This is a genomic window from Sphingopyxis sp. GW821-FHT12F08, assembly GCF_058806755.1.
In genome coordinates this window covers 776,040-998,932 of sequence record NZ_JBXAQA010000001.1, presented here as the reverse complement: position 1 = coordinate 998,932, position 222,893 = coordinate 776,040, and the positions used below count along the sequence as shown (strand labels likewise).

The 222,893-nt window shown below is 67.4% G+C and carries 211 protein-coding genes, 1 tRNA gene and 1 pseudogene (2 of these 213 cut by a window edge); 99 read left to right on the top strand and 114 right to left on the bottom strand.

Features of this window, described 5'->3' with window-relative positions:
• Together AC1RNQ_RS04890 and mutS are read right to left on the bottom strand one after the other, a co-directional pair.
• Positions 1-1,851: the 5' portion of a [protein-PII] uridylyltransferase gene (locus tag AC1RNQ_RS04890; RefSeq protein WP_493169352.1), read on the bottom strand. Its footprint begins 909 nt before the window's first position; only the first 1,851 of its 2,760 coding nucleotides appear in the window; the start codon lies at positions 1,849-1,851; its stop codon lies beyond the left edge, outside the window.
• A complete protein-coding gene (gene mutS, locus AC1RNQ_RS04885; protein ID WP_493169351.1) occupies positions 1,848-4,505 on the bottom strand; it encodes a DNA mismatch repair protein MutS in 2,658 nt (885 codons plus the stop codon). Before mutS ends, AC1RNQ_RS04890 begins: the two co-directional genes overlap by 4 nt.
• A gap of 327 nt (positions 4,506-4,832) precedes the next feature.
• Here mutS and AC1RNQ_RS04880 point away from each other — a divergent pair, with 327 nt between their 5' ends.
• Positions 4,833-7,097: an NADP-dependent malic enzyme gene (locus AC1RNQ_RS04880; protein WP_493169350.1), complete on the top strand. Its 2,265-nt coding sequence runs from the start codon at positions 4,833-4,835 to the stop codon at positions 7,095-7,097.
• A 165-nt stretch (positions 7,098-7,262) separates the two neighbouring features.
• On the opposite strand, the gene AC1RNQ_RS04875 is transcribed toward AC1RNQ_RS04880, so the two are convergent.
• Positions 7,263-7,760, bottom strand: coding sequence for an outer membrane protein assembly factor BamE (locus tag AC1RNQ_RS04875; RefSeq protein ID WP_493169349.1), 498 nt, complete (start codon positions 7,758-7,760; stop codon positions 7,263-7,265).
• Between the two features lie 184 nt (positions 7,761-7,944).
• Here AC1RNQ_RS04875 and AC1RNQ_RS04870 point away from each other — a divergent pair, with 184 nt between their 5' ends.
• Positions 7,945-8,472 (top strand): ubiquinol-cytochrome C chaperone family protein, encoded by a 528-nt coding sequence (locus AC1RNQ_RS04870; RefSeq protein ID WP_493169347.1) that lies wholly within the window; start codon positions 7,945-7,947, stop codon positions 8,470-8,472.
• On the top strand, positions 8,469-8,990 hold the full coding sequence (locus AC1RNQ_RS04865; protein ID WP_493169345.1) for a YceD family protein: 522 nt from the start codon (positions 8,469-8,471) through the stop codon (positions 8,988-8,990). Before AC1RNQ_RS04870 ends, AC1RNQ_RS04865 begins: the two co-directional genes overlap by 4 nt.
• Before the next feature lie 220 nt (positions 8,991-9,210).
• Here the strand turns inward: AC1RNQ_RS04865 and AC1RNQ_RS04860 are convergent, their stop codons facing one another.
• The 29 genes from AC1RNQ_RS04860 to rpsL form a co-directional block, all read right to left on the bottom strand.
• The gene (locus tag AC1RNQ_RS04860) at positions 9,211-9,933 is read right to left on the bottom strand and encodes an SRPBCC family protein (RefSeq protein WP_493169344.1); all 723 of its coding nucleotides are present in this window, start codon (positions 9,931-9,933) and stop codon (positions 9,211-9,213) included.
• 47 nt (positions 9,934-9,980) lie between these two features.
• Positions 9,981-10,643, bottom strand: coding sequence for an adenylate kinase (locus AC1RNQ_RS04855; protein WP_493169343.1), 663 nt, complete (start codon positions 10,641-10,643; stop codon positions 9,981-9,983).
• Between the two features lie 48 nt (positions 10,644-10,691).
• The gene (gene secY, locus AC1RNQ_RS04850) at positions 10,692-12,065 is read right to left on the bottom strand and encodes a preprotein translocase subunit SecY (protein ID WP_493169341.1); all 1,374 of its coding nucleotides are present in this window, start codon (positions 12,063-12,065) and stop codon (positions 10,692-10,694) included.
• 145 nt (positions 12,066-12,210) lie between these two features.
• Entirely contained in the window at positions 12,211-12,738 is a 528-nt protein-coding gene (gene rplO, locus AC1RNQ_RS04845) for a 50S ribosomal protein L15 (RefSeq protein WP_493169339.1), read from the bottom strand.
• A gap of 60 nt (positions 12,739-12,798) precedes the next feature.
• Positions 12,799-13,005, bottom strand: coding sequence for a DUF1737 domain-containing protein (locus tag AC1RNQ_RS04840; RefSeq protein WP_493169338.1), 207 nt, complete (start codon positions 13,003-13,005; stop codon positions 12,799-12,801).
• A gap of 6 nt (positions 13,006-13,011) precedes the next feature.
• Positions 13,012-13,197, bottom strand: a complete 186-nt coding sequence (rpmD, locus tag AC1RNQ_RS04835) for a 50S ribosomal protein L30 (RefSeq protein ID WP_237835816.1) — start codon at positions 13,195-13,197, stop codon at positions 13,012-13,014.
• Between the two features lie 4 nt (positions 13,198-13,201).
• Positions 13,202-13,903, bottom strand: coding sequence for a 30S ribosomal protein S5 (gene rpsE / locus AC1RNQ_RS04830; protein ID WP_493169336.1), 702 nt, complete (start codon positions 13,901-13,903; stop codon positions 13,202-13,204).
• A gap of 2 nt (positions 13,904-13,905) precedes the next feature.
• Entirely contained in the window at positions 13,906-14,259 is a 354-nt protein-coding gene (gene rplR / locus AC1RNQ_RS04825) for a 50S ribosomal protein L18 (RefSeq protein ID WP_493169334.1), read from the bottom strand.
• Positions 14,260-14,262: 3 nt separating this feature from the next.
• The gene (rplF, locus tag AC1RNQ_RS04820; protein ID WP_493169333.1) at positions 14,263-14,796 is read right to left on the bottom strand and encodes a 50S ribosomal protein L6; all 534 of its coding nucleotides are present in this window, start codon (positions 14,794-14,796) and stop codon (positions 14,263-14,265) included.
• Positions 14,796-15,200 carry a 30S ribosomal protein S8 gene (rpsH, locus tag AC1RNQ_RS04815; RefSeq protein WP_058454357.1) on the bottom strand — a complete coding sequence of 135 codons (405 nt, stop codon included), beginning with the start codon at positions 15,198-15,200 and terminating at the stop codon, positions 14,796-14,798. The genes rplF and rpsH overlap by 1 nt, the downstream gene beginning before the upstream one ends.
• A 12-nt stretch (positions 15,201-15,212) precedes the next feature.
• Positions 15,213-15,518: a 30S ribosomal protein S14 gene (gene rpsN / locus AC1RNQ_RS04810; protein ID WP_058806659.1), complete on the bottom strand. Its 306-nt coding sequence runs from the start codon at positions 15,516-15,518 to the stop codon at positions 15,213-15,215.
• Between the two features lie 49 nt (positions 15,519-15,567).
• Positions 15,568-16,146: a 50S ribosomal protein L5 gene (gene rplE / locus AC1RNQ_RS04805; protein WP_447765630.1), complete on the bottom strand. Its 579-nt coding sequence runs from the start codon at positions 16,144-16,146 to the stop codon at positions 15,568-15,570.
• Positions 16,139-16,456 carry a 50S ribosomal protein L24 gene (gene rplX / locus AC1RNQ_RS04800; protein WP_493169330.1) on the bottom strand — a complete coding sequence of 106 codons (318 nt, stop codon included), beginning with the start codon at positions 16,454-16,456 and terminating at the stop codon, positions 16,139-16,141. The genes rplE and rplX overlap by 8 nt, the downstream gene beginning before the upstream one ends.
• A 2-nt stretch (positions 16,457-16,458) precedes the next feature.
• A complete protein-coding gene (gene rplN / locus AC1RNQ_RS04795) occupies positions 16,459-16,827 on the bottom strand; it encodes a 50S ribosomal protein L14 (RefSeq protein WP_011543078.1) in 369 nt (122 codons plus the stop codon).
• A 59-nt stretch (positions 16,828-16,886) separates the two neighbouring features.
• Positions 16,887-17,180, bottom strand: coding sequence for a 30S ribosomal protein S17 (gene rpsQ, locus AC1RNQ_RS04790; protein WP_493169328.1), 294 nt, complete (start codon positions 17,178-17,180; stop codon positions 16,887-16,889).
• Positions 17,181-17,191: 11 nt separating this feature from the next.
• Positions 17,192-17,395, bottom strand: a complete 204-nt coding sequence (gene rpmC, locus AC1RNQ_RS04785) for a 50S ribosomal protein L29 (RefSeq protein WP_077031396.1) — start codon at positions 17,393-17,395, stop codon at positions 17,192-17,194.
• Between the two features lie 4 nt (positions 17,396-17,399).
• Positions 17,400-17,831, bottom strand: a complete 432-nt coding sequence (rplP, locus tag AC1RNQ_RS04780; protein WP_493169327.1) for a 50S ribosomal protein L16 — start codon at positions 17,829-17,831, stop codon at positions 17,400-17,402.
• 11 nt (positions 17,832-17,842) lie between these two features.
• Positions 17,843-18,550: a 30S ribosomal protein S3 gene (gene rpsC, locus AC1RNQ_RS04775; RefSeq protein ID WP_077031395.1), complete on the bottom strand. Its 708-nt coding sequence runs from the start codon at positions 18,548-18,550 to the stop codon at positions 17,843-17,845.
• Position 18,551: 1 nt separating this feature from the next.
• A complete protein-coding gene (gene rplV, locus AC1RNQ_RS04770) occupies positions 18,552-18,932 on the bottom strand; it encodes a 50S ribosomal protein L22 (protein WP_056341841.1) in 381 nt (126 codons plus the stop codon).
• Positions 18,932-19,207, bottom strand: a complete 276-nt coding sequence (rpsS, locus tag AC1RNQ_RS04765) for a 30S ribosomal protein S19 (protein WP_037556370.1) — start codon at positions 19,205-19,207, stop codon at positions 18,932-18,934. The genes rplV and rpsS overlap by 1 nt, the downstream gene beginning before the upstream one ends.
• Before the next feature lie 3 nt (positions 19,208-19,210).
• Positions 19,211-20,047 carry a 50S ribosomal protein L2 gene (rplB, locus tag AC1RNQ_RS04760; RefSeq protein WP_058806666.1) on the bottom strand — a complete coding sequence of 279 codons (837 nt, stop codon included), beginning with the start codon at positions 20,045-20,047 and terminating at the stop codon, positions 19,211-19,213.
• Positions 20,048-20,068: 21 nt separating this feature from the next.
• Positions 20,069-20,377 (bottom strand): 50S ribosomal protein L23, encoded by a 309-nt coding sequence (locus tag AC1RNQ_RS04755; RefSeq protein WP_058806667.1) that lies wholly within the window; start codon positions 20,375-20,377, stop codon positions 20,069-20,071.
• Positions 20,370-20,996, bottom strand: coding sequence for a 50S ribosomal protein L4 (gene rplD, locus AC1RNQ_RS04750; protein ID WP_493169326.1), 627 nt, complete (start codon positions 20,994-20,996; stop codon positions 20,370-20,372). The genes AC1RNQ_RS04755 and rplD overlap by 8 nt, the downstream gene beginning before the upstream one ends.
• A 2-nt stretch (positions 20,997-20,998) precedes the next feature.
• Positions 20,999-21,778: a 50S ribosomal protein L3 gene (rplC, locus tag AC1RNQ_RS04745; protein ID WP_493169325.1), complete on the bottom strand. Its 780-nt coding sequence runs from the start codon at positions 21,776-21,778 to the stop codon at positions 20,999-21,001.
• 300 nt (positions 21,779-22,078) lie between these two features.
• The gene (gene rpsJ / locus AC1RNQ_RS04740) at positions 22,079-22,390 is read right to left on the bottom strand and encodes a 30S ribosomal protein S10 (RefSeq protein WP_003042199.1); all 312 of its coding nucleotides are present in this window, start codon (positions 22,388-22,390) and stop codon (positions 22,079-22,081) included.
• A 147-nt stretch (positions 22,391-22,537) separates the two neighbouring features.
• Positions 22,538-23,731, bottom strand: coding sequence for an elongation factor Tu (gene tuf, locus AC1RNQ_RS04735; protein WP_493169324.1), 1,194 nt, complete (start codon positions 23,729-23,731; stop codon positions 22,538-22,540).
• A gap of 117 nt (positions 23,732-23,848) precedes the next feature.
• Complete coding sequence (gene fusA, locus AC1RNQ_RS04730; RefSeq protein ID WP_493169323.1) at positions 23,849-25,942, bottom strand: elongation factor G; 2,094 nt, start codon at positions 25,940-25,942, stop codon at positions 23,849-23,851.
• A 110-nt stretch (positions 25,943-26,052) separates the two neighbouring features.
• Positions 26,053-26,523, bottom strand: a complete 471-nt coding sequence (gene rpsG / locus AC1RNQ_RS04725) for a 30S ribosomal protein S7 (RefSeq protein WP_037556359.1) — start codon at positions 26,521-26,523, stop codon at positions 26,053-26,055.
• 73 nt (positions 26,524-26,596) lie between these two features.
• The gene (rpsL, locus tag AC1RNQ_RS04720) at positions 26,597-26,968 is read right to left on the bottom strand and encodes a 30S ribosomal protein S12 (RefSeq protein WP_053555852.1); all 372 of its coding nucleotides are present in this window, start codon (positions 26,966-26,968) and stop codon (positions 26,597-26,599) included.
• Between the two features lie 307 nt (positions 26,969-27,275).
• Here rpsL and AC1RNQ_RS04715 point away from each other — a divergent pair, with 307 nt between their 5' ends.
• Entirely contained in the window at positions 27,276-27,773 is a 498-nt protein-coding gene (locus tag AC1RNQ_RS04715) for a DNA-deoxyinosine glycosylase (RefSeq protein ID WP_493169322.1), read from the top strand.
• Between the two features lies 1 nt (position 27,774).
• Here the strand turns inward: AC1RNQ_RS04715 and AC1RNQ_RS04710 are convergent, their stop codons facing one another.
• Complete coding sequence (locus AC1RNQ_RS04710) at positions 27,775-28,752, bottom strand: hypothetical protein (RefSeq protein ID WP_493169321.1); 978 nt, start codon at positions 28,750-28,752, stop codon at positions 27,775-27,777.
• Complete coding sequence (locus AC1RNQ_RS04705) at positions 28,749-30,047, bottom strand: metal-dependent hydrolase family protein (protein WP_493169320.1); 1,299 nt, start codon at positions 30,045-30,047, stop codon at positions 28,749-28,751. The genes AC1RNQ_RS04710 and AC1RNQ_RS04705 overlap by 4 nt, the downstream gene beginning before the upstream one ends.
• 149 nt (positions 30,048-30,196) lie before the next feature.
• Here AC1RNQ_RS04705 and AC1RNQ_RS04700 point away from each other — a divergent pair, with 149 nt between their 5' ends.
• The 3 genes from AC1RNQ_RS04700 (at position 30,197) to AC1RNQ_RS04690 (ending at position 33,939) form a co-directional block, all read left to right on the top strand.
• Complete coding sequence (locus AC1RNQ_RS04700; protein WP_493169319.1) at positions 30,197-30,874, top strand: pyrimidine 5'-nucleotidase; 678 nt, start codon at positions 30,197-30,199, stop codon at positions 30,872-30,874.
• On the top strand, positions 30,871-31,713 hold the full coding sequence (gene dapD, locus AC1RNQ_RS04695; RefSeq protein WP_493169318.1) for a 2,3,4,5-tetrahydropyridine-2,6-dicarboxylate N-succinyltransferase: 843 nt from the start codon (positions 30,871-30,873) through the stop codon (positions 31,711-31,713). The genes AC1RNQ_RS04700 and dapD overlap by 4 nt, the downstream gene beginning before the upstream one ends.
• Before the next feature lie 132 nt (positions 31,714-31,845).
• Positions 31,846-33,939, top strand: coding sequence for a TonB-dependent receptor (locus AC1RNQ_RS04690; RefSeq protein ID WP_493169317.1), 2,094 nt, complete (start codon positions 31,846-31,848; stop codon positions 33,937-33,939).
• 142 nt (positions 33,940-34,081) lie between these two features.
• On the opposite strand, the gene gpmA is transcribed toward AC1RNQ_RS04690, so the two are convergent.
• On the bottom strand, positions 34,082-34,768 hold the full coding sequence (gpmA, locus tag AC1RNQ_RS04685) for a 2,3-diphosphoglycerate-dependent phosphoglycerate mutase (protein ID WP_493169316.1): 687 nt from the start codon (positions 34,766-34,768) through the stop codon (positions 34,082-34,084).
• A gap of 188 nt (positions 34,769-34,956) precedes the next feature.
• On the opposite strand from gpmA, the gene AC1RNQ_RS04680 reads away from it, so the two are divergent.
• The gene (locus AC1RNQ_RS04680; RefSeq protein ID WP_493169315.1) at positions 34,957-35,412 is read left to right on the top strand and encodes an Hsp20 family protein; all 456 of its coding nucleotides are present in this window, start codon (positions 34,957-34,959) and stop codon (positions 35,410-35,412) included.
• A gap of 271 nt (positions 35,413-35,683) precedes the next feature.
• On the opposite strand, the gene AC1RNQ_RS04675 is transcribed toward AC1RNQ_RS04680, so the two are convergent.
• The 12 genes from AC1RNQ_RS04675 to AC1RNQ_RS04620 form a co-directional block, all read right to left on the bottom strand.
• Positions 35,684-36,160 (bottom strand): GNAT family N-acetyltransferase, encoded by a 477-nt coding sequence (locus AC1RNQ_RS04675; RefSeq protein WP_493169314.1) that lies wholly within the window; start codon positions 36,158-36,160, stop codon positions 35,684-35,686.
• Complete coding sequence (locus AC1RNQ_RS04670) at positions 36,157-37,278, bottom strand: M14 family metallopeptidase (protein ID WP_493169313.1); 1,122 nt, start codon at positions 37,276-37,278, stop codon at positions 36,157-36,159. Before AC1RNQ_RS04670 ends, AC1RNQ_RS04675 begins: the two co-directional genes overlap by 4 nt.
• On the bottom strand, positions 37,275-37,901 hold the full coding sequence (locus tag AC1RNQ_RS04665) for a DUF4136 domain-containing protein (protein ID WP_493169312.1): 627 nt from the start codon (positions 37,899-37,901) through the stop codon (positions 37,275-37,277). Before AC1RNQ_RS04665 ends, AC1RNQ_RS04670 begins: the two co-directional genes overlap by 4 nt.
• A 197-nt stretch (positions 37,902-38,098) precedes the next feature.
• A complete protein-coding gene (locus tag AC1RNQ_RS04660) occupies positions 38,099-38,761 on the bottom strand; it encodes a cell wall hydrolase (protein ID WP_493169311.1) in 663 nt (220 codons plus the stop codon).
• Between the two features lie 191 nt (positions 38,762-38,952).
• A complete protein-coding gene (locus tag AC1RNQ_RS04655) occupies positions 38,953-39,291 on the bottom strand; it encodes a DUF1491 family protein (RefSeq protein WP_493169310.1) in 339 nt (112 codons plus the stop codon).
• A gap of 69 nt (positions 39,292-39,360) precedes the next feature.
• Positions 39,361-39,825, bottom strand: a complete 465-nt coding sequence (locus AC1RNQ_RS04650) for a PTS sugar transporter subunit IIA (RefSeq protein ID WP_493169309.1) — start codon at positions 39,823-39,825, stop codon at positions 39,361-39,363.
• A gap of 159 nt (positions 39,826-39,984) precedes the next feature.
• Positions 39,985-40,557, bottom strand: coding sequence for a ribosome hibernation-promoting factor, HPF/YfiA family (gene hpf, locus AC1RNQ_RS04645; protein ID WP_493169308.1), 573 nt, complete (start codon positions 40,555-40,557; stop codon positions 39,985-39,987).
• A gap of 46 nt (positions 40,558-40,603) precedes the next feature.
• The gene (gene dnaQ / locus AC1RNQ_RS04640) at positions 40,604-41,302 is read right to left on the bottom strand and encodes a DNA polymerase III subunit epsilon (protein WP_493169306.1); all 699 of its coding nucleotides are present in this window, start codon (positions 41,300-41,302) and stop codon (positions 40,604-40,606) included.
• A 19-nt stretch (positions 41,303-41,321) separates the two neighbouring features.
• On the bottom strand, positions 41,322-41,945 hold the full coding sequence (gene coaE, locus AC1RNQ_RS04635; RefSeq protein WP_493169305.1) for a dephospho-CoA kinase: 624 nt from the start codon (positions 41,943-41,945) through the stop codon (positions 41,322-41,324).
• 7 nt (positions 41,946-41,952) lie between these two features.
• On the bottom strand, positions 41,953-42,768 hold the full coding sequence (gene aroE / locus AC1RNQ_RS04630; RefSeq protein ID WP_493169304.1) for a shikimate dehydrogenase: 816 nt from the start codon (positions 42,766-42,768) through the stop codon (positions 41,953-41,955).
• A complete protein-coding gene (locus tag AC1RNQ_RS04625) occupies positions 42,765-43,361 on the bottom strand; it encodes a Maf family protein (protein ID WP_493169302.1) in 597 nt (198 codons plus the stop codon). The genes aroE and AC1RNQ_RS04625 overlap by 4 nt, the downstream gene beginning before the upstream one ends.
• Positions 43,358-44,170 (bottom strand): pyruvate, water dikinase regulatory protein, encoded by an 813-nt coding sequence (locus tag AC1RNQ_RS04620; protein ID WP_493169300.1) that lies wholly within the window; start codon positions 44,168-44,170, stop codon positions 43,358-43,360. The genes AC1RNQ_RS04625 and AC1RNQ_RS04620 overlap by 4 nt, the downstream gene beginning before the upstream one ends.
• A 337-nt stretch (positions 44,171-44,507) precedes the next feature.
• On the opposite strand from AC1RNQ_RS04620, the gene hemE reads away from it, so the two are divergent.
• The 5 genes from hemE to AC1RNQ_RS04595 all read left to right on the top strand — a co-directional run bounded on the left by hemE (position 44,508) and on the right by AC1RNQ_RS04595 (position 48,337).
• Positions 44,508-45,530 (top strand): uroporphyrinogen decarboxylase, encoded by a 1,023-nt coding sequence (hemE, locus tag AC1RNQ_RS04615; protein ID WP_493169298.1) that lies wholly within the window; start codon positions 44,508-44,510, stop codon positions 45,528-45,530.
• A 2-nt stretch (positions 45,531-45,532) separates the two neighbouring features.
• Positions 45,533-45,982 (top strand): CopD family protein, encoded by a 450-nt coding sequence (locus AC1RNQ_RS04610; RefSeq protein WP_493169297.1) that lies wholly within the window; start codon positions 45,533-45,535, stop codon positions 45,980-45,982.
• Positions 45,983-46,175: 193 nt separating this feature from the next.
• Positions 46,176-47,432 carry a transcription termination factor Rho gene (gene rho / locus AC1RNQ_RS04605; protein WP_493169296.1) on the top strand — a complete coding sequence of 419 codons (1,257 nt, stop codon included), beginning with the start codon at positions 46,176-46,178 and terminating at the stop codon, positions 47,430-47,432.
• Positions 47,433-47,473: 41 nt separating this feature from the next.
• Positions 47,474-47,905, top strand: coding sequence for a hypothetical protein (locus tag AC1RNQ_RS04600; protein WP_493169295.1), 432 nt, complete (start codon positions 47,474-47,476; stop codon positions 47,903-47,905).
• Between the two features lie 30 nt (positions 47,906-47,935).
• Positions 47,936-48,337: a DUF1489 family protein gene (locus tag AC1RNQ_RS04595; protein ID WP_493169293.1), complete on the top strand. Its 402-nt coding sequence runs from the start codon at positions 47,936-47,938 to the stop codon at positions 48,335-48,337.
• Here AC1RNQ_RS04595 and AC1RNQ_RS04590 read toward each other — a convergent pair.
• Both AC1RNQ_RS04590 and AC1RNQ_RS04585 read right to left on the bottom strand, forming a co-directional pair.
• Entirely contained in the window at positions 48,334-48,732 is a 399-nt protein-coding gene (locus AC1RNQ_RS04590) for a nuclear transport factor 2 family protein (RefSeq protein WP_493169291.1), read from the bottom strand. The genes AC1RNQ_RS04595 and AC1RNQ_RS04590 overlap by 4 nt on opposite strands.
• The gene (locus AC1RNQ_RS04585) at positions 48,729-49,427 is read right to left on the bottom strand and encodes a dienelactone hydrolase family protein (protein ID WP_493169290.1); all 699 of its coding nucleotides are present in this window, start codon (positions 49,425-49,427) and stop codon (positions 48,729-48,731) included. The genes AC1RNQ_RS04590 and AC1RNQ_RS04585 overlap by 4 nt, the downstream gene beginning before the upstream one ends.
• Before the next feature lie 109 nt (positions 49,428-49,536).
• Here AC1RNQ_RS04585 and AC1RNQ_RS04580 point away from each other — a divergent pair, with 109 nt between their 5' ends.
• The 10 genes from AC1RNQ_RS04580 (at position 49,537) to AC1RNQ_RS04535 (ending at position 61,310) form a co-directional block, all read left to right on the top strand.
• Complete coding sequence (locus AC1RNQ_RS04580; protein WP_493169288.1) at positions 49,537-49,827, top strand: DUF6489 family protein; 291 nt, start codon at positions 49,537-49,539, stop codon at positions 49,825-49,827.
• A 23-nt stretch (positions 49,828-49,850) separates the two neighbouring features.
• Positions 49,851-51,155 (top strand): tRNA uridine-5-carboxymethylaminomethyl(34) synthesis GTPase MnmE, encoded by a 1,305-nt coding sequence (mnmE, locus tag AC1RNQ_RS04575; protein ID WP_493169401.1) that lies wholly within the window; start codon positions 49,851-49,853, stop codon positions 51,153-51,155.
• A 185-nt stretch (positions 51,156-51,340) separates the two neighbouring features.
• On the top strand, positions 51,341-53,212 hold the full coding sequence (gene mnmG, locus AC1RNQ_RS04570) for a tRNA uridine-5-carboxymethylaminomethyl(34) synthesis enzyme MnmG (RefSeq protein ID WP_493169286.1): 1,872 nt from the start codon (positions 51,341-51,343) through the stop codon (positions 53,210-53,212).
• A 14-nt stretch (positions 53,213-53,226) separates the two neighbouring features.
• Complete coding sequence (locus tag AC1RNQ_RS04565) at positions 53,227-53,544, top strand: 1-deoxy-D-xylulose-5-phosphate synthase (RefSeq protein ID WP_493169284.1); 318 nt, start codon at positions 53,227-53,229, stop codon at positions 53,542-53,544.
• Between the two features lie 393 nt (positions 53,545-53,937).
• Positions 53,938-54,597, top strand: a complete 660-nt coding sequence (gene rsmG / locus AC1RNQ_RS04560) for a 16S rRNA (guanine(527)-N(7))-methyltransferase RsmG (RefSeq protein ID WP_493169282.1) — start codon at positions 53,938-53,940, stop codon at positions 54,595-54,597.
• Positions 54,594-55,376 carry a ParA family protein gene (locus tag AC1RNQ_RS04555; protein WP_493169280.1) on the top strand — a complete coding sequence of 261 codons (783 nt, stop codon included), beginning with the start codon at positions 54,594-54,596 and terminating at the stop codon, positions 55,374-55,376. Before rsmG ends, AC1RNQ_RS04555 begins: the two co-directional genes overlap by 4 nt.
• Complete coding sequence (locus tag AC1RNQ_RS04550; protein ID WP_493169278.1) at positions 55,377-56,333, top strand: ParB/RepB/Spo0J family partition protein; 957 nt, start codon at positions 55,377-55,379, stop codon at positions 56,331-56,333.
• 374 nt (positions 56,334-56,707) lie between these two features.
• A complete protein-coding gene (locus AC1RNQ_RS04545; RefSeq protein WP_493169277.1) occupies positions 56,708-57,217 on the top strand; it encodes a DUF4402 domain-containing protein in 510 nt (169 codons plus the stop codon).
• Between the two features lie 449 nt (positions 57,218-57,666).
• Positions 57,667-58,491 carry a fimbrial biogenesis chaperone gene (locus AC1RNQ_RS04540; RefSeq protein WP_493169275.1) on the top strand — a complete coding sequence of 275 codons (825 nt, stop codon included), beginning with the start codon at positions 57,667-57,669 and terminating at the stop codon, positions 58,489-58,491.
• Positions 58,492-58,523: 32 nt separating this feature from the next.
• Positions 58,524-61,310, top strand: a complete 2,787-nt coding sequence (locus AC1RNQ_RS04535) for an MSCRAMM family protein (protein ID WP_493169273.1) — start codon at positions 58,524-58,526, stop codon at positions 61,308-61,310.
• On the opposite strand, the gene AC1RNQ_RS04530 is transcribed toward AC1RNQ_RS04535, so the two are convergent.
• Positions 61,305-63,074 carry a hypothetical protein gene (locus AC1RNQ_RS04530; protein ID WP_493169271.1) on the bottom strand — a complete coding sequence of 590 codons (1,770 nt, stop codon included), beginning with the start codon at positions 63,072-63,074 and terminating at the stop codon, positions 61,305-61,307. The two genes, AC1RNQ_RS04535 and AC1RNQ_RS04530, sit on opposite strands and share 6 nt — an antisense overlap.
• A gap of 163 nt (positions 63,075-63,237) precedes the next feature.
• On the opposite strand from AC1RNQ_RS04530, the gene AC1RNQ_RS04525 reads away from it, so the two are divergent.
• Genes AC1RNQ_RS04525 through AC1RNQ_RS04515 form a run of 3 tightly spaced genes read left to right on the top strand, consistent with a single transcriptional unit; the run spans position 63,238 to position 66,997 of the window.
• The gene (locus tag AC1RNQ_RS04525; protein WP_493169270.1) at positions 63,238-64,773 is read left to right on the top strand and encodes an NAD(P)/FAD-dependent oxidoreductase; all 1,536 of its coding nucleotides are present in this window, start codon (positions 63,238-63,240) and stop codon (positions 64,771-64,773) included.
• Positions 64,774-64,780: 7 nt separating this feature from the next.
• Positions 64,781-65,200 carry a GtrA family protein gene (locus AC1RNQ_RS04520; protein WP_493169268.1) on the top strand — a complete coding sequence of 140 codons (420 nt, stop codon included), beginning with the start codon at positions 64,781-64,783 and terminating at the stop codon, positions 65,198-65,200.
• 12 nt (positions 65,201-65,212) lie between these two features.
• The gene (locus tag AC1RNQ_RS04515) at positions 65,213-66,997 is read left to right on the top strand and encodes a hypothetical protein (RefSeq protein WP_493169266.1); all 1,785 of its coding nucleotides are present in this window, start codon (positions 65,213-65,215) and stop codon (positions 66,995-66,997) included.
• Between the two features lie 6 nt (positions 66,998-67,003).
• Here the strand turns inward: AC1RNQ_RS04515 and msrB are convergent, their stop codons facing one another.
• The 4 genes from msrB to AC1RNQ_RS04495 all read right to left on the bottom strand — a co-directional run bounded on the left by msrB (position 67,004) and on the right by AC1RNQ_RS04495 (position 71,221).
• Positions 67,004-67,492, bottom strand: coding sequence for a peptide-methionine (R)-S-oxide reductase MsrB (msrB, locus tag AC1RNQ_RS04510; protein WP_493169264.1), 489 nt, complete (start codon positions 67,490-67,492; stop codon positions 67,004-67,006).
• Between the two features lie 54 nt (positions 67,493-67,546).
• Positions 67,547-68,803, bottom strand: a complete 1,257-nt coding sequence (locus AC1RNQ_RS04505; protein WP_493169262.1) for a cytochrome P450 — start codon at positions 68,801-68,803, stop codon at positions 67,547-67,549.
• Between the two features lie 223 nt (positions 68,804-69,026).
• Positions 69,027-70,271: an ABC transporter permease gene (locus AC1RNQ_RS04500; RefSeq protein WP_493169260.1), complete on the bottom strand. Its 1,245-nt coding sequence runs from the start codon at positions 70,269-70,271 to the stop codon at positions 69,027-69,029.
• Positions 70,268-71,221, bottom strand: coding sequence for an ABC transporter ATP-binding protein (locus tag AC1RNQ_RS04495; RefSeq protein ID WP_493169259.1), 954 nt, complete (start codon positions 71,219-71,221; stop codon positions 70,268-70,270). The genes AC1RNQ_RS04500 and AC1RNQ_RS04495 overlap by 4 nt, the downstream gene beginning before the upstream one ends.
• Positions 71,222-71,289: 68 nt before the next feature.
• On the opposite strand from AC1RNQ_RS04495, the gene queG reads away from it, so the two are divergent.
• Complete coding sequence (queG, locus tag AC1RNQ_RS04490) at positions 71,290-72,354, top strand: tRNA epoxyqueuosine(34) reductase QueG (RefSeq protein WP_493169258.1); 1,065 nt, start codon at positions 71,290-71,292, stop codon at positions 72,352-72,354.
• A 152-nt stretch (positions 72,355-72,506) separates the two neighbouring features.
• Here the strand turns inward: queG and AC1RNQ_RS04485 are convergent, their stop codons facing one another.
• From AC1RNQ_RS04485 to AC1RNQ_RS04475, 3 genes are all read right to left on the bottom strand, one after another.
• Positions 72,507-72,875: a hypothetical protein gene (locus AC1RNQ_RS04485; RefSeq protein ID WP_493169256.1), complete on the bottom strand. Its 369-nt coding sequence runs from the start codon at positions 72,873-72,875 to the stop codon at positions 72,507-72,509.
• The gene (locus AC1RNQ_RS04480; RefSeq protein WP_493169254.1) at positions 72,872-73,552 is read right to left on the bottom strand and encodes an EI24 domain-containing protein; all 681 of its coding nucleotides are present in this window, start codon (positions 73,550-73,552) and stop codon (positions 72,872-72,874) included. Before AC1RNQ_RS04480 ends, AC1RNQ_RS04485 begins: the two co-directional genes overlap by 4 nt.
• Positions 73,553-73,722: 170 nt before the next feature.
• On the bottom strand, positions 73,723-73,974 hold the full coding sequence (locus tag AC1RNQ_RS04475; RefSeq protein ID WP_493169252.1) for a hypothetical protein: 252 nt from the start codon (positions 73,972-73,974) through the stop codon (positions 73,723-73,725).
• On the opposite strand from AC1RNQ_RS04475, the gene AC1RNQ_RS04470 reads away from it, so the two are divergent.
• A complete protein-coding gene (locus tag AC1RNQ_RS04470) occupies positions 73,973-74,971 on the top strand; it encodes an adenosine kinase (protein ID WP_493169251.1) in 999 nt (332 codons plus the stop codon). The genes AC1RNQ_RS04475 and AC1RNQ_RS04470 overlap by 2 nt on opposite strands.
• A 55-nt stretch (positions 74,972-75,026) precedes the next feature.
• Positions 75,027-75,284 (top strand): hypothetical protein, encoded by a 258-nt coding sequence (locus AC1RNQ_RS04465; protein WP_493169249.1) that lies wholly within the window; start codon positions 75,027-75,029, stop codon positions 75,282-75,284.
• Positions 75,285-75,394: 110 nt separating this feature from the next.
• On the opposite strand, the gene AC1RNQ_RS04460 is transcribed toward AC1RNQ_RS04465, so the two are convergent.
• The 3 genes from AC1RNQ_RS04460 to tsaD all read right to left on the bottom strand — a co-directional run bounded on the left by AC1RNQ_RS04460 (position 75,395) and on the right by tsaD (position 79,048).
• Positions 75,395-76,933 (bottom strand): lipopolysaccharide biosynthesis protein, encoded by a 1,539-nt coding sequence (locus tag AC1RNQ_RS04460; RefSeq protein WP_493169248.1) that lies wholly within the window; start codon positions 76,931-76,933, stop codon positions 75,395-75,397.
• A 76-nt stretch (positions 76,934-77,009) separates the two neighbouring features.
• Complete coding sequence (locus AC1RNQ_RS04455; RefSeq protein ID WP_493169246.1) at positions 77,010-78,017, bottom strand: NAD(P)H-dependent glycerol-3-phosphate dehydrogenase; 1,008 nt, start codon at positions 78,015-78,017, stop codon at positions 77,010-77,012.
• Entirely contained in the window at positions 78,014-79,048 is a 1,035-nt protein-coding gene (tsaD, locus tag AC1RNQ_RS04450; protein ID WP_493169244.1) for a tRNA (adenosine(37)-N6)-threonylcarbamoyltransferase complex transferase subunit TsaD, read from the bottom strand. Before tsaD ends, AC1RNQ_RS04455 begins: the two co-directional genes overlap by 4 nt.
• Positions 79,049-79,323: 275 nt before the next feature.
• On the opposite strand from tsaD, the gene hemC reads away from it, so the two are divergent.
• The 5 genes from hemC to AC1RNQ_RS04425 all read left to right on the top strand — a co-directional run bounded on the left by hemC (position 79,324) and on the right by AC1RNQ_RS04425 (position 84,264).
• Positions 79,324-80,277, top strand: a complete 954-nt coding sequence (gene hemC / locus AC1RNQ_RS04445; RefSeq protein WP_493169243.1) for a hydroxymethylbilane synthase — start codon at positions 79,324-79,326, stop codon at positions 80,275-80,277.
• A complete protein-coding gene (locus AC1RNQ_RS04440; RefSeq protein WP_493169242.1) occupies positions 80,274-80,966 on the top strand; it encodes a uroporphyrinogen-III synthase in 693 nt (230 codons plus the stop codon). The genes hemC and AC1RNQ_RS04440 overlap by 4 nt, the downstream gene beginning before the upstream one ends.
• Positions 80,967-81,060: 94 nt before the next feature.
• Entirely contained in the window at positions 81,061-81,900 is an 840-nt protein-coding gene (locus tag AC1RNQ_RS04435) for a mitofilin family membrane protein (protein WP_493169241.1), read from the top strand.
• A gap of 47 nt (positions 81,901-81,947) precedes the next feature.
• On the top strand, positions 81,948-83,150 hold the full coding sequence (locus tag AC1RNQ_RS04430; RefSeq protein ID WP_493169239.1) for an acyl-CoA dehydrogenase: 1,203 nt from the start codon (positions 81,948-81,950) through the stop codon (positions 83,148-83,150).
• Positions 83,143-84,264: a CaiB/BaiF CoA transferase family protein gene (locus tag AC1RNQ_RS04425; protein WP_493169238.1), complete on the top strand. Its 1,122-nt coding sequence runs from the start codon at positions 83,143-83,145 to the stop codon at positions 84,262-84,264. Before AC1RNQ_RS04430 ends, AC1RNQ_RS04425 begins: the two co-directional genes overlap by 8 nt.
• A 146-nt stretch (positions 84,265-84,410) precedes the next feature.
• Here AC1RNQ_RS04425 and AC1RNQ_RS04420 read toward each other — a convergent pair whose 3' ends face one another.
• A complete protein-coding gene (locus AC1RNQ_RS04420) occupies positions 84,411-86,756 on the bottom strand; it encodes a TonB-dependent receptor (protein ID WP_493169236.1) in 2,346 nt (781 codons plus the stop codon).
• Between the two features lie 217 nt (positions 86,757-86,973).
• Here AC1RNQ_RS04420 and AC1RNQ_RS04415 point away from each other — a divergent pair, with 217 nt between their 5' ends.
• Positions 86,974-87,615 carry a TetR/AcrR family transcriptional regulator gene (locus tag AC1RNQ_RS04415; protein WP_493169400.1) on the top strand — a complete coding sequence of 214 codons (642 nt, stop codon included), beginning with the start codon at positions 86,974-86,976 and terminating at the stop codon, positions 87,613-87,615.
• A 27-nt stretch (positions 87,616-87,642) separates the two neighbouring features.
• On the opposite strand, the gene metW is transcribed toward AC1RNQ_RS04415, so the two are convergent.
• Positions 87,643-88,227, bottom strand: a complete 585-nt coding sequence (gene metW, locus AC1RNQ_RS04410; protein WP_493169235.1) for a methionine biosynthesis protein MetW — start codon at positions 88,225-88,227, stop codon at positions 87,643-87,645.
• Positions 88,227-89,348, bottom strand: coding sequence for a homoserine O-acetyltransferase MetX (gene metX / locus AC1RNQ_RS04405; RefSeq protein ID WP_493169234.1), 1,122 nt, complete (start codon positions 89,346-89,348; stop codon positions 88,227-88,229). The genes metW and metX overlap by 1 nt, the downstream gene beginning before the upstream one ends.
• A gap of 291 nt (positions 89,349-89,639) precedes the next feature.
• Here metX and hisC point away from each other — a divergent pair, with 291 nt between their 5' ends.
• Both hisC and AC1RNQ_RS04395 read left to right on the top strand, forming a co-directional pair.
• Positions 89,640-90,755 carry a histidinol-phosphate transaminase gene (gene hisC / locus AC1RNQ_RS04400; protein ID WP_493169232.1) on the top strand — a complete coding sequence of 372 codons (1,116 nt, stop codon included), beginning with the start codon at positions 89,640-89,642 and terminating at the stop codon, positions 90,753-90,755.
• On the top strand, positions 90,755-91,669 hold the full coding sequence (locus tag AC1RNQ_RS04395) for a prephenate/arogenate dehydrogenase family protein (protein ID WP_493169230.1): 915 nt from the start codon (positions 90,755-90,757) through the stop codon (positions 91,667-91,669). Before hisC ends, AC1RNQ_RS04395 begins: the two co-directional genes overlap by 1 nt.
• Positions 91,670-91,694: 25 nt before the next feature.
• Here the strand turns inward: AC1RNQ_RS04395 and AC1RNQ_RS04390 are convergent, their stop codons facing one another.
• The 4 genes from AC1RNQ_RS04390 to ftsE are packed head-to-tail and all read right to left on the bottom strand — an operon-like array spanning position 91,695 to position 94,605.
• Complete coding sequence (locus AC1RNQ_RS04390) at positions 91,695-92,426, bottom strand: lysophospholipid acyltransferase family protein (protein WP_493169229.1); 732 nt, start codon at positions 92,424-92,426, stop codon at positions 91,695-91,697.
• Complete coding sequence (locus AC1RNQ_RS04385; protein ID WP_493169227.1) at positions 92,426-92,956, bottom strand: YdcF family protein; 531 nt, start codon at positions 92,954-92,956, stop codon at positions 92,426-92,428. Before AC1RNQ_RS04385 ends, AC1RNQ_RS04390 begins: the two co-directional genes overlap by 1 nt.
• Positions 92,953-93,858 carry a cell division protein FtsX gene (locus AC1RNQ_RS04380; RefSeq protein ID WP_493169225.1) on the bottom strand — a complete coding sequence of 302 codons (906 nt, stop codon included), beginning with the start codon at positions 93,856-93,858 and terminating at the stop codon, positions 92,953-92,955. The genes AC1RNQ_RS04385 and AC1RNQ_RS04380 overlap by 4 nt, the downstream gene beginning before the upstream one ends.
• 15 nt (positions 93,859-93,873) lie before the next feature.
• Complete coding sequence (ftsE, locus tag AC1RNQ_RS04375; RefSeq protein WP_493169223.1) at positions 93,874-94,605, bottom strand: cell division ATP-binding protein FtsE; 732 nt, start codon at positions 94,603-94,605, stop codon at positions 93,874-93,876.
• Between the two features lie 165 nt (positions 94,606-94,770).
• Between ftsE and AC1RNQ_RS04370 the strand changes: the two genes are divergently transcribed.
• Positions 94,771-95,544, top strand: a complete 774-nt coding sequence (locus tag AC1RNQ_RS04370) for a zinc-ribbon domain-containing protein (RefSeq protein WP_493169222.1) — start codon at positions 94,771-94,773, stop codon at positions 95,542-95,544.
• Positions 95,545-95,596: 52 nt separating this feature from the next.
• Here AC1RNQ_RS04370 and AC1RNQ_RS04365 read toward each other — a convergent pair whose 3' ends face one another.
• Positions 95,597-96,643 carry a YeiH family protein gene (locus AC1RNQ_RS04365; RefSeq protein ID WP_493169399.1) on the bottom strand — a complete coding sequence of 349 codons (1,047 nt, stop codon included), beginning with the start codon at positions 96,641-96,643 and terminating at the stop codon, positions 95,597-95,599.
• A gap of 124 nt (positions 96,644-96,767) precedes the next feature.
• On the opposite strand from AC1RNQ_RS04365, the gene AC1RNQ_RS04360 reads away from it, so the two are divergent.
• From AC1RNQ_RS04360 to AC1RNQ_RS04350, 3 genes are all read left to right on the top strand, one after another.
• Positions 96,768-96,844 (top strand) — tRNA-Arg (locus AC1RNQ_RS04360).
• A gap of 238 nt (positions 96,845-97,082) precedes the next feature.
• A complete protein-coding gene (locus AC1RNQ_RS04355) occupies positions 97,083-97,484 on the top strand; it encodes an NERD domain-containing protein (protein WP_493169398.1) in 402 nt (133 codons plus the stop codon).
• 47 nt (positions 97,485-97,531) lie between these two features.
• Positions 97,532-98,449, top strand: a complete 918-nt coding sequence (locus tag AC1RNQ_RS04350; RefSeq protein ID WP_493169220.1) for an MBL fold metallo-hydrolase — start codon at positions 97,532-97,534, stop codon at positions 98,447-98,449.
• A 66-nt stretch (positions 98,450-98,515) separates the two neighbouring features.
• Here the strand turns inward: AC1RNQ_RS04350 and AC1RNQ_RS04345 are convergent, their stop codons facing one another.
• The 4 genes from AC1RNQ_RS04345 to AC1RNQ_RS04330 form a co-directional block, all read right to left on the bottom strand.
• On the bottom strand, positions 98,516-101,581 hold the full coding sequence (locus tag AC1RNQ_RS04345) for a sensor histidine kinase (protein WP_493169218.1): 3,066 nt from the start codon (positions 101,579-101,581) through the stop codon (positions 98,516-98,518).
• An 88-nt stretch (positions 101,582-101,669) separates the two neighbouring features.
• A complete protein-coding gene (locus tag AC1RNQ_RS04340; RefSeq protein ID WP_493169217.1) occupies positions 101,670-103,304 on the bottom strand; it encodes a PAS domain-containing sensor histidine kinase in 1,635 nt (544 codons plus the stop codon).
• Between the two features lie 116 nt (positions 103,305-103,420).
• The gene (locus AC1RNQ_RS04335) at positions 103,421-104,143 is read right to left on the bottom strand and encodes a response regulator transcription factor (protein ID WP_493169216.1); all 723 of its coding nucleotides are present in this window, start codon (positions 104,141-104,143) and stop codon (positions 103,421-103,423) included.
• A 116-nt stretch (positions 104,144-104,259) separates the two neighbouring features.
• Positions 104,260-104,892, bottom strand: a complete 633-nt coding sequence (locus AC1RNQ_RS04330) for a response regulator transcription factor (RefSeq protein ID WP_493169215.1) — start codon at positions 104,890-104,892, stop codon at positions 104,260-104,262.
• 144 nt (positions 104,893-105,036) lie between these two features.
• Between AC1RNQ_RS04330 and AC1RNQ_RS04325 the strand changes: the two genes are divergently transcribed.
• The 9 genes from AC1RNQ_RS04325 to AC1RNQ_RS04285 all read left to right on the top strand — a co-directional run bounded on the left by AC1RNQ_RS04325 (position 105,037) and on the right by AC1RNQ_RS04285 (position 114,471).
• A complete protein-coding gene (locus AC1RNQ_RS04325; protein ID WP_493169214.1) occupies positions 105,037-106,071 on the top strand; it encodes an HlyD family secretion protein in 1,035 nt (344 codons plus the stop codon).
• Positions 106,068-107,666, top strand: coding sequence for an MFS transporter (locus AC1RNQ_RS04320; RefSeq protein WP_493169212.1), 1,599 nt, complete (start codon positions 106,068-106,070; stop codon positions 107,664-107,666). The genes AC1RNQ_RS04325 and AC1RNQ_RS04320 overlap by 4 nt, the downstream gene beginning before the upstream one ends.
• A complete protein-coding gene (locus AC1RNQ_RS04315) occupies positions 107,663-109,096 on the top strand; it encodes an efflux transporter outer membrane subunit (protein WP_493169211.1) in 1,434 nt (477 codons plus the stop codon). Before AC1RNQ_RS04320 ends, AC1RNQ_RS04315 begins: the two co-directional genes overlap by 4 nt.
• Before the next feature lie 585 nt (positions 109,097-109,681).
• Positions 109,682-110,443 carry an SDR family oxidoreductase gene (locus tag AC1RNQ_RS04310; RefSeq protein ID WP_493169209.1) on the top strand — a complete coding sequence of 254 codons (762 nt, stop codon included), beginning with the start codon at positions 109,682-109,684 and terminating at the stop codon, positions 110,441-110,443.
• A 34-nt stretch (positions 110,444-110,477) separates the two neighbouring features.
• Positions 110,478-110,885 (top strand): hypothetical protein, encoded by a 408-nt coding sequence (locus AC1RNQ_RS04305; RefSeq protein ID WP_493169207.1) that lies wholly within the window; start codon positions 110,478-110,480, stop codon positions 110,883-110,885.
• A 130-nt stretch (positions 110,886-111,015) separates the two neighbouring features.
• Positions 111,016-111,600: a glutathione binding-like protein gene (locus tag AC1RNQ_RS04300; protein WP_493169205.1), complete on the top strand. Its 585-nt coding sequence runs from the start codon at positions 111,016-111,018 to the stop codon at positions 111,598-111,600.
• A 26-nt stretch (positions 111,601-111,626) separates the two neighbouring features.
• Positions 111,627-112,910 (top strand): cytochrome b, encoded by a 1,284-nt coding sequence (locus AC1RNQ_RS04295; protein WP_493169204.1) that lies wholly within the window; start codon positions 111,627-111,629, stop codon positions 112,908-112,910.
• 15 nt (positions 112,911-112,925) lie between these two features.
• Complete coding sequence (locus tag AC1RNQ_RS04290; protein WP_493169203.1) at positions 112,926-114,131, top strand: bifunctional alpha/beta hydrolase/OsmC family protein; 1,206 nt, start codon at positions 112,926-112,928, stop codon at positions 114,129-114,131.
• An 85-nt stretch (positions 114,132-114,216) separates the two neighbouring features.
• Complete coding sequence (locus AC1RNQ_RS04285; RefSeq protein ID WP_493169201.1) at positions 114,217-114,471, top strand: NAD-dependent epimerase/dehydratase family protein; 255 nt, start codon at positions 114,217-114,219, stop codon at positions 114,469-114,471.
• Positions 114,472-114,531: 60 nt separating this feature from the next.
• Here the strand turns inward: AC1RNQ_RS04285 and AC1RNQ_RS04280 are convergent, their stop codons facing one another.
• From AC1RNQ_RS04280 to pdxR, 3 genes are all read right to left on the bottom strand, one after another.
• A complete protein-coding gene (locus AC1RNQ_RS04280) occupies positions 114,532-114,816 on the bottom strand; it encodes a GNAT family N-acetyltransferase (RefSeq protein ID WP_493169199.1) in 285 nt (94 codons plus the stop codon).
• Between the two features lie 108 nt (positions 114,817-114,924).
• Positions 114,925-115,578 (bottom strand): FMN-dependent NADH-azoreductase, encoded by a 654-nt coding sequence (locus tag AC1RNQ_RS04275; protein WP_493169198.1) that lies wholly within the window; start codon positions 115,576-115,578, stop codon positions 114,925-114,927.
• A 14-nt stretch (positions 115,579-115,592) separates the two neighbouring features.
• On the bottom strand, positions 115,593-117,044 hold the full coding sequence (gene pdxR / locus AC1RNQ_RS04270; RefSeq protein ID WP_493169196.1) for a MocR-like pyridoxine biosynthesis transcription factor PdxR: 1,452 nt from the start codon (positions 117,042-117,044) through the stop codon (positions 115,593-115,595).
• A 273-nt stretch (positions 117,045-117,317) separates the two neighbouring features.
• Here pdxR and AC1RNQ_RS04265 point away from each other — a divergent pair, with 273 nt between their 5' ends.
• The 4 genes from AC1RNQ_RS04265 (at position 117,318) to AC1RNQ_RS04250 (ending at position 122,562) form a co-directional block, all read left to right on the top strand.
• A complete protein-coding gene (locus tag AC1RNQ_RS04265; protein WP_493169194.1) occupies positions 117,318-119,261 on the top strand; it encodes a ferritin-like domain-containing protein in 1,944 nt (647 codons plus the stop codon).
• 130 nt (positions 119,262-119,391) lie between these two features.
• Positions 119,392-120,036, top strand: a complete 645-nt coding sequence (locus AC1RNQ_RS04260) for a response regulator transcription factor (protein ID WP_493169192.1) — start codon at positions 119,392-119,394, stop codon at positions 120,034-120,036.
• A 91-nt stretch (positions 120,037-120,127) separates the two neighbouring features.
• Positions 120,128-120,526, top strand: a complete 399-nt coding sequence (locus tag AC1RNQ_RS04255) for a response regulator (RefSeq protein WP_493169190.1) — start codon at positions 120,128-120,130, stop codon at positions 120,524-120,526.
• Positions 120,523-122,562, top strand: coding sequence for a PAS domain-containing sensor histidine kinase (locus tag AC1RNQ_RS04250; RefSeq protein ID WP_493169189.1), 2,040 nt, complete (start codon positions 120,523-120,525; stop codon positions 122,560-122,562). Before AC1RNQ_RS04255 ends, AC1RNQ_RS04250 begins: the two co-directional genes overlap by 4 nt.
• Before the next feature lie 33 nt (positions 122,563-122,595).
• Here the strand turns inward: AC1RNQ_RS04250 and AC1RNQ_RS04245 are convergent, their stop codons facing one another.
• Entirely contained in the window at positions 122,596-122,856 is a 261-nt protein-coding gene (locus tag AC1RNQ_RS04245) for an alpha/beta hydrolase (RefSeq protein ID WP_493169187.1), read from the bottom strand.
• Positions 122,857-123,084: 228 nt separating this feature from the next.
• Between AC1RNQ_RS04245 and AC1RNQ_RS04240 the strand changes: the two genes are divergently transcribed.
• The 3 genes from AC1RNQ_RS04240 to AC1RNQ_RS04230 are packed head-to-tail and all read left to right on the top strand — an operon-like array spanning position 123,085 to position 127,570.
• Positions 123,085-125,181 (top strand): glycoside hydrolase family 5 protein, encoded by a 2,097-nt coding sequence (locus tag AC1RNQ_RS04240; RefSeq protein ID WP_493169185.1) that lies wholly within the window; start codon positions 123,085-123,087, stop codon positions 125,179-125,181.
• The gene (locus tag AC1RNQ_RS04235; protein WP_493169184.1) at positions 125,178-126,065 is read left to right on the top strand and encodes an aldose 1-epimerase; all 888 of its coding nucleotides are present in this window, start codon (positions 125,178-125,180) and stop codon (positions 126,063-126,065) included. The genes AC1RNQ_RS04240 and AC1RNQ_RS04235 overlap by 4 nt, the downstream gene beginning before the upstream one ends.
• Positions 126,062-127,570, top strand: coding sequence for a tryptophan halogenase family protein (locus AC1RNQ_RS04230; RefSeq protein ID WP_493169182.1), 1,509 nt, complete (start codon positions 126,062-126,064; stop codon positions 127,568-127,570). Before AC1RNQ_RS04235 ends, AC1RNQ_RS04230 begins: the two co-directional genes overlap by 4 nt.
• Here the strand turns inward: AC1RNQ_RS04230 and AC1RNQ_RS04225 are convergent.
• The 5 genes from AC1RNQ_RS04225 to AC1RNQ_RS04205 are packed head-to-tail and all read right to left on the bottom strand — an operon-like array spanning position 127,567 to position 135,583.
• The gene (locus tag AC1RNQ_RS04225) at positions 127,567-128,595 is read right to left on the bottom strand and encodes a cupin-like domain-containing protein (RefSeq protein ID WP_493169181.1); all 1,029 of its coding nucleotides are present in this window, start codon (positions 128,593-128,595) and stop codon (positions 127,567-127,569) included. The two genes, AC1RNQ_RS04230 and AC1RNQ_RS04225, sit on opposite strands and share 4 nt — an antisense overlap.
• Entirely contained in the window at positions 128,592-131,090 is a 2,499-nt protein-coding gene (locus tag AC1RNQ_RS04220; RefSeq protein ID WP_493169180.1) for a glycoside hydrolase family 3 protein, read from the bottom strand. The genes AC1RNQ_RS04225 and AC1RNQ_RS04220 overlap by 4 nt, the downstream gene beginning before the upstream one ends.
• 7 nt (positions 131,091-131,097) lie before the next feature.
• Positions 131,098-132,384, bottom strand: coding sequence for a tryptophan 7-halogenase (locus tag AC1RNQ_RS04215; RefSeq protein ID WP_493169178.1), 1,287 nt, complete (start codon positions 132,382-132,384; stop codon positions 131,098-131,100).
• On the bottom strand, positions 132,381-133,892 hold the full coding sequence (locus AC1RNQ_RS04210; RefSeq protein WP_493169177.1) for a tryptophan halogenase family protein: 1,512 nt from the start codon (positions 133,890-133,892) through the stop codon (positions 132,381-132,383). Before AC1RNQ_RS04210 ends, AC1RNQ_RS04215 begins: the two co-directional genes overlap by 4 nt.
• Entirely contained in the window at positions 133,889-135,583 is a 1,695-nt protein-coding gene (locus AC1RNQ_RS04205) for a glycoside hydrolase family 43 protein (protein WP_493169176.1), read from the bottom strand. Before AC1RNQ_RS04205 ends, AC1RNQ_RS04210 begins: the two co-directional genes overlap by 4 nt.
• 139 nt (positions 135,584-135,722) lie before the next feature.
• On the opposite strand from AC1RNQ_RS04205, the gene AC1RNQ_RS04200 reads away from it, so the two are divergent.
• Genes AC1RNQ_RS04200 through AC1RNQ_RS04180 form a run of 5 tightly spaced genes read left to right on the top strand, consistent with a single transcriptional unit; the run spans position 135,723 to position 141,897 of the window.
• The gene (locus AC1RNQ_RS04200; RefSeq protein WP_493169174.1) at positions 135,723-136,862 is read left to right on the top strand and encodes a fumarylacetoacetate hydrolase family protein; all 1,140 of its coding nucleotides are present in this window, start codon (positions 135,723-135,725) and stop codon (positions 136,860-136,862) included.
• A gap of 16 nt (positions 136,863-136,878) precedes the next feature.
• A complete protein-coding gene (locus tag AC1RNQ_RS04195; protein ID WP_493169173.1) occupies positions 136,879-138,318 on the top strand; it encodes an aldehyde dehydrogenase family protein in 1,440 nt (479 codons plus the stop codon).
• A gap of 2 nt (positions 138,319-138,320) precedes the next feature.
• Positions 138,321-139,109 carry a D-xylose 1-dehydrogenase gene (gene xylB / locus AC1RNQ_RS04190; protein ID WP_493169172.1) on the top strand — a complete coding sequence of 263 codons (789 nt, stop codon included), beginning with the start codon at positions 138,321-138,323 and terminating at the stop codon, positions 139,107-139,109.
• Positions 139,109-139,984, top strand: a complete 876-nt coding sequence (locus tag AC1RNQ_RS04185; RefSeq protein ID WP_493169170.1) for an SMP-30/gluconolactonase/LRE family protein — start codon at positions 139,109-139,111, stop codon at positions 139,982-139,984. The genes xylB and AC1RNQ_RS04185 overlap by 1 nt, the downstream gene beginning before the upstream one ends.
• Entirely contained in the window at positions 139,981-141,897 is a 1,917-nt protein-coding gene (locus AC1RNQ_RS04180; protein WP_493169168.1) for a sialate O-acetylesterase, read from the top strand. The genes AC1RNQ_RS04185 and AC1RNQ_RS04180 overlap by 4 nt, the downstream gene beginning before the upstream one ends.
• Before the next feature lie 9 nt (positions 141,898-141,906).
• On the opposite strand, the gene AC1RNQ_RS04175 is transcribed toward AC1RNQ_RS04180, so the two are convergent.
• From AC1RNQ_RS04175 to AC1RNQ_RS04165, 3 genes are all read right to left on the bottom strand, one after another.
• Positions 141,907-143,688, bottom strand: coding sequence for an IlvD/Edd family dehydratase (locus AC1RNQ_RS04175; protein ID WP_493169166.1), 1,782 nt, complete (start codon positions 143,686-143,688; stop codon positions 141,907-141,909).
• Positions 143,685-144,764, bottom strand: a complete 1,080-nt coding sequence (locus AC1RNQ_RS04170) for a LacI family DNA-binding transcriptional regulator (protein ID WP_493169165.1) — start codon at positions 144,762-144,764, stop codon at positions 143,685-143,687. The genes AC1RNQ_RS04175 and AC1RNQ_RS04170 overlap by 4 nt, the downstream gene beginning before the upstream one ends.
• An 82-nt stretch (positions 144,765-144,846) precedes the next feature.
• The gene (locus AC1RNQ_RS04165; protein ID WP_493169163.1) at positions 144,847-146,961 is read right to left on the bottom strand and encodes an alpha-glucuronidase family glycosyl hydrolase; all 2,115 of its coding nucleotides are present in this window, start codon (positions 146,959-146,961) and stop codon (positions 144,847-144,849) included.
• Between the two features lie 146 nt (positions 146,962-147,107).
• Between AC1RNQ_RS04165 and AC1RNQ_RS04160 the strand changes: the two genes are divergently transcribed.
• The 3 genes from AC1RNQ_RS04160 to AC1RNQ_RS04150 are packed head-to-tail and all read left to right on the top strand — an operon-like array spanning position 147,108 to position 151,444.
• Positions 147,108-149,516, top strand: coding sequence for a glycoside hydrolase family 3 N-terminal domain-containing protein (locus AC1RNQ_RS04160; RefSeq protein WP_493169162.1), 2,409 nt, complete (start codon positions 147,108-147,110; stop codon positions 149,514-149,516).
• The gene (locus AC1RNQ_RS04155) at positions 149,513-150,685 is read left to right on the top strand and encodes an endo-1,4-beta-xylanase (protein WP_493169160.1); all 1,173 of its coding nucleotides are present in this window, start codon (positions 149,513-149,515) and stop codon (positions 150,683-150,685) included. Before AC1RNQ_RS04160 ends, AC1RNQ_RS04155 begins: the two co-directional genes overlap by 4 nt.
• A 30-nt stretch (positions 150,686-150,715) precedes the next feature.
• Positions 150,716-151,444, top strand: coding sequence for a DUF6445 family protein (locus tag AC1RNQ_RS04150; RefSeq protein WP_493169159.1), 729 nt, complete (start codon positions 150,716-150,718; stop codon positions 151,442-151,444).
• A gap of 63 nt (positions 151,445-151,507) precedes the next feature.
• On the opposite strand, the gene AC1RNQ_RS04145 is transcribed toward AC1RNQ_RS04150, so the two are convergent.
• Positions 151,508-154,822 (bottom strand): TonB-dependent receptor, encoded by a 3,315-nt coding sequence (locus AC1RNQ_RS04145; protein WP_493169158.1) that lies wholly within the window; start codon positions 154,820-154,822, stop codon positions 151,508-151,510.
• Between the two features lie 179 nt (positions 154,823-155,001).
• Between AC1RNQ_RS04145 and AC1RNQ_RS04140 the strand changes: the two genes are divergently transcribed.
• Entirely contained in the window at positions 155,002-156,504 is a 1,503-nt protein-coding gene (locus tag AC1RNQ_RS04140; protein ID WP_493169156.1) for a tryptophan halogenase family protein, read from the top strand.
• A gap of 51 nt (positions 156,505-156,555) precedes the next feature.
• Here the strand turns inward: AC1RNQ_RS04140 and AC1RNQ_RS04135 are convergent, their stop codons facing one another.
• The 3 genes from AC1RNQ_RS04135 to AC1RNQ_RS04125 form a co-directional block, all read right to left on the bottom strand.
• A complete protein-coding gene (locus AC1RNQ_RS04135) occupies positions 156,556-157,965 on the bottom strand; it encodes a sugar porter family MFS transporter (protein ID WP_493169155.1) in 1,410 nt (469 codons plus the stop codon).
• 101 nt (positions 157,966-158,066) lie between these two features.
• A complete protein-coding gene (locus tag AC1RNQ_RS04130; protein ID WP_493169154.1) occupies positions 158,067-158,297 on the bottom strand; it encodes a hypothetical protein in 231 nt (76 codons plus the stop codon).
• Positions 158,298-158,349: 52 nt separating this feature from the next.
• Positions 158,350-160,047 (bottom strand): N-acyl-D-amino-acid deacylase family protein, encoded by a 1,698-nt coding sequence (locus AC1RNQ_RS04125; protein WP_493169152.1) that lies wholly within the window; start codon positions 160,045-160,047, stop codon positions 158,350-158,352.
• A 143-nt stretch (positions 160,048-160,190) separates the two neighbouring features.
• Between AC1RNQ_RS04125 and AC1RNQ_RS04120 the strand changes: the two genes are divergently transcribed.
• On the top strand, positions 160,191-161,159 hold the full coding sequence (locus tag AC1RNQ_RS04120) for an NAD(P)H-dependent flavin oxidoreductase (RefSeq protein WP_493169151.1): 969 nt from the start codon (positions 160,191-160,193) through the stop codon (positions 161,157-161,159).
• Positions 161,160-161,266: 107 nt separating this feature from the next.
• Here the strand turns inward: AC1RNQ_RS04120 and AC1RNQ_RS04115 are convergent, their stop codons facing one another.
• Genes AC1RNQ_RS04115 through AC1RNQ_RS04105 form a run of 3 tightly spaced genes read right to left on the bottom strand, consistent with a single transcriptional unit; the run spans position 161,267 to position 167,042 of the window.
• A complete protein-coding gene (locus AC1RNQ_RS04115) occupies positions 161,267-162,676 on the bottom strand; it encodes an efflux transporter outer membrane subunit (RefSeq protein ID WP_493169149.1) in 1,410 nt (469 codons plus the stop codon).
• Positions 162,676-165,870 carry an efflux RND transporter permease subunit gene (locus tag AC1RNQ_RS04110; protein ID WP_493169148.1) on the bottom strand — a complete coding sequence of 1,065 codons (3,195 nt, stop codon included), beginning with the start codon at positions 165,868-165,870 and terminating at the stop codon, positions 162,676-162,678. Before AC1RNQ_RS04110 ends, AC1RNQ_RS04115 begins: the two co-directional genes overlap by 1 nt.
• On the bottom strand, positions 165,867-167,042 hold the full coding sequence (locus AC1RNQ_RS04105) for an efflux RND transporter periplasmic adaptor subunit (RefSeq protein WP_493169147.1): 1,176 nt from the start codon (positions 167,040-167,042) through the stop codon (positions 165,867-165,869). Before AC1RNQ_RS04105 ends, AC1RNQ_RS04110 begins: the two co-directional genes overlap by 4 nt.
• Before the next feature lie 151 nt (positions 167,043-167,193).
• Between AC1RNQ_RS04105 and AC1RNQ_RS04100 the strand changes: the two genes are divergently transcribed.
• A complete protein-coding gene (locus AC1RNQ_RS04100) occupies positions 167,194-167,778 on the top strand; it encodes a TetR/AcrR family transcriptional regulator (RefSeq protein ID WP_493169145.1) in 585 nt (194 codons plus the stop codon).
• A gap of 23 nt (positions 167,779-167,801) precedes the next feature.
• Here AC1RNQ_RS04100 and AC1RNQ_RS04095 read toward each other — a convergent pair whose 3' ends face one another.
• The 4 genes from AC1RNQ_RS04095 to AC1RNQ_RS04080 form a co-directional block, all read right to left on the bottom strand.
• On the bottom strand, positions 167,802-171,071 hold the full coding sequence (locus tag AC1RNQ_RS04095) for an error-prone DNA polymerase (protein ID WP_493169144.1): 3,270 nt from the start codon (positions 171,069-171,071) through the stop codon (positions 167,802-167,804).
• On the bottom strand, positions 171,068-172,618 hold the full coding sequence (locus AC1RNQ_RS04090; RefSeq protein WP_493169143.1) for a Y-family DNA polymerase: 1,551 nt from the start codon (positions 172,616-172,618) through the stop codon (positions 171,068-171,070). Before AC1RNQ_RS04090 ends, AC1RNQ_RS04095 begins: the two co-directional genes overlap by 4 nt.
• A complete protein-coding gene (locus tag AC1RNQ_RS04085) occupies positions 172,509-173,309 on the bottom strand; it encodes an ImuA family protein (protein WP_493169141.1) in 801 nt (266 codons plus the stop codon). The genes AC1RNQ_RS04090 and AC1RNQ_RS04085 overlap by 110 nt, the downstream gene beginning before the upstream one ends.
• Positions 173,310-173,564: 255 nt before the next feature.
• Positions 173,565-174,452: a LysR family transcriptional regulator gene (locus tag AC1RNQ_RS04080; RefSeq protein ID WP_493169139.1), complete on the bottom strand. Its 888-nt coding sequence runs from the start codon at positions 174,450-174,452 to the stop codon at positions 173,565-173,567.
• Positions 174,453-174,547: 95 nt separating this feature from the next.
• On the opposite strand from AC1RNQ_RS04080, the gene AC1RNQ_RS04075 reads away from it, so the two are divergent.
• From AC1RNQ_RS04075 to mmsB, 9 genes and pseudogenes are all read left to right on the top strand, one after another.
• Positions 174,548-176,053, top strand: coding sequence for a CoA-acylating methylmalonate-semialdehyde dehydrogenase (locus tag AC1RNQ_RS04075; RefSeq protein WP_493169396.1), 1,506 nt, complete (start codon positions 174,548-174,550; stop codon positions 176,051-176,053).
• Positions 176,054-176,060: 7 nt separating this feature from the next.
• The gene (locus tag AC1RNQ_RS04070) at positions 176,061-176,999 is read left to right on the top strand and encodes a polysaccharide deacetylase family protein (protein WP_493169138.1); all 939 of its coding nucleotides are present in this window, start codon (positions 176,061-176,063) and stop codon (positions 176,997-176,999) included.
• A gap of 46 nt (positions 177,000-177,045) precedes the next feature.
• Positions 177,046-177,603: a hypothetical protein gene (locus AC1RNQ_RS04065; RefSeq protein ID WP_493169136.1), complete on the top strand. Its 558-nt coding sequence runs from the start codon at positions 177,046-177,048 to the stop codon at positions 177,601-177,603.
• 22 nt (positions 177,604-177,625) lie between these two features.
• Positions 177,626-177,934, top strand: a complete 309-nt coding sequence (locus AC1RNQ_RS04060; RefSeq protein ID WP_493169134.1) for an I78 family peptidase inhibitor — start codon at positions 177,626-177,628, stop codon at positions 177,932-177,934.
• Positions 177,927-178,340, top strand: a complete 414-nt coding sequence (locus tag AC1RNQ_RS04055) for a RidA family protein (protein ID WP_493169132.1) — start codon at positions 177,927-177,929, stop codon at positions 178,338-178,340. Before AC1RNQ_RS04060 ends, AC1RNQ_RS04055 begins: the two co-directional genes overlap by 8 nt.
• Before the next feature lie 2 nt (positions 178,341-178,342).
• Positions 178,343-179,503, top strand: a complete 1,161-nt coding sequence (locus AC1RNQ_RS04050; protein ID WP_493169395.1) for an acyl-CoA dehydrogenase family protein — start codon at positions 178,343-178,345, stop codon at positions 179,501-179,503.
• A gap of 148 nt (positions 179,504-179,651) precedes the next feature.
• Positions 179,652-180,701 carry an enoyl-CoA hydratase/isomerase family protein gene (locus AC1RNQ_RS04045; protein WP_493169130.1) on the top strand — a complete coding sequence of 350 codons (1,050 nt, stop codon included), beginning with the start codon at positions 179,652-179,654 and terminating at the stop codon, positions 180,699-180,701.
• Between the two features lie 99 nt (positions 180,702-180,800).
• The gene (locus AC1RNQ_RS04040; protein WP_493169128.1) at positions 180,801-181,583 is read left to right on the top strand and encodes an enoyl-CoA hydratase-related protein; all 783 of its coding nucleotides are present in this window, start codon (positions 180,801-180,803) and stop codon (positions 181,581-181,583) included.
• A gap of 152 nt (positions 181,584-181,735) precedes the next feature.
• Positions 181,736-182,614: pseudogene (mmsB, locus tag AC1RNQ_RS04035) on the top strand (3-hydroxyisobutyrate dehydrogenase); the annotation flags it as partial.
• Between the two features lie 96 nt (positions 182,615-182,710).
• On the opposite strand, the gene AC1RNQ_RS04030 reads toward mmsB, so the two are convergent.
• The 11 genes from AC1RNQ_RS04030 to AC1RNQ_RS03980 form a co-directional block, all read right to left on the bottom strand.
• Positions 182,711-182,935, bottom strand: a complete 225-nt coding sequence (locus tag AC1RNQ_RS04030) for a hypothetical protein (protein WP_493169126.1) — start codon at positions 182,933-182,935, stop codon at positions 182,711-182,713.
• 152 nt (positions 182,936-183,087) lie between these two features.
• Complete coding sequence (locus AC1RNQ_RS04025; RefSeq protein ID WP_493169125.1) at positions 183,088-185,121, bottom strand: 3-hydroxyacyl-CoA dehydrogenase NAD-binding domain-containing protein; 2,034 nt, start codon at positions 185,119-185,121, stop codon at positions 183,088-183,090.
• A 20-nt stretch (positions 185,122-185,141) separates the two neighbouring features.
• The gene (locus tag AC1RNQ_RS04020; protein WP_493169124.1) at positions 185,142-186,356 is read right to left on the bottom strand and encodes a serine hydrolase domain-containing protein; all 1,215 of its coding nucleotides are present in this window, start codon (positions 186,354-186,356) and stop codon (positions 185,142-185,144) included.
• Positions 186,353-187,300 carry an aldo/keto reductase family protein gene (locus tag AC1RNQ_RS04015; protein ID WP_493169122.1) on the bottom strand — a complete coding sequence of 316 codons (948 nt, stop codon included), beginning with the start codon at positions 187,298-187,300 and terminating at the stop codon, positions 186,353-186,355. Before AC1RNQ_RS04015 ends, AC1RNQ_RS04020 begins: the two co-directional genes overlap by 4 nt.
• A 16-nt stretch (positions 187,301-187,316) precedes the next feature.
• Positions 187,317-188,123, bottom strand: a complete 807-nt coding sequence (locus tag AC1RNQ_RS04010; protein ID WP_493169120.1) for an SDR family NAD(P)-dependent oxidoreductase — start codon at positions 188,121-188,123, stop codon at positions 187,317-187,319.
• Positions 188,120-188,881, bottom strand: a complete 762-nt coding sequence (locus tag AC1RNQ_RS04005; protein WP_493169119.1) for an SDR family oxidoreductase — start codon at positions 188,879-188,881, stop codon at positions 188,120-188,122. Before AC1RNQ_RS04005 ends, AC1RNQ_RS04010 begins: the two co-directional genes overlap by 4 nt.
• The gene (locus AC1RNQ_RS04000) at positions 188,878-189,945 is read right to left on the bottom strand and encodes a phosphotransferase family protein (RefSeq protein WP_493169117.1); all 1,068 of its coding nucleotides are present in this window, start codon (positions 189,943-189,945) and stop codon (positions 188,878-188,880) included. The genes AC1RNQ_RS04005 and AC1RNQ_RS04000 overlap by 4 nt, the downstream gene beginning before the upstream one ends.
• The gene (locus AC1RNQ_RS03995) at positions 189,942-191,033 is read right to left on the bottom strand and encodes a Zn-dependent alcohol dehydrogenase (protein ID WP_493169116.1); all 1,092 of its coding nucleotides are present in this window, start codon (positions 191,031-191,033) and stop codon (positions 189,942-189,944) included. The genes AC1RNQ_RS04000 and AC1RNQ_RS03995 overlap by 4 nt, the downstream gene beginning before the upstream one ends.
• Positions 191,034-191,152: 119 nt before the next feature.
• Positions 191,153-192,442, bottom strand: coding sequence for an acyl-CoA dehydrogenase family protein (locus AC1RNQ_RS03990; RefSeq protein WP_493169114.1), 1,290 nt, complete (start codon positions 192,440-192,442; stop codon positions 191,153-191,155).
• A 111-nt stretch (positions 192,443-192,553) separates the two neighbouring features.
• Positions 192,554-194,014 carry an MFS transporter gene (locus AC1RNQ_RS03985; protein ID WP_493169113.1) on the bottom strand — a complete coding sequence of 487 codons (1,461 nt, stop codon included), beginning with the start codon at positions 194,012-194,014 and terminating at the stop codon, positions 192,554-192,556.
• Positions 194,011-194,868, bottom strand: coding sequence for an SDR family NAD(P)-dependent oxidoreductase (locus AC1RNQ_RS03980; protein ID WP_493169111.1), 858 nt, complete (start codon positions 194,866-194,868; stop codon positions 194,011-194,013). Before AC1RNQ_RS03980 ends, AC1RNQ_RS03985 begins: the two co-directional genes overlap by 4 nt.
• Positions 194,869-195,040: 172 nt before the next feature.
• Between AC1RNQ_RS03980 and AC1RNQ_RS03975 the strand changes: the two genes are divergently transcribed.
• The 4 genes from AC1RNQ_RS03975 (at position 195,041) to AC1RNQ_RS03960 (ending at position 199,156) form a co-directional block, all read left to right on the top strand.
• On the top strand, positions 195,041-196,237 hold the full coding sequence (locus AC1RNQ_RS03975) for an acyl-CoA dehydrogenase family protein (protein WP_493169110.1): 1,197 nt from the start codon (positions 195,041-195,043) through the stop codon (positions 196,235-196,237).
• A gap of 139 nt (positions 196,238-196,376) precedes the next feature.
• Entirely contained in the window at positions 196,377-197,495 is a 1,119-nt protein-coding gene (locus tag AC1RNQ_RS03970; RefSeq protein ID WP_493169108.1) for an acyl-CoA dehydrogenase family protein, read from the top strand.
• A 145-nt stretch (positions 197,496-197,640) separates the two neighbouring features.
• Complete coding sequence (locus AC1RNQ_RS03965; RefSeq protein WP_493169106.1) at positions 197,641-198,444, top strand: SDR family oxidoreductase; 804 nt, start codon at positions 197,641-197,643, stop codon at positions 198,442-198,444.
• Between the two features lie 193 nt (positions 198,445-198,637).
• A complete protein-coding gene (locus AC1RNQ_RS03960; RefSeq protein ID WP_493169105.1) occupies positions 198,638-199,156 on the top strand; it encodes a hypothetical protein in 519 nt (172 codons plus the stop codon).
• A gap of 135 nt (positions 199,157-199,291) precedes the next feature.
• On the opposite strand, the gene ppc is transcribed toward AC1RNQ_RS03960, so the two are convergent.
• From ppc to AC1RNQ_RS03945, 3 genes are all read right to left on the bottom strand, one after another.
• Complete coding sequence (gene ppc, locus AC1RNQ_RS03955) at positions 199,292-201,970, bottom strand: phosphoenolpyruvate carboxylase (protein WP_493169104.1); 2,679 nt, start codon at positions 201,968-201,970, stop codon at positions 199,292-199,294.
• A gap of 67 nt (positions 201,971-202,037) precedes the next feature.
• The gene (locus AC1RNQ_RS03950) at positions 202,038-202,460 is read right to left on the bottom strand and encodes a YbaY family lipoprotein (RefSeq protein ID WP_493169103.1); all 423 of its coding nucleotides are present in this window, start codon (positions 202,458-202,460) and stop codon (positions 202,038-202,040) included.
• Positions 202,461-202,540: 80 nt separating this feature from the next.
• Positions 202,541-203,107 (bottom strand): HNH endonuclease, encoded by a 567-nt coding sequence (locus AC1RNQ_RS03945; RefSeq protein ID WP_493169102.1) that lies wholly within the window; start codon positions 203,105-203,107, stop codon positions 202,541-202,543.
• Between the two features lie 170 nt (positions 203,108-203,277).
• Between AC1RNQ_RS03945 and gluQRS the strand changes: the two genes are divergently transcribed.
• From gluQRS to AC1RNQ_RS03895, 10 genes are all read left to right on the top strand, one after another.
• Positions 203,278-204,141 carry a tRNA glutamyl-Q(34) synthetase GluQRS gene (gene gluQRS, locus AC1RNQ_RS03940; protein WP_493169101.1) on the top strand — a complete coding sequence of 288 codons (864 nt, stop codon included), beginning with the start codon at positions 203,278-203,280 and terminating at the stop codon, positions 204,139-204,141.
• A 9-nt stretch (positions 204,142-204,150) separates the two neighbouring features.
• A complete protein-coding gene (locus AC1RNQ_RS03935; protein ID WP_493169099.1) occupies positions 204,151-204,375 on the top strand; it encodes an HIG1 domain-containing protein in 225 nt (74 codons plus the stop codon).
• A gap of 16 nt (positions 204,376-204,391) precedes the next feature.
• Positions 204,392-204,973: a cob(I)yrinic acid a,c-diamide adenosyltransferase gene (locus AC1RNQ_RS03930; protein WP_493169096.1), complete on the top strand. Its 582-nt coding sequence runs from the start codon at positions 204,392-204,394 to the stop codon at positions 204,971-204,973.
• 495 nt (positions 204,974-205,468) lie between these two features.
• Positions 205,469-206,767 carry an ergothioneine biosynthesis protein EgtB gene (gene egtB / locus AC1RNQ_RS03925; protein WP_493169095.1) on the top strand — a complete coding sequence of 433 codons (1,299 nt, stop codon included), beginning with the start codon at positions 205,469-205,471 and terminating at the stop codon, positions 206,765-206,767.
• Position 206,768: 1 nt separating this feature from the next.
• Positions 206,769-207,755, top strand: coding sequence for an L-histidine N(alpha)-methyltransferase (egtD, locus tag AC1RNQ_RS03920; RefSeq protein ID WP_493169093.1), 987 nt, complete (start codon positions 206,769-206,771; stop codon positions 207,753-207,755).
• A gap of 55 nt (positions 207,756-207,810) precedes the next feature.
• Positions 207,811-208,677: a 3-hydroxyacyl-CoA dehydrogenase NAD-binding domain-containing protein gene (locus tag AC1RNQ_RS03915; RefSeq protein WP_493169393.1), complete on the top strand. Its 867-nt coding sequence runs from the start codon at positions 207,811-207,813 to the stop codon at positions 208,675-208,677.
• Entirely contained in the window at positions 208,674-209,216 is a 543-nt protein-coding gene (locus AC1RNQ_RS03910; RefSeq protein WP_493169091.1) for an MAPEG family protein, read from the top strand. Before AC1RNQ_RS03915 ends, AC1RNQ_RS03910 begins: the two co-directional genes overlap by 4 nt.
• Before the next feature lie 69 nt (positions 209,217-209,285).
• Positions 209,286-209,774, top strand: coding sequence for a hypothetical protein (locus AC1RNQ_RS03905; protein WP_493169090.1), 489 nt, complete (start codon positions 209,286-209,288; stop codon positions 209,772-209,774).
• Between the two features lie 37 nt (positions 209,775-209,811).
• Entirely contained in the window at positions 209,812-210,426 is a 615-nt protein-coding gene (locus AC1RNQ_RS03900) for a class I SAM-dependent methyltransferase (protein WP_493169088.1), read from the top strand.
• Positions 210,427-210,454: 28 nt separating this feature from the next.
• On the top strand, positions 210,455-211,603 hold the full coding sequence (locus AC1RNQ_RS03895) for an epoxide hydrolase family protein (protein ID WP_493169087.1): 1,149 nt from the start codon (positions 210,455-210,457) through the stop codon (positions 211,601-211,603).
• Here the strand turns inward: AC1RNQ_RS03895 and AC1RNQ_RS03890 are convergent.
• The 3 genes from AC1RNQ_RS03890 to AC1RNQ_RS03880 form a co-directional block, all read right to left on the bottom strand.
• A complete protein-coding gene (locus tag AC1RNQ_RS03890) occupies positions 211,598-211,912 on the bottom strand; it encodes an MliC family protein (protein WP_493169085.1) in 315 nt (104 codons plus the stop codon). The two genes, AC1RNQ_RS03895 and AC1RNQ_RS03890, sit on opposite strands and share 6 nt — an antisense overlap.
• A gap of 10 nt (positions 211,913-211,922) precedes the next feature.
• Entirely contained in the window at positions 211,923-212,543 is a 621-nt protein-coding gene (locus AC1RNQ_RS03885) for a beta/gamma crystallin-related protein (protein ID WP_493169084.1), read from the bottom strand.
• 117 nt (positions 212,544-212,660) lie between these two features.
• The gene (locus tag AC1RNQ_RS03880; RefSeq protein WP_493169082.1) at positions 212,661-214,058 is read right to left on the bottom strand and encodes a NupC/NupG family nucleoside CNT transporter; all 1,398 of its coding nucleotides are present in this window, start codon (positions 214,056-214,058) and stop codon (positions 212,661-212,663) included.
• Between the two features lie 151 nt (positions 214,059-214,209).
• Here AC1RNQ_RS03880 and AC1RNQ_RS03875 point away from each other — a divergent pair, with 151 nt between their 5' ends.
• From AC1RNQ_RS03875 to AC1RNQ_RS03845, 7 genes are read left to right on the top strand one after another with little or no spacing between them, the layout of a single operon-like run.
• Positions 214,210-216,165: an alpha/beta hydrolase family protein gene (locus AC1RNQ_RS03875; protein WP_493169081.1), complete on the top strand. Its 1,956-nt coding sequence runs from the start codon at positions 214,210-214,212 to the stop codon at positions 216,163-216,165.
• A 43-nt stretch (positions 216,166-216,208) separates the two neighbouring features.
• Entirely contained in the window at positions 216,209-216,868 is a 660-nt protein-coding gene (locus AC1RNQ_RS03870; RefSeq protein WP_493169079.1) for a queuosine precursor transporter, read from the top strand.
• Positions 216,865-217,761 carry an acetylglutamate kinase gene (argB, locus tag AC1RNQ_RS03865; RefSeq protein ID WP_493169078.1) on the top strand — a complete coding sequence of 299 codons (897 nt, stop codon included), beginning with the start codon at positions 216,865-216,867 and terminating at the stop codon, positions 217,759-217,761. The genes AC1RNQ_RS03870 and argB overlap by 4 nt, the downstream gene beginning before the upstream one ends.
• Before the next feature lie 31 nt (positions 217,762-217,792).
• Positions 217,793-218,101 carry a YggT family protein gene (locus AC1RNQ_RS03860; protein ID WP_493169076.1) on the top strand — a complete coding sequence of 103 codons (309 nt, stop codon included), beginning with the start codon at positions 217,793-217,795 and terminating at the stop codon, positions 218,099-218,101.
• 4 nt (positions 218,102-218,105) lie between these two features.
• Positions 218,106-219,002 (top strand): bifunctional methylenetetrahydrofolate dehydrogenase/methenyltetrahydrofolate cyclohydrolase FolD, encoded by an 897-nt coding sequence (folD, locus tag AC1RNQ_RS03855; RefSeq protein WP_493169074.1) that lies wholly within the window; start codon positions 218,106-218,108, stop codon positions 219,000-219,002.
• On the top strand, positions 219,002-219,673 hold the full coding sequence (locus tag AC1RNQ_RS03850) for a hypothetical protein (RefSeq protein ID WP_493169072.1): 672 nt from the start codon (positions 219,002-219,004) through the stop codon (positions 219,671-219,673). Before folD ends, AC1RNQ_RS03850 begins: the two co-directional genes overlap by 1 nt.
• Positions 219,670-220,299 carry a MarC family protein gene (locus AC1RNQ_RS03845; RefSeq protein WP_493169070.1) on the top strand — a complete coding sequence of 210 codons (630 nt, stop codon included), beginning with the start codon at positions 219,670-219,672 and terminating at the stop codon, positions 220,297-220,299. The genes AC1RNQ_RS03850 and AC1RNQ_RS03845 overlap by 4 nt, the downstream gene beginning before the upstream one ends.
• Positions 220,300-220,302: 3 nt before the next feature.
• Here the strand turns inward: AC1RNQ_RS03845 and AC1RNQ_RS03840 are convergent, their stop codons facing one another.
• On the bottom strand, positions 220,303-220,686 hold the full coding sequence (locus tag AC1RNQ_RS03840; protein ID WP_493169068.1) for a VOC family protein: 384 nt from the start codon (positions 220,684-220,686) through the stop codon (positions 220,303-220,305).
• Between the two features lie 126 nt (positions 220,687-220,812).
• Entirely contained in the window at positions 220,813-221,502 is a 690-nt protein-coding gene (locus tag AC1RNQ_RS03835; RefSeq protein ID WP_493169066.1) for a YiaD family glycine zipper/OmpA-like lipoprotein, read from the bottom strand.
• Positions 221,503-221,715: 213 nt separating this feature from the next.
• Here AC1RNQ_RS03835 and AC1RNQ_RS03830 point away from each other — a divergent pair, with 213 nt between their 5' ends.
• Positions 221,716-222,893, top strand: partial view of a hemolysin family protein gene (locus tag AC1RNQ_RS03830; RefSeq protein WP_493169064.1) — the 5' portion only. Its footprint extends 148 nt past the window's final position; only the first 1,178 of its 1,326 coding nucleotides appear in the window; it begins with the start codon at positions 221,716-221,718; its stop codon lies off the right edge, out of view.

The following is a 222,893-nucleotide window of genomic DNA, read 5'->3' as shown; positions in this document are numbered from 1 at the left end:
GAGCACGAGGAGCAGGCGGAGGCGCTCGGGCGACTGCACGACCTGCGCGAAGTCGAGGATCGTCTTGAAATCGGCAAGGTCGCGCTTGAAGGCGGTCGCCGACATCAGGAGGTGGTGGCGCACGAGCCACGAGACGGTCTCGGTCTCGGCCTCGCTCAGCCCGAGACGCGGGCAAACGCGGAGCGCGAGTTCGGCGCCGAGCACGCTATGGTCGCCGCCGCGGCCCTTGGCGATGTCGTGGAGCAGCACCGCGACATAGACGGTGCGGCGCGAATGGATCTGCCCCATGATCGCGGTCGAGAGCGGATGGTCGTCCTTGAGCCGGTCCTGCTCGATGTCCGAGAGGAGGCCGATCGCGCGGATCGTATGCTCGTCGACGGTGTAATGATGATACATGTCGAACTGCATCTGCGCGACGACGCGGCCGAAATCGGGCACGAAGCGGCCGAACACCCCCGCCTCGTTCATCCAGCGCAGCACCGTTTCGGGATCGCGGGGCGAGGTCAGCACGTCGAGGAAGAGTTCGTTCGCGCGGGGCACGCGGCGGATGCCCTGCGTCTCGATCAGCTTCGCATCGTGGCGCGCTTGGCGCATCGCGAGCGGGTGGATTTCGAGGCCGTGCTTGTCGGCGAGCGCGAAGATTTCGATCAGGCGCACCGGATCAGCCGAGAAAAAATCGTCCGAGGGCAGCGCGAGGCGGCCGCGGTCGAGGACGAAGCCGTGGAGCTTGCCCGGGCGCCGCCGGATCGTCGGCAGGAAGCGCCGCCCGCGCGCCGCCATCTGATCGTCGAGATGCGCGAGGAAGGTGCCGGTGACGTCGCCGACGCTCTTCGCATGGAGAAAATAGAGCTGCATGAAGCGCTCGACCGAGCTTTTGCCTGGACGGTCGGCGAAATGCATGCGCGCCGCGATCTCGCGCTGGAAGTCGAAGGTCAGCCGGTCCTCGGCGCGCCCGGCGAGCGTGTGGAGGTGGCAGCGCACCGCGAGCAGGAAATTTTCAGCCCGCGCGAACTGGCGCAGTTCGCGCGGGCTGAGCAGCCCGGCGTCGACGAGTTCGGGCACGGTGCGCACGCGGTGGATGAACTTGCCGATCCAGAAGAGCGTGTGGAGGTCGCGCAAACCGCCCTTCCCTTCCTTCACATTGGGTTCGACGACATAGCGCGAATCGCCCATGCGCTTGTGCCGCTCGTCGCGCTCGGCGAGCTTTTCGGCGACGAAGGCGCGCGCGGTTCCCGCGACGACCTCGGCATCGAAGCGCGCCGAGGCCTGGTCGTAAAGCGCGCGGTCGCCCCAGATGAAGCGGCCTTCGAGCAAGGCGGTGCGGATGGTGAGATCGTCCTTCGCGGCGCGGATCATCTCGTCGAGCGAGCGCGACGAATGGCCGACCTTCAGCCCGAGGTCCCACATGGTGTAGAGCTGCGCCTCGATCACCTGCTCGGTCCAGCTCGTCTGCTTGAACGGGGTCAAAAAGCCGATGTCGATGTCGCTGAACGGCGCCATTTCGGCGCGGCCGTAGCCGCCAACCGCGATGATCGTGATCCGCTCGCCCGCCGAACGGTTGCCCGCGGGATAGAGGTGGCCGGTGGTGAAATCGTAGGAGAGGCGGACGATCTGGTCGATCAGGAAGGCGGTCGCCTGCGCCGCGACGAGGCCCGCCGAGGGGTGGATCAGCAGGCGGCGCGCGATCTCGGCGCGGCCCTCGTCGAGCGCGGCCTTGAGCAACTCGACCATCGCGCGGCGGCGCCGGCCATTGTCGTTCGTTTCGGCGGCGATCGCGTCGAGCCGTTCGGCGAGCGCGCGGCGGTCGATGATCGCGCGGCGGTCGTCGACGTTGGCGAAAAGATCGCTCATCCCTCGCCCTCGGCCGCTTTCAGGCGGTAGAGCGCGTCGAGCGCCTCGCGCGGGGTGAGCGCGTCGGGGTCGATGGCGGCGAGCGCTTCGCGGAGCGCGTCCTTCACCGGCGCGGGTTCGGCGGCGAGCGTCGCGGCGAAGAGCGGCAGGTCGTCGAGCCCCGCGGCGAGGCCGCCGGTCTTCTCGCGTCCCGCCTCGAGCTTCGCGAGCACCGCCTCGGCGCGTTTCACCACCTTGGGCGACACGCCCGCGAGGCGCGCGACCGCGAGGCCGTAGCTGCGGTCGGCGGGACCGTCGGCGAGTTCGTGGAGGAGGACGAGGTCGCCCTGCCATTCGCGCGCGCGGACATGGTGGAGCGAGAGCGCGTCGAGGCTTTCGGCCAGCCGCGTGAGTTCGTGATAGTGCGTCGCGAAGAGGCAGCGGCACTTGTTGACCTCGTGCACCGCCTCGACCACCGCCCAGGCGAGCGCGAGCCCGTCGTAGGTCGAGGTGCCCCGCCCGACCTCGTCCAATATGACGAAGCTCTGCGGGGTCGCCTGCGCGAGGATCGCGGCGGTTTCGACCATTTCGACCATGAAGGTCGAGCGCCCGCGCGCGAGATTGTCGCTGGCGCCGACGCGGCTGAACAGCCGGTCGACGAGGCCGAGCTTCGCCGCCGAGGCGGGAACGAAGCCGCCGGCCTGTGCGAGCACGACGATCAGCGCATTCTGGCGCAGGAAGGTCGATTTACCGCCCATGTTCGGGCCGGTGACGAGCCAGAGCCGGTCGGTTTCGGCAAGCGAGACATCGTTGGGGACGAAGCGCTCGCCCGATTTCGCCAGCGCGGCCTCGACCACAGGGTGGCGGCCGCCGGTCACGTCGAGACACGGTTCGTCGGCCAGATCGGGGCGGCACCAATTGTGGCTCATCGCATGGTCGGCGAGCGCGGCCGCGACGTCGAGCCGCGCGAGCACGTCGCAGCTGGCGGCGATCGCCTCGCGGCGCGCGGTCGCGGCATCGGTGAGCGATTCGAGATGCGCGGCCTCGGCGGCGACGGCGTGGACTCCCGCCTGCGTGACGCGGCTCGCGGCCTCGTGGAGGTCGGACGAGTTGAAGCGCACCACGCCCGCCAGCGTCTGGCGATGGGTGAAGCCCGAATCGGGCGCCATCAGCGCGTCGGCGTGCTTTGCGGGGACCTCGACATGATAGCCGAGCACGCCATTGTGGCGGATCTTGAGCGACGCGATGCCGGTGCGGTCGCGGTAGCCCGCTTCGAGCGCGGCGATCGCCTTGCGTCCGTCGCGCGCGGTTTCGCGCAACGCGTCGAGCGCATGGTCATAGCCCTCGGCGACATAACCGCCCTGCGCGGCGTCGACCGGCGGGGTTTCGATCAGCGCGCGCGACAGTTCGTCGACGAGCGCGCCATGGCCGTCGAGCCCGGGGAGCAGGCGCGCCAACAAAGGCGGCAGGTCGGGGCGCCGCCCGAGCCGTTCGCGCAGGTTCCGCGCGCCGCCGAGCGCGTCGCGAAGCTGCGCGAGGTCGCGCGGGCCGCCGCGCCCGGCGACGAGGCGCCCCAAGGCACGCCCGGCGTCGGGGAGGGCGCGGAGAGCGCTGCGCAGGTCGCCACGCCACAGCGCGTCGCGCGCGAGCGCATCGACAAGATCGAGCCGGTCGAGGATCGCCTCGCGGTCGGTGAGCGGGCTCGCGAGATCGTCGGCGAGCAGGCGCGCGCCCGCGGCGGTGACCGTGCGGTCGATGGTGCCGAGCAGGCTGCCGTCGCGCGCGCCGGCCATGGTGCGCACGAGTTCAAGGCTTTCGCGCGTCGCGGCGTCGATCGCCATGCGGCCCGAGGCGAGATGGCGCACGGGCGGCTGGAGAAAGACGCTCGTGCCGGTGCCGACATGGTCGAGATAGGCGGCGATCGCACCCATCGCCGCGATCTCGCCGCGGCTGAACTGGCCGAAACCGTCGAGCGTCTGGACGCCGAACATCATTATGAGACGCTTTTCCGCTGCATTGCTCGAAAAATCGGACGGCGGTCGGCGCACGACCTGGCGCACGCTCCACGCGGGAAGTTCGCCGACGCTTTCACTGACCAGCAGCTCGGAGGGTGCGAGGCGCGCGAGTTCGGCATCGACCGCGGCGCGCGGCACCGCGACGACTTCGAAGCGCCCGGTCGAGATGTCGGCGGCGGCGATCGCCACCTCGCCCTCGCTGCCGACCTCGGCGAGCGCGGCGAGGCGGTTGGCGCTGCGCCCTTCGAGCAGGCTTTCCTCGGTCAATGTCCCCGCGGTGACGAAACGGACGATGGCGCGCGCGACCAGCGCCTTCGACCCGCCGCGCGCCTTCGCCTCGGCGGGGCTTTCGACCTGTTCGGCGATCGCGACGCGGTGCCCCGCCTTGATCAGCCGCGCGAGATAGGATTCGGCGGCATGGACGGGCACGCCGCACATCGGCACCGGCTCGCCGCCATGCTCGCCACGCGCGGTGAGCGCGATGTCGAGCGTCGCGGCCGCAGCCTTGGCGTCGTCGAAGAAGAGTTCGAAGAAGTCGCCCATGCGATAGAAGAGCAGGCAATCGCCCGCTTTCTCCTTGAGCGACCAATATTGCGCCATCATCGGCGTGGCGGCGGGAAACGCCGAAGCGGCGGCAGGCTGAGCAGCGGTGGCGGACATCGCGTCCTGCTTAGTGATTGGGGACGGCATGGCAAGGTGGAGCGGGGGAAATTGCGGCTTTTGAAGTCGAAAGCCGCTCTCCAATTCTCGTCATGCTGAACTTGGTTCAGCATCCATGGCCCAAGCTCGAATTTGACGCGGTGTTGAAGACAACGGCTGGCCATGGACCCTGAAACAAGTTCAGGGTGGCGATACCATAGAGGCCCGTTCGGCCCGCCGCCGCCCCTTCACGACGCGGCAATATTGGCGGTTACAATCGCGACGAGTGCCGCTAGGGAATGGGCACTGGGCGCGCGTGTCTGAGAATCAAAATTAGGGGAAAATGCGATGGACAGCGGCAGCAAGGTGCAATTTTCGGATCGCGAAGCCCTGCTCTACCACGAATATGGTCGCCCGGGAAAAATCGAGATCGTCGCGTCGAAACCGATGGCGACGCAGCGCGATTTGAGCCTCGCCTATTCGCCCGGCGTCGCAGTGCCGGTGAAGGCGATCGCCGAGAACCCGGCGACCGCCTATGACTATACGATCAAGGGCAATCTGGTCGCGGTGATCTCGAACGGCACCGCGATCCTCGGCCTCGGCAACCTCGGCGCGCTGGCATCGAAACCGGTGATGGAGGGCAAGGCCGTGCTGTTCAAGCGCTTCGCCGACGTCGATTCGATCGATCTCGAGGTCGCGACCGAGGATCCGCAGCGCTTCATCGAGGCGGTCGAGCTGCTCGAGCCGACCTTCGGCGGGATCAACCTCGAGGATATCGCGGCGCCCAACTGCTTCATCATCGAGGCGGCGCTGAAAGAGAAGATGAACATCCCCGTGTTCCATGACGACCAGCATGGCACCGCGATCATCACCGCCGCAGGGCTGATCAACGCCTGCCACCTGACCGGGCGCGACCTGTCGACGGTCAAGGTCGTCGTCAACGGCGCGGGCGCGGCGGCGATTGCTTGTACGGCGCTGATCAAGTCGATGGGTGTGCGGCACGAGAATGTCATCATGTGCGACCGCAAGGGCACGATCTACCAGGGCCGCACCGAGGGCATGGACCAGTGGAAGTCGGCGCATGCAGTGCCGACCGAGGCGCGCGACCTGACCGAGGCGCTGATCGGCGCCGACGTGTTCCTGGGCCTGTCGGCGGCGGGCGCGCTGAAGCCCGAGATGGTCAAGGACATGGCGCCGGCGCCGATCATCTTTGCGATGGCGAACCCCGATCCCGAAATCTCGCCCCCCGACGCGCGCGCGGCGCGGCCCGACGCGATCATCGCGACGGGGCGTTCGGATTTCCCGAACCAGGTCAACAATGTGCTGTGCTTCCCCTTCATCTTCCGCGGCGCGCTCGACGTGCGCGCGACCGCGATCAACGAGGAGATGAAGATCGCCGCGGCTTACGCGATCGCCGACCTCGCGCGCCAGCAGGTGCCCGAAGAAGTGGCGGCGGCCTATGGCGGGCGGGCGTCGAGCTTCGGCCCCGAATATATCATTCCCTCGCCCTTCGACCCGCGGCTGATGGAGATCGTCCCCGCGGCGGTGGCGAAGGCCGCGATGGACACCGGCGTCGCCGGGCAGCCGATCGCCGACATGGCCGCCTATCGCAACACGCTGAAGGCGCGGCTCAACCCGACGACCTCGGTGCTGACCCTCGCCTATGAGGCCGCGCGCGCCAATCCGAAGCGCGTCGTCTTTGCCGAGGGCGAGGAGGAGGTGGTGCTGCGCGCGGCGATCCAGTTCCGCGACGGCGGCTATGGCATTCCGGTGCTCGTCGGGCGCGAGGGGCTGCACGACAAGCTCAAGGAGATGGGCGTCGCCGACCCCGAGAATTTCGAGGTCCACAACAGCGTCAATTCGCCGCACGTGCCCGAGATGGTCGACATGCTCTACGAACGGCTGCAGCGGCGCGGATATCTGCGCCGCGACGTCGAGCGGATGGTCAACCGGGACCGCAACATCTTCGGCTCGCTGCTGCTGAAGCTGGGCCTCGCCGACGCGATGATCACCGGCACGACGCGCACCTATTCGCAGACGATGCGCGAGGTGCGGCGCGTGATCGACCATGCCGAGGGGCAGACCGCGTTCGGCATCCATGTCCTGGTCGGCCAGCATCACACGATCTTCATGGCCGACACCACGGTCAACGAGCGCCCGACGGCGCAGCAGCTGGCCGATATCGCCGAGCGCACCGCGCAGGTCGCGCGGCGCATGGGGCATGAGCCGCGCGTCGCCTTCCTCTCCTATTCGACCTTCGGCAACCCGCCGGGATCGTGGCTCGACAATATCCGCGAGGCGGTGGCGATCCTCGACGCGCGGGGGCCGGGGTTCGAATATGAGGGCGAAATGTCGCCCGACGTCGCGCTCAACCCGAAGGTGATGGCGAACTATCCCTTCTGCCGCCTGTCGGGACCCGCGAATGTGCTGGTCATGCCCGGGCTGCAGTCGGGCAATCTGTCGGCCAAGCTGCTGCGCGAACTCGGCGGCAGCGCGGTGATCGGCCCGATGCTGATCGGGATGGAAAAGCCGGTGCAGGTCGCGACGATGGCGTCGCCGGCGTCGGACCTGGTTACGCTGGCGGTGCTCGCCGCGGGCGGGATCGCGGAATAGGATTCCAAAGGCCCCATTAAAGGTCCTCCCCTTGGCGTAGCCATGGGGAGGTGGCAGCGCGAAGCGCTGACGGAGGGGTAATAGAGCTAGCGTCGAGACCCCTCCACCACCGCCTGCGGCGGCGGTCCCCCTCCCCAACGCTTCGCGATGGGGAGGACCTATAATTTACGGCCCGGTGTTGCCGCCGGGGGTGCCGCCCATGCCGGGGGCGCCGACCGCGCCGATATTGCCGAAGATATCCTCGAAGAAGCTGCGTTCGCGGCCCAGCGTCGGGGTCTTGTCGCCTTCGGGGCTGATCTTGCTCACCAGCTCGAGCCCGGTGCGGTCGACCGCGACGACATTGCCCGCAGGATCGAAGCGCACGCGCAGCACCTGTTGCGCGACCGGGCGCGGGTTGGCGAAAGCGAGCTGGCGCGTCTCGCGCGAGACATAATAATATTCATTGTCGCTGAACTGGCCGACGAAGGTCGGGCGGCCGAGCGTCTTTTCCACCGATTCGCGATTGTCGACGCCCGGCGCAATCGCCTCGGTCAGCACGGGGTCGACGACATAGCCCTGGCGGCCCTTGAGCTGTGCGCAGCCGCCGCTGGCCAGCGCGAGCGCGACGGCGCCCAGCAGCAGGGGCGCCCGGCGGGCCGAAAATTTGGTGGTGATATGCGGCATCAATGGTCTCCGTTGCGCGTGCCTTGCCGCTCGCCCCCGCGACTGCGCTTGTTGTGGGGCCTCTTAGCGCCAAGCGGGCGCGGCGCACAAGGCCTATGGCATGCCCGCTTGTGACGCAGCAAAGCTTGCTGGAGCCTGACCGGCGGGTCTTTTCGCCGCACGCAAATACGCCTAAGCACGGCGCATGATTTCGCTCCGCAACCTGTTCAAGCCCGCCCCCGACCCGCGCGAGGCGCGCCGCCCGTTGTGGGATGCCGTGGTTCGGACCGCACGCGCACCGCACTGGTATGTCGAGGGCGGCGTCCCCGACACGCTCGACGGGCGCTTCGACATGATCGGCCTGGTGCTGGCGCTGGTGCTCCACCGCATCGACGAAGATCCCGGGCAGGCGCTCGCGGGCGTGCAGCTCACCGAATTGTTCGTCACCGACATGGACGGGCAGATGCGCCAGATCGGCTTCGGCGACATGGTCGTCGGCAAGCAGATCGGGCGGATGGTCGGCGCGCTCGGCGGGCGGCTCGGCGCCTATCGCGCGCCCGACGGGTCCGAGGAGATGCGCGCCGCGCTGTTGCGCAATTTGTGGCGCGGGCAGGCGCCGGGCGACGCGCGTCTGGCGCATGTCGCGGCAGAGGCGGCGAAATTGCGCGCTGCGCTCGCGGCGATGCCGGTCGACGCGCTGATCGTCGCCGACCGGTTGCCGGACGCCGCATGAGCGCCCCCGAATATTCGCACGTCGTGACGCTGATCGAGGCCGGCCAGGGGCGCGACGTCGAGCTCGCCGCCGATGACGCGGCGCGCGCGCGGATCGCGAAACGGCTGGACTTGGTCGAGCTGTCGCGTTTCGAGGTGACGGCCGCGGCGCGCGTGGTCGCGGGCGGGATGACGGTGCGCGGCGAGGTCCGCGCCGCGCTGGTGCAGAGCTGCGCCGCGAGCGGGCTGCCGGTCCCGACGACGGTCGCCGAGCCCTTCGACCTCAAATATCTGCGCGACATGCCGGCGGGCGCCGAGGATGAGGAGATCGAACTGGGCGCCGAGGAGATCGACATATTGCCGCTCGAGCACGACCGCGTCGACCTGGGCGAGGTCGCGGTGCAGACGCTGTCGCTCGCGCTCGATCCCTATCCGCGCCACCCCGACGCCGACCGCATCCTCGCCGACAAGGGCGTGCTGAGCGAGGAGCAGGCGGGACCGTTCGGCGCGCTCGCGGCGCTCAGGGGCAAGGTGACTTAGGGCGCTTCAAGCTTCACCAGAGATGGTGCGCGGGATCGCAGATGCCGGTAAAATTTGTTTCGCGCAAAGACGCAAAGATGTCGTGCCGACCGCGAAGCGGCTTCATCCCTTCCACTTGGCGATCGGACGCGGCGAGGATGAGAAGGCGGCCTTGCGGCCGCGCACTGCTTCTTCTTGCCTTTGCGTCTTTGCGCGAACCGCGCCTCTCGCTGGGCCGCAATTATTGGGGCGTATCCGCGTCATTCGGCGTGTCGTCGTCGCCCTTTGGCGGGTCGGTGAGGAGGTCGGCGACCGCATCGTCGAGGCCCGATCCCTTCTTTTCGGGCGCGTCCTTCTTCTTTGCGGCCGGCGCGGGCTTTTCGCCGCCGGCTTCGGCGGCCGCCTTCTCGTCGCGCGTCGGGGGCAAGCTGCCGCCGAGCGCCTTGGCGAGGCCGACCAGCTGCTCGCCGATCACCCCGTCGACCGCGGGGGCGATTTCGGGGACCTCGAAGCGCATATAGCCGCCGACGACATAGTCGAAGCGGATCGCCGCGCCGGTCGGCGTCTCCTTGATCTGGATCGTCAGCGTGCCGGTCAGCGCCTCGCCCTGCAGCGGGCCGAAGGCGCCCGAGAGGCGGAGCAGTTCGTTCGGCTTGGCGAAGAGGATGCGCGCGTGCTGGACGCTGCCGAGGCCTTTGCCGGTGTCGGGGAGCTTCTCGCAGAAGCAGCCGCCGGCCTGCGAATCGAGCCAGAAATTGGCCGCGTCGCCCGACCAGCTATGCTCCTTCGACCACCATTTCTGGGGCATTTTGAGCATCTTCCACACATCTTCGGGGGTCGCGGCGACCTGCGCGGTGTGCGCGACGGTGAAGCCCGCTTCTCCCTGGTCGATGACCTTGGCCTCAGCGGATTGCACGCCGAAGGCCGCCAGAGCCGCCGCTGCGATCGTCGTGGAAATTCTCATCGCCCGTCCCCTTTGGCGCCGTTCATAACCGGCGCCGGGGACGCTGGCTAGGCCGTCGCGGCGCTGAGGATCGTTTCGATCGCGTCGTTGACGACGTCGATGTCGGCCATGCCGTCGACGCGGGTCACGATGCCGCGGGCGTCGTAGATCGGCAGGATCGGTGCGGTCTTGGCACGATATTCGGCCATGCGCGTGCGCACCGTTTCCTCATTGTCGTCGGGGCGGCGCTTGAACTCATCGGAGCCGCAAACGTCGCAAACATCAGCCACCTTGGGGAGCTTGTAGCGGTCGTGATAGCCCTCGCCGCATTTGGCGCAGCTGAAGCGGCCGGTGATGCGGTCGACGAGCGCGTCCTCCTCGACCACCAGCTCGATCACATGGTCGAGCTTGCGGCCGCGGTCGACAAGGATCTGGTCGAGCGAGGCGGCTTGCGCCGCGGTGCGCGGATAGCCGTCGAAGATCACCGAGACGTCGGGGCCAAGCTCGTCGAGGCGCTCGCCGATCAGGCCCGAAACGATCTCGTCCGAGACCAGCTCACCCGCGTCCATCACTGCCTTGGCCTGGACGCCGATCGGCGTGCCCGTCTTGACCGCGGCGCGCAGCATGTCGCCGGTCGAGAGCTGGATCATGCCATGCTCGTCCTCGAGCCGCGAGGCCTGCGTTCCCTTGCCCGCTCCCGGCGGACCCAGAAGTATGATGTTGAGCGTCATGAAGGCCCCTGTTTCCCTGCCCCGTTCGAGATTCGCGTAGCGGGCCGATCAGCGGCGCGCAACGCCGCCTTTCAATTTGGCCTTCTTGATGAGGTCGCCATATTGGTGCGCGAGCATATGGCTCTGAATCTGGGTGATGGTGTCGATCGTCACGTTGACGATGATGAGCAGGCTGGTGCCGCCGAGCTGGAAGGGCAGGCCCGACCGCGCGATGAAATATTCGGGCACCAGGCAGATCAGCGCCAGATAGGCCGCGCCGATCACGGTGATGCGCGTGAGCACATGGTCGAGATAGGCGGCGGTATTCTTGCCTGGGCGGATGCCGGGGATGAAGCCGTTCTGGCGCTTCAGATTGTCGGCGGTTTCCTCCGGATTGAAGACGACGGCGACGTAGAAGAAGCAGAAGAAGATGATGCCCGCGGCGTAGAGCAGCATGTAGAGCGGCTGGCCGTGCGCGAGATACTGGTTGAGCGTAATCAAGAAGTCGCCCGACGCGCTGTCGCTCGTGACATTATTGCCCATGAACTGGGTGATGGTCAGCGGCATCAGCAGCAGCGACGAAGCGAAGATCGGCGGGATCACGCCCGCTGTGTTGACCTTCAAGGGCAGATGGCTCCGGTCGGCCTGCATCACCCCGCGCTGGGTCGCGCGCTTTGGATATTGGACGAGCACGCGGCGCTGTGCGCGTTCCATGAAGCTGATGAAAGCGATGATCGCGACCGCGCCGAGGATCACGGCAAAGACGGTGCCGCCGCCCATCGAGCCTTCGCGGACCTGGCTGAACATCTGGCCGAAGCTGCGCGGCAGCTGCGCGAGGATGCCCGCCATGATGATCAGCGAGACGCCGTTGCCGATGCCGCGGCTGGTGATCTGTTCGCCGAGCCACATCAGGAAGAGCGTGCCGCCGACGACGCTGATCACGGTGGTAATGCGGAACAACATGCCCGGATCGAGCACGACGGTGATGCCCTGCGCGCCGGTCGATGCCTCGGCGGTGAGCGCGAGGAAATAGGCCTGGATCGCGGTCAGCGCGACGGTGCCGTAGCGCGTATATTGATTGAGCTTCTTGCGCCCGCTCTCGCCCTCTTTCTTGAGCGCGGCGAGGCTGGGGGCCAGCGCCGCGGCGAGCTGCACCACGATCGAAGCGGTGATATAGGGCATCACGCCGAGCGCGATGATGCTGAGGCGCTCGAGGCTGCCGCCCGAGAAGGTGTTGAAGATGTCGAGAACGCCGCCCGAGGCGGCCTGCTTATACGCCTGCGCCAGCGCGACGGGGTCGACGCCCGGCAGCGGTACGAAGGACAGGAAGCGGAAGACGATCAGCGCGCCGATCGTGAACCAGATGCGGTTCTTGAGTTCGGTCGCCTGGCCGAACTTCGAGAAGTTCAGGTTGGAAGCAAGCTGGTCGGCGCGAGAGGCCATGGGTATTTTTCCTCGGATTTCCGGACCGCGCCCCCCGCGACCCGGCGCCTATGTGCGTTCGGTGGTCGTGAAGCGCAAGGGGAAAGGCCCGATTCAAATGCGTCGGGGGCGGCGCGGCCCGGTGCCGCGCCGCCTCCGAAAATCATCAGGCCTTCTTGGCGGCCGCTTCGGCCTTGCGCTTGGCTTTCTTGCCGTCGCCCTCGGGCTTGGGCTCGGGCAGTTCGACCTTGCCGCCGGCCTTTTCGACCGCCTCGATCGCGCCCTTCGACGCGCCGGCGACCTTGAAATTGAGCTTCGCGGTCAGTTCGCCCTTGGCGAGGAGGCGGACGCCGTCCTTGCCGCCGCGGGCAACGCCGGCGGCCTTGAGCGCGGCGTGATCGATCACGCCCTTGGCGTCGAGCGTCTTGGCGTCGATCAGCTTCTGGATCATGCCCAGATTGACGATCGCGAAGTCCTTGCCGAAGATATTGTTGAAGCCGCGCTTCGGGATACGCATGTGGAGCGGCATCTGGCCCCCCTCGAAGCCGTTGATCGCGACGCCGCTGCGGGCCTTCTGGCCCTTCTGGCCACGGCCGGCGGTCTTGCCCTTGCCCGAGCCGATGCCGCGTCCGACGCGCATCCGGCCCTTGCGGGCGCCGGCATTGTCGCTGAGTTCGTTAAGCTTGATAGTCATAGTTGCACTCGCTTTCGCTATGTTCGCGCTGGGAACCGCCCTGCCCCTTTCGAAAAGGCGCTAGTCCGGTTGGATTTCACTCGACGGCTGAAAGCCGGGATAGGGCCCGGCCTTCTCCATCACGATGGCCTGGGCGACATAGCCGCGGCCATCGACACTGGTAATCGAGGGGCCGCCGTGAAGCTGCCACCCCCGGTTGAGCAGGCCTTCGACGCGGGCGCAAAAGGCGCTGTCGTCGGGGCCGGTCAACAGGCGGTAGAGCTTCACCGCTCCTCAGCCCTCGATGACTTCCACCATGTGCGGAAGCTTGCGGATCATGCCGCGCACTTCCGGGGTGTCGACCAGTTCGACCTCGCGGTGCATCTTGCCCAGGCCGAGGCCGGTCAGGATGGCGCGCTGGCCCTTGGGACGACGGATCGGCGAGCCGATCTGGCGGATCTTGATCTTCTTGTCGGCCATGGTCTTACTCCGTCACCGCCGCGGCTTCGGCCTCGGCTGCGCGGTCGGACGCACCGCCACGCTTGATCAGATCCGACACCTTCTTGCCGCGACGCTGCGCGACCGACTTGGGGCTGGTCTGTTCGCCGAGCGCCTCGAAGGTCGCACGGATCATGTTATAGGGGTTCGAGGTGCCGACCGACTTGGTCACCACATCGGCAACGCCGAGCGATTCGAACACGGCGCGCATCGGGCCGCCGGCGATGATGCCGGTACCCGCGGGTGCCGAGCGCAGCGTGACGTTGCCGGCACCGAAGTGGCCGCGGCCGTCATGGTGCAGCGTGCGGCCGTCGCGCAGCGGAACGCGGATCATCGCCTTCTTCGCGGCGGCGGTCGCCTTCGAAATGGCTTCGGGCACTTCGCGCGCCTTGCCATGACCGAAACCGGCGCGGCCCTTGCCGTCGCCGACGACGACGAGCGCGGCGAAACCGAAGCGCTTGCCGCCCTTCACGGTCTTCGAGACGCGGTTGATGTGGACGAGCTTTTCGATGAGCTCTTCGCCGCCATCCTCGTCGCGCGGGCGACGATCGTCGCGGCGGCCACGGCCACCGTCACGGCCGCCACGGTTGCCGCCATCGCGACCGCCGCCGCGGCCGCGGCGCGGAGCCTGGCCTTCGGTGGGGGCAGCTTCGGGAGCGCCTTCGACGTTCTGTACTTCGTCTGCCATGATTAGAACTCCAATCCGCCTTCGCGTGCCGCGTCGGCCAGCGCCTTGATGCGCCCGTGGAACAGGAAACCGCCGCGGTCGAACACGACCTGGGTCACGCCGGCCTTCTTGGCGGCGTCGGCGAGGCGCTTGCCAACGTCGGCGGCTGCCGCGGTGGTCGCGCCGGTCTTGCCGCGGACATCCTTGTCGAGCGTCGAAGCCGAAGCCAGCGTCTTGCCGGCGGCGTCATCGATGAGCTGCGCATAGATGTGGCGGCCCGAACGGTGCACCGACAGGCGCGGACGCCCGGCGGCGCGCTGGCGAAGGGCGGTACGAACGCGCTGACGGCGCTTCTGGAAAGAGGTGAGATGTGCCATGGCTTACTTCTTCTTGCCTTCTTTGCGGAAGATGTACTCGCCGCGATATTTGATGCCCTTGCCCTTATAGGGTTCGGGCTTGCGCCAACGGCGGATTTCCGCCGCGACCTGGCCGACCTGCTGCTTGTCGATGCCGCTGATCTCGATCGTCGTGTTGTCCGGCGTCTTGATCTCGATGCCTTCCGGCACCGCAAAATCGACATCGTGGCTGTAGCCGAGCTGCAGCTTGAGCGTCTTGCCCTGCGAGTTGGCGCGATAGCCGACACCGGTGATCTCGAGGACCTTGGTGAAGCCTTCGGTCACACCCGTGACCAGGTTCTGGACCAGCGTGCGCTGCATGCCCCAGAAAGCGCGGGCTTCGCGGGTAGCGTTCGCGGGCTGGACCGAGATGCTGCCTTCGGCGACTTCATATTTGATGTTGTCGGAAAGCGGCATCGCGAGCGTGCCCTTGGGCCCCTTGACCGACAGCTGGCCGCCGTCGATCGCGGCGGTGACGCCGCTGGGGATTTCCACTGCCTTTTTACCAATGCGCGACATCAGAACACCTCCGCCAGCACTTCGCCGCCGACATTATGCTCGCGGGCTTCGGCGTCCGAGAGAACGCCGCGCGGGGTCGACACGATGGTGATGCCCAGGCCGTTGCGCACGATCGGCAATTCTTTCGAACCCGAATAGACGCGGCGGCCCGGCTTCGAAACGCGCGCCACATGGCGGATCGCCGGCTGCCCTTCGAAATATTTCAGCTCGATGCGGATGCCCTTGTGCTGGCCCTTGGCGCCCAGCGATTCTTCGCTGTAGCCGCGGATATAGCCTTCGCGCTGGAGCACATCGAGAACGCGGACGCGCAGGGTCGAGGCGGGCGTGAGAACGCTGTCCTTCTTCGCCTGCTGGCCGTTGCGGATGCGGGTGAGCATATCACCCAGAGGATCGGTCATTGCCATCTTGCGTCTTCCTTACCAGCTCGACTTCACAACGCCGGGGATCAGGCCCTTGTTGGCCAGATCGCGGAGCTGAATACGGCACAGCCGGAACTTGCGATAATAAGCGCGCGGGCGGCCGGTCATCTCGCAGCGGTTGCGGATGCGGGTCGGATTGCCGTTGCGCGGAACTTCCGCCATCTTGAGGCGCGCGATCAGACGCTCGCCTTCGTCGAGCGACGTGTCCGCCGCGATTGCCTTCAGCTTCGCATAGCGGCCGGCGTATTTCTTCACCAGCTTCTTGCGACGCTCATTCTTGTTCACGGAACTCAGTTTCGCCATGACTTAAGTTCTCTTTCCTTCTTGAAAGAGCCTGCCTGGTCCCGAAGGATCAGGCGGCTTCCTTTTCCTGCGCTTCGATCGGGAAGGGGAAGCCGAACAGCTTGAGCAGTTCGCGGGCTTCTTCATCCGTGCGAGCGGTGGTGGTGACGATCACGTCCATGCCGCGCACCTGGTCGATGCGGTCATAGTTGATCTCGGGGAAGATGATCTGCTCTTTCAGGCCCATGGCATAATTGCCACGGCCGTCGAAGCTGGTCGCCGACACGCCGCGAAAGTCGCGGATGCGCGGCATCGCGATCGTGATCAGCCGATCGAGGAATTCGTACATGCGTTCGCGGCGCAGGGTCACCTTGCAGCCGATCGGCATGCCTTCGCGCAGCTTGAACTGTGCGATCGACTTCTTCGCCTTGGTCACGACGGGCTTCTGGCCGGCGATCAGCTCCATTTCGGCTGCCGCGGCTTCGACCTTCTTCTTGTCCTGCGTGGCTTCGCCGACGCCCATGTTGAGCACGATCTTGTCGATCTTCGGCACTTCCATCGCATTCTTGTAACCGAATTTCTCGGTCATCGCCTTGACGATCACGTCGTCATAGCGCTTGCGCATGCGCGGGGTGTAGTTGTCAGCCATTGAGCGTCTCCCCGGACTTCACGGCCACGCGGACCTTCTTGCCGTCCCTGGTTTCAAAACGGACGCGCGTCGGCTTGCCGGTCTTGGGATCGGCGAGCGCGACCTTGCTCGCGAAGAGCGGCGCTTCCTTGCGTTCCAGGCCGCCCTGCGGGTTGGTCTGGCTCGGCTTGCGGTGGCGGGTGATGACGTTGACGCCCGCGACGACGATCTTGCCGTCCTTGGGCAGGCTCCGCGTCACTTCGCCGGTCTTGCCCTTGTCCTTGCCGGACAGGACGACGACGGTGTCACCCTTCTTGATCTTGTTCGCCATGGTCAGAGCACCTCCGGCGCCAGGCTGATGATCTTCATATAGCCGCGACCGCGCAGTTCGCGCACGACGGGGCCGAAGATACGGGTGCCGATCGGCTCCTCGTTCTTGTTGACGAGCACGGCAGCGTTGCTGTCGAAACGGATCACCGAACCGTCGGCGCGGCGCACATCCTTGGCGGTGCGGACGATGACGGCGCGATGCACGTCACCCTTCTTCACCTTGCCGCGCGGCTGGGCTTCCTTGATCGACACGACGATGACGTCGCCCACGCCGGCAGTACGGCGCTTCGACCCGCCCAGCACCTTGATGCACTGGACGCGCTTGGCGCCGCTGTTGTCGGCGACTTCCAATTGTGACTGCATCTGAATCATCGATGCATTTCCTTCTTGTTTGGCCTACCGGGATGCCCCGGCGGTTCCGTGAACTGGTGTCAGCCTTCGGCCGGGGCGGCAGCAGCCGGAGCGGCAGCGCTCTTGGGCTTGCTGTGGGTGTCGACCTTGTCGAGCACGCGCCACGTCTTCAGCTTCGAAATCGGCTTCGTTTCCTCGATGCGGACGGTTTCGCCGGCCTTGATGGCGTTGTCCTCATCATGGGCGTGATACTTCTTCGAACGACGGATGATCTTGCCGTAGAGCGGGTGCTTCACCTTGCGCTCCACTTTCACCACGACGGTCTTGTCGCCCTTGTCGGACACCACGGTGCCGGTCAATATGCGCTTCGGCATCGATAGTCTCCTTACTTCGCGGCCGAGCGCGAACGCTCGGTCTGCTGCGTCTTGATGCGGGCGATCGAGCGCCGCACTTCCTTGACGCGCGAGGGCTTTTCCAGCTGGCCGGTAGCCGCCTGGAAGCGGAGGTTGAACGCCTCACGCTTCAGTTCGCCAAGATCAACGGCGAGCTGGTCGTCGGTCTTGGCCTTGAAATCTTCGGTCTTGGCCATGTCCTTAACCCTCCAGATGCGAGGTGTCGCCGAGACGGGCGATAACCTTCGTCTTGATCGGCAGCTTCATCGCGGCGCGTTCGAACGCCAGCGCGGCCACGGGGCCCGGAACGCCGTCGAGTTCGAACAGGATGCGGCCCGGCTTCACGCGCGCGGCCCAGAATTCCGGCGAACCCTTGCCCTTGCCCATGCGGACTTCGGCCGGCTTCGACGACACGGGGACGTCGGGGAAGATGCGGATCCACAAACGGCCCTGGCGCTTGATCGCACGGCTGATCGCGCGGCGGGCCGCTTCGATCTGGCGCGCGGTGATGCGCTCGGGTTCCAGCGCCTTCAGCCCGTAGGAGCCGAAGTTCAGCGCGGTGCCGCCCTTGGCGTTGCCGTGGATGCGGCCTTTGAACGCCTTGCGGAACTTGGTTTTTTTCGGTTGCAGCATGTCAGCAGTCCTTAGCGGCGATCATCGCGCGCCGGGCGCACGCCCGACGTCTGCGCGTCGAGCATGATGCGATCGGTCGCCATCGGGTCGTGACCCAGGATTTCACCCTTGAAGATCCACACCTTGATCCCGCACACGCCATAGGCGGTGTGCGCGGTCGCTTCGGCATAGTCGACGTTGGCGCGAAGCGTGTGCAGCGGCACGCGGCCTTCGCGATACCATTCGGTGCGCGCGATTTCCGCGCCGCCCAGACGGCCGGCGCAGTTGATGCGGATGCCCTCGGCGCCGAGACGCATCGCCGACTGCACCGCGCGCTTCATCGCCCGGCGGAAGGCCACGCGGCGCTCGAGCTGGTCGGCAATGCCCTGGCCGACGAGCTTGGCGTCGACTTCGGGCTTGCGGATCTCGACGATGTTCAGCGACACGTCGCTGCCGGTCAGTTCGCCGAGCTGCTTGCGCAGCTTTTCGATGTCGGCGCCCTTCTTGCCGATGATGACGCCCGGGCGGGCGGCATAGATCGACACGCGGCACAGCTTCGCCGGACGCTCGATCACCACCTTCGAGATCGCGGCCTGCGGCAGCGTCTTGAAGATGAAGTTGCGGATCTTCAGATCCTCAACGAGCATGCGGCCATAGTCCTGCCCTTCGGCGAACCAGCGGCTGTCCCAGGTGCGGTTGACCTGCAGGCGCAGGCCGATCGGATTGCTCTTCTGGCCCATGTTACGCCTCTTCTTCCTGTTCGCGCACGACGATGCGGATGCGGCTGAACGGCTTGACGATCCGGGTCGACTTGCCGCGGCCGCGTGCGTGCCAGCGCTTCATCGAGATCGACTTGCCGACGCTGGCTTCCTGGATGACCAGGGCATCGACGTCGAGATTGTGGTTGTTTTCGGCGTTGGCGACGGCGCTGGCGAGAACCTTGCGCACGTCGACGGCCATCGCCTTCTTCGAGAAAGCGAGGACGTTCATCGCGTCTTCGACCTTGCGGCCGCGGATCAGCGCGGCGACGAGGTTCAGCTTCTGCGCCGAGCCGCGAATCTGCGTGCCGACCGACAGCGCCTCGTTATCCGCAACGCGGCGGGGGGATTTGGCCTTGCCCATTAGCGTTTGCCCTTCTTGTCGGCCGCGTGCCCGGGGAAGAAGCGCGTCGGCGCAAATTCACCCAGCTTCATGCCGACCATGTCTTCGTTCACCGACACCGGCACGAACTTGCGGCCGTTGTAGACGTTGAAGGTCAGCCCGACGAACTGCGGCAGGATGGTGGACCGGCGCGACCAGGTCTTGATCGGGGCAGAGCTGCCGCCGTCCTGGGCCGTTTCGGCTTTCTTGAGGAGATGAAGGTCCACGAAAGGACCCTTCCAGACCGAGCGAGCCATGGCTTACCTCTTCTTCTTCGCGTGACGCGACCGGATGATCATCTTGTCGGTCGACTTATTGTGACGGGTACGGGCGCCCTTGGTCGGCTTGCCCCACGGAGTGACCGGGTGGCGGCCGCCCGAGGTGCGGCCTTCGCCGCCGCCGTGCGGGTGATCGACCGGGTTCTTGGCGACGCCGCGGGTCAGCGGACGCTTGCCGAGCCAGCGGTTGCGGCCGGCCTTGCCCAGGTTGGTGTTCTGGTTGTCGGGGTTCGACACCGCACCGACCGTGCCCATGCACTCGCCGCGGATATAACGCTGTTCGCCCGAACCGAGACGCACGATCACGAGGCCGCGGTCACGACCGACGACCTGCGCATAGGTGCCGGCCGAACGGGCGATCTGGCCGCCCTTGCCCGGCTTCATCTCGATATTGTGGACGATCGTGCCGACCGGCATCTGCGACAATTCCATCGCATTGCCCGGCTTCACGTCGGTCTTCTTGCCCGCGACGACGGTGTCGCCGACCGCCAGGCGCTGCGGCGCCAGGATATAGGTCTGCTCACCGTCTTCGTACTTCACCAGCGCGATGAAGGCGGTGCGGTTGGGGTCGTATTCCAGACGCTCCACGGTGGCCGGCATGTCCCACTTGCGACGCTTGAAGTCGATGAAGCGGTACTTCTGCTTGTGGCCGCCGGCGATGCCGCGCGAGGTCACATGACCCTTGTTGTTGCGGCCGCCGGTCTTGCGCTTGCCTTCGGTCAGCGCCTTGACGGGCTTGCCCTTCCACAGCGACGATTTGTCGACGAGGATCAGGCCGCGCTGCGCGGGGCTGGTCGGATTATAGGACTTAAGTGCCATTTTCTTTGCCTTTTCCTACAATCAGACGCCGGTGGTGACGTCGATCGACTGGCCTTCGGCCAGGCGGACGATCGCCTTCTTCACGTCGCTGCGGGTGTAGGGCTTGCCCTTCCAGCGCTTGGTCTTGCCCTTGGTGACGAGCGTGTTCACGCCGATCACCTTGACATCGAACAGCGCCTCGACGGCGGCCTTGATGGCGGGCTTGGTCGCGTCGTTCGCGACCTTGAACACCACCGCGTTATTCTCGCTGAGCAGGGTCGACTTTTCGGTGATCACCGGAGCGAGGATCACGTCATAGTGACGCGCGTCGACAGTTTTTGCCTTAGCCATGGAAACGGGCCTCCAGCTTTTCGACCGCCGCGCGGGTCAGGACCAGCGTGTCGGCACGGATGATGTCATAGACGTTGGCACCCGCCGCCGGCATCGAGTCGATGCCGATCAGGTTGGCCGACGCCATGGCGAAGCTTTCGTGGACCGCATCGCCGTCGATGAAGAGCGCGCGGTTGCCGAGTTCGAGCTTGCCGAGCTTGCCGGCGAGCGCCTTGGTCTTGGCATCCTTGAGCTCGAGCGTGTCGAGAACGACGATCTTGCCGCCCTTCGCCTTGTCGCTGAGTGCCATCTTGAGGCCGAGCGCGCGGATCTTCTTGTTCAGCGAGTGGCCGAAGGTGCGGGCCCGGGGACCGTGCGCCTTGCCGCCGCCGATGAAGATCGGCGCCCTGCGATCGCCGTGACGCGCGGTACCGCCGCCCTTCTGGCGACCGAACTTCTTGCCGGTGCGCGACACGTCGCTGCGTTCGCGGGCGGCGCGAGCCGGACCGCGGCGCTTTTCGAGCTGCCACGAGACGACGCGGTGCAGGATGTCGGCGCGCGGATCGACGCCGAAGACGTCGTCGTTGAGGTCGATGTCGCTGCCGGCCTTGCCGTCGATGGTCTGTACCTTGACCTTCATGATCAGGACTCCTGCGCGCCGTCGGTGGCCGCGGTGTCGGTGACGACGATCTCTTCGACCGGCGTTTCGACCGGCGCGTCTGCCGGGGCTTCCTGGTTGCTGTTGGCCGCGCTCTTGATGCCCGCCGGATAGGGGGCCTCGGGGTGGCGCGGCAGCTTGACCGCATCGCGGACCATCAGCCAGCCGCCCTTCGAGCCAGGGACCGAGCCCTTGACGAAGAGAAGGCCGCGCTCGGCGTCGGTGCGGACGATTTCGAGATTCTGCTGGGTGCGGTTGCGCGCGCCCATGTGGCCGGCCATCTTCTTGTTCTTGAAGACGCGGCCCGGATCCTGGCGGTTACCCGTCGAACCATGGGCACGGTGGCTGATCGACACGCCGTGCGTGGCGCGCATGCCTCCGAAACCCCAGCGCTTCATCGCACCGGCAAAACCCTTGCCCTGCGTGACGCCCTGGATGTCGACGATCTGGCCGGCGACGAAATGGTCGGCCGACAGTTCGGCGCCGACGTCGAGCGTCGCGTCGTCGGCGACGCGGAATTCGACGACCTTCGCCTTGGGTTCGACTTCGGCCTTGCCGAAGGCGCCGCGCTGCGGCTTGGCGACGTTCTTCGCCTTCGCCGAGCCGGCACCGAGCTGGACGGCGACATAGCCGTCACGTTCTTGTTCGCGCACGGAAATGACCTGGCAGCCTTCGAGGCTCAGGACGGTGACGGGCACGTGGCGGCCGTCGTCCTGAAACAGGCGGGTCATCCCCATTTTCTTCGCGATCACGCCAGTCCGCATGATCAATACTCCTCAACAGAGGCCGGGCGGACTATTCCGCACGGCTTGCGGGACCCGATGAGGCAAGCCTCGACGGAACCCTCCCAACCCATGATTTCGATGCATCGCCCCGTCCGGGCTGAGGTGCCGCCATCCCGGGGGAGAAGCGGCGAGACGGGGGACGCAGCCCGGACCATGATGCTTCCGAAAGAAGCGGTCCGGCGGTATCCACCCTATCGTCGGTCCGGATCGCTCCGGACAATGCGGTCTCCGAAGAGGCCGCCGATAGAGACCCCGGTCTTCACCGGGGCGGTGCTGGCCTTAAGCCAGCTTGATTTCGACGTTCACGCCCGCGGCGAGGTCGAGCTTCATCAGTGCATCGACCGTCTGCGGGGTGGGCTGCACGATGTCGAGCAGCCGCTTGTGGGTACGCACCTCGAACTGCTCGCGCGACTTCTTGTCGACATGCGGGCCGCGGTTCACGGTGAATTTTTCAATACGCGTCGGAAGCGGGATCGGGCCGCGAATAAGCGCTCCGGTACGACGCGCCGTGTCGGCGATGTCGGTGGTGGCCTGATCGAGCACGCGGTGATCAAAGGCCTTCAGGCGAATGCGAATATTCTGCGTTTCCATGACTTTTCCAGTCGAATCCCGTCTAACGATGCGAAAGAGCCGAAATGGCCTGTACCGGCCCCCTCATGGAAGCCGGTTCGGCCATCAAAAACCTTTAAGCTACGAGCCGCGCGAATCGGTCCGAATCGCGCGGCTCGCGGCCCTATATTACTTTGTGATCGTCGCGACAACCCCTGCACCGACGGTGCGGCCACCTTCGCGAATCGCGAAGCGCAGACCCGGGTCCATGGCGATCGGAGCGATCAGCTTGACCGACAGCTGGACGTTGTCGCCCGGCATGACCATCTCGGTGCCCTCGGGGAGGATGACCTCGCCGGTGACGTCCGTGGTGCGGAAGTAGAACTGCGGACGATAGTTGGCGAAGAACGGCGTGTGACGGCCGCCTTCGTCCTTCGACAGGACGTACACTTCCGAGGTGAACTCGGTGTGCGGCTTGATCGAGCCGGGCTTGCAGAGAACCTGGCCACGCTCGACTTCTTCACGGCCGACGCCGCGGATCAGCGCACCGACGTTATCGCCGGCCTGGCCCTGGTCGAGCAGCTTGCGGAACATTTCGACGCCGGTCACGACGGTCTTCTTGGTGTCCTTGATGCCGACGATCTCGACTTCTTCACCAACCTTGACGATGCCGGTTTCGATACGGCCGGTCACAACCGTGCCGCGACCCGAGATCGAGAACACGTCTTCGATCGGCATCAGGAAGGGCTTGTCGAGCGGACGTTCCGGCTGCGGGATCCAGGCGTCGACGGCTTCCATCAGCTTCAGGATCGCGTCCTTGCCGATGGCGTCGTCGCGGCCTTCGAGAGCGGCGAGAGCCGAACCCGGGATGATCGGAATATTGTCGCCGTCGAAGTCGCGCTTCGAAAGTTCTTCGCGGATTTCGAGCTCAACGAGTTCGAGCAGTTCGGGATCGTCCAGCTGGTCGACCTTGTTGAGGAAGACGACCATGGTCGGAACGCCGACCTGCTTCGCGAGCAGGATGTGCTCCTTGGTCTGCGGCATCGGGCCGTCAGCGGCCGACACAACGAGGATCGCGCCGTCCATCTGGGCGGCACCGGTGATCATGTTCTTCACATAGTCGGCGTGGCCCGGGCAATCGACGTGCGCATAGTGGCGGCCGTTGGTTTCATATTCGACGTGAGCGGTCGAAATGGTGATGCCGCGCTCGCGCTCTTCGGGCGCCTTGTCGATGTTGGCGAAGTCGACGGCGGCGTTACCCGCGACGTTTTCGGCCAGCACCTTGGTGATCGCTGCGGTCAGCGAGGTCTTGCCATGGTCGACGTGACCGATGGTGCCGATGTTGCAGTGCGGCTTCGTCCGCTCAAATTTAGCCTTGGCCATGATTTAAGAACCTTCTTCTTAGGTGTTTCGTTTGTTCAGTCCGGACGGGCCTGCTGAATCAGGCGCCGCCCTTAGAGGGTCTTGCCGCGCGGCGCAAGTCCGCGCGGCCTGAACCCGTCAGGCCATCTTGGCCTTCACTTCTTCGGCGACGTTGGTCGGCACTTCCTCGTAATGCGAGAATTGCATCGAGTAGCTGGCGCGCCCCTGGCTGAAGCTGCGCAGCTGATTCACATAGCCGAACATGTTCGCCAGCGGCACGATCGCCTCGACGACCTGGGCGATGCCCCGGCTGTCGGTGCCCTGGATCTGGCCGCGACGGCTGTTGAGATCGCCGATCACGTCGCCCATGAACTCCTCGGGGGTCACGACCTCGACCTTCATCACCGGCTCGAGCAGCTTGATGCCGGCCTTGGCCGCCACTTCGCGCATCGCCGCACGGCCCGCGATTTCGAACGCCAGCGCCGACGAGTCGACGTCATGGTAGGCGCCGTCGGTGAGCTTGATTTCGAAGTCGATGATCGGGAAGCCGATCATGTGACCATTCTCGGCCGACTCGCGCATGCCCTTTTCGACCGACGGGATATATTCGCGCGGGATGTTGCCGCCCTTGATCTCGTCGATGAAGGTGATGCCCGAGCCGCGTTCGCCGGGAGCGACGCTGACCTTGACGCGGCCGAACTGGCCCGAGCCGCCCGACTGCTTCTTGTGGGTATAGTCGACGTCGACCGGACGCGCGAGCGATTCGCGGTACGCCACCTGCGGCGCGCCGACGTTCGCCTCGACCTTGAACTCGCGCTTCATGCGATCGACGAGGATGTCGAGGTGAAGCTCGCCCATGCCCTTGATGATCGTCTGGCCCGATTCATGGTCGGTCGACACGCGGAACGAGGGATCCTCGGCGGCCAGGCGGTTGAGCGCGATGCCCATGCGTTCCTGGTCGGCCTTGGTCTTCGGTTCCACCGACAGCTCGATGACCGGCTCGGGGAATTCCATCCGCTCGAGGATGATCGGCGCGCCCGTCGCGCAGAGCGTGTCCCCGGTGGTGGTTTCCTTGAGGCCGGCGAGCGCGACGATGTCGCCCGCATAGGCTTCGTCGATGTCTTCGCGGCTGTTCGCATGCATCAGCAGCATACGGCCGACCTTTTCCTTCTTGTCCTTCACCGAGTTCAGGTAGGTGCCCTTGTTGAGGGTCCCCGAATAGATGCGCGCGAAGGTGAGCGAGCCGACGAACGGGTCGTTCATGATCTTGAAGGCGAGCAGCGACAGCGGCGCCGCGTCCGACGTCTCCCGCGAATCGGGCTGGTCGTTGTCGGGGTTGATGCCCTGGACGTCGGGGATGTCGAGCGGCGAAGGCAGGTAATCGACGACCGCGTCGAGCAAGGTCTGGACGCCCTTGTTCTTGAACGCCGAGCCGCAGAGAACCGGAACGAAGGCCTGCGCCAGCGTGCCCTTGCGGATCAGCGCCTTGAGCTGGGGAACCTCGGGGACGGTGCCTTCGAGATAGGCTTCCATCGCGTCGTCATCCTGTTCGACGGCGAGCTCGACGAGCTTTTCGCGATACTCGGCGGCCTTGTCGACGAGGTCGGCGGGGATTTCCTCATAGAAGAATTCGGCGCCGAGGCTTTCGTCCTTCCAGATGATCGCACGCTCGTTGACGAGGTCGACGAGGCCCTTGAAGTCGCCTTCGGCGCCGATGGGCAGATAGAGGACGGCCGGGGTCGCACCCAGGCGATCGACGATCGTCTGGACGCAATAATAGAAATCGGCGCCGGTGCGGTCGAGCTTGTTGACGAAGCACATCCGCGGAACCTTGTACTTGTCCGCCTGGCGCCACACGGTTTCCGACTGCGGCTCGACGCCGGCAACGCCGTCGAACGCGGTGATCGCGCCGTCGAGGACGCGCAAGCTGCGCTCGACTTCGATGGTGAAGTCGACGTGGCCGGGGGTGTCGATGATGTTCAGGCGATGCTCGGGACCCTGACCTTCGTCAGCCTTCCAAAGACAGGTCGTGGCCGCAGACGTGATCGTGATGCCGCGTTCCTGTTCCTGCTCCATCCAGTCCATCGTCGCGGCGCCGTCATGGACTTCGCCGATCTTGTAGGACTTGCCGGTGTAGTAAAGGATGCGCTCGGTCGTCGTGGTCTTGCCGGCGTCGATGTGCGCCATGATCCCAAAGTTGCGATAATGTGCGAGCGGATGGCTGCGTGCCATGGTCTTTTCCTTGGATTTTGGGGGAGGCCTTTGGAGCCACCCCCGATATAGGAAGGATTGTTACGATTGCGAGACGCGCCGCGACGAAGGCGGCGGCGTCCCGCAGCCGGTTACCAGCGGTAGTGCGAGAAGGCGCGGTTGGCTTCGGCCATGCGGTGCGTGTCTTCGCGCTTCTTGACCGCGTTGCCACGGTTGTTCGACGCGTCGAGCAGTTCGCCCGACAGGCGCGCGGCCATCGTGGTCTCGCTGCGGTTGCGCGCAGCGGTGATCAGCCAGCGGATCGCGAGCGCCTGCGCACGGTCGGGACGGACTTCGACGGGGACCTGGTAGGTCGCACCGCCGACGCGGCGGCTGCGGACTTCGATGTTCGGGCGGATGTTCGCCAGCGCTTCGTGGAACACGCCGATGGGTTCCTTCTTGGCGCGGGCTTCGACGGATTCCAGAGCACCATAAACGATGCTTTCGGCGACCGACTTCTTCCCGTCCAGCATGACGCTGTTCATGAATTTCGACAGCACGACATCCCCGAAACGGGGATCGGGCAGGATTTCGCGGCGTTCAGGACGACGACGACGAGCCATAGGTAATTCCTTTTACAACAGCATCCCGGCGCCAAGGCGTCCCGGGATGATCAAATAGCCGAAAAAGCGGTCCTTACTTCGGACGCTTCGCACCGTATTTCGAACGGCTCTGCTTGCGGTCCTTCACACCCTGCGTATCGAGCACGCCGCGCAGGACGTGGTAACGCACACCGGGAAGATCGCGGACACGACCGCCACGGATCAGCACGACGCTGTGCTCCTGGAGGTTGTGGCCTTCGCCGGGGATGTAGGTGATGACTTCGCGGCTGTTGGTCAGGCGGACCTTCGCAACCTTGCGGAGCGCCGAGTTCGGCTTTTTCGGGGTCGTCGTGTAGACACGGGTGCAAACGCCACGCTTCTGCGGGTTTGCCTCCATCGCCGGGACCTTGGACTTCACCTTCTGGGGAGTCCGGCCCTTGCGGACCAGCTGGTTGATCGTGGGCATGAATGCTTCACCTTTAAATGTCCGCCCATCAAAGCGAACGGTTACTGTACTGCGGTGGACGAAGCATCGGTCCGAACCCCGCGGAAAACCGCGGAAAACGGGCGACCCTGTAACAGCAAAAGACCCCGGTCGATCGCAATTGATCCCCGGAGGCTCCATCCGCGCCAGCAATGTTCAAGCGCTGTTGCAACTGAAAGAGGCAGCAAACCGCCCTTTTCGGTCGAGCGCGCCCCTAGCGGTGATTCCCCCGGCGGTCAAGGGGTGAGCAAGATTGTTGCGCTGGGCGGGACGGGCTATCGGTCGGGCCATGCCGCCCGTCCGCCACGCCAGTTTCGCCCCGCACGTGCATGTCGACACAAGGCTGCTGATCCTCGGCAGCCTGCCCGGCGCGCGTTCGCTCGCCGAGCAGCGCTATTATGCGCATCCGACGAACCAGTTCTGGCGGCTGCTGGGGGAAGTGATCGACCGGCCGCTGGCGGAGATGGACTATGCGGACCGGCTGGCAGCCTTGCGCGAGGCGAAGGTCGGCCTGTGGGACGTGATCCGCACCGCCGAGCGGCGGTCGAGCAGCGACAGCGAGATTCGCGAGGTGGAAGCGCAGGATCTGGCGGCGCTGGTCGCAACGCTGCCCGATTTGCGAATGATCGCCTTCAATGGCGGTAAGGCGGCGGCGATCGGGCGGCGGCAGTTGCCGGTGTCGGAGGGGGTCGAGCTCGTCGACCTGCCGTCGAGCAGCGCGGCGAATACGAGCCAATGGCAAACGAAATTGAGCAATTGGATGCGTCTAAAGTCCGCCCTCAAGTGACCTATTCGACAACCAAACTTGCCAAAGCCATCCTTAGAGGAGCAATCAAATGCACCGACATTGCAAAAACTAGTAGCAATGTTGGGATCCAGAATCCGAAACCCCATGAAAGAATTTTGGACAATATATTGGTGGTCTTCGATCGGTTTCGAATTTTCTTGGGAAATCCTAGGCAATCGTATTTTTCTGCTATGTCGGAGAGATTAGAAACAATCCTATCGAAGTCCGAAGTCGAAGCCTTTGCTCTTTTTTTGAACATATCAAGAACGGTATTCTGTTCGGTTTGAACCCATTTTGCGTCAGCTTCTATTCTGGAAATCTCATTCTTTATGATACCAAATTCACCAATGATGTGTTGAAAGTCAGCTTCTAAATCTTCTTTGCTAAATTGCTCTGTAGATTTTTGAAACGATCCATTATGTTCTACGACGTAGCCGCGAGGAAGATGAATAAATGCCCTATCTATCATGCCGTTTATGTTAGATATTTGAATTTCAACACTGTTCAGAATGCTCATGGCTTTGTCTTCTGCAGAGCTTAGCGCTTCTCCTGGCTGCAAATTCGACAGCTGTTGCATCTCACTTAAAGCTTGACGGAACTCGGTAGAGCTCTGCGCTACTTGATTTCGCAAAGGCGAAATCTCGTGCTCTATTCGCAGTGAAAGCGCCTTAAGCTCATTCACGCCAAGCTCATATTGCGGCTTCGCCTGCCAAAACCACTCTGCGACGAAATAGAGATAAGAATACCATAACAAAAAAAGAAAAATTAGAGATATGTCTAATGATCCGGAGAATGATAATCCGCCTCCTATTGTACTATCAACTGAATCCTTCAACGTCGCTCCTGACACGTCAATAAACATCAGAAGCAACGAAAATATCATTACATTTCTATGTTGATTGTAGTAATTTTGCGTGAGGTCCGTTGCGCTTCTATCATCGCCCCGCTCGCTAGCTGGCTCTATCGTTGAACCGGTCATTCGACCACTTCGCCGCGTGCCATCACGAAATCGACCGTCTTGAGCACCGTCACGTCGGCGATCGGGTCGCGCGCCACCGCGATGATGTCGGCGCTCTTGCCCGGTGCGATCGTACCGATCTCATTCGACAGGCCGAGGAGGTCGGCGGCGTTGACCGTCGCGGCCTTGAGCGCCTCGACCGGGGTCATGCCGTGCTGGACCATCAGTTCGAACTCGTCGCCGTTGCGGCCGTGCTTCGACACGCCGGCGTCGGTGCCGAACGCGATACGCACCCCGCGCGGGACGAGTTGCTCGAGGCTTTTTCCGGTGATCTCGATCCGCCATTTGATCTTGGCGAGCACGTCGGGTTCATAGGCGTTCGCATTCGCGGCGATGCGCTCCTTATAGCCGTTCACGGTCGAGAGCGTCGGGACATAATAGGTCTTCGACTTCGCCCAAGCCGCGATCGTCGCTTCGTCGAGGATCGTGCCGTGCTCGATCGAATCGGCGCCGGCCGAGATGGCCAGCCGAATGCCGTCGGCGCCATGCGCGTGGACCGCGACCTTCTTGCCGAAGAGATGCGCGGTGTCGACGATCGCCTGCGCCTCGTCGTCGAACATCTGCTTGCCGAGCCCTGCGCCGATGCGGCTGTTGACCCCGCCGGTCGAGGCGAATTTGATCACGTCGGCGCCGCGCCCGATCTGCAGCCGCACCGCGCGGCGACAATCGTCGGCGCCGTTGCAGGTGTTGCCCGCGCCCGCGAAGAAGGGGCGGAGCTCGTCGCGATAGCCGAGCGAGCCGTCCATATGGCCGGCGCTGCCCGAGATGCTGTTGCCGGCGTCGACGATGCGCGGTCCCTGCACCTTGCCCGCGGCGATCGCGTCGCGCAGCGCCAGCGTCGCGCCGTCGCCATCGCCGAGGTTGCGCACCGTGGTGAAGCCCGCGCGCAGGGTCTTCATCCCGTTGACCTCGGCATTGAAGGCCTGCGCCGCGGGGCTGAGCGTCACTTCCTCGAGCTGGCCGGCGATGCCGCCGGCGTCGCTGGTCAAATGGACATGGCTGTCGATCAGGCCGGGGAGGACATATTTGTCCTTGAGGTCGATCAGCGTCGCGCCGGGTTCGGCGGGCTGGTGGCCGTCGGCGATCGATACGATCTTTCCGCCTTCGACGACGATCGTCGCGGCGCCTTTGGCGGGCTTGCCGGGTTCGGCGAGCAGGTGGCCGGCGTGGATCACGGTGCGCGCGGTCTGCGCAGCAGCGGGCGTGGCGAGCGCGGTGCCGAGGAGAAGGAGCGGGAGGAAAGTCGTCGGTTTCATTTTGGCGTCCCCTTTTTCGTCACCCCGGACTTGATCCGGGGTCTGTCTGTTTTGAAGGGGAAGGCGGACCCCGGGTCAAGCCCGGGGTGACGGGAGGTCCATATGTATGCAACTTGCCCATCCATCGCGCCGCCGGTAAGCGCCGCCGCATGCCCCAGCGCCTCGCCGATATCGATACGTGGATCTTCGATCTCGACAACACGCTCTATCCGCCGTCGGCGCAACTGTTCGACCTGATCGACGAACGCATGGGCGCCTTCATCATGCGCCTGCTGGACGTCGACGCGGTCGAGGCGCGGCGGGTGCAGAAGCAATATTTCCACGACCATGGCACGACGATGGCCGGGCTGATGCGCCACCATGACGTCGCGCCCGAGGATTTCCTGGTCGATGTCCACGCCATCGCGCTCGACCGCATCGCGCCCGATCCGCGCCTGCGCGCCGGGCTCGAACGGCTCCCGGGACGCCGCCTGATCTTCACCAACGCCGATGCCGATTATGCCGCGCGCGTGCTGGGCGCGCGCGGAATCGCCGACCTGTTCGACGGCATCTGCGACATTCGGATCACGCGCTATACGCCCAAGCCCGATCCGGCCGCCTATCGGATGATGGTCGATCACCTCGGCATCGACCCGGCGCGGAGCCTGTTCGTCGAGGATATGGCGCGCAATCTGACCCCGGCGAAGGCGCTGGGAATGACCACCGTGTGGCTGGACAATGGCAGCGAAAGCGGCCATCGCGACCACCTGCCGGAGCATGTCGACTTTCACGCCAGCGACATCGCCGACTGGCTCGATAATTTGCCGACACCCTGGGGGATTTCATGAGTAGCGACCTGCAATCGACGATCGAAGCCGCCTGGGATGCGCGCGACACGCTGGGCCTGACGACGCAGGGGCCGGTGCGCGACGCGGTCGAGAGTGCGCTCGCGGGGCTCGACGACGGCAGCTACCGCGTCGCCGAGCGCGACGCCGGCGGCACCTGGCAGGTCAACCAGTGGCTGAAGAAGGCGGTGCTGCTCTCCTTCCGCCTCAACGACATGGAAATCATCGACGGCGGCGCCGGCGGCGCGACCTGGTGGGACAAGGTGCCGTCGAAATTCGCGGGCTGGGGCGAGAATCGCTTTCGCGACGCGGGCTTCCGCGCGGTGCCCGGCTCGATCGTCCGCCGCGGCGCGTACATCAGCAAGGGCGCGGTGCTGATGCCGAGCTTCGTCAATATCGGCGCCTATGTCGGCGAGGGGTCGATGGTCGACGCCTGGGCGACCGTGGGCAGCTGCGCGCAGATCGGCGCGAACGTGCACCTCTCGGGCGGCGCGGGGATCGGCGGCGTGCTCGAGCCGCTGCAGGCCGGGCCGGTGGTGATCGAGGACGGCGCCTTCATCGGCGCGCGCGCCGAAGTCGCCGAGGGCGTGATCGTGCGCGAGGGCGCGGTGCTGTCGATGGGCGTCTATCTCGGCGCCTCGACCAAGATCGTCGACCGCGCGACGGGCGAGGTCTTCATCGGCGAGGTTCCCGCCTATTCGGTGGTCGTGCCGGGCGCGCTGCCCGGCAAACCGCTGCCCGACGGCTCGCCAGGCCCGTCGCTCTATTGCGCGGTGATCGTCAAGCGCGTCGACGCCAGGACGCGCGCCAAGACCGGGATCAACGAGCTGCTGCGCGACTGACGCGCGGGCACCGCACGCCGCTCGTCGAGCGCTGCGGGCGGTTGGTAGACATTATAACGAAAACTCATTATTGCGAGCTATTCGCATAAGGGACGGGCTGCATCTCGAATCGCGGCGCGATGAGGGGAAATCATGTCGGCCTTTGTTTTCCGGACGTCGTTCGCGGCGATATTGCTGGCGTCGGCCGCGCCCCTGTGGGCGCAGGAGCCGAGCGGCGAGACGCCGCCCACCATCCCGGCGCCGGTGAACGGCGCCGAGCGCTACACCCCCGCCGATTTCGCACGCTTCGCGCCGCGCACCGCGCTCGACATGGTCGAGAAGGTCCCCGGCTTCCTGATCGTCACCGGCACCAATGGCGGCGCGCGCGGGCTGGGGCAGGCGACCGAGAATGTGCTGATAGGCGGCGAGCGCATCGCGAGCAAGACCACCGACGCGCGCACCGCGCTGGCGCGGATCACCGCGGCCCAAGTGGCCTATGTCGACATCGTCGACGGCGCGAGCCTGAACGTCCCGGGGCTGACCGGGCAGGTCGCCAATGTCGTGCTCGTCGCGGGCGCGAGCACCGCCGGCGGGTTCAAGACGACGCTCCGCTGGCAGCCCGAATGGCGGCCGCGGATCGACGACAATTGGCTGAACGGCGAGATTTCGACCACCGGCAAGCTCGGCGGGACGCAGGTCACGCTGAGCCTGAAGAACGAAGCCAACCGCAACGGCCATTGGGGCCCCGAGCAGCGCTTCGACGGCAATGGCGAGCTGCTCTTCGTGCGCGACGAGTTCGGCGCTTATGATGGCGACCGGCCGCGGCTGGCGGCGGCGTTCGCGCGCACCACGGCGAACGGCAACAAATGGAATCTGAACCTCGGCGGGCAGCTGCAAAATCTGCGCGAGCGCGTTGACGGCACGTCGGTGCAGCCGGGCCGGGGGCGGGTGGACGAGGCATTCCGCTTCAAGGAAGACGAGTATAATTTCGACCTTGGCGGCGATTACGAGATGGGGCTGGGCAAGGGGCGGCTGAAGCTCATCTCGCTCTACCGTTTCGAGCACAGCCCCTTCGTCGACAGCTTCGTCGTTGACCGCGCGATCGGCGGGCGCAGCGGCGAGCGCTTCAGCCAGACCGCCGACGAGGGCGAAGCGATCCTGCGCGGCGAATATAGCTGGCGCACCGCGGGCGGCACCGACTGGCAGGTCGCGCTCGAGGGCGCGTACAATATATTAGACGTCGACGCCGAATATGCGGTGCTGCAGCCGGACGGCGATTTCCTGCCCGTCGTCTTCGGCGGCGAAAGGACCAGCGTCGAGGAAAAGCGCGGCGAGGCGTCCTTGACCTGGGGCCGCGCGCTGGCGCCGAACCTGACCGCGCAGCTCAATCTCGCCGCCGAATATAGCGAGCTCAGCTCGTCGGGCCCGGGCGGCCTCACCCGCAGCTTCATCCGGCCGAAGGGCAAGTTCGCGCTGGCGTGGAAGGTGGGTGCGAAGACGACGATCAACTGGTTCGTCCAGCGCCGCGTCGACCAGCTCGACTTCTTCGATTTCGCCAGCTCGGTCGACGTCGCCAACGGGCAGGGCAATGGCGGCAACGGCCGGCTGGTGCCGCCGATCGTCAACCGCAGCGAGCTGGAGTTCGTGCAGGACATGGGCAAATGGGGGAACGCCTCCATCGCCTTCGCCTATGGCTATGCGCAGGATCTGGTCGATCAGATCCCGCTGTCGCCGACCGAGGAAGGGCGCGGTAATCTGCCGCCCGCGCATCTTTATCGCGTGACCACCAAGGGCACTTTGCTGCTCGATCCGCTGGGGTGGAAGGGCGCGCGGATCAACGCCGACGTCACCTGGCGGCGCAACCGCGTGCGCGACCCGCTGACCGACGCGTGGCGCGACCAGAGCTTCGGGCAGGAATATATCGCCGACCTCAGCCTGCGCCACGACGTGCCGGGGAGCAATTTCGCCTGGGGCGGTGGCTATTTCGACGAGCGATTCAGCCCGGGGCTCAGGCTCGACGCAATCGAGAAGGAATATACGGTGGGGCCCTTCGTCACCGCCTTCGTCGAGCACAAGAATGTCGCAGGCTTCACGCTGAAGCTGTCGTACCGCAACCTCGCGGGGATGAAGGACGGCTTCGACCGCACGGTGTTCGTCGACCGGCGCGACGGGCCGATCGCGTTCAGCGAATCGCGCCAGCGCAAGTTCGGGCAATATTTCCAGCTGACCGTGACGGGAACGCTCTAAATCCTCCCCACTTGCGGGGAGGTGGCGGCCCGCAGGGCTGACGAAGGGGGGTGGCGTCCTGACGCGACGCTGCTTGAGAACGCAAACCCCTTCCACCACCGCTTCGCGGCGGTCCCCCTCCCCGCGGAGCGGGGAGGATTTCTTACCGCTCGCTCAGATAATAACGATCGCTTGGCGTCAGGTCGTCGTTCAGCTCATAGACGATCGGCTGGCCGGTCGGGATTTCGAGCCCCGTGATGTCGGCGTCCGAAATGCCCGACAGATGTTTGACCAGCGCACGCAGGCTGTTGCCATGGGCCGAGATCAGTACTGTCTTCCCGGCCGCCAGTTCGGGTTCGATCGCCGCCTGATAATAAGGCAAAACGCGCGCGATCGTGTCCTTGAGGCTTTCGGCCCTGGGGATGGCGATGCCGGCGTAGCGCGGGTCCGACGCGAGGTCGTAGGGCGAATCGGCGCCCAGCGGCGGCGGCGGGATGTCGAAGCTGCGGCGCCAGATCTTGACCTGTTCGTCGCCATGCTTCGCCGCGGTCTCGGCCTTGTCGAGCCCGGTAAGCCCGCCGTAATGGCGCTCGTTGAGGCGCCAGTCCTTGGTCACCGGCAGCCACAAACGCCCCATCGCCTCGAGCGCCAAGTTGAGCGTCTTGATCGCGCGCGACTGGACCGAAGCGAAGGCCACATCAGGGGCGATGCCCTTTTCCTTCATCAGCTCGCCCGCGGCCCATGCCTCGGCCGCGCCTTTCTCGGTCACATCGACGTCCCACCAGCCGGTGAAGCGATTCTCGAGATTCCACTGCGACTGGCCGTGACGGATGAGGATGAGCTGCGGCATTTTCGGTCCTTCCGGAGGGGTGATCGCGCGCGCCATAGCGCGGCTTTTCGCAGAAGGCCAACACCCCTCTTGAAATGGTTTCAACCGCCACCAGATTCGCCGCATCCGGCCGCCGCAACGGGGCCGGGTGGCGATCGCGGCGCGCCGCCGCGGTCCCTGGCTTCGCTTTAAACAAAGGAAGAAAGACCATGCGTAACAGCTTCGACTGGACCCCCTATCGCCGTTCGACCGTCGGGTTCGACCGGTTGTTCGATTTCCTCGAGACCGGCGGTTCGGGCGCCGAAAATTATCCGCCCTTCGATATCGAGAAGATCGCCGACGACCATTTCCGCATCACCGTCGCGGTCGCGGGCTTCAAGGCGGGCGAGATCGACATCACCGCGCAGCAGAATATGCTGACCGTCAGCGGCCGCAAGGCACCCGTCGCCGAGGGCGAAGAACGCCAGCTGCTCTATAGCGGTATCGCGACGCGCGCCTTTGAGCGCCGCTTCCAGCTCGCCGACTTCGTGCGCGTCGAACAGGCCGACCTGTCCGACGGGCTGCTTGCCATCGACCTGGTGCGCGAAGTGCCCGAGGCCATGAAGCCGCACAAGATCGCGATCGGCGGCGCGCAGCCGGTGATCGAGGACAAGAAGGCCGCGTAACGCGGCCCGATCGTCCCAGCCCTTCGGGGCCATGAGCGGGGTCCGGAGTCCCTTCCGGACCCCGTTTTCGTTTCGATGGCCTGCCGATCGAACGGCGCGCGGGCGGCGAGAGCGCTCCATTTTGACTCGCACAGAGCCACGAAGCCACAAAGGGGATCGGGCCGTCAGGTCGCATCCTCCAGCATCTCTGCGTATCGATGCAGCGGCGAAGGGGTGAGCCGCTTCGCGGCAGACACCTCTTTGTGGCTTCGTGGCTTTGTGCGAGTCCCTTCTACAGAACCCGCATCATGAAGCGGCTGAAGGGGTCGGGTTTGTAGTCGGCGAAGGGCTCGCAATCCTCGAAGCCGTAGCACCGATAGAGGGCGAGCGCGGGTTCGAAGGCGGGGCTCGAGCCGGTTTCGAGGCTGAGCCGCCCGGCACCGCGACCGCGCGCTTCGGCGATGATGTGGTCGAGCATGCGCGCCGCGACGCCTTGCCGCAGGAAGGCATCGTGCGTGCGCATCGATTTGATCTCGCCGTGGCCGGGATCGAGCATCTTGAGCGCGCCGCAGCCCGCGAGGTCGCCGTCACGGTGGATCGACCAGAAGGTCACGTCGCCCGCGCGCAGCCCGTCGAAATCGAGGAAATGGCAGCTGCCCGCGGGCGAATTGGCGAGCATGCCCGCGAAATGCTGCTCGAGCAGCGCGCGGATAGCGGCGCCCGACAGATCGTCCTCGACGATATGCCAGCCGCCACCGTCCAAGCTCACAACATCTGGTCCAGCGTCGAGAGGCAGGCGTGCGCGAGCAGCTTCGAGCGTTCGGGCGACCAGCCCTGCACCGGGTCGGGGAGGTCGCGATTGTCCTTGAAGGGCATTTCGAGCGTCATCGACACCGCGCCATAACGTTCGGCGAGCTGCGTCGTCGACATCGTCAGATTGGCCTTGCCCGGCGCCGATTCGACATAGCCGAGATCGACCTGGAAATCGGGGGTCGCGGCGGCGAGCGCGGTCTGGAAGGCCTTATATTTGTCCATCTGCTCGGGCTTGAGCGAGGGAATGCCCTCGAAGCCCGCGAAGAACACCGCGGGAATCGCCTCGTCGCCATGGACGTCCATCGCCCAGTCGACCCCGGTCTCGTCCATTGCATTGCGGACGCACAGCACTTCGGGGCTGCGCTCGGCGGTCGGCTCGTGCCATTCGCGATTGAGGTTCACCCCCGCGAAATTGGTGCGCAGATGGCCGCGGCGCGAGCCGTCGGGATTCATGTTGGGCACGATATGAAAGCGGCACTTGGCGAGCAGCGAGCGCGCGTGCGGATCGGCGGGATCGGTGAGCTTTTCGAGCGCCCCCTCCATCCACCATTCGGCCATGCTCTCGCCCGGATGCTGGCGCGCATAGAGCCACACCTGAGTGTCGCCGCTGCCCATTTCGAGGCAGTCGATCGGCTGGCCTTCGAGGCTGTGGCCAAGGCAGCGATAGGTCACGCCCTCGCATTCGGCGACCGAGGCGATCAGGTCGTGGTGTCGCTCCATCGAATAGGGCGCGAAATAGGCGACCCAGAGGATCGGGCTTTCGGCGGTGTGCTGAACGATCAGCGAGCCGCCGTCCAATGCCGGGTCGTAGCGCGTGTCGAGGCGGAACCAATGTTCACGGTCGGTGCTGGCGCAGACGGCATAGTCGGGCCAGCCGTCGGGATAGGCCGACGACGCGAGGCCGGTGATGCCGAGTTCCAGCGCGTCGCCGACGGCGCAGCCGACGCGGAAGTGGAACCACTGGAAGAAGTCGGATTCGCGATCCTTGCGGATCGAGAGCCGGGCGGTGGTGCCGGCGAGCGACTCCACGACGATATTGCCGCTGTCGAAAGCAGCGTCGATGCTGATGGTCATGGGACGCTGATAGTGCGTCCCGATTCGCCGGGAAAGTCCCTGAATAAGGCTTCGGCCAATTTTGCCGCGGCGAGCGACGGCTGCGCCGCGGGCGCCTTGGCCGGGATCGCCGCGAGGGCGCGGCCTTCCCATAACGCGTTACCGGTGGCGGCATCGTCGATGCGCACCGAGAGCTGGATGTCGTTGATGCGGCGCGGTCCGCCGCCGAAGCTGAAGCCGACGCCGAGCCCGACGCCCGAACGCCAGCCGCCCGTCGAGCCGCCGACGCCCACCGACACCGGCGAATTGCCGCCGCCGTTCACCCGTTCGCTGCGCGCGAAGTCGATACGGACGAGCAAAGGCGCGCGCTCGCCCGAGCCCGCGGCGACCAGCCCCTGGCGCTGCAGCTGCTGGTCGACCGCTGTGCGGTAGCTGTTCCATTCGAGCGACGGCGTGCCCGCGGCCGGCCCGCCGGAACCCGAAGCGTCGAGCGACGCGGTCGCGATGGCGTAGCGGGTTCCGGGCGCCCAGCCGGGGACGGCGTTGTGGAACCGCGTGACTTCGACCGGCGGCACGGCGGTGGCGCAACCGCCGAGCGCCAGCGCCACTGCGGCGAGCAGGGCGACGTTGTGATGAAGCTTCATGGCCGCATCATGCGCCAGCGATTATGGCTTGGCAATGAACGGGATGCGTGAAGATCCTCGCCGTTTGCGGGGAGGGGGACCATCCGGAGGATGGTGGAGGGGGCTCGCGTTCCGGCGCAATGTTGCGCAAGAACGCCTACCCCCTCCGTCAGCGCTACGCGCTGCCACCTCCCCATGAATGGGGAGGATTTTCATCGTCAGCGATAGAAGATGTGATTGTCGATCTGCGCGATGCGCGTCTTGCGCCAGCCGGGCGAGACGTGGCGCGCGTGGAAGAAGAGTGCGCCGGGCGCCTGGTTCTTCCAGCTGCCGTCGCGTGCGATCTTCGCGATCGCGACCGCGTTCGACCACAAAGTCGAGGATTCGCGGATCGCGGGCATCTTGCCGCCGCGCACGAAGCTGAACTGGCTCGGCTGGTGGACGACGCCGCACAGGCTCCTGGGAAAGCGGCCCGATTCGGCGCGGTTGATCACGACATGCGCGACCGCGAGCTGGCCGGTCAGCGATTCGCCGCGCGATTCGAAATAGACCGCGCCGGCGAGGCAGCGCAGCTCGGGATCGAGCGTGCCGGGAACCGGCGTCGCGGCGACGAGCGCGGCGAGCGATTCGGCGCTCACCGGGGCCGGGGTCGGCTCGGTGGCGGGCTGATCATCGGTGATGCTGGGGGTTTCGACCGGGGTTTCGGTCGACAGGTCCGCCCGGCGGAGCAGTTCGGGCGCATCGGCGCTCGGCAGGCTCATAATGGGCGTGATGGCATCGGCGGCCAGATCATTGGCGAAACCGGGTTCCGCCATGACCAGCATGGTGGCGACGGTCATGCCGACGGCAGCCACGCTGGCGACGTTCAGAATGCGACTCATAAAATCCGTCAAAAGGGCGGCTGACCGGCCAAGAAAAACAGGCGGGGGACTATTTTCTGTACCCGTCTGCGGCAGTCATCCGACTGCGTGTCCGAACCGTTGAACCGGGCGTCTCGACCGAAGCCGATGCAACCCGCGGGACGACCTACGCGTTAATCTGAGGGCGCCATCTATTGTGCAGCGCAACAATGTCAAGCCAAAGCGGCCCACTCGGCGACGAGTCGTGGCGCATCTGCGATATCCAGTTCGACGATCCAGAGGTCGGGATCGGCTTTTTTGCGCCGGTCGCGATAGGCGGCGCGCGCGGTTTCATCGTCGCCGGCCGCGGCGCCGACATCCTCCCAGACATAATCGCCCGCCATCGAAAAGCGCCGTTCGAGCAGCGGGCCGAGGGCACCGCGCTCGCTACACTGGATCAGGATCACGCCCGATTGCGCGTCACCCGATGCGAGAATCGTCGCGAAACCGCCCGCAGCTTCGGCGCGGCGACATAGCAAATCGATGAGGAAGCGGCTGGTAAGCCGCGTCATGAGAGTCGGTTGTCGGTTTCAGCTACGCTGAAACGAGGCGGTACCGCCTCCACGTCGGTGGAAAAAATCTCAGGCCGCGTCACGCGTTTCGCTGTCGGCGAGCAGCGCGTACAGCGCTTCGTCGCTCTTGGCGCCGCGCAGGCGGTCGGCGATCGCCTCGTTGCGGAGCATGCGCGAGACCCCTGCGAGCGCCTTCAGATGGTCGGCGCCAGCGTCGAGCGGCGAGAGCAGGACGAACAGCAGGTCGACCGGCAGCCCGTCGACAGCCTGGAAATCGATCGGTCGCGCGAGCTGGAGGAACAGCCCGCGCACCCCGGTCAAATCGGCCATCTTGGCATGCGGCAGCGCGATCCCGCGGCCGAAGCCCGTCGAGCCGAGACGCTCGCGCTCGAGCAGGGCTTCGCTGACTTCGCCCGAATCGAGCCCGAGCGAGCGTGCGGCGAGATCGCCGACGAACGGGAAGAGGGCCTTTTTCGAATCGAGCTGGACGTGCGCGCGCACGGTCGCCGGATAGAGAAGGGAAGAAAGGTTCATCGGTCTGGTCAAATCTCAATCAACCCGGCGCTGCGCCGAGGTCGCCCCAATTGGCGTGCGATCCATATCGTTGTGACGGTCCCCGCCATCGCGGCCCCGGGTACCCTGATGCTATCGTTGGGCGCGGCCCTTAGGCCGGATGGCGGAGAAAATCCAGTCCTATTGCGGTTCGACCCAGCCGATGGTCCCGTCGCTCCGGCGATAGACCATATTGTGCGCGCCGGTCTTGCTGTTGACGAAGAGCAAGGCGTTGGTGTTCCTGAGGTCGAGCATCATCACCGCGTCGGACACGCTGCTGTTCGGGATGTCGACGCGCGTTTCGGCAATGATCGCGGGGGCGTCGCCGGCATCCTCTTCCTCGCTGCCCGCGTCGAAGACGATGTAGCTGGCATTGTCCTGGATCTCGTCGACCGTCGGCGACGGCGCCCCCGACCCGTTGCGGTCCTTGAGGCGGCGCATGTAGCGCCTGAGCTGCTTTTCGATGCGCTCGGCGGCGCCTTCGAAGGCGACATGCGCGTCCTGCGCCTGGCCGTGCCCCTTGAGCACCAGCCCCTGCATCACATGCGCGACGATGTCGCACTGGAAACTGTCGTGCGGCCCCTTGCCGAAGGTTGCGTGCGCGCCGATCGCGCGGGAGAAATATTTGTCGGCAATCGCGTTCATCCGATCCGAGACGTGCGACTGCAGCGCTTCGCCGGTTTCGATCTGGTGGCCAGAGACGCGGATTTCCATTTTTCTTCTCCTTCCAGGGTCTCGATGGCGGCGGCCGGAGCCGCCGTCACGGGCTATCGTGCCACAGCGGTTGGGTCAGCTTGGCAACGAACTCTGCATGACGCGCCAGTTCGGCGGGGGTTGCGGCATGCGGACGGGGTTCGCGGAATGCCTGCGGCGTCGCGTTAGGTGTGAACGTCGGGGCGCTGGTCGCCGCGCGCGCGGGCGCCTCGGCGGCAAGGCCGAGCCCGATCTGTCGCCCGCCAGTCATTTCGATGTAGAGATGCGCGAGCAGTTCGGCGTCGAGCAAAGCGCCATGCTTGACACGGTGGCTGCGGTCGATGCCGTAGCGCGTGCAGAGCGCGTCGAGGCTGTGCTTGGCGCCCGGATGAAGCTTGCGCGCCATCTGCACCGTGCAGAGCATGCGCGCCATGTCGAGCGCCGGGCGCCCGGCGCGCGCGAGCTCGGCGTTGACGAAACCGAAGTCGAAGGCGGCGTTGTGCGCGATCAGCGGCGCATCGCCGAGGAAGGCGAGCAATTCGTCGACGCGGGTCGCGAAGAGCGGCTTGTCCGAGAGGAACTGGATCGACAGGCCGTGCACGGCTTCGGCGGCGGCGGGCATGTCGCGTTCGGGGTTGAAATAGGCGTGGAAGCTCTGGCCGGTTTCGCGGCGGTCGACCAGTTCGATGCACCCGATTTCGACCAGCCTGTCCCCGGTCTTGGGATCGAATCCCGTGGTTTCCGTATCGAAGATAATCTCGCGCATCGAAGCCTCAATCTGGACCCTATCGGGTGCGGAAACAAGAGGCGATGGCGCGAATCTGGCGATGCGTCGCGCTTTTGGGGCGGCCCGTTTCGATGACGAAATCGGCGCGCGCGCGCTTGACGCGGTCGGGGACCTGGAGGCGGCGGATCGCGCGCAGCTTGGCGAGCGTCATCCCCGGCCGGCGCATCACGCGCCTGCGTTGCATCCAGGCGGGCGCCGAAACCACCGCGATCGCGCCGACGCGGCGCCAGCCGCCCTTTTCGAAGAGCAAAGGGATGTCGAGGACGACGACGTCGCGCGCGCGGTGCCGGGCGAGGAAAAGTTTCTGCGCCCGCCCGACCGCGGGGTGGACGATGGCTTCCAGAGCGGCGAGTTCGTGCGTGTTGCCAAGCACTTGGGCGCCCAATTTCTGCCGGTCGACGCCTTTGGGGCCGGTCGTGCCGGGAAAGCGCGCCTCGATCGCCGCGACGAGCGCGCCGCCGGGGCCCTGCAACCGGTGCACCTCGGCATCGGCGTCGAACACCGGGATCCCCTCGGCCTCGAACATCTTCGCCGCGGTCGACTTGCCCATGCCGATCGAGCCGGTGAGCCCGAGCAGGAAGGGGCGGCGGAGCCGCGAGGCGGGGCGCTTGAAATGGCTCATGCCCAGATCACGGACCAACGAGCAGCGCGCGCAATTCCTCGTCGCGCCCCTCGGGCGTCGGCTTGCCGAAGAAAAGTTCGAAGGCGAGCGCGGCCTGGCCGATCAGCATGTCGAGCCCGTCGACGGTGTCGAGCCCGCGCGACTCGGCGGCGGCGAGCAGCCCGGTCCTGAGCGGCGCATAGACGAGGTCGTAGACGATCGCGTCCGCGGGCAAAGGCGAGAGGTCGAGATCGAGGGATGGTTGGCCCTTCATGCCGAGGCTGCTGCTGTTCACCAGCAGCGCGGCGGGGGGCAGCCCGGCATCGAGCGCGACCACATCGCCCTTGAGCCCGAAGGTCGCGAGCAGGCCCATCGCCTTGAGCGGCGAGCGGTTGAGGATCGTGACATGCCCGACCTTCGCGCGCGCCAATGCGAACAGCACCGCGCGCGCAGCGCCGCCGGCGCCGACGACGATCACCGGCGCGCCGGTGAGGTCGAGCTCGGCGAGCGGGGCGTAGAAGCCCGCGGCGTCGGTGTTGGTGCCGATCAGCGCGCCGTCCTTCTGGCGCACCAGCGTGTTCATCGCGCCGATCGTGCCGCGCACGTCGCCGGGGTCGTCGACGAAATCCATCACCGCCAGCTTGTGCGGGATGGTGACGTTGCAGCCGCGCCAGTCGGGATCGGTCCGGCGCTCGGCGATATAGGCGGCGAGATCGCCCGGCTTCACATGCGCGCGCCGATAATCGCCTTCGAGGCCTAGCGCCTGCAGCCAGAAATTGTGGATCAGCGGCGATTTGCTCTGCGCGATCGGGTCGCCGATCACCTCTGCATAGGGGATGCTCATGACGCGGCCAGCCCGGTCTCGCGCAGCCAGGCGAGAAGCGGCAGCATCGGCATGCCGATGATGGTCCAAGGGTCGCCCTCGACCCGGTCGAACAATTGCACCCCCGCCCCCTCGATTTCGTAACAGCCGACGGTCCAGCGGATGCTGTCCCAATTTTGCGCGACATAGTCGGCGATGAAGGCATCCGACAAGGGGCGCATCCACAGCTTCGCCTCGCCGATCGCACGCCAGATCGGCGCGCCGCCTTGCGCGGCGACGACCGCACTGAACAGACGATGGCGCGACCCCGCCATGCGGCGGAGATGCGAGGCCGCCTCGTCGGGGTCCGCCGGTTTCGACAGCATCGATCCGTCGTCGAGCGCGAGCGTCGAGTCGGCGCCCAGCACGGTGACGCCGGGAAGCCGCGACGAGATCTTGACCGCCTTCGCCTCGGCGAGCGCGTCAGCGATGTTGCGCGCGCTCTGGCCCTCGGCGTGGAGCGCGGCGGTCAGCCCCTCCTCGTCGACATGCGCGGCGCTGGTTTCGAAGCTCAGCCCGGCGGCGCGGAGCATCGCGGCGCGGCCGCTGCTTTGCGAAGCGAGCAGCAAGGTCATGCCGCGCCGCGGTCCTCGACCAGCTTGATCACCGCGGCGGCGGTTTCCTCGATCGAGCGACGCGTCACGTCAATCACCGGCCAGCCATTGTCGGCGAACATCCGCCGCGCGAAGGCGAGCTCGGCCTTGACGCGTTCGTCGTCGACATAGGCGGTCTCGGGCGCCTGGTTGAGCGACAGCAGCCGGTTGCGGCGCACCTGGACGAGCCGGTCGAGCCCGGTGGTCAGCCCGACCACCAGCGGTTTCCGAAGATTGTAGAGCGCCTGCGGCGGCGGCGATTCGGGGACGATCGGGATGTTGGCGGTCTTGAAGCCGCGATTGGCGAGATAGATGCTCGTCGGGGTCTTCGAGGTGCGCGACACGCCGGCGAGGACGATGTCGGCCTGTTCCCAATTTTCCCAGCCGATGCCGTCGTCGTGCGCGACGGTGAACTGGATCGCCTCGACGCGCGCAAAATAAGCCGCGTCGAGCTGGTGCTGGCGCCCGGGCCGCGCCTTGGCTTCCTGTCCGAGCATCGTCGACAGCGCATCGGTGACCGCGTCGAGCGCGGCGACGAGCGGCAGGTCGCGCGCGCGCGCGCGGCGTTCGAGGCTGACGCGCAGGTCACCGTTGACGAGGGTGAAGAGGATCATGCCGGGGCTCGCCTCGACCTCGGCCATGATGCGGTCGAGATGCGATTCCGAGCGCACCATCGGCCAGAAATGGCGCACGACCTCGACATCGTCGAACTGCGCGATCGCCGCCTTGGCGATATTCTCGAGCGTTTCGCCCGTGGAATCGGATATGAGGTGCAAGTGGAGCCGGCCCATGGCGTCACCATGGCGGAAGCCCGCAGAAAAAGGCAAGCAGAGACGCGTTTTGGGTGGCTGTGGATAAGTTTCCGGACAAGCGCGGGGGTAAATCGGGACTGTGGATTCATCCCCGGCGCTGCCGATTCCGCTCCACCTCTTGTCCACAGCGCACGACTCTTATCCACAGGCTGTGAATAGCAGGGATGGCGCTATGCGACTCCGCGAGGAAGATGGCGCGGCGGCGAGTCAAGCTGTTGGCAAAGGCGGCGGTGCTGCCTAAAGCCGCCTTCTTCGCCCGCCAACAAACCACCACCATATTCTATATATTATAATGGAAGAGAAAGAGGGACCGCCGATGGTGTCACACAAGAGCTTGCTCAAGGCGCTGCTCGGGGCGCGGCAGGAGCGGCCACCGCTGTGGCTGATGCGCCAGGCGGGGCGCTACCTGCCCGAATATCGCGCGCTGAGGGAAACCAAGGGTGGCTTCCTCGAGCTCTGCTACGATCCCGAGGCCGCGGCCGAGGTGACGCTGCAGCCGATCCGGCGCTTCGGCTTCGACGGGTCGATTCTTTTCTCCGACATTCTCGTCGTTCCCCACGCGCTGGGGCAGAATCTGTGGTTCGAGGCGGGCGAGGGGCCGCGGCTCGCGCCGCCGCTGGTCGACAGCGCGCTCGCCTCGCTCGAGGCGGCGCACCAGCGGCTCGATCCCGTTTACGCGACCGTCGCACGTGTCGCCGCGGCGCTGCCCCCCGAGACGACCTTCCTCGGCTTTGCCGGCAGCCCCTGGACCGTCGCGACCTATATGGTGGCGGGGCAGGGGTCGAAGGACCAGGCCGCGGCGCGGCGTTTGGCGTTCGGCGATCCCGCGGCGTTCCAGGCGATTATCGATGCGATCGTCGACCTCAGCACCGCCTATTTGTCGGGGCAGATCGAGCAGGGCGTCGAGGCGGTGCAATTGTTCGACAGCTGGGCGGGCAGCCTCAGTCCTGCGCAGTTCGAACGCTGGGTGATCGCGCCCAATGCCGAGATCATACGCCGGCTGAAAGCGCTCCATCCCGATACGCCGGTGATCGGCTTTCCCAAGGGCGCGGGGGGCAAGCTTTCCGCTTACGCCAACGAGGTTGGCGCCGACGCGATCGGGCTCGACGAGACGGTCGATCCGGCGTGGGCCGATGCCAATTTGCCGGCGCATCTGCCGGTGCAGGGCAATCTCGACCCGCTCGCGCTCGTCGCCGGCGGCGCGGCGCTCGACAGTGCGATCGACCGCATCCTTGCGGCTTTCCCCTCGCGGCCCCATATCTTCAATCTCGGCCATGGCATCGTGCCCGACACGCCGATCGCGCATGTCGAGCAGTTGATCAAACGCGTGCGGGGATAAGCATGGAACTGGCGGGCTTTTTGGGTTCGGCGACCCTGTGGGTGAAAGCCGCCCATGTGATCTTCGTGATCTTCCTGATGGCGGGCCTGTTCATGCTGCCGCGCTTTTTCATTTATCATCATCAATGCACCGTCGGGTCGGACGAGGATGCGAAATGGATCGATCGCGAAAGGCGATTGCTCCGCATCATTCTCGATCCCTCGCTGACCATCGTCTGGATCCTCGGCCTCGCGCTCGCTTTCAACGGCGATTATTGGGGCGAGCCTTGGTTCCTCGCCAAATTCCTGCTCGTGATCGGCCTGTCGGGCTATCATGGCTGGATGGCGGGCTATGCGAAGAAGCTCGCGAAGGGGCAGCGTCCGATGAGCGAGAAACGGCTGCGGATGCTCAACGAAGTTCCCGGGGTCGCCGCGGCGATCATCGTCATCCTCGTGGTCGTCCGCCCCTTCTGACGCTTCGGCTGGGCGCAGCCGCGATTGACTTGGCCGACCGCCGGTTATAGGGGCCGGTCAACCCCGCTTCCAAGCGGGCGGCGCGTCTCCGCGTCGAGCTATCTGTAACGGTCGTCCCACGGCCGGATAGGCACCAGCCGGTGCAACGAACTTAGTCCCAATATCTCCCTGACTTCATACCCGGAATCTATCCATGCATCTCAAAGAACTCAAAACCAAGTCGCCCGCGCAACTCGTCGAAATGGCCGAGGAGCTGGGCGTCGAGGGCGCGTCGACGCTGCGCAAGCAGGACCTGATGTTCTCGATCCTGAAGGAACTCGCCGAAGAGGGCGAGGAAATCATCGGGTCGGGCACGATCGAGGTCCTGCCCGACAGCTTTGGTTTCCTGCGCTCGCCCGATGCCAATTATCTCGCCGGTCCCGACGACATCTATGTCTCGCCGAACCAGGTCCGCAAATATGGCTTGCGCACCGGCGACACCGTCGAGGGCGAGATCCGCGCGCCGCGCGATGGCGAACGTTATTTCGCGCTGACCAAGCTGATCAGCGTCAATTTCGACGATCCCGACGTCGTCCGTCACCGCGTCAATTTCGACAATCTCACGCCGCTCTATCCGAACCAGAAATTGTCGCTCGACACCGTCGACCCGACCGTCAAGGACAAGTCGGCGCGCGTGATCGACCTCGTCAGCCCGCAGGGCAAGGGCCAGCGCGCGCTGATCGTCGCGCCGCCGCGCACGGGTAAGACGGTGCTGCTGCAGAATATCGCCAAGGCGATCACCGACAATCACCCCGAGGTCTACCTCATCGTCCTCCTCGTCGACGAACGTCCCGAGGAAGTCACCGACATGCAGCGCAGCGTGAAGGGCGAGGTCGTCTCCTCGACCTTCGACGAACCCGCGACGCGCCACGTCCAGGTCGCCGAAATGGTGATCGAAAAGGCCAAGCGCCTGGTCGAGCACAAGAAGGATGTCGTGATCCTGCTCGACTCGATCACTCGCCTCGGCCGTGCCTACAACACCGTCGTTCCCTCGTCGGGCAAGGTGCTGACCGGCGGTGTCGACGCCAATGCGCTGCAGCGCCCGAAGCGCTTTTTCGGCGCCGCGCGCAACATCGAGGAAGGCGGTTCGCTGTCGATCATCGCGACCGCGCTGATCGACACCGGCAGCCGTATGGATGAAGTCATCTTCGAAGAATTCAAGGGCACCGGTAACTCGGAAATCGTCCTCGACCGCAAGGTCGCCGACAAGCGCATCTTCCCCTCGCTCGACGTCGGCAAGTCGGGCACCCGCAAGGAAGAACTGCTCGTCGAAAAGGACAAGCTGTCGAAAATGTGGGTGCTCCGCCGCATCCTCATGCAGATGGGGACCATCGACGCGATGGAGTTCCTGCTCGACAAGATCAAGGATTCGAAGACCAACGAGGATTTCTTCGACAGCATGAACCAGTAGGTTCGCTGGACAAATATCGGCGGCTATCGCATCCTCGGCTCATGTCTGATGATGCGATGGTCCCGATCGCCGACTTGCTGAGCCGCGGCGAAGCGCTGACGGTCGCCGCGATGCTCGATGCTGCGGGGATCATCGTCCATGTCGGCGGCGAATATTATGCGGGTACGACGCTCTATATCGTTGCGATCGGCGGTTTTCGCCTGACGGTTCCTGCATCCCAATATGCCGAGGCGAGCGCGATCCTGCGCGATTTCGTGGCGCAGCCCGCTGACTTCGTTGAAGATTTACGCCGGCGGACCATCAGAATATTGGCCATCGTGGGCGTGACGATCTCGGTGCCCGGCGCCTTCATCTACGCCTCTGTCGGCGGCGCCGGCTTAATGGCAGCCGCGTTTCTGGTGCCACTGGCGACGACGCCCGCGTCGCCTCAGGGGCGCGGCGATTATTATCTGACTGCCGCCCCGGTCGATTGAACGCCGCCCGCGCGTCCCCATCTAGCTCGCATGCCCGCACTCCACATGACCCGCGTCGCAGTCGGCTGTTCCGATTATTCCGCGCTCGCGTCGCGCATCGCGTCGCGCGCCGAAGGGGGCGAGGTCCGCTTTACCACGCGGTTCAAGCCCAAGCGCGCCGACGAGCTGATCGGCGGCAGGCTGCACTTCATCGTGCGCCACACGCTCGTCGGCCGCGTCGAAATCCTGCGCTTCGACGACCGCGACGACGGGCGGATCGACATCGTCTGCGCCGCGCTGCTCGAGCGGATCCATCCGCAGCCCAAGCGCGCGCACCAGGGTTGGCGCTACTTGACCGACGCCGATGCGCCGAAGGGCGTCGATGATATGAGCGGGATCGGCGAATTGCCGCCCGAACTCTATCGCGAGCTCGCCGAGCTGATGCTGATCTAGCCTGCCTGCGCGGCGAGCATTTCGGCCATTTTCTCCCAGACCTTGTTGATCGCCTTCAGCGGGCGAACCATCACCTTGAAGTCGGCGATCTTTCCGGCGCCGTTCCAGCGGATGATGTCGACGCCGTTGATCTGGATTCCGTCGAGCTCGCTCTGGAATTCAAGGCAAGCCTGGTCGCCGTCGACGATTTCGCGCAGGTAGCGGAAATTCTCGCCGCCGAGCACATGGCTGGCGGCGTGGAGATAGGCGAAGACCTTGTCGCGGCCCGCCTGCGGCGTGTGGACGACGGGCGAGTGGAACACCGCGTCCTCGGCGAGCAGGCCGCGCAAGGCCTGCGGATCGCCGCCGCCCGCCATATAGGCGTGCCAGGCGGCGAGGCCGGGATGCGCGCTCATGCCAGATGCTCGGCGAAGAAGGCGTGGGTGCGGCCGTCGGCGAGCTGCGCGCCGTCCTCGTTGCGCCGATTGCCCGTCGTCGCGGCGAAGCCATGGTCGAGCCCCGGATAGTCGTGGAGCGTGACCTTGGGATGCGGGTCGAGGCCGTCGTGGATGCGTTTCTGCGCATCATGGTCGACGAGATGGTCCTCGGCCGGGATGTGAAGCATCAGCGGGTGCGCGATCGCGTGGCTTTCACCCAGCATCTGGTCGATCATGACGCCATAATAGCCGACCGAGGCGTTCACATCGGTGCGTGCTGCCGCCATATAGGCGAGGCGGCCGCCGAGGCAGAAGCCGACGCAGCCGACCTTGCCGGCGCCCTGGCCGTGGAGCCATTTGATGGACGCTTCGATATCCTTGACCCCGTCGTCGGCGTCATATTGGCCGAAATAGCCGAAGGCCTCCTGCAATTCGACCTCGACATCGGGGTCGAGCTCGACCCCGGGGGCGAAGCGCCAGAAGATGTCGGGGGCGATCGCGAGATAGCCCTCAGCCGCCCAGTCGTCGCATTTCTGGCGGATGCCCGCGTTCACGCCGAAGATTTCGGGGATGACGATGATCGCGCGCGAGCTGTCGGCGTCGGGACGTGCGACATAGGCGGGAATCTCCGCCGCGCCGTCGAGCGCGGGGATGGTCATATTGGTCGCGGACATGCGGGGTCTCTCCTGACTCTTGCTTCTTGCCGGTGAAAGCGCGAAGCTAGCGGGCGCAGCGGCGCGGCTCAAGCGCGCGCTGAGGCTTTTTGCGGGGCGGAGACCGGCGATGAAATTCAATATCGAGATCGATTGCACCCCCGAAGAAGCGCGGCGGCTGGTCGGGCTGCCCGACCTCGAACCGCTGCACGAGATTTACCTCGGCCGCGTGAAGGAACTGATGGCGAACGGGATCACCCCCGACATGGTTCAGACGATGGTCAAGAGCTGGGTGCCGATGGGCGAAAGCGGGCTGGGGCTGATCCAGTCGCTGATGAGCCAGTTCGGCGGCGGGCTGATGAGCGGCGCGGGCAAGGCGGCCGATGCCGACGACAAGTCCGCGAAGGGGCGCAAGAGCTGAACCAAGACGCGGCGAAGGACACGATCTTCGCGCTGTCGAGCGGGATGCCGCCGGCGGCGATCGGTGTCGTGCGGGTGAGCGGGCCGGCGGCGGGCGCGGCGCTGGAAGCGCTCGCGGGGCGGCTGCCTGCGCCGCGGCGGGCGTCGCTCGCCGAGCTGAAAGACGCGGGCGGGGCACCGCTCGATCGGGCGTTGCTGCTGTGGTTTCCGGGGCCGGCGACCGCGACGGGCGAGGATCTGGCCGAACTCCACCTGCACGGCGGGCGCGCGGTGGTCGCGGCGGTCGAGGCGGCGCTGGGCGCGATGCCCGGGCTGCGGCGGGCGGAGGCGGGCGAGTTCACGCGGCGCGCTTTCCTCAACGGGCGGATCGACCTGACCGAGGCCGAGGGGCTCGCCGACCTGCTCGCGGCCGAGACCGAGAGCCAGCGCGTGCAGGCGCTGACGCTGGCGAGCGGGCATGTGTCGCGCGCGGTCGACGGCTGGCGGGACCGGCTGCTGACCTTGATGGCGGGGGCGGAGGCCGAGCTCAATTTCGCCGATGAGGATGATGTCGAAGTTGGCGAAAGTGTCGCGCAGCGTCTGCGCCACGGCATGACGGCGCTGGCGGGCGAGCTCGGCGAATGGCTGGCGCGGCCGGCGGCGGAGGTGATCGCCGAGGGGCTTTCGGTGGTGATCGCGGGGCCGCCCAATGCCGGTAAATCGACCCTTATCAATGCTTTAGCGAAAAGAGAGCTGGCGATCGTGTCGCCGGTGGCGGGGACGACGCGCGATGTGATCGAGACCGCGCTGGCGCTCGACGGGATTGCGATGCGCTTTTCGGACACCGCGGGATTGCGCGCCGAAAGTGGCGATGTGGTCGAGATGATCGGGATCGGCCGCGCGAAGGCGGCGGTCGAGGCGGCCGATATCCTGCTGTGGCTGGGGCCGCCGAAGGACGCGCCCGATCATCCGCGCGCGATCCTGGTCGCGGCGCAGGCCGACCGTTGGGAGGGCGATGCCGCCGCTGAAGCCGAGGCGGCGCGGTGCGACCTGATGCTGTCGGCGGCGACGGGGGAGGGGATGGACAAGCTCCACCGCATGATCGTCGAGATGGCGCGCACCCTGCTGCCGCGCGAAGGCGAGGCCGCGCTGCGTCGGCGCCAGCGCGACGCGCTCGCCGAAGCGAAGGCCTGGCTCGAGGTCGAGCCGGGGTCGCGCGAGGCGGGCGACCTGATCCTGCTCGCCGAACGGCTGCGGCTCGCGGGTGGCGCGCTCGACCGAATCACCGGAAGGGCGGGGGTCGAGGAAATGCTCGACGCCTTGTTCGGACGTTTCTGCATCGGGAAATGATGTTCCACGTGGAACAGCCCTTTGATGCGCGCGCGCCTCAATTTGCTCGCACAAAGCCACGAAGCCACAAAGAAGGTTCGCGGAGCAGCGATCTTTGTGGCTTCGTGGCTTTGTGCGAGATTTGATGTAGTCCTTGCGCGCCGGATGGATTCGGCGCGGGCTTTGCGCTATGCGCCGCGACAATCATGCACAGCAGCGCAATATATGATGTCATCGTCGTCGGCGGTGGGCACGCCGGAACCGAGGCCGCCGCGGCCGCGGCGCGGCTGGGCGCGCGCGTCGCGCTTGTCAGTTTCGACCCCGCGCTGATCGGGACGATGTCGTGCAACCCCGCGATCGGGGGGCTCGGCAAGGGGCATCTGATGCGCGAGGTCGACGCGCTCGACGGATGGATGGCGCGCGCGGCGGATAGCGCCGCGATCCATTACCGGATGCTCAACGCATCGAAGGGCGCGGCGGTGCAGGGGCCGCGGATCCAGGCCGACCGGAAATTATATCGTGAGGCGATCCAGGATTTGCTCGCCGCTGAAGTGGGGATCACCGTCGTCGAAGGCGAGGCGGCGGCGCTGATCCTGTCGGACGATGGCGCGCGCGTCGCAGGGCTCGAACTGGGCGACGGGACGAAGCTGACGGCCGACGCTGTTGTTCTCGCCACCGGCACTTTCCTCGGCGGACGGCTGTTCCGCGGCGAGGAGCGGATGGAGGGCGGGCGTATCGGCGAGGCCGGGGCGCACCGGCTCGCCGAACAGTTGCGCGGCGCAAACCTTCCCATGGCGCGGCTCAAGACGGGCACGCCGCCGCGGCTCGACGGTCGGACGATCGACTGGGCGCGGCTCGCCGAGCAGCCGTCGGACAGCGCCGAGGGGGCAAGCTGGACCTGTTCCACGTGGAACAATGCGCGGACGGTGCCGCAGATTTTCTGCGCGATCACGCGCACCAACGCCGAAAGCCACGCAATCATCGCCGCCAATCTCGAGCGCTCGCCGCTGTTTACCGGGGCGATCGGCGCGGCGGGACCGCGCTATTGCCCGTCGATCGAGGACAAGATCCACCGCTTCGCCGACCGCGACGGGCATCAGGTGTTTCTCGAACCCGAGGGGCTCGATTCGGTGCTCGTCTATCCGAACGGGATTTCGACCTCGCTGCCGACCGATGTGCAGCTCGCCATGCTGCGGACGATGGAGGGGCTCGGGGCCGTCGAGATGACCGTTCCCGGCTATGCGGTCGAATATGACCATATCGACCCGCGCGCGCTCGACCGGACCTTGCAGGTGCGCGCGGTCGGCGGGCTGTGGTGCGCGGGGCAGATCAACGGCACCACCGGTTATGAGGAGGCAGCGGCGCAGGGGCTGGTCGCGGGGGCCAATGCGGCGCTCGCGGTGCAGGGGCGTGCACCTTTGATCCTCGATCGCTCTGAATCCTATATCGGCGTGATGGTCGACGACCTGGTGCTGCAGGGGGTGACCGAGCCGTACCGCATGCTCACCGCGCGCGCCGAATATCGGCTGCGGCTGCGTGCCGACAATGCGGCGACGCGGCTGACGCCGAAGGGTATCGCGCTGGGGCTGGTGCGGCCGGCGACCGCGGCGCTGTTCGATGCGCGGATGGTCGCGCGCGCGCGGGCTGGGGCCTTGCTCGAAGCGCCCGTGACGACCGCCGATTATGCGGCGATCGGGCTCGCGCTGCCGGGTGACGGCGCGGCGCGGCGGCGGATCGACCTGTTGCGCTTTCCCGAGGTGACGATGGTCAAGCTGGCGTTGCTCGCGCCCGAGCTGGCCCTGATCGACGACACGATCCTCGCCGAGCTGGCCGAGGATGCGCATTATGCGCCCTATATCGCGCGGCAGGAGACCGAGTTGCGGTCGCTGGCGGCGAATGAAGCAATCCTGCTCGACCCGGCGCTCGATTATGCCGCGATCGGCGGGCTGTCGCGCGAGATGGTCGAACGGCTGACCAAGGCGCGGCCCGAGACCCTAGGGCAGGCGGGACGGATCGACGGGGTGACCCCGGCGGCGCTGACCGCGATCCTGGTGCATAGCAGGCGGCGGGCGGCCTAGGCGGGAACGGGGCGGTGAGCAATAAGAAGACCCGGATCATGTATATCGAGGACAAGTCGGCCGGGCTGAACGGTCTGGCCCGGATCGGGCGCGTGACTTTGTCGAAATCGGGGCAGTCGATCCACTATGCGGGGCGCCTTTTCCAGCGATTGGGCGGCGACGGGTTCAAAGCGAATTATTACGACGCCGAGACCGGCGATCATTATTGGATTTCGGGTCCCCGGAAAGATGGCCATGATCGGCTCTATCCGTCGAGTTCGATGCCGGTGGAAATCGACGCGGACGTCCATGACGAATATTGGAATGAGCTTCAGGGCGCTTCGCGTCGATAATTATACGTGGGGACGCCATCCTTCCGATGCGGGCGGGTGGCGGTGGCGATCGGCCCGTCACTTCCAGCCTTCGTCTGAGGTTTCTCAAATCTCACATAAAGACACAAAGAGGGCGGGCTCGGCCCGCAAGAGCCACTTGTGGATGATCGTTTTGCCTGATCCAGTAGCGGGGCCCCGGATCAAGTCCGGAGTGACGAGAGAGGTGCTACCTGATTATCCAGCGCGTGGCCCGCCGCCCTCTTTGTGTCTTTGTGTGAGAATTCCTACCTTGATGGCCGGCGCCTTCTTTCTTCGCGCCTTTGCGCCTTTGCGTGAGGCTTTCAAAATTTCGCGCAAAGGCGCAAAGGCACGAAGAAGGACAAAGCCCGCTTCGCGGGAAGGTGAAAGAACGACGTGGCGGACGCCGATATATTGGACGATGAAGCGGCTGCGCGTGGCTGGCTGGAAGAGGCGTTTGCGCCGACGGGCGAACAACGGGTGCGGCTCGAGCGGTTTGCCGCGATGCTCATCGCCGAGAATGACCGACAGAATCTGATTGCGGCGTCGACGATCCCCACACTTTGGGTGCGGCATATCGCCGACAGCGCGCAATTGCTTGCGCTCGATACGGACGGCGAGGGGCTTTGGGTCGATCTGGGGAGCGGGCCGGGGTTGCCGGGGCTGGTCGTCGCGATCCTGTCCGAGCGGCCGATGTTGCTCGTCGAATCGCGGAAGCGGCGGTGCGCGTTTCTGCGCGAAGTCGCGGGCGAGCTGGGGCTGGGCCATGTCGAGGTGGCCGAGGCGCCGCTTGAGCGTGTCGAAACGCGGGCGGCGGGGACGATCAGCGCGCGGGCCTTTGCGCCGCTCGACCGGCTGATCGACTTATCCGCGCGTTTTTCCACCGAATCGACGCGCTGGCTGCTGCCAAAAGGGCGAAACGCGGTTAAGGAACTGGCGTCGCTGCCACAGGTCTGGCAGAGAATGTTCCACGTGGAACAGAGCCGCACCGATGGCGAAAGCCACATCCTGGTCGGTCAGGGGCGCATCGCGCCGAAAAAGCGAGGAAAAGCATGATCCGCATCGCCGTGGCGAACCAGAAAGGCGGGGTCGGCAAGACGACGACCGCGATCAACCTGGCGACCGCGCTCGCGGCCACGGGCTGGCGGACGCTGATCATCGACCTCGATCCGCAGGGCAATGCCTCGACCGGGCTCGGCATCAAGCAGGCGCAGCGCGAGCTTTCGAGCTACGAGCTGCTGCGCGGCGACGCGACGGTGGCCGAATGCGCGATCCCGACCGCGGTGCCGCGGCTCGACATCGTACCCGCGACGGTCGACCTGTCGGGCGCCGAGATCGAGCTCATCGAATTTCAGGACCGGCTGCAGCGGCTGCAACAGGCGCTCTCGGGCGCCGAGGCGGGGCAGTGGGACATCTGCCTGATCGACTGCCCGCCGTCGCTGGGCATGCTGACCCTGAACGCGCTGATCGCCGCCGAATCGCTGATCGTGCCGCTGCAGTGCGAATTTTTCGCGCTCGAGGGGCTGAGCCAATTGCTCACCACGGTCGAGCGCGTGCGCGAGCGGTTCAACCAGAAATTGACGATCCTGGGGGTCGCGCTCACCATGTTCGACCGGCGCAACCGGCTGACCGACCAGGTGTCGGACGATGTCCGCGAAGTGCTGGGGCCGGTAGTGTTCGAAACGGTAATCCCGCGCAACGTCCGCCTGTCCGAGGCGCCGAGCCACGGGCTGCCGGCGCTGATCTACGACCATCGCTGCCCGGGTTCGATGGCCTATATCGCGTTGGCGCGCGAGCTGATCGATCGGCTCCCGAACGTGCGTAAGGCGGCATAAATGGCTGATAATGAAAAGGAAATCGGTACGACGCCGGCGCGCAAGCGGCCTTCGGGGCTGGGGCGCGGGCTGAACGCGCTGTTCGGCGACGTCGCGGTCGAGGCGCCGGTGCTGGCGACCCCCGGCAGCGCGGCGAAGGCGGCGGCGCCCGCATCGGGCGAGGCGGTGCAGCATGTGGCGGTCGGATCGATCCGCCCGCTGCCCGGCCAGCCGCGGCGCCATTTCGACGCGGATGCGATCGCCGAGCTCGCCGATTCGATCGCCGCGCGGGGCCTGCTCCAGCCGATCATCGTGCGCGCGGCGCCCGACGGGCAGGGTTACCAGCTCGTCGCGGGCGAGCGGCGCTGGCGCGCAGCGCAGCGCGCCGGGCTGCACGCGATCCCCGCGCTGGTGCGCGAACTCGACGACGCGGCGACCTACGAGATCGCGCTGGTCGAGAATATCCAGCGGCAGGATCTGAACGCGATCGAAGAGGCGGGGGCGTACCGCAAGCTGATCGACGATTTCGGGCATGGCCAGGAGGCGCTCGCCAAGCTCGTCGGCAAGTCGCGCAGCCATGTCGCGAATTTGATGCGGCTGCTCGACCTGCCCGAGAGCGTGCAGGCGCTGGTCGGCGACGGGTCGCTGGCGATGGGGCATGCGCGCGCGCTGATCGGCGCCGACGATGCCGAGACGATCGCGCGCAAGGTGGTCAAGGAAGGCCTGTCGGTGCGCACGGTCGAGGCGCTGGTGCGCGCGGGCAAGGGCGGCGGACGCAAGGCGCCGATCGAGTATAAGAGCATCGACGGTGGGCGCGACCCCGACATCGTCGCGGTCGAGCGGCATTTGTCCGAGCTGCTCGGGATCGGCGTCGCGATCCAATATGCCGGCGGGGGCAAGGGCGCGCTGACGCTCAAATTCGCCTCGCTCGATCAGCTCGACATGATCTGCCAGCGGCTGAGCGGCGAATCGATCTGATCGCGGCCGAAGGCATGAAGTGATTCGCGCAGAGGCGCGGAGGGCGCAGAGGAAACCGGGCGGCTTCGCCGCTCTCGGCGTTCTCTGCACTTCTGCGCGAATCCGGTCCGGCAGTTCGGGTCGAATCGGCCTTTCTGTCCGACTTAATTTGTGCCGAACCGGGCCGTTATAGGAAAAAGACGGTCCCTGCTGTCACTCTGGAACGGCGCCAAAGCGCTGATTTCGGCTGCTTTCCACGGGAAATGCGGGCCAATCGCTAATGCGGTATTAACCATGGTTGTTGGGCAAAGGCTGAACGGGTCGTTCGTAGAAGGGCGGCAGCGAATGGGGTGGGATTTCCATTTGCCTTTTGACTGTTCAAGGGACCAAATCATATGCGCACCATTGGAATGAAGCGCGCCCTGCTGGGCGCCGCGATTGCTGCCCTCGCCATGAACGCCCCGGCGGCGCATGCGGCGTCGGCCACGGGTACGGCGAAGGCGAAGATCCTGCGCCAGATCACGCTCACCAACACCAGCGACCTGCAATATGCGACGGTGATCAGCGGCGCGACCGCCTCGACCGTCGCGGTGTCGACCGCCGGCGCGGCGACCTGCGGCGCGGGCCTGACCTGCACCGGCACGACGACCGCCGCCAATTTCGACATCCAGGGCACGAATAATGCCGTGGTGCTCGTCGGCGGCGATTCGAGCGTCACGCTCAACGGTTCGCTCGGCGGCACCATGTCGTCGACGCTGACCTATTCGGCGACGTCGGTCACGCTGACCAACGGGCCGGGCACCGTGGGCGGCAGCTTCCAGGTCGGCGGCACGCTGAGCGTCGGCGCCAACCAGGCGTCGGGCGACTATTCGGGGACGTTCAACGTCACCGCCAATTACCAGTAAATTTCTATAGGGTGGGGGGGTACGGCGGGCGTTCGCGTCCGTCGGCCGAAAAAAGGGTCGTCGGGGCACCAGCCCCCGGCGGCCCTTTTTTTTGCGTTCTGGTTTGACGCAGCGAGCTTTGCTGGAAACCGACAGGTCGGGATTTTCGTTTCGCGCAAAGACGCAAAGACATGAAGATGTCGCGTCTGCCGCGAAGCGGCTTATTCCTTGCTGCGCGGCGTCGGACGCGGCGATGACGAGATGGCGGCCTTGCGGCCGCAAGCCACCCTTTTCGTGTCTTTGCGTCTTTGCGCGACATAGTCTCGCCGACATCTTCGGCATAACGCCCCGTCTCGGCCGGAGCGCTGCCGCGCCTATGGTTAGCGAAATATCAACCATGTTGGCGCAACAGGGTGGGGACTGCCGGGCGGTGTGGGCCGACCGGTTTCCTAAATGGTGGGGACCATTTCATGTTGCGATATTTGAAGGGCTTCGGCCTGTTTTCGGCGGCCGTGCTCGGCGCGGCTGCCGTTCCCGCGAGCGCGGCGGGCGACCTGCTCGTCGCGCCGACGCGGATCCTGCTCGACGGGTCACGCGGGACCGAGGTGGTGCTGAACAATATCGGGAGCGCGCCCGCGACCTATCGCATCAGCCTGGAGATCAAGCGCATGACCGCGCTCGGCGGCCTCGACGAGATCGAGGAAGCCGACGCCAATGACGCGGAAAAGGCCGCGCTCGCGATGATCAGCTTCAACCCGCGCCGCGTCGTCCTGCCGCCGAACCAGCCGCAGGTGATCCGCGTCGGGGTGCGCGTGCCCGAAGGCACGCCGGCGGGCGAATATCGCGCGCATATGCTGTTCCGCGCGGTACCCGATGCGGCGCCCGCGGCCGACCCGGCGAAACCGGCGAGCAGCGGCGTATCGATCGCGCTCACCCCGATCTATGGCATCACCATCCCGGTGATCGTGCGCGTCGGCGAGTTGGGCGCAAGCGCCGAGATCGGCGAGGCGCGCGTCGAGGAAACGGTCGACGGCCCCGCCTTTGCCTTCGACCTGGCGCGGACGGGCAATCGTTCGGTCTATGGCGATATTGAGGTGACGCGGCCGGGAACCCCCGAGCCGCTGCTGCTCGCACGCGGCATCGCGGTCTATCCTGAGGTTGGGCAGCGCAAGGTGTCGCTGCGCGTGCCGCCCGAACTCGCCGCCAAGCTCAAGGGTCCGGTCAAGATCCGCTACAGCGAGGATCGCGAGATCGGCGGCGGGACGATCGACGAGGCCGACCGGGTGGTGAAATGAGGTAGCGGTAAGGCAACCCCAAGGGCGTCGCGATGCTTCGCGCGCTTCTGACCCGATTTTTCCCGGTCCTGGTGGCCGGGCTGGCGCTGGCCGGGCTCGTCCCGACCGGCGCTCATGCTGCTGAAAAAGCGGAGCTTTCCGACGGGTGGAAACCCAATGAGGATGACAGCTGGCTGTTCGACGTCCGGTCGGGGCAGTACCGCCTCGGCGACGGGGCGCGCGGCTACCAGACGCCGTCGGGGGTGTGCGTCGACCTCGCCGATGTCGTGCTCGCGCTCGACCTGCCGGTGCGTGTCGACAAGAAGTTGCGCCGCGCAACCGGCTGGGTGTTCGACGAGCGCCGCAGCCTGGTGATCGACCGCGACGCGGGCGAGGTACAGAGCGGCAGCCGCAGCTTCCCGATCGGCGCCACTGCGATCCGCGACACCGCGGCGGGCTGGTGCGTCGATGTGAAGCAGCTGTCGGCCTGGCTCGACCTGCCGCTCGTCCCCGACCTGTCGAACGCGGTGCTGCGCATCGATTCGAAGGAGAAATTGCCCTTCCAGCTCGCCGCCGAGCGGCGCGCGCGCGCGGCGGGGATCAAGCCCGTAGCGCAATTCGACCTCGCCAGCCTGCCGCAGGCGACCCGCCCGTATCAGATGTGGGCGACGCCCTCGGTCGACGTCGTCGCCTCGCTCGGCGCGGTGTCGGACAAGCGCGGCGGCGACTATGTCCAGGGACGCTACGAGGTCTTCGCGGCGGGCGAGGTGCTGAAGCACAGCTTCGACGCGCGGCTGTCGTCGGATAACGAAGGCGTGCCCGACAGTTTGCGGATGCGGCTCTACCGCACCGATCCGCAGGGCAATCTGCTCGGCCCGCTGAAAGCGACCCACTATGCGGTGGGCGATGTCAGCCTGCTCTCGACCGGCCTCGTCGCGCAATCGGCGCCGGGGCGCGGCGCGGTGCTCACCAATCGCCCGGTCGAGCGCCCCGACAGTTTCGACAAGACGAGCTTTCGCGGCGATCTTCCCGCGGGCTGGGACGCCGAACTCTATCGCAACGGGCAATTGCTCGCCTTCACCAGCCCCGATTCGTCGGGGCGCTACGAATTTCTCGACGTGCCGCTGCAATATGGCTCGAACCGCTTCGAGATCGTACTCTACGGCCCGCAGGGGCAGATACGGCGCGAGATCAAGCAGTTGCAGGTAGGGATCGATTCGATCCCGCCGCAGCAGACCTGGTATTGGGCGGGCTTCGCGCAGGAAAATGCCGACCTGATCGAATTCGGCAACCACCGGCGTGGGCCGTTCCGGCGCGGCTGGCGCGGGACGCTGGGGATCGAGCGCGGGCTCGACCCGCGCACGTCGGTCGCGGCCTATGCGCATAGCCTGGTGATCGAGAATGTCCGGCGCAACTATGGCGAGCTCGCGCTGCGGCGCTCGATCGGGCCGACTCTGCTCGAGGTGGCCGGTAGTTACGCCGACGATGGCGGCGGCGCGGTGCGCGCGGGGTGGCTCGCGGCGTTCGGCGAGACTTATGTCCGCGCCGAGGCGATGCGCGGCTGGGGCGGTTTCACTTCCGATCGTTTCGTGGGCAATATCAACGGGCTGTACCAACTCTCGCTCGACCAGTCGGTCAAGCTGGGGCGCACGATATTGCCGCTGCATTTCGACCTGCGCCACGTCGACCGGACCTCGGGCATCCAGAGCCTCGAGGCCTCGGCGCGCGCCTCAGCGAGCTTTCGCGCGCTGACCTTCACCGGCCAGCTCGACTGGACAAGAACCAAGGTGCCGATCGGCCCCGATCCGCCCGACAACGTCACCGCGACCCTGCTGGCCAATGCGCGCATCGGGCGCGTGCGTCTCCGCGGCGAGGCGCGCTTTGCGTTGTCGGGCGCCAACGCCGATTCGCGCGCGACGGTGATCGCCGAATGGGCGGGCCAGCACGACGCCGAATGGCGCGCCGAACTGGGCTATGACAACGGGCTCGATCGCGGACGCGCCGGTATCGGATATACGCGCCGTTTCAAGGCGTTGCAGCTGACGGGTTTCGGCGAGGTGGCGACCGACGGGTCGGTCGCGGCGTCGCTGTCGCTCGCCTTCAGCTTCGGGCCGAAGCCGCGGACGAGCGCGGGGACGGGTGGCGGCTGGCGGCTGTCGAGCGAGAAGCTCGGCGGGCGCGGGCAGGTGAGCGCCGAAGTGTGGATGGACGACAATGGCGACGGCATCCGCCAGCGGGGCGAGGCGCCGCTGCCCGACGTGCCGCTGACCGCGGGCAACGCGTTCATCGAGGCGGCGACCGACAAGGCGGGCGCGGCGGTGGTCGACGGGCTCGAACCCTTTCGCCCGGTGATGATCGGGGTCGATGCGGGCAGCCTGCCCGATCCCTATGTCCAGCCCGCGCTTCCCGGCATCGTCGTCACCCCGCGCCCCGGCGTTGCGACGCGCGTGATGATCCCGATGACCGCGGCGGGCGAGATCGAGGGCGTCGCGATGCGCGACGGCGGCAACGCGATCGAGGGGCTGGGGCTCGAACTGGTCGACGCCGAGGGCCGCGTGCGCGCGACGACGCTGAGCGAGTTCGACGGATATTTCCTTTTCGAAAGTGTGGCTTATGGGCGCTATACGGTGCGCCCGGCAAAGGCGTCGGCGCTGCTGCTGCGGCTCGACGGGGCGTTTGCAGTGAGCGCCGCACCGGGCAAGGCGACCCCGCGCGTGCGGCTGGGCACGCTGGCGCTGAAGCCGGTGGCGCGGGCGCTGGCCGAGGGCGGTCAAGGCGCGACGGGCGAGGGCAATGACGCGCGGGGGCCGCCGGGCGGCGCAGACGGGGTGGGGCTATAACCGGTCCATCCGCAGCCAGCTTTCCTTCCCCAGCCAGGCCTTGTCCAGCGCGCGGCGCGCGGCGGTGGCTTCGAGCTTCTTGCCCTGCGCGGCTTCGCTGCGGCTGAGGCCGTAGAGCGCCCAGCCGTTGTTGGGCGCCTGCGCCAGCGCGGCGCGGAAGGCGTCGCTCGCTTCGGCGTGGCGGCCGGCCTGGAACAGCGCGGCGCCGAGCGACTGGCGCACCGGATAATACCAGTAGGTCGGCTCCTGATAGGGGAGCGCCGCCTCGACCTCGATCGCCTGGCGGTAATAGGTAATGGCCTCCTCATAGCGGCGCTGGCGAGCGGCGAAGCGGCCGCGCGCGACGAGCTGCGCGAGCTTGACGAGGTCGGGGCCGGGGACGCCCTGCGCGACCATGTCGGCGAAGGCGTCGGAGGTCCGCAGCGCTTCCATAGCGGCGAGTTCGCGGTCGAAACCGGCGCGGTCGCCGCGCTGCGCCTGCGCAACCGCGCGCGCATAATGGCGCATCGCGGTGGGGTAGGGCAGGCGCGCGTCGGGGGCGGGCATCGTGAGGATCGCCTTGGGCTCGGCGAATTGCGCCATCGCGAAATAGGGCGCGGCGTCGATCGACTGGATCCACGCGATGCGCGCCGAGGTCGCGGGATCGAGCACCGCGCCGAGCCGTTTCGCCTCGCGCACCGCGGTCTTCATGTCGCCCGCCATCTGCGCCGAGGTGACGATGAAATGGATATTGTGCGGATAATAGCCGTAGCGCACGAGCCCCTGGTCGCCGGCGCCGAGGATATAGGCCTCGTCGGCGCGCGCCGCGGCGATGTTGACGCGGATCGAATCGGCGTGGCGCCCGCGCAGCTGGTAGATATGGCCGGGCATATGGACGAGATGCGCGGCGCTGGGCGCGCGCGGGTCGGACAGGCGGTCGGCGGCGGCCTCGGCGCGCGCCGGGTCGACCGATTCCATCAGATGGATATAGAGATGGTTCGCCTGGACATGTCCGGGGTTGCGCGCGAGCACCGTCTCGACGAGGCGCACCGCTTCGCCGCTACGCCCGACCGGGGTCTTTTTGTCGCCCTGCCAATAATTCCACGGGCTGGTGTTCATCGCCGCCTCGGCCGCGAGCACGGCGACATCGTCGTCGGCGGGGAAGCGGCGCGCGACATCCAGCATCGCGTCGGCATAGGCGGCATCGAGCGCGGCGCGGTCGGCCGCCGGGTCGCGCGAATAGCGCCGCGCCACCGCCTCGATCAGCGCGCGCTCGATCGGGGTCGCGGTATCGCGCAGCGCCATCGCGCGGTCCATCGCGGCGAGGGCGGCGCCGCGGTCGCGGTCGTCCATCGGCGCGTTGATATTGGGGCCGAGCGCGACCGCCTCGCCCCACCAGCAGGACGCGCAGCCGGGCTCGAGGCGCTGCGCCTCGCGGAACGAGCGCACCGCGCCCGCGTGGTTGAAGCCATAGGTCAGGAGCAGCCCCTGGCTGAAATAGGCGCGTGCGCGGGGCTCGCGCGCCGAGACGGGGAAAGGCGAAGTGGCGAGGTCGGGATAGAGCGGGATGGTACCGCCTGCGCTCGCCGGGGCGGCATAAGCGCTGGCAATCAGCAACCCGCTCGCGAGGCTGGCGCCCGCGCCGCGCTCGCCGCAAAAGGCCTTTGCGAGGCGCGTAGGGTCGAGCGCGTCGAGCGCGGCGGCGGAAAAGCCTGGCTCGGCCGGCAGGCTGGCGAGGGTGAAACCCATGCAGGCGATCGCGGCGGCCTTCACAGTCTGATGCATCGCAAACCCTCCCCAAGGCGCGGACCAACCGGATCAGGCTATCATAGAAGGCGCACGGCCCCAAGCGCGGCCAATCCGCGAAAACCGGATGCCGTTAACCTTTCTTTATCCATATTTGCCCACAGCGGAGGCCGAGCAATATTTTGCCTGTGGGGAGTCCGAAATGTCCGACCTGTCCGGTTCGCAGAACCGCCCGACCAGCGCCGATGTCGCGATCATCGGGGCGGGGCCCGCGGGGCTGACCGCCGCCTATCTGCTGACCAGGGAAGGCTATAAGGTCACGGTCATCGAAAAGGACCCGGTCTATGTCGGCGGGATCAGCCGCACGGTCGAGCATGAGGGCTTTCGTTTCGACATCGGCGGGCACCGCTTCTTTTCGAAATCGCAGGAAGTCGTCGATCTGTGGAACGAAATCCTGCCCGACGATTTCATCCAGCGCCCGCGGATGAGCCGCATCTATTATGAAGGCAAATTCTACTCCTATCCGCTGCGCGCGTTCGAGGCTTTGTGGAACCTCGGCGTCGTGCGCTCGACCCTGTGCATGGTCAGCTATGCGCAGGCGAAGCTGTTTCCGAACAAGAAGGTGAAGAGCTTCGAGGACTGGACGATCAACCAGTTCGGGCGGAAGCTTTATTCGATCTTCTTCAAGACCTATACCGAGAAGGTGTGGGGCATGCCGTGCGACGAAATGTCGGCCGACTGGGCGGCGCAGCGCATCAAGGGGCTGAGCCTCGGCGCCGCGGTGCTCGACGGGCTGAAGCGCAGCCTGGGGCTCAACAAGAAGCCCAATGACGGCATGGCGACCAAGACGTTGCTCGAAACCTTCCGCTATCCGCGGCTGGGGCCGGGCATGATGTGGGACGCCGCGCGCGACAAGGTCGAGGCGGGCGGCAACCATGTGCTGATGGGGCATAGCTTCAAGCAGCTGACGCAGGATCAGGTCAGCGGGCGTTGGCGGCTGACTGCGACGAGCTCCGATGGCGACGTCGTGATCGACGCCGCGCATGTCATCAGCTCGGCGCCGATGCGTGAGCTGGCGGCGCGCATCCATCCGCTGCCGGCGTGCGCGCTGAGCGCGGCGCCCTCCTTGAAATATCGTGACTTTCTGACCGTCGCGCTCAAGATTCGCTCCGCGGACCTGTTCCCCGACAACTGGATCTATATCCACGACAGCAAGGTGCAGGTCGGCCGCGTGCAGAATTTCCGCAGCTGGTCGCCCGAAATGGTGCCCGATCCCGAGCTTGCCTGCGTCGGGCTCGAATATTTCTGTTTCGAGGGCGATGGCCTGTGGGCGTCGAGCGACGCCGATCTGATCGAGCTCGCCAGGCGCGAGATGGCGATCCTCGGCCTCTGCGACCCCAAGGACGTCGTCGGCGGCGCGGTGGTGCGGCAGGAAAAGGCCTATCCGGTCTATGACGACGACTATGCGGCGCATGTCGAGACGATGCGCAGCGAGCTCGAGGCGCGCTATCCGACGCTGCACATGGTCGGGCGCAACGGCATGCACCGCTACAACAACCAGGATCATGCGATGATGACCGCGATGCTGACGGTGCGCAACATCGTCGCCGGGACACGCGTCTACGATATCTGGGGCGTCAACGAGGACGCCGAATATCATGAGAGCGGCACCGAGGGCGAACAGGCGGCGCTGGCGTCGGTGCGCGACGTGCCCGCGCGCGTCTCGAAGGCGGCGTGACGCCGTGATGGCGCTGCCGCTCCCCGCCTTTGCGCAGAAAATGCTGCAGGTCACTTTTCTGCGCTATATCGGCGCGAGCGCGATCGCGCTCGTCGGCGACGTCGGCTTGTTCAACCTGTTCCTGCTCGCGGGCTGGCTGCCCGCGGCCGCCGCGGCGGCGAGCTATGGCGCGGGGATCGTGATCCACTGGCTGATCAGCTCGCGGCTCGTCTTCGTCGAGGGCGCGCGCACCGCGGGGCTCGACCGGGTGCGGCAGAAGGGGCTGTTCCTCGGCTCGGCTTTCGTCGGGCTGGGGCTGACCGTCGCGATCGTCTGGGCGGGCGACAGCGCGGGGTTCGACGCCAATCTGGCGAAGCTCGCAGCGATCGGCGTGTCCTTCGTCGCAACCTATGTGCTGCGCAAGACGCTCGTTTTCGCGGCCGACTGAAAGCAGCGGGCGATGCGCGCGTGGTTCGAACGGCTGAGCGTCGATCGCATCGCACTCCTGCTGTGGTTCGCGGTCGTCGCGGCGGGGCTGTTCCTCTATCGCGACGCGGTCGCGACGCTGGGGCTGCGCGATGCCGACGATTATCTGCGGCTGGTGCAGGTCCGCGACCTGCTTGGCGGGCAGAGCTGGTTCGACGTCACCCAGTACCGGATCAACCCGGGAGAAGGCGGCGGGCTGATGCACTGGTCGCGCTTCGTCGACGTCCAGATCGCGGCGCTGATATGGGTGTTTCGCCTGTTCCTCGCGCCGGAGGCGGCTGAGCGCTGGGCGGTCGCCGTCTATCCGCTGCTGCTGATCCTGCCGCTGCTGCTGCTGCTCGCGCGCATCCTGTCGATGCTCGGCGACCGGCGCCAGACGATCGCGGGGCTGCTGATCGCCGCGTCAGGCGTGACCTTCCTCCATTATTTCGCGCCGCTGCGCATCGACCATCATAATTGGCAGCTGTTGCTGTCGGTGGCGATGCTGTGGCTCGCGCTCGGCGAGGCGAGCTTCCGACGCGGATTGGCCGCGGCGCTGGTGATCGCCGCGCATGTCGAAATATCGCTCGAGGGGTTTCCTTATCTCACGCTCTTCGGCGCGCTCTTCGCGCTCGACTGGCTGCGCGATCCGAAAAATGCGCCGCGGCTCGCGGGCTTCGCGACGGGGCTGGTCGTCCTGCCCGCGCTGTGGTTGTTCGTCTTCCGCGGGCCGGCCTCGCTCGCCACCACCTATTGCGATGCCTTTTCGCTGCCCTATGCCGTCGGCGTCGCCGCCGCCGGACTGGCGCTCGTCGCCGGGGTTCGCGTTCCGGCGCTTTCGGCGAGCTGGCAGCGCCGCCTGCTGCTACTACTGCTCGCGGGACTGGCTGCAGCGGGCGCCTTCCTCATCTTCGGGCGGCCGTGCCTCGGCGGGCCGTTCGGCGAGCTCGAACCGCTCGTGCGGCGTTTCTGGTACGATCAGGTGATGGAGGGGCGCCCCGTGTGGCGCCAGGATACCGATATCGCGGCCCTTTTCTTCACGCCGACGCTCGTCGGTCTCGGCGCCGCGCTATGGGCGTGGCGCCGCGCGCGCGGCGGCGATACCGCCGAAAACTGGGATCGGATGCTGTTCGTCATCCTGTGCAGCGTCGCGCTGTCGGCGCTCGTCTTCCGCACCGGCGCTGCGACCCACGCCTATATGATCCCCGCCTTCGGTGCGATGGCAGCGTCGCTGTGGGACTGGAGCCGCGCTCGGCGCTCGGCGCTCGGCCGCATCGGCGGTGCGATGCTCGTGCTGACCGCGATTCCGTCGATCGATGCGCTGCTCGCGGCCCGCGCGGCGCGGCTGGTCGCCCCGGCGAACCAGATCGCGGGCGCGACAGGTTCGGGGACCGGCGAAAGCTGTCCCTCGCCCGCGATGCTCGCCGCGGCCGGGCGCGAACCCGCTTCGCTGATCTTTGCCCCCGTCGATATCGGCCCCTCGATCCTCGTGCGCACGCACCACAGCGTGATCGCGACCGGTCACCACCGCAACCATGCGGCGATGAACCGCGTGATCACCGCTTTCCTGTCCGATCCGGCGGTATCGCGACCGATTGTGGCGGCAAGCGGGGCGCGCTTCCTTGTGCTGTGCACGCGCCTGCCCGAAGTGCAGAATGAGGCGCGCGCCAATCCGAACGGCCTCGCGGCGCGGCTGGCGCGGGGCGAAAGCGTCGACTGGCTGGCCCATGACGCCACGCTATCGCGCGGCCAGTTCCGCGTCTATCGCATCCGGCGCTGATCCACGTCAGCCGGGCTGGAAGGTCAGCGCGGTGCCGTTCATGCAATAACGCTTGCCGGTCGGTTTCGGCCCGTCGTTGAAGACATGGCCGAGATGGCCGCCGCAGCGCCGGCAATGGACTTCGGTGCGCGCATAGCCGAGGTCATGGTCGGTCGAGGTGCCGATCGCGCCCTTCTGCGGCGCCCAGAAGCTGGGCCAGCCGGTCTTGCTGTCATATTTGGTCTTGCTCGAATAAAGCGGCAGCGCGCAGCCCGCGCAGAGGAAGGTGCCGGCGCGCTTTTCCTTGTCGAGCGGGTGCGAGAAGGGGCGTTCGGTCGCCGCCTCGCGCAGCACGCGATACTGGAAGGGCGTGAGGCGCTTTTTCCATTCGGCCTCGCTCAATTGCCATCCGGGCTGCGCCCTGGGGCGCGGCGACGATTTGGCGAAGAGCATCGGCGCCCCGATGAGCGCGCCGCCGAGCGCGAGGCCGCCGATGAGATAGCGTCGTTCGATCATGATGGGCTCCTCATGCCGGTTCGCCCGCCATGATCGGCCGGTTTCACCCCCGCATCAATATTTTTCGAGTTCGACCTGCATATGGCGATAGCCGTGGACGAAGCTGGCATGGACGCGCTCGGGCTCGGCGAGCACGTTCACGCGCAGGCGGCGCTTCTGCATTTCGGAGATGAGCGTGGTGAGCTGCAGCTCGGCGACGCGCGCGCCGACGCAGCGGTGGATGCCGTAGCCGAAGGCGAGGTGGCGGCGCGCATTCTCGCGATCGACGATGATGCGGTCGCCGTCGGGGAAGACGCTCTCGTCGCGGTTCGCCGAGGCGTACCAGAGCGCGATCTTGTCGTGGGCCTTGATCTGGTGGCCGAACAGCTCGGTGTCCTCGGTCGCCGTGCGGCGCATATGCGCGAGCGGGGTCTGCCAGCGCAGGATTTCGTGCATCGCATTGACCGCGAGGTCGGGATTATGGTCGCGCTCGAGCTTGGCGCGCTCCTCGGGGAAGCTGTGCAGGCCATAGGCATAGGCCGACATCGAGTTGCGCGTCGTGTCGTTGCCGCCGACGATCAGCAGGATGAGGTTCCCCATGAACTCATTCTCGCTCATATGCTTCATCGCGTCGGACTGGAGCATGATCGAGATCAGGTCGTGGGTGCCGGGATCGAGCGCCTTGCGGTCCCAGAGCTGCTTGAACGAGGCGCCCATTTCGAAGGCGATGCCGAGGCGCTTCTGGCGCTTTTCGAGCGTGTCGAAACTTTCGATGTCGCCGAGCGCATCGGACCAGCCGGTGAGCTTGTGACGCTCGTCCCACGGGAAATCGAACAGGATCGCGAGCATGTCGGTGGTGAGCTCGATCGACACTTTCTCGACCCAGTCGAAGGGCTGGCCGACGGGCAGCGTGTCGAGGATCGCCGCGGTGCGCGCCTGGGTGTCGGCGCGCATGCGCTCGATTTCGGAGGGGCCGAAGGCGGGCGCGACGGTGCGGCGCTGCGCGGTGTGCTGCGGCGGGTCCATCGCGATGAACATCGGCATCGGGATCTCGCCCTCCTGCAGATGCTCGATGCCGTCGCCGGCGACGGTGATGCCGCCATATTCCCAGCTGGACGAGAAGATTTTCGGTAAGGCCTCGATATGCTGGATCGGCTTGTAGGTGGTCACCGACCAATAGGGGCCGAATTTCGAATCCTCGCAGCGATAGATCGGCGATTCGGCGCGCAGCTGGCGCATCGGCGCCTGCCAGCGATCTTCGCTCCACAGCTCGGCGCGGCTGACGTCGAACGGGTCGAGGGTTTCGGGGATGGGGCGGATCAATGATGCCATGGGGCTGCTCCTCTGCACAGCCGTCTGGCGCGGCCGATTCAGTTGCAGAATGCCACTATTTACAGTTCTGTCAATGGCGGTTCGATCCTCCCCCAACGGGGGGGACCATGCGTAGCATGGTGGAGGGGCACAGGCGGTTTGCCTAATGTTTCTACGAACCGTGAGACCGATGGTGCCCCTCCACCACCTTGGGTGGTCCCCCTCCCCGTTCCGGGGAGGGTCCTTATGTCCGCTTCCGCCGCCAGAAGCGCCAGTCGGCGCGGCCGCTCAGCACGCCGGCGCGGAAGAGGCGGACCGAGAGATAGATGACGAGCGCGACCCACAGCGCCTGCCAGCCGAGTGCGAGCAGGTGGATCGATTTCGCCTCGTCGGTCGCGGCGCGTGCGGCCATGGCGAGCGGCGACGAGAAGGGGAAGATTTGCGCGAAGGTCGCAAGCCCGCTCCCCGGTGCGCTCGCGGCGGCGGCCGACAGGCTGAACATGCCGACCTGGAAGATGGTGATCGGCAGGCTGAGCATCTGGATCTCGCGCACCGTCGCCGCCTGCGCGCCGACGCCAAGGAAGACCGCGCCGAGCAGCAGGAAGGAGAGGACGAAATAGATAAAGCCGATGCCGAGGAAGAAAGCCCAGCCGGTCGCGGGCATCGAGGCGAGCGCCGCGGCGGCCTTGCCCGCGCGGCCCGCGGCGTCGAGCGCGGCGGGGTCCATCTGCGCCGCGGCGACGAAGCCGCCCGCGATCGCCATCACGATCCAGAAGGCGATGAACAGGATCGCGACGCCGAGGAAGCCCAATAATTTGCCGAGGAAGACGCTTTCGAGCGGGACCGCGGCGGCGAGGATCTCGATGACCTTGTTGCCCTTTTCCTCGGCGAGCGAGCTGACCGTCTGGCCGGCGAGGAGCAGCGTCAGGAGGAAGATCGTGAACACCGCGCCGAAGCCGAGCGACTGCTGGAGCGCGATGCTGGTGCCGCCGCTCGACAGGCTTTCGAAGCGCGGCGTGACCGAGGGCAGGTCGCCCGCGGCGCGGGCGCGGACCACCTCGCCCGCGAGCAGCGCGAGATAGCGACCCGAACCGCTGTCCTGCTCGCGCTCGACGATGCGCGGCGCGGCGAGCGATCCGCTCATCACGGCATAGGTGTCGCTGCCCTTTTCCCGCGCGATGGCGACGGGGTCGATCGCGGTCGGCCCGGCGATGCGGATCGCGAGCGTCGCGGGTTCGCGCGGCATCGCGGCGCGCAGCCGCGCGTCGGCCGCCCTTAGCGCCTCGGCATCGGCTGCGTCGGCGACGACGACGATGCGCCCGGCGCCGCGCGCGCTGTCGGCGAGCTGCGAGGCGCCCATGCCACCCGCCAGCCCCATGCCGATCATGAACAGCGGCGCGAGCAGGAAGAGCAGGAAGGTCGGGGTCGCGACGATCGCGAGAAAGTCGCGCCGCGCAACCACGAACATGTTCCGGAGGAAGGGGGTCATGCGCTGGCCTCCTCGATCGCGTCCTCGGACGCGTCGGCGGTGAAGCCCGCGTCGACCTGGCGGACGATATGGACGAAGGCGTCGTGGAGCGCGGGGCGGCTGATCGACAGGCCGGTGACGCCAAGACCGCTCGCGGTGATGCGCGCGAGCAGGGGCTCGACGTCGCCGTCCTCGATCGCGAAATGCCAGGCCTCGCCCCGGGGCTCGGCGCCCGCGGGGAGCAAAGCGGCGACGGCGTCGCGGCTCGCGGCTCGCGGCGTGTAGCGCACCTGCATCGGCAGCAGCGCGCGCGCGTCGTCGACCGTGCCTTCGAAGCGCCGCTGCGAGCGCGCGATGATCGCGATGCGGTCGCAGAGGCGCTCGGCGTGCGCCATGACATGGGTCGAGAACAGTATGGTGGCGCCGCGGTCGCGTTCGCGTTTCACCAGCATTTCGAGCCGTTCCTGATTGACCGGGTCGAGCCCCGAGAAGGGCTCGTCGAGCACGATCAGGTCGGGGGCGTGGACGATCGAGCCGATCAGCTGGACCATCTGCGCCATGCCCTTCGACATTTTGCGGATCTTCGAATCGATCACGCGTTCGAGCCCGAGCTCGGTCATGAAGGTCGCGGCGCGGCGGCGGCCCTCCGACCAGTCGAGCCCGCGCAGCGCGCCCATGAAAGCGATCGCCTCGCGCGCCTTCATGCCGGGATAGAGCCCGCGTTCCTCGGGCAGGTAACCGATGCGGTGGCGCACCGACTGCGGCTTGTGCCCGCCGAGCAGGCGGCTCGACCCCGCGTCGGGATCGATGATGCCGAGCGTCATGCGCAGGCTGGTGGTCTTGCCCGCGCCATTGGGGCCGAGGACGCCATAGATGCTACCCGCGGGGACCTGAAGCGACACGTGGTCGACCGCCTTGTAGGTCTCGAAATATTTGGTGAGGCCGGTGGCCTCGACGGCGAGATCGGTCAAAAGCTGGTCCTGCTGATTGTCGTCCGGCCCCCTATGACATGCGGAGACGCCTCGCGTATAGGGCGCCAATGGTTGCCGAAGCCTTGCCCCCTTCCCAAGATGTGCTGGAACAGCGCCTCAAGGCGGTCGCGCGCGAACATGGCTTCGCGGCGTTCGGCATCGCGCGCGCCGACGCGGCGCCTTTGACCGCGGCGCGGCTGAACGCCTGGCTCGCCGAGGGCTGCCATGGCGAGATGATCTGGATGGAAAGCCGCGCCGAACAGCGCGGGTCGCCGCAGGGGCTGTGGCCCGAGGTGCGCTCGGTGATCGCGCTGGGGATGAGCTACGCGCCCGCGGTCGATCCGCTGGCGCTGGCCGATCACCCCGGGCGCGGGCGGATTTCGGTCTATGCGCAGGGCGGTGATTATCATGACGTCGTCAAGAAGGCGCTGAAGCATGTCGCGCGCTGGCTGGTGGCCGAAGCGAAGGGGGCCGAGGTCAAGGTGTTCGTCGACACGGCGCCGGTGATGGAAAAGCCGCTGTCGGCCGCGGCGGGGCTCGGCTGGCAGGGCAAGCACACCAATATGGTCAGCCGCGAGCATGGCAGCTGGCTGTTCCTGGGGGCGATCTATACGACGCTGGATCTCGCCCCCTCGGTAGCGGGGCGCGACACGTGCGGAAGCTGCACCGCGTGTCAGGAGGCGTGCCCGACCGATGCCTTTCCCGCGCCCTACCGGCTCGATGCGCGGCGCTGCATTTCCTATCTCACGATCGAGCATGCAGGGCCGATCCCGATCGAGTTTCGCCGCGCGCTCGGCAACCGCATCTATGGCTGCGACGATTGCCTCGCGGTGTGCCCGTGGAACAAATTCGCCGACACCGCCGCCCGGAACAAGGCGTTCCTGCCGCGTGCCGAACTGGCTGCGCCGGCACTCGGCGACCTGCTCGACCTCGACGACGCGGGGTTTCGGCAGGTGTTCGCGGGGTCGCCGATCAAGCGCATCGGGCGGAACCGGATGGTGCGCAATGCGGCGATCGCGGCGGGGAACAGCGGCGATACGCGCTTCCGGCCGGTGCTCGAACGGCTGAAAAGCGACGAAAATCCTGTGATTGCCGATGCGGCGGAATGGGCGCTGGCCGAGCTGGCGCTATGACGCCACCATTTTGATCCTCCCCATGGCGAAGCCAAGGGGAGGTGGCAGCGCGAAGCGCTGACGGAGGGGTAATGGCGCCGAGGTTGCCGACCCCTCCACCACCCGCTTCGCGGGCGGTCCCCCTCCTCAACGCTTCGCGATGGGGAGGATCTTTAGCGGCGCAGCGCGGCGACGCAGCTTTCGGGCTCGGCGTTGCGGCCGTCGGGGGTGCGCGCGTCGACATGCGTCGCGACCGCGTCGGCGCCCGCGCGCGGGGCGTAGAAATAGATGTCGATCACGCAGGCGCTACCCTCATATTGCAGCTTGCGCGCTGCGCCTTCGGTCACGTCGAGGCGCGGCTTGCCGAACAGGCGCTGGGTCGCGTCGGCGCTCTGGCCGATCAGGCTGTTGTTCTGCACCGGGCGCACGACGGTGGGCGGCGGCGCGGCGGCGACCGGCGGCGGAGTGCTGCGCGGCGGTGGCACCGCGGCGTTGCAGGCGCCGAGCAGGAGGATCGGCACGGCGGCCAGGAGGCGAGTCATTCGATGTCCCTGTCGCGCAGGTGGATGAGGTGGACGGCCATAGCCGCGCCGGCGATGGGCGCCAACAGGTTGACGACGGGCACCAGGAAAGCTGCGGCGGACAGCGCGCCGAGCGACCAGCGCGCGCTGCGACCCAGCCGCGGGCGCTCGGGGTGGCGCGCGAGCACCATCGCCTCGAGATCGCGGCCGAGCAGCAGCGCGTTGAGGAAGAAGGCGAGCAAAGGCGCGCCGATCGCGGTGAACAGCAAGGGGATATAGAGGGGCAGCGCGAGCAGGTTGACCGCGACCAGCCTTGCCACCGAGGCGAGGCCGAGGCGCAGGCTCTTCGCGAAGCTGACATCGACGGCGAATTTAGCGGCGGCGGGATAATGGCGCTCCTCGACATCGGCGACGATCGCATCGGCGAACAGCCCGACGACGAGGATCGCGACCGCGCGGAACAACAGCCAGCTCGCGCCGATCAGCCCGATGATGATCAGCAGCCCCGCCATGTCGAGCCCGGCCTCGCCGAGCCAGCCCCAATGCCCCAGCGCCCAGCGCGCGCCGAAAAAGATCGCGGCGCCCGCGGCGGCGAAGATGACGAATGTGAGCGCGAGGCTTTGTGCAAGGACGGCGAGCACCGGGCGGCGCGGCAGGTCCTGCAGGGCGAGCATCAGGGCTTGGATCGCGCGGGCCATGCTGCGGGGATGGCGCGGCGGTGGGGGCGGCGTCAAGCGATAGCGCTTTGAAATGGTTCACGCGGAGGCGCGGAGAGAGAAATAACATATTCGCGCAGAGGCGCAGAGGTCGCAGAGATTTTGTTCGCGCAAAGACGCAAAGAAGACGGCTCGGGCCACTAGGCCCGCTGTTAATCGAACCATGCGCCTCGGCGCGACGCCGAAGGAGAAAGCCGCTTCGCGACAAACGCGACCTCTTCGCGTCTTTGCGTCTTTGCGCGAAACTCTTTTCTTCTTTTCTCCGCGCCTCCGCGTGAACTTTTCTCTGCGCCCTCTGCGTCTCTGCGCGAAAATACGGCGAACTCGTCGCCAACTTGCCAAGCAGCGCGGCCACCCCTAAAGCCGCGCGCAATCTTTTTCCCATCATCGACAGGAATTTTCATGGCCTCCACCGCCCGTTTCGACGTCGTTGCCATCGGCAATGCGATCGTCGACGTCCTTGCCCGCGCGTCCGACGAGCTGATCGAGGCCGAGAAACTCGTCAAGGGATCGATGCGGCTGATCGACGCCGACGAGGCTGAGCGGCTCTATGCGGCGATGGGGCCGGCGGTCGAGATGTCGGGCGGCAGCGCGGCGAACACGCTCGCGGGCATGGCCGCGCTCGGGCGGCGCTGCGGTTTCATCGGGCAGGTCGCCGACGACCAGCTGGGGCAGGTGTTCACGCACGACCTGACCTCGCTCGGCGTCGCGTTCGATACGCCGCCGTCGTCCGACGGCGCGCCGACCGCGCGCTGCCTGATCCTCGTCACCCCCGACGGGCAGCGGACGATGAACACCTTCCTCGGCGCGTCGCAGAGCCTGGGGCGCGAATCGCTCGACGCCGCGCTGATCGCCGACGCCGACATCCTCTATCTCGAGGGCTATTTGTGGAACGCCGACGCCTCGCGCGCCGCGATGGCCGAGGCGATCGGCGTTGCGCGCGCGGCGGGACGGCGCGTCGCCTTCACTCTGTCCGACACCTTCGTCGTCGCCGGACATGGCGAGGATTTCCGGCGCATGATCGCCGCCAGCGAGATCGACATCCTGTTCGCCAATGAGGCGGAACTCCTGGAACTCGCGCAGGAAAGCGATTTCGAGGCCGCGCTGGCGAAGGTCGCCGCCGCCGTGCCGCTGCTCGTCGCGACGCGCGGCGCACATGGCGCGGTCGCGGTGACGGGCGGTGAGCGTAGCGAAGTCGGCGCCGAGCCGATCGACACCGTCGTCGACACGACGGGCGCGGGCGACCTGTTCGCCGCGGGTTTCCTCTCGGGCCTCGCCGACGGCCGCCCGATCGCCGACTGCCTGACGATGGGCGCGGTGTGCGCGCGCGAGATCATCGCGCAGGTCGGCCCGCGCGCGCAGACCGACCTTCAAGCGAAGGTTGCCGCGCGCCTCGGCTAGGAACCTATCGCCGCGCCCGAGCGTCCTATGCGCTATCAGACATAGGAGGCTTCACATGGCCGACGAAATTCACACCACGCGCGAGCCCGACGGCACGACGCACACCACGACGATCGTCGAGCGCGGCGAACCGCGCCGCGGCGGCGGGATCGGCATGCTCGTCCTGCTGGTCGTCGTCGTGATAGCGGGTTTCTTCGCCTTCCAGTTCCTCGGCAACGAAAAGGCCGAGACGGGCGCGATCACCGAGGCGGCGCAAAAGGTCGGCGATGCCGCGCAGGATGTCGGCGACGCGGCGCAGAAGGCCGTCGATTAATCCACCTTGCCGTCATCCCGGCGAAGGCCGGGATCTCGACCTCGCCTCCTGTCGCACCGGTGAGATCCCGGCCTTCGCCGGGATGACGGGCTGGTTTAGGACGGGCTGGGTCAGGCGGCCTCGGTCGCCGGTTCGGGATGCTTGCGGAACAATGCGCGGTCGGCGGGGCCGAAACCGCGCGTCCAGATCAGCCAGGCATAGATGCCGAGGATGACGGGCACGCCGATCAGCAGCTCGGCCCATTCGGGAAGCTGGGTCGCGCCCCAGCCGAGCACCGCGGCGCCCCCGGTCGCCCAGACCAGCGCCCAGCGCAGGCTGTTCACCGGCGCGTCGAGGATCTTCGAGAGCAATCGCGCCTTGACCAGCGAGGCGAAGCCGAGCGCGAGCATCAGCGCGAGCGCGACCGCGCCGGCGTAAAAGATCGGCGGCCATCCCATCGCGCGTGCGATCAGGATGAAGCCGATGCTGAGCAAGGCCTGCAGCGCGAGCGTCGCGAGGCTGATCAGCAGGTTGCGGTGGCGCGCGACATAGACCAGCGCCGCCTCGCTGACGACGGCGGTCGCGGCGACGACCTCGGCGGCGAGCAGGAAGGCGAGCGCGCCGGTGCCGCCGACGAATTCGGGACCGACGAGGCCCATCACCGCCTCGCCCGGGATGCCGAGCGCGAGCGCCACCCCGGCCTGCGCGGCGATGATCCAGAAACCGACCTGGCTTACCTGTGCCGCCACGGCGGCAAGTTTTTTCTCGGCGAGGTTGCGGGTGATAACCGGGCCGAGGATCGGCTCGAAGCTGGTCTTCAATTTCTGCGGCAGCGAGGCGACCTGCTGCGCCATATAATAGATGCCGTAGATCGTCGGCGAGGTGAACTGGCCGAGGATGAAGAGGTCGAGGCGGCGCGTCCCCCATTCGATGGCGTCGGCCGCGGCGAGCGGCGCGTTGCGGCGCGCGAGGGAGATGAGATGCGTCGGCTGCGGCCGCCACACGCCGGGACCGCCATAGTGGCGGATCATCGGCCACAGCGCGGTCGCGAAGGCGCCGAGCATCGCGGCGGCGTAGGAGAGCATCAACCCGTCGGGGGGTGAGACATACCAGAAGGCCGCGGCGCCGATGCTGATCACCCAGGGCTCGACCACCGCGCGCGCGCGGACGGTAGCACCGATGTCGAAGCGATAGGCGCAGGCGGCAAGCGCGATCTCGGTCCCCGCGATCGCGAAGACGAGCAGCGCCATGCCGCGGTCGGTCGCGCTGATCGACCCGCTCGGGAACATGAATTGCGGAAAGAGCAAGAGGACCGCCGAGCCGAGCGCCGAGGCGAGGAAGGCGACGAACATGCCGTCCCACACGGTGGTGCGCGGGTCGGCGCCGGGTTTGCTGAGTTGCTCGGCGAGCCCGCGCTTGAGCCCGAGCGTCGAGAGCTGCGCGATCAGTTCGATGACGAGCACCGCGAAGGCGAAGCGCCCGACCGCCTCGGGCCCGTACCAGCGGCCGGCGACATAGAGGAAGGGCAGGCGCGCGACGAGGCGCAGGATGAAGCCGAGGAAATTGGTGCGTCCGCCCTTGGCGAGCGCGGCGGTGTCGGCATCGCGCTCCGGCGGTGCGGGAGGCGAATCGGGAGCGGTCGCTGGCGCCGCGCTGTCCGTCTGGCTCAAGCCTGGCGCCCCTTCTGCTTCTCCCCGGCGTGCAGACTAGCGCGGCGGCGGGGGGCAGGCAATCGCGGCGATGACCTCACCGGCCTTCGCGTCGCAGCGGGCGGCTGAGCAGCGCCTGAATGGCCTCGGCGGCGCGGATCTCGCCCGCGACGAGCCGCGCGACGGCGTCGGTGATCGGCATGTCGATGCCGTCGGCGCGCGCCGCCGCGGCGACGACCGGCGCGCTGAACGCGCCCTCGGCGACGGTGCGGCGGTCGGCCATCAGCACGGCGGCCTCCTCGCCGCGGCCGAGCCCCTGGCCGAGCGCGAAGTTGCGCGAATTGGCCGAGGTGCAGGTGAGTATGAGATCGCCGAGCCCCGCCAGCCCGGCGAGCGTCTCGGCCGCGGCGCCGCGCGACAGGCCGAAACGCGACATTTCGGCGAAGCCGCGGCTGATCAGCGCGGCGCGCGCGTTGAGCCCGAGCCCGGCGCCGTCGACGATGCCGCTGGCGATCGCGAGGATATTCTTCACCGCGCCGCCGATCTCGGCCCCGATCACGTCGGCGCTGACATAGGGGCGAAAATGCGGGCGGGCGATCGCCTGCGCCAGCGCCTCGGCGAGCGCCGGGTCTTCGGCGGCGAGGGTGATCGCGGTGGGCAGGCCCGCGGCGACCTCGTGCGCGAAGGTCGGGCCCGACAGGATCGCGACGGGGCGATCGGGGGCGACATCGCGCGCGATGTCGACGGGGAAGGCGAAGCTGCCCGTCTCCATGCCCTTGCTGCACAGGATCAGCGGCGCGTCGCCCGGCGGCAGCGCGGCGAGGACGGCGCGCATATAGGGCACGGGGACGACGATGAGCAGCGCGTCGCAGGCCGCGAGCTCGGTCAGGTCGCCCGTCGCGGTCAGCGAGGGCGAGAGCGCTGCGCCGGGCAGGAAGAGCGGGTTGCGATGCTCGGCGTTGATCGCCGCCACGACGTCGGCCTCGCGCGCCCAGAGCCGCGCCGCCGCGCCGCCCGCCGCGAGCAATTGCGCGAGCGCAGTGCCCCAGGCACCGCCGCCGACCACGCCGAAATCGGCATAGGACGTCATGCCTTCACGCGTCATGCTTTGACTCCGGCTCCGCGCACCGCTTCGGCGGCGGGATCGAGCGGCCAGCGCGGGCGCGCGGGCATGTCGAGGGGGTCGGTGAGCCCGGCGGCGAAGCGCTCGGCGCCCGCCCAGGCGATCATCGCGCCATTGTCGGTGCACAGCCACAAGGGCGGCGCTACGAAGGGCTTGCCGTGACTGACGGCGAGAGCGGTGAGCGCGGTGCGGATCGCGCCGTTCGCCGCGACCCCGCCCGCGACGACGAAGGCGGTCGCTTCGGGGCAGGCGGCGAGCGCGATGCGGCTGCGGTCGACGAGACAGTCGACCACCGCCTGCTGGAACGACGCGGCGAGGTCGGCGGTGCTGTGCGCGCCCGCCGCCGCCGCGCGTGCGACCGCGCTCTTGAGCCCGGCGAAGGAGAAATGCGGCTCGGCGCTGCCGACGAGCGGGCGGGGAAGTGGCACCGCCCCGGGGTCACCGCCCTGCGCGACGCGTTCGACCGCTGGACCGCCGGGATAACCGAGCCCGAGCAATTTCGCGGTCTTGTCGAAGGCTTCGCCCGCGGCATCGTCGATCGTCGTCGCGAGACGGCGATAGGCGCCGACGCCCTTGACGAGCAGCAGTTGGCAATGGCCGCCCGAGACGAGCAGCAGCAGATAGGGGAATCGCAGGTCGGGATCGGCGAGGCGCGGGCTCAGCGCATGACCCTCGAGATGGTTGACCGCGATCAGCGGCTTGCCCGCGGCATGCGCCAGCGCTTTGCCGGTGACCAGCCCGACCATCACGCCGCCGATCAGCCCGGGACCGGCGGTCGCGGCGATCGCATCGACGTCGGCGAGCGTCTTTCCCGCATCGGCGAGCACGCGTTCGACGATCGGAGCGAGCCGGTCGACATGCGCGCGCGCCGCGATCTCGGGCACGACCCCGCCATAGGGCGCATGATCGGCCTCCTGCCCGGCGACGCGGTGCGCGAGGATGCGCCTTTCGCTGTCGACGAGCGCCGCCGCGGTTTCGTCGCAGCTCGATTCGAGGCCGAGGATCAGAGACATATTGTTGCGCGCTTCCTTAGGCGCGTGAGGCTTGCGTTGGAAGGGGTTCACGCGGAGGCGCGGAGACGCGGAGATTTTGGGTTCGATACGGCGCGAGAATGATGCGCGCAGAGGCGCAGAGGACGCAGAGAAGAAAAAGAAAATGGGCGGCGAAGCCGCCAATCCTCTTCTCTGCGTCTCCGCGTCTCCGCGTGAACAAAAATCTCTGCGCCCTCTGCGCCTCTGCGCGAATCCCCCTTCTTCCCTTTCGCAGCCCGAAGCCCTAGCAGCGGCGCATGGCTTCGATCCCGCTTCCGACCCCCGTCAACCCGCTGCGCCTCGGCACGCGCGCCTCGCCGCTGGCGCGCGCGCAGGCCGATATGGCGGCGGCGGCGCTCGTCCGCGCGCATGGACTCGACCCCGCGGCGCTCGAAATCGTGCCGATGACCGCGACCGGCGACCGCATCCAGGACCGCGCGCTCGCCGAGGTCGGCGGCAAGGCGCTGTGGACGCGCGAGCTCGACGCCGCGCTCGACGCGGGGACGATCGATATCGCGGTGCACAGTTTGAAGGATGTCGAGACCTTGCGCGATGCGCGCTTCTTCCTCGGCGCGATGCTCGAACGCGCCGACCCGCGCGACCGGCTGGTGGTGCGCGAGGGGATCGTCGCGGCGACGATCGACGCGCTGCCGACGGGCGCAAGGCTGGGGACGAGCAGCCCGCGGCGCGCGGCGCAGGTGCAAAGGCTGCGCGGGGATATCGAGACGCGGCTGCTGCGCGGCAATGTCCAGACGCGGCTCGCCAAGCTGGCGGCGGGCGAGGTCGATGCGACTTTGCTTGCGGCAGCGGGGCTCGACCGGCTGGGCATGCACGAAATCGGTGTGGTGCAGGATGCAGCGATGCTGCTGCCCGCGGCGTCGCAGGGGGCGATCGGGATCGAATGCCGCAGCGACGATGCGGCGACGCGCGGCCTGCTCGCGGCGGTCGACCATGGCCCGACGCACCGCGCGGTCGCGGCCGAGCGCGCCTTGCTTGCGGCGCTCGGCGGCGATTGCCGCTCGCCGGTCGCGGCGCATGCTCATTATCTGGCCGACGGCAGACTGCGCGTCGATGCCGAGCTCTTCTCGGAGGATGGGCGCGAGCATGTCGCGGGCTGGGCGATGGTCGAGGGGGGCGACGCGCCCGAAAAGCTCGCCGCGCGCCTGCTCGCCGAGGCGCCCGCGGCGGTGCGGCGGCTCTTCGCGGCATGACGCCAAGCTGCCCGGTCCTCGTCACGCGCGCCGAACCGGGCAATGCGGTGACAGTGGCGCGGGCGCGGGATCTGGGGCTCGATGCCCGGGCGATGCCGCTGTTCGCGGCGCATGCGCTCGACTGGCAAGCCCCTGATCCGGGCGATTTCGATGCCTTGCTGCTGACCAGCGCACAGGCCCTGCACCTGGCCGGGCGCGAATTGGGCAGGCTCGCGGCGCTTCCCGCGTATGCGGTCGGCGCGGCGACCGCTGAGGCGGCCGCGGAGGCCGGATTGACCGTGGCGATGACGGGTCCAGGCGATGCCCAATCGCTGATCGACGCCATGGTGTCAGCAAAAAAAACGCCAAATATATTATGGCTTTGCGGGCGCGAGCAGACGGCGTTCGATCCGCGTGGGGCCAGGCTGGTGCCGCTGCCCGTCTATGCCGTCGATCCCATCGACCCACCAGCCGATTGGGAAGTGCTGACCACCGCCCCGGCGATCCTCCTCGCCCATTCGGCGCGCGGCGCAGCGCGGATCGCGGCGCTGGTGGGGGGACGGCGCGGCCATCTGTCGCTCGTCGCGATCAGCCCGGCGGCCGCGGCCGCGGCGGGCGAGGGCTGGGCCGCTGTTACCGTTACGGAGCGCCCCGACGACGCGGCGATGGTGACAGCGGCGCATGCTTTGTGCCAAAAGGTGCAAAAATAAGGTCGTTCGAAAGAGGTATATGGCAATCGAAAGCAGCGACAACCCCGTGCCTCTGGGTACGGAGGGTGCGGGCAAAAGGCCATCTTTCCGTAGCTTGGCGATCGCGGCGCTGCTGTTGCTGCTGATCGGCGTCGTCGGTGGCGGCTGGGCGATGAATCGCTTTCTGGCCGCGGGCGATACCGCGCCGGTGACCAAAGTGATCGACACCGCGACGCCTGGCGGGACGCTGACGGTGGCGGGCGCGGGCGAGGCGCCGGCGGCGGTCGGCACGGCGCCGCAGCCGCTCGTCGCGCTCCCCGCCGACGGCTCGACATTGCCCGCGCGCGTCGCCGAGCTCGAACAGCGCCTGTCGCGCATCACGCTCGAGGCCGCCTCGGCGTCGGGCAATGCCTCGCGCGCCGAAGGGCTGCTCGTCGCCTTCGCGGTGCGCCGCGCGCTCGATCGCGGGCTGTCCTTGGGCTATCTCGACGCGCAGCTGCGGCTGCGCTTCGGCGACGACCAGCCCAATGCGGTCAAGACGATCATCGAGACCTCGCGCGACCCGATCACGCTCGAACAATTGCGCGCCGAGCTCGACGCGATCGCGCCCGAGCTCGTCGGGCGCAGCGGCGACGATGCGAGCCTGTGGACCGGGATCCGCCGCGAACTCGGCGAGCTGTTCGTGGTGCGCGCCGCGGGCAGCCAGTCGCCGCGCGCGATCGAACGGCTCGACCGCGCGCGCCGCTATCTCGCGGGCGGCATGGCCGACCAGGCGATCGCCGAGGTCGAGGCGATGCCCGGCGCCGCGGCGGCCAATGAATGGCTGATCGACGCACGCCGCTATCACGAGGCGCGCCGCGCGCTTGACCTGATCGAGACCGCGGCGATATTGGAGCCGCGCGGTGGCCAGCCCGCCGCGACGGCCGGAAAAGCTCCGGTAGCGACCACCCCCTAGCGCGCGCTCCGGTCCGGGGCGCTCGCGAACAGAGAAAGCCCCGTCCCATGGCCCTCGCCGATCCGCAGCGCGTCGTCGCGCTCGACCCGCTCGATCCCCTGATGCTCGACGCCCAGCTGAGCGAGGAGGAGCGGATGATCCGCGATGCCGCGCGTGCCTATGCCGAAGGCGAGCTGCTGCCGCGCGTGACCTCGGCCTTTCTCGAAGAGCGCTTCGACCGCGAGATCATGTCCGAAATGGGCGCGCTCGGCCTGCTCGGCGCGACGGTCGACCCCGAATATGGCGGCGCGGGTTTGAGCTATGTCAGCTACGGGCTGATCGCGCGCGAGGTCGAGCGCATCGATTCGGGCTATCGCTCGGCCTGCTCGGTGCAGAGCAGCCTCGTGATCCACCCGATCAACGCCTATGGCAGCGAGGAGCAGAAGCGCAAATATCTGCCCGGGCTGATTTCGGGCGAGCTGGTCGGCTGTTTCGGGCTGACCGAGCCCGACGCGGGCAGCGACCCCGGCGGCATGCGCACCCGCGCCGAAAAGGTCGCGGGCGGTTACCGCCTCAAGGGCGCGAAGATGTGGATCACCAATTCGCCGATCGCCGACGTCTTCGTCGTGTGGGCGAAGTCCGACGCGCATGACGGCGCGATCCGCGGTTTCATACTCGAAAAGGGCATGAAAGGCCTGTCGGCGCCGAAGATCGAGGGCAAGGTGAGCTTGCGTGCCTCGATCACCGGCGAGATCGTGATGGACGGGGTCGAGGTCGGCGAGGATGCGCTGCTGCCGCATGTGTCGGGGCTGAAGGGGCCTTTCGGCTGCCTCAACCGCGCGCGCTACGGCATCGGCTGGGGCGCGATGGGCGCGGCCGAATTCTGCTACGAGGCGGCGCGCAATTATACTGGCGAGCGCAAGCAGTTCGGGCGGCCGCTCGCCGCGAACCAGATCGTCCAGCTCAAGCTCGCCAATATGCTCACCGAAATCGCGCTGGGGCTGCAGACGGCCCTTCGGGTAGGCCGGCTGATCGACGAGGGCCATGTCGCCCCCGACATGATCAGCCTCCTGAAACGCAACAATTGCGGCAAGGCGCTCGATATCGCCCGCGTCGCGCGCGACATGCACGGCGGCAACGGCATTTCGGCCGACTATCATGTCATCCGCCACGCGGTGAACCTCGAGACGGTGAACACCTATGAGGGCACGCACGACGTCCATGCGCTGATCCTCGGCCGTGCGATCACGGGCATCAGTGCCTTTGCCTAAACCTCTGGCGGGCATCCGCGTCGTCGAACTGGCGCGGGTGCTCGCGGGGCCGTGGTGCGGGCAATTGCTCGCCGACCTGGGCGCCGAGGTGGTCAAGGTCGAGCGGCCCGGCGTCGGCGACGACACGCGCAGCTGGGGGCCACCCTTCATCGCGGGCGCCGAGGGTGAGAATCTGGGCGCGGCCTATTATCACAGCACCAACCGCGGCAAGTCCGGGGTGGCGATCGATATCGCGACCGTGGAGGGGCAGGCCGCGGTCCGCGCGCTGCTCGCCGACGCCGATGTCGTCATCGAAAATTACAAGCTCGGCGGGCTCGCCAAATATGGGCTCGACCCCGCGACGCTCTGCGCCGACTTTCCCCAGTTGATCGTCTGTTCGATCACCGGCTTCGGCCAGACCGGGCCCTATGCGCACCGCGCGGGCTATGATTTCATCATCCAGGCGATGGGCGGCGCGATGTCGCTGACCGGCGAGCCCGACGGCGCGCCGCAAAAGGCGGGGATCGCCTATGCCGATATCTTCACCGGCATGTATTCGGCGGTCGCGATCCTCGCCGCGCTGCGGCGTCGTGACGTCACCGGGGCGGGCGCGCATATCGACATGGCCTTGCTCGATTGCCAGGTCGGCGTGCTTGCCAACCAGGCGGCCAATTATCTTGCGAGCGGCGTGCCGCCGAAGCGCATGGGCAATGGCCATGCCAATGTCGTGCCCTATCAGGCCTTCGCCACCGCCGACGGCCAGCTGGTGATCGCGGTCGGCAACGACGGACAGTTTCGCAAGCTGTGCGCAGTGCTGGGCGAACCCGGCTGGGCCGACGATCCGCGCTTCGGCACCAATGCGGCGCGGCTCGCGAATCGCGCGGAACTGATCCCGCTGCTCGCGGCGAAGATCGCCGCGTGGGAGGCGCAGCCGTTGTCGCTGGCGCTCGAGGCCGAGGATGTGCCCGCGGGGCCGATCAACGACCTTGCCGGGGTGTTCGCCGACCCGCAGGTGATCGCGCGCAGCATGCGCTTCCGCCCCGAAGGCGCCTTCATCGACGGGCTGGCGAGCCCGATCGTCATCGACGGCGAACGCATGGTGGCGCCGGGCGGAGCGCCGGTGTTGGGGGGCTGATTTCGGGTTCGCCACGACATTTATAGCATGACGAGATTGGGAGAGCAGCTCTCCACCCCAAAACCGCCATTCGCGGCCAAGTATAAAGAAAAAGGGGCACCGCAGCGGGCGCCCATCTCCCCCTTTTTTTGGAGTGATAGCTGCGGTCAGAATTTGACCGTGCCGGTGACGAAGACCTGGCGCGGATTGCCGTAGAAGGCGGTCAGCGTGCCTTCGCGGCCGAGCGCCGAGGTCGGCAGACCATTGGCGCCGATGACCGGCACGCCGGTGACCGGATTGACGTTGATGAAGGTATAGCCCGACGTCTTGTAATGCTTGTTCGTCAGATTCTTGCCGAACAGGCCGAGGCTCCAGCGGCCCTCGGGCGCGGTGTAGACGAGGCTGGCGTCCCACAGCGCGAAGCCCTTCTGGTCGATATAGGGGTTGGGGATTTCGAACTGGTTGGTCTTGCTGCGGTACGACAGCGTCGTGCCGAAGCTGAGGTCGCCGTCGCCGATCGGGGTGGCGTAGGCGAGCGTGCCGCTCGCGGTCCATTTCGGCGTGTTCTGCACCTTGCGGAAATCGGCGACATCGGTGGGCGCGCCGCCGATGTTGGAGACGAATCGCTTGTATTGCGCGTCGATGTAACCGAGCGCGGTCGACAACGTCAGCCGGTCGCCTGATGCTGCGAGATCCTCGCCGAGCCGCGCGCGTCCTTCGAATTCGAGGCCCTTGAAGGTCGCCTTGCCGGCGTTCGACACGATGCCGCAGAAGCTGGGGAGGCCGCCGACGGTGCAGGCGACCGAGCCGGGGATCTGGACGTCGGTATAATCGGCATAGAAGCCGGCGAGTGCGACGTTGACCGCGCCGTCGAACAGGCTGCCCTTATACCCCAGTTCATAGCTTTCGACCTGTTCGGGACGGAAGCTGAGGAAGGCGGCGATCTCGGCATCGCTGCGGACGCCGTTGCCGTCGAGGTCGGGCGCGTTGGCGCCGACGCCGCGCGGGTCGAAGCCGCCGCCCTTGAAGCCCTGCGAATAGCTGGCGTAAATCGTGTGGTCGGGGGTCGGCTTGAAGGTCAGCGATGCGCGCGGGGTGAATTTGTTGAACTTGCGGCTGCCTTCGAAATCGGTGCCGGGGGCGCCGAAGGGCACACCCGCGCCGCCGAACACCGGCGACCCGCCGCCAAGATAATTCTGGCGCAGGATCGACGCCTCGCGCTTGTCCCAGGTGTAGCGGCCGCCGACCGACAGGCTGAGCTGGTCGGTGAAATCATAGGTCGCGTCGCCGAACACCGCGAGGGTCGTGGTGTCGACATCCGCCTCGGTAAAGGCGGTCAGGCCAGCGAGATTGTTGAAGATGCGCACGTCGAACAAAGTGTCGGCGGTCGCGTCGAGATAATAGAAGCCGAGCAGGCCCTTCAGCCGGTCGCCCTCGTAGAGCAGCTGGAATTCCTGGCTGATCTGTTCGTTGAAATAAAAGCCGGGGACATCGACGTCGACGGCGGGTAGCGCGTCGAAATCGATCGGGGTCGCCGACTTGTCCTTGCGCCAGGCGCTGATCGAGCGCAGCGTCACCGCGTCGCTGAGGTCGACGGTGACGTTCATCGCGAGGCCATAGGCTTCGATCTCCTGCTTCGGATCGACGAGGGCGCCGCGGCTGTCATAGACGCTGTCGAGGACGGGCGCGCCCGAAAGTAGCCCGGGAATCAGGCGGTGGCCGCCGCGCGGATCGCTCTTGTCCTTGCTGTAATCGCCCGAGATGCGGATCAGCACCGGCTCGCCATAACCGCCGAGCTCGACGGTGCCGCGCGCCGCCCAGACGTCCTTGTTGTAATTTTCGAGGCCGGTGGTGAGATTGTCGCCAAAACCGCCGCGCGACAGCCGCGCGACCGAGCCGCCGACGCGGAGCAGGTCGCCGATCGGCGCGCTCGCGCTGACGATCAGATCGGCCTGGTCATAGGTGCCGTAGCTGCCCTTGATCTTGAGCGAGAAATCCTGCGGCAGTTGCTTCGTCACATATTTGACCGCGCCGCCGATGGTGTTGCGGCCATAGAGCGTGCCCTGCGGCCCGCGCAGGATTTCGATGCGTTCGACGTCATAGATGTCGAGCACCGCGGCCTGCGGGCGGTTGAGATAGACGTCGTCGAGATAGAGGCCGACGCCCTGTTCGAAACCCGACACCGGATCCTGCTGGCCGACGCCGCGGATGAAGGCGGTCAGCGTCGAGTTCGAACCGCGCGACACTTCGAGCGTGGTGTTCGGGGTGGTCTGGCCGATTTCGGTGATGTCGATCGCGCCGGCCTTTTCGAGCGCTTCGCCCGAATAGGCGGTGACCGCGATCGGCACGTCGATCAGCCGCTCGTCGCGGCGGCGCGCGGTGACGACGATCTCGTCGCCGTCGTCGGTGCCCGCACCTTCCTCCTGCGCGAAGGCGGCGGGGGTGAAGGCGAGCAGCGACAGCGCGCTCGTGGCAAGGCAGGCGGCGCGCGAGGCGCGGGCGGTGTGGCGCATGATGTCTCTCCCAGTCGCGGCGGCCAATCGCCACCTCTCGATTTTCTTGGGCCTGGTCTTGCCAAGCCGCGCCTCACCCAATAATGAAACATGAACCAAGTTTCAACTTGGAAAATTTATCGGCTGTCTTTTGACGGCGGGTGATGCGAAAATGCCACGCTGGCCGCGCCGTTCGAGCGACGGAACGGACGGCGCGGGGGAGGACGGAAAGCAGATGATGGACCAGCCGCGAGTTTCCGCGCCCGGCAAGGGTGGCGAGGCGGGCAATCCCGACAAGGTGCCGCGGACCGAGCGGGGACGGCGGACGCTGCGCAAGCTGCTCGATGCGGCGGCGGTCGAGTTCGGCGAACGCGGTTTCCACGAAGCATCGATCAGCGCGATCACGCGCCGCGCCGGGACCGCGCTCGGCAGTTTCTACACCTATTTCGATTCGAAGGACGAAATCTTTCAGGCGCTCGTCCGCTATATGAGCGAGCAACTGCGCGACCATGTGACGCCGCTCGTCCAGGCCGCGCCCGACGGGATCGCCGCCGAACGCATCGGGCTTGAATCCTTTCTCGGCTTCGTGCGCGAGCATAAGGAAATATACCGGATCATCGACGAGGCCGAATTCGTCGACTACGCCAGCTATCGCCGCCACTATGAAACCACCGTGGCGCGCGTCCGCCAGCGCCTGGAAGCGGGGGCCGCGCGCGGCGAGCTCCGCGCCGACGTCGGCGAAATCCACGCCTGGGCGATCGGCGGGATGAACGTGTTCCTCGGCATGCGCTATGGCCTGTGGGACGAGGGCGCCGACATTGCGGAAATCGCACGCGTCGCGAACGATCTGTTGGCGAACGGGCTGGCGCGGAAGGATTGATATCGTCGCCCTCGCGGGGGCGACGGCCTATCGTGCAATCAAAAAGATCGCATGTTCGGCGCGCCAGCTCGCGGCGGCGTCGCTCGTCGGCTTGTCGCCCGACAGATACCAGGCCGCCTCGACCGCGATGCCCTTGGCGCCGATCAGGTCGCGAAAGTCGCTGACCGTCACATGGTGGATGTTCGGCGTCTCGTACCAGGCGACGGGCAGCAACCGCGTCACCGGCATGCGCCCGGTCCACAGCAAGGCCAGGCGCACGCGCCAATGCGCGAAATTGGGGAAGCTGACGAAGGCGCGCGGTGCGATGCGCAGCAGCTCGTCGACGACCAGGTCGGGGCGCTCGGTCGTCTGCAGCGTCTGCGAGAGGATCGCATAGTCGAAGGCGTCCTCGGGATAGTCGGCGAGGTCGCGGTTCGCGTCGCCCTGCACCACCGACTGGCCGCGCGCGATCGCCGCGGTGACGTTCGCGGGGTCGATCTCGAGCCCGCGCGCGTCGACGCCCTTGGCGCGCAGTGCTTCCATCAGCTCGCCGTCGCCGCAGCCGACGTCGAGCACGCGCGCCGATGACGGCACGGCGTCGGCGATGATCGCGAGGTCGGGGCGCAGCGCCATCAGAAGCCGCTCCCCAGCGCGCCCGCGACGAGCCGGTCGAGCGCAGGCACGTCGAGCAGGAACGAGTCATGCCCATAGGGCGCCGACAGCTCGACGAAGCTCGCGGCGGCGCCGACGCTCTGCAGCGCCTGGACGATGCGGCGCGATTCGGCGGTGGGATAGAGCCAGTCGGTGTCGAAGCTGACGAGGGTGAAGCGCACGTCCTTCGCCTTGGCGAACGCGCCTGCGAGGCGGCCGTCATAGGGATCGGCGAGGTCGAAATAGTCCATCGCGCGGGTGATGTAGAGATAGGCGTTGGCGTCGAAACGGTCGGTGAAGGCCAGCCCTTGGTGCCGGAGATAGGATTCGATCTGGAAATCGGCGTCGAAGCCGAAGCTCTTGATGTCGCGCGCCTGCAGCCGGCGGCCGAATTTCTCGGTGAGGCCGGCTTCGGAGAGATAGGTGATGTGCGCCGCCATGCGCGCGACCGCGAGGCCCTTGGTGGGCGCGCGCGCGCTGCCATAATATTGGCCGTCCTGCCAGTCGGGGTCGGCCATGATCGCCTGGCGCCCGACCTCGTGGAACGCGATATTCTGCGCCGAATGGCGCGCCGCGCTGGCGATCACCAGCGCCGAGCCCAGCCGTTCGGGATAATGCGCCGCCCAGGCGAGCGCCTGCATCCCGCCCATTGATCCGCCGACCACCGCGTGCAGCCGCGCGATGCCGAGATGATCGAGCAGCATCGCCTGCGCGCGCACCATGTCGCCGACGGTGATCACCGGGAAGGCCATGCCGAGCGGCGCGCCGGTGACCGCGTCGGGGGTCGCGGGGCCGCTCGATCCCATGCAGCTGCCGAGCACATTGGCGCAGATGATATGGAAGCGGTCGGTGTCGATCGGCTTGCCGGGGCCAACCATGCGCGCCCACCAGCCGGGCTTGCCCGTCGCGGGATGGTCGCTCGCGACATATTGGTCGCCGGTCAGCGCGTGGCAGAGCAGGACCGCGTTCGACTTGTCGGCGTCGAGCGCGCCATAGCTTTGCCAGGCGATCGTCACCGACGGCAGCGACTGGCCGCTGTCGAGCGGCAGCGGCGTCGGAATCGTCACGCTCTGGTGGATAATCTGATGGAGCGCGCTCGCCATGATGCGCGCGGGGCTAAGCGGCGCTGTGCGGGCTGTCAACGTGGGTGATATCGGAGGTTCACGCGGAGACGCGGAGACGCGGAGGGTTTCGGGACGCTGGCTTTGGTGGAGAAGAGTTTCGCGCAGAGGCGCAGGGGACGCAGAGATTGGGAATGAATAGGCGGCAAAGCCGCCAATATCCTTCTCCGCGCCTCCGCGTCTCCGCGTGAACCTTTTTCTCTGCGATCTCTGCGTCTCTGCGCGCAAAATCAACAACTGGACTCGCACGCCGCAGCCGCTAAACGCCGCGGCATGACCGACACGACCCCGACCCTCACGCCCAAGCCGTGGATCAGCGGCATCGCTCCCTATGTTCCCGGCAAATCGGCGGGCGCCGACGGCCAGCCGCTGATCAAATTGAGTGCGAATGAAAATCCGCTCGGTACCGGGGAAAAGGCGCGCGCGGCGTTCGCCGAGGCGCAGGGCGCGGCCGATGCGCTGTCGCGCTACCCCGATCCCGGCGCGAACGCGCTGCGGGAGACGATCGCGGCGAAGTTCGGACTCGATCCGGCGCGGGTGATCTGCGGCAACGGGTCGGACGAACTGCTCCACCTCGCCGCGGGCACCTATGCCGGCGCGGGCGACGAGATCCTCTATGTGCGCTACGGCTTCGCGGTCTACGAAATCGCGGCGCGGCGTGTCGGCGCGGTGCCGGTCGAGGCCGACGACAAGGATTATGCGACCGACGTCGATGCGCTGCTCGCGGCGGTGACGACGCGCACGCGCGTCGTCTATCTCGCCAATCCGAACAACCCGACGGGCACGCTCGCGACGCGCGAGGAAGTCGCGCGGCTCTACGCCGGGCTGCCCAGGGATGTGCTGTTCGTGATCGATCAGGCCTATTCGGAATATCTGTCCGAGGCCGAGGACGACGGCGGGCTCGAACTCGCGAAGACCCAGCCGAACGTCTTCGTCACGCGCACCTTCTCGAAGATCCACGGCCTCGCCGCCGAACGGATCGGCTGGGGCTATGCCAGTGCCGAGGTAATTTCGGCGCTGCACCGCATCCGCCTGCCGTTCAACGTCACCCGCGCAGGGCAGGCGGCGGCGGTCGCGGCGCTCGGCGACGAAGCGTTCGTGGCGAACAGCCGCGCGCACAATGCCGAATGGCGCGCCTGGCTGGCGGGCGAGATCGAGAGCCTCGGTAACCACGGCCTGCGCGTTGTGCCGTCGGCGTGCAATTTCCTGCTCGTCCTGTTCGAAGGCGCGGTGAGCGCCGAGACCGTCTACAACCGGCTGATGGACGCGGGCTATATCGTTCGCTGGTTGCCGGGGCAGGGCCTTCCCAATGCGCTGCGCATGACGATCGGCACCGCGGACGAGACGCGCGGGCTCGCGGCGGCGATCCGGGCTGCGGTCGAAGGCTGATGCCAGTGACGGCAGGCGTCGAGAAGGTCGCGATTATCGGGCTGGGGCTGATCGGCTCGTCGATCGCGCGCGCGATCGCCGAGCGATTGCCGGATGTGACGGTGGCGGGGCATGACGCCAGCGCCGACGTGCGGGGCGAAGCGCGTGCGCTGGGGCTGGGCAATGCGATCGTCGACGATCCTGCCGAAGCCGTCGCCGACGCCGATCTGGTGATATTGGCGGTGCCCGTCGGGCGCATGGCCGATGCGGCGGCGGCGATCGCGCCGGGGCTGAAGGCCGAAGCGATCATTTCGGACGTCGGATCGTCGAAGACGAGCGTCGCCGAGGCGCTGGCGAAGGCGCTGCCCGATCATGCCGTCATTCCGGCGCATCCGGTAGCGGGAACCGAGAACAGCGGGCCGGCCGCCGGTTTCGCGAGCCTGTTCGACGGGCGCTGGTGCATCGTTACGCCGGGTGCGGGGGCGCCCGAAGATGCGGTGGCCGCCCTCACCGCATTCTGGGAGGCGCTGGGCGCGCGGGTCGACGTCATGGACGCCGCGCATCACGATATGGTGCTCGCGGTGACGAGCCATTTGCCGCACCTTATTGCTTATACGATCGTCGGCACCGCGAGTGAATTGGAGGAGGTCACCGAGAGCGAGGTGATCAAATATTCGGCGGGCGGCTTCCGCGACTTCACCCGCATCGCGGCGAGCGACCCGGTGATGTGGCGCGACGTGTTCCTCGCGAACAAGGATGCGGTGCTCGCGACGCTGCAGCGCTTCAACGAAGATCTGACCGCGCTGCAACAGGCGATCCGCCGCGGCGACGGGGCGAAGCTCGAGGACTGGTTCACCCGCACGCGGGCGATAAGGCGGTCGATCATCGAGCAGGGGCAGGACGATGCCGCGCCCGATTTCGGGCGGAAACATTAGGTCCGACACCCAACCGTTCACGAATTCAGGGGGCTTTATAGCCTTCCAGCAACGCCTCGGGCGGGTTCAGCGCGTTGATCGCGCGCCAGACGCGCTCCTCGGCTTCCTCGCGCGGCAGGCCCGCGGGGATCGTCTCGCCGATCCTGTAGGTGATCGTGCCCGGCCATTTGACCCAGCGGCGCGGCGGATAAGCGTGGCCGCTGTTCACCGCGACGGGGATCACGTCGATGCCGAGCAGGCGGTACATGCCCGCGAAACCGGGGCGCAGCGGCGGCGCCTCGCCGTGCGGGACGCGGGTGCCCTCGGCGAACAGCACCAGCGGGCGCCCCGCGGCGAGCGCGGCCTTGGCGGCACCCAGCATCGCGCGCATCGCCTTGCCGCCGCCGTCGCGATCGACGGGGATCAGGCCGTAAAATTGCGCCGCCTTGCCCCAGACGGGGATCGAGAATAATTCTTCCTTGGCGAAGACCGCGGGGTGTTTGAACAGCCCGGGCTGCTCGATCGTCTCGAACGCGCCTTCGTGCTTGAAGACATAGAGCACGGGGATGTCGGGCATTTCGCCCTCGACCACGATCCGGTGGCCGAGCACGAAACGGGCGAAGAGGCGGTGCCCCTTGGCCCAGACGCGCACGAACCAGATCGTCGCCTTGTGCGAGATCGGCAGCGAGATCACCGCGCCGATCGAGCTGAAGCTGCTGATCAGGAAGAAGAGCAGCCAGAACAGGATCGAGCGGACAAGGGCGATGGTGTAGCGCATCAGAGCCCCAGCAGGCCGCCCGCCAGCCCCGCCAGATATTTATGATATTCGCGAAACAGCGTCGCGAAGCTCGGTTCGCTGTGCACCGCGTCGGGGACGATCGTCACTTCGTTTCCGACCGCGCGCGCGAGCTCATATTCGGCGCGGCGCATGTGCCAGTCGGTGGTGATCAGCCGCACGCTCTTGTAGTTGCGCCGCGCAACCCAGGTCGCGACCTCGGTCGCGTTCGAGCGCGTATCCTCGGCCTCGAAGCCCAGCGCGATGCAGCAATCGAACAATTCCTCGGGGCGCTTGTACTCGGCCGCGAGCTCGCGCGGCTTCACCTCGCGCGCGACGCCGCTGATCAGGAGGCGCTTGGCATCGCCGGCTTCGAGCCGTTCGAGCGCGCGGTCGATGCGGCCGGGACCGCCGGTGAGCACGACGATCGCGTCGGTCTTTTGCGCGCCCGCCGGCAACGGCGGCAGCAGCGCGAACCAGGCGAAGCCGAGCACCCAGGCCAGGAAGAGGAGGGAGAGCAGGCGCTTGATCATAAAATCTTCTTGAGCGCGGAGAGCAGGGTCAACCGCGCGGTCAGGGCTGCGAGCGCGATAGCCAATAGCGGCAGCGCCAGCAAGAGCGCCCAGCCCATGGGGCCGAGCGAGGCGGTCGCGGCGAGCCCCGAGGTCACCCCCGACCATTGCCAGCCGATCAGCAACATGATCGCCGCGGCGACGACGGTGCCGAGCGCGATGCCGTAAGCGGTGTCGATCGCGATGCGGCGCTGGAACAGCCGCGTGATCTGGCGGTCGGTCGCGCCGATCAGATGGAGCATCTCGATTGTCGCATAATGGGTGCCGAGCGCGGCGCGCGCGGTCATGATCACCACCGCGCCGCTGGCGAGCGTCATCAGGAGGACGAGGCCCGCGGCGACCCAGGCGAGGCTGCGGATCAGCCGCGCGACGGGTCCTAGCCATTCGGCGTGCGGGATGACGCGCGCGCCGGGAGCGGCCTCGGCGACGAGCGCGCGGAGCTGCGCCAGCTGGCCCGCGCGGTCGCCGCCGACGAAATCGACGTCGACGAGCGCGGGGAGGGGCAGCGAGCGGAGCACCGGGTCGTCGCCGCCCGCGCTGCCGAGCCACTGGCCGAGCGTCGCGAGCAATTCCTCCTGTCCGACCTGGCGCGCGTCGCGGACGAAGGGCGCGGCGCTGGCGCGGCGGCGGAGGTCGGCGGCCTGCTCGGCGCGCGTCACCGGATTGGCGGTGACGATCTGCACCGTCACCCGCCCGGCGATGGCATCGCCGATATTGTTCGCGGCGCGCGCGAGGCCCACGCCCGCGGCGGCGGCGAGCAGGGTGAGCATCATCAGGATCGCGATGACCCACGGCGTCGGCCCCGACAGGCGGCGGTCGGGCAGCAGGCGGCGGTGCTGGACGGGGACGCGCGGGATGATCATGACACCAAGCCCAGCCTAGACCCGGTTCGCCGGCGGATAGCGCAGCGCGCCGGTGGGATCGGCGAGGCGGCCCTTTTCGAGCCGCATCATCTGCGCATTGTCGATGCGGCTGATCAGGTGGATGTCGTGCGTCGCGACCACGACGGTGGTGCCGAGCCGGTTGAGCGCCTCGAACAGCCCCAGCAGCCGCATCGCCATTTCGGGGTCGACGTTGCCCGTCGGTTCGTCTGCGACGAGCAGTTGCGGGCGCGCGATCACCGCGCGCGCGATCGCGACGCGCTGTTGCTCGCCGCCCGACAGCGTCGGGGGAAAGGCATGCGCGCGCTCGGCCAGCCCGATCCAGCTCAGCATCTCGCCGACCGGACCCGACAGATCCTCCTCACTCACCCCCGCGATGCGCAGCGGCAGCGCGATATTATCGCGCGCGCTCAAATGCGGGATCAGGCGGAAATCCTGGAACACCACGCCGATGCGGCGACGAAAGCCGGGCAGGCGGTGGCGCGGCATATGCACCAGATCCTCGCCGAACAGCCGCACCAGCCCGCGGCTGGGGCGCTGGGCGAGATAGAGCATCTTGAGCAGCGAGGTCTTGCCCGCACCCGACGGGCCGGTGAGGAAATAGAAGCTGCCGGGCTGCAAATTGAAGCTGATGTCGGCGAGCACCTCGGCGTCGGGGCCGTAGCGCAGCCCGACCCGGTCGAACTCGACCATCGCCCCGCCGGTGCGGCCCGGACCGGCCTCGGTCATGGCGTCACACCGGGGCGGCACCCGCGTTCCGCGCTTGGCAAGGATGCAGCGTCGACGCCCATAGGCCGCCTGTTACATGGCTTTCCCACAAGGACAAGCGCCGAGTAGGGCACGCCAAGCGACGCGGCGCTTGCATGCCGCGAATCGGCGTGTTTAGAGGGATTCATGATCCTCGCCTGTCCAGCCTGCCATACGCGCTACGTCGTTCCCGATACGGCGATCGGCGCCAACGGCCGCACGGTGCGCTGCGCCAATTGCCGCCACAGCTGGTTCCAGGAGCCCGCGAGCGGCGCGGCGCCGCCGGTTGCCGCACCAGTACCCGCTCCCGCGCCGGTCGAACAGCCCGTGGCGGCCGCTCCTGAAGTCCGGGCATCCGCGTCGCCGGTCGAAGCACCGGCCCCGCGCGAAGCCGCCGAAACGCCGCCCGCCGCCGCCTTTGCCGCGCCGCCGGTCGAGCGACAAGTGACGGTCACCGACAGCGAGGCGCCGCTGCCCTTCCGCCGCCCACGACGCAACCCGGCGAAGCGCTGGACGCTGATCGCGGGGGGCGCCGCCGCGCTGATGATCGCGGCGACTGCGGGTCTCTACTGGTTCGGGCTGCCCGGCTGGGCGCAGGGGCTGGGCATTCCGGGGATGAGCGACGAACCCGATCTGGTGATCGAGCTGCCGCCGAACCAGGATCATCGCGAGCTCGCCGACGGCACCATCTATTTCGCCGCATCGGGGGTGATCATCAACCCGACCGACCGCGAACAGCGCGTCCCGCCGATCCTCGCCGAGCTGCGCGATGCGCAGGGGACGATCGTCTATAGCTGGACGATCAAGCCGCCGGTGCGGATGCTGCCGCCCAACGAGAAGGTCAATTTCAGCGAGGCCAAGCTCGACATCCCGCGCCGTGCGACGCAGCTGACGGTGAGCTGGGCGCTACCGAAGGGCTGACCAGGCTCAGGGCTACGGTCATAATTCAATGGTTTGACGTGACGCCACGGCGTCACAGCAACAGCGCCGCCCCGAGCGACAGCAGGAAGCTCGTCAGCGTCGCGACGATGATCGGCGCAAAGCTGCGCCAGCCCTGGTCGAGCAGCAGGTGCAGCCGCGCCTTCATCGCAGTCGCGACGATCGCGAGCAGCAGCAGCGCCTGCGCGGCGGTCGCGGCGCCGTCGGTGACGGGCTGCGGGATCGCGACGAGCGAATTGAGCACGGCGATGGCGAGGAAGCCGAGGATGAACCAGGGGAGGCGGAGCGGGATGCGCGTGCGCGCGGCGCCCCCCTCTTTGGCGCCGTCGCTCCGCGCGAGCCACAGCCCGACGAGCATCAGCATCGGCGCGAGCAGCGCGACGCGCGTCAGCTTGACGATCGTCGCGACCTCGCCCGCGGGCGCCGAGAAGGAAAAGCCGCCGCCGATCGCCTGCGCGACGTCGTGGATCGACGCGCCGATCAGGAAACCCGCCTGCGCGTCGGACAGGCCGAGCTGCGCGGCGAGCACGGGATAGAGCGTCATCGCGAGTGCGCTGGCGACGGTGATCCCCACCAAAGTCAGCGTGAAGCGCGCCTGGTCGACGCGCTTGTCGCCGATCAGCGAATAGAGCGCGAGCGCCGCGGACGCGCCGCAGATCGCGGTCGCGCCGCCCGCGAGCAAAGCGGCGTGGCGGTCCTGCCGGAACAGCCGCGCGGTCCAGACGGTGATCGCGATGACCGCGACCATGATCAGCACGAGCAGCGCGAAGGGCAGGGGCCCAAGGTCGACGAGCTGGTCGGCGGTGATCCGCGCGCCGACGAGCACGATGCCGAATCGCAGCGCGGTCTGCGACATCAGGTCGAGCCCGGCGTGAGTGCGCCTGTCCTGCGACAGGAAGCTCAGCGCCAGCCCGATCAGCAGCCCCATCAGGACGATCGGCGCGGCATAATGGTCGGCGAGCCAGGCGGCGGCGAGCGCCGCGATCGCGGTGACGAGGATGCCCGGCACGAAGTCGCGCCACTGGTGCCGCGCCGGCGGATGCGCCTCGAGCTGCATCTCGCCATAAAGGTCGGCGGCCATCGGCCAGTCGTAGTCGGATGCCTTCACCTGCGCTCCCCTGCGGGCTCGCTTCGCACATCCGCGATGCAGCGTCGATAGGCCATTGCTGGCGGCCCAAGCTCTTGCTAGAGGCCGCGCTCTACCGGCACCCGTAGCTCAGCTGGATAGAGCGCTGCCCTCCGAAGGCAGAGGCCAGGGGTTCGAATCCCTTCGGGTGCGCCATTTTTTCGCAGGATCCCTGCGGTTATCAGCGCAGCCCTTCATCGTCCCCCTGCAGAAACTTGCAGGAACAAATCGCGATTCGCGCGGGGCCTCCGTACAATTCCCGTACAACTCGTTCGCCGACTGTTCCGCCTCCTCCGCCCCATCCTCTCGCTCCCTCTGCTGCTGGCCTACTCCCTTGTGGCTGAGCCTTCTTACCGGGCTGATCGGAGAAGGTGGAAGCGGGGGTGGGGCGGTGATGCCTGCCTGTCGAAGCCCCGCCGAGGCCGAGGTTCGGGTCGCCGTTGTCGAACGGCTGCGGAAGCCGCGTCCCGAGGCCCGCATCATGCACGACGTCAACGCCAGCAGCTATGGCAACCGGATCGACCTACTCGCCGTCGCGCCCGCTGAGATCATCGCGGTCGAGATCAAGTCAGCCAAGGACAAGCTCGATCGACTTCCGGACCAGCTCGTAGCGGTGCGAGGCTGTGCCCACACCGTTATTGCTGCGCTGCACGAGAAGTTCTTGATCGAGAAAAAGACCAATGAGTACGCGGCGCATATCGCTGCGCCGGCCACACCAACCTATCTCAAAGTACAGGCCGATCTGCCTATCAGGCAGCATGACCTGTCTTCCCGCACGATAGCGGCAGCCGGGTAAACGCGCGATCCAGGGTCTCGCCCCAGGCGGAGCAAAAGGAGACCGACATGACCGTGAATACCGTCTTGCATGCCGACAGATCGGGCCTCGATGAGCTCGTTCCGTCGCGTTACGCCGTACAGGTCGGCGACATCGAGGTGCTGGTGATCAGCGACGGCATTCTGCCGATCCCGGCCGAGGTTCTGGCGCACAATGTCGAGCGCGGCGTGCTCGAAGACTGGCTGGACGAGCAGTTCCTGCCCCACGATGTCGCCGAGTGGCCGCTGAACGTCCTTGTCGTGCGCAGCGGCGACCAGACCATCCTCGTCGACTCCGGGCTGGGCTTCGATCCGAACCTCGCCCTGTCCAAGGCCGGGCGACTGGCGCAGCGGCTGGAGGCGGCCGGGATCGACCTCGCGTCGATTACCGACGTGGTGCTGACCCACATGCACATGGACCATATCGGCGGACTGATCGTCGACGGGATGCGCGACCGGATGCGTCCGGACCTGCGCATTCATGTTGCGGCGGCCGAGGTCGCGTTCTGGGAGGCGCCCGATTTCTCCCGCACCGCCATGCCTGACGGTTTCCCCGACGCGCTTCGGGCCGCGGCCAAGCGGTTCATGAGCCAATATGGCAGCCAGGTGCAGACCTTCGAGGAAGTCCATGAAGTGGCGCCCGGCGTCGTCGCGCAGCGCACCGGCGGCCACACCCCCGGACATTCTATGGTCCGGGTCTCGTCCGGCGGTGAGCGGCTCACCTTCGTCGGCGACGCCATATTCCAGGTCGGATTCGATCAACCGGACTGGTTCAACGGCTTCGAGCACGACCCCGAGGAATCGGCCCGCGTCCGCATCAATCTGCTGCGGGAGTTCGCGATGACCCGCGAGCCGTTCGTAGCGACGCACCTTCCGTTCCCGTCGGTCTATCATGTAGCGGTGGCGGGCGATGCATTTCGTGCGGTCCCCGCGGTCTGGGATTTTTGATCGCCTTTTGCGTTGGGAACAAGGCCGTGGACCTATGGGCCGGGACTCACAAACACCCATCCGTGGTCAGGTTTGCAGGAACCGCTTCAATTTCTCCGCCAGGTAGCGTTTGATACGTGCCCAGTCACTGCCCTCGCGCGTCCCCGCATAGGCCAGCCCCGCGGCGAGGTGCACCGTCGCCACGGTGCCCTTGCCGGCGGTGCTGTCGATCAGGAATTTGCCCCCGACACGCTCTGCGCGCTCGCGCATCGTCGTCAGTCCGAAATGGCCTTCGCGCCCGCCCTGCCGCAGCACCGGTTCGGGAATGCCCTGGCCGTCGTCGGCGAAACGGATCTCTAGCGCATCATGGCCGAAATGGATCGCGACATCGACCTTGGCGGCCCGCGCGTGATGCGCGATGTTGAAAAGCGCTTCGCCGCCGATCAGCGCGATTTCCGATGCGATCAACGGATCGACCGGCCGGGCCTGGCCACTGCTTTCGATCCGCACCTGCACCGGCGGATCGAAGGCGCGCGCTGCGATCAGGTCGCGCAGGATGCTTTCCAGGTCCGACGCATCGCCGGGGCCGCGTAGCGCCTGCACCCGGTCGCGGCCGTCCGCGATCACCGCGTCGGCGAGGTCGAGCGCCTTCTGCAGCGACGCTCGCTCCGGCTTTGCCTCGGTCATCCGGTCGACCGCCGCCTGAAACTGCAGCACCAGTCCCTGAATGCCCTGCAGCAGCGTATCGTGCAGATCGCGCGAGATACGCTCGCGCTCGTTCACGCGCTCCTCGAGCCGTGCGTGCAGGCGGCGCATCGCGGCGGCGTAGCGCCACCGCGTGACGATCCAGAGCAGCAGCAGGACCAGCGCGGCGCAAAGCAGCAGGAACCAGCGCGACTGGACGAAGGTCGGCGGAATCGTGAATTCGACGGCGGCGCCTGCGTTGTTCCAGACGCCATCGTCGTTCGCAGCGATCACCTGGAAGCGATAGGTGCCCGGCGACAGATTGGTATAGAAGGCCTGTCGCCGCGTTGCCGCGTCGACCCAGCCCATGTCCTGTCCTTCGACGCGATAGCGGACCTGCGTCGCCCGCGGGTTGGAGAAGCTGAGGATGGCGAAATCGATCTCGATGTCCGAGGTGCCCGCCGGGAGAGTCAGCTGGCCCGGGTCGCGGTAGATGCGATCGGCCGATAGCGCGCTGATCGACACGGTCGGCGGTTCGCGGCTGCGGGCGATACTGGCGGGATCGAGCCATAGCGTGCCGGTCTGGGTGGCGATCCAGAGCCGGCCGTCGCCGCCGCGCACGATCGCCCGCCGGCTATGGTCGTGCGGCAGGCTGCGGAGGCCGTCGAGCGAACCGAAGACGCGGGGGCGAAGGCGCCGCGCGGGGTCGGCAAAGGCGGCATGCAGATCGGCGGCGGGCATCTGCGATATCCCGCCCGGTCCGGCGAGCCAGATGTCGCCCGCGGGGGTCTGGACCATGCCGTTCACCCCGCTGAACAGCGGCATGCGGCGCGCCGAGATGCTCTGGAAATGTCCGCCCTGAAAGCGTGCGATCCCGAAGCGGCCGGCGACGAGCAGGCTGCCGCCTGGCGCGGGATAAAGGGCGGCATCGTCGGGTTCGTAGCCGTTCCAGGGAATAGGCGTCTTGTCCGCCGTCGCGCCGTCGATCCGGGCCAGCATGCGATTGTTCCACTGGACGAGGATGCGCCCGGTCCGGTCGGCGACCATCGATTTCGGGATAAAGTAGCGGCTGGCCGGTCCCATGGGATGGTCCCAACGTCCTGCACCGAGCCGCGCCATGCCGCCGAACGAAGCGGTGACCCAATAGTTGCCCTTCGCGTCGAAGGCGCAGTCGTAGAGGGTCGAGGTCAGCGGCACTTCGGTGGGCAGCCAGCGGGTGCGCCCGTCGCGCCAGATGGCGATTCTCTTGCCGTCGCCGATCCAGATCGCGCCGCCCGGCGCCTCGCACAGCGTCGCCGGTTCGCCCGCGGTGCGGAAGATGGGTGTGGGATGCCCCCCGGGCGCGACGCGCCAGACGGTCGACGCCTGCCCGATATAGACCGCGCCGTCCGATGCCTGGAGCAAGAGGTCGCCGAAGGCGGCGGGGTCGGTCAGCTGCGGTTCGAAGCGCAGCGTCGCGGGCCAGAAGCGGTCGATGCCCTTTTCGGTCCCGACCCAGATATTGCCTTCGCGGTCCTGGAACGCCGCCATCATCGCGTTCGACGACAGGCCGTCGCGCGCGGTGAAATGCTCGACTTGCCGGCTCGCTTCGGCGCCGTTCGCGGCGCCGCGTGGGTCGGGCCGCGCGACGCGCTGGAGCCCGTCATAATAGGTCGCGATCCACAAATTGCCTTCGCGGTCGAACAGCGGCCGGCCGCGGATTTCGGCGGCGTCGGTGTTGTAAGCGTGGCGCAGCGTCGGCGGCTCGCCGCGCCCGCCCGCGCCGCTGAGCGGATAGCTGCCCCGCGCCTCGGTCAGCCATATCCGCTCCTCGGGATCGACCGACAGGCGGCCGAGCATGCGCCGCCTGAACTGGATGGTCTCGAAACGCTCGCTGCCCGGCGCGAGGCGCTGGACCGCTGCGGTGTAGGAGAGCCAGACACCGCCGTCCTTGGTCACCACCATGCTGAAGGGGTTGTCGATCGCTGCGCCCGTCTCGCGGCCGTAGCTTGTCCATCGCCCCGCGCGATAGCGCATCAGCGGCAGCCCGATCCGCTCGGTCAGCACCCAGACCGTGCCGTCGGCCGCCTCCTGCATGTCGGCGACGCGGTCGGGCGAGCGCGGCGCGCGCAGGAATTGCAGCCGGCCGCCGCGATAGACGGCGAAGCGCCCCGAGCGTTCGAAGCTGGTCCAGATATCGCCGTTCCGCCGCACGAGGATCGCCGACGGCGGGCCATGGGTGACGAGGTCGAAGCCCTTGCTGATCTCCTCGAAGCCGATCCCGTCGAAGCGGAAGAGCCCCGTGGCGGCGGCGATCCATATATAGCCGCGACGATCCTGCGCGACCGCGAAGACCGGTCGCGGTGCATCACTTTCCTCGCTCCAGTGGCGATGGTGATATTGATAGACCGAGCGCTCGAACGCCGCCGGCGCCGCGCACGGGATCGCGGCGAGCAGGACGAACAACAGGATCGCGAACCATCGCCGCACCGACACCCCTCCAGTCGCGCACAGATTAGCGCCGGAGCGGGCGGGGACGAAGCGCAAAAGGGAACCGGTGGCAGCTGGTTCGGCGCCGCTATGCGTCGGGCGCGGCGACGGGGAGGCGGAAGCTGATCTCGGCGCCCGGGCCGGCGCGATCGATCACCTCGATATGGCCGCCATGCGCGTCGACGATCGACTGGCAGATGCTGAGGCCGATCCCCATGCCGCCCTCCTTGGTGGTAAAGAAGCTGGTGAAGATCCGGTCGGCGTCTTGGGCCAGGATGCCGGTTCCGGTGTCGGCGACGGCGATCCGCACCCAGCCCGCGGCGTGCCGGCTGCGCACGACCACCGCGCGCTGGTCGCTTTCGGCCGCCTCGATCGCCTGGACGCTGTTGATCAGCAGGTTCATCAGCACCTGGTGCAATTGCACGCGGTCGCCGCGCACCGGCGGCAGCGCCGGGTCGAGGTCGAGCGACAGCGCGATCCTTTTCTCCAATGCCTCGTGACCGACGAAGCGCAGCACCTCGCGCACCGCGGCATTCAGGTCGAGGTCGGCCCACAGCGGCGGGCGATGCGCCGCCATGCGCTGGATGCGCTGGATGACCGCATTCGCATGTTCGGCGCTTTCGGCGATCCGGTCGATGCGGTCGGCGACGCGGTCGAGCGATCCGTCGCGCGACAGCCAGCGCCGGCTCGCCGCGGCATTGGTGATGATCGCGGTCAGCGGCTGTTTCACCTCGTGCGCGATCGAGGCGACCAGCTCGCCCAAGGTCGAGACGCGCGCGGCATGCGCGAAATCGGCCTGGAGCCGGCGGAGCTCGGCCTCGGCGCGCAGCTGGTCGGTGATGTCGATCATCGCGAGGAAGGTGGTGGCGGGATCGTCGGGGGGCTGGGGAAAGGTGACGAGCAGCAGCACGTCGAGGGTCCGGCCGTCGAAGCCGTTGATCCGGATTTCCTCGATATGGTTGCGCTTGCCCTCGAAATGCGCGGCCATCACGCGCGTCGCGGCGTCGGGCGTGGCTTCGAAGATATAGCGCACCGGATTGCGGAACTGCGCCTCGCCGCCACCAAGCAGGCGCACCGCGGCATGGTTGACGTCGGTGACGATCACCGTGTCGCACGCGAATTCGACCAGCTCGGGATGGCGCGCCAGATGCCGCGCGACATCGGTGACCCCCTCGGCGCGCAGCGCGTCGAACATCCGGCCGGGGCTGCGCGCGTCGATCTGCCACAGCGGGATCGGCATATGCTCGAGCAGCCGCCGGAAGCCGCCTTCGGCGTCGGCACCCATATCCTCGGGGCCCGTGCCCGGCCGGGCGCCGGTGTCGCCGTGGGCCGGCACCGGCCCGAACTCGATGAAACCGGGTGCCGCGTCGGGGCCGCGCTGACGGACGATGCGCAGCGGAACATCGATCGGTGCGCCGCTCATCCGGCGGCGCGTGACGACCCCGTGCCATTCGGCGGCGTCGGCGACCTCGGCCAGCGGGAACCAGTGGGCGGGCGCGAGCGGGTCGAGGCATCGCCCCACGGTCGTCGCGGCCGGCCAGCCATAGAGTTCGGTCGACGCCGGGTTCCACTGGCGTACGGCGCCGTCTTCGTCATAGGCGATAATGCTCTGGCTCGCCTGGTCGAACAAGCCGTCGAGGGGTGGCTCGCCGGGGTGCCCGGGTTCGATCGCCGCGTCTGCCGGCGCATGGCCATTTGCTTTTCCGTTCGCCGACCGCGTCATTGGTTTTCTTGTCCGACTCCCATCAGAACCCCGCGCCTCTTTGCTGGCGCGGGTGGAGGAGCGCGACCCCCGGAAGAGGGGGCTGGCGCCCCCTCTTCCGGTCGGGAAGGGGCGGCTCAGTAGGCGCCCGGCTGGTACTGCAGGCCGGGAAGCGGTCGCGCGATGTGCGGGCGAATCGCGGGGGCGCCGGCGGCCGGTACCGGCAGCTCGGCGGCGGTGGGCAGGTGCGGCGCCATCGCTTCCCACGAGCGCACCAGCTCGCCGGCCGAGGCGAGCCCCATCTTGCGCATCACCTTGCTGCGGTGCAGTTTCACCGTCACCTCGCTGATCCCCATCTCGTGCGCGATCTGCTTGTTGAGCCGACCGAGCGCGACGAGGCGCATCACCTCGCGCTCGCGCGGGGTCAGCGCGGCGAATTTGTCGAGATGGGCGTTCAGGATGCGGGCCGACTGCTTGTGTTCGCGGTCGCGGCGGATGCCCTCGGCGACCGCGTCGAGCAAAGTCTGGTCGCGAAAGGGCTTGGTCAGGAAATCGACCGCGCCCGCCTTCATCGCCTGCACCGACATCGGGATGTCGCCATGCGCGGTCAGGAAGACGATCGGCTTGCTGCGTTCAGGCCGCTCGACGATCTGGCGCTGGAACTCGAGCCCGCTGCCGCCGGGCATGCGGATGTCGAGGATGAAGCAGCCGGGTCGGTCGGGCAGCACTGCTTCGGCCGCCTCGCGCGCCGAGCCGAAGCCGACCGATTCGAGCCCGACCGACGCCAGCAGGCTCGCGAGCGCGTCGCGTATGGCGGCATCGTCGTCGACGATCACGATCAGCGGCTCGTCGCTGTCCATCCCAGCTTTCCCCAAAAAGCCTCGGCGCCCACATGGGCGCGCCCGCCGAAGGTAGGAAAGCCGCGGCGCGGCGGCCAACCCCGGATGGGGGAGACGGCGCTACCACCCGCCCTACTTTAGGGTTTCAGGATGCCGCGCTGCGCCGCGACGGTGACCGCGCGGATGCGGTCGGTGACGTCCAGCTTCTGGAAGATATTCTTGAGGTGGCTCTTCACCGTTTCCTCGGCGAGCCCGAGTTCGCTCGCGACGTCGCGGTTCGACTGGCCCGCGGCGACGCATTCGAGCACCGCCAGCTCGCGGTCGGTCAGCGGCTCGTCCGCGACGTAGAGCGCGATCTGCTCGGCGACCGCGGGGTCGATATGGCGCTTGCCCGCATGAACGTTGCGGATCGCGTCGACGATCTGCGTCCGGACGCTGTTCTTGAGCAGATAGCCGCTCGCCCCGGCGCGCAGCGCACGCACCGCCTGCGTGTCGCCGGCGAAGGTGGTGAGGACCAGGATCTTCGCCGACGGCGCTTCGGCGCGGATCGCCAGCGTCGCGTCGACGCCGTTGGTGCCGGGCATCTGCAGGTCCATGACGACGACGTCGGGGCGGAGCGCGCGAAAGCGGTCGAGCGCCTCGGCGCCGTCGCCCGCTTCGCCGACCACGGCCATATCGGAGTGGTTGGCCAGCATCGCGATTACCCCGGCGCGCAGCACGGGATGGTCGTCGACCACCAAAATCCGGACCGGAGACTTGCCCTCGCTCATGCCGCTGCCTTAGCCGCTCGGCGCCGCGGCGGACAGTCCTTCCGCGTGGCGTCGCCGTTGGTACAGGCGTTTTGCCAGCGCTCGGGTCTGCCGCCTGGCCGGCGCGGCGGGCAGTTTGCGGCCGGCCCAATAGCGGAGACGATCATGGCGAGGCTGACCAAACGCAGGAAGACCGGATTGCTGCTGATCACCGCGGCGGCTGTCATCGCGCTGCTGATCTGGATTTTGGCGGCGGGCGACGAAGCGGCGGAGACCGACAATGCCTATGTGCGCGGCGACGTGACCTCGCTCGCGCCCAAGGTCGCGGGCTATGTCGTCGCGGTCGACGTGCGCGACAATCAGGCGGTGCGCGCGGGCGACATATTGTTCCGCATCGACGACCGCGATTATCGCGCCAGGCTCGCGCAGGCCGAGGCCAATGTCCAGGCGGCGCGCGCGCGCGTCGCCAGCAGTTCGGAGGATATCGCGCTCCAGCATATCCTGGTCCGGCAGGCCGCGGCGCAGCGCCGCGCGGCGTCGGCCGACCTGATGCTCGCGCGCAAGACCAGCGACCGGCGGCTGGCGCTGGTCGAGGGCGGCGCGGTCAGCCAGGCGCAGGTCGACGAAAGCGACAGCGGGCGTTCGCGCGCCGAGGCCGGGGTCGCCGCCTCGGGCGCGAGCCTCGACGCGCAGCGCCAGCGGATCGACCTGCTCGGCGCGCAGCGCGAAGCCGCCGTGGCGGCGCTCGCGCAGGCACTGGCGGCGCGCGACCTAGCGCAGATCGATCTCGACAACACGGTCGTGCGCGCGCCGATCGCGGGCGTGGTCGGCAATCGCCAGGTGCGCCTCGGGCGCCTCGTCGCGCCGGGCGCGGCGCTGCTCGATATCGTGCCGGTGGCCGATCTTTATGTCGTCGCCAATTTCAAGGAGACGCAGCTCGAACATATCCGCCCCGGCCAGCCGGTGCGCATCCGCGTCGACGGCTATCCCGACGTCGCGATCGAGGGCCATGTCGACAGCCTCGCGCCGGGCAGCGGTTCGGCGTTCGCGCTGATCCCTGCCGACAATGCGACGGGCAATTTCGTGCGCGTCGTCCAGCGCGTGCCGGTCAAGATCCGCCTCCGCGCCAACCCGCTCGCCGTGCGGCTCGTCCCCGGGCTGTCGGCGCGGGTCGAGGTGTTGCGCGGCCGCCGGACATGACCGCGGCGGCCGCCCCGGCCAACGAGCGTGCCGCGGCGGCGCCCGGCTGGCTGCTCGTCACGGGCATCTTGCTCGCCTGCCTGACCGAGGCGCTCGCGAGCACGATCCTCGCGCTCGGCCGCGCCGACATCATCGGCGACACGTACGCGACCCCCGACGAATTCGCCGGGCTCGACGTCGGCTATACCGCGTTCAAGCTGATCGGCTTCGCCGTCGCGCCGTGGCTGCTGACGCGCTTCGATCCGCGGCTGCTGCTGCTGATCACGACGCTGGTCATGGGTGCCGCCTGCGCCGCTGCCGCCGCGACCTCCCGGCTCGAACCGCTCGTCATCCTGCGCGCGATCCAGGGGCTGTCGGGCGCGACGCTGCTCGTCGCGGGGCAGGCGATCCTTTTCTGGACCTATCCCGCGGCGCGCCAGCCCATGCTGCAGGCGCTGTTCGCGATCGGGTCGGTGGTCGCGCCCGCGACCGCCGCGCCCTTGTTCGAGGGCTGGCTGATCGACCAGCGCGACTGGAGCTGGATCTTCGCCGCGGTGCTGCCGCTTTCGCTCGGCGCTGCGGGGCTGCTGATCCTCGCCGACCCGACGTCCGCGCGGCCCGCGTCGCCGCGCCCGCTCGACCGGGTCGGGCTGCTCGCCTTCGCCGCGGCGCTGCTCTGCGCGACCTATGTGCTGACGCAGGGCAGCCGCTGGGACTGGTTCGAAGCGTCCCGGATAGCATGGATGAGTGCAGCCGCGCTCGGCGGGTTGCTGGTGGTGGCTTTCCGGCAATATAGCGTGGGGTCCACAGGGCTGTTCGACCTGTCGGTCTTTCGCACCGAGGATTTCGCTTTTGCCTTCTTCGTGAGCTTCGTCGCGGGCGCGGCGCTGTTCGGCAGCGCTTTCGTGATCCTCGCCTTCGCGGTCTCGGTGCTCGGCTTCACCCCGACCGAGGCCGGCGCCTTGCTGCTGCCGAGCGGCGCCTGTTTCCTCGCGACGCTGCTCCTGTCGGCGTGGCTGATGCAGGTCCGCGGGCTGCCCCCCGTCGCGACGGTGCCGCTCGGCATCCTCTCGATCATGGTCGCGATGTGGATGCTGTCGGGATCGAACGGGCAGAGCGGCGCGGCCGACATGATGCCTGCGATCCTGCTCCGCGGGCTCGGGCTCGGTTTCCTCTTCCTGTCGATCACGCTGATCGCCTTCACCAAATTGCCGGCAGCGAGCGTCGCCTATGGCATCGGCATCTTCAACATCGGGCGCCAGCTCGGCGGGCTGATCGGGGTCGCGGTGCTGCAGACCTCGATCGACCATGGCGTGGTCCACAACCAGACGATCCTCGGCGCGGCGATCACGAGCGGCTCGCCCGCGCTTGCCGAGCGCATCGCCGCGACCACCAACCTGCTCGCCGCCCGCGGGGTCGAGGCGGGCGTTGCGGCGAAGAGTGCGACCGCGATGGTCGGCCGCGCGGTCGGCGGGCAGGGGGCGGTGATCGCCTTCGACACCGCCTTCAACCTCGTCGCCCTGCTTTTTGTCGTCGGCGCGCCGTGCATCGCCGCGTTCAGGATCCTCCTCGCGAAGACGATGGGGAAATCCGCTCCAGCCGAGGCCGCATCATGACCCAGTCCCTCCGCATCCAACCCGCGCGAACTGCGCTGCTTGCCGCCGCGCTCGCGGGCTGCACCACCGTCGGCCCCGATTATCGCCCGCCCGAGACCAAAGTGAGCGAGGCGTGGGTCGGCCCGGTCAGCAGCGAAGCCGTCGACGGCGCCTGGTGGCAGCGGTTCGACGATCCCTTGCTTGCCGAGCTGGTCGAGGCGGCGATCGCGGGCAACAAGGATATCGAGGAAGCCGGCGCACGGCTGCGCGAGGCGCGCGCCAACCGCGACGCGGTGCATGGGCGCGAGCTGCCGCAGGTCGGCGCATCGGCGATCGCGACCCAGAACCGGCTCAGCGAAAACGGCCAGCTACCCGTCGGCAAGGTCCCCGGGCTCGGCCGCAACCTCGCGATCTACGACGTCGGCTTCGACGCTTCGTGGGAGATCGACCTGTGGGGCGGCACGCGCCGCGCGGTCGAGAGCAGCGAGGCGCGCGCCGAGGCCGCCGAGGAAGCGCGGCGCGGCGTGATCCTGCAGGTGATCGCCGAGGTCGTGCGCGCCTATATCGACCTCCGCACCGCGCAAACGCTGCGGACCAACGCCGTCGCCGACGCCGAGGCGCAGGCGGGTATCGCGCGGCTCGTCGGCGACCGGCTGCGCGTCGGCGCGGCGTCGCGCGTCGATACTCTGCGCGCCGAAACGCAGGCGCGCGGGGTCGCGGCGACGATTCCGGCCTATGAAAGCGACGAGGCGGCCGCCGCCTTCCGGCTCGCCCTGCTCGTCGGCCAGCCGCCCGAGGCGCTGCACGCGCGGCTGCGGCAGGCGGCACCGATGCCCGTAGCCGATTTTGACGTCGCCGCAGGGCTGCGCTCCGATCTGCTCCGCCGCCGCCCCGACATCCGCCTCGCCGAGCGCGACCTCGCGGCGGCGACCGCCGACATCGGCGTCGCGACCGCCGAGCTGTTCCCGCGCTTCTCGCTGATCGGCGGGATCGGGCTGCAGGCACGCCAACCCGGCGACCTGGCGTCGGACAGCAGCCTGCGCTTCCAGGTCGGGCCGTCGCTGCGCTGGCCGATCTTTTCAGGCGGGCGCATCCGCGCGCAGATCCGTGCCGCCGACGCGCGCGCCGAGGCCGCGAGCGCGCGTTACGAGCGCGCGGTGCTCGCAGCGCTCGCCGACAGCGAGACGAGCATCAACCGTTTTTCGTCGGCGGGGTTCGTCGCGGCCGAGCGCGCCGCGGCACGGACTGCCGCCGCCGAGGCGGTCGAACTGGCGCGCCGCCGCTACCGCGCGGGCGAAGAGGATCTGACCGCGCTGCTCCAGGCGCAGATCGCGTACAGCGCCGCCGACCGCTTCCATATCCAGGCCGAGGCCGCGCGGTTGCAGCAGCTCGCGGCGCTCTACAAAGCGCTCGGCGGCGGCTGGGAAGCCGCCGAGGGCAAGGCCTCCTGACGACGACGACACGATTCCGACCACCCCGGTTACCGTGCCGCGCTGAACCGGTGCGGACGCGGCCGGCGGGAACGGCTTTGGTGTGGATAAAAGACATTAAACCCCTCCTCTGAAGAGGAGGGGCTGGGGAACGTCCGCTACCGCCCGAAACCCGCCGGCCGGACAAGTCCGGGGCGATCGCCATCATCGACAGAAAAGGGAGAGCCGGACAGGTGGGATGCTCGCCTGCCATTTCGTCGGCCATAGGGAGAAACCGGAAAAATCCCTATGCTCATCATCCCTGTCGCGTCCGATTGACACGGCTCCCCGGACAAGTGCCCGCAGCAATGTGCGGATGTCGGGAAGGCCGGGACGGGTGTGCGGGGAGGGGGGCGCACGGGTCCGTCTCGACCATGGCGTGATCAGAGCAGGCGCGCCGGCCGCCGATAAGGTGCGAGAGCTGGCGCCCGCGCTGTACCAAGCCGCGCAGCCCCCGCATGGTACAGCGGCTTTCGCAGCTTTCAGGCCTGCCCGCCCCCAGCGCTTTCCGATAGCTTCTCGACCATCGGACGCGAGCGGCGTTCCTCGGACGGAAAGGCATATCCCATGAAGATCGTCGTGATCGGCGGCACCGGGCTCATCGGCTCGAAGGTCGTCAGCAAGCTGCACGAACGCGGGCACCAGGCGATCGCCGCGGCGCCCAACACCGGGGTGAACACGATCACCGGCGAAGGGCTGGCCGAGGCACTGGCCGGGGCCGACGTCGTCGCCGACCTCGCCAATTCGCCCGCCTTCGACGACCGCTCGGCGATGGAATTCTTCCGGACCGCGGGGCGCAATATCGTCGCCGCCGAAAGTGCCGCGGGGGTGCGCCACCATCTCGCGCTGTCGGTCGTCGGCACCGACCGCCTGCCCGACAGCGGCTATTTCCTCGCCAAGCTCGAACAGGAACGGCTGATCAAGGAAAGCCCGATCCCCTATACGATCCTGCACGCGACCCAGTTCATGGAGTTCCTGCGCGGCATCGGCCAGGCGGGGATCGTCGGCGACGAAGTGCATCTCTCCGACGCTTTCATCCAGCCGATGGCGGCCGAGGATGTCGCCGACGCGGTCACCGCCGCGGCGCTCGCCGAGCCCGCCAACCGCATCGTCGAGATCGGCGGGCCCGAGAAGTTCCGCCTGAACGAGGTCGTCGCGCGCGTGCTCGCCTATGACCAGGACCCGCACCGCGTCGTGGTCGATCCCGAGGCGCGCTATTTCGGCGCGAAGCTCCAGGAAGATTCGCTGGTCGCGGGCCCCGACGCCCAGCTCGGCGCGACGCGCTTCGACTGGTGGCTCGAAAACGTCCCGCCGCCGCCCCGCAAATAACGACTTCGGCGTCCCCGCCTGACCGGAGGTTCATATGCTCAGGAAGACCTGCCTCGGTACCGCCGTCACCCTCGGCATCCTCGCCGAACTCAACGGCCTCTATATGCTCTGGTCGCCCGCCGACTGGTATTTCGCGGTCCCCGGCGTCACCACGACGGGCCCATTCAACCAGCATTTCATCCGCGACATCGGGCTGATCTTCCTCTTCATGGGGACCGCCTTCCTGATCGGCGCGGCGCGCGCGCAATATCGCGTCGTTCTCTGGGCCACCGCGACGCTGTGGCTCTGGGCGCATGCGCTCTTCCATTTCTGGGAGGTCGCGGTCGGCATCTGTAGACCCGATGCGCTGGCGCGCGACTTTCCCGCGGTCACGCTGCCCGCGATCCTCGCGGCGCTCCTGACCTGGTGGGCGATCGCCGAGGCGCGGCGCCCCGCAAGCTGACCAGCCCCCCGGAACCGGAGCGACCCGACCCTGGCGCTCCGGTCCCACCCCGCCGCCGGAGCATCGCCCCTCCTCCCCGATGCTCCGGCGGCCCCCTTCCGCGAACGGACAGAAGACAGGAGCCCGACCGATGAAACTCTATTATTGCCCCTGGGCCTGCAGCCTCGCGGCGCATATCGCGCTCCACGAATCCGAAGTGCCGTTCGAGAGCGAGAGCGTCGACATCCGCACCAAACTCACCGCGTCGGGCGAGGATTTCAACACCGTCACGCACAAGGGCTATGTCCCGGCGCTGCAGCTCGACGACGACGAGCTTCTGACCGAGAATATTGCGGTGCTCGACTATCTGGCCGGCGTCTGTCCGCAGTTCGGCATCGACGGGCCGCTCGGCCGCACGCGGCTGGTCGAGGCGCTCGCCTATATCTCGACCGAAATCCACAAGAGCTTCAAACCCTATTGGCACAATGGCACCGCCGAGCAGAAGGCGGTGGCGAGCGCCTATATCACCGCGCGGATGCGCTACCTTGCCGACACACTGGCGGGGGCGTATCTTTTCGGCGACCGGCCGAGCGTCGCCGATTTCTACATCTTCGTCACGACGCGCTGGGCCGAACGCTTCGGTATCGAGGTGCCGCCCGCGCTCGCCGCGCTTCACCAGCGGCTCGACGCGCGCCCTGCGGTGGCCGCGACGCTCGCCGCCGAAGGGCTGCGCTGACCGGTTCGTAAAATGGGGGACGGGAGATGAGCTTTCCCTGGGCGAAGCAGTATCAGCCCGAGCATCCGCTGATGCGCTGGCTCGACGAAAAGCTGCCGGTGCCGCGCTTTGTCTACAACGCCACCGGCGGCGGCTATCCCGTCCCGCGCAACCTCAATTATTTCTGGAATTTCGGGGTATTGAACGGCGCCGCGCTGGCGATCCAGATCGTCACCGGGCTGGTGCTCGCGATGCATTATGCCGCGAACACCGGCTATGCCTTCAATTCGGTCGAGCATATCATGCGCGACGTCCGGTCGGGCTGGCTGATCCGCTACGTCCATATGAACGGCGCGTCTCTCTTCTTTATCTCGGTCTATATCCACATGTTCCGCGGGCTCTATTTCGGCTCATACAAGGCGCCGCGCGAAATGGCGTGGCTGCTGGGCGTCGTCATCCTGCTGCTGCTGATGGCGACAGCCTTCATGGGCTATGTCCTGCCCTGGGGGCAGATGAGCTTCTGGGGCGCCAAGGTGATCACCGGGCTGTTCAGCGCGATCCCCGTCGTCGGCGAGCCGATCCAGACCTGGCTGCTCGGCGGCCATGCGCCCGACAATGCGACGCTCAACCGCTTCTTCTCGCTCCACTATCTCCTGCCCTTCGTGATCGCGGGGGTCGCGATCCTGCACGTCTGGGCGATCCATATCCCCGGCTCGAACAACCCGACCGGGGTCGATGTGAAGGGGCCGCAGGACACCGTGCCCTTCCACCCCTATTATACCGCGAAGGACGGGTTCAGCCTGGGGGTCGCGTTGACCTTCTTCGCGGCTTTGGTCTTCTTCTTCCCCAACGCGCTCGGCCACGCCGACAATTATATCCCGGCGAACCCGCTCTCGACCCCGGCACATATCGTGCCCGAATGGTATTTCTGGCCCTTCTACGCGATCCTCCGCGCCTTCACCGTCGACTTCCTGTGGGTCGACGCGAAGCTGTGGGGGGTGCTCGCGATGTTCGCCTCGATCTTCCTGCTCTTCTTCCTGCCCTGGCTCGACACGTCGCCGGTGCGCTCGGGGCACTACCGGCCACTGTTCCGGAAATTCTTCTGGTTCGGGCTGGTCCCCTGCGTGCTCGTCCTCGGCTATTGCGGCGGCGCGCCGGCCGAGCAGCCCTATGTGCTGATCTCGCAGCTCGCCGCCATCTATTATTTTGCGCATTTCCTGATCATCCTGCCGATGATCGCGCGGATCGAAAAGCCGCTGCCGCTGCCGACCTCGATCACCGAAGCGGTGCTGGGCAAGGCTGGCGGCCGCGCGGCCGCGCCGCAGGACTGAAGAAGGACCGGCACCATGCCCACGCGTCCGTTCGATTTTACCAATAGCGCGGGTGCGCGCCTGTCGGGGCGGCTCGAGCTGCCGGTCGGCCCGGCGCGCGCCTGGGCGCTGTTCGCGCACTGCTTCACCTGCGGCAAGGACAACAAGGCGGCGGTGCGCATCGCGCGGCGGCTGGCGGGCGCAGGGATCGGCGTGCTGCGCTTCGACTTCGCCGGGATCGGGCGCAGCGAGGGTGATTTTGCGGGGTCGAGCTTCAGCGCCAATGTCGGCGACCTCGTCGACGCCGCGGGCGCGATGGCGGCGGCGGGCATGCCGCCGATGCTGCTCGTCGGGCACAGCTTCGGCGGCGCCGCGGCGCTCGCGGCGGCGGGATCGCTGCCCGGCGTTCGCGCGATCGCGACGATCGCCGCGCCGTTCGACGTCGAGCATGTGCTCCACCAGTTCGACCCCGATACGCTCGCGCGGATCGAGCGCGAAGGGCGCGCCGACACGGCGATCGCCGGGCGGCCCTTTGCCGTCGGGCGCGAATTCGTCCACGACCTGCGCCGCCACGACCAGGGCGCGCGCATCGCGGCCCTGAAACGCCCGCTGCTGCTGCTCCACGCGCCGCTCGACCAGGTCGTCGGCATCGACAATGTCACCGACATCTATCTCGCGGCCAAACACCCCAAGAGCTTCGTCTCCTTGGACGGCGCCGACCATCTGCTGAACCGCGCCGAGGACGCTGATTTCGCCGCCGACATGATCGCCGCCTGGGCGGGACGCTACCTGCCCCCGGTGCCGCCGACCGCGGCGAGCCGCTTCGAAGCCGAGGCCGAGGAGACGCGCCTCGGCAAGTTCCAGCTCGCGATGCGCGCGGGCAAGGCGGCATTCATCGCCGACGAGCCCGAAAGCGCGGGCGGGCTCGGCTCGGGGCCGACGCCGTACAATTTGCTCTCCGCCGCGCTCGCGGCATGCACGACGATGACCCTGCGCCTCTATGCCGACCGCAAGGGCTGGGCGGTCGAGCGTATCCGCACCGGCGTCGCGCACCGCAAGGACAAGGGCGAAGCCGTGCCCGACATCTTCGCGCGCACGATCGAGATCGCGGGCGACCTCGACCCGGCGCAGCACGCCGAGCTGGTCGCGGTCGCCGACCGCTGCCCGGTGCACAAGACGCTTGAAACCGGGTCGCGCTTCGACCCCGTCGCCGCCGAATGGGACGCGCCCGGCGCGGTTTAGTGCAGCGCGATCGGTGGCTCTCGGGTCTGCGCGCCTCGGGTGCGCGGCGTTAGGCTGATGCTGAAATCTCAGCAGGAGCGCGGCCATGAACATCACCATCGCGGGCGGAACGGGGCTGATCGGGCGCCGGCTGGCGGCCTTGCTGCGCGGCCAAGGCTATGAGGTGGTCGTCGCGGCGCGCTCGACCGGGGTCGACCTCGTCACCGGGAAGAGACTCGCCGCGGCGGTGGCTGGCGCCGACATCGTGGTCGACGCGTCGAACGCCGGCTATGCCGGGACCGCCGACATATTGGGCGTGCACATCGCGCCGCGGCGCAGGATGTCGAGCGCGTCGTCGTAAGTGTCGGCCTGCGCCGCGACGAAGCGCGCGAGGTCATAGTCGTCGGTCATCGCCGCGGCCTCAACCAGCGACGACGTCGGCATATTCGGGATGCCGGCGGAAGAAATTGGCCATGAACTGGCAACGCAGCACCGCCTTGCGCCCCGTCCGGCGCATCAGCTGGAACGCGCCCTCGGCGAGCTGGGTCGCGATGCCCATGCCCCAGAATTCGGGCGGCACTTCGGTGTGGATGAGGACTAGCCGACCCTCGTCGTCGATGCGGTAAAAGGCGGTTGCGGTCGACCCGTCGGGCAGGTCGAGCTCGAACCAGCGCTGTTCGACATTGTCGATGACTTCGATGTCCATGGTCGTTCACCTTGAAAATATGGGAGACCGGGACAGATTAGGCGGCCGGGCGCCGCCCGACAGACCCAAGGATTGGCGATAAGATTGTACCGAGCCCAGGTCCCGACTCTAGCCGGCCTGCGACAGCGCCGGCGCGCCGGCCCAATCCTCGGCAACCGCGATCAGGTCGCGCCGCGCGCGCGCGAAGGCGGCGGCGCGTTCGGCGGCACGCGCGAATTGCAGCGGCTGCGCATCGACGAACGACGGATCGGCGACGCCGATGAAGCCGAAGGCGGCACGCAGCACCGGGGTCAGCGCGTCCATGGCGGCAAAGGGCGTTCCGGGCCTCAGGTCGACCCCGCGTGTCGTCAGGAACAAGGTCCTGCGCCCGCCGAGCTGGCCGACATAGCGGCCGTCATCGGTCGCAACATAGGTCAGCCCGCCGCGCACGACCATGTCGACGAACGCCTTGAACGACGCGGGCATCGTCCAATTGTGCATCGGCATCGCAAAGAGCAGCGCGTCAGCACCCAGCAGCCGCCGGCACAACGCGTCCGACGCCGCGAGCGCGGTGCGCATCGCGGGCGTGCGCTCGTCGTCGGGGGTGTAGGTCGCGGTGGTGAACGCCTCGGTGATCGGCGGCGGCGCATCGGCGGCGAGGTCGAGATAATCGACGACGAGCGCCGGGAAATGGAAACGCAGCTGGTCGACGAAGAAGTGCGACAGCGCGCGCGAGCTCGAATTTTCGCCCCGCGGGCTTGTATCGACATGCAGCAGTTTCATCACATCCCTCCCAGTCAGGCGGCGCGCGCCGCGGCCTGCACGACGCCCGGATCGTCGGTCAGCGCGGCGAGCGCGTCGCAGGCCTTGTCGAGCAGGTTCGCCCGCAAATTGGTGACGCACAGCACCAGCCCCGGCTGCGCGGCTTCGGGCCGGGCGTGCCAGATCGACAACGGCGCGGGCGCGATGCCGAGTTCGGGCGCTCGGCGCGCGAGCGCGACATCGTCGGTGCCCTCCGGCAGATGCGCGATCACCGCGAGGCCGGCGAAGGCGTCGATCGCGATGCTGGGCGCGAGCCGCGCGTGCAGGTCGTCGCGGCGCTGGCGATACAGCTCCTTCATATGCCGCAGGTGGCGCAGGAAATGCCCATCGCCGAGGAAGTCGGCGAGCGCGAGTTGCGTCGTCACATTGGGTGCGGGGTTGAGATAGCCCGCGACCTCGCCGAAGCGCGCGGCGAGCGCGAGCGGCGCGACGACGAAGCCGAGCCCGAGCGTCGGGCTGATCGTCTTGCTGAAGGTGCCGATGTGGATCACGCGCCCCGCGCTGTCCCCGGCCGCCATCGCCGGTGCCGCGCGTCCGCCGAGCTGGAGTTCGCTCAGATAATCATCCTCGATCACCCACGCCTCCTCGCGCGCCGCCCAGGCGAGCAAAGCCGCGCGGCGCTCGGGCGACAGCGTGACGCCGGTCGGCGCCTGCTGACCCGGGGTGACGATCGCCACCGCCGCGTCGGGTGCGGCGCGCACGCCATGGTCGACGCGGATGCCCTTGCTGTCGACTGCGACGGGCACGGGGATCAGCCCCGCGATTTCGAGCGCGCGGCGCGTCACCGGATAGCAGGGATCCTCGACCCATGCGGTGCGGCCCTGCACGCCGAGCGCAAGCAGCGTCAGGGACAGCCCGTTCTTGTAGCCGCTGGTCAGGACGATCTGGTCGGGGTGGCAAAAGATGCCGCGCGTGATCGCGAGGTTCGCGGCGATCTGTTCGCGCAGCATCGGCTCGCCGCGCGGGTCGGGCGGGCTCAGCGGCGCCATCGCATTGGCGCGGCACGCGCGGGTGCGCAGCCGCGCCCAGATCTTGGCGGGAAAGGCGTCCTGCGCGGGCACCCCCATCTGGAAGGGCAGGGGTTTGAGCGAGAAACCGCGTTCGAGGTCCTGCAGCGGCTGCGCGATGTCGACCTGCCTGACCTCGACCGGTCGCGCCGGGCGGCGTTCGGCAACGCGCGTACCCGCCGCGCCGGCCGAGAAGACGAGGAACTCGTCGGCGAGCGCTTCATAGGCGGCCTTCACCGTCCCGCGCGCGACACCAAGCTGCGCGGCGAGGTCGAGCCACGAGGGCAGGCGCATGCCGGGGCGCAGCCGTCCTTCGAGGATCGCTGCGCGCAGCGTCGCGGTGATCTGCGCGGTAATCGGTGTCGGCTGCGCTCGGTCGATCGCGAAGGCGACCCGTCCGGAATCCCATGGTACAGTCATGTCCTCACCTCATGGTACTGTGAAAATGGCTCTCGATATCGTCGAGGCTATGCCCGCCGGCGCGGCGCTGTCGAGGCGGGGGTGACCTATCCAATGGTACAGGATGCGCTCGCTCGCCGATTAGAGCGGCGGTGGATTCGCGAGGGCTCGGGCGTGTGGCGCCGGTCTTGGTACAGCAGGGTTTTTGTCTCTCGCGCCTAACCGCCGCAGCCGCCGCGGCTATCCTGTCCGCCAGATCGGCCGCCCGGCGGCCGCCCGAAGGAGGGTCTGCAGATGGACGTGAACGGAACGGCGATCAGCCGCGAGAAGATATTGCACGCGCTCTACGAGGCGGCCGAGCTAGAACAGAATCTGATGTGCACCTATCTCTACGCCGCCTTCAGCCTGAAGGACGGCGAGGGCGAGGGGCTGCTTGCCGCCGAGGCCGGGGCGGTCGCGCGCTGGCGCCGCGCTATCCTCGACGTCGCGGTCGACGAGATGAGCCACCTCGTCGCGGTGTGGAACATTACCCTCGCGCTCGGCGGCGCGCCGCGCTTCGGGCGCACCAATTTCCCGATCGAGCCCGGGCGGCTCCCCGCGGGCATCGCGGTGAAACTCGCGCCTTTCGGCGACGCCGCGATCCAGCATTTCATCTATCTCGAGCGCCCCGAAACCTCGGGCGAAGGCGACGGGACGGGCTTTGCGGACGGCAAGGCTGCGCCGCGCACGCCGCGGACCTTCCGCCTGACCCCGACGGGCTACGACTATGCGACGATCGGCGCCTTCTACCAGGCGATCGAGAGCGACCTGCGCGCGCTTGCGGGCGCGATTGGCGAGGCGGCGCTCTTCTGCGGCGACCCCGCGCTGCAACTGACGCGGGAGGAAGTCGACCTCAAGGGCGCGCAGCCGGTAACCGGCCTCGACAGCGCGCTCGCGGCGTTCGCCGAGATCATCGTCGAGGGCGAGGGCGCGCCGACCGATAGCGAGGATTCGCATTTCCGCCGCTTCGTCGCCGTGCGCGACGAGATGCAGGCACTCGCCGCGACCAACCCCGGCTTCGCCCCTGCGCATCCGGCGGCGACCAACCCTGTGCTGCGCAAGCCGCCATCGCCCGAGGGGCGCGTCTGGATCGAGGATACCGACGCGATCGCCGCGGTCGATCTCGCCAACGCCATCTATGTGCTCGCGCTGCGCCTGCTTGCGGGCGCCTGCGCGGTTTCGCACCCCAACCCCGACAAGGCGCTTTACGTTGGTTGCGCAATTGGGCTGATGCACGCGCTGACCGCCATCGCCGAGCGCGCGGCGCGGCTTCCCGCCGGACCGTCGAATCCCGGCTGCAACGCCGGCGTGTCCTTCACCGCGCTGCGCGAGGCGGCGTGGCTGCCGCCGGGAACCAGCGCGCGCGCCTTCCATGTCGAGCGCGCCGAGGAGCTGCAGGCGGCCGCTGAAGCGATGGACCAAGGCGATCCGCGCTGCGTCCGCGCCACGCGAATCTTGCAGAAGCAGGCCGCGCGCCTGCGCGAGGCGCTGGTGGGAACGGTCGAAGCGGCCGCCGAGGCCGATCCGCTTCCGATCGTCGCTGCGCCTCCCGTGGCCACGAGCGTCGATGGCATCGACCGCGTCGAGGGCAAGGAGGTCACCGTCACCTTCAACGGCAAGCGCTGCATCCACGCGCGCTTCTGTGTGACGCGGGCGCCCGCGAGCTTCCTCGCCGACGTCGACGGGCCGTGGATCGCCCCCGACGCCAGCGACCCCGAAATGCTCTGCGCGGTGATCCGCCAATGCCCGTCGGGCGCGCTCGGCTATGAGCGCCGCGACGGCAAGGCCGAGCCCGCGCCGCCGGCGAACCTGGTCGGCCTCCGCGAAAACGGGCCCTATGCGGTGCGCGCCGAGATCGTGCTCGACGGCGCCCCCGCGGGCTATCGCGCGACGCTTTGCCGCTGCGGCGCGTCGAAGAAAAAGCCCTTCTGCGACAAGTCGCACAAATATATCGGCTTCGTCGCGACGGGCGAACCCGAGTCGCAGGACACGCCCAGGCTCGTCGTGCGCGACGGCCCGCTCGCGGTCGATCCGCAGCCCGACGGGCCGCTACAACTGCGCGGCAATCTGGAGATCGTCAGCGGCACCGGCCGCAGCATCGCCTGCATGACGCGCGCGCGCCTCTGCCGCTGCGGCGCGTCGCAGACCAAGCCCTTTTGCGACGAGAGCCACCGGCGGATCGGATTTCGCAGCGAATGAGGCCGCCGCCTCCTCGGATTCGCGAACGGCGCGCCCTTATGATAGGGTCCCAGCCGTCGGAACGCCTTCGCGGGATCGGCCGGCACCCGCGCGCGGGTGCCGAACGCCCTGCCTGTCCAAAGGTCTGTCGATGATCAACGCCGCCGCCAGCGAGGAGCAACCCGTCGTCCTGATCGTCGACGACGATGCGGAGGTGCGCACCGCGATCGGCGAGTTGATGCTGTCGGTCGGGATCGAAGCGACGTCCTATGCCTCGACGCGCGAGCTGCTCGAATCGCCGCTGCTCGCGCGGGCGGGCTGCCTCGTCCTCGACGTGCGCATGCCGGGATCGAGCGGGCTCGACCTGCAGCAGCATCTCGCGGGCGCGGGCATTTCGAAACCGATCGTCTTCCTGACCGGGCACGGCGACATCCCGATGTCGGTGCAGGCAATGAAGGCGGGGGCGGTCGATTTCCTGACCAAACCGGTGCGCGACCAGACTTTGCTCGACGCGGTGATGGCCGGGGTCGAGCGCGACGTCGCCGAGCGCGAAAGCGCGCGCATCGTCCAGCAGCATGTCGAGCGCTTCGCGACGCTGACCCCCCGCGAAAGCCAGGTCATGCGCGAAGTCTCGCGCGGCCGGCTCAACAAGCAGATCGCCTTCGACCTCGGCATCACCGAGATCACGGTCAAGCTCCATCGCAGCAACGTCATGAAGAAAATGCAGGCAGCGTCGGTCGGCGAACTGATCCGCGCGTGGGAGAAATTGCCCCTCCAGCTTCGCGAAACGCCATGAGCCTAATCCTTGGTATAGTTACAAACTCTTATGCGCTGGCCGACAGTGGTAGCATTGGCCGCACCGGTCGCATGAGAAAGAGCCAAGGCACGTGGCCAAGATTCCCCTTGTCGCAGTCGTGGACGATGACGAAGCCGTCCGCGAAGCGCTGTGCGAATTGCTGATGGTTGCGGGGCTCGACTGTACGGCCTTTGATGGGGCGCCGGCCTTTCTCGCCGCCGACGCCGCGACGTTCGACGGGCTGATCACCGATATCCGGATGCCCGGCATGACCGGCATCGACCTGCTCGAGCGGCTGCGCAGCGTGGCGCCCGGGCTTCCCGCGATCGTCCTCACCTCGGTCACCGACGCGCATGATCGCCGCCGCGCACTCGACCTCGGCGCGCGCGCCTGGCTGACCAAGCCGGTCGCCGACGACGTGCTGCTGGGTCACCTCAAGGCGGTGCTGGGCGAGGACGGCTTCGACTGGCCCGAAACCCCGCTGGGATGAGCGACGCGGCGCTGGACAAGGGGCCCGCGCCGCCGCGCGAACCCGACATCGCCGATCTCGCGTCGGAAAGCGTGATCGTCTTCGATTCCGCGGGCACAATCCGCTACTGGAATCCCGCGTCGGAGGCGCTCTACGGTTGGCCGGCGGTGGCGATGGTCGGGCGCGGCATCGGCCATCTGTCCGAACGCAGCGCCGACGAGGGCGCGCATTGGCACATGCTTGTGCAGGAGGGGACCTGGCGCGGGGTGGTCAGCCGCCGCACGCCATCGGGCGCCGCGGTCGCGGCCGACATCCGCCAATATGTGCGCTTCAACACCGACGGCACACCGCGCGACGTCGTCGAATATGGCCGCCGCTCGGCCGACGATACGGCGGGCGACGGCGACGGCTGGCACATCCCCGACCGGATGATGGCCGCCGCCGGCGAGATCGACGTCGCTGCCGGGCTGCCCCAGGTTGCGGAGATCGTCGCGCTGCGTCAGGCGGGCGCGGATGACGACCCCGCGCGGCTGACCACGCTCGGGCTCGAACTGGTCCAGGCCTCGCGCATCGTCGATGTCAACGAACGGCTGATGCGGCTGGTCGGCGGCAATCGCGGCCGCCCGTTGATGATCGGCCAGTCGGTCGCCGCCTTCTGGCCGATCGAGAGCCGCCCCGCGCTCGCCGAGCTGATCGTCGATGCGGTCGCCGCCGATCGCCGCGACGTCACCTATCGGCGCCAGATGCCGTCCGACGGCATCTTGCGCGACCCGGTGCTGACGATCTGGATTCCTCCCGAGGGGCCGCCTCACCGCATCCAGATGGCGATTAACGGGACGATCGACGACGACCGCTCCTATGTATATCTGCGCGCCAGCGAGGCGCGCTACCGCAAGCTCGTGCAATATATGCCGATGGCGCTGTGGCAGGTCGACGCCAGCCATATGGGCCGCATCTACGCCGAGATCCGCGCGCAGGGGGTCTCCGATTTCGCGGCCTATCTCGACGAACATCCCGAGCTGGTCGACTATGCGGCGACCAGCGTGCCGGTGACCGACGTCAACCGCGCCGCGATCGAGATGTTCGGCGCGACCAACGCGCTCGATCTGATGCGCCATGTCGGCTATCTGTTCACCGCGACCCCCGACGCGCTGCGCAACGTGATGATCGGCCGCTTCAACGGCCAGCAGAACCATGCCGAGCCGATCAAGGTGCGCACGCTCGACGGGCGGCTGCTCGACGTGCAATTTTCGGTGACCTACCCCAAGCCCCCGGTCGAGCTCGACGTCACCATCTTCTCGATGGTCGACGTGACCGAACGGATCAGCATCAGGGCCGAGCTCAGCCAGCTGCAGGCCGATTTCGCACACGCGGCGCGGCTCTCGACGCTGGGCGAGCTGGCGTCGTCGATCGCGCACGAGGTCAACCAGCCGCTCGCCGCGATCGTCACCAACGCCGAAACCAGCCTGCGCTGGCTGGGGCGCGACGAACCCAATGTCGAAAAGGCGAAGGAGCTGACCTCGCGCATCGCCGCGAGCGCGCGGCGCGCCAACGACATCGTCCAGCGCGTCCGCGGCATGGCGGCCAAGCGCAAGCCCGAACGCGTTCCGCTCGACCTCAACGACGTCGTGCGCGAATCGCTGGCGTTCGTGCGCTACGAGATCGAATCTCACGCGATCCGCGTGACGACCGACCTCGGCCGCGGCTTGCCCAAGGCGATGGCCGACAGGGTGCAGCTGCAACAGGTGATCGTGAACCTGCTCGTCAATGCGGTGCAGGCGCTGGGCGTGGAGGTCGAGGCCGGGCGCGAGATCCAGCTGGCGACCGCCGCGGGCGAGGACGGGCTCGCCTTCACGCTGCGCGACACCGGGCCGGGCATTCCGCCCGATGATCTCGCGCGGGTGTTCGACGGTTTCTTCACCACCAAGGACGGCGGCATGGGGATCGGGCTTGCGATCTGCCACTCGATCATCGCCGAACATGGCGGCATGATCGCCGCGTCGAACCATCCGGGCGGCGGCGCAGAGTTCCGCTTCACGCTTCCCGCCGAGGCGTGAGGGGAGGCGGCCGGGCCGCCTCCCACCCGTCGGTCAGCCCGCGGCCAGCCTCTTGCGCAGAAAGCCGATCGCCTGGCCGATCGCGCCGCGCGCGGCGGGGGTCGCGGCGATCGGGTTGAGCATCACGAAATCGTGGATCGTGCCGTTGTAGCGCGCCGAGATCACCGGAACCCCGGCCTGCGCCAGCTTGCGGGCATAGGCCTCGCCCTCGTCGCGCAGCACGTCATTCTCGTCGAGAGGGTAGGGTGGATCCGACCGGACATGACCCTCGACGCTGAAGCTGTAGAACAGCACTTATTGCATCACCGTCCGCTCGCCCATCATCCGATGCGGATGTCGCACCGCCGGTCATTTGCTTCCTGCTTACGATATTTATCCAATGCATTTGCACCGGACGGCGATGCCGTCGTCCGGTGCAACCGGATCCGAACATTGGCGCAATTAGGTTTTGACCCGGTGAACTGGTAGCGCTACCAAAATACGGCGGGCCGCGATCGAACGACGGCTGTTGGGAGGGTCTGGATGAAAAAGGCGATGATGCTGGCCGCGTCGATGGCGTCGATGGCAGCGCCGGCAAACAGTATGGCGACGCCGCGCGGACTGCCCGTCGGGGTTTGCATCAACATGGGCAACAGCCTCGAACCGCCAACGGAAACCGGATGGGGCGGGCATCGCATTGCCGACGGCGATTTTGCCAATATCGCCGCGGCCGGTTTCAAGACCATTCGCTTGCCGGTGCGCTGGGACAGTCACGCCGGAAAAGAGGCGCCCTACACGATCGAGCCGGCCTTCCTCGCGCGGGTGCAGCATCTGGTGGTCGCGGCGCAGGCGGCGGGGCTCAACGTCATCCTCGACAGCCATAATTTTGAATCGATGCACAGCGATCCGCTGGGTAGCGCTTCGCGGTTCGCCGGCATCTGGAAACAGATCGGTGCCGCCTTTGCCGGGCAGCCGACCAAGACATTGTGGTTCGAACTCGAGAACGAGCCGCACGACAAATTCACCAATGCCAATCTGCTCGAAGCGCTGTCGCCGGCGCTAGCCGCGGTGCGCGCGACCAATCCCGACCGGCCGGTGATCGTCGGCGGCGAATTCTGGAGCGGCATCGATTCGCTCGCAACGCTGAAACTGCCCGACGACCCGCACGTCTATCCGACCTTTCATTATTACGAGCCGTTCGACTTCACCCATCAGGGCGCGACATGGGTCGATCCGGTGCCGCCGCCGGGACGCGCCTATGGCAGCGCGGACGATGCCGCGCGGCTGGTGCGCGATGTGCAGAAGATTCGCGACTATAGCGAAAGGACCGGGCTGCTCCCCTTCATGGGCGAAACCGGGGCGCATACGACGGTGCCGCTCGATCAGCGGGTGCAATATCATGCCGCGGTGACCAGGGCCTTCGCTCCGCTCGGCATCGGCATGTGCACCTGGGCCTATACCAACACCTTTCCCTTCTATGACAGCGACAAGAAGGCGTGGTTGTCCGGGATGCGCGGCGCGATCGGGCTGGCCGACCCGACGCGCGCGCCGGCGCCTGCCGCGGCATCGCCGCCGGCCGCGGGCGAGCGGCAGGCGACCCCCGAACTGCAGGCGCTCGACGACAGCCTGCCCGGCACGCTGATCAACGACCCCTCCGCGCTGAACTGGTCGACCTTCGGCACGATCATGAAGGCGAAGATCGTCAAGTCGGCCGACATCCCGGGCGGCGGCGCCGCGATGCAGTTCGCGCTGCAAGCGCTGGGGGTCGCCGCCTATGATGCCGGCGCCAATGTGCCGATCCGCACCGCGCTGCGCGCCAGGGGCGATTATGTCGCGGCCTTTTGGGCGCGCACGGTCAAGTCCGATGCCCCCGACGGCAAGGGACGGATCGGCGTCCGTTTCCAGCAGAATGTCGCGCCCTATGCGGGGTTCGGCGACACGGTGCTGACCGTCGGGTCCGAATGGCAGCTCTATGAGGTTCCCGCCACGGCCGACCGCGATGTGCCGAAGGGGCAGGCGGTTCTCGGGCTGCAACTGGCCGGCGCGCGGCAGACGATCGAGATCGGGCAGGTCATCGTCGTCGAGGGCGCCAAGTCGATCCGCCAGGCGCCCACGACTGCGGCGCCCGCCGCCGACCCGGAACGGCCGCCGCAACTCGCGGGCAAGGGCGATCTGCTCAACGACCCGGCGAACCGCGCCTGGCTGCTCTATGGCGACAAGCAGGTGGCAAAGGCGACGACCACCAACGTCTATGGCCGCGTCGCGACCCTGCTGACGGTCGGCGCGGCGGGCGCCAATGCGTTCGACGCGGGCGCCGCGGTGCCGTTGCGCGACGCGATCGCGAAGGGCGACCGGCTCCGCATCGCGGTGCTGGCGCGCACCGTATCGGCATCGACCCCCGACGGGCAGGGCAAGCTGGCGATCCGGGTGCAGCGGAACGCCGCGCCTTATGACGGCTTTGCCGACAATATGCTGACGGTCGGTCCGAACTGGCGGCTCTATCAGATCGGCACCACCGCGTCGCTGGCGCTCGCGGCGGGGACGGGGCAGTTGGCGCTGCATACCGCCGGGGCGGCGCAGGCGATCGAGATCGGGCCGGTCTATGTGTTGCGTGAAGCCGACCCCGCAGCGAGCGAATGAGCGCTGCACGGCCGTTTGCGATGCTGACGCTGACCGCGGGCGCCGCGCGCCTGACGCTGGTGCCGGCGGCGGGCGGGGCAGTTGCGGCGTGGCGTGTCGGCGATCAGCCGATGTTTTACGAGACCGGCATCGCCGCCGCACCCGGGTGGGATCCGCTGGCGATGGCGAGCTTCCCGCTCGTGCCCTATTCGAACCGCATCGGCGGCGGTTCTTTTGCGTGGGACGGGCTCCCTTATCGACTGCCCCCGAACAAGGCGGGATTCGCCGAGCCGTTGCACGGCATTGGCTGGCTGCAGGCGTGGGCCGTCGCGGAATGCGGCGATGGATATGCGGTGGTGCGGTATGAGCATCGCGGCGATGCGGACTGGCCCTGGGCCTTTTGCGCCGAGCAACGTTTCGAACTGACGACCGCCGGGATGAAAATCGATCTGGCCGTGACCAATCTCGACACCGTTGACGCGCCGCTCGCGATCGGCATGCATCCCTATTTCGACGCGGCGGGCGCGCATCTGCAATTCGCCGCCGAACGGATCTGGCATGCGGGGCCCGACCAGTTGCCGGTTCGCGCCGCGGAACCCGATGCAACGACCGATTTTGCCGCGGGGCGCATGGTGGCGTATAGCCGGCTCGATAATGGCTATGACGGTTGGGATGGCCGCGCCGCCATCTGGTGGGACGAGCGTCCGCTCGGGCTGACTATCCTGTCCGACCTGCCGTGTGCAGTCGTTTACACCCCCGCCGATGCCGGTTTCTTCTGCTTCGAACCCGTGCCACACAGCAACAATGCGCTGAACCTTGGCGGCGCGGGGCGGCCTATGCCAGTCGCCGCGCATGGTGAGACGATCCGCGCGCGCGTCGCCTTTGACCTATGGGAGCTTGCATGACCGGGGGGGCGGCGCCGATCCGCACGATCGTCATCGTCGGCGGCGGCACCGCGGGCTGGATGGTCGCCGCCGCCGCGGCGCGGTTCCTGAACGACGGCCAGCGGCGGATCCTGCTGGTCGAATCCGACGCCATCGGGACGGTTGGCGTCGGCGAGGCGACGATCCCGCCGATCCGCGATTTCAACCGCATGCTCGGCATCGACGAGGCCGAGTTTATCCGCGAGACGCAGGCGACCTTCAAGCTGGGGATCGAGTTCGTCGACTGGGGCGCGCTCGGCGAACGCTACCTGCATCCCTTCGGCGACCCGGGGCATAATTTCGAAGGCATCGCGTTTCACCAGTTCTGGCTGAAGCACCGGCGCGATCCGCGCATCCGGCCCTTCACCGATTATTTCATCACGGGGGCAGCGGTGCGCCACCGCGGCTATGCGCCGCAAAGCGGCGATCCGCGCTCCCCCCTGCACCAGATGGCGGCGGCCTATCATTTCGACGCCGCGCTTTACGCGGCCTTCCTGCGCCGCCGTGCCGAGGCGGCCGGGGTCGCGCGGATCGAGGGACGGATCGAGGGCGTCGATCGTGACGGGGCGAGCGGGCATGTCAGGTCGCTGCGCCTTACGGGCGGGCACGACGTAGCAGGCGATTTCTTCATCGACTGTTCGGGTTTCGTCAGCCTGCTGCTGGGCGGGGAAATGGGGGTGGCGTATCGCGACTGGTCGCGCTGGCTGCCGTGCGACCGGGCGATGGCCGTGCCGTCGGCGCGGATCGACCCGCTGATCCCGGCGACGCGCGCCACCGCGCACGGTTTCGGCTGGCAATGGCGCATTCCGCTCCAGCACCGCACCGGCAACGGCATCGTCTGGTCGAGCCGCTATGCGACCGACGACGAGGCGCGGGGGACATTGCTCGGGCATCTGGACAGCGAACCGCTGGCCGAACCGCGCCCGCTGCGCTTCACGGCGGGCGTCCGCGAGCGATTGTGGGAGGGCAATGTCGTCGCGCTGGGCCTGGCGGGCGGGTTTATCGAGCCGCTGGAATCGACGAGCATCCACCTGATCCAGACCGGGATCAACAAGCTGTTCTGGCTGTTTCCCGACATGGCGTTCAGCACGGTCGAGCGCGACGAATACAACCGGCTGATGATCGACCAATATGAATATGTCCGCGACTTCATCGTTCTGCATTACAAGGCGACCGTGCGCAGCGACACGCCCTTCTGGCGCGACATGGCGGCGATGGATATCCCCGACAGCCTGGCGCAAAAGATCGAATTGTTCCGCACCAAGGGCCGCATCCGCCGCTTCGACCATGATCTGTTCGGCATCGCCAATTGGGCGGCGGTCATGCTGGGGCAGAATATCGTCCCCGACGGTTACGACCCGCTCGTCGATGCGACCGATGACGACCGGATCGTCGCGGCGATGGAACGGATCGCATCGGTGTTCGAAACCCAAGCGCGCGCGATGCCCGGCCACGCCGACCATATCGCGCGGCTGGTCGGGAACTAACGCGGCCCCATCAGCCCGCGCAGCACGAAATTGCGGATCGTTTCGTCGCGTTCGGGCGACGCCGCGCCTTGCACGCCTTGCGCGTGGGGCGGCAGGTGATCGGCGGCGCGCGCGCCGTCGTCGCCGAAGATGAAATGGTCGAACCACGTCCGCCAGGCGGCGCGCTCGGCGGCGGGCAGGTCGCGGATCGCGAGCAGACTGTGGGCAAAGGCGAGCAACGGCGAACTCCCGGCCCCGGCATCGCACCAATAGTTGACCATCAGGTTGAGCGGCCCGGTGGCGCGGATGTTGTGCCACCAGAGCGACGGAATGTAGATCGCGTCGCCCGGATCGAGCGTCGCGACCCGGGCGGTGGCCATCGCGCCGGCAAAGCGCGGGTAGCGCGCGAGGTCGGGATCGTCGACCGCGACCATGCTCACCGGCTGTCCCGCCGGGGTCTTGTTGAGCGGGCCGAGATAGAGGTTCGCGACCTGATCGGGTGGAAAAAGGACGAACCGCCGGACGCCGGACACGACGGCCGCGATATTGTCCGACTGATCGAAATGGGTCGCAATATGCGACGCGTTGCCGGTCCATAGCCGCGGTGTGGCACCCGGTGCCTCGACCGGCAGCATATGGTCGGCGAGAAAGCCGGGCATGAAATCGGCCGCCGGGGTCGAACCGGCGTAAAAGCCGGGCGGGTCGGCTTGCCCGCTCGCCCAGAGCAGGCGATCGAGCAGTTCGGCCATCGTCGCCCGCTCCGTGCGGAAGTTGAAGCCCGCCATGTCGCTGCGATAGAAATAATGGCCCTGCGTTCCCGGCGGTGCGGTGAAGACGTTCATCGGCGCACCTTGGCCATAGCCAGCCAGCCGCTGCGCCAGCGCCGCGATGCCTTGCCGCCCCGCCGCGACCAACGGCCAGTGCGCGGTCAGCCCGCGCAGCACCAGCGGGCGACCGTTCGCCGCCGCCAGGGCCGCTTGCGCGGTCCCGGCATCCGTCGCGTCGGTTTCTGCGACCGGCTCCGCCCGGGCCAGCCAGTCATTCACGGGCAGGGGATCATCACGTCCGCGACCGAAGCGAGCCGCACCTCGGCGAGGCTGAAGCGCGTCGCGCCGTCGGTGGTCAGCCGGAAGGGCGTTTCGACCTTGCTCATGTCGGCCCCCTTAGCAGCAAAGCATTTGAGCGGCACGCCATAGCTGCGCCATTCGCCCGCAGGTGCGACGGAAAGCGCCGCGAAAGGGATCGGCGTGCGGTTGAAGACCAGCGTTGCGGGCTCCTTTGGCGGCTGATCGACGCGTATCGTCGCGACCAGCAACAGATCGCCGTTGCTCTCGCGCGTCAGCTCGACGGGGGCGTGGCTCGACACTTCGACCGTCGCCGGCCCGCCGGCGATGGCGAACTGGCGCGCGCCCTCCTGGACGATATGGTCGATCGCACTGACGGTCACGCGGCCCCCCAATGCCTTGGCCGGGACGGTGGTGATCCGCGTCGTGTCGCCCGCACCGTCCAGCACGCGCAGCGACCAGGATGCCGCGGGCACCCCGCGCGCGAACCAGACGGTGCCGCTTTCGGTTGCTTCGACCCCGGGCTCTTCGGACAGCATGGTCCACGCCGGCTTGTCCGCCAGCCCCAGCCCATAGCCGAACGGGTAAAGCGCGGGTCCGTCGGCGCGTGCGGTGGCGGGCCAGGCGGTGGGCAGCTTGCCGGTGAAATCGAAGCGCGGCTTGCCGTCCTTGCGCGCAATCAACAGGTCGGCGACCCCGCCGCCCTCCGACCCCGGCAGCCAGGCCGCGACGAAGGCATCGGCGATGTTGAGCTCGGGGTTCATGAACAGCGGCCGCCCGCTGATCATCACCGCGATCACCGGAATGCCCTGCGCCTTCAATTTCTGCATCGTCGCAAAGGGCGCACGCAATTCGGGACGAAGCTGGAGCGTCTTCAGGTCGCCCTGAAATTCGGCGTAAGGCGTTTCGCCGAACACCACGATCGCCGCGTCGGGCCTTTTCTTGTATGCGCCGTCGGGTGTCAGTTCGGCGCTGCCGCCCACTGCCTTGACCGCGTCATCCAGCCCCTTCCAGATCGAGGTGGCGCCGGGAAAGTTGGCGTTGGTGACGTCGGTGCCTTGCCAGGTGAGCGTCCACCCCCCCGACTGACGCCCGATATCGTCGGCGGCATCGCCCGCGACGAGGACATGGCTCCCCGGCTTGATCGGCAGCACGCCGCCTCGATCCTTGAGCAGCACCAGCGATTTGCGCACCGCCTCGCGCGCGATCGCGCGATGCGCGGGGGCGCCGAGCAAATCCCACTGGCCCGCATAGCGCCGGTCCGACGGCTTGCCCGCTTCGAACAGCCCCAGCCGCATCTTGACGCGCAGAATCCGCCCGACGGCATCGTCGATCCGCGCCATCGGCACGGTCCCGTCCTTCGCCTGCGCGACGAGCGAGGTCCACATCGCCTTCCAGCTGTCGGGCGCCATCACCATGTCGAGCCCGGCATTCACCGTCTGCGGGCACGATGCGTTGGTACATCCGGCGACCTGGCCATGTGCGTTCCAGTCGCTGACGAGGAAGCCGTCGAAGCCCATATGATCCTTGAGCAGGTCGGTGAGGAGCGACTTGTTTCCCGTATTCTTGACCCCGTTCCAGCCGGAGAAGCTGATCATGATCGTCGCGACGCCCTGTTCGAGGGCGGGGACATAGGGCGCGCCGTGGATGTCGCGCAGTTCCTCCTCGCCGATCCGCGCGTCCCCCTGATCGCGACCGTCGACGGTCCCGCCGTCGGCCAGATAATGTTTGGTAGAGGCGATGACATAGGGTCCCTGCAGCAGGTTGGTCCCGTCGGCCGGACCCTGCAACCCACGTATCATGCGGCCGACATAGTCGCTGACCAGCGCCGGGTCGGACGAATAGCCCTCATAGGCGCGGCCCCAGCGATAATCCTGCGGCACCGTGACCGTCGGGGCAAAGGTCCATTCCATCCCCGTCGCGCGGATTTCGAGCGCGGTCGCCCTGGCGATACGCTCGATCAGATCGGGGTCGCGGGCGGCGCCAAGGCCGACATTGTGCGGAAACAACGTCGCGCCGACGATGTTGCTGTGACCATGGACCGCGTCGGTTCCCCAGATGATCGGGATGCCCACTCGGTCGCCGCTGGGATCGATCGACGCGGCGTGGAAAGCATCGGCAAGTGCCAGCCATTTTTCGGGCGCGGCGAACTCGTCGTTCCCGGGGGCGCTGTTGCCGCCGTTGAGGATCGAACCGAGATGATAGGTTTTTGCCTCTTCCGGCGTGACGCTGGCGATATCGGCCTGGACGATCTGCCCGACCTTTTCCTCGATCGTCATCCGCGCGATCAGCGCGGCGATGCGCGCTTCGGTTGCGGCATCGCGCGGCAAGGGCCAGCGCGGCGCCGGCCATTTTTCGGGATGCGCGGTCGCCTCGGGCGGGGTCGGAGCCAGGAGCAGCGATGGCCCCTGCGCGCCCGTCGGCGCCGCGCAGGCGGACAATAGCAAGGGAAGCAGCCAGGTCGGGTTGCGCATCATGAACCTTTCATCGGGGGGCGTGCGGCGCGCCGGATTGGGCCGCCCGGGTGATCGTCGTCCTGACGATATCCTCGGGCAGCGCGAGCGCGGTGGGGTCGATGCGGCGCGGCGGTGGCCGCAGCGCCATCAGTCGTGCGAGCCACTGGCCCGGCGCGATCGGGTCGAGTTCGCGCGGTGCGACGCGTCCGCGCGCGTCGAACGCGGCGAGGATTGCGGCAAGGCCGTCGGGGCGCGGGGTGTCGTCGGGTCCGAAACACAGGCTGCTCCAGTCGGCGAGCGCATCGTGCGCGATGGCGGCACGGCGGACATATTCGCCGATGTCGCGGGCTTGGCCGTTCGGCCGCGGCAACAGGGCGACGAGGCGCAATATATCTTCCAACGCGGCGCCGAGCAGGTTGCCGTCGCTGACGGGCACATGGACGGCCGCCCCACCGATCGCGACGGCATTGGCCTGCCAGCTTTGCTCGAGGCGACCCGAAGCGCGGCCATCGACGCCCGGCGCGATCGTCGCGCACCACAGCCGGGTCTGCCAGCCCAGGCTGTCGCGTGTCTCCGTCAGCGTCTCTTCGCCCGCCGCGCCGTCGCCTTCTGCCGTGACGGCAAGTGTGCGCGGCGGGACCGTCGCAGACCAGTCGCGCCATCTCGTTTCGAGCGCGGTCAACAGGCGCGAACGCGGGCCGGCGGCATCGATGTAAAGGTCGGCGGTCAGCGTCCCGCCCGCTGCGGTGACGATGCGTTCTATGGCATGGCCGTCGGTTTCTATCCCGATGTCCTCGCTCTCGTGCCGCACGACGCCCAAGGCCGCGGCCATGTCGCCAAGCAGCGCGGCGTAGGCGGCCGGATCGAAGCGGGCGCCGAAACCCCCTTCGTCGCCATGCGCATCGCGCAGCGCCAGCAGCATCGCGGCGAAGTCGGGCGACGCGTCGCCGGTGCCGCCGCGGTGACGGAGCCAGAGCTGGTGCAGCGCGACGCCTTCGACAAAGGGGATGGCGGCAGTACACGCCTCGCGTATTTCGGGCCGGCCGGGGCCGCCATAGCGGCGCAGGTGAACCGCTTCAGCGCGCGCGCGCTGGATGAAAAGCCTGGGGTCAAGGCCGATCTGGCGATGGAATTTTTGGATGACGGGACTCGCCGCGCCAAGCAGGTCGATCCAGCCATCGGGCGCTGATGGCAACTGGACGAGCGCGACATCGGCGCCGGGCAGCGCGCGGCGCAGCGCGATGGCGGCCGCGAGCCCGACGATGCCGTCGCCGACGACCAGCACCGAGCGCGTCAAGGCGGGCGAACCGGTCACGCCGCCTCCCACGCGCCGGACGACCGCAGATAGGCGGCATGATCGGGCCATGCCGCGACGCGCTGGCGGATCGCGCCGCCGAGTTCGTCCAGCGACTGCGCGATGCGGTCCTGCGGCGGGACGTCGGCGCGCTGGTCGTAACCGCGCGGCATCACCCCCTGGCCCAGATAGACCGCGACCCAGCTCGCCTCGAGGAACAGGCCCTCGGTATAGAGTTCGACGCGCCCGGTGTCGCGCCACAGCGCCATCTTGCGCTCGAGTTCGGGGGGCAGCGCCATGGTGCGGACATGGTTCCAGAAGTCTGAATCGTCGCGCCGCGTCGCGTGATAATGGAGGATCAGGAAATCGCGGATGCGATCATATTCGCGGTCGACCAGCGCGTTGAACGCATCGCGATCGGCGGGGTCGATGCGGCGTTCGGGGAACAGTTCGACCAGCCGCGTCACCGCCTGCTGGACCAGATGGATGCTCGTCGATTCGAGCGGTTCGAGGAAGCCGCTGGCCAGCCCGATCGCGACGACATTGCGGTCCCAGCTTCGGGTGCGCCGTCCGGCGCGAAAGCGCAGCACGCGCGGGTCGGCGAGCGGTTCGCCCTCGACCGCGCCCAGGATCGCGCCGCAGGCCTCGTCGTCGGACAGATGCGCGCTCGAATAGACATAGCCATTGCCGACCCGGTGCTGGAGCGGGATGCGCCAGCGCCAGCCGGCGGACATCGCGGTCGCGCGCGTATAGGGTTCGATCGGACCTTCCGGCGCGGTGCAGGGCAATGCGGCGGCGCGGTCGCACGGCAACCAGTGCGACCAATCCTCCCATGGCGAGCCCAGAGTCTCGCCGATCAGCAGCGCGCGAAAGCCCGAGCAGTCGACGAACAAATCGCCCGCGACGACATCGCCGCGATCGGTACGCAGCGCAGCGATGTCGCCCGTTTCGCCGTCGCGTTCGACCGCCACGACCTTGCCTTCGCTGCGCCGCACGCCATGCGCCTCGGCAAAAGCGCGCAGCATCGGCGCCATGCGCGTGGCGTCGAACTGATAGGCGTAGCTATAGCTGCTATCGAGGAAATCGCCGTCGTCGGGGATCGGCGCAAAGCGCCTGGCGCGCGAAGCGACGATGGGGAGCGAAAAATCGCAGATCGGCGGGACGTGCCCCGCGGCCCTCATTCGCAGCCAATAATGGTGGAAACCGACCCCGGCGATGTCGGTGCCATAGGCGCCGAAGGGATGGAGATAACGCTCGCCGATCGCGCCAAAATCGACAAAATCGATCCCCAGTTTGAAGGTCGCGCGCGTCCGGCGCATGAATTCCATCTCGTCGAGCCCGAGACGGCGAATGAATTCGCGCAGATGCGGCAGCGTCGCCTCGCCGACCCCGACGATGCCGATCTCCTCGGATTCGACGAGATGGATATCGGCCTGTCCGGGCAGCAGCCTGGCGAGCGCCGCGGCGGTCATCCAGCCGGCGGTGCCGCCGCCCAATATGACGACGCGGACGGGTTCGGGGGAGGTCAAGGCGCGGTGTCTGCACGCGCGGCGTGGGGACCGACGACCGCGCCGGTGAACAGCCCGGCGCCGACGGTGGCGAGCACCGAGGCATCGACATCGGCCGTCAGCGTCTGCCAATCCTCTGCCCCGGCAGCGCGCCACCGCAGGGCGGCCTTTTCGCGGTTCAAGCGGATCTGCAAATCGATCGCTGTCGGACCCTTGTCGCCGAGCGGGGTCTGATGGACCACCGCGCCGTCGGCGGGTTCGGTCGCGCTGCCGCGACGGCGCAGCACGATCGCATCGCCCCCCGCCAGCCGCTCGCGGCCGAAGAAAAGGAAATGATCCTCGTCGGTGAGCGCGAGCAGCCCGGCGCGGTCGCCCATTGCGGTGGGCGCAAAGGTGACGCGGGTTTCGAAAACGGCCTGGTGGTGGCGCAGCCGCTTGCCGACGAAGCTCGGCTGGCCGAGCGATCCCGCGGCCACCGGACGCGCGGTCAGTTGCAGCGCGCCCTTGCTGCCCGTCAGGTTCCACCAGGCGCGACCGTGCGGGGTGCGCAGCATCATCCAGTCGAGCGCCAGGCGGGGATCGTCGAACTCGTCGCGCCAATGGTCGAGCGTGTCGCCTTCGAAGGCGGGTAGGGCCGGGCGCTTGCCGGCCGGCGCGATCGCCGTTCCCGACGGCAGGATCAGCGGCCAACCGTCCTTCCATTGTACGGGCAACAGGAACGTCTCGCGCCCCAAATTGGTCTGCTGTCCCGCATAGGGCCGCGTCGCGAGAAAGACCGCCCACCAGCTGCCGTCGGCGATCCGGACGAAATCGGCGTGGCCCGTCGCCTGCACCGGCCATGCGCGGCCTGCGGGCAGATCGCGCTGGGTCAGAATCGGGTTGTTGGGGCCGGGTCGATAGGGGCCGGTGATTGTGTCGGCGCGGTAGATCGTCTGGCTGTGCCGGTCGGCAGTGCCGCCTTCGGCCGCGGTCAGATAATAATGGCGCCCCACCTTGTAGATATGCGGCCCTTCGGCCCACACGGGCTTGTCGGCGGGATGAACGCCCTTGTCGACGAGCAGGGTGCGCGTCGGCGCCATCTTCATCGCCGCCAGATCGATCTGCTGCAGCCACAGCGCGCGGTGGCCGTCATATTCGGGCGGTCCGGGCGGCGCATCATTATAGGCGATCCACGCGCGGCCATCGTCGTCGACGAACAGCGACGGGTCGATGCCGCCGAAGTCGAGCCAGCGCGGGTCGGACCAGGGGCCCGCCGGATCGTCGGCGGAGATGATGAAATTGCCGCCGCAATCGATGCAGGTGTTCACGATATAGAAGCGCCCGCCGTGATGGCTGATCGCGGGCGCGAACAGCCCGCGCGTGACCCCGACCTTGCCGATCGTCAGCTGACCCGGGCGGTCGATGGCGTTGCCGATCTGGCGCCAGTGGACGAGGTCGCGGCTGTGATAGACGGGCAGGCCGGGAAACCAGCTGAAGGTCGAATTGACCAGATAAAAATCGTCGCCGACGCGGACGATCGACGGGTCGGGCTGGAAACCGGGCCGCACCGGATTGGCGAAATCGCCGGGTCCGGCGGTTGCCGATTCGGTATCCGGCGTGCCGGAATATGCGACATGGTCGAAGGTCGCGACCGGCGGCGCGCCGGATTGCGCCGCGGCCGGCGTGGCCGCCAGACTCCATGCCGCCCAGGCAATATAGCGCCAACCCCGCAACTCGCATCTCCCGCCCATTCGTCCGGTCGGGCGCTTGTCCCGCCCGGCGAATGATTTTCTGATCGCCAACCTTGACACGACCCCCTAGAGCGTGATGGTAGCGCTATCACGACAATGGCTGTGGGGAGGTTTCAGGTCAATGGGTTTTGCGTTGGGGGCCGTTTTGCCGTCCGATTGGCGCTCCGCGCGCTTGCTCGGGCGCGTGGACTTTGGCGCCGGGCCGACCCCGGTGCTAATCGACGGCGGCACGCTCTATGATCTGACGATGAGCGCCGCGACGGTATCGGCGGCGGTTGCGCGGCGGCAATGGCTGCCGGAGCACGGGATCGCCGTCGCCGACCTCGACCTCGACGCACCTTCACTGCCCGACGGCGCGACCCTGCTCAGCCCGATCGATCTGCAATGCATCAAGGCGGCGGGGGTGACCTTCGCCGTCTCGGCCATCGAGCGCGTGATCGAGGAACGCGCGCGCGGCGATGCGTCGCAGGCCGCGAGCCTCCGCGCCGGGCTCGAGCAGCATATCGGACAGGGCATCCGCTCGGTCGTCCCGGGCTCGGCCGAGGCGGCGGCGCTCAAGGCGGCGCTGATCGCCGAGGGCATGTGGTCGCAATATCTGGAAGTCGCGATCGGCCCCGATGCCGAGGTGTTCACCAAATCGGCGGTGCTGTCGTCGGTCGGCCATGGTGCGCCGATCGGGGTGCGCTCCGATTCGAGCTGGAACAACCCCGAACCCGAAATCGCGCTGATCATCGACAGCGCGGGCGACGCGGTCGGCGCGACCTTGGGCAACGACGTCAATCTTCGCGATTTCGAGGGCCGCTCGGCGCTGCTGCTCGGCAAGGCGAAGGACAATAATGCCTCGGCGGCGCTCGGGCCGTTCATCCGCCTGTTCGACGAGGGCTTCACCATCGATGATGTCCGGGGCGCCGAGGTCGACCTGCGCATCGAGGGCGCCGACGGCTATGTGCTGACGGGCCAGAACCAGATGGGACAGATCAGCCGCGACCCGCTCGATCTCGCGGCGCAGGCGCGTAGCGAGCATCATTATCCCGACGGCTATGCGCTCTATCTCGGCACCTTGTTCGCGCCGACGCAGGATCGCGACGTGCCTGGCGGCGGGTTCACGCACAAGCTCGGCGACCGGGTGACGATCTCGGCCGCGCGGCTGGGGACGCTCGAGAATATCGTCACGACATCGCGCGATGCGCCGCCCTGGACGATGGGTATCGCCGAACTTTTCCGCAATCTCGCGAGCCGTGGGCTCGTCGATCGCATTTGAAGGACCTGTCCAAACAATGACTTTGAAACTCGGGCATTTGATCAACGGCGAGCGCGTGGGCGCCGACGGTGCAGCGCTGGAAAGCCTGAACCCGTCGAACACCGACGAGGTGGTGGCGCTGTTCCCTGCCGGCGATGCGGGGGCGGTCGACGCGGCGGTCGCCGCCGCGCGCGCCGCGCAGCCGGGCTGGGCCAATGCCTCGCCCGAAGTGCGCGCCGACCTGCTCGACAAGGTCGCGGCGACGATCATGGCGCGTGCCGCCGAGCTTGGCGAATTGCTCGCGCGCGAAGAGGGCAAGACCCGCGCCGAGGGCATGGGCGAGGTGCTGCGCGCCGCGCGGATCTTCCGCTATTTCGGCGGCGAGGCGCTGCGCCGCCACGGCCAGACGCTCGAATCGACGCGGCCCGGGCTCGATGTCGCGACCTATCGCGAGGCGGTCGGCGTCTATGGGCTGATCACACCCTGGAATTTCCCGATCGCCATTCCCGCATGGAAATCCGCCCCGGCGCTCGCTTTCGGCAATGCGGTGGTGATGAAGCCCGCCAATGTGACCCCCGCGACCGCAAGCGCGCTCGCCGACATCATCATGGAATGCGGCGCACCGCCCGGGGTTTTCAACATGGTGCTGGGGCAGGGCCAGGTCGGCGCGGCGATTGCCGACCATCCCGGCGTCGATGCCATGTCCTTCACCGGCTCGCAGGGCGTTGGCGCCAAGGTCGGCATGGCCGCGATGACGCGGCAGGCACGCGTGCAGCTGGAGATGGGCGGCAAGAACCCGCTCGTCGTCCTCGCCGATGCCGATCTCGACAAGGCAGTGGCGATCGCGCTCGACGGCGGTTTTTTCCAGACCGGCCAGCGCTGCACGGCCTCGTCGCGGGTGATCGTCGAGGATGCGATCCACGACCGTTTCGTCGCCGCGCTGGCGGACAGGGCCAGGGGCCTCCGCGTCGGCGCCGCGCTCGACCCCGAAACGCAGGTCGGACCCGCCGCGAGCGAAGCGCAGTTCGAACAGAATCTGCGCTACGCGAAGATCGCGGTCGACGAGGGCGGACGCTGCGTCGTCGGAGGCGATGCGGTGAAGGCGGATACGCCGGGCTATTATATGGCGCCGACGCTGATCGCCGACACCGATCCCGACATGCGGATCAACAACGAGGAAGTGTTCGGCCCGGTGGTCTCGACTGTCCGCGCGAAGGATTATGAGGCCGCGCTCGATCTCGCCAATGCCGGCGAGTTCGGGCTGTCGTCGGGCATCGTCACCAACAGCCAGAAGCATGTCCGCCATTTCCGCAAGCATGTCCGCGCCGGGATGGTGATGGTCAATCTGCCGACCGCGGGGGTCGATTATCATGTGCCGTTCGGCGGAACCCGCAAATCCAGCTATGGTGCGCGCGAACAGGGCTTTGCCGCGGTCGAATTTTATACCCAGATCAAGACGGTCTACACGGGGGATTGAGCGTGCTGACTCGAACGACACAAGATCAGAAATCGGCAGCGAAATATCCCAGCCTGGCGGGCAAGCGCGTGCTGGTAACCGGTGGCGCGAGCGGAATCGGCGAGGCGCTGGTGACGGGTTTCTCCGGACAGGGCGCGCATGTCGCGTTCCTCGACATGCAGGACGCCGCCGGCGAGGCGCTGGTCCGGCGGTTGTCGGGCGACGGTGCGGTGGCGCCGCGTTTCGCCCATTGCGACCTCACCGACTTGGGCAGCCTGGGGCGGAATATCGCAAATCTTTCCGCCGAAATGGGCGACTTCGATATTCTGCTCAACAATGCGGCAAGCGACGATCGCCACGCGATCGGCAACGTTACCCCGGCCTATTGGGACGAGCGGATTGCGGTCAACCTGCGTCATCTGTTCTTCGCGGCGCAGGCGGTCATCCCCGGCATGAAGGCGGCGGGCGGCGGATCGATCGTCAACTTCGGGTCGATCAGCTGGCATCTCGCCCTGCCCGATCTGGTGCTGTACCAGACCGCCAAGGCGGCGATCGAGGGCATGACGCGGTCGATGGCGCGCGAGCTGGGCGGCGACAATATCCGCGTGAACACGATCATCCCCGGCAATGTGGAAACCCCGCGCCAGGCCAAATGGTACACGCCCGAGGGCGAGGCCGAAATCATCGCCGCGCAATGCCTGAAGACGCGCGTGCAGCCGGCGGATATCGCGGCGATGGCGCTGTTCCTCGCCTCCGACGACGCGCGCATGTGCACCGGGCACGACTATTGGGTGGACGCGGGCTGGCGTTGATGGCGATGACGCCCGAACCCATTGCCTTTCCCTCGGCCTCGCTTGGCGAGGGGCCGGTTTGGGACGCGGCGCGCCAGTGCCTTTGGTTCGTCGACATCAAGCAGCATCTGCTGTTTCGCTTCGACCCCGCATCGCCCGACCTCGCCCGATGGCGCGCGCCGGGCGAGATCGGCTGGGCCTTGCCCGCGGATGACGGGCGGCTTCTGTGCGGGTTGCAGGACGGGCTGCACTGGTTCGATCCCGACCGCGGCGAATTTTTCGCCTGGCTTGCGGTCGAGCTCGACCTGCCCGGAAACCGTCTCAACGATGCCTGCACCGACGTCTCTGGCGCGGTGTGGTTCGGTTCGATGGACAATGCTTGCATTGCGGCGACGGGTTCCTTCTACCGGCTGTCGGCAGAGCTTGTCGAACGGGTGGGGCCCGGCCCCTTCGCGATCACCAACGGCCCGGCGATTTCGCCCGACGGCGCGACAATCTATTTCACCGACACGGGCGCGCGGCAGATCTGGGCCGCGACGATTGGACCGGACGGGTCGCCGAATGGCCTCCGGCCGTTCGTGACCTTTTCGGACGACATGGGCTTTCCCGACGGATCGATCACCGACGCGGGGGGTAACGTCTGGGTCGGCTGTTATGCGGGCTGGGCGGCGCGGTGTTTCAATCCTGCGGGGGACGAGATCGGGAAGGTCGATTTCCCGACCGCGAACATCACCAAGCTCGCCTTTGGCGGTGCCGACCTCGCGACGCTTTATGCGACGTCGGCGCATCAGGAAATGTCGGTGGAGGAGCGCGCGGCGCAGCCGCTCGCGGGCGCGCTGTTTGCGTTCCGGCCCGAAATCGGCGGTCACCCGCTGGCGCCGGTGCGCGCGCGATGATCGCACGGAGCGCGCTGACTTTACTGGCGGCCGCCGCGATGGCCGGGCCGGCGCTCGCGCAGGTCGCGCTCGACCCGACGTTCACCGACCATGCCGTCATCCAGCGCGACCAGCCGATCCTGGTCGGCGGCACCGCAGCGCCCGGCGAAAATCTGACGGTGCGGCTGGCCGGCAGGAATGCGATGGCGACAGCGGACGGCGAAGGATATTGGCAGGCCAGCTTCGCCGCGCTTCCCGCCGGCGGCCCTTATGAGCTGGCGGTCCTCGGCGCTGACGGCCGCGTGGTTGCGGCGGCGAAGGATGTGATGCTCGGCGACGTCTGGCTCTGTTCGGGCCAGTCGAATATGGAATTGCCCGTGCGCCGCGCGCTCGATTTCGACAGTCAGGCGGCAAGGTTCGCCGACCCCGGCCTGCGGCTGCTTACGGTCGAAAAAGCGACCGCGACGCGGCCGCAGCGCCGCTTCGCCGTCGCGCCGTCATGGTTGCCGGCGTCGGCCGACAGCGTCCCCGATTTCTCCGCCGCCTGCTATTATATGGCGCGCGACCTGCGCGCGGCGCGCGGGGTCGCGATCGGCGCGATCGACGCGACCTGGGGCGGCACGCAGATCCGCGCCTGGCTCACCCCCGCTGCGACAAGGACGATCTACGGCCGGGGCGAGGCCGATCTGCTGGCGCTCTACGGGCGCGATCCGCTCGCGGCGAACCAGGCGTTTTTCCCGCGCTGGGCCGACTGGTGGCGAAAATTGAGCGGCGATGCGCCGGGCAACGAGCCGTGGATCGAGCCCGACCGCCTGACATGGACGCCCTTTCCCTCGATATCTTATTGGGACGAGTGGCAGCGGGCCGGTTTCAGGAGCTTCAACGGCTATGTCTGGGCGCGGCGCAGCGTCACACTGACCGCCAAGCAGGCCGCGCAGGGCGCGACGCTCTCGCTCGGCGTAATCGACGACAGCGATCAGACTTTCGTCAATGGCAAGGTGGTCGCCAACATGTTCAGCTGGTCCGATGCGCGGCACTATGCCGTTCCCGCCGGGCACTGGCGCGCGGGCAAGAACGAGATCGTCGTGCTGGTCGGCGACAGCTGGGGTAATGGCGGTTTCCAGGGGCCGGCCAACGCGCTCGAGCTAAGCTTTGCCGATGGCGGCGAAATCCCGATCGGCGACGGCTGGTCCTACGCCATCGCAACGACGCAGGCCGGCGGCGCGCCGCGGCCGCCGTGGGATCAGATCGCCGGGCTCGGGCTCATCCACAATGCGATGGTCGCGCCGCTCGGCCCGATCCGCCTCGATGGCATCGCCTGGTATCAGGGTGAGGCCGATGTCGGGATGCCCCGATATGACGCCCGGCTTGCGGCGCTGATCGACGGATGGCGCGGCCAGTTCGGTCGCGGGGATTTGCCGCTGCTCGTCGTCGGCCTCGCCAATTTCGGCGATCCGGCGACCAAGCCGTCCGAAAGCGGCTGGGCGCTGCTCCGCGACGAACAGCGCCGCGCTGCCGATTCGATTGCCGCGGTGACATTAATCCCCGCGCTCGATCTGGGCGAGCGGCTCGACATCCACCCCGCGAACAAGATCGAACTCGGTCGCCGGCTTGCGCGCGCCGCCGAGCGCAAGCCGTTCCCGCATGTCCTGGGCGCGGCGCGGCAGGGCGGCGCGATCGTCGTGCGCTTCGACGGCGTGACCGGCGCGTTGGCGAGCTGGAGCAGCGCGCAGACGATCGGGTTCGAACTGTGCGGCGATGCGGTGGGTAGCTGCCGCTTTGCATCGGCCATCGCCGACGGCGCAACGGTCCGGATCACCGACGACGGGCAAGCTGCGACGCGCGTTCGTTATGGCTGGGCGGACACCCCGGTCGTCAATCTGTTCGACGCCGCCAACCTGCCGGTCGGCAGCTTCGAGATTCCGATCCGTTAGTCCACCACTTCAATGATTGTGCCGCGGCAGCGTCTTCGACGTCCGGCGATATTTCAGCGCGAATTCCATCACCCCGCCTTCGCCGAGCTGCCCCGTCTTCTCGCGGAACAGCTCTTCCCACGGCGTGTTGCTCGGCGGAATTTCGGGCAGGCCGTCACCCTTTCGCCGTTCGATCTCGTCGGCCTCGACCAGCATGTCGCACGTCCCGGCGTTGAGGTCGACGCGGATCATATCGCCGTCGCGCAGCCACGCCAGCCCGCCGCCCGCCGCGCTTTCGGGCGAGGCGTTGAGGATCGACGGGCTGTCCGACGTTCCAGACTGGCGCCCGTCGCCCAGCGTCGGCAGCCACTGGACGCCGCGCTGGATCAGGGCGTCGGGGGGCTGCATGTTGACGACTTCCGCCGACCCCGGCCAGCCAAGAATACCCGACGAGCGCATCACCAATATGCAATTTTCGTCGATGTTCAGCGCCGGGTCGTTGATCCGATGATGGTAATCGTCCGATCCGTCGAACACGATCGCGCGCGCCTCGAACACCCCTTCGGCGCCGGGCTGCGAGAGATAGCGTGCGCGAAACTCGTCGGAGATCACCGATGTCTTCATCACAGCGAAATCGAACAAATTCCCCTTCAGGGTCAGGAACCCCGCCTTGGCCTGCAACGGATCGGCGAACGGCCGGATCATCTCGCGGTCGCCGCTTTCGCGTCCTGCGAGATTCTCGGCGATGGTCCGGCCGGTGACGGTCGGGCAATCGCCGATCAGCTTGCCTGCCTTCAGCAATTCCCACATCGCCGCGGGCACCCCGCCGGCGCGGTGGAAGCGCTCGCCCAGATATTGCCCCGCCGGTTGCATATTGACGAGCAGCGGCAGGTCATACCCATGGTCGGTCCAGATTTCGGGTTCGAGTTCGATCCCGGCGTGCCGCGCCATCGCGACGATATGCGGCTGTGCGTTGCTTGACCCGCCGCACACGCTCACCGTGGCGATCGCGTTCAGAAACGCCTCGCGCGTCAGGATGCGCGACGGGCGCAGATCCTCGTGCACCATTTCGACGATTCGCCGCCCCGTGCGATAGGCATATTGGCCGCGCTCGCGGTACGGCGCGGGGATCGCGGCGCAGCCGGTGAGCGACAGCCCCAGCGCTTCGGCGACCGCGTTCATCGTCGATGCGGTGCCCATCGAATTGCAATGGCCGAGCGACGGCGCGCTCGACGTCGCGCGATGCAAAAATTCGGCCTCGTCGATCAGCCCTGCCGACAGCGCGCGGCGGCTGCGCCAGATCACCGTGCCCGACCCGACGAGCTCGCCGTCGTGCCATCCGTCGAGCATCGGTCCGCCCGACAGCACGATCGCGGGGATGTCGACCGTCGCCGCCGCCATGACCTGCGACGGCGTGGTCTTGTCGCAGCCCGTCGTCAGCACTACGGCATCGAGCGGATAGCCGTTCAAGATCTCGACCAGCCCCAGATAGGCGAAGTTACGGTCAAGCGCCGCGGTCGGGCGGCGGCAATTCTCGAAGATCGGGTGGACCGGGAATTCGATCGGGATGCCCCCCGCGTCGCGAATGCCGTCGCGGATCCGCTTCGCCAGATCGACATGGACGCGGTTGCAGGGGGACAGGTCGCTGCCCGACTGCGCGATGCCGATGATCGGCTTGCCCGACTGCAACTCCTCGGGCGTCGTGCCGTAATTCATGAAGCGCTCGAGATAGAGCGCGGTCATGTCCCAGCGTTCGGGGTTGTCGAACCAGTCGCGCGATCGCAGCCGGGGGCGGGGCGCGGGTTCGGTCACCTTTGTTCGACGCCCTTCGGCCGGCGCGTGGCGAGGCTGGGCGCGGCGTCGGATTCGCGCCGGATCAGCGAATAGGGCAATGTCATCTGTTGCTCCTCGGCATGATCGCCCGCTTTTCGCGCGCGCATGATCGTGGCGATCGCGGCGACCGCCCAGGCGGTCATCTCGCGGATCGGCTGGCGGATCGTCGTCAGTTCGGGCCAGATCGTGCTCGCCATCGCGGTATCGTCGAAGCCGCAGACGGTGATGTCGTTGGGCACGTCGAGGTGGCGCCGGTGCGCGACCGCGACGGTCGCCGCCGCCATATCGTCGTTCGAGGCGAAGATCGCGGTCGGCCGCGGGCTGACCGCGAGCAGGCGTTCGGCGCCGTCCATGCCCGAGCGATAGGTGAAGCGGCCCTGCACGATCAGTTCGTCGGGGGTTTCGAGTCCCGCGTCGGCCATCGCCGCCAGATAGCCGTTCAACCGCCGTCCGCTGGCGACCTGCTCGGGATTGCCGATGATGAATCCGATGCGGCGATGACCCAGGTCGATGATATGTTTGGTCATGTCATAGGCGGCCTGGAAATCGTCGATCATCACCGCGCCATGCGACCCCGTCGCCTTGCCCGGCCCGACCGCGATCGCGATCGCGTCGAGTTCGCTGACCAGATCGAGCACGCTCTGGTCGTCGCACAGCGGCGGCGGCAGGATGAAGCCCTTGATGCCCCCTTGGGCCAGGTTGCGCATCAGCGCCTGCGCCTCCGCGACATCGAGACAGCTCTGGACGATCAGGTGGATGTCGCTGCGCGTCGCCTCTTCGAGCGCGCCCATCAGGAATTCGCTGAGATAGGAGGCCGAGGGGTTGTCGAAGAGCAGCGCGATGCGCAATTGCTCGCCGCCGGCCAGGCTGCGCGCGGCGCGGTTCGGCATGTAGCGCAGCGCGGCGATCGCCTCCATCACCTGGCTGCGCGTCGCGGCGCGGACATTTGTATCGCCGTTGATGACGCGGCTCACCGTCATCGGCGAACAGCCCGCCGCGGCGGCGACGTCGGAAATGGTCGGGGCCTTGCCCTGGCGGCGGCCCTGGCGGGGCATGGTAGCGCTCTTTTGGCTCATGTCAGCGTCCCTAAAACGTCTGACCTGCCAGCGCTAGGCGAATATCGGGGCGACGCCGCGTTCATAGGCCGGGCGTCTCGGGGAAGCGTTGGGCGCGGTACCAATCGAGCGAATGCGCCGGCGCGGCATGGCCCGCGGGCAGGGGGCGCTTCGACAGCGACCGGAAATAGACGATTGATGCGTCGCGCCACCAGCGCGCCTCGTCCTGCTGCACCGCGAGCAGCGCGGCGACCTCGGCATGGCGCCGGTCGTCGACCTGCCCGCGGAGGCCGTCCCATCGCGCCGCCATGGCATCGACCCCGGCGACGCCGCGGTCGTAGCGGATGACGAGTTCGTCCCAGACGGTACGCCCGGTGACCAGCCGATCGTCCCAGCGCTTGCGGTGGAACCACAGCAGCAAGGGCAGCGCGGGGTCGCTTTCATCCGCGTAACGCGCCGCCAGTCCGGCGGGATATTGGGCGAGCGCGTTGCTGCCGGTCGCCGTCCGGTCGAACCCGATCCCGTCTGCATCGGCGCGGTGATAATAGACGGGATTCCAGTCGGGACGGCCAAGATCGTCGACCCAGGGCGCTGGCCCATAATGATGGTCGCTGCCCATCAGATGCGCGAGGCCGAGCGGGGTCATATAGTCGACGACCGCCTGGCGGCTGGGCATCATCATCGCCGCGACGGCGTCGACCAGCGGCGGGTCGGGGGCGAAAGTCCGCGCCGCCCATTCGCGTGCGATGGCATCGGACGACAGGTCGGGATTCCAAGCGAGACGGCCGAAAGCGTACCAGTTCGCCTGGTCGAAATGCGATCCGCTCCAGTTGCGGTCGGACCCGATATTGGCGACCCCGGCGATCAGGCTGGTCGGCGCGGAGCCGTCACCGGTCACGACCTCGGCGAGCGTCGCGCGCCCGTCCTTGCCGAGTCCGCCGGTATCGAGCGCTTCCTCGAACAGCGGCGCCAGATAGGCGAGATGCGTCGAGAACCCCAGATATTCCTTGGTGATCTGCAGCTCGAGGCCGAGCCGGGTCTGCGGCATCGCGCCGAACAGCGGGCTCACCGGTTCGCGCGGCTGGAAATCGAGCGGGCCGTTCTTGACCTGCACGACGATATTGGCGTCGAACTGCCCGTCCAGCGGCGCAAAGGCGCGATAGGCCTGCATCGTCCGTTCGACGGCGGGGTCGGGGTCATAGACGAAGGCGCGCCAGATCACGACGCCGCGCGTTCCCACCGCGCGCGCCAGCATGTTTGCCCCGTCGGCGTGGGTGCGCCCATAATCCTGCGGCCCCGGCTGGCCCTCGCTATTGGCCTTGACCAGAAAGCCGCCGAAGTCGGGGATGGCGGCATAGATTTCATCGGCCTTGGCGCGCCACCAGCGCTGCACTGCGGGGTCGAGCGGGTCGGCCGTGGCGAGGCCGCCGAGGTCGCGCGGCGCGGAAAAGCGCGCCGACAAAAAGACGCGGATGCCATAGGGGCGCAGCGTGTCGGCGAGCGCGCGCGTCTTGGCGATGAAGCGCGGGGTCAGGAAGGTTGCGGGCGCGTTGACATTGTTCACCGCGACCGCGTTGATCCCGACCGAGGCATTGGCGCGCGCATAGTCGGTCAGGCGCGGGTCGACATATCCCGGAAGGCGCCACCATATGAAGATCGAGCGCCCGGCGTATCCGCGCTCGACGCTGCCGTCGATATTGTCCCAATGGTCGAGCATGCGGATTGCGACCCGCGGGGCGTCGGCTTGCGGCAATGCATCGAGCGGCGCCTGTTGCTGGATATGGCGGAGGAGGGCGAAGCTCCCGTACAGCAGGCCGATATCGTCGCGCGCCGAAATGACGACGCGGCCGCCGTTCAGGCGGTCGATACGGAACGCGCCGGCCAGAGCAGGGGCTCTTTTGGCGGCCTCCGGCAATTTTTCGGCGCATGGGCGATCGGCGCGGCACAGCAGCAGGCCGGCACCGTCGCCGGCGATCGAAAGGGGCCGGTCGAGCCACACCGCGAAGGCGCGGCGGAGCTCGGCTGCTGCCGCATCGACCGTCGCGCCGGGCGGGGCGTCGACCGCCAATGTCGGCGCGACGGCGGCGAGCGCGTCGGCATAGGACGGCGTGAGCGGACGATAGCGCAGCCACAGCTCATAGCCATCCTCGGCCTGCGCCGGGACCGCGCAGGAAAGGAGCGCGAGCGCGCCTGCCATGATGGCTCCGATGCCCCGCGTTGCCCTGATCCTGTCCTCCCCAAAGCGTTCGGCATGGCTTGACAGCCTGCGCCGCTTTCTTTCATGGTAGCGCTAACATAAGCGCGGGGAATCGATCCGCGCAAGCAAAAATGGGAGAGACGATCATGCGCATGACTTTGGCGGCCGCGCTTCTGGCCACGACGATGACGCTGCCGCTGGCGCCGGTCATGGGCCAGTCCGCCGTCCCCGCCGCATCGGCCTCTCCGACCGCCAAACCGCCCGCCAGTGCGCCCTATCGAAACGCCAGCCTGGCCGCCGATACGCGCGTCGCCGACCTGCTCGCGCGGATGACGCTCGAGGAAAAGGTCGCGCAGATCATCACCTTGTGGGACAGCAAGGCCGACGTCCAGAACGCCGACACAACCTGGAATGCCGCCAAGGCGTCGCAAAAATTCCCCGATGGTCTCGGCCAGATCGCGCGTCCGTCGGACCGCAGCGGCCCGAGCAGCCCGCGCACCAATAAATTGCGCTCGATCGAGGAAAGCGTCGCTTATGCGAATGCGGTGCAGACATGGGCGACCAAAAATACCCGGCTCGGCATCCCCGTGCTGTTCCACGAAGAAGCGCTGCACGGGCTTGCCGCGCGCGACGCGACGAGCTTTCCGCAATCGATCGCCATGGCGTCGACCTTCGACCCCGATCTCATCCGCGACGTGAACGGCGTCATCGCGCGCGAGGTGCGCGCCCGCGGGGTCCCCTATGTCCTGTCGCCCGTCGTCGATGTCGCGCGCGACCCGCGCTGGGGGCGGATCGAAGAGACGTTCGGCGAGGATCCCTATCTGGTCAGCGAAATGGGGGTGGCCGCGGTCGAGGGCCTGCAGGGCAAAGGCGGACGCGGTCCGCTCGCGCCGGGGAAAGTGTTCGCCACGCTCAAGCATATGACCGGCCATGGCCAGCCCGAAAGCGGCACCAATGTCGGCCCCGCGCCGATCGCCGAACGCACGCTGCGCGAGGATTTTTTCCCGCCGTTCGAAGCGGTGGTCAAGCGCACCGGGATCGAAGCGGTGATGGCGAGCTATAACGAGATCGACGGCGTTCCCAGCCACGCCAGTAAATGGCTGCTCGGCGACGTGCTGCGCGGCGAATGGGGGTTCGAGGGTGCGGTGGTCAGCGACTATTATGCGATCGACGACCTCGTCCGGCTGCACAAGATCGCCCCCGATCTCGCCGATGCCGCGCGCCAGGCGCTCGCCGCCGGGGTCGACAGCGATCTGCCCAACGGCGCGGCGTACAGGACGCTCGTCGACTCGGTGCACGCGGGCAAGGTGAAGGAGGTCGACATCGACGCCGCGGTGACCCGGATACTGCGGATCAAATTTCTTGCCGGATTGTTCGAAAACCCGTTCGCGACGATGAAGGCGACCGCAGTCACCAACAATGAAGAGGCGATCGCGCTGGCGCGGCGCACCGCCGAAAAATCGCTGGTCCTGCTCAAGAATGACGGCGTCCTGCCGCTCGCGCTGCCCGCCGCCGGGGCGCCCAGGCCGACCATCGCGGTGATCGGGCCGAACGCCGCGGTCGCGCGGCTCGGCGGCTATTACGGCATCCCGCCCAAAACGGTGTCGCCGCTCGACGGGATCAAGGCGCTGGTCGGCGACAAGGCTGCGATCGTCTATAACGAAGGCGTCAAGATCACCGAAAATGACGACTGGTGGGCCGACGAGGTCAAACTCGCCGACCCCGCCGCCAACCGCCAGCGCATCGCCGCGGCGGTCGAGGCGGCGCGCGGCGCCGACCATATCCTTCTTTTCATCGGCGACACCGAACAGACGAGCCGCGAAGGCTGGGCCGACAGCCATCTCGGCGACCGCTCGGACATCGACATCGTCGGCGAACAGGAAGAATTGCTCGACGCGCTGAAGGCGCTCGGCAAGCCGGTCGTCGTCGTCCTCGTCAACGGCCGGCCGCCCTCCTATCCCGGCGTCGTCGCCAAGGCCGCCGCGATCCTCGAAACCTGGTACGGCGGCGAGCAGCAGGGGCATGCGATCGCCGACGCGCTGTTCGGGCGGACCAATCCCGGCGGCAAATTGCCGGTGACCGTGGCGCGCAATGTCGGCCAGCTGCCCTTTTTCTACAACCACAAGCCGACCGCGCGGCGCGGCTATCTGTTCGATGACAAGGCGCCGCTGTTCCCCTTCGGCTACGGGCTGAGCTACACGAAATTCACCATCGGCGCGCCGCGCCTGTCGGCCCCGTCGATCGCCGCGGGCCAGCCGGTGACGGTGACCGTCGATGTCGCCAACAGCGGTGCGCGCGCGGGCGACGAAGTGGTGCAGGTCTATGTCCGCGACAGCATCAGCTCGGTCACCCGGCCGGTCAAGGAGCTCAAGGGTTTCCGGCGCGTCACGCTGAAACCCGGCGAGACCAGGCCGGTGACGATCACGCTGACCGCTGCGGCGTTCCAGATGTGGAATATGGACATGCAGCGGGTGATCGAACCCGGTGAATTCGAGATCATGGTCGGCCCCAATTCGGCCGAGTTGCAGTCGGCGAAGCTGGTCGTCACGCCGTGAGCGATGCGGCATTCACCCGGCGCGAGGCGCTGGCCGGCCTGTCGGCGCTGTCGCTGACGGCGTGCGCTGGCCGCGCCGCGACGACCACGGCATCGATCCCGCCGGCCGGCGAAGGCCTGCACCGGATTGCGGCACGCCAGGGCCTGCGCTTCGGTTCGGCGATCGCCTATGGCGCCGAAGGATCGGACAGCGGATCGATCGGCAACCCCGCCTATCGGGCGATCATCGAGCGCGAATGCGGACTGGTCGTCGCCGAGAACGAGATGAAGTGGCAGGCGATCCGCCCCGGCCCCGACGCCTATGATTTCGCGGCGTTCGACGCCATCGTCGGCTACGCCAAATCGAAAAACCTCGACATCCGTGGCCACACCCTGCTCTGGCACCGTCCGAAATGGATGCCCCCGTGGGTCAATAATTACGACTATGGCGCGCGCCCCGCGACCGAGGCGGCGCGGCTGATCGGCAGCCATATCGAAACGGTCACGCGGCGCTATCGCGGGGTCATCCACAGCTATGACGTCGTCAACGAATTGTTCGACGACCAGACCGGCGCCTTTGTCGACACCTCGATGTCGAAGGCTATGGGCAGCCACGAGGCGGTGGTCGACCTGGCGTTCCACACCGCGCGCCGCGAACTGCCCGGCGCCGAGCTCGTCTATAATGACTATATGAGCTGGGAGCCGGGGCATGCGAACCACCGCGCCGGCGTGCTGCGCCTGCTCGAAGGGTTTCGCAAGCGCGGGGTCCCGTGCGATGCGCTTGGCATCCAGTCGCATATCGAAATGCGCACGATCGACCGCGCGACCGGCATCGGCCCTCATGACCTGAAGGAATGGCGCGTCTTTTGCGACGATGTCACCGCCATGGGATACCGGCTCCTGCTCACCGAATTCGACGTCAAGGACAATGGCCTGCCCGCCGATCACGCGGCGCGCGACACCGGGGTCGCCAACTACACCCGCGCTTATCTGGAGGTGATGCTGAGCTATCCGCAGCTTCGCGACATCCTCGCCTGGGGCATGGTCGACAAATATAGCTGGCTGCAGGGTTTCGCCCCGCGCGCCGACGGCCTGCCGCAGCGTTGCTGCCCCTATGGCGACGACTTCCGGCCGCATCCGATGCGCGCCGCGCTCGCCGATCTGTTCGCCGGTGCCGCCCCGCGCGCTTGACCCGCCCGCGATAGCCGCGACAACGGGCGCATGACCGCCGCGCTCGTTTGCCAGCCCGCCGATACCGCCGTCGTCGACGTGCTGGCGATCGGCGCCGAGCGCGCGCCGCTGATCCGTATCGACGGCGCGACGACCGATCCCCATGCGCTGGTCGATTTTGCCGGCAATGCGGTGACCTTCGCGCCCGTCGCCGACAATCTCTACCCCGGCTGGCGCGCGCCGATGCCGCTCGATTATGTGCGGGCCATGGTCGCGCGGCTCGACCCGCTCGTCCGCCGCGTCTACGGGCTCGAACGGGTGCGGCTGGCGCGCGCCGAATGTTTCTTCTCGATCGTCGCGACGCCGGCGGCCGACCTCGTCCCGCTCCAGACCGTGCCGCATATCGACACCAGCGACCCGCTGCATTTCGCGACGGTGCATTATCTGTGCCCGGCGCATTTCGGCGGCACCGCCTTTTTCCGCCAGCTATCGACAGGCTTCGAGACGATATCGCCCGATCGTGAAGCCGCGTGGGACCGCGCGCGCGATGCGGCATTGGCGACGCATCCGGGCCGTGCATATCCATCGCCGCAGACCACCGATCATGTCCGGACAGCCGTGGTTCCGGCGGCGTTCGACCGCCTGATTCTCTATCGCAGCAACGCTTTGCATGCAGGCATCATCGATCCATCGGTCGGCCATCCTGCCGATCCGCGTACGGGGCGGCTGACCGCGACGATGTTCATCGCCTATCGGCGCGATGCCGCGCCGCCGGCATAAAAAGGGCCGCCACTTCGGGACAGAGTGGCGACCCCAAGGTGGAGGAAAGCCTTGCGGCGCGCGTCAGAAGTTGAAGCGCGCCAGGATCGTGAAGCGCCGGTCGCTCATATACCATTGGCGCGGGACATATTGGATCTCGCCGGCGCCGTTGAGCACCGCGGCTTCGGTCCGCGTCTGCGAGTTCAGGATATTCACGGCCTGGATGCCCAGCTTGAAATTGTCGGTGACCGACACGGTCGCCGACGCGTCGAGCTGGCCATAGGCGCGCTGGAAGATCGGATCGAACGGCGTGATCACGTCGCGGATCGTCAGCAGATAGCGCGAGCGCCAGTTGTACGACGCGCGCAGCGACAGCGGCCCGATGTCGATGAACGGCGTGAAGTTGATCGTATGCTTCGACAGGCCCTGCAGCGGGAAGGCGTCGCCCGCGATCGCCGACTGGCGCCCCGCCGCGACGTCGGGGTCGGTCGCCGACAGGGTCGTCTGCGGCACCCCCGACGATTTGACATAGGTATAGGTCGCCTGGATCCCCAGCCCCGACAGCGGCCCCGGCAGGAAATCGAACACCTGCTGGTACGACACTTCGGCGCCGGTAACCTTGCCCGTGTCGGGCGAATTGATCGCCGTCGTCAGCACGACCGGGAAGGTCGCGCCATTGTTGGTCAGGTCGGTCGATATCGTCGCGTTGGTCACGACATTGTGCAGCCGCTTGTGGAACAGCGACAGCGTCACCTGGCCGACCTTGCTGAAATAATATTCGGCGGTGAGGTCGAAATTGTCCGATGTCGTCGGCAACAGATTGGGGTTGCCCGCGGTCACCGTCGACTGGATGGTGAAGCTGCCCGGGATCGCCGCACCGGTGCTGTCGACATTCTGGTTGGCACTGAGACCCGTGACGTTGAAATAGTTGCGCGAGAAGCCGAAGGGCGGCGCGAACACGCCCTTGAAATAGCCGGCGCGGAACTGCAGCCCGCCGCCCGCCTCGAGCTTCAGGTTCACGCTCGGCAGGAAATAATCATAGGTCGTTTTGGCGTCGATCGGCAGCAGCGCGCCGTTCAGATAGTTGCGCGCCTGCTGGCGCACCGCCGGCGTGAAGGTACAGAAACCCGTCGCCGGCTGGCCCTGGTTCGCGGCATCGGCGCACGCCTGTTCGGTCGTGATCGACGTCGGGTTGTTCGCGAATTGCTGGAACCCCTGCGAGGTGCGCTTGGTGCGCGTGTAGCGCAGCCCGACATTGCCGGTGAAGCGCATCCCGCTGCCGAATTCGCTGTCGAACTTGACCATCCCGTAGAGCGCCAGATTCTTGTTCTGCTGCGGGTTGATCTCACCGGGCTGGAACGGCGTGCCGGCGACATTGCCGCACCGGTCGGCCAGCGAGTTCCAGCCGGCGTTGATCGTCCGGCCGTCGACGCCGCAGGTGGTCGTCCCCTGCCATTCGCGCGCGATCGCATTGGCATAGGCGATGTAGGCGGCGCGGTCCTTGACCGTGTCGCCCGAATAGAAGAGGCGGCCCTGGCCCGCGATCGGGTTGTTCGCGGCGCCGCGGAAGAAATTGGGATAGAAGACCTCTTCATAGCCCGGCAGCGGTGCCCCGCCGTTGCCGCCGACCACCCCGTCGACATTGTCGTCGAACCAGACCGGCCCGCCATTGCCCCATTGCTCGCTGAGCACGCCCCAATTGTAGATCGAGAAGCGCGCCGTCTGTTCGGTGTCGGCATAGCGCCCGCCAAGCTGCACCGACTTCAGGAAGCCGCTGTCGGGGAACGACAGTTCGGCATCGACGCGGAAGGCGTCTTCGCTGCCCTCGCTGGCCTCGAGATGATCCATCGCGGCGCGGTAGAAGCTGTTGAACGGGTCGGTGAAGCTTTGATGGTTGGCGCCGAAATAGGATGGGTGATCGTCACCGTCGAACCCGATGGTGCCGCCGGTCGATCCTTCCGGACCCGGGCAGGCGGGATTGATGCAGGTCTGCGGCGGCAGGAATTGCACGAAGGGCAGGCCATGCCCGTTGAGGTCGATCACGGCATCCTGATAGGAGGACCCCCACAATGTGTTGTCCTCGACGTCGCTTTTCGAATCGACGTGCTGATAGTCGAAATTCAGCGCGAAATTCTCGGTCGGCGTCCAGCGCAGATTGGCCGAATAGTCGGTGGTCTTGATCCGCTCATAATGGTCGCGCCGGATATTGTTCGACTGCAGCCCGAGCACCGGGGTGCGGACGTCGGCGGTCTGCTGGTCGGCGCGCCAGCCGGTCGGGCCGGTGATCACGCCATTTTCGAACACGCCGCTGTCGTCGAATTCCAGCGATGTGCCCGCGACGGCGCGCGAATCGCCGTTGTTCGACACATTGTCGGTGGCGATTTCGATCGTATTCTCGCTCCACGCCTGGCGCGCGTCGGACCGCAGGAACTGGAAAGTCGCGGCCAGCGTCCCGTCGTTGCTTTCCCACTGCGCGGCGGCCGAATAGCCATAACGTTCGCGATTGAAATTCTGGCGGCCGAGCACCGCGCCGCGCGGAAACAGCACCGACGGCCCCGCGGTCGCCCCCGCGAACGGCACGACGTCGGTGCGCGTCCCGTCCGAATAGCTGGTGCGCGGGCGGAAGCTGGAGATGCCGATGCGGTCGGCCTGCGAATGGAGCTGCGAATAGGAGGCGCTGGCGAGCAGGCCGATCTCGCCGATCCCGGTCGACCAGCGGTTGCTGATCAGGCCCGAGAAGGTCGGCGCCGATTTCTCGACGAAATCGCCATAGTTGATCTCGGCCGAACCGGCGACCAGCAAGCCCGTCTGGTCGAAGGGCAGCCGCGTGCGCAGGTTGACGATCCCGCCGATCCCGCCTTCGACCAGGTCCGCGGACGGCGTCTTGTAGACATCGACCCCGGCCAGCAGTTCGGATGGAACGTCGGCAAAACTGAGCCCCGACCCATTGCCCGCGCTGAACGCCTCACGGCCATTGAAGCGCGATCCGACATAGCTCAGGCCGCGGATGGTGACGCCCGACCCTTCGACCGAAAAATGGTCGGGATCGACGCCCGCCGAGAAGCGGTTGATGGTGACGCCGGGAATGCGCTGCAGCGCTTCGGTGACCGACCGGTCGGGAAGCGCGCCAATGTCTTCGGCGGTGATCGAATCGATGACCGTGTCGGCATTTTCCTTGCGACCCTGCGCGCTTTGCAGCGCGGCGCGGAAGCCGGTGACGACGATGGCGTCGTCGCTGGTCGTTTCGGCGACCCCGTCGTCTGCGCTGTCCTGGGCAAAGGTGGGGGTAGCGATTATCGTGGCGGCGACAAGCGCCAGCGTCGAAGCGCTCAGGCGAAGCCATGGCGCGCCCTGATTCGTGCGCCGAGCTTCACGAGAAAATATCGTTACAACAGGCATTTATACCCCTCCCATGTCATGGGCCTTTTCGGCCTCATATGGTTGCGTGCCCCGAAAGGTAGCGCTACCATTTCCACGTCATATGGCATACACCGGGTTTCGACAAGCGGTGATTTGCGTTAGGGATCAACGACGACGATCGGGTGTGACAAAAATGCCGACGTTGGAGGGGGAGTGCGATGGAAACGACCAGAATTCAATCGATTGTCATCGTCGGTGGCGGCACTGCCGGCTGGATGACCGCCGCCGCCCTCGCCCGGATACTGGGCCCCGATTATGCCACGATCACGCTGGTCGAATCGGACGAGATCGGCACCGTCGGGGTCGGCGAGGCGACGATCCCCCAGATCAATATCTTCAACCGCATGCTCGGCATCGACGAGGATGATTTCGTCCGCCGCACCAAGGGCAGCTTCAAGCTCGGGATCGAGTTCGTCGACTGGGGCGGCATCGGCCAGCGCTATTTCCACCCGTTCGGCAATATCGGCGTCGATATGGGCGGGGTGTCGTTCCACGCTTTCTGGCAGCGGCTGCGCGGCGAAGCCGAATTCGCCGACGTCGAGGATTATTCGGTGATGGCCAAGGCGGCGCGCCACGGCAAGTTCATGCGCCCGACCACCGCGCCCGGCTCGCTCCTCTCCTCGATCGCCTATGCCTTTCATTTCGATGCCGGGCTGTACGCGCTCTATCTGCGCGAGCTGGCCGAGAGCAATGGCGTGCGCCGCGTCGAGGGCCGGATCACCGGCGTGACGCGCAACGGCGAGACGGGGCATATCGAGCAGGTGACGATGCAGGACGGCCGCAGCGTCGGCGGGCAATTGTTTGTCGACTGCTCGGGGTTCATCGGCCTGCTCATCGGCCGCGAGCTCGGTGTGCCCTATATCGACTGGTCGGCGTTTCTGCCATGCAATCGCGCCGTTGCGGTGCCGTGCGAACTGGGCGAGGAATTTCCCCCCTACACGCGTTCGACCGCGCGCAGCGCCGGTTGGCAATGGCGCATCCCGCTCCAGCACCGCGTCGGCAACGGCCATGTCTATTGCAGCGACTATATCGGCGACGACGAGGCGGCCGCGGTGCTGCTCGCCAATCTGGGCGGCAAGCCGCTCGCCGACCCGCGCTTTTTGAAGTTCACCACCGGTCACCGCGCGCGCTTCTGGGAAAAGAACTGCGTGTCGATCGGCTTGTCGGCGGGCTTCATGGAACCGCTCGAATCGACGAGCATCTGGATGATCCAGACCGGCATCGCGCGCCTGCTGTCGAACTTCCCCGACCAGGGCTTCGATACCGCGAGCATCGATCGCTATAACCGGCTGATGGTCGAGGAGAGCGAGCTGGTGCGCGATTTCCTCGTCCTCCATTATCATGCGACGACGCGCGATGATTCCGATTTCTGGAACTATTGCCGCACGATGCCGATCCCCGACCGGCTCGCCGAAAAAATCCGCGTCTTCCAGAGCAGCGGCCGCGCCTTTCGCGAGCATGAGGAATTGTTCAACGACACCAGCTGGTTCGCGGTGATGGAGGGCCAGCGTCTCGGCGCCCGCACCTTCGATCCGGTCGCCGAGCTGATGCCGATTGACCAGACGCGCGAGCGGCTGCGCCAGATCAAGGCGGCGGTGGCCGCCTCGGTCGATCATATGCCGCGCCACCACGATTATGTCCGCGAGCATTGCGCCGCATGAAAAAGGGGACCAGTCGCCCGGCCCCCTCGGAAAGGCTTCGCCGGGAAGCGCTCAGCCGGTCATGGCTTCGAGTTCCTTGCCCTTGGTCTCGACGATGAAGCGTTGCACCAGGAAGAAGCTGATCACCGCGCAAATCGCATAGAAGCTGTAACTCACCGCCAAGCCCAGCCCGACCGCCATGATCGGGAAGGTGAAGGAGATCAGGAAGTTCGCGAACCACTGGAAGAAACCGCAGACGGCGAGCGCCGAGCCGCGGATCTGGTTCGGGAACATCTCGCCCAGCATCACCCACATGATCGGACCCCAGCTGAGGTTGAAGAAGATCACATAGAGATTGGCCGCGATCAGCGCGAGCGTGCCGAGCGACGACGATAATTGCAGCTGGCCTTCGGCATCGAGCGTGCCGTTGGCAAAGGCATAGACGAGCGCAAACAGGGTCGCCGCCATGCCCGCCGAGCCGATCAGCAACAGCGGCTTGCGGCCGATGCGGTCGACGAGCAGGATCGTCCCGAAACAGGCGGCGATCGACACGATCCCCGACACGATGTTGATCTGCAGCGACTGATCCTCGGTAAAGCCTGCAAGCTGCCACAGGGTCGCGCCATAATAGAAGATGACGTTGATCCCGACGAGCTGCTGGAACACCGCGAGCAGCAGCCCGGCCCAGACGATCGGCCGCACCCCGCCTTTCACCGGATCGAAGATGTCGGACAGGCGAGGGCGATGGTCGGCGCTGAAGCTTGCCCTGATTTCGTCGACCTTGATGGTGGCTGCCGCGGCGCCGAACAGGCGCGTCAGCACGCGGCCCGCTTCGTCGATCCGCCCCTTCGACACCAGATAGCGCGGGCTTTCCGGGATGAACAGGAGCGCGACGAGAAAGACCGCGGCGGGAACCGCCTGCATCAGATACATCCAGCGCCACGCCTCGATCCCCGCCCAATAGGGGGCGGTCGAGGTACCGGCGCTGGCGGCGAGGAAATAATTGACGACGAAGGCCGCGGTCAGCCCGGTGATGATCATGATCTGCTGCACCGTCGTCATGCGGCCGCGGATATGCGCTGGGGCAACCTCCGAAATATAGGCGGGCGACAAGACGCTCGCGGCGCCGACCGCCATCCCGCCCATAATCCGCGCCGCTACGAACAGCCACTGGACATGCGCGAAGCCCTGGATCAGCGCGCCGACCAGGAACAGTAGGGCGGACAGGATCATCACATTGCGCCGGCCGAGCACGTCCGCCAGCTTGCCCGCAAGAAAGGCACCTACAAAACAGCCGATCAGCAGCGACCCGACGGTAAATCCGAGCCCCGCCTCGCCGAGCGCAAAGGCCGTCCGCAATCCGTCCTGCGTCCCGTTGACCGCGCCGCTGTCATAACCGAACAGCAGGCCGCCGATCGTGGCGACGGCGACGATCGCAAAAATGAGCGCCAGATTGGTCTGGCTTCCCGAGGTGGTGTTCATGCGCTCTCCCAAGCTCTTTTATGGTAGCGCTATCATGATTTGATGTCATCGGCAGTGCAAGCCCCATTCGATCATGATCCGTGCATCATTGCGAACGGATTTCACCGATAGTCTGGCCCGTCCACCGCCGGATCGCGCGGCGCAGGTTCGCGCTGTCGCTGGATACCGATCGGATAGTGGAGTTCATTTGCCTCCTGAGCATAGAGGCGGGGGCAGGACAGCTCGCCTTCATCCGTGGCGGCGTGGGCGTCTTCGGCCAGCGCAAACAGGGCGCAGATCGGCGGATTGTCCGATCCGGCTGTGTCGCGGACGGGCGTGCAGGTCATTTTCATCTGCTGGCGAATGCGATCTGCGCCCGGAAGGCCGGACGGCCCATGATGGACGTCAGCGGCACTTGCCATAACCCGCGCCGCGCACCGCGCGGCCGGGGGTGGCGCCGGTCGGTTCGCCGGCCTCGAGCGCCGCGACGCCGTTGACGAAGACGTCGCGCACCCCGACCGAATATTGGTGCGGCTTCTCGAAGGTCGCGCGGTCGGCGATCGTGGCGGGGTCGAAGACCACGACATCGGCATAATAGCCGGGCCTGAGCGCGCCGCGCTCCTTGATGCCCAGGTTGGTCGCGGGCAGCGTCGTCAGCCGGTACACCGCTTCCTCGAGCGAAATCAGCTTCTCGTCGCGGACATAGCGGCCGAGCAGCCGCGCGAAATTGCCATAGGTGCGCGGGTGCGCACCCGATTTCAGGAACACGCCCTCGGCCGCCTGTGACGCGGCGTCGGAGCCGAAGCTCATCCACGGCAGCTGCACCTGCCGTCGCACATTGTCCTCGGACATCAGGAAGTAGACGGTGCCGACGCGCGAGCCGTCCTCGACGACCAGGTCCATCGCGGTTTCCTCGGGCGATTTGCCGCGCATCGCCGCGACCTCGGCCAGCGTCTTGCCGGTCAGCACCTTCAGCTTCTCGTTCTTGAAGCCGGTGAGGATCATCTTGTCGGCGCCCGCGCCGATATAGAGATTTTCCCAGTCGCTCCCCGGCTTCTGCATCTCGGCGGCGACGCGCGCGCGGGTCGCGGGGTCCTTCAGCCGCTCGATCCACGCCTCGAGTCCGCCCGCCTGCACCCAGGTCGGCATCGCGGCGTCGAGTCCGGTCGCGCCCGCGGTGTAGAGATACATGTCGGTGGTGATCCGTTGCCCCGCGGCGCGCGCGCCCTCGATCTTCTGCGCCACCGAATCCAATTTCCCCCAATTGGCGCGACCGGCCATCTTGAGGTGATAGATTTCGGCAGGGGCACCCGAGCGGCGCGAGATGTCGATCAGCTCGTCGACCGCTTCCTCGAGCCGGTCGCCCTCGGAGCGCATATGGCTGATATACATGCCGCCGCATTTCGCCGCCTCGCTGGTCAGCGCGACGAGCTCGTCGGTCTCGGCATAGGAGCCGGGGGCGTAGATCAGCGAACTGCCGACACCGAGTGCGCCCTCGTCCATCGCCTGCCGCACCAGCGCCTGCATCCTGGCGAGCTGTTCGGGGGTCGGATCGACATCGCCTTCGCCTAGCTCGTGCACGCGCACCGTCGCGGCGCCGACGAAGCTCGCGACATTGGTCGCGACGCCGCGTTTCTCCAGCCAGCCGAGATAGTCGCCGAGGCTGGTCCAGCCGATGGCATATTTGATGTCGCCCTGCCGCTCGGTTTCCTGCGCCTTCATCGCCGCGTTCATCGGTCCCATCGACCATCCTTCGCCCATCACCTCGAGCGTGACGCCCTGGCGGATGTCGCTCTGGCTCTTCGGGTCGGCGATCAGCGATTCGGTCGCCCAGCTCAGCATGTTGATAAAGCCCGGCGCGACCGCCATGCCCGCGGCGGAGACCTCGCTACGGCCCTTGCCCGCCACCGTGCCGACCGCGACGATGCGATCGTCCTTGATCGCCACATCGCCCTTGACCGGCGGCTTGCCCGACCCGTCGTAGATCGTGCCGCCGCGGATGACGATGTCATAGGCGGTATCCTCGGCTGCCTGAGCCGCCGACAGCGCGAGCAGGCTCGCGATCATCGCCAACGACCCCGCGATCCGTCGCTTCCCCGCCATGTCTTTTCTCCCTGCTGCCGTCGACTGTCGGCCATCCTGCCCCAAGCCCGCGCGGCTGGCCATAGGCGGATGCGCGATTATCAGGCTTGATCACCGCCCGCCGCCGCGCCAAGGGCCTTGCAACGAAACGACGGGAGGAAGCCTTGATCAAGACGCGCATTACCGAGAAGTTCGGCATTGAAACCCCGATCCTGATGGGCGGCATGACCGGCGTGGGTTACGGTCCGCTCGTCGCGGCGGTCGCCAATGCCGGCGCCTTGGGCTTCATCACCGCGCATATGTATCCGACCGGCCAGGCCTTGTTCGACGAGATCGAAGCGACGCGGAGGCTCACCGACAAGCCCTTCGGCGTGAACCTGACCCTGCTGCCGTCGATCAACCCCATCCCCTATGACGAATATCGCGAGGCGATCATCGCGAGCGGGATCCGGATCGTCGAGACCGCGGGCCGCGCCCCGACCGATCACCTGCCGCGCTTCAAGGAAGAAGGTGTCACCGTGATCCACAAATGCACTTCGGTGCGCCACTCGGTGTCGGCGGTGAAGAAGGGCGTCGACATGATCAGCATCGACGGCTTCGAATGCGCGGGTCATCCCGGCGAGGACGATGTCGGGCTCGTCGTGCTGCTGCCCGCCACGGCCGACGCGCTGCCCGATGTGCCGATTATCGCCTCGGGCGGCATGGCCGACGGGCGCAGCCTGATCGCGGCGCTCGCGCTGGGCGCCGATGCGGTCAACATGGGCACGCGCTTCTGCGCGACGGTCGAGGCGCAGATCCATCACAATGTGAAGCAGCGCATCGTCGACGCGAACGAGACCGACACGGTGCTCGTCGGCCGGACGCTCCGCAACACCGCGCGCGTCGCGAAGAATGCCGTGTCGATGGAAGTCGCCGAGATCCAGCGCGACCCGACCAAGACCTTCGACGACGTCCGGCATCTGATGGCGGGCGTGCGCGGGCGCGAGAATGTCCTGGCGGGCGGCGATGTCGACGGCGGCATCTGGACCAGCGGCCAGAGCCAGGCGTTGATCCACGACATCCCCACCTGCGCCGAGCTGGTTCAGAATATCATGCGCCAGGCCGAAGCCGTGCGGGCGAAGATCGCAGGGTAGGGCAGCGAGACTTGGCAGCTTGCTGCCTAGTCGCAGCGGGTGGGGGCCAAGGCCTTACGCTACCTTGACAAGCCCCACCCCAACCCCTCCCCTAAAGGGGAGGGGCTTTAAGCCGCCGGTTCCTGCCAGCCGCCGCCCAGCGCGAGGAACAACGCTACAAGATTCGTCGCACGCGCCTGCTCCGACTGGGCGATGCTCGCGTTGATCGCGGCGAGCGAGCGTTCGGCGTCGAGCACGACCTGGAAATTCTCGCGCCCCGCCCGATAGCGCAGCCGCGCGATGCGCGCGGCTTCGCCCGCCTCGGCCGCGGCGCGGCGCAGCGCCGCGAGCCGGTCGAGCTCGCCGGCATAATTGGCGAGCGCGCTCTCGCTTTCCTGCAAGGCGGTCAGCCATGCGCCGTCAAACGTCGCGAGCGCGCCATCGGCGCCCGCCTCGGCCTGTTTCAGCCGCGAGCGCGCGACCTCCATATTGGGGAAGTTCCACGAGATCAGCGGGCCGAGCGAGAAGCGGAAGCCGTCCGACGAGCCGAGCCCCGAGATCGAGTTCGCGGTCGAGCCGATCGACCCGCCGAGGCTGATGCTGGGGTAAAGGTCGGCGGTCGCGACATTGACGCGCGCGGCAGCGGCGGCGAGCTGGCGTTCGGCGCGGCGGATGTCGGGGCGGCGCGCGAGCAGGCTCGCCCCGTCGCCGACCGGGATTGCGCGATTGAGTTCGGGTGGTGCCTGGCACGCGAGCACCGCCTGCGGCGCCTCGGCGGGCGGCTTGCCGGTGAGCAGTGCGAGGCGATAGAGCGCCGCCGAGCGCTGCGCGGTCAGCGACGGGATCGCGGCGCGCGTCTGTTCGAGCAATGCGCCCGCCTGCCCGGTCTCGAGCCGCGTCGCGCGCCCGCCCTCGAACAGCCGGCGCGTGAGATCGAAGGTCGCCTCCTGGATGCGCAAAGTCTCTTCGGCGACCGCGATCTGGCGGTTGAACGAACAGACGTCGGTGTAGGCGCGCGTCGTCTCGGCCGCGACGGTGATGCGGGTGAGGTCGAACGCCGCCTGCACCGCTTCGGCGTCGGCGCGGCTCGCGCGGATCGCGCTTTCGACGCGCCCGAACAGGTCGACCTGGTAGCCGACGTCGAGCCCGACGTCATAGGTCTCGCCCTCGACCGACCCCGCACCGAGCGGGTTGCGCTGGCGGGCATAGGTGCCGCTGGCGCCGATCGTCGTGGTCGGCAGGCGCCCGGCGCGCGATTCGCGCAGCACCGCGCGCGCCTGCTCCAGATTGGCGGCGGCGACGCGCAGGTCGGTGTTCGCTGCCAGCGCCTCGGTCACCAGCTGGTCGAGCAGCGGATCGCCGAACAGGCTCCACCACGCACCCGGCGGCTGCTCGCCGCTGAACGCGGGCGACTTGCCGGCCTCGAGGAAGGGCGTCTGCGACGGCGCCGCGGGGACCGGCGAGACATAGCGCGGGCCGACGGTGCAGGCCGAGAGCGCGAGCGCGCTCGCTGCCGCGATGAACAGGCTACGGGTCATCAGAAACTCTCCACGGGCGTATCGCCGCTCTTGTTCCGGTTGCGCCGGAACCAGCGGTTCGCCCGGTCGCCGAGACGGCGGCAGAGCACGTAGAAGAGCGGGGTGAAGATCAGCCCGAAGATCGTCACGCCGATCATCCCGAAGGTCACCGCGGTGCCCAGCGACTGGCGCATCTCCTGCCCCGGCCCCGACGCGGTCGCGAGCGGGATCACGCCGAAGATGAAGGCGAAGCTGGTCATCAGGATCGGACGCAGGCGCGAGCGTGCGGCATGGACAGCGGCGTCATACATGTTCATCCCGTCGGCTTCCTCGCCCTGCTTGGCGAATTCGACGATCAGGATCGCGTTCTTCGCCGCGAGCGCGATCAGCACGACGAGGCCGACCTGCGTCAGGATATTATTGTCCATGCCGCGCAGGTTCACCCCGATCATCGCCGCGAGGATGCACATCGGCACGATCAGGATCACCGCGAGCGGCAGCGGCAGCGATTCATATTGCGCCGCGAGCACGAGGAAGACGAACACCACCGCGAGCAGGAAGATCAGCACTGAGCTGCTGCCCGCCGCCTTCTGCTGATAGGCGAGGCCCGTCCATTCATAGGCGAAGCCGTTCGACAGCGTCTTGTCGGCGAGCCCTTCCATCGCGGTCAGCGCGGTGCCCGACGAGACCCCCGCCGCCGCCTGTCCCTGCAGCTCGACCGCGGGGAAGAGGTTGTAGCGCACGACGCGCGTCGGGCCGCTGTCGTTGCGGAAGGTCGCGACCGACGACAAAGGCACCATCTCGCCCGAGGTCGAGCGCACCTGCAGCCGCCCGACATCCTCGATGCTCGCGCGCGAGGTCGGTTCGGCCTGCGCGGTGACGCGGAAGGTGCGGCCGAGGAAGTTGAAGTCGTTGACATAGGTCGACGCGAGGTAGGTGCCGAGCGCGGCATAGACCTGGCTCGGGTCGACGCCCAGGATCTGCGCCTTGTCGCGGTCGACGTCGGCGAAGATGCGCGGGGATCCGGTGTTGAACAGCGAGAAGACCTGTTGCACGTCCTGCATCTGCGCGGCGCCGCCCATCATCGCACCGGTGACCTGCTCGAGCTCCTTGTAGCTCTGGCCGCCGGTCGCCTGGAGCATCATCGTGAAGCCGTTGCCGTTGCCGAGCCCCTGCACCGCGGGCGGCGCGATGACGAAGGCCTGCGCCTCGGGCAGCGCACCCGCGAGCACGCCCGACAATTGCTGCGACAGCGCCGCGGCGGACAGCTTGCTGCCGCGTTCGTCCCAGTCCTTGAGGCGCACGAACATCGTCCCGGCGTTCGACGCGCTCGAGAAGCTCGACCCGTCGAGCCCCGCGAAGGTCGCGATATTGTTGACGCCTTCGACCTTGGCGACTTCCCTCTGCGCGCGTTCGAGCACCTCGCTGGTGCGGTCGAGCGACGCGCCGGGGGGCAGCTGGACGACGCCGATCAAGATGCCCTGGTCCTGGTCGGGGATGAAACCCGTCGGGGTGGCGGTGAGCCGCCAGCCGGTCGCCGCGAGCAGCACGGCGTAAATCGCGAGCATGACGGTGGTCTTGCGCACCAGCGACGCGGTGGTGCGGCCATAGCGTTCGGACAATTTGTCGAAGCCGCTGTTGAACTTGTCGGCGGCGGCGCGGAAGAAGCGCGCCACGCGGTTCTTCGGCGGCGCGTGATGCTCCTCGTGCGGCTTCAGCAGCAGCGCCGCCATCGCGGGCGACAGCGTCAGCGAGGTGAGCAAGGAGAAGACCGTCGCCGCGGCGATCGTCACCGCGAACTGCTGGTAGAAGATGCCGGGGATGCCGGGGACGAAGGCGGTCGGCACGAACACCGCGACGAGCACGAGCCCGATCGCGATCAGCGCCCCCGACACCTCGTCCATCGTCCGGTGCGCGGCTTCGCGCGGGGTCAGCCCCTCGCGAATATGCTTCTCGACCGCCTCGACGACGACGATCGCGTCGTCGACCACAATGCCGACGGCGAGAACGAGCGCGAAGAGCGAGAGCGAATTGATCGAGAAGCCGAGCGCGAGCTGGACCGCAAAGGTGCCGACCAGCGCCACCGGAATCGCGACGATCGGGATGATCGCGGCGCGCCAGGTCTGCAGGAAGACGAGCACGACGAGCACGACGAGGAAGATCGCCTCGACCAGCGTCTCCTGCACCGCGGTCACCGACGCCTCGACATATTCGGTCGGGTTGTAGGGGATCGAATAGCTGACCCCCGGCGGGAAGTCCTTCGACGCCGCCTCGACCTCTTCGAGCACAAGATTGGCGGCGTTGAGCGCATTGGCGCCCGGCTGCTGGATCACCGCCATGCCGACGCCCTGCTGGCCGTCGAAGCGGCCGCGGATGCCATAATCCTGCGCGCCGAGCTCGACGCGCCCGATATCCTTGATCCGGGTGATCGCGCCGTTCGTCGTGTCGGTCTTGATCACGACATTGGCGAATTGTTCGGGGCTGACGAGACGGCCGGGGACCTGGACGGGCAGTTCGAAGGCGGGATTGCCCTTGCCATAGGGCGGGGCGCCGACCGAGCCGCCGGCGACCTGGACATTCTGGCTCTGCAGCGCGGCGACGATTTCGGGTGCGGTCAGATTGCGCGCCGCGGCCTTGTCGGGATCGATCCAGATCCGCATCGAATAGAAGCCGCCGCCGAAGATCTGCACCCCGCCGATGCCGTCGAGCCGGAGCAGCCGGTCGCGCAAGGTCGAATTCGCATAATTGCCGACATAATCGACGTCGATCGCGGGATCGGTCGAGGTCAGCGCGACGATCATCAGGAAGCCCGATTCCTGCTTGTTCACCTGCACGCCGATCTGGCGCACCTGTTCGGGCAGGCGGGGCTCGGCGAGCGCGACGCGGTTCTGCACCAGCACCTGCGCGGCGTCGAGGTCGGTGCCCGGCTGGAAGGTGACGGTAATCTGCGCCTGCCCCTGCGTCGAGCTGCTCTGGAGGTAGAGCATGTCCTCGACGCCGTTGATCTCCTGCTCCAGCGTCGCGGCGACGGTCTCGGCGATCGTCTCGGACGAGGCACCGGGGTAGGCGGCGGTGACGCTGATCGTCGGCGGCGCGATCTCGGGATATTGGGCGAGCGGCAGCTGCGGATAGGCGAAGGCGCCGATCAGCGTGATGAAGATCGCGATGACCGCCGCGAAGATCGGGCGATCGACGAAGAAGCGGCTGAAATTCACTTCGCCGCTCCCGCCTTCGTCTCACCTTTCGCGGGCTGGGCGCCCTTGGGCATGATCACCTTGCCGTCGGCACCGATGCGCCCGGCCTGTACCTTGGCGGGCTTGCCGGGCATCGCGCGCTGGATGCCGCCGACGATGATGCGGTCCTTCGCGGTCACGCCCGAGCGGATCACCTGCAGATTGCCGACCACGGGGCCGAGCTGGACCGGGCGCGCCTGCACCACATCCTTGGGACCGATGACGTAAACGACGCGGCGCGGGCCGTCGGTGACGATCGCGGTGTCGGGGAGCAGGAAGGCCGCGCGCGGCGCCGAGGCGGCGAGCTGGAGCTGGCCGAACAATCCGGGGCGCAGCGCGCCGTCGGGGTTCTGGACGACAGCGCGCACGGTGATGGTACCCGACCCGTTCGACAGCGCATTGTCGACGAAGTCGATGCGCCCGCCGATGCTGTAGTCGGCCGCGCCCTGCAGCTTGATGCGCACCGGCGATCCGACGAGCGTGTCGCCGCGCCGCTCATATTCGAGCAGGCTCGCCTCCGACCCCTGGAAGCTGAAATGAATGGGGCTGGTCGACACGATGGTGGTCAGGATCGACTGGTCGGCGGTCACCGCATTGCCGGGGTCGACCAGCCGCTGCGACACGCGGCCCGAGATCGGGGCGAGGACGCGGGTGAAGCCGACGTTGAGCTCGGCGGCGCGAATCGCGGCGCTCGCGGCGGCGACATCGGCCTCGCCGGTGCGCACCGCGGCGCGGCGCTGCTCGACCTCTTCCTGGCTCGCCGCCTGCGACCTGGCGAGCGTTTCGCTGCGCGCGAGTTCGGTCTTCGCATTGGCGAGCGTCGCCAGCGCGCGGGCGCGCTGCGCGCGCGCCTGATCGAGCGCGGCCTGGCTCGGGCGCGCGTCGATGGTGAACAAGAGCTGCCCCGCGCGGACATATTGGCCGTCGGTGAAATGCGCGCGCTGCAGATAGCCCGAGGCGCGCGGGCGCACCTCGACGCTGTCGATCGCCTCGAAGCGGCCGACATAATCGTCCCATTCGGTGATCTCGCGGACCAGCGGCGGCGCGACCGTCACCGGCAACTGCGGTGGGCCGCCTTGCTCCTCGCCGCCCGAACAGGCGGCGAGCGTCAGCGAACAGAGAATCGAAAGCGCAAGGGAGCGGCGCAAGGTCATGGGGCTGGTCTTTTCTTTTTTCAGGGCGGTCCGACATCGCGCGGCAGGGAGGGGGGAGGCGCCGCGCGATGCCAGACTTTGCCGACTAATCTGCGTCAATAGCTAAGTCAACAGGTGTTGATTTAATTCTCAGCGTCGATAAGAAAGAATCATGGAGAGAGACATCATAATCAGGAAACGCGATGCGGTCGCCACCCGCGCGACGATTCTTGCTGCGGCGCACCAACGCTTCCTCCGCGAAAGCTACGACAGCGTCGGTTTGCGCGATATCGCCGGCGACGCGAAGGTCGATGTCGCGCTGATCAGCCGCTATTTCGGCGGCAAGGAGGGGCTGTTTCGCGAAGTCGTTGTCGACGAGAAGGATCCGAATCTGTTTCGCGAGCCGAAAAGCGTCGCGGAACTCCCGGGCTTTCTCGCGCAGCTGGTCGCCGAGGACGAGGGTGACGAACGCCAGCACCGGATGGAGATGTTCATCATCATGCTCCGCTCGGCCTCGTCGCCCAAGGCGGGCGAAATCATTCGCGACTTCGTCCATCGCGACGTGCTGGGCCCGCTGACCGAATTGATCGGCGGCGAGCAGGGCGAGCTGCGCGCCAACATGCTGCTCGCGATCCTGATGGGCATCGGGGTGCTGCGCACGATCATGATGGTCGACGGCTTTGCCGGCAGCGAAGAGGACATTGCCGAATGCACCGAACGCTTCCGCTGCCTGTTCGAGGCGGCGCTGACCTGTTAGGGTTTGCGGCACGCTGAAGCGCATCAGTGGAAGTCGCGCGATTTGGGCAGGATACGGACATTGCGCGGATGGCCGTGGCGCTGGGCCCATTCCGTTTTTGCGCCGCGCGGCTGTTGCGGGTGCGCGACCTCGTCGGCGCGGCACAGTTCGGGGTGGACGGTTGTGTCGCCCAGCGTGTCGAGCAGCGCGGTGCGGTCGACGATGCGATTCGCCATCAGGTGGACGACGCCTTCCCTGCTCCGCTGCACCTCGCCCGCGACCTCCATCAGCCGCGACGCCATGACGGCGCGGCGATAGCGTTCGAACTGGCGCGCCCAGAGCAGGATGTTGACGATCCCGCCCTCGTCCTCGAGCGTGATGAAGATCGCATTGCCCTTGCCCGGCCGCTGGCGGATCAGCACCACACCCGCGGTGCGGACGAGCGCGCCGTTCTTCGCGGCGCCGACCTGGAGGCAGCTCAAAATCCCTTCGCCGTCGAGGCGCCGCCGCAGGAAGGCCAGCGGATGCCCCTTCAGCGACAGCCGCGTCGTCTGATAATCGGTCAGCACATGTTCGACCATCGGCGTGGGCGGCAGCTTGGCGTCATCCTCGGCGCCCAGTTCGTCGGCTTCGGCGGCGCCGAACAAGGGCAGCACCCCCTGCCGCACCCGCCGCGCATCCCACAAGGCCGGCCGCCGCTCGAGCCCCATCGAATTGCACGCATCGGCCTCGGCCAGCAGCCGCAGCGCGCGCGACGGCAGGTTGGCGCGGCGCGCGAGTTCCTCGACCGAGGCGAAGGGGGCGGTGCGCGCATCGGCGATCTGCCCCGCCCACTCCTCGCGAAACCCGTCGACCTGCCGGAAGCCGAGCCTCAGCGCGAGCGTCCCGTCGTCGCGCTGTTCGAGGCTGTTGTCCCACCCGCTGAAATTGACGTCGACCGCGCGCACCTCGACCCCATGGTCCTGCGCATCGCGGACGAGTTGCGCGGGGGCGTAGAAGCCCATCGGCTGCGAATTGAGGATGCCGCAGGCGAAGACCGCGGGGTGATAATGCTTGATCCACGACGACACATAGACGAGCCGCGCGAAGGATTGCGCGTGACTCTCGGGGAAACCATAGCTGCCGAATCCCTCGATCTGCTTGAAGCAGCGTTCGGCGAAATCCTGCGTGTAGCCGCGCCGAACCATGCCGCCGATCATCTTCTCGCGGAAATTCTCGATCGTGCCGACGTTGCGAAAAGTCGCCATCGCGCGGCGCAGCCCGTTCGCTTCTTCGGGGCTGAAATCCGCGGCGACCATCGCCAGCTTCATCGCCTGTTCCTGGAACAGGGGAACGCCGAAGGTCTTGCCGAGAACGTCGTGCAGCTCATCGGGCGGATACGGCGGCGCGGGCGCGGGAAATTCGACCGGCTCCTCGCCGCATCGCCGCCGCAGATAGGGATGGACCATGTCGCCCTCGATCGGGCCGGGGCGCACGATCGCGACCTGCACGACCAGGTCGTAGAAGACTTCGGGCCGGAGGCGCGGCAGCATGTTGATCTGCGCGCGGCTCTCGACCTGGAACACGCCGATGCTGTCGCCCTTGCACAGCATGCCGTAGACCTCCGGATCGTCGCAATCGATGTCGAGTTCCAGCGTGTGGTTCCCTAATCCATGCTCGCGCATCAGGTCGTAGCATTTGCGGATGCAGGTCAGCATACCCAAAGCGAGCACATCGACCTTCATCAGCCCGAGCGCGTCGATATCGTCCTTGTCCCACTCGATGAAGGTGCGATCCTCCATCGCGGCATTGTGGATCGGCACCAGTTCGTCGAGCCGCCCTTCGGTCAGCACGAAGCCGCCGACATGCTGCGACAGGTGGCGCGGTGCCTTCAGCAGCTCGCCGACGAAACGGTGCAGCCGCTCGATCTCGCCATTATGCGGGTTGAGCCCGGCTTCGGCGAGGCGTTCGGCCGGCACCTCGTCGCCCCAGCTCCCCCAGCTGGTATCGGCGAGGCGTGCGGTGACATCTTCGCTGAGCCCCAAGGCCTTGCCCACCTCGCGGATCGTGCTGCGCGGGCGGTAATGGATGACGGTCGCGGCGATTGCGGCGCGATCCTGACCATAGCGGGTGTAGATATGCTGAATGACCTCCTCGCGCCGCTCATGTTCGAAATCGACGTCGATATCGGGGGGCTCGTCGCGCTCGGCCGAGACAAAGCGCGAAAAGAGCAGGTCGTGCTTCATCGGGTCGACCGAAGTCACGCCGAGCAGGAAGCAGACGATCGAATTGGCGGCCGACCCGCGCCCCTGGCACAGGATCGGCGGCTCTTGCGCGCGCGCGAAGCGGACGAGATCATAGACGGTCAGGAAATAATAGACGTAGCGCCGCTTCCTGATCAGCCGCAGCTCGTCGGCGAGCAGCTTGCGAACCTTGGAGGGCAGGGGCGTTTTGTAACGCGCTTCCGCCGCCGTCTTCACCAGATGGTGGAGATAGGGAAAGGGCTTCCAGCCCGGCGGGACCGGCTCGTGCGGATATTCATATTGGAGGTCTTCGAGGCGAAAGCCGATGCGGGCGAGCAGCTTGCTGCTTTGCTCGATCGCCTTGGGATAGCCGTCGAACAATCGCTTCATTTCGGCGGGCGCTTTCAAATGGCGTTCGCCATTGGCGCGGAGCAGCTTGCCCGCTTTCTGGACGGTCACGCCTTCGCGGATACAGGTGACGATGTCGTGCAGCGGACGCTGCGCCGCGGTCGCGTAAAGGGCGTCGTTGGTCGCGAGCAACGGGACGCCGGTTGCCGCCGACAGCCGCTGCAGGGTCGCCAGCCGCCGCGCATCGGCGCCCGATTGCGGCATCGCCGCCGCCAGCCACACCGATTTGGGCCGCGCCTGCTTGAGCGTGCGGAGCAGCGCTTCGTCGCCCTCCATCGCGATCAGCAGCAGGTCGTCGCAATGCGCGAGCAAATCTTCGAGATGCAGGATGCAGTCGCCCTTTTGCGCGCGCAGGTTTCCGGTCGACAGCAGCCGTGTCAGCTGGCCCCAGCCGTGGCGGCTGACCGGATAGACGACGATGTCGGGGGTGCCGTCGGCGAAGACGAGCCGCGCACCGACGACCAGCCGGAAATGCGTGACGCTGCCGGGCTTTTTGACCTGCAAATCTTTCAGAAACGCCCACGCCCGCACCACCCCCGCGACGCTGTTGCGGTCGGCGATGCCGATACCGCTCATGCCGAGTGCGATGGCGCGCGCGACCATGTCGGCGGGGTGCGAGGCACCGCGCAGGAAGCTGTAGTTGGTCGCCGCGACCAGCTCGGCGAAGGCGGGCGCGTCGCTCACGCAAACACCCCATGGATATACCAGCGCGGGTCGGGCTGTTCGTCGTAGAGCCCGTGGCGGAACAGCCAGAAGCGGCGGCCCTGCGCATCCTCGACGCGGTAATAGTCGCGGGTCAGCCCGCCATTGTCGCGGCGGCGCCACCATTCGGCGGCGATGCGTTCGGGGCCTTCGTAGCGGCGCACCGCATGCGCCTGCCGCCGCCAGCGGAACTGGTGCGGCGGGCCGTCGGGAACCTCGGCGATCACCTCGATCGGCTGCGGCGGGTCGAAGAGGTGGAAGGGACGCGCCGGCGGCTCGCCGGGCCCCGGCGCCTGCCAGGGCGCGGGCGGCGGCGCGTCGATGGCGGGGAGTGCGAGCTGCGCCTGTTCGGGGATATGCGTGTCGGCGGCGAGCAGGCGCCGGACGCGCCCGCGCCCGAGCCGCGTCGTCATCCGGTCGACGAGCTCGTCCATCGCCGCGCTGCGTACCGTGCCGCCTTCGAGCTTCAATTGCGTCGCGCCGAGCGCCTCGAGTCGCGGCACCGCGAGGCGGATCATGTCGAAGCCGAAGCCGGGGTCGAGCGGATCGGCGAGCCCGTCCATCCGCTCGGCGAACAGCCGCATGACGAGGCCGGTGTCGCGCGTCGGATGGCCGGTCTCGATCGCGATGCCGCGCGCGAGCCCGTCGCTGCGAAAGAAGGTCGCGCGGAAATGGCGCCCGCCCTTGCCGCGCTCGCTCAGCTCGACCATCGCCTCGCCCACCAGTTCGGCGAGCACCTTGGTCGCATGCGTGCTGCTGCCCAGCGGCTCGGCGAAACGGCGCTCGGTCGCGACGGGGGGTGGGGCGATGCGCGGGTCGAGCGGGCTCGGCGCATCGCCGAGGATGCGGCGCAGCGCCGTCGCGGCATCGGCGCCGAAGCGCGCGGCGATATTCGCCATCGGGCGGCTCGCGAGGTCGCCGATCGTCTTGAGCCCTGCGCGCACCAGCGCGGTCGTCGCCTCGGCTTCGAGTTCGAGCGCCGCGACGGGCAGGCGGCGCACCGCCCCCGCTTCGTCGGGTGCGGCGCGCGTCTGGTAGCGCGCGAGCGCGCGCGCCGCATCGGCGGTCGGGCCGAGCGCGACGCGCATGCTCATCCCGAGCCGCGACAGCCGCGTCTCCAGATCGTCGATCAGCGCCGCTTCGCCGCCCAGCAGATGCTCGGTGCCCGCGATGTCGAGGATCAGCCCGTCGGGGGCGTCGATCGCCACCAGCGGCGAATAGCGGTTGCACCCGAGCGCCAGCCGGTCGAGCCAGGCGGCGTCGGCGACCGGGTCGTGCGCGACGACGAGCAGCTCGGGCACCCGCGCTCGCGCGTCGGCGAGCGGCATGCCGGGGGCGAGCCCGACCGCTTGCGCGGCGCGGTCGACGCTCGCGAGGCGGAGCGCGCCGCGCGCCTTTTCGGCGAAGACGAGCGGGGCGTCAGGCGGCCGCGGCGCCGTGCGGCAAAGCCGCTCGGCGGGCAGCCACGGGAAGAACAGCGCCAGATAGCGCCGCTTCGCCGGTATTTGGCCCGAAGACATGTTCGTCATGGTTCCATTCCAATTGCCAGCGCCCGCCCGCGAGTCCCGCACGCCAGCGCAGCAGTTCGAGGTCGAAGGCGGGCGCACCGGGTGCATTGGCCTCGAGCGCGCGCGACGGCGCCGCGGCGACGTTCCAGCGCGTTTCGGCGACGCTGGGCGACGGCGTCGCATTGAGCCGCAGCATCAGCAGCGTCGTCCCCGCATCGCGCGCGCCGAGCGCGAGGCGTCGCCCCGCGGTGAGGTCGAGCGCGCGCCATGGACCCCAGCTTTCGACGATCACCGCCGCCGACCCGGCGCAGCGGATCGCGTCGTTGGCGCAGGCGAGCAGCAATTTGGGATCGGGCGCCTCGATCAGCAGCAGCCGGTCGGGATCGCCGCCGAGCTCGGCGATGCCGGGGGCGTAGATGTGCCCGCCGCGCCGCGCGGCGTCGGCAGTGCGCAGCCAGACCAGCGGTTCCTTGCCGGGGAGGCGTAGCGCGAGCAGTGCGGCGAAAGCGGCGGCGCTGGCGGCATCGAGCGCATCGGCGGCGAAAAATTCATGCACGCGGCCGGTCGCGAGGCCGCCGTGCAGCGCGGCGTCGAACCCCACATGGCCGCTCGCCAGCCGCCCCGCGGTTTGACCACGCGGTTCGGCCTCGCCGGTGATCCGGGCGAGACGCCGGCGCAGGCCGGCGATAGAGGGGTGCGACTCGTGGGGCATAATGTTCCTGATTTGTTCTATTAGCGCTTTCGAGGCTGCGCTTGTCAAGACGAGTCAGGGGACGGCCCACATTCGTCATTCCCGCGTAGGCGGGAATCCAGCTTCCTTCTTCTGCTCTTTTCTTCGTGCCTTTGCGCCTTTGCGTGAAATCAGAAAAATCTCACGCAAAGGCGCAAAGGCACGAAGAAGGAAAAAGCTGGATCCCCGCGTCCGCGGGGATGACGAAGAACAGGAGCGGGGAGGTGAAGAGTCCGGTTACCCCGGCACGAACAAACCCCGGCTCTCGCGCACCTCGCCATCGAGCCAGTCGATGAAGGCGCGGATGCGCGGTTGCGGGGCGACGTCGCGGTGGAGCGCGAGCCAGAAGGCGCGCGCGATCACCTGCTCGGGCCGCACGCGCACTAGTGCGGGATCGCCCGCGGCGAGGAAGCAAGGCAGCACGCCGACCCCCGCGCCGCCCGCGATCATCCGCCTTTGTGCAAGGATCGAGGAGGAGCGCACCCCGGCGCGCAGCCCCGGCTCGATCTCGCCCAGATAGTCGAGTTCGGGCGCGTAAAGGATGTCGGGAACATAGCCGATCACCGGCACCCCGGCGCGCGACAGCGGCGTGGCGGCGACCGCTTCCTGCCAGTCGGTGCGATGTGCGGGCGCATAAAGGCCGAGGCTGTAGTCGGACAATTTGCGCGTGATCAACGGGCCCTTGCGCGGCCGCGCGAGCAGCACCGCCATATCGGCCTCGCGCCGCGACGGATTCAGAAACCCCGACGAGGCGACGAGATCGATCTCGAGCTCGGGATGCGCGGCGACGAAACCTGCCAATCTTGGCGCGATGAAGCTGTTGCCGAATCCCTCGGACACGCTGACCCGCAATTGCCCCGACAGCGCCGCGCCCCCGTCGCCGGCCGAGCGGATGCGCGCCGCCGCCGCCGCCATCGCCTCGGCGTGCGGGACGAGCGCGCGGCCGGCCGCCGTCAAAAGGAAACCGCCCGGCGCGCGTTCGAACAAGGTTTGTTGCAATGCCGCCTCGAGCGCGCTCAGCTGGCGGCTGACCGTCGTCGCATCGACCTGCAGCGCCGCCCCGGCGCGCGCGAGCGTGCCCTGCTGCGCCACGGTCAGGAAATATTGCAGCTTGTCCCAGTCCATGGCCTGCAAATATGCAGCATCGCCCTGCAAGTCTATCCCTTGCAATCGCCCCGCAACTCGGCTGTGGCAGCGGCAACAATTTCGGGAGACTCATGATGCGACAGATCGACCATCTTATCGTCGGCGGTGCCGGTGGCGGGGCCAATAGCGCTGGACGTAGCAGCCCGGTCTTCGATCCCAATAGCGGCGGCGTGCAGGCCGAGGTCGCCTTGGGCGATGCCGCCCTCCTCGAAAAGGCGGTCGCCGCGGCGAAGGCGGCGCAGCCCGCCTGGGCCGCGACCAATCCGCAGCGCCGCGCGCGCGTGATGTTCGAATTCAAGCGCCTCGTCGAAGCCCATATGGACGAACTCGCACACCTGCTGTCGAGCGAGCATGGCAAGGTGATCGCCGATTCGAAGGGCGATATCCAGCGCGGGCTCGAAGTCATCGAATTCTGCTGCGGCATCCCGCATGTGCTCAAGGGCGAATATACGCAGGGCGCGGGCCCCGGCATCGACGTCTATTCGATGCGCCAGCCGATCGGCATCGGCGCGGGCATCACCCCGTTCAACTTCCCCGCGATGATCCCGCTGTGGATGTCGGGGGTCGCGATCGCGACCGGCAACGCCTTTCTGATCAAGCCCAGCGAGCGTGATCCCAGCGTCCCGGTGCGCCTCGCCGAACTCTTTCTCGAAGCCGGCTTGCCCGCGGGCATCTGCCAGGTCGTCCACGGCGACAAGGAAATGGTCGACGCGATCCTCGACCATCCCGATATCGGCGCGGTCAGCTTCGTCGGCTCGTCGGACATCGCGCATTATGTATACAACCGCGGCGTCGCCAACGGCAAGCGCGTGCAGGCGATGGGCGGCGCCAAGAACCACGGCATCGTCATGCCCGACGCCGACCTCGACCAGGTCGTCAATGATCTCGCCGGCGCCGCCTTCGGCTCGGCGGGTGAACGCTGCATGGCGCTGCCGGTCGTCGTCCCCGTCGGCGACGAGACCGCCGAGCGGCTGAAGGCCAAGCTGATCCCCGCGATCGAAGCTTTGCGCGTCGGCGTGTCGACCGATGCCGAGGCGCATTACGGCCCGGTGGTGACGCAGGCGCACAAGGAAAAGGTCGAGGGCTGGATCCAGAAATGCGCCGACGAGGGCGCCGAACTGGTGATTGACGGCCGCGGCTTCACGCTGCAGGGGCATGAGAAAGGCTTCTTCATCGGCCCGACCCTGTTCGACCATGTCACCACCGACATGGAATCGTACAAGGAAGAGATTTTCGGCCCTGTGCTGCAGATCGTCCGCGCCCCCGATTTCGAAACCGCGCTCGCGCTGCCGTCGAAGCACCAGTACGGCAATGGCGTCGCGATCTTCACGCGCAACGGCCATGCCGCGCGCGAATTCGCCGCGCGGGTCAATGTCGGGATGGTCGGCATCAACGTGCCGATCCCGGTGCCGGTCGCCTATCACAGCTTCGGCGGCTGGAAGCGGTCGGCGTTCGGCGACACCAACCAGCACGGCATGGAGGGCGTGAAATTCTGGACCAAGGTCAAGACGATCACCGCGCGCTGGCCCGACGGGTCGCCCGACGGCGGCAACGCTTTCGTCATCCCGACGATGGGCTGATGCCGCTTTGCTGCGGCGGCTGCTCCTGCCTCTGCTGATTCTGCTGCTGCTGCCGGTCCAGGCGGCGGCGCAGAAGATGATCGCGCTGTCGTTCGACGACGCGCCGCGCGGGCGCGGGGCCTTCTTCACTCCCGAAGAGCGGACCGAGCGCATCATCGCCGAACTGAAGGCGGCCGAGGCGCCGCAGGCGGTCTTTTTCGTCAACCCCGGCGCGCTCGGGCGCGGCGATGGCACCGGCGGCGAGGAAAGGCTCGCCGCCTATGTCGCCGCGGGGCACGTCATCGCCAACCACAGTTACAGCCACCCGCATCTCAATGCGACGAGCGCCGAGGCCTATCTCGCCGATATCGACAAGGCCGAGGCCTGGCTCAAGGGCCGCCCCGGCTATCGCCCCTGGTTCCGCTTCCCCTTCCTCGACGAGGGCGGCAAGGACAAGGTCAAGCGCGACGCGCTGCGTGCGGGTCTCGCGGCGCGCGGGCTCAGGAACGGCTATGTCACCGCCGAATCGTCGGACTGGCACCTCGAAACGCTGACGATCCACGCCGCGAAGGCCGGCAAGCCGATCGACCGCGATGCGCTCGGCCAGCTTTATGTCACTTGGCATGTCGAGGCCGCCGACCATGCGGACGCGCTGATGCAAAAAGTCATCGGGCGTCAGCCGGTGCAGATGATGCTCCTCCACGAAACCGACCTCGCCGCGCTTTATATCGGCGACCTGGTCCGCGCGCTCCGCAAGGCGGGCTGGACCGTGATCAGCGCCGATACCGCCTATGCCGACCCCATCGGCACAATGATGCCCGACACCCCGTCGGCGAACGGCACGCTGACCGAGGCGCTCGCGTGGGAAGCGGGCGTGCCCGCGCCGCGCTGGTATCGCTACAATGATACGACGCTCGCGACCGCCGAATTCGAGCGCCGCGTGCTGGGCGAAGGCGAGGGCGAATGAAACCCTCACCGGAACCCGGGCATTTCTCCCGCGAAGGAGAAAGACGATGAAACGCTATTGGCTCCCCGCCGGTTTTCTGATGCTCGCCGCCTGCGGCGGCGGCAATGAAGACAAGGCGGCGCCCGCCCCTGAGGAAAGGGCGTCGGTCGCGCCCGTTCCCGAAACGGTGCCCCCCGCCCCCGCCGACGACAAGGACGCGATGGCGCGCTGGGAGGAGGATCGCGGCTATGAACCCGATCCGTCCGAGCCGCCGCTGACGGGCGCCGAACCCGGCATCGGAACCGGCGACAAGACGATCCCCGCTGCGATCCGCGGGCGCTGGGCGCTCGACCCCGCCGACTGCCCGAAAAAGCCCGGCACCGACCTCACCGCGCTGGTGATCGACGCCGCGAACCTGCGCTTCCACGAATCGCACGGCGGACTCGCGCGGGTGCGCGAACGCGACGCGCGCCGGATCGTCGCCGATTACAAGTTCAGCGGCGAGGGCATGGACTGGGACCGGCTGATGCTGCTCGACGCGCAGGATGGCGGGAAAATGCTGATCCGCCGCGACTATGGCGAGGGTGCCGCCGCCGGCCCGATGCGCTATACGCGCTGTGCCTGATGCCTTGAAAGGGAGACCAAAGATGGACATTCGCTGGATTGCAATTGCCGCCGCGCTGCCGCTCGCCGCTTGCTCGAGCATGGGCGGCGATGCCGAACCCGCGCCGCCGCCGACGCCGCCCGCTGCCGCCGAGTGCAACGCCGACGGTGCGCAGAGCTTCGTCGGCCAGACCGCGACCGCCGAGACCGGCGCCGCGCTGCTCCGCGCGACCGGTGCGCGCACCCTGCGTTGGGTCGCGCCGGGCATGGCGGTGACGATGGATTTCCGCCCCGACCGGCTCACCGTCTCCTACGACGGCGCGATGAAGATCGAGCGGGTCAGCTGTGGCTGACGGGCAAGCGGCGGCGGGGGCGCGTCGCAACCATAGCTCGGCTTCGCCGTTCGAGCCCGTCTATGGCTACAGCCGCGCGGTGCGCGTCGGCAATCGCATCGACGTCGCCGGCTGCGCGCCGATCGAGCCCGACGGCTCGTCGACCCCCGGCGATGCCGGGGCGCAGGCCACGCGCTGCCTGACGATCATCCGCGAGGCATTGGAAGCGCTCGGCGGGTCGCCCGCCGACGTCGTGCGCACGCGCATGTATATCACCGACCCCGCCGACGCCGACCTCGTCGGCCGCGCGCACGGCGCGATGTTCGGCGATATCCGCCCGGCGTCGACGATGCTCGTCATCCCCGCGCTGATCCGCCCCGAGTGGAAAGTCGAAATCGAAGCCGAAGCCATCCTCATCGAGAAATGACCATGACCGACCAGTTCCAGCTTACCGACGACCAGCTCGCCATCCAGGACATGGCGCGCAAGTTCACCGCCGATCGCATCACGCCCTTCGCGGCCGAATGGGACGAGAAGCATCATTATCCCGTCGAGGTGTGGAAGGCCGCGGGCGAGCTCGGCTTCGGCGCGATTTACGTCGCCGAGGAATCGGGCGGCATCGGACTCGGCCGGCTCGAGGCGGCGCTGATCATGGAGGCGATGGCCTATGGCTGCCCCGCGACCAGCGCCTATGTCTCGATCCACAATATGGCGACGTGGATGATCGACCGCTTCGGCGGCGCCGAGGTCAAGGCGCGCTTTCTGCCAAGCCTCGTCAGCATGGAGAAGATCGCGAGCTATTGCCTGACCGAGCCGGGCTCGGGCTCCGACGCGGCCGCGCTCAAGACCACGGCCAAAAGAGACGGCGATCATTATGTGCTCAACGGCACCAAGCAGTTCATCTCGGGCGCCGGCACCAACGACATCTATGTCTGCATGGTCCGCACCGGCGACGAGAAGTCGCCAAAAAGCAAATCGGGGGGCATCAGCTGCCTCGTCGTCGAAAAGGACACCCCGGGCCTCAGCTTCGGCGCGCCCGAGAAGAAGCTCGGCTGGAATGCCTCGCCCACGGCGCAGGTGATCTTCGAGGATTGCCGCGTGCCCGTCGAAAACCTTGTCGGCGCCGAGGGCGACGGCTTCCGCTTCGCGATGGCGGGGCTCGACGGCGGCCGTCTCAACATCGGCGCCTGTTCCTTGGGCGGCGCGCAGCGCTGCCTCGACGAGGCGATCGCCTACACCAAGGACCGTCAGCAGTTCGGGTCCCCGATCGCCGATTTCCAGAACACCCAGTTCATGCTCGCCGACATGGCGACGGATCTGGAGGCGTCACGCGCGCTGCTCTATCTCGCGGCCGCCAAGGTCACCGCGAACGCGCCCGACAAGTCGCGCTTCTCGGCGATGGCGAAAAGGCTCGCGACCGATAACGGCAGCAAGATCGTCAACGACGCGCTGCAATTGTTCGGCGGCTATGGCTATCTGCGTGACTATCCCATCGAGCGTTTCTGGCGCGATCTGCGGGTCCATTCGATCCTCGAAGGCACCAACCAGGTGATGCGGATGATCGTCGGACGGGACCTGCTGCGCCAATGATGACGATCGAACCGATCCTCCCCCACCGGGGGAGGGGGACCATGCGAAGCATGGTGGAGGGGCACGTGCCCCCATACGCGGCGCTTGGGCGAGGGTGCCCCACCACCACCTTCGGTGGTCCCCCTCCCCGTTCCGGGGAGGATCGCCAATGACCGAGGATGTCCTGATTGCAACCGAGGGCGCCGCTGGCCGTCTGTCGCTCAACCGCCCCAAGGCGATCCATGCGCTCAACTTGGACATGGTCCATGCAATGACCGACGCGCTCGTCGCCTGGAAAGACGATGCCGCCGTGCAGGCGGTGCTGCTCGACCATAGCGAAGGGCGCGGCTTCTGCGCCGGGGGCGACATCGCCTTCCTGCGCAATTCGGCGCTGACCGACGACGGCGCCTCGGGTCGCCGCTTCTTCCACGACGAATATCGGCTCAACCACCTGCTCTTCACTTATGCCAAGCCGGTGGTCGCGTTCATGGACGGCATCACCATGGGCGGCGGGGTCGGCATTGCGCTGCCGGCGAAATATCGCGTCGCGACCGAAAATACCCGCCTCGCCATGCCCGAAACGGGGATCGGCCTCTTCCCCGACGTCGGCGGTGGCTGGTATCTGTCGCGGCTCGAAGGGCGCGTGGGGTCCTTCCTCGCGCTGACCGGCGCGCGGCTCGACGGCGCCGAATGCCTCGCGCTCGGCCTCGCGACCCATTATCTCCCGGCGGACAAGCTCGTCGAGGCCAAGGCGCGGATCGCCGAGCACCCCGATCGCATCGCCGGCATTTTGGGCGAATTGTCGGTCACCCCGCCCGAGGCGAAGATCCTCGCGCATATCGCCGACATCAACCGCCTGTTCGCGTCGAACCGGCTCGAGGACATCCTCGCCGCGCTCGAAGCCGACAAGGGCGAATGGGCGGCGAAGGAACTCGCCGCGCTGCGCACCAAATCGCCCCAGACCTGCAAGGTCGCGCTGCGCCAGCTCGCGGATAGCCTTGCTCTGCCCGACTTCGCCGCGAACATGGCGATGGAGTACCGCATCGGCAGCCGCGTGCTCACCCGCCCCGACTTCGCCGAGGGCGTGCGCGCGGTGATCGTGGAAAAGGACAATGCGCCAAAATGGAATCCCGCGACGGCGGAAGGCGTCGGCGACGATCTGATCGCCGCGATCTTCGCGCCGTTGCCCGCCGAAGAAGAATGGAAACCCCTCGCTTAACCTCGTCACCCCGGACTTGATCCGGGGTCCCGCTGCCTCAGCGTCGCCAAGCGGGATGCCGGATCAAGTCCGGCATGATGATAATCCGGAGATAACCGAATGACCTACGAAACCATCATCGTCGAACAGCGCGGCGCCGTCACGCTCGTCACCCTCAACCGCCCGCAGGCGCTCAACGCGCTCAACTCGGGCGTACTCGACGATCTGATCGCCGCCTTCGCCGCTTTCGAAGCCGACGACAGCCAGCGCTGCGCGGTGCTCACCGGCTCGGGCGACAAGGCCTTTGCCGCGGGCGCCGACATCAAGGAAATGGCCGACAAGCCGGCGGCCGATTTCTACCTCGAGGATTTCTTCTCCAAATGGACAAGCGATTTCGTGAAGAAGGTTCGCAAGCCGTGGATCGCCGCAGTCAACGGCTTCGCGCTCGGCGGTGGCTGCGAACTCGCGATGATGGCCGATTTCATCATCGCATCCGAAAAAGCGAAATTCGGCCAGCCCGAAATCAAGCTCGGCGTCGCCCCCGGCATGGGCGGGTCGCAGCGGCTGACCCGCGCGGTCGGCAAGGCGAAGGCGATGGAAATGTGCCTCACCGGCCGCATGATGGACGGTACCGAGGCCGAGCGGTCGGGGCTGGTGGCGCGCGTCGTGCCGCACGAAAACCTGCTGGAGGAAGCGCTCAAGACCGCGACGACGATCGCCTCCATGCCGCCGATGGCCGCGATGGTGAACAAGGACATGGTCAACGCCGCGTTCGAGACCTCGCTCGACCAGGGGCTGATCTACGAACGCCGCCTGTTCCAGATCCTCGCCGCGACCGAGGACAAGGCCGAGGGCATGGCCGCCTTCATCGAGAAACGCGAAGGCGTGTGGAAGGGGCGGTGACCTTCTAAGCCCTCTCCCCTTCAGGGGAGAGGGTTGGGAGAGGGGGACGCAGGCGAGAGCCGCTCTTCATGCCCCTCTCCAACTCCGGCTAGGCGCTTCGCGCCAAGCCTCCATATCCTCTCCCCTGAAGGGGAGAGGGCTCACGGAGAGAGACAATGAAAATCGCCTTTATCGGACTCGGCAACATGGGCGGCGGCATGGCCGCGAACCTCGCAAAGGCGGGGCATGAAGTGCGCGCCTTCGACCTCAGTGAAGAGGCGCGCGCGCGCGCGGTCGAGGCCGGCTGCATAGCTGCCAAGGCTGCAAACTTTGCCGTTCATGGAGCGGATGCCGTGGTAACGATGTTGCCAGCCGGAAAGCATGTCACCCAAGTATATGAAGAGTCGGTGTTTGGGACGGCAGAACCGGGAACCCTTCTACTCGACTGCTCTACGATTGACGTCGAAACGGCTCGGATCAATGTTGCGAATGCCGCTTCATATGATCTCGTCGCGGTCGACGCGCCGGTGTCGGGCGGCATCGCAGCCGCCAACGCCGGCACTTTGACCTTCATGGTCGGCGGCACCGACGAAGGCTTCGCGCGCGCCGAACCGATCCTTGCTGCGATGGGCAAGGCGGTGATCCACGCCGGCGACGCGGGCGCGGGGCAGGGGGCCAAGATCTGCAACAATATGCTGCTCGGCGCCTCGATGATTGCGACGTGCGAAACGCTGGCGCTCGCGCAGAAGCTCGGGCTCGATCCGCAGAAATTCTTCGACATCGCCAGTGTGTCGTCGGGGCAGTGCTGGTCGCTGACCAGCTACGCGCCGCTCCCCGGCGTCGGTCCGGTGACCCCCGCCGACAATGGCTATGCCGGCGGCTTTGCCGCGGCGCTGATGCTCAAGGATCTCCGCCTCGCGATGGAGGCGGCGGCGAGCGTCGACGCCGACGTCCCGATGGGGTCGAAGGCGCGCGAACTCTACGAAGCCTTCGTCGAGGCCGACAAGGACGGCCGCGACTTTTCGGCGATCATCCAGACGTTGCAATCATGATCGTCGCCCCCGCGTAGGCGGGGGCCGTCGGCCACCTTGCTCAGCGCTGCTGCGTAAACCGATAACGGCCCCCGCCTTCGCGGGGGCGACGTGCTGTCAGTAAAAATCCGCCGTCTCGCCGCCGTCCTTGCGGTCGGTGCGATGCACCTGTGTCGGCGCCTTGCGATCGCCGGTGCGAACTTCCAGCCGCCCGTCAACCCGCCGCACCTCGGCCGGTGCGATGATGCGCGCACGCGCGATGCCGGTCGCCGTCGCCTGCGGCGTCGCGGCGGGCGTGGCGGCGGCCGTTCCGGCGAGCAGAAGGACGGCGAGAGCGGACATGGGCGTCATGCTCTGCCCTAACGGCAGATGCTGCCAGCGCTTTAACCCTGAATCGCAAGCCTTCGCTCATGCCTGCGGCGACCCGCAGGCAAAAGAAAGGCCGCCTGCCCCGCGCTGGGACAGACGGCCTGCCTTTCGTGAGCGAAGGGGTTTTAGAAGCCGCTCTTCGCCTCGGCCTTTTCCTTCAGCAGCGGCGCGACCGCGAACCCATGCTTCTCCAGCGCCGCGACGATCTTGTCGGTGCCTTCCAGCCCCGCCCAGAACATCGGGCCGCCGCGATAGACTGGCCAGCCATAGCCATAGATCCACACGACATCGATGTCCGACGCGCGCTGCGCCTTGCCTTCGGCCAGGATCAGCGCGCCTTCGTTGACCATCGGATAAAGCGTGCGCTCGATGATTTCCTGGTCGCTGATCTCGCGCTTCGCCTTGTTCGACTGCTGGCGGAAATCCTCGATGATCGCGGCGGTTTCGGGGCTGGGCGACGGATTGCGCTTTTCGTCATAATCGTAGAAGCCCTTGCCGGTCTTCTGCCCCCAGCGGCCCGCGGCGGCGAGCGCGTCGCGGATGCTTTCGATGCGTGTCGGGTCGCGGTGCCAGCCGATATCGACCCCCGCAAGGTCGCTCATCTGGAATGGCCCCATCGGCATGCCGAAATCGACATGGACCTTGTCGATCTGCTGCGGCGTGGCGCCTTCCATCAGCAGGTTCATCGCCTCGACCTGGCGCGGTTTCAGCATCCGGTTGCCGATGAAGCCGTCGCACACCCCCGCGACCACCGCGACCTTGCCGATCTTCTTGCCGATCGCCATCGCCGTCGCCAGCGCATCGGGTGCGGTCTTGTCGCCGCGCACCACCTCGAGCAGCTTCATGACATTGGCGGGCGAGAAGAAGTGCATGCCGAGCACGTCGCCGGGGCGATTCGTCGCGGTCGCGATCTCGTCGATGTCGAGGTAGGAGGTGTTCGACGCGAGGATCGCGCCGGGCTTCGCAATCTTGTCGAGCTTCGCGAAGATCTCCTTCTTCACGTCCATATTCTCGTAAACCGCCTCGATGATCAGGTCGCAGTCGGCGAGATCGTCGAGATTGAGCGTCGGGGTCAGGATGCCCATCATTTGCTCGACCTGCTCGGGCTTGAAGCGGCCCTTGGCGGCGCTCGCCTCATAGTTCTTGCGGATCACCCCGGTGCCCCGGTCGAGCGCTTCCTGCTGCATCTCGACGATGGTGACGGGGATGCCCTTCTGGAGGAAGTTCATGCTGATGCCGCCGCCCATCGTGCCCGCGCCGATCACGCCGACTTGTCTGACGTCGCGCAGCGCGGTGTCCTTGGGCAGGCCGTCGATCTTCGCGGCCTGGCGCTCGGCAAAGAAGATATGGCGCTGCGCCGCCGACTGGCTGCCGAACATCAGCTTCATGAATTCCTGGCGCTCGAAGGCGAGGCCTTCCTCGAAGGGCAGCCGGGTCGCCGCCTCGACGCAGGCGAGGTTGGCGTAGGGCGCGTCGAAGCCGCGCCAGCGCTTGGCGTTCGCGGTCTTGAGCTGTTCGATGATCGCAACGTCGCCGAACACGGCGCGGTCGCGCGTCGGGCGCGGGCCGTCGGCGATCTTTTCGCGCGCAAAGGCGATCGCATCGGCGGCAAGGCTGTCCTCGCCCGCGAGGGCATCGACCAGGCCGAGCTCCTTCGCCTTGGGCGCGGGAACCGGATCGCCGGTCGAGGTCATCGTCGCCGCGGCCTCGACCCCGACGACGCGCGGCAGGCGCTGGGTGCCGCCGGCGCCGGGCAGCAGGCCGAGCTTGACCTCGGGCACGCCGAGCTTCGCCGAGGGAACCGCGACGCGGTAGTGGCAGACGAGCGCGGTCTCGAGCCCGCCGCCTAGCGCCGTGCCGTGGATTGCGGCGACGACCGGCTTGGTCGCGGCTTCGATGCTGTTGAGCACCGCGTTGAAATCGGGGCCGCGCGGCGGCTTGCCGAACTCGCTGATGTCGGCGCCGGCGATGAAGGTGCCGCCATCGCAGCGCAGCACGATCGCCTTGACGCTGTCGTCGGCGAGCGCGGCGGCGAAGTGATTGGCGAGGCCCTCGCGGACGTGCCAGCTCAGCGCGTTGACCGGCGGGTTGTTAACGATGACGACGGCGACATTGCCGTCCTTCTCCAGCGTGACGCTGTTGGGAGTTTCTTCGGACATGTCAGGCTCCTTAAGAGGGGTCAGTCGTTGAGCGCGGCGTGGACAAAAGTCTTGACCTCGCGCCGCACGGGATAGGTGGAGGATGGCATCAGCTGGGTCATGAAGACCATTGCGAGTTCCTCGACCGGATCGACGAAGAAACCGGTCGAGAACATGCCGCCCCAATAATAATCGCCGACCGACCCGGGGGTCAGCGTCTGCGCCGGCTGTTCGGTCACGGCAAAGCCGAGCCCGAAGCCGACCCCGGCATTCTCGGCCTCCGAAAAGATGCCGACGCTATGCTGGACGAGGTCGCCGCCGCCGACGAGATGGTTCGCGGTCATCAGCGCGAGCGTCTTGCGGCTGACGATGCGGGTGCCGTCGAGCCGCCCGCCGCCGAGCAGCATCAGGCAGAAGCGGTGATAGTCGGCGAGCGTCGAGACCAGCCCGCCGCCGCCCGAATGGAAGCTGCGGTCCTTGGCCCAGCGGCTCGTCGCGCCGCTGTCGAAAATCTTCATCTTCGCCTGCGCGTCGAAGGCATAGGCATCGGCGAGGCGATGCTGCTGGTCGGCGGGTACCTTGAACCCGGTATCGACCATCGCGAGCGGGCCGAAGATGCGCTCCTGCAAAACTTGCGCAAAGGGTTTGCCCTCGATGCGCTCGACCACCGCGCCGAGCACGTCGGTCGCCATCGAATAATTCCAGTGCGCGCCGGGGTCGAACTGCAGCGGGATCTTCGCCAGCCCCTCGATGAAGCTGTCCATCGTATAGGCGGCGTCGAAATCGTCGATCCGCGCCTTGCGATATGCCGCGTCGACCGGGGTGCGCTCCTGGAAGCCATAGGTCAGCCCCGCGGTGTGGCGCAGCAGGTCGACCATGCGGATCGGCGTCGCCGGCGGGCGCGTGACGAAGGGGATGGTGCCGCCGCCCGCGACGAACACGCCGGTGTCCTTGAACTCGGGGCAAAATTTGGCGAGCGGATCGCCGAGCGCGACCTTGCCCTCCTCGACCAGCATCATGAAGGCGATGCTGGTGATCGGCTTGGTCATGCTCGCGATGCGGAAGATCGCATCGTCCTTGAGCGCCTCGCCCGGGCGGCCCTCGCCGACGCAGGACTGGTGCACGACCTCGCCGCGCCGCGATACCAGAGTCGCGGCGTGCGGCAGGCGGCCGGCATCGACATATTTCGCCTTCAGGAAGGCCGGGATGCGATCGAGCCGCGCCTTGTCGAACCCCAAATTGCTGGAACCGCTCACGAAACTCGAACTCCTTCGAGAATGAAGGCGGCCTCGGCGAGCAGCACGGGGTCGATCGCCAGGTCCGCCGCCTTCGCGGTCTCGCGCAGCTGCTCGGGGCGGCTCGCGCCGACGATCGCGCTGGTGATGCCCGGCTGCGCGAGCACCCAGGCGATCGCGAGCTGCGCCATGGTGCAGCCCGCCTTGTCGGCGACCGGCTGCAGCCGCTGCACCGCTTCGAGCACCGGGTCGGTCATATAGAGCTTCATGAAGGCCGCGTCGTCGCCCGCCGCGCGAGTCCCGGCGGGCGGCGCCGAACCGGGCGCATATTTGCCGCTGAGCACCCCCATCGCGAGCGGCGACCAGACGATCTGGCCGATGCTGTTGGCGATGCTGATCGGGATGACCTTCTTTTCGGCGCGCCGATAGAGCAGGCTGTACTGCGGCTGGCTCGACACGAATTTGACATGGCGAGGCGCCAGCGCGACCGCCGCCTCGATCTGCTCGGGCGACCATTCGGAAAAGCCGATCGCGCGCGCCTTGCCGCTGCGCACTACCTCGGAGAGCGCTTCCATCGTCTCCGCGAGCGGGGTGTCGGGATCGTAGCGATGGCATTGATAGAGATCGACATAGTCGGTGCGCAGCCGTGCGAGGCTCGCGTCGATCTGTTTCGCGACCTGCGCCGCCGACAGCCCCCTGTCGGTCTCGGTCATCGGGAAGAAGAGCTTGGTCGCGAGCACATAGCTATCGCGCGGCCGGTCCTCGAGCGCGTCGCCGAGGAAGCTTTCAGCGGCGCCGCGGCCATAGATGTTCGACGTGTCGATGAAGTTGATGCCCGCGTCGAACGCCGCATCGACGCAGGCGCGCCCGGCGCTGTCGTCGACCCCGACCCCGTAAGTGAGCCAGCTGCCGAGGCAGATCGCCGAAACCTCGATCCCGCTGTCGCCAAGCTGCCGATACTGCATCGTGCGCGTCCTTTCGTCAGTGCGAGGTCTGGCCCAAAAGCTGGCGCGTCACCGGGTGCGAGCTGGTCAGCCCGCCGTCGACCGCGATCGCCTGCCCGTTGACATAGCTCGCCTGGTCGCTCGCAAGGAAGAGCGCGACATTCGCCAGTTCCTCGGGCTGCGCCGCGCGCTTCAGTGGATTGAGCTGCCCCAGCTTGTGGGTGACCTCCTTGGCCTTGGCATAGTCGAAGGTCGGCTTGGTCATGCCCGTCTCGGTGAGGCCCGGGCAAATCGCGTTGACGCGCACGCCGCTGGTGGTCAGCTGCTGCGCCGCGGTCTTGGCGAGGTTGATCACCCCCGCCTTCGATGCCGAATAAGCCCCCGGACCCGCGCCCGAATTGATCCCCGCGACGCTCGCGGTCAGCACGATCGCGCCGCCGCGGCCCTGATCGACCATCGCCTTGCCGGCGTGCTTCACCATCAGCGCGGGGCCGATCAGGTTGACGCGCAGGGTCTCGGCCCAGGCGGCGGGGTCGAAATCGAAAATGCCGCCCATGTCGCCGATGATCCCGGCGTTGGCGAAAGCGACGTCGAGCCCGCCATAAGTCTCCTGCGCGGTCGCGACGAGCTTCGCCACATCCCCCTCGATGCCGGCGTCGATCTCCAGCGCGACCGCCTGGCCGCCCGCATCGGTCACCGCCCTGGCGGTGTCGTGCACCGCCGCGGTCTTGTCGCCGAGCACCAGCTTCGCGCCCTCGGCGGCGAAGCGCAGAGCGCTCGCGCGGCCGATCCCCGACCCGGCGCCGGTGATGATCGCGACCTTGCCGTCCAATGCTCCGCTCATACCACCACACCTCCATCCAGCACGACCGTCTGTCCGGTCATGAAACTCGCCGCCTCGGACCCCAGGAACACCGCCGCGCCCGCGATCTCGCGCGGCTCGCCGATACGGCCGAGGCAGGCGTTCGACACCGACGCCTTCAGATTGTCGGGATTTTCCCATAACGCTTTTGCAAAGTCCGTCTTCACCAGCCCCGGCGCGATCGCGTTGATGCGGATGTTCGACGGCCCGAATTCGCGCGCCAGATTCTTGACCATCTGGATGTCGGCCGCCTTGGTGATCGCGTAGGTGCCGATGATCGCGGTCCCGCGCAGGCCGCCGATCGACGAGACGAGGATGATCGACCCCGCCCGGCGTTCGCGCATGCCGGGCACGACCATCGTGATCAGCCAGTGCTGCGCGACGATATTATGGTCAAGCGTCTTGCGCAGCGCCTCGTCGCTGATCGTCTCCATCGGGCCGTAATGCGGGTTCGACGCGGCGTTGCAGACGAGGATGTCTACGGGTCCGAAAGCGGCGCGCCCGGCGTCGACCATCGCCTGCAGCGATTCCTTCGACGACAGGCTCGACGACACCGCGATCGCATGGCCGGGATGTTTGGCGTTGATCGCCGCCGCGACCTCTTCGCACGGTTCCAGATTGCGGCTGGTGATCACTACCTTCGCGCCATGATCGGCATATTCCTCGGCGATCGCGCGCCCGATGCCGCGCGACGATCCGGTGACGATCGCGACCTTGCCGCTCAGGTCGAACAGGCTCATGCGCCGGCCTTTCGGGCAAAATCCCACGCCTTTTCGGCGAGCGGACGGACGCGTTCGGACATGTCCTTCGCGTGCTGCGACGAGGCGGTACCCTCGATCACGCGCTTCTTGATGCCCTGGATGATCCCCGCGAGCCGGAAGAAGTTGTACGCGAAATACCAGTTCATGTCGGGCACGCCGTCGCGACCGGTGGCGGCGCAATAACGCTCGACCATCTCGTCGAGCTCGGGAATGCCCAGCACCTTGCGGTCGAGATCCTCGACCCCCGAGCGTCCGCCGTTTTCGGTCACCCACGCCATCGCGACATAGGTGAAATCGGCGAGCGGATCGCCAAGCGTCGACAACTCCCAGTCGAGCACCGCGAGCACTTGCGGCCGGTCCTTCGCGAAGATCATATTGTCGATGCGGTAATCGCCATGGACGACGCTGGTGCGCGTCTGCTCGGGCAAGGTCGCGGGCAGCCAGGCGATCAGCTGCTCCATCTCGTCCATCGTCTCGGTTTCGGAGAGGCGGTATTGCTTGGTCCAGCGGTCGACCTGGCGGCCGAAATAATTGCCCGGCTTGCCGAAATCGCTGAGGCCTGCGGCTTCGACATCGACGCTGTGCAGCGCCGCGAGCGTGTCGATCATCGCTTCATAGGTCGCGCGGCGGTTTTCCGGCGTCGACCCCGGCATCGCGCCGTCCCAGATCGTGTGGCCGTCGACCATGGACATCACATAGAACCAGCTGCCGACGACGCCGTCGTCGATGCACAGGCCATATTGGCGCGCGACGGGGAAGCCCATCTTGTGGAGCCCCGCCTGCACCTTATACTCGCGGTCGACCGCATGCGCCGAGGGGAGCAGCGGGCCATAGGGCTTGCGGCGGAGGACATAATTGCCCGACGGCGCCGAAATCTTGTAGGTCGGGTTCGACTGGCCGCCGGCGAACTTGCCCTGCGTCAGCGGTCCCTCGAAGCCCTCGACATGCGCTGCCATCCACACGGTCAGCCTCGCTTCGTCGAGGATGTCGGCGCCCTCGGGCGCGACGGTGCCGCTGAAAGCCTTTTGCGCGTCGAGCGTCATTGGTCGAACACGATCACCGACCGCGCGGCATCGCCCCTCTTCATCGCTTCGAACCCTTCGTTGACCCTCTCGAGCGGAATCGTCTCGGCGACGATGCTGTCGAGGTCGAGCAGGCCGCGCAGGTAAAAATCGACAAGGCGCGGGATATCGACGGGGAAGCGGTTGCCCCCCATGATCGCGCCCTGCAACTTCTTGCCGCTGAGCAGGTCCATCGCCGACAGGCCGACCTTCTCCGAAAGCGGCATCATGCCGAGGATCGTCGCGGTGCCGCCGCGGCGCAGCGACGCGACCGCGAGGCTCGCCGAGGCCGGACGTCCGACGGCTTCGATCGCATGGTCGACGCCGCCCTTGCTTATCTCGAGGATCTGTTTCGCGGCATCGGCGTCCATCGCATCGACGACGTCGGTCGCGCCGAGCTTGATCGCCAGCGCGCGCTTCTCGGGCACCGGGTCGGCGGCGATGATCCGCCCCGCGCCCGCGATCTTCGCGGCGTTGATCGTCGCGAGCCCGACCCCGCCGCAACCGACGACGACGACGGTCTCGCCCGGGGTCACCTTGCACGCGTTGAAGATCGTCCCCGCGCCGGTGGTCACCGCGCAGCCGATCACCGCGGCGCGGTCGAGCGGCATCTCGGGGTCGATCGCGACGCACGCATGTTCGTGGACGAGCATCGTCTCGGCAAAAGCGCTGAGGTTGAGCATCTGGTTGACGACGCTGCCGTCGGGGCGCGTGATCCGCGGCGGCTGGCCCGGCGCGCGGCGCGTGTCGCCGCCCATGCACAGCGACATCCGGCCGCTGACGCAAAATTCGCAGTGGCCGCAGAAGGCACTGAGGCAGGTCACGACCGCGTCGCCGACCTTGACCGTGCGCACTTCGCTGCCGACCGCCTCGACGATGCCCGCCGCCTCATGGCCGGGAATGGCCGGAAGGGGGTGCGGATAGGCGCCGTCGATGAAATGCAGGTCCGAATGGCACAGGCCGCACGCCGCGGTGCGGATGCGCACCTCGTGCGGGCCGCAGTCGGCGATCTGGACGGTCTCGATCGACAGCGGCTGGCCGGCTTCGATCAGGATGGCGGCTTTGGTCATTCAAGTCTCCGTACAGTCCCCCTCCCGCTCGCGGGAGGGGCTAGGGGAGGGAGTGTCTCGACGCCGAAGCAGGAACAGGCCCTCCCCCGGCCCCTCCCGCGAGCGGAAGGGGAGAAAGATCAGCGCGAAACGCCGATATCGCCCGACGAGAAGCCCGGCTCGCTCGCCTCGCTGTGCTTGGCGAATTCGATCCGCGCGATCGCGCGTTCGTGGACCTCGTCGGGACCGTCGGCCAGGCGCAGCGTGCGCTGGTGCGCATAGGCCTTGGCCAGCCCGAAATCCTCCGACACGCCGCCGGCGCCATGCGCCTGGATCGCATCGTCGATGATCGAGAGCGCCATGTTCGGCGCCTGCACCTTGATCATCGCGATCTCGGCCGCGGCCGACTTGTTGCCGACCTTGTCCATCATGTCGGCGGCCTTGAGGCAGAGCAGGCGCGTCATCTCGATGTCGATGCGCGCGCGCGCCAGGCGATGTTCCCAGATGCTGTATTCGGCGATCTTCTTGCCGAAGGCGACGCGCGACTGCAGCCGCTTCGCCATCTTGGCGATCGCTTCCTCGGCGACGCCGATCGTACGCATGCAGTGGTGGATGCGGCCCGGCCCGAGGCGCCCCTGCGCGATCTCGAAACCGCGGCCCTCGCCGAGCAGCATCGCTTCCTCGGCGTTGACGCGGACGTCCTTGAGCTCGATTTCCATATGGCCGTGCGGCGCATCGTCGTACCCGAAGACGGGCAGGTGGCGCTTGATGGTCACGCCGGGGGCGTTCAGCGGCATCAGCACCATCGACTGCTGCGCGTGGCGCTTCGCGGCAAAGTCGGTCTTGCCCATCACGATCGCGATTTCGCAGCGCGGATCGCCCGCGCCCGACGACCACCATTTGGTGCCGTTGATGACATAATCGTCGCCGTCGCGCTCGATCCGCGTCTCGATGTTGGTCGCGTCGGACGAGGCGACCGCGGGCTCGGTCATCAGGAAAGCCGAACGGATCTGGCCGTTCATCAGGCGGCCGAGATATTTTTCCTTCTGCGCGCGCGTGCCGTAGCGGTGGAACACTTCCATGTTGCCGGTGTCGGGCGCCGAGCAGTTGAACACCTCGCTCGCAAAGCCGACGCGGCCCATTTCCTCGGCGCACAGCGCATATTCGAGGTTGGTGAGGCCCGGGCCTTCGAACTCGAAACTCTCGTCGACATGGTGGTGCGCGCCGCTGCGCGGCGGCATGAACAGGTTCCAGATGCCCGCGGCCTTCGCCTCGGCCTTCAGATCCTCGACGATCTGGATCACCTTCCAGCGGTCGCCCGCCGCGTCCTGCTCATAATAGGTCGGCACCGCGGGGCGGACCTTGCGCTCGATGAATTCGCGCACGCGGCCCTGCCAATATTTCTGCCGTTCGGTGAGGTCGAAATCCATCAGAGCATCCTTTCCCTTTACGTTTACGTAAGCCATTGGACCGATTCGGCCGCGCTGCCAAGTCCCGCAGCCCTAAAATTACACCCTTTCGCCGCGGCGCGCATTTTTCCGTTACGGATGCGCGCCGCTCGCGTCGGGCTCGGCGCGCGCCACATCGTCGAGCAGCGCCAGCCGCGCCTCGTGATCGGCGCGCGAGATCGGGAATTGCCGCGTCACGACCAGCCCCATCAGGCCGATGACCAGCACCGCGAGCATATAGCCCCAGGCGAGGTTGGTGAGCACCTCGACGCCGACCTCGCCGGGCTTGGCGGCGGCCGGAAAGGCGGCGAAGGACAGGATCTGCCCGGCGATGAAGATGCCGATGCCGGTCGCGCATTTCTGCATGAAGAAATAGCCCGCGAAAAACAGCCCCTCCGACCGACGGCCGGTCTCGCTCTGCGATGCTTCGACGACATCGGCCATCATCGACGAGGAGAGGATCATCAGGATGATCGCGAAGGTGTTGGAGACAAAGACGAGCGCGAACATCGCCTCGACCGCGGGTTTACCGGGCAGGCCGGGGAAGACGCCCTGGATCCAGGTGAAATACATGGCCGTGTTGACGAGCAGCGTAATCGCGCCCGCAAGGATCGCGCCCTCGCGCTTGCCGAGCCACGCCGACAGCGGCGCGACGAGCAGGAAGGCGGCGATCATCGTCCCGAACAGCAGGAAGACATAGGCGATCATCTCGCCCTGATCGAACTTCCAGAAGAAGCCGAGCATATAATTGGTCATCGAGAAGGTGATGCCCTGGTTGATGAAGCCGAACAGCGCGGCGAAGATCAGCCACAGGAAGGCGCGGTTCGACAGCGTCTTCTTCATCTCGCGCAATATGTCGCCGAGGCTGCCCGCGGGCTTCGCATCGGCCAGGTTCGACACCGCGATCCTTTTGTGCTGCCCCGCGGCCGAGATCATCACCGCGCCCGCCATCATCAGCGCGCCGGTCAGCGCATAGGGGAAATAGCCGGCGGGATCGACGAGCCCCTTCGGCCCGCCGAAAAACACCCCATAGGCAAGCAGCAGGATCAGCAGCCCGCCGCCCCAGCCGAACAGGAAACGATAGCGCATCACCACCGTGCGCTCGTCATAATCGGCGGTCAGTTCGGGCACGATCGCGACCGAGGGCACCTCGCACATCGACACCAGCGCGCGGACGATGATCGCAAAGCCGATCAGCCAGCCGACCGTCGCCGCGTCGCTCATCTCGGGCGGGCTCCACAGCAGCATCCACATCACCGCAAGCGGGATCGGCGCGCCGTAGAGCCAGGGCAGGCGCCGGCCCCAACGGCTGCGCGTGCGGTCGGTCAGCTCGCCGATCACCGGATCGACCAGCGCGTCGGCGAACAGCGCGACCATGATTGCGGCGCCGACGACCCCCGCGTCGAGCCCGATCACCTGATTGTAGAAGAGCAGCAGGAAGGTCGCGAAACCATTGTCCTTGACGCCATAGGCGATGCTGCCGAGCCCGTGCGTGGCCTTCAGCCAGACGGGCAGGCGCTTCGCGTCGGGCACGGCCTTGGCGGCCGCGGTCACGCCGGCGCTCCCGCCTTCGCCGCCTCCTCCATCGCGACCAGCGCGTCGAACATGCCCGGGGTCTCCTTGTCCCACGCATGGCGCTGGCCGATCGTCAGCCCGCCGTCGACCAGCAGGTGCGTGCCGGTCATGAACGAGGATTCCTCGCTCGCCAGATAGGCGACGGCATTGGCGATATCCTCGGGCTGGCCGCCGCGCGCGACGGGCTGCGCCTGCGCGCTCATTCCCGCGATGATCGCATTCGCCTCGCCTTTCATCGCGTCGGGCACGTCGAGCGATGCGGTGAAGATATTGGTGTTGATGAAGCCCGGGCAAATCGCGTTCACGCGGATGCCGTACTGCGCCAGATCGGTCGCCGCGACCTTGCTGAGGTGCAGCACGCCCGCCTTTGCGACGGCATAGGCGATCGGCGAATAGCCCGCGCCCAGCGCCGCGACGCTCGCGGTGTTGATGATCGACGCGCCCTTGCGCCCCTTCATGTGCGGCGCGGCGTAACGGATGCCCATCGCGACCGATTTCAGCACCAGGTCCATCGTGCGGTCCCAGCCTTCGGGGCTGATCTCGTCGATCGGCGCGCGGTCGCCGCCCGCGGCGGCGTTGTTGAAGACGATGTCGATCCCGCCGCCGCGCGCCGCGGCGGTGTCCATCAATATCTCGATGTCGGCGGGGCGCGTGACGTCGCAGGGGACGAAGTCGATCTTGCCGTTCGACGATGCGGCGAGCGCCTGGCCCCCCGCGAGGTCGATGTCGGCGGCGAAGACGTGCGCGCCCTCGCTCGCCAGTTTCAGCACCGCGGCCTTGCCGATGCCCGATGCCGCGCCGGTGACCACGGCGACCTTGCCTGCGAATCGCATATCCTCTGCTCCCGTTTTCTTTTGCCACTCAGCTTAGGCGCGTGGGAAAGCGCGTCAACGCCCGGCAATCCGACGCTACGGCGCCGTAACGGCAGGTCGGCCTGCCCAAGTTGACGCTTGCGTAAACTAGCCGACTCCCCCTAATTTGCGGACCGGAAGAGGAGCCCCTGCGATGAGCGATCTTGACGCTTTCCGCGCCGACGTGCGCGCCTGGTTGGAAGAAAATTGCCCCCCCGAAATGCGCGAACCCGTCCGCGACGAGGACGATGTCTGCTGGGGCGGGCGCAAGTTCCAGTTCAAGAATGAGGCGCAACGGCTGTGGCTCGAACGCTGCGTCGCCAGGGGCTATACCGTGCCCGACTGGCCGCAGGCCTATGGCGGCGCCGGGCTGACCCCCGAGCAGACCAAGGTCTTCAAACAGGAGATGGCGCGCATCAACGCCCGCCCGCCGCTGCAGAGCTTCGGCATCTGGATGCTCGGCCCTGCGCTGCTGCAATTCGGCACCGAGGAGCAGAAGGTCCATTATCTCGGCGAAATCGCGCGCGGCGAAATCCGCTGGTGCCAGGGCTATAGCGAGCCCGGCTCGGGCAGTGACCTCGTCAGCCTGCAGACCTTCGGCGAGGAAGTTTCTGACCCAGTGGGGGGCGACCATTGGGTCGTCAACGGGTCGAAGATCTGGACGAGCTATGCCGACAAGGCCGACTGGATCTTCTGCCTCGTCCGCACCGACAAGGCGAATAAATATCAGGGCATCACCTTCATGCTCTTCGACATGGCGAGCAAGGGCGTCACGACCAAGCCGATCCTGCTGATCAGCGGCAACTCGCCCTTCTGCGAAACCTTCTTCGATGATGTCGAAGTGCCGAAGACGCAGTTCATCGGCGAGATCAACCGCGGCTGGGACGTCGCCAAATATCTGCTCGGCCACGAGCGCGAGATGATCTCGGGCGGCGGCGCGGGCGGCGACATGGTCAGCATCGGCGGCGCCTTTGCCAAGGCGTTCGGCAAGAATGCGGCGGGCGAACTCGACGACCCGATCCTGCGCGCCGAAATGGCGGCGTTCGACGTCGACGTCTTCGCCTATCGCGCGATGGGCGAGCGCTTCATGGACATGTGGAAGACCGGCCGCGCGCATCCCGCCTCGTCGAACATGATGAAATATGTCGGCACCGAGCTCAACAAGCGGCGCCACGAACTCGTCATGTCGGGCGGCGGCAGCGAAGCGCTCGAATGGGACAGCGAAGAGACCAAGGGCGGCGCACGGGCGCGCGGCTGGCTGCGCACCAAGGCCAATTCGATCGAAGGCGGGACGAGCGAAGTCATGCTCAACGTCATCGCCAAGCGCATCCTGGATTTGCCGGGGGCGTGAAGAAACCAACCCCTCCTCTGAAGAGGAGGGGCAGCGAGACTTGCGAGCTTGCTCGCTAGTCGCAGCGGGGTGGTGTTCCTGCACCGGCGTCCACCACCCCAACCCCTCCTCTGAAGAGGAGGGGCTTAGGAGAGACAAAATGCCGCTCTATCACAATGACGACCAGGCGATGCTCAAGGACAGCGTCGCGCCCTTCGTGGCCGAACAGGCGCCGGTGTCGCATCTGCGCAAACTGCGCGACAGCGCCGACGCGACGGGTTTCTCGCGCGAACTCTGGACGCAGTTCACCGAAATGGGCCTGCCCGGCATGCTCGTTCCCGAGGCCCACGGCGGCCTCGGCATGGGGCATATGGAGGCGGGCATCGTGCTCGAGGAAATCGGCCGCAACCTCACCCCGTCGCCCTTCCTGTCGACCAGCGTCGGCGCCGTCGCCGCGCTAGGGAAGGCGGGCGGCACGCAGGCGGGCCGCTGGCTCCCCGCGATTGCGTCGGGTGAGGCGATCATCGCGCTCGCGATCGACGAGGGCGCGAAGCACCGCCCCGACCGCATCGCGACCAGCGCCACGCGCAGCGGCAACGGCTTCCGCCTCGACGGCAAGAAAAGCTTCGTGCTCCACGGCCATGTCGCCGACATGAGCATCGTCGCGGCAAAGACCGACGGGGGCATCACTTTGTTCGCGGTGCCGAAGGACGCAAAAGGCCTCACCGCCGATCCGCGCCGTCTGGTCGATTCCAGCCTCGCGAGCCATGTCACGCTCGACGGTGTCGAGGTCGATGCCGACGCGGTGATCGGCGAGGTCGATGCTGGCGGCGAGATCCTCGACGCTTTGCTCGCCGCGACGCGTACCGGTGCCGCCGCCGAAATGGTCGGCGTCGGGCAGGGCGCGATGGATATGACCGTCACCTACCTCAAGGAACGCAAGCAGTTCGGCAAGCTGATCGGCGAGTTCCAGGGCCTTCAGCACCGCGCGGCGCATCTCTATGGCGAGATGGAAGTCGCGCGCGCCACGGTGATGAAGGCGCAGCAATTGCTCGACGAAGGCAATCCGGGCGCGAAGCTGATGGTCTCGGTCGCGAAAGCGAAGGCCGGCCGCGCCGCCAATCTCGCGGTGCGCGAAGGGGTGCAGATGCACGGCGGCATCGGCATGACCGACGAATATGACATCGGCCTCTATATGAAACGCGACCGCGCGCTCGCCGAATATATGGGCGACGTGCATTATCACATCGACCAGGTTGCGCGCATGAACGGGTACTGACTTTCCGAAACCCCTCCTCTTCAGAGGAGGGGCAGTGAGACTTGCGAGCTCGCTCGCTAGTCGCAACGGGGTGGTGATAACCGCACCGGCCTCCACCACCCCAACCCCTCCTCTGAAGAGGAGGGGCTTTAAGGGAGAAAACCCAATGAATCTTCAGGACATGTTCGGCCTCGACGGCCGCATCGCGCTCGTCACCGGCGGCTCGCGCGGCATCGGCAAGATGATCGTCGAGGGCTATCTCGCCGCGGGCGCGGCGCGCGTTTACATCTCGGCGCGCAAGAGCGCGCAGATCGAGGAAGCCGTCGCCGATTTCGAGACGCGCTATCCGGGCAAGGTGATCGGCCTCCCCGTCGATCTCGCGACCGTCGAGGGCTGCCGCGCGCTCGCCAAGGAACTCGAGGCGCGCGAGGAACGCCTCGACATCCTCGTCAACAATGCCGGCGCCGCCTGGGGCGAACCCTTCGAGGGCTTTCCCGAGGCGGGCTGGGACAAGGTGATGGACATCAACGTCAAATCGCCCTTCTTCCTGACCCAGGCGCTGCACGGATTGCTCAAGGCCGGCGGCACCGCCGACCGCCCCGCCAAGGTCATCAACATCGGCTCGATCGACGGCATGCGGCTCAACCCGTGGGAAACCTACAGCTACCACGCGTCGAAGGCCGCGATCCTGTACCTTACCAAGCGCATGGCGGCGCGGCTGGTTACCGACCATATCCTCGTCACCGCGATTGCGCCCGGCGCTTTCCAGTCGGACATGAACAAGGCCGCGCGCGACCATGGCGACGCGGTGGCAAAGAGCATCCCGGTCAAGCGCATCGGCGTCCCCGAGGATATGGCGGGCGCCGCGATCTTCCTCGCGTCGAAGGCGGGCGACTATGTCGTCGGCGACACGATCACCGTCGACGGCGGGCTGGTCCACGGCGATCTGAAGACCAGCATCGACGCATAACTTAAGCCCCTCCCCTTTAGGGGAGGGGTTGGGGTGGGGTCTGTCGAGTTTGCGCTACGCCGCGAAACCCCACCCGCTGCGACTAGGAAACAAGTTTCCAAGTCTCGCTGCCCTCCCCTGAAGGGGAGGGCAGGCGATTTGACTCCCATCTTCGATGGTGTATTATCAAACTAATGCACCAAGGAGAAGCTCCATGCGTTTCGCTTATCTCATCCCGCCGCTGATGCTCCTCGCCGCCTGCGGGCACGAGGAGAAGGCCAAGGACGGCACCCAAATCTCGATCAACGCCGGCGACGAACATGGCGGCGTCCAGATCACGTCGAGCAAGGACGGCGGCGGCAAGGTCAAGATCGGCGGTGATGGGGTTGATATCGACATCGACGTCCCCGACTTCGTCGATTTCGACGTCACCGGCGATTTCGACATCGACGGGGTCAAGCTCTATCCCGGCAGCCAGGTGACCAGCGTCAACGTCGATGCGAACGACCGGAACGGCGCCGACAAGGCGGTGGTCAAGCTCGGCTTCACCTCGCCCGCCGCGCCTGCCAAGGCCGCCGACTGGATGGCCGGTGAATTCGCGAAGCAGTCGATCAAGGTCACGCGCACCGGCGACACGCTCGCGGGCAAGGACAAGGACGGCAGCGACTTCACGATCAAGTTCGGCCCCGACGGCGCGAACAGCAAGGGTGAGGTGCTGATCACCAAGAGCTGAGAACCATTCCACCCTCCCCCTTGATGGGGGAGGCAGCGAGACTTGGCAGCTTGCTGCCTAGTCGCAGCAGTGGGGGTGCGCTCTCGGCCTGAAAAGGCTTCGTATCCTTCCCCCATCAAGGGGGAAGGAAGCTGCCTACCCGCTGTTCCGCAATGCCGTCGCGATCGCGTTGATCGTCAGCTGGATGCCCTCGGCGATGCGCGCGTCGGTCTCGCCCGCGCGGTGGCGCTTCATCAGCTCGATCTGCAGCAGGTTGAGCGGCTCGATATAGGGCAGCCGCAGCCGGATCGACGCTTCGAGCGTGGGGTTATTCTCGAGCAACCTGGTTTGTCCGCTGATCTCGAGCAGCCCGTCGTGTGCGCGGTTCCACCCGTCCTTGATCCGCCCGAAGATCGCCTCATGCCCGTCGACATGGCTCGCGAGCCCCGCATAGCGCGCCGCGATCCCGATGTCGGATTTGGCGAGCACCATCTCCATGTTTCCGAGCAGCGCCGCGAAAAAGGGCCAGCTCTGCGCCATATCGGCGAGCAGCGCCTTGTCGGCGAAACCCGCAAAGGCCTCGCCCGTCCCGTACCAGCCGGGCAGCATCGCGCGCGCCTGCGCCCAGCTGAACACCCAGGGGATCGCGCGCAGGTCCTCGATCGCCGTCGACTTGGTGCGGCTCGACGGCCGCGACCCGATCTTCAGCGTCGCGATCTCGGCGATCGGGGTCATCGCGCGGAAGAAATCCTTGAACGCCGGGGTGTCGTAAACCAGCCCGCGATAGGCGGCGAAGGCGCTGTCCGACACCGCATCCATCGCCGCGGTGAAACGCACGCAGTCGGCCTCGCCCAATATCTCGGGCTCGAGGCTGGCGAGCAGGCTCGCCGACACCATCGATTCCAGATTGGTCGCCGCGCTGTCGGGGGTGCCATATTTCGCCGCGATCACTTCGCCCTGTTCGGTGATGCGGATGCGCCCCTGCACCGTGCCCGCGGGCTGCGCGCGGATCGCGGCAAAGGCGCTGCCGCCGCCGCGCCCGACCGCGCCGCCGCGGCCGTGGAACAATTGCATCCTTGGCCCTGCCGCCGCGAACACCGGGGTCAGCGCCTGCGAGGCCTGGTGCAGCCCCCAGGTCGAGGTGAGATAACCCCCATCCTTGTTCGAATCCGAATAGCCGATCATCACTTCCTGGTGCCCGCGGACCGCGACCTGCGGGCCGATCTCGGGCATCGCGAAATAGCGCGCCATGATCGCGGGCGCCTTGTCGAGGTCGGCGATCGTCTCGAACAAGGGCACGACCATCAGATTGCTCTTGCCCGCGGCCTCGCCGCTCCGCCACAGCCCCGCCTCGCGCGCGAGCACATGGACTTCGAGCAGGTCAGACAAGGTCTGCGCCATGGAGATGATCCACTGGCAGATGGCATCGGGCCCCAGCCGCGCTCGCACATCGGCGGCGGCGCGCACGATCGCGAGCTCGCCGGCGGTCTCCTCGCTCCATTCGTGCCACGCCACCGCGAGCGGCCGGTCGCTCGCCAGCTCGGCGGTGAGCAGCGCGATGCGCGCCTCCTCATCGAGCGCGGCATAATCGTCGCACACCCCGGCGACGCGTAGCACCTCGGCGATCACGCGCTCGTGCACCGCGCTGTTCTGCCGCATGTCCAATGTCGCGAGGTGGAAGCCGAAGACTTCGACGGCGCGGATCAGCCGCCCGAGCGCACCGATCCCGCCGAGCTGCCCCTCGCCGCTCGCCGACAGCCCGTCGGCGAGCGTCACCAGGTCGCGGCGGAAATCGGCGGGGGTCTTATAGGGCGCGCCCTTCAGCGCCGACGGACGCGGCGCGGGTTTTCCGGTGATCGCGGCATAGGTCGCGGTCAGCCGCGCATAGAGGCCCGACAGCGCGCGGCGATAGGGTTCGTCGCGGCGGCTCGGCGCATCGTCGCCGCTCGCCTCGGCCAGCGCCTCGACGGCGTCGGGCACCGGCGCGAGCCCCGCCGACACCGACAGCTCGGCGCCGAGCGCGTGCACCGCGTCGATATAATGGCCGAGTACCGCGGCGGCGTTGCGTGCGGTCGCTTGTTGCAGCGTCTCGGCGGTGACGAAGGGATTGCCGTCGCGGTCGCCGCCGATCCAGCTGCCGACGCGCAGGAAGCTCGCGGGGCGCTGCCCCAGCTCCTTTTCCCAGCGCGCATAGAGCTTGGGCACCACCGGCAGGAACACGTCGCGAAGATAGGTGAGTGCATTGTCGATCTCGTCGGCGACGAACAGCTTCTCCATGCGCAGCGGCCGCGTCTGCCACAACAGCACGATCTGCCGCCGGATCGCCTCCTCGACCACATCGCCCTCGGGCGTTTCGTCGGCGCCCGCGTCGCGCAACAGCATCAGCTCGGCGATGCGGTTCTTGTGGTCGAGCATCGACTTGCGCCGCACCTCGGTCGGGTGCGCGGTCAGCACCGGCGCGACCAGCGCCGCGCTCATCAGCTGCGCGACCGCATCGCCATCGATGCCGTCGGCCTTCAGCCGCGCCAGCGCCGCCGCGACCGTCGCCTCGGGCTCGGCCGCGACCCCCTGCCGGTCCTCGGCGAGGTTGGCGAGCATCGAGAAGAGCATGAAGCCGCGCACGAAGGCGATGGTGTCGTCGAGGCTCAGCGCATCGAGCCCCGGATCGATCGCCTCGGCCCCGGCGATGCCGCGGTGCCGGTCGACGCTCGCCGAGCGGATATATTCGGTCTGGCGAAAGAGCTTGTCGCCGCCATAGGCGCGGATGACGTCGCCCAGGATCCGCCCGAGATAGCGGATGTCGGGATTTTGCGAGATCTGGATCGGCGGGCCCATGGCGTGCTTTGCTGCACCTGCGAAGGCACAGCGTCAAGCGGCGCGATGCCCGCGCATAGCTATGCCGTCAGCGCGTCCGCACCATCACCAGCGTTCCCAGGTCGATCCGTGGGCGCCCGTCGAACGCCACGCTGTTGCGCGTGTCGGTGATGAACATCAGCTTGCCCGACGCGTCGGTGATCCGCGCCGAGACCGCATAGCTGTGGCGCGGGTCGAGGCGGCGCTGGTCGACCGTCAGCGTGAAGGCGAAGGGCACCTGCCGGCCGTCGGCGGTGAACGACTGCTGCGCGATCGTCGTCGACGGCGCGTCCATCAGGCTGACGTCGGCCAGCGTGACCTCGACCTGCGCGGTCGGTGGCAGCGCCATGCGCTCGCGATAGGTGATGCTGCCGGTGACCGACACCGGCTGTTCGGACGGCATGATCGTCGAACAGGCCGCGAGCGGCAGGGTGGCGAGGGCCAGCGCGAGGCTGCGGGTGAAGCGCGCCATGAGGATCTCCTGTTGCAAATCGATGCGGCCCGTTAGGACCGCCCCGCTGAACCTACGCTGTCCGCCGCATTATGTTCCCGTCAGCCTTCCAGCTCGACGTCCCAATAGAGCCAGTCGATCCAGCTGGTGTGCAGATAGTTCGGCGGGAAGCAGCGGCCGTTATCCTGCAGCTGCCACGACGTCGGCCGCCACGGCTGGCGGTGGATCGGCATATGCGCCTGCTGCGGGGTGCGCCCGCCCTTCTTGAGGTTGCACGGCGCGCAGGCGGTGGTGACATTCTCCCACGTCGTGCGCCCGCCGAGCCGGCGCGGCACCACATGATCGAAGGTCAGGTCCTTGCCCGACCCGCAATATTGGCACGAAAACCGGTCGCGCAGGAACAGGTTGAAGCGCGTGAACGCCGGATATTGCGACGGCTTCACATATTGGCGGAGCGCAATGACGCTCGGGATAGGCATCGTGCGCGTCGGCGAATGGATTTCGCGCTCGTAATTCTCGACGATCGTGACGCGGTCGAGGAACACCGCCTTGACCGCGGTCTGCCAAGGCCACAGGCTGAGCGGGTAATAGCTGAGCGGCGTATAATCGGCGTTGAGGACGAGAGCCGGACAGGAATCGGGATGCCGGGCAAGATCGGGATGAAACATGGCTTTTGGACGCTGCCCCCTTTTCTGTCCGGGTTGGCGCGCCACTGCCTTCCCGAAGTGACACTGCCATTACATGCCTTATCAGATTCTGACGTCAAGGGGGCATCTGCCGCAAGATATGGGAAGATTCGTCTCGGACGCCCACAGCATATGGATTCGAAATCGCGCTTATGCTGACGCGTTTCGCCCCCAGCCCGACCGGCGAGCTCCACCTCGGCCACGCCTATAGCGCGCTGCTCGCGCATGCCGCGGCGCGCCGCGCGGGCGGGCGCTTCGTGCTGCGCATCGACGATATCGACGGCAGCCGTTCGCGCGAGGCCTATGTCGCGGCGTCGCTCGCCGACCTCGCCTGGCTCGGGATCGGCTGGGACGGCGATCCCGTGCGCCAGTCGGAGCGGCTGGACAGCTATCAGGCCGCGCTCGACGACCTCTACGCACGCGGGCTTGTCTACCCCTGCTTCTGCACCCGCGCCGACATCGCCGCCAGCCTCGCCGCGCCGCACGGACCGCCAAATGGGCCGTCCGCCATGATCTATCCCGGCACCTGCCGCCATCTGGGCGACACCGAACGCCAGCGCCGGATCGCCGACGAACCGCATTGCTGGCGCCTCGACATGGCGAAGGCCGCGGCGCTCGCGGGCGATCTCCGCTGGGAGGAAGCAGGGCAGGGGCTTCGCGTCGCCGACCCCGCCGCGCACGGCGACGTCGTGCTCGCGCGCAAGGACGCCCCCGCCTCCTATCATCTCGCGAGCACGCTCGACGATGCGGCGATGGGGGTGACGCACATCGTCCGCGGCGCCGACCTCATCGCCTCGACCGATGTCCACCGCCTGCTCCAGGCGTTGCTCGGCCTGCCGGTGCCGCTTTATCGCCACCACGCGCTCGTCTGCGGCCCCGACGGCAAACGCCTCGCCAAGCGCGACGCCGCGGCGTCGCTCGCCTCGCTGCGCGCAGCGGGCGTCGATGGCCGCGCGCTCGCCGCCGATCTGCTGGCGGGCCGGCTTCCCACTGGATATTCGCTGCGGATGCCCTAGATAGGGGCTATGGAATATCTGCTCGTCCTTGGCGTCGTCATCGCCGCCGGCTTCGTCCTCTTCTCGCTCGCGCGCGGGCTCTTCCATTTCTCGCAGGGTCACCGCGCCGCGATGGACGGGACGATCCACGAAAATCAGGTGATGCAGAACAAGATGATGATGGCGCGCGTCAAATGGCAGGCGATCACCGTCATCCTGCTCGTGCTGATCGGCCTGTTCGCCGCCGGCAAATAAGCGGCGGCGCGGTTCCGTGGTCAAGCTTAACAAGATCTATACGCGCACCGGCGACGACGGCACCACGGGCCTCGTCGACGGCTCGCGTATCGCGAAATCGGCGCCGCTGATGGCGGCGATCGGCGACGTCGACGAAGCGAACAGCGCGATCGGCGTCGCGGTGGTGTCGCTCGCCGCGGGCAGCGATCCGGCGAAGATGCTGTCGCGCATCCAGAACGAATTGTTCGACCTCGGCGCCGACCTCGCCACCCCGCCCGACATCCAGTTCGGTTTCGGCCCGCACGACATGGCGCTGCGCATCGTGTCCAGCCAGGTCGCGCGGCTCGAGGACGAGATCGACGCGATGAACGAGGGGCTCGAGCCGCTCAAGAGCTTCATCCTGCCCGGCGGCACCGAGGCGGCGGCGCAGCTCCATATCGCGCGCGCGGTGACGCGCCGCGCCGAACGCGCCGCGGTGACCGCCGCGGCCGATCGCGAGCTCAACCCGATAGCGCTCGCCTATCTCAATCGCCTGTCGGACCATCTTTTCGTCCTGACCCGCCACCTCAACGCCGCGGTGGGCGGCGACATCCTCTGGAAACCCGGCGCGACGCGCTGAAATAGATCCTCCCCATCGCGAAGCGTTGGGGAGGGGGACCGCCGCGAAGCGGTGGTGGAGGGGTTTCGGTGGCTGTGCCGCAAAGCGAAAAAGAATATTGCGCGCAGAGGCGCAGAGATAGCAGAGAAAAGATGTTCACGCGGAGGCGCGGAGGCGCGGAGACGCGGAGACGCGGAGACGCTGAGACGCGGAGAGATACCCCACTCCGTTCGTGCTGAGCTTGTCGAAGCACCGTTCTTCTCTTGCGAGTTTCAGGAGGAGCGGCCCTTCGACAAGCTCAGGGCAAACGTTTTCTCTCCGCGTCTCCGCGCCTCCGCGTGAACCAAAAAATCTCTACGCCCTCTGCGCCTCTGCGCGAATCCCTTCAACGCCGCTGAGCAAAATCGCTTCGAACGACAACACATCGTTCCCCAAATGTTCTGGACAAGCTCCCGCACCGTAACCATATTCCCCTCCGCCGCGAAACCGAATCGGACCTCGGGGGATTATCCTTTTATGGCCAGCCAGACAGATGCTTCGCCCCTCACCGCGGGCACCGACGATGCGCTGGCGCTGGCCAGCCGCTTCGCCGCGACGCGCCGCCTGACGCTCGACCTCGTCGCGACCTTGTCGGACGCCGACGCCAGTGCGCAGTCGATGCCCGACGCCTCGCCCGCCAAATGGCATCTTGCGCACACGACATGGTTCTTCGAAACCTTCGTGCTGCGCGACCATGTGCCGGGCTATGAATTGTTCGACGCGCGCTACCCCTTCCTGTTCAACAGCTATTATGAGGCCGAGGGGCCGCGCCACGCCCGTCCGCAGCGCGGCCTGCTGACGCGCCCCTCGCTCGACGAGGTGCGCGTCTGGCGCGCTTATGTCGATACCGCGGTGCAGAGTGCGATCCCCGGCCTGCCGCGCGCCGCGCTCGCGCTCGTCACCCTCGGCATCCATCACGAGCAGCAGCATCAGGAGCTGTTGCTTACCGATGTGAAGCATCTCTTCGCGCAGAATCCGCTCGGCCCCGCGGTGTGGGAAAAAACCGCAATTGCGAATGAAGTTGCGCAGATTTCCGCGCCTTCGGCCGACGCGGGCCCGATGCGCTGGATAAAGGGCGCCGAGGGCATCGTAAAGATCGGTCACGCCAGCGAGGATTTCGCATTCGACTGTGAACTTCCGCAGTTTTCGGCGCTTCTGACTCCGCATGCGCTCGCCAGCCGCCCGGTCACCAATGGCGAATGGCAGCAATTCATCGCCGACGGGGGTTATCACACGCCGTCGCTCTGGCTCGCCGACGGCTGGGCGTGGGTGCAGGAGCAGGATGTGCAGGCGCCCGCCTACTGGCACGAGGGGCGGCAGTTCACCCTCGCGGGCTGGCAGGCGATCGATGCGCAAGCGCCGGTCACCCATATCAGCTTCTTCGAGGCCGACGCCTTCGCCAGCTGGGCCGGCGCGCGGCTGCCGACCGAGTTCGAATGGGAGGCGGCGGCATCGGCGCTCGACCCGCACGGCGGCGCCCAGCTCGACGCGGCTGGCCCCGTCCAGCCCGCCGCCATCGTCGGCGACACCGAACCGCAACAGATGTTCGGCAGCGTGTGGGAATGGACCGGCAGCGCCTATCGCCCCTATCCCGGCTTCCGCGCCGCCCCCGGCGCGGTCGGCGAATATAATGGCAAGTTCATGAGCGGCCAGTTCGTGCTGCGCGGCGGCAGCGTTGCGACCCCGCGCGGCCATATGCGCACGTCCTATCGCAATTTCTTCTATCCCCACCAGCGCTGGCAATTCACCGGCGTCCGGCTTGCCAAGGATCTGTGACATGAGTGTTGTGCGTCAACTTCGGCAGATTTCCGCCGATGATCAGGGCGTCGATGTCGCCTTTCGGGCCGACGTCCATGCGGGGTTGTCGCAGGCGCAAAAGGCGGTGCCCGCGCGCTGGTTCTACGATGCCACCGGCTCGGCGCTGTTCGAGGATATCACCGCGCTCCCCGAATATTACCCAACGCGCAGCGAAACCGACCTGCTGAAGCGCCACGCCCCCGACATCGCCGCGGCGATCGGCCCCGGCCGCGCGGTGGTCGAACTCGGCTCGGGCAGCTCGACCAAGACGCCGCTGCTGCTGGGCGCGATCGCCCCCGCCGCTTATGTCCCCGTCGACATCTCGGGCGATTTCCTCCGCGACAGCGCCGATGCGCTCGCGGCGCGCTTCCCGGGGCTGCCGATCTATCCGGTCGAGGCCGATTTCACCCAGCGCGTGGCGCTGCCGCGCGAAATCTGCCCCGTGCCCAAGCTCGGCTTTTTCCCCGGTTCGACCATCGGCAACATGGTCGCGCGCACCGCGGTCGATCTTTTGCGCAATTGGCGCGAGACGCTCGGCGACGGGTCGCTGCTGCTGATCGGCATCGACCGGATCAAGGATATCGCCGTCCTCGAACGCGCCTATGACGATCCGGCGGGGGTCACCGCGGCGTTCAACCTCAACCTGCTCACGCGCATCAACCGTGAACTCGGCGGCGATATTCCGGTCGACAATTTCACCCATCGCGCGATCTGGGACGATGTCCATGCGCGCATCGAAATGCACCTCGTCGCCGCGTGCGACATGGACTTCACCGTCGACGGCCGCGCCTATCATATGGCGAAGGGCGAGACGATCCACAGCGAGAACAGCCATAAATATGGCCTGCGCGACGCGAACCTGCTGCTCCGCGCCGGCGGCTGGACCCCGCTCGCAACGTGGGACGACGCCGACCCCGCCTTCGCGCTGATCCTCGCGCAGGCGACCGAGTTCCGCTCGGCCCCTTGACGCTTCGGCCCGAAGCCGTAGGGGCACGGGTATGGATATAGCGAAAGGGCAGCATATGATCGTCGGCGTCATCGGGGCAGGGCAAATGGGCGCGGGCATCGCGCAGGTCTCGGCGGGCGCCGGTCACGATGTGCTGCTCTCGGACATCGACCTCGCCCGCGCCGAAGCGGGCAAGGCGGGCATCGCCAAGGCGCTCGGCCGCCTCGTCTCGAAGGAAAAGATGACGCAGGCCGACGCCGACGCGCTGCTCGGCCGCATCACTCCCGTCGCCGACCACGCCGCCTTCGCCCCCGCCGACCTCGTGATCGAGGCCGCGACCGAGCGCGAGGAGATCAAGCGCGCGATCTTCGCCAGCGTCGGCCCGCATCTCCCGGCGAGTGCGATCCTCGCTTCGAACACCAGCTCGATCCCGATCACCCGCCTGGCGCAGGCCGCGCCCGATCCGGCGCGCTTCATCGGCGTTCATTTCTTCAACCCGGTGCCCGTCATGGGCCTGATCGAACTGATCCGCGGCCTCGCGACCAGCGACGCCACGCTCGCTACGGTCGAGGCCTATGGCCGCGGGCTCGGCAAGGAGATCGTCCACGCCAACGACGCGCCGGGCTTCATCGTCAACCGCGTGCTGATGCCGCTGATCAACGAAGCGATCTTTGCCTTGGGCGAGGGCGTCGCGACGATGCAGGACATCGACGCCGGCTGTCGCCTCGGCCTCAACCATCCGATGGGTCCGATCACGCTCGCCGACTTCATCGGGCTCGACACCTGTCTCGAAATCATCCGCGTGCTGCAGAGCGGCACCGGCGACCCCAAATTCCGCCCCGCGCCCTTGCTCGTCCAATATGTCGAGGCGGGCTGGGTCGGCAAGAAGGCCGGGCGCGGCTTCTACGACTGGACGGGCGAGGCGCCCGTGCCGACGCGGTGAGCGAGCCGGTCGACCTCGGGCGCGAGCAGCGCGGCGTCGTTCGCGGCGCGCTACTCGCGGCGGTCACCTGCCTCGTCGTGGTGCTCGTCGCCTGGCTTTCAGGCGAGACGATCGTCGCGCGCGCCGACGAACCCGTCGCGCGACTGTCGTTCGCGCTGCGCCTCGATCTTGCGGTGCTGTTCTGCCTCGTCGTCGCGATCGGGCGCGTCGCCAATGCGCGCTTCGCCTCGGCCGAGGATATCAGCGCCGCCGCCGCGCCGACCGAAAGCGCGCCGATCCGCGAGCGCCGCGCGGTGCTGCAGAACACGCTCGAACAGGTCGTGCTCGCGCTGCCCGTCCATCTCGCGCTCGCGCTGCTCCTGCCGCCCGGCCGCATGGCGGTGATCGCCGCACTGGTGCTGCTGTTCGTCGCCGGGCGTTTCGCCTTCACGCTCGGCTATGCGCGCGGCGGGCCGGGGCGCGCCTTCGGTTTCGGGCTGACCTTCTATCCGACCGCCGCCGCGCTGCTCGCGGCGATTGCGCTCGCGTTCGGCAATTAACGGGAGCCTAAACCGCTTGACGACGTTAGCAACGGGAAGGCGCCCTCGCCGCCGCAACAGGAGCCCGACATGAATCGCAAGTTCGCCGGTCTATTTTCGCTTCTGATGCTGACGACCGCCGTACCGCTGCACGCCCAGCAGGGCGCGCCCGAGGAATCGACGATCAAGGACACCGCCAATTCGGTGGCCGAGCCGTTCGACGGTAAGGAGGCACCCGAAAAGCTGGTTGCGATCCAGGACGATCCCTATTCGCTTGCCGGGCTGGGAAAATGCGCTGCGATCATCCGCGAAGTGACCGAACTCAACGAGGTGCTGGGACCCGACGTCAATGAGGTCGTCGACAAGGACCGGGCCAAAAAGCGCGAGGAAACGGCGGGCCGGGTCGCGGGCAATGTCGCCGGGTCGATCATCCCGTTTCGCGGCCTGATCGGCGAAGCCACCGGCGCCAACGCCGAACGGCGGCGCTATGCGGCGGCGGTCTACGCCGGAACGGTGCGGCGCGGCTTCCTGAAGGGCGTCGGGCTGCAGCGCGGCTGCAAGGCGCCGGCGCGGCCATAGCGCGGCGAATGAAAGGGCAAAGGGGGGAAGGGTCGTGGTGACGTTCGATGCGGAGACACTGGGCTTTTACGATGCCTCGGCCGCCGTCTACCTCGGCCATCGCCCCGATGAGATAACCGTCGGACTGGACGCCTTTCTGGATCGCCTGGCGCCCGGTGCCCGTGTCCTCGAACTGGGCTGCGGCGGCGGTCGCGATGCGCGGCATATGATTGCGCGCGGGTTCGACGTCGATGCGACCGATGGCTCGCCCGCCATGGCGGCGCAGGCTCGCGCTTGGATCGACCGGCCGGTGCGGGTGATGCGGTTCGACGAGCTCGACGCCGAACAAGGCTATGACGCGGTGATCGCCGCTGCGGCGCTGTTGCACGTTCGGGGCACTGATTTGCCCCCGATCCTCGCCCGCATCTGGCGCGCACTGCGGCCTGGTGGCTGGCACTGGGCCAGCTTCAAGACCGGCGGCACGGCGAGCCGCGACGAGCATGGCCGCTACTATAATTATCTGGCGCGCGCCGATGCTGACGCCTGCTATCGCGGCGCCGGACAATGGGTCTCGATCGCTTATGCCGAGGGTCCGGGCGCCGCCTATTTCAGCGCGCCGGCCAACTGGCTGACGATATCGGCACAAAAGGCAGTCGCACCAAAGGCCGGCTGACGAAGCGACCCGGCGCAAGGATGGAGAGATGATGCTCGACGTGAAATCCGTTCGCCCCTTCGCTATCGCGGTGCCCGCGGCCGCGCTCGACGACCTCAAGGTCCGCCTCGCGAACACGCGCTGGCCCGAAAAGGAAACCGTCGACGACTGGGACCAGGGCGTCCCGCTCGCCTATGCGCAGGAACTCGCCGCCTATTGGGCGCGCGACTACGACTGGCGCAAGATCGAGGCGCGGCTGAACGCCTGGCCCAATTTCCTCGCGACCGTCGACGGCCTCGACATCCACTTCCTCCACATCCGCTCGGATAATCCCGCCGCGCGGCCGCTGGTGCTGACGCACGGCTGGCCGGGGTCGGTGCTCGAATTCCTCGATGTGATCGAACCGCTGTCGGCCGATTATCATCTCGTCATCCCGTCGCTCCCCGGTTACGGTTTTTCGGGCAAGCCGGTCGAGGCCAAATGGAGCGTCGAGCATATCGCCGCGGCGTGGGACGCGCTGATGGTCGCGCTCGGCTATCCGCGTTATTTCGCACAAGGCGGCGACTGGGGCAGCGCGGTGACGTGTGCGGTCGGGGGCAATCATGGCGATCACTGTGCGGGCATCCATGTCAACATGATCGTCGGCCAGCCCGACCCCGCGACGATGAGCGACCTCAGCGACGATGAAAAATCATATCTCGCACGCTTCGGCTGGTACCGCGCCAAGGACAATGGCTATTCGACGCAGCAGGCGACGCGGCCGCAGACGATCGGCTATGCGCTCGCCGACTCGCCCGTCGGGCAGATGTGCTGGATCGTCGAGAAATGCCACGGCTGGACCGATTGCGGCCACCAGCCCGGCGGCCAGTCGATCGGCGGCCACCCCGAAAAGGCGCTGAGCCGCGACGCGATGCTCGACACCGTCAGCCTCTATTGGCTCACCAACAGCGCCGCCTCCTCGGCGCGGCTCTACTGGCACAGCTTCGCCGAGTTCGGCTTCGGCGAAATCCATGTGCCCGCCGGATGCAGTCTTTTCCCGAACGAGATCATGCGCCTGTCGCGCCGCTGGGCCGAAGGGCGCTACAAGAATATCGTCTATTGGAACGAGCTCGACCGCGGCGGCCATTTCGCCGCCTGGGAACAGCCCGATCTGTTCGCCCGCGAAGTGCGCGCGGCATTCGGCGCGATGACCTTATAGCGGCGTTATCGTGACCTGGCAGCGTTCGGCTGCGCTGCGCGCCGCGGTGTTCCAGGTCACCTCATTGCCGTTGCGAGCAAGGCGGGCGCCGGTCTTGTTTTCATAGACTGCGCCGCCGGTCGACGGCGTCTGTTTCAGCACCATCGTCCGCATGCCGTTGACGCGCACGATCGCACCGTTGCCGGTATAGTTGACGTTTAGCCTGGTGCCGCCGCTGCAGGCATAGCTGGTGCCCGTCTGCCGCGGGACAGAGGCGCAGCCGACGAGAGCGGTGCCGGCCGCGGCCAGCAGGATGATTGTCCGTTTCATGGCTTTCCCCTCAATAGCCCGAGCGGACGCAGAGCACGTCGGCCAGATATTCGCGGCGGTTGATCGTCTCCATATGCTCGCGCGCCGACCCGTTCCAGCCGATCGAGCGGCACCATGTGTCGGCGCTGCGCGCGGCACAGTCCGCCGTCGATGAGCCACTGGTGCAGGCGAGCACGCGGTAGCCGTTCGTCGAGGGCTGGGTGTGGAATTCGGCAAAATTGCCGCGCGTGCTCTGGTCGTTCGCGGGCGGGTTCGGGTTCCACCCGCCGCCACCCCCGCCGCCGCCGACCGGGCGGATCGACTGGACGGTCATCCCGCGCAAGACGCTGCCCAGCATCGGGGTGTCGCGATCGACGGTGCGGCAATTGCCACGATAGCGGGTCTTTTCGCACAGCTCCCAGCGGCCGCTGGCGACGCGGATCGAATTGACCGGCCAGGCGAGCCCCAGATTGGTCTTGGCTTCGCCGATGAAGACGGCGGGGCCGCGATAGCCGGCATCGCGGTAGATGGTCGCCTCGGGCGGGCGGTACATCCGCTCTTCGGGGGTTTGCGCGGCCGAGGTGGCAAGCACCCCTCCGGTCAGCACCGCGAGCGCGGCGCCGATGATCGACAGACGATGCACGGCTTTCATAAACCCTCTCCCTGCTGCTGCGACCCGGAGACTCGTCGTTGGCCTATGTTTACCGCATGCGGGGAAAGCGCGCAAATATCATCGACGTAGGCCGCCTATCTGCGCGTCACCGGGGAATCAGGGCTGCTTCGGCGCGGCCGGTGCCGCCGCGGCGGGGGTCGGGGTAACGGGCGCCGGATCGGCGGTCGGTGCAGGCGCGGCGGGTGCTTTCGTCGGCGCTGCGGCCGGCGGCGCCGGTTCGGCATCCTCCGGCGTCGTCAATGGCGGCGTCACGCTCAGGATCAGCCCGGCGAGCGCCGCCGACATCAGGTTCGACAGGCTGCCCGCGAGCAGCGCCTTCAGCCCCAGCTTGGCGATCATCGGACGCTGGTTGGGGGCGAGGCTGCCGGTGACCGCCATCTGGATCGCGATCGAGCTGAAATTGGCGAAGCCGCAGAGTGCAAAGGTGCCGATGGCGATCGACGCCGGCGACAGCCCGCCCGCCTTCTGCATATTGCCGAGGTCGATGAAGGCGACGAATTCGTTGAGCACGATCTTGCTGCCGAACAGCGCGCCGACCGCATCCGATTCGGACCAGGGCACACCCATCAGCCACATCACCGGGCGGAAGATCTGGCCGATGATCGACTGGAACGACAGGCCCTCGACATCGAACCAGCCGCCGATCCCGGCGAGCAGGCCGTTGGCGAGCGCGACGAGCGCGACGAAGGCGAGCACCATCGCGCCGACCGCGACCGCCAGCTTGACGCCGGTCTGCGCGCCCTGCGCCGCGGCCATGATGATGTTGGCGGGCTTTTCCTCGTCATGGCTCGCCTCGGGCATGACGATCGGCTCGATGCCGATATCCTTGGGATCGTCGGGCATCATGATCTTGGCCATCAAAATGCCGCCGGGCGCCGACATGAAGCTCGCCGCGAGCAGATAGGGGAGCAGATGCTCGCCGATCATCCCGGCATAGGCGCCGAGGATCGTGCCCGCGACGCCCGCCATGCCGACGGTCATGATGGTGAACAGCTGCGACGGGGTCAGCCCCGCCAGATAGGGGCGGATGACGAGCGGGCTTTCGCTCTGCCCGACAAAGATGTTCGCCGCCGCGCCCAGGCTCTCGACCTTGGTCACGCCGGTGATCTTCTGGATGCCGCCGCCGACCCATTTGATGATCTGCTGCATGACGCCCAGATAATAGAGGACCGAGATCAGCGAGGCGAAGAAGACGATCACCGGCAGCGCGCCGATCGCGAACACCGCCTTGCCATAGGGCGGCTGGGTCAGCACTTCACCGAACAGGAATTTCGTGCCCTCGTCGGCGTAGCCCAGGAGGTTCGACACCCCCGTCGACATCGCCCCGATGATCGCACGGCCCCACGGCGTGCCGAGTACGAGCAGCGCGAAACCGGCCTGCAGCAGGAAGGCGGGGACGACGACGCGCGGGCGGATCCAGCGGCGGTTCGACGAAAACAGCACGGCGATCGCAAGCAATGCGACGATGCCGAGCAGACCGATCAGGCGTTCCATAATTTCTGTGCGTCCCCCGCAAGCTTATTGCGCCTGTCTAGCGGGCTTTGACGGCGGGGCAAGGGGCGGTGGCCCGCGCGTGCGACCGGACGATGCCGCTTGGCGGACGCCGATTTCCTTTCTAGACAGGGGCGTTGCTTTCGGGGGTCGCATGTTTCGTATTCTTCTGGCGGCTGCCGCGCTCGCCTGTTCGCCGCTCGCGCATGCTCAGGATGCGGGCACGGCGGACCCCGCAACCCCCGCATCAACGGCTTCCGAACGGCTCCCGACCGCCGCTTTTGCGCGGCTGCCTTTCATGGAAAGCGCCGAGCTTTCGCCGGGCGGCGAGCATATTGCCGGGCTGTTCGGGATCCAGGGCCAGCAGCGCATCGCGATCATCGGGGTAGCCGGCGGCGGCAAGCCGACCGTCATCGCGGTGCCCGACCAGACCGAGATCGACTGGATCCAGTGGGTCGGCGACGACAATATCGTCGTCGGGCTGCGCGCGCTGCTCCCGGTCGAGACCGAAAATTGGTACATCCAGCGCCTGATCGGCATCAACCGCACCACGGGCAAGGTGACGCGGCTGCTGTGGGATTTGGGCGGCCAGGATGCCGCGAGCCTCGTCTGGGCTCCGACCGACGGCAGCACCGAAATCCTCGTCGCCGCGCAGAACTCGATCTACACGGGCGCCGATTTCTGGCCCGCCGTCTACCGCGTCGACGTCGTGACGGGGCGCAAGCGGACCGAGGTTATGGGACGCGACAGCATCATGGACTGGGGCGCCGACCATCTCGGCCGGGTGCGCTACGGCATCGGCTATCGCGATCAGGTGATGAAATCGACCTTGATCTATCGCGGCGACGCCAAGTCGTCCTTCCGCTCGATCGACAGCGCCTCGCTCCGCGACGACGAACGGCTCTCGATCCCCTTCGTCTTCGTCCCCGGCACCGACCACGGGCTCGTCTACCACGAGACCGACGACGGCCGGACGGTGATCGCCGAGATCGACCTGCCGACCGGGCGCCAGCTGCGGATCGCGCACGAGGTCGAAAAGGCCGATATCGAGGGCGCGATCCGCTCGCCCGACGGGTCGAAGCTGCTCGGCTTCCACACCTCCGACGACGCGCGGCCGATCGAGTGGATCGATCCGGTGATGGCCGGACATCAGGCGACGCTCGACGCCACTTCGCCCAAGTCGCGGGTCCGGATCATCAGCTACAGCAACGACCTGTCGAAGCTGCTCGTGCGGATCAGCACCCCCGACAATCCGGGGCTCTATTTCCACTACGATGCCGGCCCGGGCACGCTGTCGAAGCTCGCCTCGGTCAACGAGGCGATCGGCGGCAAGCGGCTGTCGCGCGCGAAGCTGGTCCAGTACAAGGCGCGCGACGGGCTCGAGATCGAGGGCGTGCTCACCTTGCCGCGCGGGCGCGACCCGAAGAACCTGCCCTTCATCGTCATGCCGCACGGCGGCCCCTGGGCGCACGACACGCTCGTCTATGACTATTGGACGCAATTGCTCGCCGAGCGCGGCTATGCGGTGCTCCAGCCCAATTTTCGCGGCTCGACCGGCTATGGCGAGAAATTCACGAAGGCAGGGCAGGGGCAGCTGGGCTTCGCGATGCAGGACGATGTGACCGACGGGGTCCAATGGGCGGTGGCCGAGGGGATCGCCGATCCGAAGCGCATATGCATCGTCGGCGCTTCCTATGGCGGCTATGCGGCGATGTGGGGGATCGCCAAGGATCCCGACCTCTATCGCTGCGCGGTGTCGATCAACGGCGTGTCGAACCTGCGCCGCGAGGTCAATGATTTCGGGGGCACCTTGCGCTCGCGCCTCTACCGCGACCAGTGGCAGAAGATGACCCCCGATTTCGCCGCGGTGTCGCCGATCAACGCGGTGGGCCGCATCAAGACCCCGCTGCTGCTGGTGCATGGCAAGAAGGACGTCACCGTCGACCATGTCCAGTCGGCCAAGATGTACAGTGCGATGACCAAGGCGGGCAAATCGGTCGAATTCGTCTCGATCCCGCTCGCCGACCATTATTTCACCCGCGAGGCCGACCGGTTGACGCTGCTGACGTCGATCGAGACCTTCCTCGCCAAGCACAACCCGCCCGATTGACCACCATCTTTCCAGCCGCTGCAAAAGCGACTATCGCGCGCCGATGGAACAATCCTCGTCGCGCGCTATCGCCCCTTCGCTGTTTCTTTTCGCGATCCTCTACGGCGGCATGGTTCCGCTCGGGGGTTTTCTGGGCGCCAAGCAGGTCGCGCTTGGTCCGCTCGCGGTCGAGGCGGGAATCTTTCCTTTCCTGACGCTGATCGCCATCTCGAGCGGCATCGCCGAGCTCCACGGTCGCGTCGTCGCCGACCGGCTCGTGCGCTTCGGCTTCATCCCGCTGGTCATCGCGATCATCCTGACCGTCTTCGTCCTCCAGCTACCGACCGACGAGGGCATGTACGAACCCGCCAAAGAGGCCTTTCCGATCATCGTCGGGCAGGGCTGGCGGATGATGGCGGCGGGCATCCTGGCTTATGGCGTTTCGGTCAGCCTCAACGTCTGGATCTTTTCGCGGATGACCGCGAACAACGGCCGCCTGCTCCCGATCCGCGGCTTCGTCGCGGCGGCGCTCAGCCAGATCGTCGATACCTTGATCTTCATCACGATCAGCTTTTACGGCGTCCGCCCGATCGCCGATCTCATGCTCGGACAGATGCTGGCCAAGGTCGTGCTGTCGGCAGTGATGGTCCCGCTGCTGGTCATGGCGGTGGTCGCGATCGGCCGCCGCCTCGACGGTACCGGCGAAGCCGGCGTCGCCGCATGAGCCACGCACCCGATCCCGCGATGCTGGCGAAGGCCGAGACGCTCGTCGAGGCCTTGCCCTATCTGCAGCGTTACGCCGGGCAGACCTTCGTGATCAAATATGGCGGCCATGCGATGGGCGATCCCGAAGCGCAGCGCGACTTCGCCGAGGATGTCGTGCTGCTCAAAGCTGTCGGGATCAACCCGGTGGTCGTCCACGGCGGCGGGCCGCAGATCGGCGCGATGCTGAAGCAGCTCGGGATCGAATCGACCTTCGTCGGGGGGCTGCGCGTCACCGACGCCGCGACCGCCGAGGTCGCCGAAATGGTCCTCGCGGGCAAGATCAACAAGGAAATCGTCAGCTGGATCGCCGCATTGGGCGGCCGCGCGGTCGGCATTTCGGGCAAGGACGCCAATCTGGTGCTCGCCGAAAAGGTCGCGCGCAGCGAACCCGACCCCAATTCGGGGATCGAGCGCCACGTCGACCTGGGCTTCGTCGGCGAGCCGGTGGCGGTCGATCCGACGATTTTGCAGAACCTCACCCACGACAATTATATTCCCGTCGTCGCGCCGGTCGCGCTCGGCGCCGACGGCGCGACCTACAATATCAACGCCGACACGATGGCGGGGGCGATCGCGGGGGCGCTGGGGGCGAAGCGCTTTTTCCTGCTCACCGACGTCGCGGGGGTGCTGGGCAAGGACGGCGCGCTGCTCACCGACCTCGACCGCACCGCGATCGATGCGCTCAAGGCCGACGCGACGATCACCGGGGGCATGATCCCCAAGGTCGAGACCTGCGTCGCCGCGGTCGATGCCGGGGTCGAGGCGGCGGTCATCCTCGACGGGCGCGTCCCGCATGCGATGCTGCTCGAAATTTTCACCGCACGGGGTGCGGGCACGCTCATTCACCGCTAAGATAGTAGCGACCTTTCGGCCGGAGTTCCCAATGTATTTGATGATCCTGCAGATCCTCTCGATGCTCCTCAATATCCTGTGGTGGATCATCATCGTCCAGGCGGTGATGTCGTGGCTGCTCGCGTTCAACGTGATCAACACCCACAATGAATTCGTGCGCCAGCTGTGGCTGGTGCTCGAACGCATCACCGAACCGCTCTATCGCCCGATCCGGCGCATCATGCCCGATTTCGGGGGCATCGACCTGACCCCGATCGTCGTGCTGATCCTGATCGCGATCATCCAGGGGCCGGTGCTGCGCTACCTCGTCGAAGTCGGCGCCAATGCGGGGCTGATCTGATCCGATGGGCGATGCGCATGTCATCGACGGCAAGGCCTTCGCCGCCGGGCTGCGTGCGCGCATCGCCGATGCGGTGCCCGCCTTCGCAGCCGCGACCGGGCGTGCGCCGGGGCTCGCGGTGGTGCTCGTCGGCGACGATCCGGCGAGCGCGGTCTATGTCGGATCGAAGGGCAAGGCGACGCTCGCCGCGGGCATGGCGAGCTTCGAGCACCGCCTGCCCGCGAGCGCGACGCAGGGCGAGGTGGAGAGCCTGCTCGCCACGCTCAATGCCGACGAGGCGGTCGACGGCATCTTGCTGCAGCTTCCGCTGCCCGGCCATCTCGACGAACAGGCGGCGGTCGCGGCGATCGATCCCGACAAGGATGTCGACGGGCTGACCCCGGTCAGCGCCGGGCGGCTCGCGCTCGGTATCGCGGGCATGGTTCCGTGCACCCCCTTTGGCTGCCTGCTGCTGCTGCAGGACCGGCTCGGCGATCTGTCGGGCAAGGATGCGGTGGTGATCGGCCGCTCGATCCTCGTCGGCAAGCCGATGGCGGCGCTGCTGCTCGGGGCGAATTGCACCGTCACCATGGCGCACAGCCGGACGAAGGATCTGGCGGGCCTCGTCCGCCGCGCCGACATCGTCGTCGCCGCGGTCGGCCGCGCCGAGATGGTCAAGGGCGACTGGATCAAGCCCGGCGCGGTCGTGATCGACGTCGGCATCAACCGGCTCGCCCCCGCCGAGGGCGAAGCGAAGGGCCGGCTGGTCGGCGACGTCGACTATGCCTCGGTCCTGCCGCTCGCCTCGGCCATCACCCCCGTTCCGGGCGGCGTCGGCCCGATGACCATCGCCTGCCTGCTGCGCAACACGCTCGTCGCCGCGCATCGCCGCGCCGGGCTCGCCGATCCGGAGGGTTTCTGATGCGCCTGCTGTTCGCCGCTTCGCTGGCCCTCGCCCTTGCCGGCTGCGCCGGCCAGCCCGACGATATCCGCAATCGTCCGCTCGGTCCCAACCCCAGCGGCTTCGTCGCCGCCGAGATCGGCTTCGCGCGGCTTGCGCAGGAAAAGGGGCAGTGGACGGCCTTCCGCGAGACCGCGGCGCCCGACGCAGTGATGTTCGTGCCGCAGCGGGTCAAGGCGCGCGACTGGCTGCGCTCGCAAAAGGATCCCGCCGAGGCGGTCAAATGGCAGCCGCACGCGGTCTATGTCAGCTGCGACGGCAATGTCGGCGTCACCACCGGCGCGTGGCAGAAGGGGCCGGCGAACGGCTATTTCACCACCGTCTGGCTGCGCGATCCCAAGAGCGGCAAGACTTTGTGGACGCTCGACCACGGCGACGAACTGACGGCCCCGCGCGCGGCGCCCGACTTCATCGATTCGAAGCAGGCGGTGTGCGGCACGCGCCCCGGGGTCGCGCTCGACGCGGGTGCCGAGGGTGAGGACCGCGCGGTCGGCCTGTCGCCCGACCAGACGCTCAGCTGGACCTCGGTCGTCCGCCCCGACGGATCGCGGCGGATCACCATCCGCCTGTGGGACGGCAGCGCGATGCAGCCGGTGATCGACGACCGGGTCGCGGCGCCCAAACAGCCGTGATCGACCTCTTCATCTCGGCCTTCGTCACGCTCTTCGTGGTGATCGACCCGCCGGGCTGCGCGCCGATCTATGCCAGCCTGACGACGGGCGCCAGCGCGGCGCAGCGCCGCTCGATGGCGATCCGCGCGACGATTATCGCGGGCTGCATCCTCGTCTTTTTCGCGATGCTCGGCGAGGCGCTGCTCAGCTTCCTCCACATCGACCTCGACAGCTTCCGCATCGCGGGCGGCATCATGCTGTTCATCATCGCGATCGACATGGTCTTCGAAAAGCGCACCGAACGGCGCGAACAGCGCGCCGAAAAGGTCAAGGCGACCCCCGAGGTCGAGGATGTCTCGGTTTTCCCGATGGCGATGCCGATGATCGCCGGGCCGGGCTCGATCGCCTCGGTGATGCTGCTGGTATCGCAGAACAGCGGCCTCGATCGCGCTTTCGTGATCTTCGCCGCGCTCTTGCTCGTGCTGCTGCTGACGCTCGCGGCCTTGCTCGCGGCGGGGCCGCTGATGCGGCTGATCGGGCACAAGGGCGAGGCGGTGATCACCCGCCTGCTCGGCGTGCTGCTCGCCGCGCTCGCGGCGCAATTCGTGATCGACGGGTTGAAGGCCAGTTTTCCGTCGCTGGGCTGAGCGTCACGCCTCTTCCCAACCGAAATCATAGAAGATCCGCAGGATATTGGCGTCGGTATCGCGCGCGAAAAACTCGTAGAGCTTGTACGGCTTGGCTTCCGGACCGGCGATGACCTCGGCGCCCGCCGCGGTCCAGCGTGCATGCAGCGCATCGACCTCGGCGCGGCTGGCCAGGTTGATCCACAGGACGACCGGCGCGGCGTTGCCGAGACCCGAACGATAGGCCGCATCGGCCATGAAAAGACGCGCCTCGCCTTGCGATACGCCGGCCAGCCCCAGTTCTTCGTCGGACCAGTCGACCGTGAAACCCAGCCGGTCGCGGTAGTAGGTCAGCGCGGCCGCGAGGTCGCGGACGGGAATTTCGGGGCAAGGCGGCGGCAGGGACATGATCGGGTCTCCGCGGAAGGGACGGCACGGTATAGCACGGCCGCCATGTTTTTGACGCCCATTCCGGTACAAGAAAAGGGCGCCGCCCGCAGGCGACGCCCCTCTCCCATCCACAAAGTCGGACCTTTAGCGCGCGGCGTTGACGTCGTTCTGCGTCACCGGCGCGATGCGGATCTCGACGCGGCGGTTGCACTGATAATCGGCCTCGCCGCGTTCGGGCGAGCATTTGAGCTGCGATTCGCCGAAGCCCATCGTCGCGACGCGCGCGCGCTGGATACCGCGGCCCGCCAGATAGTCGGCGACCGACGAGGCGCGGCGTTCGGACAGCCCCTGATTATAGCTGTCGCTGCCGGTCGAATCGGTGTGGCCATAGACGTCGATATAGGTGCTCGGATATTCGGCGAGCGTCGCGGCGACATTGTCGAGCGCGCTGCGGAACTGCGATTTCACCAGCGCGCTGTTATAGTCGAAGGTCACGTCGCCGGGCATGTTGAGCACCAGCTGGTCGCCCTGGCGTTCGACGTCGATGCCGGTGCCCGCGGTGCGTTCGCGCAGCTTCTTTTCCTGCTGGTCCATATAATGGCCGACGCCCGCGCCGGCGACCGCGCCGATGCCGGCGCCCACGATTTCCTCGGTGCGGCTGTTCCTGCCGCCGATCAGGTCGCCGAGCAGATAGCCGCCGAGCGCGCCGCCGACCCCGCCGATCGCGGCCTTCGAAATCTTCTTCTCGCCGGTCACCGGATCGGTGACGCAGGCCGACAGGCCCAGTGCGGCGATGCTCGCCACGGCGGCGAGTTTGATGGTCTTGATATTCATCGATGCGCTCCCTTTTTGCGCGGCCCGCTGATTGCGGGCGTTGCTGTCGCTGTGCCGATAACATTCGGCCGCGCCTCTGGTTCCATTCGTCGCCTGAACCTCGCCTTAGCCGGCGCCAGCGCGGCCATTGTGCAGCGGGGCCGCTTTCGCTTATAGCGGGGCCATGACCGAAGTTGACAGGGGGCGGGCGCGCAAGCGCCGGACGCGAAACAGATGACCCCTTTTCCCTGGGGTGACGTGGCGATCATCGCCGTGCTGATCCTCCTCAACGGCGTGTTCGCGATGTCCGAGCTGGCGATCGTCTCTGCCCGTCAGCCGCGCCTGCAAGCGGCCGAAAAGCGCGGGAGCCGCGGGGCCGCGGTTGCGCGGCAACTGGCCGCTGATCCTGGGCGCTTCCTCTCGACGGTACAGGTCGGCATCACGCTGATCGGCATTTTGGCGGGCGCCTATTCGGGCGCCAGCCTCGGCGGGCCGGTCGGAGACCGGCTGCAATCCTGGTTCGGGCTCGACGATGAAACGGCGCTGACGACGGGTTTTGCGGTCGTGATCGTCGTCACCACCTATTTTTCGCTGATTGCGGGCGAGCTGGTGCCCAAGCAATTTGCGCTCCGTGCACCCGAACCGATTGCCATCTTCATGGCTTTGCCGATGCTGTGGCTGTCGAAGATCGGGGCTCCGCTCGTCTGGCTGCTCGACGCCAGCTCGGGCCTCGTCTTTCGCATCCTCGGCCTCAGCCGCGAATCGGAGGACCGGGTGACCGCCGAGGAGCTCCACCTGATCGTCGCCGAGGCGTCGAAATCGGGGGTGATCGAGGAAAGCGAACGCGCGATCATCTCGGGCGTCGTGCGTCTCGCCGACCGCCCGGTGCGCGAGGTGATGACCCCGCGGACCGAGGTCGACTGGATCGATATCGCGTCGGACGACGACGCGGTGCGTGCGCGGCTGCTCGAAAGCCCGCACAGCCGCCTGCCCGTTGTGCGCGGCTCGGTCGACGACATCGTCGGCGTGGTGCAGGCGCGCGACATCGCGGCGGCGCTGTTCCGCGGCGAGACGCTCGACCTCGAACAGCTCACCCGCCGCGCGGTGGTGATCCACGACCAGATCGACGCGATGGACGCGCTCGAAAGCCTGCGCGCCGCCGAGGTGCCGGTGCTGCTCGTCCACGACGAATATGGCCATTTCGAAGGGCTGGTGACCCCCGCCGACCTGCTCTCGGCGATCGCCGGCGAATTCGCGTCGGACCAAGATATCGGCAGCGAGCCCTTCGTCGTCGAGCGCGAGGACGGAAGCCTGCTCATCGCGGGGTCGATGCCCGCCGACCAGATGGCCGAAAGGCTGGGGATCGAGCTCGGCGAGGACCGCGACTATGCGACCGCCGCGGGCCACGCGCT

What these genes read in the sequence shown, in the direction of transcription:
- mutS (WP_493169351.1), bottom strand. Translation starts at nt 4,505, where the DNA reads ATGTCCGCCACCGCTGCTCAGCCTGCCGCCGCTTCGGCGTTTCCCGCC.
- AC1RNQ_RS04880 (WP_493169350.1), top strand. Translation starts at nt 4,833, where the DNA reads ATGGACAGCGGCAGCAAGGTGCAATTTTCGGATCGCGAAGCCCTGCTC.
- AC1RNQ_RS04875 (WP_493169349.1), bottom strand. Translation starts at nt 7,760, where the DNA reads ATGCCGCATATCACCACCAAATTTTCGGCCCGCCGGGCGCCCCTGCTG.
- AC1RNQ_RS04870 (WP_493169347.1), top strand. Translation starts at nt 7,945, where the DNA reads ATGATTTCGCTCCGCAACCTGTTCAAGCCCGCCCCCGACCCGCGCGAG.
- AC1RNQ_RS04865 (WP_493169345.1), top strand. Translation starts at nt 8,469, where the DNA reads ATGAGCGCCCCCGAATATTCGCACGTCGTGACGCTGATCGAGGCCGGC.
- AC1RNQ_RS04860 (WP_493169344.1), bottom strand. Translation starts at nt 9,933, where the DNA reads ATGAGAATTTCCACGACGATCGCAGCGGCGGCTCTGGCGGCCTTCGGC.
- AC1RNQ_RS04855 (WP_493169343.1), bottom strand. Translation starts at nt 10,643, where the DNA reads ATGACGCTCAACATCATACTTCTGGGTCCGCCGGGAGCGGGCAAGGGA.
- secY (WP_493169341.1), bottom strand. Translation starts at nt 12,065, where the DNA reads ATGGCCTCTCGCGCCGACCAGCTTGCTTCCAACCTGAACTTCTCGAAG.
- rplO (WP_493169339.1), bottom strand. Translation starts at nt 12,738, where the DNA reads ATGACTATCAAGCTTAACGAACTCAGCGACAATGCCGGCGCCCGCAAG.
- rpmD (WP_237835816.1), bottom strand. Translation starts at nt 13,197, where the DNA reads ATGGCCGACAAGAAGATCAAGATCCGCCAGATCGGCTCGCCGATCCGT.
- rpsE (WP_493169336.1), bottom strand. Translation starts at nt 13,903, where the DNA reads ATGGCAGACGAAGTACAGAACGTCGAAGGCGCTCCCGAAGCTGCCCCC.
- rplR (WP_493169334.1), bottom strand. Translation starts at nt 14,259, where the DNA reads ATGGCACATCTCACCTCTTTCCAGAAGCGCCGTCAGCGCGTTCGTACC.
- rplF (WP_493169333.1), bottom strand. Translation starts at nt 14,796, where the DNA reads ATGTCGCGCATTGGTAAAAAGGCAGTGGAAATCCCCAGCGGCGTCACC.
- rpsH (WP_058454357.1), bottom strand. Translation starts at nt 15,200, where the DNA reads ATGGCAATGACCGATCCTCTGGGTGATATGCTCACCCGCATCCGCAAC.
- rpsN (WP_058806659.1), bottom strand. Translation starts at nt 15,518, where the DNA reads ATGGCGAAACTGAGTTCCGTGAACAAGAATGAGCGTCGCAAGAAGCTG.
- rplE (WP_447765630.1), bottom strand. Translation starts at nt 16,146, where the DNA reads ATGGCTGACAACTACACCCCGCGCATGCGCAAGCGCTATGACGACGTG.
- rplX (WP_493169330.1), bottom strand. Translation starts at nt 16,456, where the DNA reads ATGGCGAACAAGATCAAGAAGGGTGACACCGTCGTCGTCCTGTCCGGC.
- rplN (WP_011543078.1), bottom strand. Translation starts at nt 16,827, where the DNA reads ATGATTCAGATGCAGTCACAATTGGAAGTCGCCGACAACAGCGGCGCC.
- rpsQ (WP_493169328.1), bottom strand. Translation starts at nt 17,180, where the DNA reads ATGCCGAAGCGCATATTGACCGGCACCGTGGTGTCCGACAAGGGCGAC.
- rpmC (WP_077031396.1), bottom strand. Translation starts at nt 17,395, where the DNA reads ATGGCCAAGACCGAAGATTTCAAGGCCAAGACCGACGACCAGCTCGCC.
- rplP (WP_493169327.1), bottom strand. Translation starts at nt 17,831, where the DNA reads ATGCTGCAACCGAAAAAAACCAAGTTCCGCAAGGCGTTCAAAGGCCGC.
- rpsC (WP_077031395.1), bottom strand. Translation starts at nt 18,550, where the DNA reads ATGGGCCAGAAGAGCAATCCGATCGGCCTGCGCCTGCAGGTCAACCGC.
- rplV (WP_056341841.1), bottom strand. Translation starts at nt 18,932, where the DNA reads ATGGGCAAGGCCAAATCCCCCCGCCGCGTTGCGGATAACGAGGCGCTG.
- rpsS (WP_037556370.1), bottom strand. Translation starts at nt 19,207, where the DNA reads ATGGCTCGCTCGGTCTGGAAGGGTCCTTTCGTGGACCTTCATCTCCTC.
- rplB (WP_058806666.1), bottom strand. Translation starts at nt 20,047, where the DNA reads ATGGCACTTAAGTCCTATAATCCGACCAGCCCCGCGCAGCGCGGCCTG.
- AC1RNQ_RS04755 (WP_058806667.1), bottom strand. Translation starts at nt 20,377, where the DNA reads ATGGCTAAGGCAAAAACTGTCGACGCGCGTCACTATGACGTGATCCTC.
- rplD (WP_493169326.1), bottom strand. Translation starts at nt 20,996, where the DNA reads ATGAAGGTCAAGGTACAGACCATCGACGGCAAGGCCGGCAGCGACATC.
- rplC (WP_493169325.1), bottom strand. Translation starts at nt 21,778, where the DNA reads ATGCGGACTGGCGTGATCGCGAAGAAAATGGGGATGACCCGCCTGTTT.
- rpsJ (WP_003042199.1), bottom strand. Translation starts at nt 22,390, where the DNA reads ATGGAAACGCAGAATATTCGCATTCGCCTGAAGGCCTTTGATCACCGC.
- tuf (WP_493169324.1), bottom strand. Translation starts at nt 23,731, where the DNA reads ATGGCCAAGGCTAAATTTGAGCGGACGAAGCCGCACTGCAACATCGGC.
- fusA (WP_493169323.1), bottom strand. Translation starts at nt 25,942, where the DNA reads ATGGCACGCAGCCATCCGCTCGCACATTATCGCAACTTTGGGATCATG.
- rpsG (WP_037556359.1), bottom strand. Translation starts at nt 26,523, where the DNA reads ATGGCTCGTCGTCGTCGTCCTGAACGCCGCGAAATCCTGCCCGATCCC.
- rpsL (WP_053555852.1), bottom strand. Translation starts at nt 26,968, where the DNA reads ATGCCCACGATCAACCAGCTGGTCCGCAAGGGCCGGACTCCCCAGAAG.
- AC1RNQ_RS04715 (WP_493169322.1), top strand. Translation starts at nt 27,276, where the DNA reads ATGCCGCCCGTCCGCCACGCCAGTTTCGCCCCGCACGTGCATGTCGAC.
- AC1RNQ_RS04710 (WP_493169321.1), bottom strand. Translation starts at nt 28,752, where the DNA reads ATGACCGGTTCAACGATAGAGCCAGCTAGCGAGCGGGGCGATGATAGA.
- AC1RNQ_RS04705 (WP_493169320.1), bottom strand. Translation starts at nt 30,047, where the DNA reads ATGAAACCGACGACTTTCCTCCCGCTCCTTCTCCTCGGCACCGCGCTC.
- AC1RNQ_RS04700 (WP_493169319.1), top strand. Translation starts at nt 30,197, where the DNA reads ATGCCCCAGCGCCTCGCCGATATCGATACGTGGATCTTCGATCTCGAC.
- dapD (WP_493169318.1), top strand. Translation starts at nt 30,871, where the DNA reads ATGAGTAGCGACCTGCAATCGACGATCGAAGCCGCCTGGGATGCGCGC.
- AC1RNQ_RS04690 (WP_493169317.1), top strand. Translation starts at nt 31,846, where the DNA reads ATGTCGGCCTTTGTTTTCCGGACGTCGTTCGCGGCGATATTGCTGGCG.
- gpmA (WP_493169316.1), bottom strand. Translation starts at nt 34,768, where the DNA reads ATGCCGCAGCTCATCCTCATCCGTCACGGCCAGTCGCAGTGGAATCTC.
- AC1RNQ_RS04680 (WP_493169315.1), top strand. Translation starts at nt 34,957, where the DNA reads ATGCGTAACAGCTTCGACTGGACCCCCTATCGCCGTTCGACCGTCGGG.
- AC1RNQ_RS04670 (WP_493169313.1), bottom strand. Translation starts at nt 37,278, where the DNA reads ATGACCATCAGCATCGACGCTGCTTTCGACAGCGGCAATATCGTCGTG.
- AC1RNQ_RS04665 (WP_493169312.1), bottom strand. Translation starts at nt 37,901, where the DNA reads ATGAAGCTTCATCACAACGTCGCCCTGCTCGCCGCAGTGGCGCTGGCG.
- AC1RNQ_RS04660 (WP_493169311.1), bottom strand. Translation starts at nt 38,761, where the DNA reads ATGAGTCGCATTCTGAACGTCGCCAGCGTGGCTGCCGTCGGCATGACC.
- AC1RNQ_RS04655 (WP_493169310.1), bottom strand. Translation starts at nt 39,291, where the DNA reads ATGACGCGGCTTACCAGCCGCTTCCTCATCGATTTGCTATGTCGCCGC.
- AC1RNQ_RS04650 (WP_493169309.1), bottom strand. Translation starts at nt 39,825, where the DNA reads ATGAACCTTTCTTCCCTTCTCTATCCGGCGACCGTGCGCGCGCACGTC.
- hpf (WP_493169308.1), bottom strand. Translation starts at nt 40,557, where the DNA reads ATGGAAATCCGCGTCTCTGGCCACCAGATCGAAACCGGCGAAGCGCTG.
- dnaQ (WP_493169306.1), bottom strand. Translation starts at nt 41,302, where the DNA reads ATGCGCGAGATTATCTTCGATACGGAAACCACGGGATTCGATCCCAAG.
- coaE (WP_493169305.1), bottom strand. Translation starts at nt 41,945, where the DNA reads ATGAGCCATTTCAAGCGCCCCGCCTCGCGGCTCCGCCGCCCCTTCCTG.
- aroE (WP_493169304.1), bottom strand. Translation starts at nt 42,768, where the DNA reads ATGAGCATCCCCTATGCAGAGGTGATCGGCGACCCGATCGCGCAGAGC.
- AC1RNQ_RS04625 (WP_493169302.1), bottom strand. Translation starts at nt 43,361, where the DNA reads ATGACCTTGCTGCTCGCTTCGCAAAGCAGCGGCCGCGCCGCGATGCTC.
- AC1RNQ_RS04620 (WP_493169300.1), bottom strand. Translation starts at nt 44,170, where the DNA reads ATGGGCCGGCTCCACTTGCACCTCATATCCGATTCCACGGGCGAAACG.
- hemE (WP_493169298.1), top strand. Translation starts at nt 44,508, where the DNA reads ATGGTGTCACACAAGAGCTTGCTCAAGGCGCTGCTCGGGGCGCGGCAG.
- AC1RNQ_RS04610 (WP_493169297.1), top strand. Translation starts at nt 45,533, where the DNA reads ATGGAACTGGCGGGCTTTTTGGGTTCGGCGACCCTGTGGGTGAAAGCC.
- rho (WP_493169296.1), top strand. Translation starts at nt 46,176, where the DNA reads ATGCATCTCAAAGAACTCAAAACCAAGTCGCCCGCGCAACTCGTCGAA.
- AC1RNQ_RS04600 (WP_493169295.1), top strand. Translation starts at nt 47,474, where the DNA reads ATGTCTGATGATGCGATGGTCCCGATCGCCGACTTGCTGAGCCGCGGC.
- AC1RNQ_RS04595 (WP_493169293.1), top strand. Translation starts at nt 47,936, where the DNA reads ATGCCCGCACTCCACATGACCCGCGTCGCAGTCGGCTGTTCCGATTAT.
- AC1RNQ_RS04590 (WP_493169291.1), bottom strand. Translation starts at nt 48,732, where the DNA reads ATGAGCGCGCATCCCGGCCTCGCCGCCTGGCACGCCTATATGGCGGGC.
- AC1RNQ_RS04585 (WP_493169290.1), bottom strand. Translation starts at nt 49,427, where the DNA reads ATGTCCGCGACCAATATGACCATCCCCGCGCTCGACGGCGCGGCGGAG.
- AC1RNQ_RS04580 (WP_493169288.1), top strand. Translation starts at nt 49,537, where the DNA reads ATGAAATTCAATATCGAGATCGATTGCACCCCCGAAGAAGCGCGGCGG.
- mnmG (WP_493169286.1), top strand. Translation starts at nt 51,341, where the DNA reads ATGCACAGCAGCGCAATATATGATGTCATCGTCGTCGGCGGTGGGCAC.
- AC1RNQ_RS04555 (WP_493169280.1), top strand. Translation starts at nt 54,594, where the DNA reads ATGATCCGCATCGCCGTGGCGAACCAGAAAGGCGGGGTCGGCAAGACG.
- AC1RNQ_RS04550 (WP_493169278.1), top strand. Translation starts at nt 55,377, where the DNA reads ATGGCTGATAATGAAAAGGAAATCGGTACGACGCCGGCGCGCAAGCGG.
- AC1RNQ_RS04545 (WP_493169277.1), top strand. Translation starts at nt 56,708, where the DNA reads ATGCGCACCATTGGAATGAAGCGCGCCCTGCTGGGCGCCGCGATTGCT.
- AC1RNQ_RS04540 (WP_493169275.1), top strand. Translation starts at nt 57,667, where the DNA reads ATGTTGCGATATTTGAAGGGCTTCGGCCTGTTTTCGGCGGCCGTGCTC.
- AC1RNQ_RS04535 (WP_493169273.1), top strand. Translation starts at nt 58,524, where the DNA reads ATGCTTCGCGCGCTTCTGACCCGATTTTTCCCGGTCCTGGTGGCCGGG.
- AC1RNQ_RS04530 (WP_493169271.1), bottom strand. Translation starts at nt 63,074, where the DNA reads ATGCATCAGACTGTGAAGGCCGCCGCGATCGCCTGCATGGGTTTCACC.
- AC1RNQ_RS04525 (WP_493169270.1), top strand. Translation starts at nt 63,238, where the DNA reads ATGTCCGACCTGTCCGGTTCGCAGAACCGCCCGACCAGCGCCGATGTC.
- AC1RNQ_RS04520 (WP_493169268.1), top strand. Translation starts at nt 64,781, where the DNA reads ATGGCGCTGCCGCTCCCCGCCTTTGCGCAGAAAATGCTGCAGGTCACT.
- AC1RNQ_RS04515 (WP_493169266.1), top strand. Translation starts at nt 65,213, where the DNA reads ATGCGCGCGTGGTTCGAACGGCTGAGCGTCGATCGCATCGCACTCCTG.
- msrB (WP_493169264.1), bottom strand. Translation starts at nt 67,492, where the DNA reads ATGATCGAACGACGCTATCTCATCGGCGGCCTCGCGCTCGGCGGCGCG.
- AC1RNQ_RS04505 (WP_493169262.1), bottom strand. Translation starts at nt 68,803, where the DNA reads ATGGCATCATTGATCCGCCCCATCCCCGAAACCCTCGACCCGTTCGAC.
- AC1RNQ_RS04500 (WP_493169260.1), bottom strand. Translation starts at nt 70,271, where the DNA reads ATGACCCCCTTCCTCCGGAACATGTTCGTGGTTGCGCGGCGCGACTTT.
- queG (WP_493169258.1), top strand. Translation starts at nt 71,290, where the DNA reads ATGGTTGCCGAAGCCTTGCCCCCTTCCCAAGATGTGCTGGAACAGCGC.
- AC1RNQ_RS04485 (WP_493169256.1), bottom strand. Translation starts at nt 72,875, where the DNA reads ATGACTCGCCTCCTGGCCGCCGTGCCGATCCTCCTGCTCGGCGCCTGC.
- AC1RNQ_RS04480 (WP_493169254.1), bottom strand. Translation starts at nt 73,552, where the DNA reads ATGGCCCGCGCGATCCAAGCCCTGATGCTCGCCCTGCAGGACCTGCCG.
- AC1RNQ_RS04470 (WP_493169251.1), top strand. Translation starts at nt 73,973, where the DNA reads ATGGCCTCCACCGCCCGTTTCGACGTCGTTGCCATCGGCAATGCGATC.
- AC1RNQ_RS04475 (WP_493169252.1), bottom strand. Translation starts at nt 73,974, where the DNA reads ATGAAAATTCCTGTCGATGATGGGAAAAAGATTGCGCGCGGCTTTAGG.
- AC1RNQ_RS04465 (WP_493169249.1), top strand. Translation starts at nt 75,027, where the DNA reads ATGGCCGACGAAATTCACACCACGCGCGAGCCCGACGGCACGACGCAC.
- AC1RNQ_RS04455 (WP_493169246.1), bottom strand. Translation starts at nt 78,017, where the DNA reads ATGACGCGTGAAGGCATGACGTCCTATGCCGATTTCGGCGTGGTCGGC.
- tsaD (WP_493169244.1), bottom strand. Translation starts at nt 79,048, where the DNA reads ATGTCTCTGATCCTCGGCCTCGAATCGAGCTGCGACGAAACCGCGGCG.
- hemC (WP_493169243.1), top strand. Translation starts at nt 79,324, where the DNA reads ATGGCTTCGATCCCGCTTCCGACCCCCGTCAACCCGCTGCGCCTCGGC.
- AC1RNQ_RS04440 (WP_493169242.1), top strand. Translation starts at nt 80,274, where the DNA reads ATGACGCCAAGCTGCCCGGTCCTCGTCACGCGCGCCGAACCGGGCAAT.
- AC1RNQ_RS04430 (WP_493169239.1), top strand. Translation starts at nt 81,948, where the DNA reads ATGGCCCTCGCCGATCCGCAGCGCGTCGTCGCGCTCGACCCGCTCGAT.
- AC1RNQ_RS04420 (WP_493169236.1), bottom strand. Translation starts at nt 86,756, where the DNA reads ATGCGCCACACCGCCCGCGCCTCGCGCGCCGCCTGCCTTGCCACGAGC.
- AC1RNQ_RS04415 (WP_493169400.1), top strand. Translation starts at nt 86,974, where the DNA reads ATGGACCAGCCGCGAGTTTCCGCGCCCGGCAAGGGTGGCGAGGCGGGC.
- metW (WP_493169235.1), bottom strand. Translation starts at nt 88,227, where the DNA reads ATGGCGCTGCGCCCCGACCTCGCGATCATCGCCGACGCCGTGCCGTCA.
- metX (WP_493169234.1), bottom strand. Translation starts at nt 89,348, where the DNA reads ATGGCGAGCGCGCTCCATCAGATTATCCACCAGAGCGTGACGATTCCG.
- hisC (WP_493169232.1), top strand. Translation starts at nt 89,640, where the DNA reads ATGACCGACACGACCCCGACCCTCACGCCCAAGCCGTGGATCAGCGGC.
- AC1RNQ_RS04395 (WP_493169230.1), top strand. Translation starts at nt 90,755, where the DNA reads ATGCCAGTGACGGCAGGCGTCGAGAAGGTCGCGATTATCGGGCTGGGG.
- AC1RNQ_RS04390 (WP_493169229.1), bottom strand. Translation starts at nt 92,426, where the DNA reads ATGCGCTACACCATCGCCCTTGTCCGCTCGATCCTGTTCTGGCTGCTC.
- AC1RNQ_RS04385 (WP_493169227.1), bottom strand. Translation starts at nt 92,956, where the DNA reads ATGATCAAGCGCCTGCTCTCCCTCCTCTTCCTGGCCTGGGTGCTCGGC.
- AC1RNQ_RS04380 (WP_493169225.1), bottom strand. Translation starts at nt 93,858, where the DNA reads ATGATCATCCCGCGCGTCCCCGTCCAGCACCGCCGCCTGCTGCCCGAC.
- ftsE (WP_493169223.1), bottom strand. Translation starts at nt 94,605, where the DNA reads ATGACCGAGGCCGGTCCGGGCCGCACCGGCGGGGCGATGGTCGAGTTC.
- AC1RNQ_RS04370 (WP_493169222.1), top strand. Translation starts at nt 94,771, where the DNA reads ATGATCCTCGCCTGTCCAGCCTGCCATACGCGCTACGTCGTTCCCGAT.
- AC1RNQ_RS04365 (WP_493169399.1), bottom strand. Translation starts at nt 96,643, where the DNA reads ATGGCCGCCGACCTTTATGGCGAGATGCAGCTCGAGGCGCATCCGCCG.
- AC1RNQ_RS04355 (WP_493169398.1), top strand. Translation starts at nt 97,083, where the DNA reads ATGCCTGCCTGTCGAAGCCCCGCCGAGGCCGAGGTTCGGGTCGCCGTT.
- AC1RNQ_RS04350 (WP_493169220.1), top strand. Translation starts at nt 97,532, where the DNA reads ATGACCGTGAATACCGTCTTGCATGCCGACAGATCGGGCCTCGATGAG.
- AC1RNQ_RS04340 (WP_493169217.1), bottom strand. Translation starts at nt 103,304, where the DNA reads ATGACGCGGTCGGCGAACGGAAAAGCAAATGGCCATGCGCCGGCAGAC.
- AC1RNQ_RS04335 (WP_493169216.1), bottom strand. Translation starts at nt 104,143, where the DNA reads ATGGACAGCGACGAGCCGCTGATCGTGATCGTCGACGACGATGCCGCC.
- AC1RNQ_RS04330 (WP_493169215.1), bottom strand. Translation starts at nt 104,892, where the DNA reads ATGAGCGAGGGCAAGTCTCCGGTCCGGATTTTGGTGGTCGACGACCAT.
- AC1RNQ_RS04325 (WP_493169214.1), top strand. Translation starts at nt 105,037, where the DNA reads ATGGCGAGGCTGACCAAACGCAGGAAGACCGGATTGCTGCTGATCACC.
- AC1RNQ_RS04320 (WP_493169212.1), top strand. Translation starts at nt 106,068, where the DNA reads ATGACCGCGGCGGCCGCCCCGGCCAACGAGCGTGCCGCGGCGGCGCCC.
- AC1RNQ_RS04315 (WP_493169211.1), top strand. Translation starts at nt 107,663, where the DNA reads ATGACCCAGTCCCTCCGCATCCAACCCGCGCGAACTGCGCTGCTTGCC.
- AC1RNQ_RS04310 (WP_493169209.1), top strand. Translation starts at nt 109,682, where the DNA reads ATGAAGATCGTCGTGATCGGCGGCACCGGGCTCATCGGCTCGAAGGTC.
- AC1RNQ_RS04305 (WP_493169207.1), top strand. Translation starts at nt 110,478, where the DNA reads ATGCTCAGGAAGACCTGCCTCGGTACCGCCGTCACCCTCGGCATCCTC.
- AC1RNQ_RS04300 (WP_493169205.1), top strand. Translation starts at nt 111,016, where the DNA reads ATGAAACTCTATTATTGCCCCTGGGCCTGCAGCCTCGCGGCGCATATC.
- AC1RNQ_RS04295 (WP_493169204.1), top strand. Translation starts at nt 111,627, where the DNA reads ATGAGCTTTCCCTGGGCGAAGCAGTATCAGCCCGAGCATCCGCTGATG.
- AC1RNQ_RS04290 (WP_493169203.1), top strand. Translation starts at nt 112,926, where the DNA reads ATGCCCACGCGTCCGTTCGATTTTACCAATAGCGCGGGTGCGCGCCTG.
- AC1RNQ_RS04285 (WP_493169201.1), top strand. Translation starts at nt 114,217, where the DNA reads ATGAACATCACCATCGCGGGCGGAACGGGGCTGATCGGGCGCCGGCTG.
- AC1RNQ_RS04280 (WP_493169199.1), bottom strand. Translation starts at nt 114,816, where the DNA reads ATGGACATCGAAGTCATCGACAATGTCGAACAGCGCTGGTTCGAGCTC.
- AC1RNQ_RS04275 (WP_493169198.1), bottom strand. Translation starts at nt 115,578, where the DNA reads ATGAAACTGCTGCATGTCGATACAAGCCCGCGGGGCGAAAATTCGAGC.
- pdxR (WP_493169196.1), bottom strand. Translation starts at nt 117,044, where the DNA reads ATGACTGTACCATGGGATTCCGGACGGGTCGCCTTCGCGATCGACCGA.
- AC1RNQ_RS04265 (WP_493169194.1), top strand. Translation starts at nt 117,318, where the DNA reads ATGGACGTGAACGGAACGGCGATCAGCCGCGAGAAGATATTGCACGCG.
- AC1RNQ_RS04260 (WP_493169192.1), top strand. Translation starts at nt 119,392, where the DNA reads ATGATCAACGCCGCCGCCAGCGAGGAGCAACCCGTCGTCCTGATCGTC.
- AC1RNQ_RS04250 (WP_493169189.1), top strand. Translation starts at nt 120,523, where the DNA reads ATGAGCGACGCGGCGCTGGACAAGGGGCCCGCGCCGCCGCGCGAACCC.
- AC1RNQ_RS04240 (WP_493169185.1), top strand. Translation starts at nt 123,085, where the DNA reads ATGAAAAAGGCGATGATGCTGGCCGCGTCGATGGCGTCGATGGCAGCG.
- AC1RNQ_RS04235 (WP_493169184.1), top strand. Translation starts at nt 125,178, where the DNA reads ATGAGCGCTGCACGGCCGTTTGCGATGCTGACGCTGACCGCGGGCGCC.
- AC1RNQ_RS04230 (WP_493169182.1), top strand. Translation starts at nt 126,062, where the DNA reads ATGACCGGGGGGGCGGCGCCGATCCGCACGATCGTCATCGTCGGCGGC.
- AC1RNQ_RS04220 (WP_493169180.1), bottom strand. Translation starts at nt 131,090, where the DNA reads ATGATGCGCAACCCGACCTGGCTGCTTCCCTTGCTATTGTCCGCCTGC.
- AC1RNQ_RS04200 (WP_493169174.1), top strand. Translation starts at nt 135,723, where the DNA reads ATGGGTTTTGCGTTGGGGGCCGTTTTGCCGTCCGATTGGCGCTCCGCG.
- AC1RNQ_RS04195 (WP_493169173.1), top strand. Translation starts at nt 136,879, where the DNA reads ATGACTTTGAAACTCGGGCATTTGATCAACGGCGAGCGCGTGGGCGCC.
- AC1RNQ_RS04185 (WP_493169170.1), top strand. Translation starts at nt 139,109, where the DNA reads ATGGCGATGACGCCCGAACCCATTGCCTTTCCCTCGGCCTCGCTTGGC.
- AC1RNQ_RS04180 (WP_493169168.1), top strand. Translation starts at nt 139,981, where the DNA reads ATGATCGCACGGAGCGCGCTGACTTTACTGGCGGCCGCCGCGATGGCC.
- AC1RNQ_RS04170 (WP_493169165.1), bottom strand. Translation starts at nt 144,764, where the DNA reads ATGCCCCGCCAGGGCCGCCGCCAGGGCAAGGCCCCGACCATTTCCGAC.
- AC1RNQ_RS04165 (WP_493169163.1), bottom strand. Translation starts at nt 146,961, where the DNA reads ATGGCAGGCGCGCTCGCGCTCCTTTCCTGCGCGGTCCCGGCGCAGGCC.
- AC1RNQ_RS04160 (WP_493169162.1), top strand. Translation starts at nt 147,108, where the DNA reads ATGCGCATGACTTTGGCGGCCGCGCTTCTGGCCACGACGATGACGCTG.
- AC1RNQ_RS04150 (WP_493169159.1), top strand. Translation starts at nt 150,716, where the DNA reads ATGACCGCCGCGCTCGTTTGCCAGCCCGCCGATACCGCCGTCGTCGAC.
- AC1RNQ_RS04145 (WP_493169158.1), bottom strand. Translation starts at nt 154,822, where the DNA reads ATGCCTGTTGTAACGATATTTTCTCGTGAAGCTCGGCGCACGAATCAG.
- AC1RNQ_RS04140 (WP_493169156.1), top strand. Translation starts at nt 155,002, where the DNA reads ATGGAAACGACCAGAATTCAATCGATTGTCATCGTCGGTGGCGGCACT.
- AC1RNQ_RS04135 (WP_493169155.1), bottom strand. Translation starts at nt 157,965, where the DNA reads ATGAACACCACCTCGGGAAGCCAGACCAATCTGGCGCTCATTTTTGCG.
- AC1RNQ_RS04130 (WP_493169154.1), bottom strand. Translation starts at nt 158,297, where the DNA reads ATGAAAATGACCTGCACGCCCGTCCGCGACACAGCCGGATCGGACAAT.
- AC1RNQ_RS04125 (WP_493169152.1), bottom strand. Translation starts at nt 160,047, where the DNA reads ATGGCGGGGAAGCGACGGATCGCGGGGTCGTTGGCGATGATCGCGAGC.
- AC1RNQ_RS04115 (WP_493169149.1), bottom strand. Translation starts at nt 162,676, where the DNA reads ATGACCCGTAGCCTGTTCATCGCGGCAGCGAGCGCGCTCGCGCTCTCG.
- AC1RNQ_RS04105 (WP_493169147.1), bottom strand. Translation starts at nt 167,042, where the DNA reads ATGACCTTGCGCCGCTCCCTTGCGCTTTCGATTCTCTGTTCGCTGACG.
- AC1RNQ_RS04100 (WP_493169145.1), top strand. Translation starts at nt 167,194, where the DNA reads ATGGAGAGAGACATCATAATCAGGAAACGCGATGCGGTCGCCACCCGC.
- AC1RNQ_RS04090 (WP_493169143.1), bottom strand. Translation starts at nt 172,618, where the DNA reads ATGACGAACATGTCTTCGGGCCAAATACCGGCGAAGCGGCGCTATCTG.
- AC1RNQ_RS04085 (WP_493169141.1), bottom strand. Translation starts at nt 173,309, where the DNA reads ATGCCCCACGAGTCGCACCCCTCTATCGCCGGCCTGCGCCGGCGTCTC.
- AC1RNQ_RS04080 (WP_493169139.1), bottom strand. Translation starts at nt 174,452, where the DNA reads ATGGACTGGGACAAGCTGCAATATTTCCTGACCGTGGCGCAGCAGGGC.
- AC1RNQ_RS04075 (WP_493169396.1), top strand. Translation starts at nt 174,548, where the DNA reads ATGCGACAGATCGACCATCTTATCGTCGGCGGTGCCGGTGGCGGGGCC.
- AC1RNQ_RS04065 (WP_493169136.1), top strand. Translation starts at nt 177,046, where the DNA reads ATGAAACGCTATTGGCTCCCCGCCGGTTTTCTGATGCTCGCCGCCTGC.
- AC1RNQ_RS04060 (WP_493169134.1), top strand. Translation starts at nt 177,626, where the DNA reads ATGGACATTCGCTGGATTGCAATTGCCGCCGCGCTGCCGCTCGCCGCT.
- AC1RNQ_RS04050 (WP_493169395.1), top strand. Translation starts at nt 178,343, where the DNA reads ATGACCGACCAGTTCCAGCTTACCGACGACCAGCTCGCCATCCAGGAC.
- AC1RNQ_RS04045 (WP_493169130.1), top strand. Translation starts at nt 179,652, where the DNA reads ATGACCGAGGATGTCCTGATTGCAACCGAGGGCGCCGCTGGCCGTCTG.
- AC1RNQ_RS04040 (WP_493169128.1), top strand. Translation starts at nt 180,801, where the DNA reads ATGACCTACGAAACCATCATCGTCGAACAGCGCGGCGCCGTCACGCTC.
- AC1RNQ_RS04030 (WP_493169126.1), bottom strand. Translation starts at nt 182,935, where the DNA reads ATGTCCGCTCTCGCCGTCCTTCTGCTCGCCGGAACGGCCGCCGCCACG.
- AC1RNQ_RS04025 (WP_493169125.1), bottom strand. Translation starts at nt 185,121, where the DNA reads ATGTCCGAAGAAACTCCCAACAGCGTCACGCTGGAGAAGGACGGCAAT.
- AC1RNQ_RS04015 (WP_493169122.1), bottom strand. Translation starts at nt 187,300, where the DNA reads ATGCAGTATCGGCAGCTTGGCGACAGCGGGATCGAGGTTTCGGCGATC.
- AC1RNQ_RS04010 (WP_493169120.1), bottom strand. Translation starts at nt 188,123, where the DNA reads ATGAGCGGAGCATTGGACGGCAAGGTCGCGATCATCACCGGCGCCGGG.
- AC1RNQ_RS04005 (WP_493169119.1), bottom strand. Translation starts at nt 188,881, where the DNA reads ATGAGCCTGTTCGACCTGAGCGGCAAGGTCGCGATCGTCACCGGATCG.
- AC1RNQ_RS04000 (WP_493169117.1), bottom strand. Translation starts at nt 189,945, where the DNA reads ATGACGCTCGACGCGCAAAAGGCTTTCAGCGGCACCGTCGCGCCCGAG.
- AC1RNQ_RS03995 (WP_493169116.1), bottom strand. Translation starts at nt 191,033, where the DNA reads ATGACCAAAGCCGCCATCCTGATCGAAGCCGGCCAGCCGCTGTCGATC.
- AC1RNQ_RS03990 (WP_493169114.1), bottom strand. Translation starts at nt 192,442, where the DNA reads ATGGATTTCGACCTCACCGAACGGCAGAAATATTGGCAGGGCCGCGTG.
- AC1RNQ_RS03980 (WP_493169111.1), bottom strand. Translation starts at nt 194,868, where the DNA reads ATGCGATTCGCAGGCAAGGTCGCCGTGGTCACCGGCGCGGCATCGGGC.
- AC1RNQ_RS03975 (WP_493169110.1), top strand. Translation starts at nt 195,041, where the DNA reads ATGAGCGATCTTGACGCTTTCCGCGCCGACGTGCGCGCCTGGTTGGAA.
- AC1RNQ_RS03970 (WP_493169108.1), top strand. Translation starts at nt 196,377, where the DNA reads ATGCCGCTCTATCACAATGACGACCAGGCGATGCTCAAGGACAGCGTC.
- AC1RNQ_RS03965 (WP_493169106.1), top strand. Translation starts at nt 197,641, where the DNA reads ATGAATCTTCAGGACATGTTCGGCCTCGACGGCCGCATCGCGCTCGTC.
- AC1RNQ_RS03960 (WP_493169105.1), top strand. Translation starts at nt 198,638, where the DNA reads ATGCGTTTCGCTTATCTCATCCCGCCGCTGATGCTCCTCGCCGCCTGC.
- ppc (WP_493169104.1), bottom strand. Translation starts at nt 201,970, where the DNA reads ATGGGCCCGCCGATCCAGATCTCGCAAAATCCCGACATCCGCTATCTC.
- AC1RNQ_RS03950 (WP_493169103.1), bottom strand. Translation starts at nt 202,460, where the DNA reads ATGGCGCGCTTCACCCGCAGCCTCGCGCTGGCCCTCGCCACCCTGCCG.
- AC1RNQ_RS03945 (WP_493169102.1), bottom strand. Translation starts at nt 203,107, where the DNA reads ATGTTTCATCCCGATCTTGCCCGGCATCCCGATTCCTGTCCGGCTCTC.
- gluQRS (WP_493169101.1), top strand. Translation starts at nt 203,278, where the DNA reads ATGCTGACGCGTTTCGCCCCCAGCCCGACCGGCGAGCTCCACCTCGGC.
- AC1RNQ_RS03935 (WP_493169099.1), top strand. Translation starts at nt 204,151, where the DNA reads ATGGAATATCTGCTCGTCCTTGGCGTCGTCATCGCCGCCGGCTTCGTC.
- egtB (WP_493169095.1), top strand. Translation starts at nt 205,469, where the DNA reads ATGGCCAGCCAGACAGATGCTTCGCCCCTCACCGCGGGCACCGACGAT.
- egtD (WP_493169093.1), top strand. Translation starts at nt 206,769, where the DNA reads ATGAGTGTTGTGCGTCAACTTCGGCAGATTTCCGCCGATGATCAGGGC.
- AC1RNQ_RS03915 (WP_493169393.1), top strand. Translation starts at nt 207,811, where the DNA reads ATGATCGTCGGCGTCATCGGGGCAGGGCAAATGGGCGCGGGCATCGCG.
- AC1RNQ_RS03905 (WP_493169090.1), top strand. Translation starts at nt 209,286, where the DNA reads ATGAATCGCAAGTTCGCCGGTCTATTTTCGCTTCTGATGCTGACGACC.
- AC1RNQ_RS03895 (WP_493169087.1), top strand. Translation starts at nt 210,455, where the DNA reads ATGATGCTCGACGTGAAATCCGTTCGCCCCTTCGCTATCGCGGTGCCC.
- AC1RNQ_RS03890 (WP_493169085.1), bottom strand. Translation starts at nt 211,912, where the DNA reads ATGAAACGGACAATCATCCTGCTGGCCGCGGCCGGCACCGCTCTCGTC.
- AC1RNQ_RS03885 (WP_493169084.1), bottom strand. Translation starts at nt 212,543, where the DNA reads ATGAAAGCCGTGCATCGTCTGTCGATCATCGGCGCCGCGCTCGCGGTG.
- AC1RNQ_RS03880 (WP_493169082.1), bottom strand. Translation starts at nt 214,058, where the DNA reads ATGGAACGCCTGATCGGTCTGCTCGGCATCGTCGCATTGCTTGCGATC.
- AC1RNQ_RS03875 (WP_493169081.1), top strand. Translation starts at nt 214,210, where the DNA reads ATGTTTCGTATTCTTCTGGCGGCTGCCGCGCTCGCCTGTTCGCCGCTC.
- AC1RNQ_RS03870 (WP_493169079.1), top strand. Translation starts at nt 216,209, where the DNA reads ATGGAACAATCCTCGTCGCGCGCTATCGCCCCTTCGCTGTTTCTTTTC.
- argB (WP_493169078.1), top strand. Translation starts at nt 216,865, where the DNA reads ATGAGCCACGCACCCGATCCCGCGATGCTGGCGAAGGCCGAGACGCTC.
- AC1RNQ_RS03860 (WP_493169076.1), top strand. Translation starts at nt 217,793, where the DNA reads ATGTATTTGATGATCCTGCAGATCCTCTCGATGCTCCTCAATATCCTG.
- folD (WP_493169074.1), top strand. Translation starts at nt 218,106, where the DNA reads ATGGGCGATGCGCATGTCATCGACGGCAAGGCCTTCGCCGCCGGGCTG.
- AC1RNQ_RS03850 (WP_493169072.1), top strand. Translation starts at nt 219,002, where the DNA reads ATGCGCCTGCTGTTCGCCGCTTCGCTGGCCCTCGCCCTTGCCGGCTGC.
- AC1RNQ_RS03840 (WP_493169068.1), bottom strand. Translation starts at nt 220,686, where the DNA reads ATGTCCCTGCCGCCGCCTTGCCCCGAAATTCCCGTCCGCGACCTCGCG.
- AC1RNQ_RS03835 (WP_493169066.1), bottom strand. Translation starts at nt 221,502, where the DNA reads ATGAATATCAAGACCATCAAACTCGCCGCCGTGGCGAGCATCGCCGCA.